199 protein-coding genes, 9 tRNA genes, 3 rRNA genes and 11 pseudogenes (2 of these 222 only partly in view) are annotated in these 230686 nt (G+C 45.6%); 134 read left to right on the plus strand and 88 right to left on the minus strand.

Annotated elements, in window-relative coordinates; translation table 11 throughout:
- The 6 genes from dnaA to P4S59_RS00325 all read left to right on the plus strand — a co-directional run.
- Positions 1-9, plus strand: the final stretch of a protein-coding gene (gene dnaA, locus P4S59_RS00300) for a chromosomal replication initiator protein DnaA (RefSeq protein WP_005378835.1). Its footprint begins 1398 nt before the window's first position; only the last 9 of its 1407 coding nucleotides appear in the window; its start codon lies off the left edge, out of view; the stop codon is at positions 7-9.
- A gap of 63 nt (positions 10-72) precedes the next feature.
- Complete coding sequence (gene dnaN / locus P4S59_RS00305) at positions 73-1173, plus strand: DNA polymerase III subunit beta (protein ID WP_005394106.1); 1101 nt, start codon at positions 73-75, stop codon at positions 1171-1173.
- Between the two features lie 9 nt (positions 1174-1182).
- The gene (recF, locus tag P4S59_RS00310; protein ID WP_005394107.1) at positions 1183-2262 is read left to right on the plus strand and encodes a DNA replication/repair protein RecF; all 1080 of its coding nucleotides are present in this window, start codon (positions 1183-1185) and stop codon (positions 2260-2262) included.
- A 13-nt stretch (positions 2263-2275) separates the two neighbouring features.
- A complete protein-coding gene (gene gyrB / locus P4S59_RS00315) occupies positions 2276-4693 on the plus strand; it encodes a DNA topoisomerase (ATP-hydrolyzing) subunit B (RefSeq protein ID WP_005394109.1) in 2418 nt (805 codons plus the stop codon).
- 344 nt (positions 4694-5037) lie between these two features.
- Complete coding sequence (locus P4S59_RS00320) at positions 5038-5454, plus strand: GreA/GreB family elongation factor (protein ID WP_012841260.1); 417 nt, start codon at positions 5038-5040, stop codon at positions 5452-5454.
- 532 nt (positions 5455-5986) lie between these two features.
- Entirely contained in the window at positions 5987-6424 is a 438-nt protein-coding gene (locus tag P4S59_RS00325) for an Hsp20 family protein (RefSeq protein WP_145473403.1), read from the plus strand.
- Positions 6425-6509: 85 nt separating this feature from the next.
- On the opposite strand, the gene P4S59_RS00330 is transcribed toward P4S59_RS00325, so the two are convergent.
- From P4S59_RS00330 to glyQ, 4 genes are all read right to left on the minus strand, one after another.
- Positions 6510-7763 (minus strand): valine--pyruvate transaminase, encoded by a 1254-nt coding sequence (locus P4S59_RS00330; RefSeq protein ID WP_258645938.1) that lies wholly within the window; start codon positions 7761-7763, stop codon positions 6510-6512.
- Between the two features lie 221 nt (positions 7764-7984).
- On the minus strand, positions 7985-10069 hold the full coding sequence (locus tag P4S59_RS00335) for an alpha-amylase (protein ID WP_337167852.1): 2085 nt from the start codon (positions 10067-10069) through the stop codon (positions 7985-7987).
- Positions 10070-10287: 218 nt separating this feature from the next.
- Positions 10288-12354, minus strand: a complete 2067-nt coding sequence (gene glyS / locus P4S59_RS00340) for a glycine--tRNA ligase subunit beta (RefSeq protein ID WP_048625587.1) — start codon at positions 12352-12354, stop codon at positions 10288-10290.
- A gap of 12 nt (positions 12355-12366) precedes the next feature.
- On the minus strand, positions 12367-13284 hold the full coding sequence (gene glyQ, locus P4S59_RS00345; RefSeq protein WP_048625586.1) for a glycine--tRNA ligase subunit alpha: 918 nt from the start codon (positions 13282-13284) through the stop codon (positions 12367-12369).
- Positions 13285-13768: 484 nt separating this feature from the next.
- Between glyQ and P4S59_RS00350 the strand changes: the two genes are divergently transcribed.
- Entirely contained in the window at positions 13769-14323 is a 555-nt protein-coding gene (locus P4S59_RS00350; protein ID WP_012841256.1) for a TMEM165/GDT1 family protein, read from the plus strand.
- Positions 14324-14528: 205 nt separating this feature from the next.
- A complete protein-coding gene (locus P4S59_RS00355) occupies positions 14529-14789 on the plus strand; it encodes a hypothetical protein (RefSeq protein WP_031780377.1) in 261 nt (86 codons plus the stop codon).
- A gap of 42 nt (positions 14790-14831) precedes the next feature.
- Here P4S59_RS00355 and tusA read toward each other — a convergent pair whose 3' ends face one another.
- Entirely contained in the window at positions 14832-15080 is a 249-nt protein-coding gene (tusA, locus tag P4S59_RS00360; RefSeq protein WP_005394130.1) for a sulfurtransferase TusA, read from the minus strand.
- A 133-nt stretch (positions 15081-15213) separates the two neighbouring features.
- Here tusA and P4S59_RS00365 point away from each other — a divergent pair, with 133 nt between their 5' ends.
- Positions 15214-15396 carry a hypothetical protein gene (locus P4S59_RS00365; RefSeq protein WP_046874581.1) on the plus strand — a complete coding sequence of 61 codons (183 nt, stop codon included), beginning with the start codon at positions 15214-15216 and terminating at the stop codon, positions 15394-15396.
- A 166-nt stretch (positions 15397-15562) separates the two neighbouring features.
- Entirely contained in the window at positions 15563-16507 is a 945-nt protein-coding gene (locus P4S59_RS00370; RefSeq protein WP_256935855.1) for a LysR family transcriptional regulator, read from the plus strand.
- Positions 16508-16558: 51 nt separating this feature from the next.
- Here P4S59_RS00370 and acuI read toward each other — a convergent pair whose 3' ends face one another.
- The 3 genes from acuI to fadB form a co-directional block, all read right to left on the minus strand.
- Positions 16559-17539 carry an acrylyl-CoA reductase (NADPH) gene (gene acuI, locus P4S59_RS00375; RefSeq protein WP_337167853.1) on the minus strand — a complete coding sequence of 327 codons (981 nt, stop codon included), beginning with the start codon at positions 17537-17539 and terminating at the stop codon, positions 16559-16561.
- Positions 17540-17820: 281 nt separating this feature from the next.
- Positions 17821-18996, minus strand: coding sequence for an acetyl-CoA C-acyltransferase FadA (fadA, locus tag P4S59_RS00380; RefSeq protein WP_006743176.1), 1176 nt, complete (start codon positions 18994-18996; stop codon positions 17821-17823).
- 14 nt (positions 18997-19010) lie between these two features.
- The gene (fadB, locus tag P4S59_RS00385; protein ID WP_337167854.1) at positions 19011-21182 is read right to left on the minus strand and encodes a fatty acid oxidation complex subunit alpha FadB; all 2172 of its coding nucleotides are present in this window, start codon (positions 21180-21182) and stop codon (positions 19011-19013) included.
- A 261-nt stretch (positions 21183-21443) separates the two neighbouring features.
- On the opposite strand from fadB, the gene P4S59_RS00390 reads away from it, so the two are divergent.
- From P4S59_RS00390 to rrf, 10 genes are all read left to right on the plus strand, one after another.
- Positions 21444-22067, plus strand: a complete 624-nt coding sequence (locus P4S59_RS00390) for a YigZ family protein (protein ID WP_074190073.1) — start codon at positions 21444-21446, stop codon at positions 22065-22067.
- A gap of 46 nt (positions 22068-22113) precedes the next feature.
- Positions 22114-23571 carry a TrkH family potassium uptake protein gene (locus tag P4S59_RS00395; protein WP_006743175.1) on the plus strand — a complete coding sequence of 486 codons (1458 nt, stop codon included), beginning with the start codon at positions 22114-22116 and terminating at the stop codon, positions 23569-23571.
- Between the two features lie 9 nt (positions 23572-23580).
- Positions 23581-24108, plus strand: coding sequence for a menaquinone-dependent protoporphyrinogen IX dehydrogenase (gene hemG, locus P4S59_RS00400; RefSeq protein WP_048625583.1), 528 nt, complete (start codon positions 23581-23583; stop codon positions 24106-24108).
- Between the two features lie 454 nt (positions 24109-24562).
- A 16S ribosomal RNA gene (locus P4S59_RS00405) occupies positions 24563-26115 on the plus strand.
- A 90-nt stretch (positions 26116-26205) separates the two neighbouring features.
- A tRNA-Glu gene (locus P4S59_RS00410) sits at positions 26206-26281 on the plus strand.
- Between the two features lie 2 nt (positions 26282-26283).
- Positions 26284-26359: transfer RNA gene (locus P4S59_RS00415), tRNA-Lys, on the plus strand.
- A gap of 32 nt (positions 26360-26391) precedes the next feature.
- Positions 26392-26467: transfer RNA gene (locus tag P4S59_RS00420), tRNA-Ala, on the plus strand.
- A 14-nt stretch (positions 26468-26481) separates the two neighbouring features.
- Positions 26482-26557 (plus strand) — tRNA-Val (locus tag P4S59_RS00425).
- A gap of 262 nt (positions 26558-26819) precedes the next feature.
- A 23S ribosomal RNA gene (locus P4S59_RS00430) occupies positions 26820-29710 on the plus strand.
- 93 nt (positions 29711-29803) lie between these two features.
- A 5S ribosomal RNA gene (rrf, locus tag P4S59_RS00435) occupies positions 29804-29920 on the plus strand.
- The 16S, 23S and 5S rRNA genes sit together here with 4 tRNA genes alongside, the layout of an rRNA operon.
- 95 nt (positions 29921-30015) lie before the next feature.
- On the opposite strand, the gene ilvY is transcribed toward rrf, so the two are convergent.
- Positions 30016-30906, minus strand: coding sequence for an HTH-type transcriptional activator IlvY (gene ilvY / locus P4S59_RS00440; protein WP_258688087.1), 891 nt, complete (start codon positions 30904-30906; stop codon positions 30016-30018).
- A 142-nt stretch (positions 30907-31048) separates the two neighbouring features.
- Between ilvY and ilvC the strand changes: the two genes are divergently transcribed.
- Complete coding sequence (gene ilvC, locus P4S59_RS00445; RefSeq protein ID WP_337167855.1) at positions 31049-32533, plus strand: ketol-acid reductoisomerase; 1485 nt, start codon at positions 31049-31051, stop codon at positions 32531-32533.
- A gap of 278 nt (positions 32534-32811) precedes the next feature.
- On the opposite strand, the gene ubiK is transcribed toward ilvC, so the two are convergent.
- The 4 genes from ubiK to P4S59_RS00465 form a co-directional block, all read right to left on the minus strand.
- Positions 32812-33063: a ubiquinone biosynthesis accessory factor UbiK gene (ubiK, locus tag P4S59_RS00450; protein ID WP_005398178.1), complete on the minus strand. Its 252-nt coding sequence runs from the start codon at positions 33061-33063 to the stop codon at positions 32812-32814.
- A 131-nt stretch (positions 33064-33194) separates the two neighbouring features.
- On the minus strand, positions 33195-36317 hold the full coding sequence (vmeD, locus tag P4S59_RS00455; protein WP_258507211.1) for a multidrug efflux RND transporter permease subunit VmeD: 3123 nt from the start codon (positions 36315-36317) through the stop codon (positions 33195-33197).
- A gap of 12 nt (positions 36318-36329) precedes the next feature.
- On the minus strand, positions 36330-37433 hold the full coding sequence (locus tag P4S59_RS00460; protein WP_012841250.1) for an efflux RND transporter periplasmic adaptor subunit: 1104 nt from the start codon (positions 37431-37433) through the stop codon (positions 36330-36332).
- An 18-nt stretch (positions 37434-37451) separates the two neighbouring features.
- Positions 37452-38033 carry a TetR/AcrR family transcriptional regulator gene (locus tag P4S59_RS00465; RefSeq protein ID WP_005398171.1) on the minus strand — a complete coding sequence of 194 codons (582 nt, stop codon included), beginning with the start codon at positions 38031-38033 and terminating at the stop codon, positions 37452-37454.
- Positions 38034-38201: 168 nt separating this feature from the next.
- Here P4S59_RS00465 and rep point away from each other — a divergent pair, with 168 nt between their 5' ends.
- Positions 38202-40217 carry a DNA helicase Rep gene (gene rep / locus P4S59_RS00470; RefSeq protein WP_005398170.1) on the plus strand — a complete coding sequence of 672 codons (2016 nt, stop codon included), beginning with the start codon at positions 38202-38204 and terminating at the stop codon, positions 40215-40217.
- A gap of 73 nt (positions 40218-40290) precedes the next feature.
- Here the strand turns inward: rep and P4S59_RS00475 are convergent, their stop codons facing one another.
- Positions 40291-40704, minus strand: a complete 414-nt coding sequence (locus tag P4S59_RS00475; RefSeq protein WP_012841248.1) for a c-type cytochrome — start codon at positions 40702-40704, stop codon at positions 40291-40293.
- 335 nt (positions 40705-41039) lie between these two features.
- Between P4S59_RS00475 and P4S59_RS00480 the strand changes: the two genes are divergently transcribed.
- From P4S59_RS00480 to P4S59_RS00500, 5 genes are all read left to right on the plus strand, one after another.
- Positions 41040-41116: transfer RNA gene (locus tag P4S59_RS00480), tRNA-Arg, on the plus strand.
- A 34-nt stretch (positions 41117-41150) separates the two neighbouring features.
- Positions 41151-41226 (plus strand) — tRNA-His (locus tag P4S59_RS00485).
- A gap of 69 nt (positions 41227-41295) precedes the next feature.
- Positions 41296-41372, plus strand: a tRNA-Pro gene (locus tag P4S59_RS00490).
- 46 nt (positions 41373-41418) lie between these two features.
- Positions 41419-41494: transfer RNA gene (locus P4S59_RS00495), tRNA-His, on the plus strand.
- A gap of 24 nt (positions 41495-41518) precedes the next feature.
- Positions 41519-41595: transfer RNA gene (locus P4S59_RS00500), tRNA-Pro, on the plus strand.
- 452 nt (positions 41596-42047) lie between these two features.
- Here the strand turns inward: P4S59_RS00500 and P4S59_RS00505 are convergent.
- Positions 42048-42635, minus strand: a pseudogene (locus P4S59_RS00505) (HAD-IA family hydrolase); the annotation flags it as partial.
- 685 nt (positions 42636-43320) lie between these two features.
- Here P4S59_RS00505 and P4S59_RS00510 point away from each other — a divergent pair.
- The 5 genes from P4S59_RS00510 to P4S59_RS00530 all read left to right on the plus strand — a co-directional run bounded on the left by P4S59_RS00510 (position 43321) and on the right by P4S59_RS00530 (position 49935).
- Positions 43321-45036 carry a dipeptide ABC transporter ATP-binding protein gene (locus P4S59_RS00510; protein ID WP_005379108.1) on the plus strand — a complete coding sequence of 572 codons (1716 nt, stop codon included), beginning with the start codon at positions 43321-43323 and terminating at the stop codon, positions 45034-45036.
- A 92-nt stretch (positions 45037-45128) separates the two neighbouring features.
- Entirely contained in the window at positions 45129-46682 is a 1554-nt protein-coding gene (locus tag P4S59_RS00515; protein ID WP_005394355.1) for an ABC transporter substrate-binding protein, read from the plus strand.
- A gap of 145 nt (positions 46683-46827) precedes the next feature.
- A complete protein-coding gene (locus P4S59_RS00520) occupies positions 46828-47805 on the plus strand; it encodes an ABC transporter permease (RefSeq protein ID WP_031780394.1) in 978 nt (325 codons plus the stop codon).
- A gap of 2 nt (positions 47806-47807) precedes the next feature.
- Positions 47808-48764, plus strand: coding sequence for an ABC transporter permease (locus tag P4S59_RS00525; RefSeq protein ID WP_005394358.1), 957 nt, complete (start codon positions 47808-47810; stop codon positions 48762-48764).
- Between the two features lie 157 nt (positions 48765-48921).
- A complete protein-coding gene (locus P4S59_RS00530) occupies positions 48922-49935 on the plus strand; it encodes an SPOR domain-containing protein (protein WP_301949317.1) in 1014 nt (337 codons plus the stop codon).
- Positions 49936-50011: 76 nt separating this feature from the next.
- On the opposite strand, the gene P4S59_RS00535 is transcribed toward P4S59_RS00530, so the two are convergent.
- The 6 genes from P4S59_RS00535 to P4S59_RS00560 form a co-directional block, all read right to left on the minus strand.
- Positions 50012-50155 carry a hypothetical protein gene (locus P4S59_RS00535; protein WP_012841245.1) on the minus strand — a complete coding sequence of 48 codons (144 nt, stop codon included), beginning with the start codon at positions 50153-50155 and terminating at the stop codon, positions 50012-50014.
- The gene (locus tag P4S59_RS00540; protein ID WP_337167856.1) at positions 50145-52466 is read right to left on the minus strand and encodes an acid phosphatase; all 2322 of its coding nucleotides are present in this window, start codon (positions 52464-52466) and stop codon (positions 50145-50147) included. The genes P4S59_RS00535 and P4S59_RS00540 overlap by 11 nt, the downstream gene beginning before the upstream one ends.
- 262 nt (positions 52467-52728) lie before the next feature.
- Positions 52729-54291 carry a hypothetical protein gene (locus tag P4S59_RS00545; RefSeq protein ID WP_337167857.1) on the minus strand — a complete coding sequence of 521 codons (1563 nt, stop codon included), beginning with the start codon at positions 54289-54291 and terminating at the stop codon, positions 52729-52731.
- The gene (locus tag P4S59_RS00550; protein ID WP_005394366.1) at positions 54291-54863 is read right to left on the minus strand and encodes a sigma-70 family RNA polymerase sigma factor; all 573 of its coding nucleotides are present in this window, start codon (positions 54861-54863) and stop codon (positions 54291-54293) included. Before P4S59_RS00550 ends, P4S59_RS00545 begins: the two co-directional genes overlap by 1 nt.
- A gap of 2 nt (positions 54864-54865) precedes the next feature.
- A complete protein-coding gene (locus P4S59_RS00555) occupies positions 54866-56338 on the minus strand; it encodes a chromosome partitioning protein ParA (protein ID WP_337167858.1) in 1473 nt (490 codons plus the stop codon).
- Positions 56339-56351: 13 nt separating this feature from the next.
- Positions 56352-57704, minus strand: coding sequence for a serine/threonine-protein kinase (locus P4S59_RS00560; protein WP_337167859.1), 1353 nt, complete (start codon positions 57702-57704; stop codon positions 56352-56354).
- 219 nt (positions 57705-57923) lie between these two features.
- Between P4S59_RS00560 and P4S59_RS00565 the strand changes: the two genes are divergently transcribed.
- From P4S59_RS00565 to P4S59_RS00580, 4 genes are all read left to right on the plus strand, one after another.
- Positions 57924-58931, plus strand: a complete 1008-nt coding sequence (locus P4S59_RS00565; protein ID WP_012841242.1) for a LacI family DNA-binding transcriptional regulator — start codon at positions 57924-57926, stop codon at positions 58929-58931.
- Between the two features lie 55 nt (positions 58932-58986).
- Positions 58987-59922: a LysR family transcriptional regulator gene (locus P4S59_RS00570; RefSeq protein WP_048624586.1), complete on the plus strand. Its 936-nt coding sequence runs from the start codon at positions 58987-58989 to the stop codon at positions 59920-59922.
- A 271-nt stretch (positions 59923-60193) separates the two neighbouring features.
- Complete coding sequence (locus tag P4S59_RS00575) at positions 60194-60598, plus strand: SMR family transporter (RefSeq protein WP_109168656.1); 405 nt, start codon at positions 60194-60196, stop codon at positions 60596-60598.
- Positions 60595-60924, plus strand: coding sequence for an SMR family transporter (locus tag P4S59_RS00580; protein WP_053807555.1), 330 nt, complete (start codon positions 60595-60597; stop codon positions 60922-60924). The genes P4S59_RS00575 and P4S59_RS00580 overlap by 4 nt, the downstream gene beginning before the upstream one ends.
- Positions 60925-61462: 538 nt before the next feature.
- Here the strand turns inward: P4S59_RS00580 and edd are convergent.
- Positions 61463-63259, minus strand: a complete 1797-nt coding sequence (gene edd, locus P4S59_RS00585) for a phosphogluconate dehydratase (RefSeq protein ID WP_337167860.1) — start codon at positions 63257-63259, stop codon at positions 61463-61465.
- The gene (locus tag P4S59_RS00590; RefSeq protein ID WP_069492471.1) at positions 63259-63783 is read right to left on the minus strand and encodes a gluconokinase; all 525 of its coding nucleotides are present in this window, start codon (positions 63781-63783) and stop codon (positions 63259-63261) included. The genes edd and P4S59_RS00590 overlap by 1 nt, the downstream gene beginning before the upstream one ends.
- Positions 63784-63936: 153 nt before the next feature.
- Between P4S59_RS00590 and P4S59_RS00595 the strand changes: the two genes are divergently transcribed.
- Together P4S59_RS00595 and P4S59_RS00600 are read left to right on the plus strand one after the other, a co-directional pair.
- A complete protein-coding gene (locus P4S59_RS00595) occupies positions 63937-65313 on the plus strand; it encodes a GntP family permease (RefSeq protein WP_337167861.1) in 1377 nt (458 codons plus the stop codon).
- Between the two features lie 9 nt (positions 65314-65322).
- Positions 65323-65934: a bifunctional 4-hydroxy-2-oxoglutarate aldolase/2-dehydro-3-deoxy-phosphogluconate aldolase gene (locus tag P4S59_RS00600; RefSeq protein WP_005379148.1), complete on the plus strand. Its 612-nt coding sequence runs from the start codon at positions 65323-65325 to the stop codon at positions 65932-65934.
- Positions 65935-66039: 105 nt separating this feature from the next.
- Here P4S59_RS00600 and xapA read toward each other — a convergent pair whose 3' ends face one another.
- On the minus strand, positions 66040-66864 hold the full coding sequence (gene xapA, locus P4S59_RS00605; protein ID WP_005379149.1) for a xanthosine phosphorylase: 825 nt from the start codon (positions 66862-66864) through the stop codon (positions 66040-66042).
- A gap of 121 nt (positions 66865-66985) precedes the next feature.
- Here xapA and P4S59_RS00610 point away from each other — a divergent pair, with 121 nt between their 5' ends.
- Complete coding sequence (locus tag P4S59_RS00610) at positions 66986-67891, plus strand: LysR family transcriptional regulator (protein ID WP_005379156.1); 906 nt, start codon at positions 66986-66988, stop codon at positions 67889-67891.
- 80 nt (positions 67892-67971) lie between these two features.
- Here P4S59_RS00610 and gorA read toward each other — a convergent pair whose 3' ends face one another.
- Positions 67972-69327 carry a glutathione-disulfide reductase gene (gorA, locus tag P4S59_RS00615; protein WP_031818769.1) on the minus strand — a complete coding sequence of 452 codons (1356 nt, stop codon included), beginning with the start codon at positions 69325-69327 and terminating at the stop codon, positions 67972-67974.
- A 259-nt stretch (positions 69328-69586) separates the two neighbouring features.
- Positions 69587-70426 carry a 23S rRNA (adenine(2030)-N(6))-methyltransferase RlmJ gene (locus P4S59_RS00620; protein WP_005394390.1) on the minus strand — a complete coding sequence of 280 codons (840 nt, stop codon included), beginning with the start codon at positions 70424-70426 and terminating at the stop codon, positions 69587-69589.
- A 394-nt stretch (positions 70427-70820) separates the two neighbouring features.
- Between P4S59_RS00620 and prlC the strand changes: the two genes are divergently transcribed.
- A complete protein-coding gene (prlC, locus tag P4S59_RS00625; protein ID WP_337167862.1) occupies positions 70821-72863 on the plus strand; it encodes an oligopeptidase A in 2043 nt (680 codons plus the stop codon).
- A 74-nt stretch (positions 72864-72937) separates the two neighbouring features.
- Here prlC and asnC read toward each other — a convergent pair whose 3' ends face one another.
- The gene (asnC, locus tag P4S59_RS00630) at positions 72938-73402 is read right to left on the minus strand and encodes a transcriptional regulator AsnC (protein WP_005394393.1); all 465 of its coding nucleotides are present in this window, start codon (positions 73400-73402) and stop codon (positions 72938-72940) included.
- Positions 73403-73515: 113 nt separating this feature from the next.
- Here asnC and P4S59_RS00635 point away from each other — a divergent pair, with 113 nt between their 5' ends.
- The 3 genes and pseudogenes from P4S59_RS00635 (at position 73516) to P4S59_RS00645 (ending at position 78268) form a co-directional block, all read left to right on the plus strand.
- The gene (locus tag P4S59_RS00635; RefSeq protein ID WP_337167863.1) at positions 73516-76641 is read left to right on the plus strand and encodes an EAL domain-containing protein; all 3126 of its coding nucleotides are present in this window, start codon (positions 73516-73518) and stop codon (positions 76639-76641) included.
- A gap of 90 nt (positions 76642-76731) precedes the next feature.
- Positions 76732-77509: pseudogene (locus P4S59_RS00640) on the plus strand (class I SAM-dependent methyltransferase).
- A 186-nt stretch (positions 77510-77695) separates the two neighbouring features.
- Positions 77696-78268 carry a hypothetical protein gene (locus P4S59_RS00645; protein ID WP_337167864.1) on the plus strand — a complete coding sequence of 191 codons (573 nt, stop codon included), beginning with the start codon at positions 77696-77698 and terminating at the stop codon, positions 78266-78268.
- A 72-nt stretch (positions 78269-78340) separates the two neighbouring features.
- Here P4S59_RS00645 and P4S59_RS00650 read toward each other — a convergent pair whose 3' ends face one another.
- Both P4S59_RS00650 and uspA read right to left on the minus strand, forming a co-directional pair.
- Positions 78341-79219 (minus strand): carboxylate/amino acid/amine transporter, encoded by an 879-nt coding sequence (locus P4S59_RS00650; RefSeq protein ID WP_006741764.1) that lies wholly within the window; start codon positions 79217-79219, stop codon positions 78341-78343.
- Between the two features lie 64 nt (positions 79220-79283).
- Positions 79284-79709, minus strand: a complete 426-nt coding sequence (gene uspA / locus P4S59_RS00655) for a universal stress protein UspA (protein WP_005379165.1) — start codon at positions 79707-79709, stop codon at positions 79284-79286.
- Positions 79710-79991: 282 nt separating this feature from the next.
- Between uspA and ftnA the strand changes: the two genes are divergently transcribed.
- The 3 genes from ftnA (at position 79992) to P4S59_RS00670 (ending at position 82308) form a co-directional block, all read left to right on the plus strand.
- Positions 79992-80519 (plus strand): non-heme ferritin, encoded by a 528-nt coding sequence (gene ftnA, locus P4S59_RS00660; protein ID WP_005379167.1) that lies wholly within the window; start codon positions 79992-79994, stop codon positions 80517-80519.
- A gap of 91 nt (positions 80520-80610) precedes the next feature.
- Positions 80611-80934, plus strand: a complete 324-nt coding sequence (gene uspB / locus P4S59_RS00665) for a universal stress protein UspB (RefSeq protein ID WP_005394407.1) — start codon at positions 80611-80613, stop codon at positions 80932-80934.
- Between the two features lie 180 nt (positions 80935-81114).
- Positions 81115-82308 carry an NAD(P)/FAD-dependent oxidoreductase gene (locus tag P4S59_RS00670; RefSeq protein ID WP_337167865.1) on the plus strand — a complete coding sequence of 398 codons (1194 nt, stop codon included), beginning with the start codon at positions 81115-81117 and terminating at the stop codon, positions 82306-82308.
- A 96-nt stretch (positions 82309-82404) separates the two neighbouring features.
- On the opposite strand, the gene P4S59_RS00675 is transcribed toward P4S59_RS00670, so the two are convergent.
- Positions 82405-83748 carry a sigma-54 interaction domain-containing protein gene (locus tag P4S59_RS00675; protein ID WP_337167866.1) on the minus strand — a complete coding sequence of 448 codons (1344 nt, stop codon included), beginning with the start codon at positions 83746-83748 and terminating at the stop codon, positions 82405-82407.
- Positions 83749-84182: 434 nt separating this feature from the next.
- Here P4S59_RS00675 and P4S59_RS00680 point away from each other — a divergent pair, with 434 nt between their 5' ends.
- From P4S59_RS00680 to P4S59_RS00700, 5 genes are all read left to right on the plus strand, one after another.
- On the plus strand, positions 84183-84734 hold the full coding sequence (locus tag P4S59_RS00680; RefSeq protein WP_012841234.1) for a BON domain-containing protein: 552 nt from the start codon (positions 84183-84185) through the stop codon (positions 84732-84734).
- A gap of 45 nt (positions 84735-84779) precedes the next feature.
- On the plus strand, positions 84780-84956 hold the full coding sequence (locus tag P4S59_RS00685) for a DUF1328 family protein (RefSeq protein WP_012841233.1): 177 nt from the start codon (positions 84780-84782) through the stop codon (positions 84954-84956).
- A gap of 8 nt (positions 84957-84964) precedes the next feature.
- A complete protein-coding gene (locus P4S59_RS00690) occupies positions 84965-85162 on the plus strand; it encodes a hypothetical protein (RefSeq protein ID WP_048624594.1) in 198 nt (65 codons plus the stop codon).
- 103 nt (positions 85163-85265) lie between these two features.
- Complete coding sequence (locus P4S59_RS00695; protein WP_047009374.1) at positions 85266-85697, plus strand: hemerythrin domain-containing protein; 432 nt, start codon at positions 85266-85268, stop codon at positions 85695-85697.
- A gap of 142 nt (positions 85698-85839) precedes the next feature.
- Complete coding sequence (locus P4S59_RS00700; RefSeq protein WP_337167867.1) at positions 85840-87498, plus strand: diacylglycerol kinase family protein; 1659 nt, start codon at positions 85840-85842, stop codon at positions 87496-87498.
- Between the two features lie 204 nt (positions 87499-87702).
- Here P4S59_RS00700 and P4S59_RS00705 read toward each other — a convergent pair whose 3' ends face one another.
- Positions 87703-88101: a hypothetical protein gene (locus P4S59_RS00705; protein ID WP_005379193.1), complete on the minus strand. Its 399-nt coding sequence runs from the start codon at positions 88099-88101 to the stop codon at positions 87703-87705.
- A 155-nt stretch (positions 88102-88256) separates the two neighbouring features.
- On the minus strand, positions 88257-88694 hold the full coding sequence (locus P4S59_RS00710; protein ID WP_005394423.1) for a DUF2383 domain-containing protein: 438 nt from the start codon (positions 88692-88694) through the stop codon (positions 88257-88259).
- Between the two features lie 363 nt (positions 88695-89057).
- On the opposite strand from P4S59_RS00710, the gene P4S59_RS00715 reads away from it, so the two are divergent.
- Genes P4S59_RS00715 through P4S59_RS00730 form a run of 4 tightly spaced genes read left to right on the plus strand, consistent with a single transcriptional unit; the run spans position 89058 to position 91319 of the window.
- Complete coding sequence (locus tag P4S59_RS00715; RefSeq protein WP_005394426.1) at positions 89058-89306, plus strand: hypothetical protein; 249 nt, start codon at positions 89058-89060, stop codon at positions 89304-89306.
- A gap of 46 nt (positions 89307-89352) precedes the next feature.
- Positions 89353-89865 (plus strand): hypothetical protein, encoded by a 513-nt coding sequence (locus P4S59_RS00720; protein ID WP_337167868.1) that lies wholly within the window; start codon positions 89353-89355, stop codon positions 89863-89865.
- Positions 89810-90205 carry a hypothetical protein gene (locus P4S59_RS00725; RefSeq protein ID WP_337167869.1) on the plus strand — a complete coding sequence of 132 codons (396 nt, stop codon included), beginning with the start codon at positions 89810-89812 and terminating at the stop codon, positions 90203-90205. Before P4S59_RS00720 ends, P4S59_RS00725 begins: the two co-directional genes overlap by 56 nt.
- Before the next feature lie 43 nt (positions 90206-90248).
- Positions 90249-91319: an AI-2E family transporter gene (locus tag P4S59_RS00730; RefSeq protein ID WP_005394430.1), complete on the plus strand. Its 1071-nt coding sequence runs from the start codon at positions 90249-90251 to the stop codon at positions 91317-91319.
- Between the two features lie 18 nt (positions 91320-91337).
- On the opposite strand, the gene P4S59_RS00735 is transcribed toward P4S59_RS00730, so the two are convergent.
- Positions 91338-93785, minus strand: coding sequence for an EAL domain-containing protein (locus P4S59_RS00735; RefSeq protein WP_337167870.1), 2448 nt, complete (start codon positions 93783-93785; stop codon positions 91338-91340).
- 191 nt (positions 93786-93976) lie between these two features.
- On the minus strand, positions 93977-94885 hold the full coding sequence (locus P4S59_RS00740; protein WP_170902480.1) for a DMT family transporter: 909 nt from the start codon (positions 94883-94885) through the stop codon (positions 93977-93979).
- Between the two features lie 168 nt (positions 94886-95053).
- Between P4S59_RS00740 and rmuC the strand changes: the two genes are divergently transcribed.
- The 7 genes from rmuC to tatC all read left to right on the plus strand — a co-directional run bounded on the left by rmuC (position 95054) and on the right by tatC (position 101243).
- Complete coding sequence (gene rmuC, locus P4S59_RS00745) at positions 95054-96586, plus strand: DNA recombination protein RmuC (protein WP_006741771.1); 1533 nt, start codon at positions 95054-95056, stop codon at positions 96584-96586.
- Between the two features lie 78 nt (positions 96587-96664).
- Positions 96665-97444 (plus strand): bifunctional demethylmenaquinone methyltransferase/2-methoxy-6-polyprenyl-1,4-benzoquinol methylase UbiE, encoded by a 780-nt coding sequence (ubiE, locus tag P4S59_RS00750; RefSeq protein WP_005379210.1) that lies wholly within the window; start codon positions 96665-96667, stop codon positions 97442-97444.
- Positions 97445-97455: 11 nt separating this feature from the next.
- The gene (locus P4S59_RS00755) at positions 97456-98091 is read left to right on the plus strand and encodes a ubiquinone biosynthesis accessory factor UbiJ (RefSeq protein ID WP_065646522.1); all 636 of its coding nucleotides are present in this window, start codon (positions 97456-97458) and stop codon (positions 98089-98091) included.
- Positions 98088-99722: a ubiquinone biosynthesis regulatory protein kinase UbiB gene (gene ubiB, locus P4S59_RS00760; protein ID WP_139059546.1), complete on the plus strand. Its 1635-nt coding sequence runs from the start codon at positions 98088-98090 to the stop codon at positions 99720-99722. The genes P4S59_RS00755 and ubiB overlap by 4 nt, the downstream gene beginning before the upstream one ends.
- Positions 99723-99774: 52 nt before the next feature.
- Positions 99775-100020, plus strand: a complete 246-nt coding sequence (gene tatA, locus P4S59_RS00765) for a Sec-independent protein translocase subunit TatA (protein ID WP_005382958.1) — start codon at positions 99775-99777, stop codon at positions 100018-100020.
- A gap of 3 nt (positions 100021-100023) precedes the next feature.
- Positions 100024-100422, plus strand: coding sequence for a Sec-independent protein translocase protein TatB (tatB, locus tag P4S59_RS00770; RefSeq protein WP_005382959.1), 399 nt, complete (start codon positions 100024-100026; stop codon positions 100420-100422).
- A gap of 68 nt (positions 100423-100490) precedes the next feature.
- Entirely contained in the window at positions 100491-101243 is a 753-nt protein-coding gene (gene tatC, locus P4S59_RS00775) for a twin-arginine translocase subunit TatC (protein WP_005394442.1), read from the plus strand.
- A gap of 460 nt (positions 101244-101703) precedes the next feature.
- Here tatC and P4S59_RS00780 read toward each other — a convergent pair whose 3' ends face one another.
- Positions 101704-102465, minus strand: a complete 762-nt coding sequence (locus tag P4S59_RS00780) for a TatD family hydrolase (protein WP_337167871.1) — start codon at positions 102463-102465, stop codon at positions 101704-101706.
- Between the two features lie 183 nt (positions 102466-102648).
- On the opposite strand from P4S59_RS00780, the gene hemB reads away from it, so the two are divergent.
- The 4 genes from hemB (at position 102649) to P4S59_RS24355 (ending at position 107920) form a co-directional block, all read left to right on the plus strand.
- Entirely contained in the window at positions 102649-103710 is a 1062-nt protein-coding gene (gene hemB / locus P4S59_RS00785) for a porphobilinogen synthase (RefSeq protein WP_031777176.1), read from the plus strand.
- Positions 103711-103837: 127 nt separating this feature from the next.
- Positions 103838-104272: a GNAT family N-acetyltransferase gene (locus P4S59_RS00790; RefSeq protein ID WP_012841227.1), complete on the plus strand. Its 435-nt coding sequence runs from the start codon at positions 103838-103840 to the stop codon at positions 104270-104272.
- Between the two features lie 620 nt (positions 104273-104892).
- Positions 104893-107679 carry a DNA polymerase I gene (polA, locus tag P4S59_RS00795; protein WP_337167872.1) on the plus strand — a complete coding sequence of 929 codons (2787 nt, stop codon included), beginning with the start codon at positions 104893-104895 and terminating at the stop codon, positions 107677-107679.
- A 193-nt stretch (positions 107680-107872) separates the two neighbouring features.
- On the plus strand, positions 107873-107920 hold the full coding sequence (locus P4S59_RS24355) for a hypothetical protein (RefSeq protein WP_438356636.1): 48 nt from the start codon (positions 107873-107875) through the stop codon (positions 107918-107920).
- Positions 107921-108428: 508 nt separating this feature from the next.
- On the opposite strand, the gene yihA is transcribed toward P4S59_RS24355, so the two are convergent.
- Complete coding sequence (gene yihA / locus P4S59_RS00800) at positions 108429-109088, minus strand: ribosome biogenesis GTP-binding protein YihA/YsxC (RefSeq protein WP_005394452.1); 660 nt, start codon at positions 109086-109088, stop codon at positions 108429-108431.
- Positions 109089-109247: 159 nt separating this feature from the next.
- Between yihA and P4S59_RS00805 the strand changes: the two genes are divergently transcribed.
- From P4S59_RS00805 to hemN, 5 genes are all read left to right on the plus strand, one after another.
- Positions 109248-109865, plus strand: a complete 618-nt coding sequence (locus tag P4S59_RS00805; protein ID WP_005379248.1) for a c-type cytochrome — start codon at positions 109248-109250, stop codon at positions 109863-109865.
- An 839-nt stretch (positions 109866-110704) separates the two neighbouring features.
- Positions 110705-111343: a class I SAM-dependent methyltransferase gene (locus tag P4S59_RS00810; protein WP_337167873.1), complete on the plus strand. Its 639-nt coding sequence runs from the start codon at positions 110705-110707 to the stop codon at positions 111341-111343.
- Positions 111343-111885 (plus strand): Der GTPase-activating protein YihI, encoded by a 543-nt coding sequence (gene yihI, locus P4S59_RS00815; protein ID WP_005394455.1) that lies wholly within the window; start codon positions 111343-111345, stop codon positions 111883-111885. Before P4S59_RS00810 ends, yihI begins: the two co-directional genes overlap by 1 nt.
- A 7-nt stretch (positions 111886-111892) precedes the next feature.
- Entirely contained in the window at positions 111893-112381 is a 489-nt protein-coding gene (locus P4S59_RS00820; RefSeq protein ID WP_005379254.1) for a DUF2489 domain-containing protein, read from the plus strand.
- 184 nt (positions 112382-112565) lie between these two features.
- Positions 112566-113957 (plus strand): oxygen-independent coproporphyrinogen III oxidase, encoded by a 1392-nt coding sequence (gene hemN, locus P4S59_RS00825; protein WP_005394456.1) that lies wholly within the window; start codon positions 112566-112568, stop codon positions 113955-113957.
- A gap of 70 nt (positions 113958-114027) precedes the next feature.
- Here the strand turns inward: hemN and add are convergent, their stop codons facing one another.
- The 7 genes from add to glnA all read right to left on the minus strand — a co-directional run bounded on the left by add (position 114028) and on the right by glnA (position 122655).
- On the minus strand, positions 114028-115032 hold the full coding sequence (gene add / locus P4S59_RS00830; protein ID WP_005395038.1) for an adenosine deaminase: 1005 nt from the start codon (positions 115030-115032) through the stop codon (positions 114028-114030).
- Between the two features lie 147 nt (positions 115033-115179).
- Positions 115180-117726, minus strand: coding sequence for a bifunctional diguanylate cyclase/phosphodiesterase (locus tag P4S59_RS00835; RefSeq protein WP_005395037.1), 2547 nt, complete (start codon positions 117724-117726; stop codon positions 115180-115182).
- 102 nt (positions 117727-117828) lie between these two features.
- Complete coding sequence (locus P4S59_RS24360; RefSeq protein WP_443089036.1) at positions 117829-118017, minus strand: helix-turn-helix domain-containing protein; 189 nt, start codon at positions 118015-118017, stop codon at positions 117829-117831.
- On the minus strand, positions 117930-119231 hold the full coding sequence (gene glnG / locus P4S59_RS00840; RefSeq protein ID WP_337167874.1) for a nitrogen regulation protein NR(I): 1302 nt from the start codon (positions 119229-119231) through the stop codon (positions 117930-117932). The genes P4S59_RS24360 and glnG overlap by 88 nt, the downstream gene beginning before the upstream one ends.
- 57 nt (positions 119232-119288) lie before the next feature.
- Positions 119289-120335, minus strand: a complete 1047-nt coding sequence (gene glnL, locus P4S59_RS00845; protein WP_005395035.1) for a nitrogen regulation protein NR(II) — start codon at positions 120333-120335, stop codon at positions 119289-119291.
- A gap of 132 nt (positions 120336-120467) precedes the next feature.
- The gene (locus P4S59_RS00850) at positions 120468-121049 is read right to left on the minus strand and encodes a DUF4124 domain-containing protein (RefSeq protein WP_337167875.1); all 582 of its coding nucleotides are present in this window, start codon (positions 121047-121049) and stop codon (positions 120468-120470) included.
- Between the two features lie 196 nt (positions 121050-121245).
- Entirely contained in the window at positions 121246-122655 is a 1410-nt protein-coding gene (gene glnA, locus P4S59_RS00855) for a glutamate--ammonia ligase (protein ID WP_005395023.1), read from the minus strand.
- 529 nt (positions 122656-123184) lie between these two features.
- On the opposite strand from glnA, the gene typA reads away from it, so the two are divergent.
- Together typA and P4S59_RS00865 are read left to right on the plus strand one after the other, a co-directional pair.
- Positions 123185-125014, plus strand: a complete 1830-nt coding sequence (gene typA / locus P4S59_RS00860) for a translational GTPase TypA (protein WP_046874152.1) — start codon at positions 123185-123187, stop codon at positions 125012-125014.
- Positions 125015-125094: 80 nt separating this feature from the next.
- On the plus strand, positions 125095-125637 hold the full coding sequence (locus tag P4S59_RS00865; RefSeq protein ID WP_337167876.1) for an AAA family ATPase: 543 nt from the start codon (positions 125095-125097) through the stop codon (positions 125635-125637).
- Positions 125638-125668: 31 nt separating this feature from the next.
- On the opposite strand, the gene P4S59_RS00870 is transcribed toward P4S59_RS00865, so the two are convergent.
- The gene (locus P4S59_RS00870) at positions 125669-126310 is read right to left on the minus strand and encodes a DUF2959 domain-containing protein (protein ID WP_031780441.1); all 642 of its coding nucleotides are present in this window, start codon (positions 126308-126310) and stop codon (positions 125669-125671) included.
- A 301-nt stretch (positions 126311-126611) separates the two neighbouring features.
- Between P4S59_RS00870 and P4S59_RS00875 the strand changes: the two genes are divergently transcribed.
- From P4S59_RS00875 to P4S59_RS00885, 3 genes are all read left to right on the plus strand, one after another.
- The gene (locus tag P4S59_RS00875) at positions 126612-127556 is read left to right on the plus strand and encodes a virulence factor BrkB family protein (protein WP_005379281.1); all 945 of its coding nucleotides are present in this window, start codon (positions 126612-126614) and stop codon (positions 127554-127556) included.
- Complete coding sequence (gene dtd / locus P4S59_RS00880) at positions 127528-127962, plus strand: D-aminoacyl-tRNA deacylase (RefSeq protein WP_012841223.1); 435 nt, start codon at positions 127528-127530, stop codon at positions 127960-127962. Before P4S59_RS00875 ends, dtd begins: the two co-directional genes overlap by 29 nt.
- A 106-nt stretch (positions 127963-128068) precedes the next feature.
- Positions 128069-128986 (plus strand): bifunctional GNAT family N-acetyltransferase/hotdog fold thioesterase, encoded by a 918-nt coding sequence (locus tag P4S59_RS00885; protein ID WP_005395003.1) that lies wholly within the window; start codon positions 128069-128071, stop codon positions 128984-128986.
- A gap of 12 nt (positions 128987-128998) precedes the next feature.
- Here the strand turns inward: P4S59_RS00885 and P4S59_RS00890 are convergent, their stop codons facing one another.
- The 4 genes from P4S59_RS00890 to hslR form a co-directional block, all read right to left on the minus strand.
- Complete coding sequence (locus tag P4S59_RS00890) at positions 128999-131092, minus strand: AsmA family protein (protein WP_337167877.1); 2094 nt, start codon at positions 131090-131092, stop codon at positions 128999-129001.
- Positions 131093-131284: 192 nt separating this feature from the next.
- Complete coding sequence (gene pckA / locus P4S59_RS00895) at positions 131285-132913, minus strand: phosphoenolpyruvate carboxykinase (ATP) (RefSeq protein WP_005395000.1); 1629 nt, start codon at positions 132911-132913, stop codon at positions 131285-131287.
- Between the two features lie 337 nt (positions 132914-133250).
- Positions 133251-134126 (minus strand): Hsp33 family molecular chaperone HslO, encoded by an 876-nt coding sequence (gene hslO / locus P4S59_RS00900; RefSeq protein WP_046874147.1) that lies wholly within the window; start codon positions 134124-134126, stop codon positions 133251-133253.
- A gap of 31 nt (positions 134127-134157) precedes the next feature.
- Positions 134158-134544, minus strand: coding sequence for a ribosome-associated heat shock protein Hsp15 (gene hslR, locus P4S59_RS00905; protein ID WP_031780440.1), 387 nt, complete (start codon positions 134542-134544; stop codon positions 134158-134160).
- A gap of 253 nt (positions 134545-134797) precedes the next feature.
- Between hslR and gspC the strand changes: the two genes are divergently transcribed.
- The 12 genes and pseudogenes from gspC (at position 134798) to P4S59_RS00965 (ending at position 146103) form a co-directional block, all read left to right on the plus strand.
- Positions 134798-135724, plus strand: a complete 927-nt coding sequence (gene gspC, locus P4S59_RS00910; protein ID WP_337167878.1) for a type II secretion system protein GspC — start codon at positions 134798-134800, stop codon at positions 135722-135724.
- A gap of 36 nt (positions 135725-135760) precedes the next feature.
- On the plus strand, positions 135761-137779 hold the full coding sequence (gspD, locus tag P4S59_RS00915) for a type II secretion system secretin GspD (protein ID WP_005379295.1): 2019 nt from the start codon (positions 135761-135763) through the stop codon (positions 137777-137779).
- Complete coding sequence (gene gspE / locus P4S59_RS00920) at positions 137779-139281, plus strand: type II secretion system ATPase GspE (protein ID WP_033905909.1); 1503 nt, start codon at positions 137779-137781, stop codon at positions 139279-139281. The genes gspD and gspE overlap by 1 nt, the downstream gene beginning before the upstream one ends.
- On the plus strand, positions 139281-140498 hold the full coding sequence (gene gspF / locus P4S59_RS00925) for a type II secretion system inner membrane protein GspF (RefSeq protein WP_033905910.1): 1218 nt from the start codon (positions 139281-139283) through the stop codon (positions 140496-140498). The genes gspE and gspF overlap by 1 nt, the downstream gene beginning before the upstream one ends.
- A gap of 58 nt (positions 140499-140556) precedes the next feature.
- Positions 140557-141000: a type II secretion system major pseudopilin GspG gene (gspG, locus tag P4S59_RS00930; protein WP_005379298.1), complete on the plus strand. Its 444-nt coding sequence runs from the start codon at positions 140557-140559 to the stop codon at positions 140998-141000.
- A 29-nt stretch (positions 141001-141029) separates the two neighbouring features.
- Positions 141030-141628 (plus strand): annotated as a pseudogene (locus P4S59_RS00935) (prepilin-type N-terminal cleavage/methylation domain-containing protein).
- On the plus strand, positions 141615-142004 hold the full coding sequence (gene gspI, locus P4S59_RS00940; protein ID WP_017635009.1) for a type II secretion system minor pseudopilin GspI: 390 nt from the start codon (positions 141615-141617) through the stop codon (positions 142002-142004). Before P4S59_RS00935 ends, gspI begins: the two are co-directional and overlap by 14 nt.
- Entirely contained in the window at positions 141991-142668 is a 678-nt protein-coding gene (gene gspJ, locus P4S59_RS00945) for a type II secretion system minor pseudopilin GspJ (RefSeq protein ID WP_005382998.1), read from the plus strand. Before gspI ends, gspJ begins: the two co-directional genes overlap by 14 nt.
- Positions 142661-143671: a type II secretion system minor pseudopilin GspK gene (gspK, locus tag P4S59_RS00950; protein ID WP_005379302.1), complete on the plus strand. Its 1011-nt coding sequence runs from the start codon at positions 142661-142663 to the stop codon at positions 143669-143671. The genes gspJ and gspK overlap by 8 nt, the downstream gene beginning before the upstream one ends.
- Positions 143640-144841 (plus strand): annotated as a pseudogene (gene gspL / locus P4S59_RS00955) (type II secretion system protein GspL). Before gspK ends, gspL begins: the two are co-directional and overlap by 32 nt.
- Before the next feature lie 7 nt (positions 144842-144848).
- Positions 144849-145340, plus strand: a complete 492-nt coding sequence (locus P4S59_RS00960) for a type II secretion system protein M (RefSeq protein ID WP_005383002.1) — start codon at positions 144849-144851, stop codon at positions 145338-145340.
- A 1-nt stretch (position 145341) separates the two neighbouring features.
- Positions 145342-146103, plus strand: a complete 762-nt coding sequence (locus tag P4S59_RS00965; protein ID WP_033905913.1) for a type II secretion system protein N — start codon at positions 145342-145344, stop codon at positions 146101-146103.
- Between the two features lie 312 nt (positions 146104-146415).
- Here the strand turns inward: P4S59_RS00965 and cysQ are convergent, their stop codons facing one another.
- The 4 genes from cysQ to P4S59_RS00985 all read right to left on the minus strand — a co-directional run bounded on the left by cysQ (position 146416) and on the right by P4S59_RS00985 (position 149441).
- Entirely contained in the window at positions 146416-147243 is an 828-nt protein-coding gene (cysQ, locus tag P4S59_RS00970; protein WP_005379308.1) for a 3'(2'),5'-bisphosphate nucleotidase CysQ, read from the minus strand.
- Positions 147244-147287: 44 nt separating this feature from the next.
- A complete protein-coding gene (gene nudE / locus P4S59_RS00975) occupies positions 147288-147857 on the minus strand; it encodes an ADP compounds hydrolase NudE (protein WP_005379309.1) in 570 nt (189 codons plus the stop codon).
- A gap of 176 nt (positions 147858-148033) precedes the next feature.
- Complete coding sequence (gene nfuA, locus P4S59_RS00980) at positions 148034-148618, minus strand: Fe-S biogenesis protein NfuA (protein WP_005379313.1); 585 nt, start codon at positions 148616-148618, stop codon at positions 148034-148036.
- A 97-nt stretch (positions 148619-148715) separates the two neighbouring features.
- Entirely contained in the window at positions 148716-149441 is a 726-nt protein-coding gene (locus P4S59_RS00985) for an amidophosphoribosyltransferase (protein ID WP_033905914.1), read from the minus strand.
- Between the two features lie 84 nt (positions 149442-149525).
- On the opposite strand from P4S59_RS00985, the gene bioH reads away from it, so the two are divergent.
- Positions 149526-150293: a pimeloyl-ACP methyl ester esterase BioH gene (gene bioH, locus P4S59_RS00990; RefSeq protein ID WP_005384724.1), complete on the plus strand. Its 768-nt coding sequence runs from the start codon at positions 149526-149528 to the stop codon at positions 150291-150293.
- A 124-nt stretch (positions 150294-150417) separates the two neighbouring features.
- Positions 150418-150882, plus strand: coding sequence for a hypothetical protein (locus P4S59_RS00995; RefSeq protein ID WP_005379316.1), 465 nt, complete (start codon positions 150418-150420; stop codon positions 150880-150882).
- Between the two features lie 104 nt (positions 150883-150986).
- On the opposite strand, the gene P4S59_RS01000 is transcribed toward P4S59_RS00995, so the two are convergent.
- Complete coding sequence (locus P4S59_RS01000; RefSeq protein ID WP_337167879.1) at positions 150987-153308, minus strand: Tex family protein; 2322 nt, start codon at positions 153306-153308, stop codon at positions 150987-150989.
- 229 nt (positions 153309-153537) lie between these two features.
- On the opposite strand from P4S59_RS01000, the gene P4S59_RS01005 reads away from it, so the two are divergent.
- The 5 genes from P4S59_RS01005 (at position 153538) to envZ (ending at position 158772) form a co-directional block, all read left to right on the plus strand.
- Positions 153538-155418, plus strand: a complete 1881-nt coding sequence (locus P4S59_RS01005; RefSeq protein ID WP_086013892.1) for an ATP-dependent zinc protease family protein — start codon at positions 153538-153540, stop codon at positions 155416-155418.
- Positions 155419-155535: 117 nt separating this feature from the next.
- Positions 155536-156027: a transcription elongation factor GreB gene (gene greB / locus P4S59_RS01010; protein ID WP_005379321.1), complete on the plus strand. Its 492-nt coding sequence runs from the start codon at positions 155536-155538 to the stop codon at positions 156025-156027.
- A 105-nt stretch (positions 156028-156132) separates the two neighbouring features.
- On the plus strand, positions 156133-156528 hold the full coding sequence (locus P4S59_RS01015; protein ID WP_017635004.1) for a DUF1090 domain-containing protein: 396 nt from the start codon (positions 156133-156135) through the stop codon (positions 156526-156528).
- Positions 156529-156657: 129 nt separating this feature from the next.
- Positions 156658-157377 carry an osmolarity response regulator transcription factor OmpR gene (gene ompR, locus P4S59_RS01020; RefSeq protein WP_005379333.1) on the plus strand — a complete coding sequence of 240 codons (720 nt, stop codon included), beginning with the start codon at positions 156658-156660 and terminating at the stop codon, positions 157375-157377.
- 102 nt (positions 157378-157479) lie between these two features.
- The gene (envZ, locus tag P4S59_RS01025; protein ID WP_017820700.1) at positions 157480-158772 is read left to right on the plus strand and encodes a two-component system sensor histidine kinase EnvZ; all 1293 of its coding nucleotides are present in this window, start codon (positions 157480-157482) and stop codon (positions 158770-158772) included.
- Between the two features lie 72 nt (positions 158773-158844).
- Here envZ and P4S59_RS01030 read toward each other — a convergent pair whose 3' ends face one another.
- The 13 genes from P4S59_RS01030 to P4S59_RS01090 all read right to left on the minus strand — a co-directional run bounded on the left by P4S59_RS01030 (position 158845) and on the right by P4S59_RS01090 (position 174857).
- Complete coding sequence (locus P4S59_RS01030; RefSeq protein ID WP_033905917.1) at positions 158845-160233, minus strand: uracil-xanthine permease family protein; 1389 nt, start codon at positions 160231-160233, stop codon at positions 158845-158847.
- Positions 160234-160465: 232 nt separating this feature from the next.
- Entirely contained in the window at positions 160466-162547 is a 2082-nt protein-coding gene (gene recG, locus P4S59_RS01035) for an ATP-dependent DNA helicase RecG (protein WP_337167880.1), read from the minus strand.
- Positions 162548-162799: 252 nt separating this feature from the next.
- Entirely contained in the window at positions 162800-163483 is a 684-nt protein-coding gene (gene trmH, locus P4S59_RS01040; protein WP_337167881.1) for a tRNA (guanosine(18)-2'-O)-methyltransferase TrmH, read from the minus strand.
- A gap of 52 nt (positions 163484-163535) precedes the next feature.
- Positions 163536-165656, minus strand: coding sequence for a bifunctional GTP diphosphokinase/guanosine-3',5'-bis pyrophosphate 3'-pyrophosphohydrolase (gene spoT, locus P4S59_RS01045; protein WP_005394948.1), 2121 nt, complete (start codon positions 165654-165656; stop codon positions 163536-163538).
- A gap of 39 nt (positions 165657-165695) precedes the next feature.
- Positions 165696-165968, minus strand: coding sequence for a DNA-directed RNA polymerase subunit omega (rpoZ, locus tag P4S59_RS01050; RefSeq protein ID WP_005379346.1), 273 nt, complete (start codon positions 165966-165968; stop codon positions 165696-165698).
- Between the two features lie 181 nt (positions 165969-166149).
- Positions 166150-166773 (minus strand): guanylate kinase, encoded by a 624-nt coding sequence (gmk, locus tag P4S59_RS01055; protein WP_005379347.1) that lies wholly within the window; start codon positions 166771-166773, stop codon positions 166150-166152.
- A gap of 448 nt (positions 166774-167221) precedes the next feature.
- Positions 167222-168445, minus strand: a complete 1224-nt coding sequence (locus tag P4S59_RS01060; RefSeq protein ID WP_005379348.1) for a tetratricopeptide repeat protein — start codon at positions 168443-168445, stop codon at positions 167222-167224.
- A gap of 9 nt (positions 168446-168454) precedes the next feature.
- Positions 168455-169087, minus strand: a complete 633-nt coding sequence (locus P4S59_RS01065; RefSeq protein WP_005379353.1) for an energy transducer TonB — start codon at positions 169085-169087, stop codon at positions 168455-168457.
- 4 nt (positions 169088-169091) lie between these two features.
- Positions 169092-169499 carry an ExbD/TolR family protein gene (locus tag P4S59_RS01070; protein ID WP_005379359.1) on the minus strand — a complete coding sequence of 136 codons (408 nt, stop codon included), beginning with the start codon at positions 169497-169499 and terminating at the stop codon, positions 169092-169094.
- Between the two features lie 25 nt (positions 169500-169524).
- Positions 169525-170052, minus strand: coding sequence for a MotA/TolQ/ExbB proton channel family protein (locus P4S59_RS01075; RefSeq protein ID WP_005379363.1), 528 nt, complete (start codon positions 170050-170052; stop codon positions 169525-169527).
- Between the two features lie 9 nt (positions 170053-170061).
- A complete protein-coding gene (locus P4S59_RS01080; protein WP_017634999.1) occupies positions 170062-171423 on the minus strand; it encodes a MotA/TolQ/ExbB proton channel family protein in 1362 nt (453 codons plus the stop codon).
- A gap of 3 nt (positions 171424-171426) precedes the next feature.
- Positions 171427-172191, minus strand: coding sequence for a DUF3450 domain-containing protein (locus P4S59_RS01085; protein WP_005379365.1), 765 nt, complete (start codon positions 172189-172191; stop codon positions 171427-171429).
- Between the two features lie 65 nt (positions 172192-172256).
- Positions 172257-174857: a TonB-dependent receptor plug domain-containing protein gene (locus P4S59_RS01090; protein ID WP_104975749.1), complete on the minus strand. Its 2601-nt coding sequence runs from the start codon at positions 174855-174857 to the stop codon at positions 172257-172259.
- 820 nt (positions 174858-175677) lie between these two features.
- Here P4S59_RS01090 and P4S59_RS01095 point away from each other — a divergent pair.
- From P4S59_RS01095 to P4S59_RS01120, 6 genes are all read left to right on the plus strand, one after another.
- Positions 175678-176703 (plus strand): ABC transporter permease subunit, encoded by a 1026-nt coding sequence (locus P4S59_RS01095; RefSeq protein WP_005379368.1) that lies wholly within the window; start codon positions 175678-175680, stop codon positions 176701-176703.
- Between the two features lies 1 nt (position 176704).
- Positions 176705-177748, plus strand: coding sequence for an ABC transporter permease (locus tag P4S59_RS01100; protein ID WP_005379369.1), 1044 nt, complete (start codon positions 176705-176707; stop codon positions 177746-177748).
- A gap of 38 nt (positions 177749-177786) precedes the next feature.
- Positions 177787-179613 carry an extracellular solute-binding protein gene (locus tag P4S59_RS01105; RefSeq protein WP_140367309.1) on the plus strand — a complete coding sequence of 609 codons (1827 nt, stop codon included), beginning with the start codon at positions 177787-177789 and terminating at the stop codon, positions 179611-179613.
- Positions 179614-179622: 9 nt separating this feature from the next.
- On the plus strand, positions 179623-180480 hold the full coding sequence (locus P4S59_RS01110; RefSeq protein WP_005379371.1) for an ABC transporter ATP-binding protein: 858 nt from the start codon (positions 179623-179625) through the stop codon (positions 180478-180480).
- A gap of 35 nt (positions 180481-180515) precedes the next feature.
- Positions 180516-181355, plus strand: a complete 840-nt coding sequence (locus P4S59_RS01115; protein WP_005379372.1) for an ABC transporter ATP-binding protein — start codon at positions 180516-180518, stop codon at positions 181353-181355.
- 168 nt (positions 181356-181523) lie between these two features.
- Entirely contained in the window at positions 181524-181949 is a 426-nt protein-coding gene (locus tag P4S59_RS01120) for a phosphate-starvation-inducible protein PsiE (RefSeq protein WP_047103769.1), read from the plus strand.
- A gap of 150 nt (positions 181950-182099) precedes the next feature.
- On the opposite strand, the gene P4S59_RS01125 is transcribed toward P4S59_RS01120, so the two are convergent.
- The gene (locus tag P4S59_RS01125) at positions 182100-182789 is read right to left on the minus strand and encodes a GGDEF domain-containing protein (RefSeq protein WP_213869540.1); all 690 of its coding nucleotides are present in this window, start codon (positions 182787-182789) and stop codon (positions 182100-182102) included.
- Between the two features lie 409 nt (positions 182790-183198).
- On the opposite strand from P4S59_RS01125, the gene P4S59_RS01130 reads away from it, so the two are divergent.
- From P4S59_RS01130 to P4S59_RS24365, 6 genes are all read left to right on the plus strand, one after another.
- Positions 183199-183528 carry a hypothetical protein gene (locus tag P4S59_RS01130; RefSeq protein WP_140367307.1) on the plus strand — a complete coding sequence of 110 codons (330 nt, stop codon included), beginning with the start codon at positions 183199-183201 and terminating at the stop codon, positions 183526-183528.
- 336 nt (positions 183529-183864) lie between these two features.
- Positions 183865-184851: a helix-turn-helix transcriptional regulator gene (locus tag P4S59_RS01135; protein WP_081886403.1), complete on the plus strand. Its 987-nt coding sequence runs from the start codon at positions 183865-183867 to the stop codon at positions 184849-184851.
- On the plus strand, positions 184832-185224 hold the full coding sequence (locus P4S59_RS01140; protein ID WP_033905926.1) for a tellurite resistance TerB family protein: 393 nt from the start codon (positions 184832-184834) through the stop codon (positions 185222-185224). The genes P4S59_RS01135 and P4S59_RS01140 overlap by 20 nt, the downstream gene beginning before the upstream one ends.
- A gap of 2 nt (positions 185225-185226) precedes the next feature.
- The gene (locus P4S59_RS01145; protein WP_033905929.1) at positions 185227-186291 is read left to right on the plus strand and encodes a hypothetical protein; all 1065 of its coding nucleotides are present in this window, start codon (positions 185227-185229) and stop codon (positions 186289-186291) included.
- Between the two features lie 61 nt (positions 186292-186352).
- Positions 186353-188059, plus strand: a complete 1707-nt coding sequence (locus P4S59_RS01150) for an ATPase (protein ID WP_140367305.1) — start codon at positions 186353-186355, stop codon at positions 188057-188059.
- Positions 188056-188334, plus strand: a complete 279-nt coding sequence (locus tag P4S59_RS24365) for a YkgJ family cysteine cluster protein (protein WP_140367304.1) — start codon at positions 188056-188058, stop codon at positions 188332-188334. Before P4S59_RS01150 ends, P4S59_RS24365 begins: the two co-directional genes overlap by 4 nt.
- A gap of 69 nt (positions 188335-188403) precedes the next feature.
- On the opposite strand, the gene P4S59_RS01155 is transcribed toward P4S59_RS24365, so the two are convergent.
- The 3 genes from P4S59_RS01155 to P4S59_RS01165 form a co-directional block, all read right to left on the minus strand.
- A protein-coding gene (locus P4S59_RS01155; protein ID WP_140367303.1) for an IS3 family transposase occupies positions 188404-189554 on the minus strand; the annotation gives its coding sequence in 2 pieces (ribosomal slippage) (positions 188404-189311 and positions 189311-189554; 1152 coding nt in all).
- A 67-nt stretch (positions 189555-189621) separates the two neighbouring features.
- Positions 189622-190158 carry a DUF1643 domain-containing protein gene (locus P4S59_RS01160; RefSeq protein WP_337167882.1) on the minus strand — a complete coding sequence of 179 codons (537 nt, stop codon included), beginning with the start codon at positions 190156-190158 and terminating at the stop codon, positions 189622-189624.
- A gap of 158 nt (positions 190159-190316) precedes the next feature.
- The gene (locus P4S59_RS01165; RefSeq protein WP_064377520.1) at positions 190317-190718 is read right to left on the minus strand and encodes an HIT family protein; all 402 of its coding nucleotides are present in this window, start codon (positions 190716-190718) and stop codon (positions 190317-190319) included.
- Positions 190719-191058: 340 nt separating this feature from the next.
- Here P4S59_RS01165 and P4S59_RS01170 point away from each other — a divergent pair, with 340 nt between their 5' ends.
- Positions 191059-192015: an IS110 family transposase gene (locus P4S59_RS01170; protein ID WP_033906599.1), complete on the plus strand. Its 957-nt coding sequence runs from the start codon at positions 191059-191061 to the stop codon at positions 192013-192015.
- 22 nt (positions 192016-192037) lie between these two features.
- On the opposite strand, the gene P4S59_RS01175 is transcribed toward P4S59_RS01170, so the two are convergent.
- Positions 192038-192436 carry a DUF6232 family protein gene (locus P4S59_RS01175; protein WP_025519062.1) on the minus strand — a complete coding sequence of 133 codons (399 nt, stop codon included), beginning with the start codon at positions 192434-192436 and terminating at the stop codon, positions 192038-192040.
- Positions 192437-192665: 229 nt separating this feature from the next.
- On the opposite strand from P4S59_RS01175, the gene P4S59_RS01180 reads away from it, so the two are divergent.
- Positions 192666-192938 carry a type II toxin-antitoxin system TacA family antitoxin gene (locus P4S59_RS01180; RefSeq protein WP_025507006.1) on the plus strand — a complete coding sequence of 91 codons (273 nt, stop codon included), beginning with the start codon at positions 192666-192668 and terminating at the stop codon, positions 192936-192938.
- Complete coding sequence (locus tag P4S59_RS01185; protein ID WP_064377514.1) at positions 192935-193432, plus strand: GNAT family N-acetyltransferase; 498 nt, start codon at positions 192935-192937, stop codon at positions 193430-193432. Before P4S59_RS01180 ends, P4S59_RS01185 begins: the two co-directional genes overlap by 4 nt.
- Positions 193433-193596: 164 nt before the next feature.
- Here the strand turns inward: P4S59_RS01185 and P4S59_RS01190 are convergent, their stop codons facing one another.
- Positions 193597-193866 carry a Txe/YoeB family addiction module toxin gene (locus P4S59_RS01190; protein ID WP_337167883.1) on the minus strand — a complete coding sequence of 90 codons (270 nt, stop codon included), beginning with the start codon at positions 193864-193866 and terminating at the stop codon, positions 193597-193599.
- Positions 193859-194113: a type II toxin-antitoxin system Phd/YefM family antitoxin gene (locus P4S59_RS01195; protein WP_053397282.1), complete on the minus strand. Its 255-nt coding sequence runs from the start codon at positions 194111-194113 to the stop codon at positions 193859-193861. Before P4S59_RS01195 ends, P4S59_RS01190 begins: the two co-directional genes overlap by 8 nt.
- A 415-nt stretch (positions 194114-194528) precedes the next feature.
- On the opposite strand from P4S59_RS01195, the pseudogene P4S59_RS01200 reads away from it, so the two are divergent.
- Positions 194529-195484 (plus strand): annotated as a pseudogene (locus tag P4S59_RS01200) (IS110 family transposase).
- Positions 195485-195517: 33 nt separating this feature from the next.
- Here P4S59_RS01200 and P4S59_RS01205 read toward each other — a convergent pair.
- A complete protein-coding gene (locus P4S59_RS01205; protein ID WP_213889230.1) occupies positions 195518-195976 on the minus strand; it encodes a GNAT family N-acetyltransferase in 459 nt (152 codons plus the stop codon).
- A gap of 150 nt (positions 195977-196126) precedes the next feature.
- Positions 196127-196522 (minus strand): DUF3465 domain-containing protein, encoded by a 396-nt coding sequence (locus tag P4S59_RS01210; RefSeq protein WP_053306558.1) that lies wholly within the window; start codon positions 196520-196522, stop codon positions 196127-196129.
- A gap of 239 nt (positions 196523-196761) precedes the next feature.
- Between P4S59_RS01210 and P4S59_RS01215 the strand changes: the two genes are divergently transcribed.
- Complete coding sequence (locus P4S59_RS01215; RefSeq protein WP_064377013.1) at positions 196762-197004, plus strand: type II toxin-antitoxin system Phd/YefM family antitoxin; 243 nt, start codon at positions 196762-196764, stop codon at positions 197002-197004.
- Positions 197005-197010: 6 nt separating this feature from the next.
- Positions 197011-197307 (plus strand): type II toxin-antitoxin system RelE/ParE family toxin, encoded by a 297-nt coding sequence (locus tag P4S59_RS01220; RefSeq protein WP_140311992.1) that lies wholly within the window; start codon positions 197011-197013, stop codon positions 197305-197307.
- A 190-nt stretch (positions 197308-197497) separates the two neighbouring features.
- Here the strand turns inward: P4S59_RS01220 and P4S59_RS01225 are convergent, their stop codons facing one another.
- From P4S59_RS01225 to P4S59_RS01235, 3 genes are all read right to left on the minus strand, one after another.
- A complete protein-coding gene (locus P4S59_RS01225) occupies positions 197498-197800 on the minus strand; it encodes a type II toxin-antitoxin system RelE/ParE family toxin (protein WP_025548916.1) in 303 nt (100 codons plus the stop codon).
- Positions 197788-198045, minus strand: coding sequence for a type II toxin-antitoxin system Phd/YefM family antitoxin (locus tag P4S59_RS01230; protein ID WP_039989820.1), 258 nt, complete (start codon positions 198043-198045; stop codon positions 197788-197790). The genes P4S59_RS01225 and P4S59_RS01230 overlap by 13 nt, the downstream gene beginning before the upstream one ends.
- Positions 198046-199326: 1281 nt before the next feature.
- Positions 199327-200388 (minus strand): LacI family DNA-binding transcriptional regulator, encoded by a 1062-nt coding sequence (locus P4S59_RS01235; protein WP_213913760.1) that lies wholly within the window; start codon positions 200386-200388, stop codon positions 199327-199329.
- Between the two features lie 231 nt (positions 200389-200619).
- Between P4S59_RS01235 and P4S59_RS01240 the strand changes: the two genes are divergently transcribed.
- The 7 genes and pseudogenes from P4S59_RS01240 to P4S59_RS24375 form a co-directional block, all read left to right on the plus strand.
- On the plus strand, positions 200620-202722 hold the full coding sequence (locus P4S59_RS01240; RefSeq protein ID WP_213889226.1) for an alpha-galactosidase: 2103 nt from the start codon (positions 200620-200622) through the stop codon (positions 202720-202722).
- A 130-nt stretch (positions 202723-202852) separates the two neighbouring features.
- Positions 202853-204574: a solute:sodium symporter family transporter gene (locus P4S59_RS01245; RefSeq protein WP_140367273.1), complete on the plus strand. Its 1722-nt coding sequence runs from the start codon at positions 202853-202855 to the stop codon at positions 204572-204574.
- Between the two features lie 129 nt (positions 204575-204703).
- A complete protein-coding gene (galE, locus tag P4S59_RS01250) occupies positions 204704-205714 on the plus strand; it encodes a UDP-glucose 4-epimerase GalE (RefSeq protein WP_337167884.1) in 1011 nt (336 codons plus the stop codon).
- Positions 205715-205797: 83 nt separating this feature from the next.
- On the plus strand, positions 205798-206850 hold the full coding sequence (locus tag P4S59_RS01255; protein ID WP_140367271.1) for a UDP-glucose--hexose-1-phosphate uridylyltransferase: 1053 nt from the start codon (positions 205798-205800) through the stop codon (positions 206848-206850).
- 112 nt (positions 206851-206962) lie between these two features.
- Positions 206963-208123: a galactokinase gene (gene galK, locus P4S59_RS01260; RefSeq protein WP_213966062.1), complete on the plus strand. Its 1161-nt coding sequence runs from the start codon at positions 206963-206965 to the stop codon at positions 208121-208123.
- Between the two features lie 185 nt (positions 208124-208308).
- Positions 208309-208491, plus strand: a pseudogene (locus P4S59_RS24370) (IS256 family transposase); the annotation flags it as partial.
- A 72-nt stretch (positions 208492-208563) separates the two neighbouring features.
- Positions 208564-208919 (plus strand): annotated as a pseudogene (locus tag P4S59_RS24375) (transposase); the annotation flags it as partial.
- 35 nt (positions 208920-208954) lie between these two features.
- Here P4S59_RS24375 and P4S59_RS01270 read toward each other — a convergent pair.
- Together P4S59_RS01270 and P4S59_RS01275 are read right to left on the minus strand one after the other, a co-directional pair.
- Positions 208955-210141: pseudogene (locus P4S59_RS01270) on the minus strand (tyrosine-type recombinase/integrase).
- Positions 210142-210311: 170 nt separating this feature from the next.
- Positions 210312-211178: a YicC/YloC family endoribonuclease gene (locus tag P4S59_RS01275; RefSeq protein ID WP_005384776.1), complete on the minus strand. Its 867-nt coding sequence runs from the start codon at positions 211176-211178 to the stop codon at positions 210312-210314.
- A 184-nt stretch (positions 211179-211362) separates the two neighbouring features.
- Between P4S59_RS01275 and rph the strand changes: the two genes are divergently transcribed.
- Entirely contained in the window at positions 211363-212079 is a 717-nt protein-coding gene (rph, locus tag P4S59_RS01280; RefSeq protein WP_031780917.1) for a ribonuclease PH, read from the plus strand.
- Between the two features lie 103 nt (positions 212080-212182).
- Complete coding sequence (gene pyrE, locus P4S59_RS01285) at positions 212183-212824, plus strand: orotate phosphoribosyltransferase (protein WP_026000307.1); 642 nt, start codon at positions 212183-212185, stop codon at positions 212822-212824.
- A gap of 84 nt (positions 212825-212908) precedes the next feature.
- On the opposite strand, the gene P4S59_RS01290 is transcribed toward pyrE, so the two are convergent.
- The 3 genes and pseudogenes from P4S59_RS01290 to coaBC form a co-directional block, all read right to left on the minus strand.
- Positions 212909-213859, minus strand: coding sequence for a Kdo(2)-lipid IV(A) acyltransferase (locus P4S59_RS01290; RefSeq protein ID WP_033905948.1), 951 nt, complete (start codon positions 213857-213859; stop codon positions 212909-212911).
- 6 nt (positions 213860-213865) lie between these two features.
- Complete coding sequence (gene slmA, locus P4S59_RS01295; RefSeq protein WP_005379386.1) at positions 213866-214456, minus strand: nucleoid occlusion factor SlmA; 591 nt, start codon at positions 214454-214456, stop codon at positions 213866-213868.
- Positions 214457-214627: 171 nt separating this feature from the next.
- A pseudogene (coaBC, locus tag P4S59_RS01300) lies at positions 214628-215826 on the minus strand (bifunctional phosphopantothenoylcysteine decarboxylase/phosphopantothenate--cysteine ligase CoaBC).
- A 193-nt stretch (positions 215827-216019) separates the two neighbouring features.
- Between coaBC and P4S59_RS01305 the strand changes: the two are divergent.
- The 6 genes and pseudogenes from P4S59_RS01305 (at position 216020) to mutM (ending at position 220867) form a co-directional block, all read left to right on the plus strand.
- Positions 216020-217693, plus strand: a complete 1674-nt coding sequence (locus tag P4S59_RS01305) for a methyl-accepting chemotaxis protein (protein WP_337168625.1) — start codon at positions 216020-216022, stop codon at positions 217691-217693.
- A 114-nt stretch (positions 217694-217807) separates the two neighbouring features.
- Positions 217808-218482: a RadC family protein gene (gene radC / locus P4S59_RS01310; RefSeq protein ID WP_017820707.1), complete on the plus strand. Its 675-nt coding sequence runs from the start codon at positions 217808-217810 to the stop codon at positions 218480-218482.
- Between the two features lie 302 nt (positions 218483-218784).
- A complete protein-coding gene (gene rpmB / locus P4S59_RS01315) occupies positions 218785-219021 on the plus strand; it encodes a 50S ribosomal protein L28 (protein WP_005384783.1) in 237 nt (78 codons plus the stop codon).
- Positions 219022-219034: 13 nt separating this feature from the next.
- On the plus strand, positions 219035-219205 hold the full coding sequence (rpmG, locus tag P4S59_RS01320; RefSeq protein ID WP_004410866.1) for a 50S ribosomal protein L33: 171 nt from the start codon (positions 219035-219037) through the stop codon (positions 219203-219205).
- 274 nt (positions 219206-219479) lie between these two features.
- Complete coding sequence (locus P4S59_RS01325) at positions 219480-219956, plus strand: hypothetical protein (protein WP_031777180.1); 477 nt, start codon at positions 219480-219482, stop codon at positions 219954-219956.
- Between the two features lie 102 nt (positions 219957-220058).
- Positions 220059-220867, plus strand: a pseudogene (mutM, locus tag P4S59_RS01330) (bifunctional DNA-formamidopyrimidine glycosylase/DNA-(apurinic or apyrimidinic site) lyase).
- 18 nt (positions 220868-220885) lie between these two features.
- On the opposite strand, the gene P4S59_RS01335 reads toward mutM, so the two are convergent.
- From P4S59_RS01335 to P4S59_RS01355, 5 genes and pseudogenes are all read right to left on the minus strand, one after another.
- A complete protein-coding gene (locus P4S59_RS01335) occupies positions 220886-221809 on the minus strand; it encodes a glycosyl transferase family 90 (RefSeq protein WP_140367261.1) in 924 nt (307 codons plus the stop codon).
- Entirely contained in the window at positions 221806-222285 is a 480-nt protein-coding gene (gene coaD / locus P4S59_RS01340; RefSeq protein WP_074191918.1) for a pantetheine-phosphate adenylyltransferase, read from the minus strand. The genes P4S59_RS01335 and coaD overlap by 4 nt, the downstream gene beginning before the upstream one ends.
- Positions 222282-223313, minus strand: a complete 1032-nt coding sequence (locus P4S59_RS01345; protein ID WP_140367260.1) for a glycosyltransferase family 4 protein — start codon at positions 223311-223313, stop codon at positions 222282-222284. The genes coaD and P4S59_RS01345 overlap by 4 nt, the downstream gene beginning before the upstream one ends.
- Before the next feature lies 1 nt (position 223314).
- Positions 223315-224096, minus strand: a pseudogene (locus tag P4S59_RS01350) (glycosyltransferase family 2 protein).
- Positions 224097-224131: 35 nt separating this feature from the next.
- On the minus strand, positions 224132-225187 hold the full coding sequence (locus tag P4S59_RS01355; RefSeq protein WP_140367258.1) for a glycosyltransferase family 9 protein: 1056 nt from the start codon (positions 225185-225187) through the stop codon (positions 224132-224134).
- A 107-nt stretch (positions 225188-225294) separates the two neighbouring features.
- Here P4S59_RS01355 and P4S59_RS01360 point away from each other — a divergent pair, with 107 nt between their 5' ends.
- From P4S59_RS01360 to P4S59_RS01385, 6 genes are all read left to right on the plus strand, one after another.
- A complete protein-coding gene (locus P4S59_RS01360; RefSeq protein ID WP_258516104.1) occupies positions 225295-225702 on the plus strand; it encodes a diacylglycerol kinase in 408 nt (135 codons plus the stop codon).
- Positions 225703-225713: 11 nt separating this feature from the next.
- Complete coding sequence (locus P4S59_RS01365) at positions 225714-226424, plus strand: 3-deoxy-D-manno-octulosonic acid kinase (protein WP_213913744.1); 711 nt, start codon at positions 225714-225716, stop codon at positions 226422-226424.
- Positions 226425-226568: 144 nt separating this feature from the next.
- Positions 226569-227633 carry a dTDP-glucose 4,6-dehydratase gene (gene rfbB / locus P4S59_RS01370; protein WP_149192298.1) on the plus strand — a complete coding sequence of 355 codons (1065 nt, stop codon included), beginning with the start codon at positions 226569-226571 and terminating at the stop codon, positions 227631-227633.
- The gene (gene rfbA, locus P4S59_RS01375) at positions 227633-228505 is read left to right on the plus strand and encodes a glucose-1-phosphate thymidylyltransferase RfbA (protein WP_337167885.1); all 873 of its coding nucleotides are present in this window, start codon (positions 227633-227635) and stop codon (positions 228503-228505) included. Before rfbB ends, rfbA begins: the two co-directional genes overlap by 1 nt.
- Before the next feature lie 30 nt (positions 228506-228535).
- Positions 228536-229624, plus strand: a complete 1089-nt coding sequence (locus P4S59_RS01380) for a DegT/DnrJ/EryC1/StrS family aminotransferase (protein WP_203345731.1) — start codon at positions 228536-228538, stop codon at positions 229622-229624.
- Positions 229625-229648: 24 nt separating this feature from the next.
- Positions 229649-230686: the 5' portion of an amino acid adenylation domain-containing protein gene (locus P4S59_RS01385; protein ID WP_337167886.1), read on the plus strand. Its footprint extends 498 nt past the window's final position; only the first 1038 of its 1536 coding nucleotides appear in the window; its start codon is at positions 229649-229651; its stop codon lies off the right edge, out of view.

Raw genomic sequence — 230686 nt, forward strand, 5'->3', positions numbered from 1 at the left:
TCCTCGTAATCGGTTAGAATAACGGTATTCTAAGCAAATCATTTATTGAGCTGACAGCGTAAAGAGCCAAGCATGAAATTTACCATTGAACGTAGTCATTTAATCAAACCGCTACAGCAGGTTTCGGGCGCTTTAGGTGGCCGACCAACTCTGCCAATCCTGGGTAACCTACTTCTTAAAGTAGAAGAGAACGTATTGTCGATGACGGCAACCGATCTTGAAGTAGAGTTAGTAAGCAAAGTGACGCTAGAAGGTGATTTTGAAGCGGGCAGCATTACCGTTCCTTCGCGTAAGTTTCTCGATATCTGCCGTGGTTTACCGGACGATGCGATCATCACATTTGTATTAGAAGGTGATCGCGTACAAGTTCGCTCTGGTCGCAGCCGTTTCTCATTGGCAACGCTTCCTGCGAACGATTTCCCTAATATTGAAGATTGGCAAAGTGAAGTGGAAGTATCACTGAGCCAAGCCGATCTACGTACGCTGATCGACAAAACTCAGTTCTCGATGGCGAATCAAGACGTTCGTTACTACCTCAACGGCATGTTGTTTGAAATTGACGGTACCACGCTACGCAGCGTGGCGACGGACGGCCACCGTATGGCGGTATCGCAAACTCAGCTGGGTGCGGATTTTGCGCAGAAGCAAATCATCGTGCCACGCAAAGGTGTGCAAGAATTAGTGAAGTTGATGGACGCGCCAGAGCAACCTGTAGTACTTCAGATCGGTAGCTCCAATGTTCGTGCTGAGGTGAATAACTTTACTTTTACCTCTAAGTTGGTTGATGGTCGTTTCCCTGACTACCGCCGCGTATTGCCTCAGAGCACCAATAAGACCCTAATAGCAAGTTGTGACGAGTTGCGCCAAGCCTTCTCTCGTGCTGCGATTCTTTCCAACGAAAAATTCCGTGGCGTGCGTGTGAATCTGGCTGATACTGAAATGCGCATAACCGCGAATAACCCAGAACAAGAAGAAGCGGAAGAGATGCTTGATGTAACCTTTGAAGGTGACGCCATTGAAATCGGCTTTAACGTAAGCTATGTGCTTGATGTTCTGAACACGTTGCGTTGTGAAAATGTACGTGTGTCGATGTCGGATGCTAACGCTAGCGCATTGATTGAAAATGCCGACGATGACAGTGCCATGTACGTGGTGATGCCAATTCGTCTATAAGCCAACTGAATGCCTCTTTCTCGTCTCATCATTCAGCAGTTTCGAAACATTAAAGCCTGTGATATTGAGTTATCAGCAGGCTTTAACTTTCTTATCGGGCCGAACGGCAGCGGTAAAACCAGTGTCTTAGAAGCGGTTTACCTGCTCGGGCATGGCCGCTCATTCAAGAGCTCTCTCACCGGACGAGTGATACAAAATGAGTGTGACGAACTGTTTGTTCATGGTCGTTTTTTGAACTCGGATCAATTTGAGCTACCTATCGGCATTAATAAGCAGCGTGATGGCTCAACAGAGGTTAAAATAGGCGGTCAATCTGGACAAAAATTAGCGCAGTTGGCACAAGTTCTGCCTCTGCAGTTGATACACCCAGAAGGGTTTGATTTACTGACAGATGGCCCTAAACATCGTCGTGCGTTTATTGATTGGGGCGTGTTTCATACCGAGCCCGCTTTTTATCAAGCATGGGGAAGGTTCAAGCGCCTTAACAAGCAGCGCAACGCGTTGTTGAAAACCGCCAATAGTTATCGTGAACTCAGTTATTGGGATCAGGAAATGGCAGGGTTGGCTGAAAACATCAGCCAATGGCGAGCAAGTTACATCGAGCAGATGAAAACCGTCGCAGAAACTATCTGTCAGACATTTTTGCCAGAATTTGAGATCCAATTGAAGTATTATCGTGGCTGGGATAAAGACACCCCATACCACGAGATACTAGAAAAGAATTTTGAGCGTGATCAGGCATTGGGATACACCTTTAGTGGCCCAAACAAAGCTGATTTGCGCATTAAAGTGAACGGAACGCCCGTTGAAGATGTTCTGTCACGCGGTCAATTAAAACTCATGGTGTGTGCATTGCGTGTCGCGCAAGGGCAACACCTGACAGAGATGACCGGTAAACAATGCATTTACCTAATTGATGACTTCGCGTCGGAATTAGATAGCCAACGTCGCAAGCGTCTTGCTGACTGCTTAAAAGAGACGGGCGCACAAGTATTTGTAAGCTCTATCACTGAAAGCCAAATCGCCGATATGTTGGACGATAACGGTAAATTGTTTCATGTGGAACATGGCAGGATAGAGTCAAACTAGAAGAGAGAAACTCATGTCTGAAAATTACGATTCATCGAGTATTAAGGTACTGAAGGGTCTGGATGCGGTACGTAAGCGTCCAGGAATGTACATCGGCGATACGGACGACGGCACCGGCCTTCACCACATGGTTTTCGAGGTGGTGGATAACTCAATTGATGAAGCGTTGGCAGGTCACTGTAAAGACATCGTTGTGACAATTCATGAGGATAACTCGGTTTCCGTTAGCGATGATGGTCGTGGCATTCCAACAGAAATCCACTCAGAGGAAAATGTCTCTGCAGCAGAAGTAATCATGACGGTACTTCACGCGGGTGGTAAGTTCGACGATAACTCATACAAAGTATCGGGTGGTCTTCATGGGGTAGGCGTTTCAGTGGTAAACGCGCTATCTGAGAAAGTTGAGCTGACGATTCATCGTGGTGGCCATATCCATACGCAAACCTACCGCCATGGTGAGCCTCAAGCGCCACTAGCTGTTGTGGGTGATACGGATAAAACCGGTACGCAAATTCGTTTCTGGCCAAGTGCCGAGACCTTCTCTAACACTGAGTTCCACTATGACATTCTGGCGAAACGCCTGCGTGAACTGTCATTCCTGAACTCTGGTGTATCGATCAAATTGGTTGATGAGCGTGAAGCGGACAAACATGATCACTTCATGTATGAAGGTGGTATTCAAGCGTTCGTTGATCACCTAAACACCAACAAAACGCCAATCATCGAAAAAATCTTCCACTTTAACTCAGAGCGTGAAGACGGCATTTCAGTTGAAGTGGCGATGCAATGGAACGATGGTTTCCAAGAGAACATCTTCTGTTTTACCAACAATATCCCACAGCGTGATGGTGGTACTCACCTTGCTGGTTTCCGTGCTGCGTTAACACGTACATTGAACAGCTTTATGGATAAAGAAGGTTTCTCTAAGAAAGCAAAAACAGCGACTTCAGGCGACGATGCGCGTGAAGGTCTAACTGCGGTTGTTTCGGTGAAAGTTCCTGATCCTAAGTTCTCAAGCCAAACAAAAGACAAACTGGTTTCTTCTGAAGTGAAATCAGCTGTTGAGTCTGCAATGGGTGAAAAACTGTCTGAGTTCCTGATTGAGAACCCGACAGAAGCGAAGATGGTTTGTTCGAAAATCATCGATGCAGCACGTGCACGTGAAGCAGCGCGTAAAGCTCGTGAAATGACGCGCCGTAAAGGTGCACTAGACCTAGCTGGCCTTCCAGGTAAACTTGCAGACTGTCAGGAAAAAGATCCGGCACTCTCTGAACTATACATAGTGGAGGGTGATTCGGCAGGCGGCTCCGCAAAACAAGGCCGTAACCGTAAGAACCAAGCAATCCTACCGCTAAAAGGTAAGATTCTTAACGTAGAAAAAGCACGTTTCGACAAGATGCTGTCTTCGCAAGAAGTGGCTACTCTGATCACTGCACTTGGTTGTGGTATCGGTCGTGACGAGTACAACCCGGACAAGCTGCGTTACCACAACATCATCATCATGACCGATGCCGATGTCGATGGTTCGCACATTCGTACGCTACTATTGACCTTCTTCTACCGTCAAATGCCAGAGCTTATCGAGCGTGGTTACGTGTACATCGCTCAGCCACCACTTTACAAAGTGAAAAAAGGCAAACAAGAGCAGTACATCAAAGACGAAGAAGCGATGAACCAATACCAAGTATCATTGGCTCTGGATAATGCATCGCTACACGTAAACGCAGAAGCACCAGCATTGGCAGGTGAAGCACTAGAGAAGCTTGTTCAACAGTACAATGCGGGTATTAAACTGGCGGAACGTATGAGCCGTCGTTACCCAAGTGCTTTGGTAAACGAGCTGATTTACACTCCTCGTCTAACTCCTGAGCAATGCCATGACGCATCAGTTGTTGAAGCGTGGACGAAGCAGCTTATTGAGCAGCTGAATGCGAAAGAAGTGGGTGCGAGCCAATACAGCTACGAAGTTGAACAGCACGAAGAACTAGGCTTAAACTTGCCTAAGATCGTGGTTCGTACTCACGGCGTGACGCACGAACATGCAATTAGCATCGACTTCCTAAACTCGAAAGAGTACGGCAAGTTGGCTGATCTATCAGAAGCGCTGGATGGGCTTCTGGAAGAAGGCGCGTACATCAAACGTGGTGAGCGTACGATGCCAGTAGCAAGCTTTGCAGAAGCGCTTGATTGGTTGGTTAAAGAGTCAATGCGTGGTCTGAGCCGTCAGCGTTACAAAGGTCTAGGTGAGATGAACCCAGATCAGCTGTGGGAAACGACTATGGACCCAGAAACGCGTCGCATGATGCAAGTAACGATTGAGGATGCGGTAGGCGCAGACCAATTGTTCACAACACTGATGGGTGACCAAGTAGAACCTCGTCGTAACTTCATCGAAGAAAACGCGCTGAAAGTAGCGAACTTAGACGTGTAACGACAACTTGTCTTAATAGGAAAAGCAGCGAGAAATCGCTGCTTTTTTTGTTTTAACCACCAATGAAAATCGCCACTTTCTGCCAAGACTTTGGTTTTTCTGGTGCTAACTGCCAATAACCTGATCAAGCTTGCCATTTTATTTCTGTTTTCTTTTTTTCTCGCCATTTTGTTCGCTTGGGCGCTTTTGCTTTCTTTTTTCTGCTCGCTATAGTGCTGAAGAGCTGATGAATAAGGAGGTTGAGAAAATGGTGATGACTTTCCTGAACTAAGCCGGAGGTGATGCACTTCCGGTTCAATGCACTGAATTTATTTGTAAGACAAGGCATTAAGAAGGAAATAATCATGTTTGAACGCTGGTTCTCGGCGTACTGTTTGGCGCTGCGAACTTGGTGGTTAACCAGTCGCTTTTTAACCTATCAATCACCACTAAGGTTGTTGTCACTCTTTGAAACTTACGAGCAACAAGCCCATTGCCGTAACCGAGCTCGTATTGCGGTTGGGGATACGGTTCGCTTAGTGGATGTTGAGCGTGCTTATCAATATCGCATGACGTTAGTCAACTCGCACAAGAGCCAACCGATGACAGGTATGCTCGCGGTCGATTCTTATTTGGGATCCCGTTTATTAGGGCGAGCTAAAAATGATGCGTTCGAAATAGAAATTTTTAATCAGCGACGCTGCTTTGTGATTACTGAAATTGTTCATCAATCGCAGCCACCAGCGCAGAAAATGCTGTGTGGCTGTCTGTTGTGTCAATAAATAGAGGTGAAGTCATGAGTAAGAAAGACAAGAAACAACCACAGTTGAGTCTGAAAGAAAAGCGTAAGTTAAAACAGGAAAAAGCGGCAGAAAAGAGCGTTGTAAAAGCGCGTAAATCCTCCCGCAAGTAGAGTGCAGATTGAGCCCACCAGAAAGGTGGGCTTTTTAATACCGATTGCAAAGCGAGGGTAAACTGACCTTTCTGGGGAGATAGCGAGCGCACTTAAAATTTTTTATTTTTTCCCTTGAAAGTCATTTTTGACGACCTTATATCTAGTTGTGAAGAGGATGACTGGCTTGCTAGAGACTAGAAGACAGCCCTCTGGAATCGCTAAAACGAGATCGCTCAAAAGAGGATATGGCGTTTTAGCACACAACTTAAACCTTTAGATTTCCTATCATGTCTCCGAGCCAAATGATGGCCTGCGGAATGATAAGAATCTCTTAGCTCGGCGTTGGTTTTTGCATAAACACGCCTGTGAGATGAAGGTCATCTGAGCTAAGACTATTGCTTAATTAAGAGGATAGATTTATGCGTAACGTAGATTTCTCACCACTATACCGTAATGCAATTGGCTTTGATCGTCTGCTAAACCTGATGGAAGCGAATACAGCGAAAAATACTTCTGGCGGTTACCCTCCGTACAACATTGAGCAAAAAGACGAGCATAACTACCGTATTACTATGGCAGTTGCTGGCTTCTCTGAAGACCAACTCGATCTGACTCAAAACGAAAACATGTTGATTGTGAAGGGCGAACGCAAAGCAGAAGAAGGCAAAAACTACGTGTACCAAGGCATTGCTGAGCGCGACTTCGAACGTAAATTCCAGCTAGCGGATTACGTCAAAGTGACAGGCGCATCAATGGAAAACGGCTTATTACATATTGATTTGGTTCGTGAAATTCCAGAAGCAATGCAACCACGTAAAATTGCTATCGGTGGCAACAACCTGTTAGAAAACAACTAATCAGCAAGTTATTTGCCCTATAGAGTGAGAAAGAGCGCCAGTTGGCGCTCTTTTTAATTGGAGTAGCCGAAGCGATTGCTTCGTATTACAGACCTTGCTGGTAAGCCTTTTCAACTTCTTCCGCGATAATCGCAATCCCTTTCTGCATCATCTCATCGTCTTGAACGTAGTTCATGCGTAAGCACTGATGAGCGTGGTCCCATTCGTTTTTCTGGCCAATAAAGAAGTATTCACCCGGTACAATCAATACACCACGCGCTTTCAAGCGTTGGTACAGTTCCATTGTTGTTATTGGCAGTTCATCAAACCATAACCACAAGAAGATAGCGCCTTCCGGTTTGTGAATACGGAAGCGCTCATCGGTAATCGCTTCTTGCAGCAGTTCAACCGCACGTTGCGACTTCTGCTTGTAAAACGGCTTAATCACCTCTGAACTCAGTTTAAGCAGGTCGCCTTTAGCGATGATGTGGTTTGCCAGCGCTGGACCCACACTGCCTGGTGCTAGGCTGATGATGCCGTTCATATTGGTTAACGCTTGAGTGATTTCTTCACTCGCAATCACAATCCCGCAACGCACGCCAGGCAAGCCAAGTTTGGATAGGCTCATGCACAAGATGGTGTTTTCATTCCAGAACGGTTCGACATCTTCAAAGATGATGTTCGGGAACGGCAAGCCGTAGGCGTTATCGATGATCAGTGGGATGTTGTTTTCACGTGCGAGTTTGTCCAGTTTACGCACTTCTTCGTCTGTCAGTACGTTACCCGTTGGGTTGGTTGGGCGAGATGCGCAGATTGCCGCAACAGAATCGTCGACGGTTAGCTGTTCAAAATCGACGTGGTATTTAAACAATCCGTTATCTAACAGCTCGATTTCTGGGTGGTAAGAGACAAAGATATCTTCATCAATGCCAGCATCACCATAGCCGATGTACTCAGGCGCGATAGGCAGTAGCACCTTCTTATGCGAACCGTCTGGCTGTTTACCAGCGAGTAAGTTGAACAAGTAGAAGAAGCCACTTTGGCTACCGTTAGTTAAGCTGATGTTCTTCTCTGAAATGTCCCAACCGTAAGTTTCACGGAATAACTGAGCCAGCGCTTTCACGAACGCGTCTTTACCCTGTGGCCCATCGTAGTTGGCTAGGGCGGCGACGAGCTCTCCACTGGCGAGCATTTCCTCACTGGCTTGGTGAAAGTAATCGAGCATGGCAGGAATGGCGGCTGGGTTGCCTCCACCGAGCATGATGGCACCTGGTGTGCGTAGACCATCATTCAAATCGTCCATTAACTGCGTGATACCTGAATACTGATTAAATTTTTCACCAAACTTTGAGAACTGCATGCTGACTGATACCTAATTCATTGTGATTGCTTATGTGTATTGAATGCTGATGAAACATCAGCTTATAGAGTAATACTTGACCTTACCCTAATGTTATTACGACGCAAAGTGTGAATTTACTCGAAGAAGAAAAAAGTTTGTCATCAGACCAGATGATGGGGATATGAGCAGTGAACAGAAAAGGGAAGCGAAATGCTTCCCTTGTTGGTGGAGTGAATCGGCTATTCGCCAGTGTAGACGATCAGCACTTTGTCGTCGTGGTATTGGCGCTCGAACGCGTAATACCCTTCTTGATTGCGAGTGATATGTTTGCCTTGCGCAACCGCTGGGTGGCGTTGACGGAACTCGCCGAGTTTTTGCCAATGTTGCAGCAAGTCTTCACGTTCGCCATGAATCTTATCCCATGGCATATCAGAGCGAGTACCTTGAGTAGGATCGGAGCCAGTCACGCCAAAGTCACGAGCAATCTCATCGCCGTAGTAGATTTGGACTGCACCCGGAGCCAGCATTAGTGCATTGGCAGCGCGTGCTTGGTCATCGAAGCTGCGGCTGCGTGCCGACCAAAACAGTTGAGTATCATGCGAAGACAGGTAACTCAACACGTTGAACTCAGGATCGGAGTTAATACGTTCCGCGTAGCGGCGATAATCGCTATCGAGTTGAGCGAAGCATTTCAGCGCTTTTGGTGCCACGTCAGATTGGAACTCGAAGTTGATGATGGAATCGAAGCCGTTATCGAAATACGGGCTTTTCACCACGCTGTGTGCCCATACTTCACCCGTCATCCAGAAAGGTAGATCATCCAAGGCTTTGTCTGGGTTGTTTTGCTTCCACTGGGCAAGCGCTTGAGTGGTGCTGGCTTTCAGCTCTGCCCACGCATCCATTTCAACGTGCTTAGCCGTGTCGACACGGAAACCATCAATGCCGTAGTCGCGTACCCAGTCGGATAACCAGGTAATCAGATGCTCACGTGGAGTTTTCAGCTTATCTTGCGCATTAGTGTCTTTATTGCGGAAGAAGTTTGGCAATCCGTTTTTCTGAGTCGATTCGGTTTTGAGATCCGGTAGGTAGTTTAAAGACATGGTGATGTCGTTGTATCCCGGCGCATCGTACTCGCCGATGTCGGTACGAATCCAATCTTTGCCCCACCATTTATCCCACGCTTCGCTATCACCGTATTTGATGTAGTCGTTGAAGCTGTGCCAGCTTTGTCCTGATTTTGGCTGCCAGTCGGTCCATTTTTCACCAAGGAGTTCTTTGGCTTCTTGGTCATCAAGGTAAAGCTGACCAAAGCCGAATTCCTGCATGTCTGCTAATGTTGCGTAGCCCGTGTGGTTCATGACCACATCCCAAATCACGCGGATGCCTTTCTTGTGGGCAGTATCGACGAAGGTTCTGAGTTCATCTTCGGTACCCATGTTGGCATCAAGCTTGGTCCAATCTTGATGGTAGTAGCCGTGGTAGCCGTAGTGTTTAAAGTCGCCTTTATCGCCGCCGCCAACCCAGCCATGGATTTGTTCCAGTGGTGAGGTTATCCAGATAGCATTCACACCAAGTGATTCGATGTAATCGAGTTTTTTCGTCAGACCCGCTAAGTCACCACCATGGAAGGTACCAATCTCGTATTTCCCGTCTTTGCTGCGACCGTAGCTGTTGTCGTTGTCTGGGTTGCCGTTATAGAAGCGGTCAGTCATGACGAAGTACACCGTCGCGTTGTCCCAACTGAAAGGTTTTTCTGCTTGTTGCTCAACCTCTTCTAGTAACAACAGACCTTGGCTCATAGGGCCCGGCTGCATGGTTACGCTGCCATCTGTAACTATAGTTTCTTGTCCGGTTAAGGCATCGCGAACGACAGTGCCATCATTAAAGGTTTGCTCAACGTTGATGGTTTTTGGCGTATTGGTTGCGACAGGGCAAGAGTAGGTGATGTCTTGATTCTGTTTGGGTTTGAGCCTAACAGTTAGCTCGTTAGTGGTTGGGTTGAGCGTAAATTGATAGGTGTTGGCTTTGAAGATGCGCAGAGGCATTTGGGCATCTGTGGCACAATTATCCATTTTTAATGGACGATTGAATTTGATGCGATCTTCTTCTGCCAAAGCAAAACTACTGCCACAGCTTTGATTACTATCGGCAATGGTAAAGGTGTAGCTGCCTTTTTCGAGTTTTTGCTCGGCGACAAGTAAGCCTTGTGAGTTTTCCTCAAAAACAGCGGTGTCATCACCAGCGCTTAATACGATGGCGTTTTCTGGAATCTGGCTGCAGGCGCTCAGTAGACCGATAGAGAGTGCGAGAATTGTTTTTTTCATTGTGTCCTTCCCCCGAATAAACAGTCCAGTTATAGCAAAACTGAGCCTCTACAATCCGAGCTCTGCACCAACAAGTTAAACGTGTCTCACCCTACAAATTTTTGCCTTGTTCACAAAATGAATAATAAGAACCGACGATCTCCGTTTAAAGACAACAAAAAAGGGAAGCCGACGCTTCCCTTTACTTATATCTTAATCACTTCTGAATCAGTAATGAATTACTTTTGAAGGACAGAGATATCTGCGACCTGTAAGAACAGGTTGCGCAGGTTGTTCAGCAATGTCAGACGGTTCTTCTTAAGTGCTTCGTCGTCTGCCATTACCATTACGTTATCGAAGAACGCATCCACTGGCTCACGTAGATCTGCTAGCTTGCTTAGGGCTTCTTGGTAGTTACCGGTCGCAAATGCAGGCTCTAGTGCTTCAGTCATGACTTCAACGCTTTCTGCTAGTGCTTTCTCTGCGTCTTCTTGTAGCAATGCTAGGTCAATTTCTTCTGCAAGTTCGCCGTCGAATTTCGCTAGGATGTTACCAACACGTTTGTTCGCTGCTGCTAGAGACTCTGCCGCTTCCAGTTCACGGAAATGAGAAACCGCTTTAACACGTTGGTCAAAGTCTGCTGGTTTAGTCGGACGACGAGCCAGTACCGCTTGAATGATGTCTACGCTGAAGCCTTCGTCTTGGTACCAAGCACGGAAACGACCAAGCATGAACTCAATCACGTCTTGTTCAACGTTGTCGTTGGTTAGGCGGTCGCCAAACAGTGACTTCGCTTTCGCTACTAGGTCAACAAGATCTAGGTTGTAGCCGTATTCAACGATGATACGTAGTACACCTAGAGATGCGCGGCGTAGTGCGAATGGGTCGCTGCCTTTAGGCGCTTGACCAATACCGAAGATACCTACGATAGTGTCTAGCTTGTCTGCCATTGCAACTGCTGTTGAAACGCCGTTTGATGGCAGTTCATCACCTGCGAAACGAGGCATGTATTGCTCATTCAGTGCGACTGCAACTTCTTCTGCTTCACCGTCGTGGCGAGCGTAGTGCATACCCATAACACCTTGAGTATCCGTGAATTCGAATACCATTGAGGTCATTAGGTCACATTTTGCTAGTAGACCAGCACGCTTTGATTTCTCAACGTCAGCACCGATTTGCTCTGCAATGTAGCCAGCAAGTTCTGTGATGCGGTCTGTTTTGTCTTTGATCGTACCCAGTTGCTTTTGGAAGATCGCTTGCTCTAGTTCAGGCAGACGGTCGATAAGCGGACGCTTACGGTCTGTGTTGAAGAAGAACTCTGCGTCAGCAAGACGAGGACGAACCACTTTCTCGTTACCTTCGATTACGTAACGAGGTTCTTTTGATTCGATGTTCGATACGAAGATGAAGTTAGGTAGTAGCTTCTTGTTTTCGTCATAAACAGGGAAGTACTTCTGGTCACCTTTCATGGTGTAAACCAACGCTTCAGAAGGCACTTTTAGGAACTCTTCTTCGAACTTCGCTGTAAGTACTACTGGCCATTCAACCAGAGACGTAACTTCTTCTACTAGGTCATCTTCTAGATCAGCGATACCGCCAACTTCTGCTGCCGCTTTTTGTGCGTCAGCTAGGATGATGGCTTTACGTGCTTCGTAATCTGCCATAACTTTACCGCGCTCTTCTAGGATTGCAGGGTATTGCTCAGCAGAATCGATAGTGAACTCTTGTTCACCCATGAAGCGGTGACCACGGATAGTGCGGTCAGAAGCGACACCAAGGATCTCGCCTTCGATTAGGTCGCTGCCCATCAGCATGGTTAGCGTTTTCACTGGGCGGATAAATTGAGTCGTTTTGTTACCCCAGCGCATTGGTTTTGCGATAGGTAGGTTTGCTAGTGCTTTCGCTGCAAGTTCAACAACGATCTCAGACGTTGGCTGACCTTTCACTTCTTGTTTGAACAGTAGCCATTCGCCTTTATCTGTAACCATGCGCTCTGCTTGGTCAACAGAAATACCACAACCGCGTGCCCAGCCTTGAGCCGCTTTGGTTGGGTTGCCTTCCGCGTCAAACGCTGCAGAAACCGCAGGGCCACGTTTTTCAACGATTTTGTCTGATTGGCTTTCTGCTAGTGCCGCGACTTTAAGTGCAAGACGACGAGGAGCCGCAAACCATTTTACGCCTTCGTGAGCTAGCTCAGCGCCTTTTAGTTCTGCTTCGAAGTTTGCTGCGAATGCTTCAGCTAGCGTACGAAGTTGCGTTGGTGGTAGCTCTTCTGTACCTAGCTCGATTAGAAATTCTTTTGCCATGTTCTCTACCCCTTACGCTTGTTCTTTCTTACACATTGGGAAGCCAAGAGCTTCACGCGATGCGTAGTATGCTTCTGCTACTGACTTAGTCAGATCGCGAATGCGCAGGATGTAACGCTGACGCTCAGTTACTGAGATCGCTTTACGCGCGTCTAGTAGGTTGAATGCGTGACCTGCTTTTAGGATACGCTCGTAAGCAGGTAATGGCAGTGGCTTTTCAAGCTCAAGCAACTCTTTACACTCTTTCTCACACTGCTCGAAGAAACCAAATAGGAATTCAACGTCTGCGTGCTCGAAGTTGTAAGTCGATTGCTCTACTTCGTTTTGGTGGAAGATATCACCGTAAGTCACTTTGCTGCCGTCTGGTGCGATGTTCCAAACTAGGTCGTAAACCGAGTCTACTTCTTGGATGTACATTGCTAGACGCTCGATACCGTAAGTGATTTCGCCAGTGACTGGTTTACACTCAAGGCCGCCAACTTGTTGGAAGTACGTAAACTGAGTTACTTCCATACCGTTTAGCCAAACTTCCCAGCCTAGACCCCATGCGCCTAGTGTTGGGTTTTCCCAGTTGTCTTCTACGAAACGGATGTCGTGTACAAGAGGGTCAATACCAAGAACTTCAAGGGAGCCAAGGTACAACTCTTGAATATTGTCAGGCGATGGTTTTAGCGCTACTTGGAATTGGTAGTAGTGCTGAAGACGGTTAGGGTTTTCACCGTAACGGCCATCAGTAGGACGACGTGAAGGTTGTACGTAAGCTGTCGACATTGGCTCTGGGCCAAGCGCTCGTAGACAGGTCATTGGGTGAGAGGTACCCGCACCCACTTCCATATCTAGCGGTTGAACAATGGTACAACCATTTTGAGCCCAATAATCCTGCAGCGCGAGGATCATTCCCTGGAAGGTTTTGATATCGTATTTTTGCATAAGTCAGGTTCGCGCGATTCTCTTGTTACTCGTTAATTCGTCATCTATGCCGAGTTTTTCAACTCTAACAACGGCGATAAAGAGTAATTACGGTTGAATAAATTAACAATCTAGTATAACCAGATATTGAGCATGGGAGTAGAGCTAATCTTGATTAATTCGTGGGCGATTTTCTCCTTTAATGAATTTTTACCGCGTTATCTGCTGTATTTTTCTTAAAAGGGAGTTTTTGCCTGCTTTGGCTCTTGAGAAGCGCAACAAAGGTGGCTAGAATTGCGCCTGTCTTTGGGGAGTAGCTTACCTGATGAAGTTTCTGTTTCATCTGGTTCGTCCGTCAACATAATTGGTGCAAAATCACCATGGCGTTCGAGACTTGAAGCCTTTCAAGTTTAGCAAGACCTTAGACAAATCATCACGAACCGGGGTAGGGGCGTGAGGTTTGTCTTCGGTTAAAAATAATAATCCCTGCCCCAATGAGCATGTCGTGAGCGTTTTAGCTATTTCAATTACTACTGTAGCGTTAGCAGAAATTGGCGATAAGACCCAATTGCTATCTCTATTACTCGCAAGTCGTTACCGCAAACCAATACCAATTATTGCAGCAATCTTTTTGGCAACCATTGCCAACCACGCTTTAGCTGCATGGTTAGGTGTGGTTGTCGCTGACTATTTATCACCTGATATTTTAAAGTGGGTGCTGGTGGTCAGTTTTGTCGCGATGGCGGCTTGGGTGTTGATTCCTGATAAGTTGGATGATGACGAACAGATTTCAAACCGAGGTCCTTTCATTGCCAGCTTTATTGCTTTCTTTGTGGCTGAGATTGGTGATAAAACTCAGATCGCCACTTCTATCCTAGGCGCGCAATACGCGGATGCGCTGAGTTGGGTCATACTTGGCACGACCATTGGTATGTTGTTGGCTAATGTGCCTGTGGTGTTAATTGGTAAGCTTTCAGCAGACAAGATGCCCCTGGGGTTGATTCGTAAAGTCACCGCTATTTTGTTCGTGTTGTTGGCGATTGGTGCGGCCTTCTTTTAATGTTTTTAGGCGGATAACGCAGCCTGAAAATGGAAAATGTTATCCGCGAACAATCGTTAAATGATGCAAATAATCAATAACTAGCGAATTAGTGGCGTAGCTCAAACTCTGACTTAAAATCGCTCCGTAGCGTGACGGATGACATATTAGTGTCATACTTGTCATGGTAGTTTAATGGTGTGAATGATAGCGAGAGGGCAAGTTTATGCTTACACGTTACATGGGGATGACCCCAAAGAGTCAGAGTTATTTATTCACCTTTGGTTTGGCGCTGTGCTTGTTAGCGATGGTACTGACTGATATGTGGTTGCCGATTGTGGCAGGATCGTTCGTTCTTACTGGATTAACAGTAGAGGCGTGGATTCGCGTAGCCCACATCATTCCTATGCATGAAGAGATGCGGGCAATGAAAAAACAACTCAACAAGCTCCAATCAGAAGTTCGCACACTCGAATACGATGAATAAACAAACGGCAGCCAATCGGCTGCCGTTTTTAATTCGACCAGATTATTCCAATCCTTTCTTGATCAGGTACTGATACGGAACTTGCTCCGTTTGTGCTGCAATTAATTGGTGATCCATAAAACGGCAGAAACTCGGAATGTCTCGAGTCGTGGATGGGTCATCTGCTTTGACCAGCAAAATCTCACCATCTTGCATGTTGCGAATTGTCTTCCTGACCATCATCACTGGCTCTGGGCAGCGCAGTCCTTCCGCCTCTAATGTCTTTGTTGCCAGTTCAGGATTAAAGCTCATAGTGTGATTCTCGTAACTAACTTAGCGGTGAATTCTACGTTCGTTGAAAAAATATTCAATAACCACTTGGCAAACGGAATTTTTTGTTTTACCTTAAATTAACAATTTGGTAACAACTGGCAAGGGAGAGGCAATGTTAACAGCGTTAGACAGACTTACGATTTACTCCGTACTGTGTTTTATCTCGTTTTGTGCTTTGGTACTCAGAACGCCAGCTGACACCTCTTTGATGCCTCTTGTAGGCATGATTGCCACTATTATTGGGATTTGGATCGAGATGCGCAAATGGTCAGGTGCATCTGAGCAAGAAAATTAGCGCTTTTTGCTTCGATCAGAATACTTTAATAACGCTCACCTATTTTTACCGACACTTCATTCCGACACTATCCCCATTTTTCTTGGGCTTCCCCGCTGAAAGGCGGGATTTTTTTTGCCTGAAGAGTACAATTTACCCAAACACATACAAAATAAGTGGCTAATTCGTGGAACTGGAAGACATCTATCGCCGAGATTTAAATTTACTGGTTGCGTTGCGAGTACTGATAGAAGAAAACAGTGTCAGTAAGGCGGCAACACGTCTGAATTTGAGTCAATCGGCAATGAGTCGTGTGCTTGGTCGTCTGCGTGACTTATTGGGAGACCCGCTGTTTAATCGTCAGGGGCAGCATTTAATCCCAACTCAGAAAGCGTTAGAGATCGATCGCTCATTAGGCGAGCCATTAGAGTCTTTACGTCAGTTGTTATCTCCGGTTGAGTTTGACCCATTGCAATGCGTACAGACTTTCAACATCGTGACCACCGACTATGCCATGCAAACGATCTTACCGTTCGCTTTGCCGAGAATTTACCAAGAAGCGCCAAACGTGTCGTTTAACTTTTTGCCTTTGCAGCATGACCGTTTATCCGATCAGTTGACTTATGAAGGGGCCGATCTCGCCATTTGTCGCCCAACTGGCCCGGTGGAGCCGCTACGCAGTGAAGTGTTGGGGCGAGTGGGGGTGCTGTGTATGCTTTCAAAACAGCATCCATTAGCGGATAAAGAAATGAGCTTGGATGATTATCTGAGCCATCCACATGCCATGATCGCCATCAGTGATGGTGTTAAGGCACTGATCGAACAAGCTTTAATTGAGAAGCCTAAGCGTAAAATGGTTCTGCGTGCTTACCATTTAGAAGCTGCATTGGCGATCATGGATACCTTGCCAATTATCATCACAGTGCCAGCGGACTTGGCGTATCTGGTTGCCGAGCGTTATGACTTGGTGGTGAAACCATTACCCTTCCAATTTACTCCATTTGAATACTCGATGATTTGGCATGCGCGTTGCGAGCATTCTCCTGCTCAAGAATGGTTAAGAACGATTGTGCGTGAAGAATGTAGCCGTCTAATAGCTAAGCGTATCGAAGATATGGGATTAAACTGCTAACAAAAAGAGCCAGCAATGCCGGCTCTTCGTCTGTTTATGCTGAGTCAGTGTTTATAGCTTGATAACCACACGACCTGTTACTTGACCGTTGGTGATGTCTTCTGCGTATTTTGGTGCTTCTGCTAGTTCTACTTCAGTACATGCTTGCTCGAAATAGCTGTCTGGTAGTAGTTCAACCAGTTTTTCCCATGCTGCGATGCGTTTCTCTGTTGGACACATTACTGAGTCCACACCTTGTAGACGAACGTTACGTAGGATGAACGGCATCACTGTAGTTGGTAGATCAAAACCACCTGCAAGACCACAAGCGGCGACTGCACTGTTGTAATCCATTTGCGCCAATACTTTTGCTAGTACTTTGCTGCCGACGGTGTCTACCGCACCTGCCCATACTTGCTTTTCAAGTGGACGTGCTGGTTCTTCAAATTCAGTACGGTCAATGATGCGGCTAGCACCTAGTTTTTCAAGTAGCGGACCGTTTTTCTCTACACGTCCTGTCACTGCTGCAACTTTGTAGCCAAGCTGCGCTAGGAGCGTTACTGCTACCGAGCCTACGCCGCCACTTGCGCCCGTTACTAGGATTTCACCAGCTTCAGGTTTGATGCCTGCATCAAGCAGTGCTTGAACACATAGCATACCAGTGAAGCCAGCAGTACCAACCATCATTGCTTTTTTGCTGTCTAGACCTTTTGGTAGTGGCACTAGCCAATCCGCTTTTAGACGAGCACGTTGAGCCATGCCACCCCAATGGTTTTCACCCACGCCCCAGCCAGTTAAGACCACTTTGTCACCAGCTTGGTAACGCGAATCTTCAGAACTTACAACCGTACCCGCTAGATCAATGCCAGGTACCATCGGGAAGTTACGGATGATTTTACCTTTACCTGTGATCGCCAAACCATCTTTGTAATTCAACGATGAGTAATCGACTTCAACCAGAACGTCACCTTCCGGCAGTTGTGTTTCATCGATTGGCTCGATACTAGCGATAGTGCGTTTGTCTTCTTGGTTTAGAACTAGAGCATTAAACATAAGGTTCTCCGAAATTGCGTTAGCGTGACTCAGTTGCCACATACAGCAAGATATTAACTGTCTATAAGTCTATGTCTTCTCTATCTATGAATAAAATGAAAGTTACTCATTTCATGTATGCTTTGTATGCATATTTACTGTGTTTGGCGTAAAACAAAGGGCGACATCTGATGTCGCCCTTAAGTGTAATACTAAATTATTTTAGTATTTATTCATTTCATGCTGGTTGTTGAGTAGATCACTACGACCATCGTCGTTTTGAGCCTACTTCACTCAAAGCGTTAAGGCCTCTCAAATACGGTCGCTATACCCTGACCCAAACCGATACACATGGTGGCTAGACCGTATTTCGCGTCTTTCGCTTCCATTAGGTTGATCAACGTTGTTGAGATGCGTGAACCAGAACAGCCTAGTGGATGACCCAATGCTATCGCACCACCGTTAAGGTTGACCTTCTCATCCATCACATCAAGCAGACCTAAGTCTTTAGCACACGGCAGAGACTGCGCTGCAAATGCTTCGTTTAGCTCAACCACATCCATGTCTTCAATTGAAAGACCGGCACGCTTGAGCGCTTTTTTCGTCGCCGGTACCGGACCGTAACCCATAATAGAAGGATCGCAGCCCGCAATGGCCATGCCTTTAATACGTGCACGAATCTTCAAGCCAAGCTCATTGGCTTTCTCTTCACTCATGATCAACATCGCTGATGCACCATCGGACAGCGCCGATGAAGTACCGGCTGTTACTGTACCGTTTGCAGGGTCGAACACTGGGCGAAGTTGAGATAGACCTTCAACGGATGTTTCAGGGCGAATCACTTCATCATAGTCGAGAGTAAACAGTGTACCGTCAGCCGCATGGCCTTCAATTGGTAGGATTTCGTTTTTAAAGCGACCCTCTACGGTTGCTGCGTGCGCACGAGCGTGAGAGCGCGCGGCAAACTCGTCTTGTTGCTCACGGCTAATGCCATGTAATTTACCAAGCATTTCAGCCGTTAAGCCCATCATGCCCGCAGCTTTTGCTACGTTCTTTGACATACCTGGGTGAAAGTCTACCCCGTGGTTCATCGGTACGTGTCCCATGTGTTCAACACCACCAATTAGGCAGATTTCAGCATCGCCAGTCATGATGGCACGTGTACCGTCATGCAGCGCTTGCATGGATGAGCCACACAAACGGTTAACCGTCACAGCGCCAATTTCAATCGGCAGGCCCGCGAGTAGCGCGGCATTACGTGCAACGTTAAAGCCTTGCTCTAGTGTTTGCTGTACACAGCCCCAGTAGATGTCTTCAATCTCGCTTGGGTTCACTTGTGGGTTACGTGCAAGAATGCCTTTCATTAGACGCGCAGATAGATCTTCTGCTCGTGTATGACGGAAAGCACCACCTTTAGAGCGACCCATTGGAGTACGTAGACAATCGACTACGACAACATTTCTTGTTTGATTAGTCATTTTAGAATCCCTCCTTAGATAGAACCTTGCTGTTGTGCACCGTAAAAGCTTTCACCTTTCGCCGCCATATCAATCAACATTTGCGGTACTTGGTACATCGCACCTAGCTCGGCGTGTTGTTTTGCCATTTCAACGTATTCAGCAATACCCACGCTGTCTAGATAGCGGAATACGCCACCGCGGAATGGAGGGAAACCAAGACCATAAACCAATGCCATGTCTGCTTCCTGCGGAGTCGCGATGATGCCTTCTTGTAGACACAGTACCACTTCGTTGATCATCGGAATCATCATACGTTGAATGATGGTCTCATCGTCAAAGTCCTGCTTATCGGCACAAACGTCAGCGAGCACCGGCAAGATATCTTCTGAGAAGGTTTTCTTCGGCTTACCTTTTTTATCTATGGTGTAGCTGTAGAAGCCATTACCATTTTTCTGACCATATTTGTCTGCTTCGAATAGTGCATCAATCGCATCACGACCTTGTTTACCCATACGCTCAGGGAAACCGTCAGCCATCACAGCTTGTGCGTGGTGCGCGGTATCAATGCCGACTACGTCAAGCAAGTACGCCGGTCCCATCGGCCAGCCAAACTTACGCTCCATGACTTTGTCGATTTTCGTAAAGTCAGCACCATCACGAAGTAGCATGCTGAAGCCGCCAAAGTATGGGAACAATACGCGGTTAACGAAGAACCCTGGGCAGTCATTAACGACAATTGGTGATTTGCCCATTTTCGCAGCATACGCCACAACACGATTGATGGTTTCATCAGAGGTGTGCTCACCACGGATAATCTCAACAAGAGGCATACGATGCACTGGGTTGAAGAAGTGCATACCACAGAAGTTTTCTGGGTGTTTTAGTGATTTTGCCAATAGGTTGATTGGAATCGTCGAGGTGTTTGAGGTGATAACGGTGTCGTCACCGACATGGGATTCAACTTCACTCAAAACTGCTGCTTTTACTTTCGGATTTTCAACGACAGCTTCAACAATCACATCAGAGTTTTCAATACCTGCGTAATATAGGCTCGGTGTGATTGACGCTAAAATACCCGCCATCTTAAAGCCATCAATGCGACCGCGAGATAAGCGTTTATTCAGCAGCTTAGATGCTTCAGTCATGCCTAGGTCGAGCGACGCTTGTGCGATGTCTTTCATTAAGACAGGCACACCTTTTAGCGCTGATTGGTAAGCAATGCCGCCACCCATGATACCTGCACCTAATACGGCTGCACGTTGCGTGTCTTTACTTGCTGACTTCGCTGCTTTTTTCGCAATGCCTTTGATGTATTGATCGTTAAGGAATAGGCCAACCAGTGATTTTGCTTCTTCCGATTTAGCTAATTTCACGAAGTGCTTACGTTCAATGTCTAACGCTTCATTACGTGCAAAGCGAGCACCTTCTTCAATCGTGATAACGGCTGTCATTGGGGCAGGGTAGTGAGGGCCAGCTTTCTGTGCCACTAGACCTTTCGCCATGGTGAAGCTCATCATCGATTCTAGCTTACTCAGCGTTAGAGGAGATGTTTTCTGTGCTCGGCGTGCTTGCCAGTCAAGTTTCTCATTAATTGCAGAGTTAAGAGTTTGTAGTGCCGATTCGTATAAAGCATCAGTCTCTACAACAGCATCGAGTAAGCCAATTTTCAATGCTTCATCAGCTCGGCATGCTTTACCTTGGGTGATGATTTCCATTGCGCTGTCTGCGCCAATAACGCGAGGTAAGCGTACACAACCACCAAAGCCTGGCATGATTCCCAGTTTCGTTTCTGGTAGGCCGATGCTGGTGGTTTTGTCACCAATACGCATGTCTGTTGCTAGTACACATTCACAACCGCCACCAAGAGCGTGGCCTTTGATCACTGAGATGGTCGGAACGGGTAAGTCTTCTAATTTGTTAAAGATGCTATTAGCAAATTGCAGCCATTGGTCGAGCTCGGCATCCGTTTTAGCAAACAGACCTAAAAACTCGGTAATGTCTGCGCCTACAATGAATGCGTCTTTATCTGAAGTGAGCAACAACCCCTTGAGGCCTTGATGGGCAATGAGCGCATCAAGAGCTTTATCTAGCGATTCCAATGTCGCTAGGTCGAGTTTGTTGACGGATTTTGGAGAGCAGAAGCTTAGCTCTGCAATACCATCTTGTATTTCCTTTACCTGTAGGGTTTCGGCTTGGTAAATCATTGTCTATCTCCATGACATACAATCGTGGATTGTCTGTATACCTATTTCAACGACGCCGTGTACCTCGGCAAATAGGTATCGAGGAAGTCGTTTTATTTTTGTTCTGGTTTGACCAGTAAAGTTAGTTTGGATCGTGGATTGTCTAATTTCAATACATTTTTTAAACAAGTGTTTAACATTGTGCGCTGTGGCAGATCTTATGCGACGGGTAAATCACACTCGTGATAGACTTCAGGCAAATAGACCTGAATCCATAATCCTATGAATGACAAGCCTTATCTGATTCCAGCAGAGCTCGCTCAATTTGAAGAAGAAATTAAAAAGAGCGTATTCATTACTTATTTGGCGCACACGCCAAGTATCGAAGCTGCAAAAGCATTTGTTGATCAAATCAAAGCTAAACACGCTGATGCTAGACATAACTGTTGGGGCTTTGTTGCTGGTCGCCCGGAAGATTCAATGAAATGGGGTTTTAGTGATGATGGGGAGCCATCCGGAACTGCAGGCAAACCGATCCTGGCGCAGCTGTCTGGATCTGGTGTGGGGGAGATCACGGCAGTGGTCACGCGATACTCTGGTGGAATCAAGTTAGGTACAGGCGGCTTGGTTAAAGCGTATGGGGGTGGAGTACAACAAGCGCTCAAGCTGCTTCAAACTATTGAGAAAAAAATAACCACAAAGCTCAGACTAACGTTAGACTATGGGTTTATGCCGATCGCACAGTCAATCATGCCGCAATTTGGTGCGATAGAAGTCGAGGCTGAATACAGCGATCAGGTCGTATTAGTGGTGGAAATTGAGCTTCGAGAAGTGAGCGCGTTTACCCAAGCAATCATCAATAAAAGCGGGGCAAAGGCAATTGTCACTCCGCTAGACGGACAATAATGAAAAACAGGAAGCAACAGGGACAGCTTCGCTAGTCAATTTATCCATGCAATTTCGTTCAATTATTCGAATCGTCGGGCTACTGCTCGCACTCTTTAGTGTCACTATGCTTGCGCCAGCACTCGTTGCGCTGATCTATCGAGATGGTGCAGGTGTGCCTTTTGTCACGACATTTTTTGTTCTGCTGTTTTGTGGGGCCGTTTGTTGGTACCCAAACCGCAGGTATAAGCACGAGCTTAAAGCTCGAGATGGCTTTCTTATTGTCGTCTTATTCTGGACAGTACTTGGCAGTGCAGGCTCGATCCCCTTTCTCATTGCTGACAACCCGAACGTCTCAGTCACAGATGCGTTTTTTGAATCGTTTTCTGCTCTCACTACGACCGGGGCGACCGTTATTGTTGGTTTGGATGAGTTACCTAAAGCGATTCTATTCTATCGACAGTTACTGCAGTGGTTCGGAGGTATGGGAATCATCGTATTAGCTGTGGCGATTTTGCCAGTACTTGGCATTGGTGGTATGCAGCTTTACCGCGCCGAGATCCCTGGTCCAGTCAAGGACACTAAAGTGACGCCGCGCATAGCAGAAACTGCTAAGGCGCTTTGGTACATCTATTTGAGCCTGACTATCGCCTGTGCATCGGCTTTTTGGTTAGCTGGTATGACGCCATTTGACGCCATCAGTCACAGCTTTTCCACCATTGCCATTGGTGGCTTTTCTACCCACGATGCCAGCATCGGATACTTTGATAGTTACGCGATTAACCTGATTACGGTGGTTTTTCTGCTTATATCTGCATGTAACTACACGCTGCACTTTGCTGCATTTGCATCAGGTGGCGTACATCCCAAGTATTACTGGAAAGATCCTGAGTTTCGCGCCTTCTTGTTTATTCAAGTGCTGCTATTTGTCATTTGCTTTCTATTATTACTGAAACATCACTCTTACACATCGACATACGATGCTTTCGATCAGGCACTTTTCCAAACCGTGTCAATTTCGACAACTGCGGGCTTTACGACGACAGGTTTTGCGGATTGGCCGCTCTTCTTACCTGTACTGCTATTGTTCTCCTCTTTTATCGGTGGTTGTGCTGGTTCAACAGGCGGCGGCATGAAAGTGATCCGTATCCTGCTTCTTACCTTACAAGGTGCGCGTGAACTAAAACGTTTAGTCCATCCACGCGCGGTTTACACCATCAAAGTAGGTGGCAGTGCCCTACCGCAACGTGTTGTCGATGCGGTTTGGGGTTTCTTCTCCGCGTACGCATTGGTATTTGTGGTTTGTATGTTGGGCTTGATTGCTACAGGGATGGACGAGCTCAGTGCATTCTCTGCGGTGGCTGCGACTCTGAACAACCTCGGTCCTGGCTTGGGAGAAGTGGCGCTTCACTTTGGTGATGTTAACGACAAAGCAAAATGGGTATTGATAGTTTCTATGCTGTTTGGTCGTTTGGAAATCTTTACCTTACTTATTCTACTTACGCCGACGTTTTGGCGTAGCTAAGGGGAAATCGTGGCAAAAGCATTATTTCTATACTCTTCCCGCGAAGGGCAGACTAAAAAAATTCTCCACTATATAGATGAACAACTTCCAGACTTCGATTGTGAGCTGGTGGATTTACATAATATCGAGACGATTGACTTCAGCCAATACGACAGAGTATTGATAGGCGCCTCTATTCGCTATGGCCATCTTAATAAAAAGCTATACCAGTTTATTGAGCGAAACCTCAATCAATTGGAGCAAAATAAAGTGGCATTTTTCTGCGTAAACCTAACCGCTCGTAAAGAGGACCAAGGAAAGGATACACCTGAAGGTAGTGCCTACATTCGCAAGTTCCTAATTAAGTCGCCTTGGAGACCAACGCTAATCGGTGTTTTTGCTGGTGCACTTTATTACCCACGTTACGGCTGGTTCGACAGAACTATGATTAGATTCATTATGTCGATGACAGGTGGCGAAACCGATACGACCAAAGAAGTGGAATACACCAATTGGGAAAAAGTGGCTCTTTTCGCAGATAAATTCAGAGAACTGTAGAAATAACGTGCTCTTTTGACCGCTTTTGATGCAAATTTATCCGAACGATAAAAAAATCAAAAAAAACGAGAAAAAGGGCTTGCCAATGTGATCGCAATCTCTATAATGCCACCTCGCTGACACGGCAACGCTTCGAAAGAAACGAAAGCCAAGTTAGCAAGCCAAATTAGCCAAGCGGAAACGCTTGAAGAAAGTTTGAAAAAAGTGATTGACACTAAACTTTAACTCGCTAAAATGGCCGTCCTGTTTTGAGCAAAGCTCAACAGGAAAGCTCTTTAACAATATAGACCTATCAATCTGTGTGGGCACTCGTTGATGATAATCCAATTAGATACCTCGGTATCAAATTAGGTTTCAATGAAACGAAGTGACCATTGAATCTTCGGATTCAGCACAGTCAATTCAAACATTACTTTATGTAATGTTCAGTATTCATTGAGCCGAACAAAATCTTAAATTGAAGAGTTTGATCATGGCTCAGATTGAACGCTGGCGGCAGGCCTAACACATGCAAGTCGAGCGGAAACGAGTTATCTGAACCTTCGGGGAACGATAACGGCGTCGAGCGGCGGACGGGTGAGTAATGCCTAGGAAATTGCCCTGATGTGGGGGATAACCATTGGAAACGATGGCTAATACCGCATGATGCCTACGGGCCAAAGAGGGGGACCTTCGGGCCTCTCGCGTCAGGATATGCCTAGGTGGGATTAGCTAGTTGGTGAGGTAAGGGCTCACCAAGGCAACGATCCCTAGCTGGTCTGAGAGGATGATCAGCCACACTGGAACTGAGACACGGTCCAGACTCCTACGGGAGGCAGCAGTGGGGAATATTGCACAATGGGCGCAAGCCTGATGCAGCCATGCCGCGTGTATGAAGAAGGCCTTCGGGTTGTAAAGTACTTTCAGTCGTGAGGAAGGTAGTGTAGTTAATAGCTGCATTGTTTGACGTTAGCGACAGAAGAAGCACCGGCTAACTCCGTGCCAGCAGCCGCGGTAATACGGAGGGTGCGAGCGTTAATCGGAATTACTGGGCGTAAAGCGCATGCAGGTGGTTTGTTAAGTCAGATGTGAAAGCCCGGGGCTCAACCTCGGAATAGCATTTGAAACTGGCAGACTAGAGTACTGTAGAGGGGGGTAGAATTTCAGGTGTAGCGGTGAAATGCGTAGAGATCTGAAGGAATACCGGTGGCGAAGGCGGCCCCCTGGACAGATACTGACACTCAGATGCGAAAGCGTGGGGAGCAAACAGGATTAGATACCCTGGTAGTCCACGCCGTAAACGATGTCTACTTGGAGGTTGTGGCCTTGAGCCGTGGCTTTCGGAGCTAACGCGTTAAGTAGACCGCCTGGGGAGTACGGTCGCAAGATTAAAACTCAAATGAATTGACGGGGGCCCGCACAAGCGGTGGAGCATGTGGTTTAATTCGATGCAACGCGAAGAACCTTACCTACTCTTGACATCCAGAGAACTTTCCAGAGATGGATTGGTGCCTTCGGGAACTCTGAGACAGGTGCTGCATGGCTGTCGTCAGCTCGTGTTGTGAAATGTTGGGTTAAGTCCCGCAACGAGCGCAACCCTTATCCTTGTTTGCCAGCGAGTAATGTCGGGAACTCCAGGGAGACTGCCGGTGATAAACCGGAGGAAGGTGGGGACGACGTCAAGTCATCATGGCCCTTACGAGTAGGGCTACACACGTGCTACAATGGCGCATACAGAGGGCGGCCAACTTGCGAAAGTGAGCGAATCCCAAAAAGTGCGTCGTAGTCCGGATTGGAGTCTGCAACTCGACTCCATGAAGTCGGAATCGCTAGTAATCGTGGATCAGAATGCCACGGTGAATACGTTCCCGGGCCTTGTACACACCGCCCGTCACACCATGGGAGTGGGCTGCAAAAGAAGTAGGTAGTTTAACCTTCGGGGGGACGCTTACCACTTTGTGGTTCATGACTGGGGTGAAGTCGTAACAAGGTAGCGCTAGGGGAACCTGGCGCTGGATCACCTCCTTAAACGATGATTATTGCGATGAGTGTTCACACAGATTGATACGGTTTATGAAGTTTAAGAGATAGAACATCCCCCAAGATGTTCAACTTAGTGTCCCGTTCGTCTAGAGGCCTAGGACACCGCCCTTTCACGGCGGTAACAGGGGTTCGACTCCCCTACGGGATACCATTGGGTCGTTAGCTCAGTTGGTAGAGCAGTTGACTTTTAATCAATTGGTCGCAGGTTCGAATCCTGCACGACCCACCATTCCTTCCATTAGGAATTAAAACTAAAAATATGGGGCTATAGCTCAGCTGGGAGAGCGCCTGCCTTGCACGCAGGAGGTCTGCGGTTCGATCCCGCATAGCTCCACCATATTTTGAAACAATGGGCGATTAGCTCAGTTGGGAGAGCACCTGCCTTACAAGCAGGGGGTCACTGGTTCGAGCCCGGTATCGCCCACCATCTTTAAGCGCATTCAATGAGTGCTTTTAAAAATGGTTTTCATCAGAAAATCTAGCTCTTTAACAATTTGGAAAGCTGACAAAACAACAATTTATTGTTGTTTGTAAAGTTCTCAAAGTATTCATTTATGAATACAACTAAAAACACATTCAAGTGTTCTTGGAATTTGAGTCCGGCAAAATCGATATGTCTCTCGCTCATTCAAATAATGAGAGACAACTTTGGTTGTTTAACTTCAATTCGAAACTCCTTCGGGTTGTATGGTTAAGTGACTAAGCGTACACGGTGGATGCCTTGGCAGTCAGAGGCGATGAAGGACGTATTAACTTGCGATAAGCCCAGATTAGGTAGTAAAAACCACTTGAGTCTGGGATTTCCGAATGGGGAAACCCACTTACATAAGTAAGTATCGTTATGTGAATACATAGCATAACGAGGCGAACCGGGGGAACTGAAACATCTAAGTACCCCGAGGAAAAGAAATCAACCGAGATTCCGAAAGTAGCGGCGAGCGAAATTGGACTAGCCCTTAAGCTTTATAGGCGTCAGGTGAACAAGCTGGAAAGCTTGGCGATACAGGGTGATAGCCCCGTAACTGACGACGCATATTCAGTGAAATCGAGTAGGGCGGGACACGTGATATCCTGTCTGAATATGGGGGGACCATCCTCCAAGGCTAAATACTACTGACTGACCGATAGTGAACCAGTACCGTGAGGGAAAGGCGAAAAGAACCCCTGTGAGGGGAGTGAAATAGAACCTGAAACCGTGTACGTACAAGCAGTAGGAGCAGGCTTTGTCCTGTGACTGCGTACCTTTTGTATAATGGGTCAGCGACTTATATTCAGTGGCAAGGTTAACCATCTAGGGGAGCCGTAGGGAAACCGAGTCTTAACTGGGCGTTCAGTCTCTGGATATAGACCCGAAACCAGGTGATCTAGCCATGGGCAGGTTGAAGGTTGAGTAACATCAACTGGAGGACCGAACCGACTAATGTTGAAAAATTAGCGGATGACTTGTGGCTAGGGGTGAAAGGCCAATCAAACCTGGAGATAGCTGGTTCTCCCCGAAAGCTATTTAGGTAGCGCCTCGGACGAATACTACTGGGGGTAGAGCACTGTTAAGGCTAGGGGGTCATCCCGACTTACCAACCCTTTGCAAACTCCGAATACCAGTAAGTACTATCCGGGAGACACACGGCGGGTGCTAACGTCCGTCGTGGAGAGGGAAACAACCCAGACCGCCAGCTAAGGTCCCAAATTACTACTAAGTGGGAAACGATGTGGGAAGGCTCAGACAGCCAGGATGTTGGCTTAGAAGCAGCCATCATTTAAAGAAAGCGTAATAGCTCACTGGTCGAGTCGGCCTGCGCGGAAGATGTAACGGGGCTAAGTAGTAAACCGAAGCTGCGGCAATATACTTTTGTATATTGGGTAGGGGAGCGTTCTGTAAGCGGTTGAAGGTGTGTGGTAACGCATGCTGGACGTATCAGAAGTGCGAATGCTGACATGAGTAACGATAAAGGGGGTGAAAAACCTCCTCGCCGGAAGACCAAGGGTTCCTGTCCAACGTTAATCGGGGCAGGGTAAGTCGACCCCTAAGGCGAGGCCGAAAGGCGTAGTCGATGGGAAACGGGTTAATATTCCCGTACTTCTTACAATTGCGATGGGGGGACGGAGAAGGCTAGGTGGGCCTGGCGACGGTTGTCCAGGTTCAAGTGCGTAGGCTTGAGAGTTAGGTAAATCCGGCTCTCTTTAAGGCTGAGACACGACGTCGAGCATCTACGGATGTGAAGTCATTGATGCCATGCTTCCAGGAAAAGCCTCTAAGCTTCAGATTGTAAGGAATCGTACCCCAAACCGACACAGGTGGTCGGGTAGAGAATACCAAGGCGCTTGAGAGAACTCGGGTGAAGGAACTAGGCAAAATGGTACCGTAACTTCGGGAGAAGGTACGCTCTCGACGGTGAAGTCCCTCGCGGATGGAGCTATTGAGAGTCGCAGATACCAGGTGGCTGCAACTGTTTATTAAAAACACAGCACTGTGCAAAATCGCAAGATGACGTATACGGTGTGACGCCTGCCCGGTGCCGGAAGGTTAATTGATGGGGTTAGACTTCGGTCGAAGCTCTTGATCGAAGCCCCGGTAAACGGCGGCCGTAACTATAACGGTCCTAAGGTAGCGAAATTCCTTGTCGGGTAAGTTCCGACCTGCACGAATGGCGTAATGATGGCCACGCTGTCTCCACCCGAGACTCAGTGAAATTGAAATCGCTGTGAAGATGCAGTGTACCCGCGGCTAGACGGAAAGACCCCGTGAACCTTTACTACAGCTTGGCACTGAACATTGACCCTACATGTGTAGGATAGGTGGGAGGCTTTGAAGCGCAGTCGCTAGATTGCGTGGAGCCGTCCTTGAAATACCACCCTTGTAGTGTTGATGTTCTAACGTCGACCCCTTATCGGGGTTGCGGACAGTGCCTGGTGGGTAGTTTGACTGGGGCGGTCTCCTCCCAAAGCGTAACGGAGGAGCACGAAGGTGGGCTAATCACGGTTGGACATCGTGAGGTTAGTGCAATGGCATAAGCCCGCTTGACTGCGAGAATGACAATTCGAGCAGGTGCGAAAGCAGGTCATAGTGATCCGGTGGTTCTGAATGGAAGGGCCATCGCTCAACGGATAAAAGGTACTCCGGGGATAACAGGCTGATACCGCCCAAGAGTTCATATCGACGGCGGTGTTTGGCACCTCGATGTCGGCTCATCACATCCTGGGGCTGAAGTCGGTCCCAAGGGTATGGCTGTTCGCCATTTAAAGTGGTACGCGAGCTGGGTTTAGAACGTCGTGAGACAGTTCGGTCCCTATCTGCCGTGGGCGTTGGAGAATTGAAAGGGGCTGCTCCTAGTACGAGAGGACCGGAGTGGACGAACCTCTGGTGTTCGGGTTGTGTCGCCAGACGCATTGCCCGGTAGCTAAGTTCGGGATCGATAACCGCTGAAAGCATCTAAGCGGGAAGCGAGCCTTGAGATGAGTTCTCCCTGATACTTTAAGTATCCTAAAGGGTTGTCGTAGACTACGACGTTGATAGGCAGGGTGTGTAAGCGTTGTGAGGCGTTGAGCTAACCTGTACTAATTGCCCGTGAGGCTTAACCATACAACACCCAAGGGGTTTTGATGGACTCAATGAAAGAACATTGAATGTGTAAGAACGAGAATTAAGAAACAGCTTTCCAGATTAAAGAATTTGCTTGGCGACCATAGCGTTTTGGACCCACCTGATTTCCATGCCGAACTCAGAAGTGAAACGAAATAGCGCCGATGGTAGTGTGGGGCTTCCCCATGTGAGAGTAGGACATCGCCAGGCTTTAAATTTGAAAAAGCCCACTCGAAAGAGTGGGCTTTTTTGCGTTTCTGGGTTTTGAAAATTACCTAAGCACTCAGAACTCAAAACATCTATCGTTAAGGTGTAATGTATTTACTCTCTGCCACTTTCCAAAAAGCCTTCACTAATGGATTCTCTAACTGATTTTTGTTGCAGCAGACACCAAGTTCAAAAGGCTTAATTGGCAACACTTTTAAGCGATTTATCTTCTCTCTCACCGGGCTATTGTTGATCACGACATCAGGTGCGATACCTACACCGCATCCTAGTGCAACCATACTTACGATGGCTTCATGCCCTGACGTTTGCGCGTAGATATTCGGCTTTATTTTCATTTGTTTGAGCCAAGTATTGGCTCTATCTCTTGCTGTCCCTGCTTCTGGGAGAATGAATGGAATGACTGACCAGTTTGGTCTTTCTTTTTGTAGCTCCTCCGCAAATGAACTCACGCCGACAGGAGCGATGACAGAAAGCGGTATTTCACTGATCGTTTCAAATGCGATTTTGCTTGGCATCTGCTCAGATTTGGCTGAGATGGCAATATCGGCTTCATCTGCTAAAATTTTGTCGATCGCTTGAGCTGGATCGCCGGTTGATAGCTTAAATTCGATAAAAGGATGCTGAAGACGAAAATCAGAGATTAACTCTGGCAGGTGGCTGTAGCTTGCAGTAACCGAACAAAATAGACGGATTTCTCCTTTCAATTCGTCCTCTGCTCCCTTTAGGTGACTTTGGTACTGTTGCCATTCGCCAAGAATTTTTAAGGCGACAGGAACCAGTTTTTTGCCTTGGCTCGTTAAATCAACGCTGCGATTGTCCCGCAAAAATAATTGTTGGCTAGTTTCTTCCTCTAGCTTTTGTATTTGTCTGCTCAAGGCTGAAGGACTCACATGCATCGCTGCTGCGGTCTTCGCGAAACTTTTACTCTCACACAGATGAATAAAAAGTTGCAGGCTTTTGATATTCATTAAATCTTCATTTCCATGTTGCATAAATTGCAATAACTAATTGTGAATATATCACTTTAAGCAATTTAATGTCTGTTTTAGTATGAAGTTATTCGGTAAGGCAATTACCGACCTCAATGGAAGAATCTCAAAGGAGCACCAGATGGCTAATTATTTCAATACCTTAAACTTGCGCGAGCAGTTGGACCAATTAGGTCGTTGTCGCTTTATGGACCGTAGTGAGTTTGCTTCAGAAGCGGATTACTTAAAAGGCAAAAAAGTGGTCATCGTAGGTTGTGGTGCTCAAGGTCTTAACCAAGGTCTGAATATGCGTGACTCTGGTCTAGACGTTGCTTATGCGCTTCGCCAAGCAGCGATTGATGAGCAACGCCAGTCATTCAAAAACGCAAAAGACAACGGTTTTGAGGTTGGTAGCTACGAAACGCTAATTCCACAAGCTGACCTAGTAGTAAACCTTACTCCAGATAAGCAGCACACAAACGTTGTTGAGACGATAATGCCGCTAATGAAAGAAGGCGCAGCGCTAGGTTACTCACACGGCTTCAACGTTGTTGAAGAGGGCATGCAAATCCGTAAAGACCTAACAGTAGTAATGGTTGCACCTAAGTGCCCGGGCACGGAAGTTCGTGAAGAGTACAAGCGTGGTTTCGGTGTTCCAACTCTTATCGCTGTTCACCCAGAGAACGACCCAAAAGGTGAAGGTTGGGATATCGCGAAAGCTTGGGCTGCAGCAACAGGTGGTCACCGTGCAGGCTGTCTAGAGTCTTCTTTTGTTGCTGAGGTGAAATCTGACCTAATGGGTGAGCAAACTATCCTTTGTGGCATGCTACAGGCTGGCTCTATCGTATGTTACGAGAAGATGATTGCTGATGGTATCGATCCTGGCTACGCAGGTAAGCTTCTTCAATACGGTTGGGAAACCATCACTGAAGCACTGAAGTTTGGTGGTATCACTCACATGATGGATCGCCTAACGAACCCTGCAAAAGTGAAAGCATTTGAACTTTCTGAAGAGCTAAAAGAGCTGATGCGTCCGCTATACAACAAGCACATGGACGATATCATTACAGGTCAGTTCTCTAGCACTATGATGGCTGACTGGGAAAACGACGATGCGAACCTACTAGGCTGGCGTGCAGAAACGGGTGAAACTGCTTTCGAAAACTACCCAGAAACTGACGTAGAAATCTCTGAGCAAGAGTACTTCGATAACGGTATCCTGATGGTTGCTATGGTTCGTGCGGGTGTTGAGCTAGCATTCGAAGCAATGACGGCATCTGGCATCATCGATGAGTCTGCTTACTACGAGTCTCTACACGAGCTGCCACTTATCGCAAACACTATCGCACGTAAGCGTTTATACGAGATGAACGTGGTTATCTCCGATACGGCTGAATATGGTAACTACCTATTTGCTAATGTAGCAACGCCGCTACTGCGTGAAAAATTCATGCCTTCTGTTAGTACAGACGTCATTGGTAAAGGTCTAGGTGAAACGTCTAACCAAGTGGATAACGCAACTCTTATCGCTGTGAATGAAACAATCCGCAACCACCCTGTAGAATACATCGGTGAAGAACTACGTGGTTACATGACTGATATGAAGCGTATCGCGGTGGGCGGCTAAATTACTGGCCTTAAGGTTCCATTTCGGTGTCGAAGGTGCTCGTTTACTATCGTAAAGTCCGCGCCTTCTCCTAGAAATGAAACCTTAATACTGCGTAATTTACTTAGTCTCAAGTAACGCAGTAGATAAACTCCAGGCAGACTGGAGTGATAAATACAAAATAAAACACAACATTTAATCAAAAAGCTTGGTCGCCGTTGACCAAGCCTTTTTGTTTTTAGCCGATTTATCTGCGCGCCGATAAGAAAAACGCTCCTTTGTGAGGAGCGTTTTAACACTTATTTTTCTGCAAGCTTCTCTTCAAGCTCCGCCAATTTCTGTTCCATTTCTGTCAGTTTTTGACGCGTGCGCAGTAAAACTTGAGTTTGAACATCAAACTCTTCGCGGCTTACTACATCTAGCTTATTCAGTTGGCCTTGGATTACTTGGCGAACCTTCTGATCAACATCAGAGCCTAACTCTTTTACAGGTTGAGGCATTGAGTCGTGAATCTGTTTAGCAATTTGCTCTAATTTCTTTGGGTCAAACATAGTGGCTAAAACTCCTTTTGATTTGTCCTCATTTTAAGTAAATGATACGTGAAAGTCGCCATTTAGATGGCAAAAAAGAGAGCGGCAATAAAAAAGGTCACCGAAGTGACCTTTTTGAATGCCTTAAAAGCTTATCTGTTATCCGCTAATTCACGGTGGGCTGCTTTCGCTTCATCAACTCGTGCCAATTTCTCCAAGTCTTTGTCTTCAACAAATACTGGCAGTGGTTTGTGTTTTTCTGCTAGGTAGCTGTAAATCACAGGTAGTACGAATAGTGTGAACAATGTACCAATTGCTAGACCAGCAACGATGACGATACCGATACTGAAACGTTGCGCGGCACCTGCACCTGTTGCGTACATCAGCGGGATAAGACCTGCGATCATCGCTGCAGTTGTCATTAGGATAGGGCGAAGACGCACTTTCGCAGCCTCCATCACCGCATCGATACGAGACAGTTTATTATGTAACTGCTCTTCTTTGGCTACTTCACAGATCAAGATACCATGCTTGGTGATCAGGCCGACCAGCGTGATCAAACCAACCTGCGAGTAGATGTTCATCGAGGCCGTACCCCACGCCAACGCGATCAAGGCACCACATATTGCTAGCGGTACAGATACCATGATGACAATAGGGTCGCGGAGTGATTCAAATTGAATCGCCAGAACGAGGAAGATGATCGCAAGTGCAAGACCAAAGGTTGCATACAAGGCACTACCTTCCGTTACAAACTGACGAGATTCGCCCATGTAATCGTGGTTATAGCCTGCAGGCAGTTTGGTTTGTGCGATGTCTTCAAACCAATTAACTGCATCTCCCATCGAGACACCAGGGCCAGTAACTGCACCTACAGTCGCTGAGTTTAACTGGTTGAAGTGTGGCAAAGAGCGAGGCTCGGCCACCACATCGATGGTAATCAGACTACCTAATGGAACCGCTTTACCATCTACAGAGCGTACATAGTAGTTCTTCATCGATTCTGGGTTTAGACGCCATTTACGCTCAACCTGAGGAATTACCTCATAAGAACGGCCATTTAGGTCGATACGGTTTACATAGCCATCTGCCATCATCGTACTGAGGGTGATACCTATGTCTTGCATAGTCACACCGTAGGCACCCGCTTTGTCTTTATCGATCTTGATCTTCATCGTTGCAGAATCATATTTCAGATCCAGATCGGAATAGACAAACATTGGACTGCTTGCTACTTCTGACAGAATGTCATTTGCAACGGTAAACAAACTTTCAAAGTTGTTTGGTGTTGTAATTACGAACTGTACAGGAAGGCCTGAACCAGCACCTGGTAGCTCCGGCATTTCGTAGGCAGCAATAGACATTCCCGGAATGCTCGAAACAAGCCCACCAACACGCTGTTTGATTTCTGCTTGGCTCGCTTCTCGTTCGCCCCATGGTTTGAGTGTAGCTAAACCAAACGCTTGATTAGAATCCGGAACACCGTTAAATACCTGAGCGTATTCTACTTCTGGTTGATCAGAGAGAATCTTATTCACATCATCCATGGTGTTTTGGATGTAGTCCAAATTCGAATTCGATGGTGCGGTCCCTATGAGCACAACAACACCTTTATCTTCAGAAGGAGCTAGTTCACTAGGAATAAACTTGAATAAAACAGGTAGGCTTGCAAATACAATAATGGCAAATACGATCACCACTGGTCGGCTCGCCATTACTGCTTTTAACATATTTGCGTAGCGATTAGTCATGCCATCAAGGATATGGTGAACTTTTTGCTCAAACTTGCTCGGCTTTTCGTTCGCCTTCAGCATCTTTGAACACATCATAGGTGATAGCGTTAAAGCGATGATACCGGACACAAATACCGAACCTGCTAGCGTTAAAGCGAACTCTTTGAACAACGAGCCCGTAATACCGCCCATCAACGCGATTGGTGCGTATACCGCACCTAGCGTTAATGTCATCGCAATAACTGGCACAGCAATTTCGCGCGTACCAATGATTGCTGCACGGAATGGTGACTCGCCTTCTTTGATATGACGGTCCACGTTTTCTAGCACCACGATCGCGTCATCCACCACCAGGCCGATGGCAAGTACCATCGCTAGTAGTGTCATTAAGTTCCAAGAGAAGCCCATTGCCTGCATAACCATCGCCACACCAATCAAAGAGAGTGGAATAGTGACGATAGGAATGATGACCGCACGGAACGAACCTAGGAACAGTGTGATCACTACAAGTACGATAATTGCCGCTTCAAGAATCGTTTTCACTACTTCGTGAATTGACTCGTTGATCGCAATGGTAGAGTCGTACATCACGTTCATTTTGATGTTACTTGGTAAGTTGCGCTCAAGTTGAGGTAATAATTCAAGCACATCAGCAGCGATGTTGATTGGGTTGGCACTTGGCGCGGCGTTGATTGCAGCAACCACAGCTTCTTGGCCGTTTGCACTTGCACGGTAAACGTCGTGACTCTTCTCAAGTGTTACCTTGGCGATATCACCTAAGCGAATAACGTCCCCTTCACCCGTTTTTACGACCAACGCTTCAAGTTCAGCAACGTTTGATACCTGAGTATCCGCGCTACCGTTATAAAGCACGAACTCACCCGTCGCTTGACCCGTCGCAGATTGGTAGTTGTTGGCGTTAAGAACGCTCATCACATCCGTTGCAGTCAGCTTTAACGCGCCCATTTTTGCTGGATCTAGCCATACGCGCAGCGCGTATTTCATACCACCGTAAAGGTCAACTTTTGATACACCATTTACAGTGAATAGCTGTGGGTTGATTACACGCTCAAGGTAGTCGGTGATCTGGCTGGAAGACAACTCGTCACTGGTAAAACCAATATACAATACCGCGGTAGTAGAACCGGTCGACATCGTTACGGTCGGGTCTTCGGCTTCTTTTGGAAGCTGGGAACGTACCGAGTTAGTTTTCGCTAAGATGTCAGCCAATGCCGCGTTTGGGTCGGTATTCAACTTCATGTTGACAGTAATGGTTGATTTACCTAACACCGATTGCGAGGTCATATAATCAATATTATCGGCTTGCGCCACCGCTTGCTCCAATGGCTGAGTAATAAAGCCCTGGATCAAGTTGGCACTTGCACCGTAGTAACTGGTGGTCACAGTGACCACTGTATTCGTCATTTCAGGGTATTCACGAACTTGCATTTTGAACACGGCTTGCAAACCAAGCAATGCAATCAAAAAACTGATCGATACCGCTAAAACTGGACGTTTTATAAAAACATCTGTAAAGCGCATGATGCCTCCAACTTAAAGCATTGGTGTTTCAGCAGGTGGGGTAGTTGCATCGCTTTCGACAATGCTTACTTTTGCGTGGTTACTTAAACGGACTTGACCCGATGTCACCACTACATCACCTGGCTTCACGCCTTCTAGAATGTGTGCGATATCTTTAGAGCGTTCGCCAACTTTTACCACATGCTGCTTAACGCGTTTCTCGCCATCTTCTTCCGTTACGATGTAAACATTGTCGCCGTATAGCGTAAACGTGATCGCAGTTTGAGGCAGAGTGACCTGATTTTCTAATTTAGGCAGAATGATGTTTGCACGTGCGAACATACCACTACGCAGTTTGCCATCACTGTTAGGGATATCTGCTTGAACCTGAATCAAGCCACTTTGTACATTAACCGCAGGCTCAATCGCAGAAATTGAACCTTTGAAAGGCTGTTCTGGGTAGGCATCCACGAAGATATCCACTTCTTGGTCGATGTTGATACGTGAGATATCGGTTTGCGGCACGGTAAAGCGTAAGCGCATCACGCTGGTGTCTTCCAGGCGAACAATATCAGTACCCGCTTGTAGGTACTGACCTAGGTACACGTTACGAATACCTACCACACCATCAAATGGCGCTTTGATTTCGCGTCGGTCGATGGTCGCTTTCAAGCTTTCAATGTCCGCTTTTAAGGAGAAGTAGTTCGCTTCTGCTTCGTCATACGCTTCTTTAGAAATAGAGCCTTTTTTAAATAGCCCTTGGTAGCGTTTGTATTTCGCTTCTGCTGCTGGCAACTTGGCTTGCGAGCTCTTTAAATTCGCTTTCTCAACGTCAGAGTCAAGCAGTACTAATGGCTGGCCTGCTTTGACTTGAGTACCGGAATCAAATGCGATTTTGTCGATAACACCGCTAGTTTCATTAGCAACGGTAACCCCTTGGTTTGGTTCAATAAAGCCAATTGCCTCTATAGCAGGAACCCAATCAACCGCTTGTACTTCAGTTACGGTTACTGGGAATGCTGGTTCAGGGCGATTGGCAAACTGCTCCATTTTGTCTTTGATATCAATTAGCCTGTATGTCACAACACTACCAAAAAGTAATAAAACAATTGATAGCATCAAAATCCACTTTTTCATTCTATTAAGAACTCCAAGTTAGTGTTTAATAATTGCATCCCAACTGGCTTCGATAGCAGCTTCTAATGCCGCCTTATCCAGCTGATAAAATCCCAAAGCGTGTTTCCTAGCAAGCGCAACACTTGCCTCAAAACTCAATCCAGAAAGTACTTCGTTATCGAGAGGTTTAAATACGCCCTCTTCTTTCCCCTGATTAAAAAGAAGATCTACTTGGGCAAACATTTGTCTTTCAAGTTCCCGAGCTTTGCTACTATTTGAACAGGGTAGAGACTCATATTGAACTCGATTGCTGAGCGCATTTAAATTCGAGCTCGCTAGATTCCAAATATTGAGCCACATGGTTCGATATCGCTGTTTTAAAGGCATCTCTTCACTCACGCCCAGTTGCACAGCCGTAGCGACGCGCTTTGCAACGTTAAGGCGTAACTCCTCCAAAAGATGTTCTTTATCTGAGAAATAACGATAAATCGTTCCTGCTGCGACACCTGCTTCATTGGCGAGCTTTTGCATGGAAAGCCCTTGAAAGCCCGATTCAGCAATGAGTTGCTCTGCAGCGACTAAGATTTGTTCTCGCTTATCTACAGCAGGGTTATCCTTCATAATCCTACCACTAGTGAATGAACGTTCATTCATTATAGCTCAAATACCCGCCTTTTATGCAACAGAATGTTGCGCTTGTTGGTATGAAAATTACAAGAAATCAGCGTAGCTTTCACGAGGCCACCCCTTTATCATAGGCGCCACATTTATCACCCGCAGAGAATTTCTATGAAGCTGAACCCTAGTCAAGATGAAGCCGTGAAATACGTGTCTGGTCCATGCCTAGTGCTAGCTGGTGCTGGCTCGGGCAAAACTCGTGTTATTACCAATAAAATCGCTTATCTGGTTCAGCAATGTGGCTACAAAGCGCGTAATATTGCAGCGGTGACGTTTACCAACAAAGCGGCGCGTGAAATGAAAGAACGTGTCGGCCAAACGTTGGGGAAAGCCGAGTCTAAAGGTTTGATGGTATCAACGTTCCACACCTTGGGATTAAACATCATCAAACGCGAATACAAGCATTTAGGGTTGAAAGCGGGCTTTTCACTGTTTGATGACCAAGACCAACTGGCGCTACTCAAGGAACTTACCGAAAAGCAGCTTGATGGTGATAAAGATCTGCTACGTCAGCTTCTGAGTTGTATTTCCAACTGGAAAAACGACATGTTGACGCCAGAGCAAGCCAAAGCGCGTGCGCAAGGTGAGCAGCAACAATTGTTTGCGTTCTGCTTTGATATGTACCAAAAGCAAATGAAAGCCTATAACGCGCTCGATTTTGATGACCTAATTTTGATGCCCGTCTTACTCTTGCGCAATCATGAAGACGTTCGTCAACGTTGGCAGAACCGTATCCGCTATCTGTTGGTCGATGAGTACCAAGATACCAACACGAGTCAATATGAGTTGGTGAAATTAATCGTCGGTGAACGTGGGCGATTGACGGTCGTAGGAGATGATGACCAGTCCATTTATTCATGGCGTGGTGCAAAGCCTCAGAACCTAGTCTTGCTGGGTGAAGATTACCCGAATTTGCGATTGATTAAGTTGGAGCAAAACTACCGCTCTACGAGTCGAATCCTGCGTGCGGCCAACATTTTGATAGCCAACAACCCTCACGTCTATGAGAAGTCCTTATTTTCAGAAATTCCTGACGGTGAAAAACTCAAAGTGTTGTTGGCTAAAAATGAAGAGCACGAGGCTGAGCGTGTCACGGGGGAGTTGATTGCACACAAATTCTTGAATCGAACCGACTATCGTGATTACGCAATTTTGTACCGTGGTAACCACCAATCGCGCTTAATTGAAAAGTCTCTGATGCAAAACCGTGTGCCTTATAAAATTTCTGGTGGCACCTCGTTTTTTGCACGCGCAGAAATTAAAGACATCATGGCGTATTTGCGTGTTTTGGTTAATCCAGATGACGACAATGCATTCTTACGTATTGTGAATACACCACGACGTGAAATTGGCCCAGTAACGTTAGAAAAGCTAGGCAGTTATGCCAATATGCGTGGGAAGAGCCTGTTTGAGTCGAGTTTTGAAATGGGGCTCGAACAACACTTAACGGGACGCGGCCTGGAAAACTTACGTCGTTTCACCCAATGGTTAGTGGCGATTGCTGACCAAGCTGAGCGTGGTGATACCGTCGAAGCGGTTCGTTCGCTAGTTCGCGATATCCATTATGAAGATTGGCTATACGAAACTTCAGCAAGCCCGAAAGCCGCTGAAATGCGAATGAAGAACGTTTCTGATCTTTACTCGTGGATAGTGGCGGACCTAGAAGGTGACAACTACGATCAAGAAGAGAAAACGTTAAAAGAAGTCGTTCAACGTTTGACCTTGCGTGACATGATGGAACGTGGCGAAGAAGATGAAGACAGCGATGCAGTACAACTGATGACGCTGCATGCATCAAAAGGCCTTGAGTTCCCATATGTATACTTAATTGGGTCTGAAGAAGGTATTTTACCGCACCAAACCAGTATTGATGAAGACAACGTCGAAGAAGAGCGTCGTCTGATGTATGTTGGCATTACCCGTGCGCAGCGTGAACTGACTTTCACTATGTGCAAAGAGCGTCGACAGTTCGGCGAGTTGATAAAACCGACTCAAAGCCGATTTTTGGATGAGTTGCCATTTGATGACGTTGAATGGGAAGTAAACAAAAAGCCAGTATCAGCAGAAGAGCGTATGGCGAAAGGTCAGGCACACATTGCCAATATTCGAGCAATGTTTAAGAAATAGAGTAACCTTGTGCTCACTGACTAAAAATAAAAAGGCTTGCCAGTTGGCAAGCCTTTTTCGTTAATGTCTTTACTTATAGACCTTCAATCATGTGGTCGATTGCTGCGATGATTTCATCGTCAGAACAGTCCATACAGGTTCCTTTGGCAGGCATCGCATTGAAGCCTTCTAACGCGTGCTTCACTAACGTCTCTTTGCCTTGTGCAATACGCGGTGCCCAGTCATCGGCATTACCTGTTTTAGGTGCGCCGTTTACGCCAGATGCGTGACAAGCAATACAAAAAGTACCATAAACTGTGGCGCCATCACGTGGACCGGTTGGTTCTTCTTTCACTGGCTCAGAGCCCGCTAGATAAACATCACCGACAGGTTGGATGCGTTCTGCGATCGCATCGTATTCAGTTTGGCTGATGTCAGAAGCTAAAGCTGCCGTAGAAAACGTTAAGGCAGCGAACAAAACGCTAATCATTTGTCGAGACATATCCATTAAACCCACTTCACATTCCCGAGGTAAGTGACTTACCTATTTATATAGTTAGAGTATTAATGCCGAGCAGAGAAATCACTAAATTCCACTGAATGGCATAGAATGATTAGACAACTTGGTTGCAGCTGTTAAATCAATGTAAATAATGGGTGATTATATCCCGATAACTTGTTGCAATAAACAACAAGTTATCCATGACAGGGCGTGAATCACATCAAAAATTCAGTTTAAAGGAAGATAACTGTCGAAAAAGAGACCAAACGATAAAAAAAGTAAAAAAAGTACTAGACGGCATAGTGTGATATCCGTATTATTCCACTCCGCCGATAGGGCATGCGCCCGTAGCTCAGTTGGATAGAGCGTTGGCCTCCGGAGCCAAAGGTCGAAGGTTCGAATCCTTTCGGGCGTACCATTGCCTCGGAGGATACATCGGTAAAAAATCAGTGGTGGCTATAGCTCAGTTGGTAGAGCCCCGGATTGTGATTCCGGTTGTCGCGAGTTCAAGTCTCGTTAGCCACCCCATTCTTTCTTTTTTAGATTGAATGCGGTAGCATTGCTCCCAATCTTGATTTAATCAAGATAAAACATCGTCGGTGAATAGCGCAGTTTGGTAGCGCATCTGGTTTGGGACCAGAGGGTCGGGGGTTCGAATCCCTCTTCACCGACCACTATTTAGTTTATGGCTGAGATAGCGGTAAACATGACAATTTGATGGTGGCTATAGCTCAGTTGGTAGAGCCCCGGATTGTGATTCCGGTTGTCGCGAGTTCAAGTCTCGTTAGCCACCCCATTCTTTATTTAAAGAATACATGCTCGGTGAATAGCGCAGTTTGGTAGCGCATCTGGTTTGGGACCAGAGGGTCGGGGGTTCGAATCCCTCTTCACCGACCACTATTAGAAAGCCTGCTTTTTAGCAGGCTTTCGTCGTTTTAGAGTTTATGATCTCGCTTGGACTGTATTAGTCGGCAATGTATCAATGGATTTGAACCCAAGTGGGGTTCGCCTGAAGTTAGAATACGGCTCTTCACCGACCGCTATTTAGAGCCCCAGTCGAAAGACTGGGGCTTTTTTGCATCTATCCTCTTAAAAGCATCTGCATTCGATTTCAATTTCACCAAAAGTGTACAGCTCTAGGGGCTTTTGACCACCTATGATCCAAATGCTTTTCGAGCTGACAAAATAAACCCCAGAACGAAGTCTGGGGTTTTGTGTTTTTCTAATCCGCTACTTTTATTGGGCGAGTGTTTTAAGGATTTCTCTCAGCTCTACCGTTTCTTGGATTTCAAAATTTGGCGTTATATCTGTTGAGTTACTTGCGCCTGTCGCATTTACCCACACACTCAAAATACCCATATTGTTAGCGCCTGCTATATCTGCTGGTAAAGAGTCGCCAATGTGTAGGGCTTCTTCTGGTTTTACTTCGACCAAGTCGAGCGCTTTTTGGAAAATGCTCGCAGCGGGCTTCTCTTCGGGCTCTTCTCCCCCACAATAATATGGTCCACCCAGTCGCTCATCTGTGTCGCGTTGAGTTTTGGGTGTTGAGAAAAAATCGGGCCGTTAGTGATCACGACGAGTTTATAATGCTGACGAAGGTCGCTGAGCATTTCTTTTACACCAGGGAAGAAAGTGAACGCGCCCATACGTGCAGAATCAAAGTAGTCTTGAGCTTGTTGAGCCTCTTCGACATTAATGCTGACTCCGTGCTCCGCCAATATGTTTTGGATCAGGCCACAACGGAACGCGTTTTCATCAGGTAGCAGAGCCACAAGGTGAGGGAATTCCGCATTCAGCTTCTTGTACACACCCTGTAAGTAGCGCTGTAAAAAAGCTTGTGGTTCGGTAACTTGCGGGTAGGTCTTATGAATCCAAGTCGTAAACTTTTGTCCTGCAACTTTATCGGCTTGTGACGTCGCACATAAAGTCTCGTCCATATCAAAAAAATCGCTTTAAGCACAGGGGCTCCTTTCATTTACAGCTTGGCTCTAACAATGATTATCTATTATCCCACTCTCAATTGTGCCGTAAAGGGTTAAAACCGACGTGTTTCACCTACAATGGGAGAGTGATGGTAACCGCACTTTCTTTTGTTTAGTCAACAAACCGCTTAAGCGGCGCATAATCGTCGTCGAAAGAGGATTTGTGTGGTTTTGCTGTTGTGTTCACGTTTTAGCCTATCCTTTCTCTTTCTAAGTTTGGCTTTTTATATTTGCCGACTATTTTATTAATAGTTTTTTATGTTGAAAAATTGCTTTTCGCATACGACATTGTTTGTTAAATGTTAATAATTACACATGAATAGTATGGTTAATGATCCTGGTTGGCTCATGCTTGTTTTTAGAGCATTTTTCTAGTTTTATTGGTGCATGGCGCACAAAAATAGTGTGATATGAAAATGGTTAAATACTTGTTAATGCATTTTTATTCGCTCATTGTGCGTTTATTTAATGTTTTCTCGGCGGAATATACTTTAATTGTTGCTTTTTTGTGTGATTTTTGCCAAATTGTTTCCGCATTAAGATTTCAGAGTATTATTCTGAATTTGAACGGATTCATTCAGGTGATGAATGGTGCCTTTGGCGCGATTCGATACCACAGACAAGGCAGTAGAGGTCTGAAATGTCACTATTAGAAGTGAAAAACCTTCGTATTGAATACCCATCCCGACACGGCGTTCACGCTGCCGTGAAGTCACTTTCTTTTCATATTGAACGTGGTGAAATCGTGGGTGTTGTTGGCGAGTCAGGTGCGGGTAAATCCACCGTTGGTAACGCCGTTATTGATTTGCTTAGCCCTCCAGGTCGCGTTGCTAGCGGCGATGTTTTCCTGGATGGAGAAAAAATTTCTGGTTTATCACCAGAAGCGATGCGTAAGGTTCGCGGATCGAAGATTGGTTTTATTTTCCAAGATCCAATGACCTCACTTAACCCACTTTTTACGGTTGAGCAGCAGCTGAAAGAGACGATCCACGCCAACATGAAAGTCTCTGATGAAGAGGCGTATCAGCGTGCGCTTTCTCTGATGCAGCAAGTTGGCATCCCGCAGCCAGAAAACCGCTTAAAACAATACCCACACCAATTCTCTGGTGGCATGCGTCAGCGTGTCGTCATTGCGATTGCTTTGGCTGGTGAGCCAGATCTGATCATCGCCGATGAGCCAACCACGGCACTGGACGTATCAATCCAAGACCAAATCCTCAACTTGATCCGAGAATTGTGTATCAAGAATAATGTCGGCTGTATGCTGGTTACTCACGATATGGGTGTGGTCTCCAACGTCACCGACCGCGTCGCGGTAATGTATCGTGGTGACTTGGTGGAGTTTGGGCCAACAGCCAAAGTGTTGGGCGATCCTGATCACTCCTATACTCGCAGCCTAATTTCAGCCGTTCCACGTTCAGACAGAAAGCTAGATCGCTTCCCTTTGGTCAGCTACATCGAAGAAGCGGCAGAAATGGAGCCACTCGACATCAAGAATCACTGGCTAGGACAAAGCCAGGATGAGCGCGAGTACACAGGCCCGCTTTTAGACGTGAAGAACGTTAATCTACGCTTTGTCACCAAAGACTCTTTATTTGAAAGCCGTCGCGAATACGTGCAGGCATCCAATAATGTGAGCTTTGAAGTGCATGAAGGCGAAACCTTTGGTTTGGTGGGTGAGTCTGGCTCTGGTAAATCAACCATTGCGCGAGTTATTGCTGGTTTATACCAACCTAACTCTGGTCAGGTGAAGTTTGAGGGTATTGACCTGACAGCTTTAACCTCTGAGAAAGAACGCCGCCCAATGCGTCGTCAAATGCAGATGGTGTTCCAAAACCCGTATACCTCAATGAACCCTCGTATGAAGGTATTCGATATTATTGCTGAGCCAATCCGTTTTCATAAACTGACGAAAAACGAGTCGGAAACTCGCCAAATCGTGAATGACCTTCTCGATCATGTTGGTTTGGGTCGTATGGCTGGGCTTAAGTACCCTCATGAATTCTCCGGTGGTCAGCGTCAGCGTATTTCTATTGCGCGTGCGTTGGCGACTCGTCCTCGACTTTTGATTTGTGATGAACCGACATCGGCACTGGACGTATCGGTACAGGCACAAATTTTAAACTTGCTGAAAGATCTGCAAAGTGAGCTGAACTTGACTATGTTGTTTATCAGCCACGATTTACCTGTTATTCGCCAGATGTGTGACCGAGTAGGTGTGATGCAAATGGGTACACTGTTAGAAGTGGCACCAACAGAACAGTTATTCACGGCACCTCAACACGAATACAGCAAAAAATTGATTTCTCTGATGCCTGAATTTACAGGCTTGCGAGAAGAGATCGAAACGGCATAAACCAAGCACCTCGCTTGGCTAACCTTTAGTCATAACAAAGACGCAAACACAACAACAAGGGATCCGTATCCCCGCATGAAGGAGTTATGCAAATGAAAACCATGAAAAGCAAATTAGCAGTGGCGCTAATGGCGGCGGGCCTAAGCTTTAATGCACTGGCAGCAGATATCAAAGTTGGCTACGCAGCTGACCCAGTATCGCTTGACCCACATGAGCAGCTATCAGGTGGCACACTGCAAATGTCACACATGGTATTTGATCCGTTGGTTCGCTTTACTCAAAAAATGGATTTCGAACCTCGTCTAGCAGAGAGCTGGGAGCGCATTAACGACACTACCGTTCGTTTTAAATTGCGTGAAGGTGTGAAATTCCACTCTGGTAATACCCTAACGGCTGACGACGTTGTATGGACGTTTGAGCGTCTACAAAGTTCTCCTGATTTTAAAAACATTTTCGACCCGTACGAGAAAATCGTCAAAGTGGACGACAACACGTTCGATCTTGTAACCAAAGGTCCTTACCCACTAGTGCTGCAAACTGCAACGTACATTTTCCCTATGGATAGCAAGTTCTATACAGGTAAAACCGCAGACGGCAAAGACAAGTCTGAACTAGTGAAGCACGGTAACTCATTTGCATCGACTAACGTATCTGGCACGGGTCCATTCATTGTGACTTCACGTGAACAGGGCGTAAAAGTGGAATTTGAACGCTTTAAAGATTACTGGGACAAAGAGTCGAAAGGTAACGTTGATAAGCTAACGCTTGTACCAATCAAAGAAGACGCGACTCGTGTAGCTGCGCTACTTTCTGGCGGCGTTGACATGATTCACCCGGTAGCACCAAACGATCACAAACGTGTGAAAGACGCAGACGGCATCGATCTAGTAACGCTACCAGGTACTCGTATCATCACGTTCCAACTAAACCAAAACAGCAACGAAGCACTGAAAGACGTTCGCGTTCGCCAAGCGATTGTTCACGCAATCAACAACGAAGGCATCGTGAAGAAAATCATGAAAGGCTTCGCGACAGCAGCTGGTCAGCAGAGTCCAACTGGCTACGTTGGTCACGATGACAAGCTAGTACCTCGCTACGATCTGAAGAAAGCAAAACAACTGATGAAAGAAGCGGGTTACGAGAACGGCCTGACGCTAACTATGATTGCGCCAAACAACCGCTACGTAAACGATGCGAAAGTAGCGCAAGCGGCAGCGGCAATGTTGTCTAAGATTGGCATCAAGGTTGATCTGAAAACTATGCCAAAAGCGCAATACTGGCCTGAGTTTGATAAGTGTGCGGCAGACATGCTGATGATCGGTTGGCACTCGGATACAGAGGACTCGGCAAACTTCAACGAGTTCCTAACTATGACTCGTAACGAAGAAACCGGTCGTGGTCAGTACAACTGTGGTCACTACTCAAACCCAGAAATGGACAAAGTGGTTGAAGCTGCAAACGTAGAGACGGACCCTGCGAAACGTGCAGCAATGCTGAAAGGTGTCGAAGCGACGCTATACAACGATGCTGCATTCGTACCGCTACACTGGCAAAGTGAAGCATGGGGCGCGAAGTCTAACGTGAAAGCCGCAGACATCGTGAACCCAATGGTAATGCCTTACTTTGGCGACCTAGTTGTCGAGTAATCATACTTAGTCATGACAGAGAGGGGCGCCAGTCCTTCTCTGTTTTCGACACTTGGCTCGGTTTATTTCAGTCGGATTGAGCCAGTTTTACAGACTGAATTTTCTCTCTAAGTTTAGAGATCTATGGATAGTTAAGGGGCAAGGAATGTTTTCGTTTCTGGTCAAGCGCCTGTTTCAGGCACTGATAGTGATGTTTGTGATCAGTTTGGTGGCGTTTGCCATTCAGGACAACCTGGGTGATCCGCTGCGTGAGCTTGTAGGTCAGTCGGTTTCGGAGTCGGAGCGCCAAGCGCTACGCGACGAATTGGGCCTGAACGATCCCTTTATCACAAAGTACACGCGCTTTGTGGGTAATGCACTGCAAGGTGATTTGGGTACATCATACTTTTTCAAGCGACCTGCGGTTGAGGTGATCCTCGATAAGCTGGTGGCAACATTAGAGCTCGTGTTTGGCGCGACGCTCATCATTATCGTTTTTTCTATACCACTCGGGGTGTATTCCGCGATTCACCCGAAGAGTGTCTTTACCAAATTTGTTATGGCGATGAGTAGTGTCGGCATCTCGATTCCGGTGTTCCTAACCGCAATCATGCTGATGTACGTCTTCTCCATCGAACTCGGCTGGCTGCCTTCCTACGGGCGAGGTGAAACCGCTAACGTGCTCGGTTGGGAATCTGGCTTCTTTACCATCGATGGTATTAAGCACCTTATCCTGCCGTGTATTGCGCTAGCGTCTATCATGCTGCCGTTGTTCATCCGTCTGGTACGTTCAGAAATGCTGGAAGTACTGAGCTCGGAATACATTAAGTTCGCCAAAGCAAAAGGTTTGAACTTACAAAAAATTTACTACCAACATGCACTTAAGAACACCATGCTGCCAGTACTGACGGTAGGTGGCGTGCAGATTGGTACCATGGTGGCTTACACCATCCTAACCGAAACCGTATTCCAGTGGCCGGGTACAGGCTTTCTTTTCCTAGAAGCAATCAACCGTGTCGATACACCGTTGATCACAGCTTACGTTATCTTTGTTGGTCTGATTTTCGTGGTAACCAATACCATCGTTGATTTGCTGTACGGCATCATCAACCCAACTGTGAACTTAACTGGAAAAGGAGCTTAATCATGAGCCAATCAAATGTAACACCAGCTCCTGAAGCCGCTCCATCTGCATGGCAGCGTTTTAAAGAGTCGGACTTCTTGTATTACTTCAAGCGCGACAAAGTGGCGATGGCAAGTTTTACGGTCTTTATGATGTTCTTAGTGTTGGCATTAGCTGCGCCAATTCTAGCTCCGACTGACCCGTATGATCTGACGTCTATCGACATCATGGATTCAGAGCTACCACCGTCTTGGATGGAAGAGGGCGATGAGCGTTTTGTTCTTGGTACTGATGAGCAAGGCCGTGATATTTTATCGACCATTCTTTACGGTTCTCGTCTGTCTTTGACGATCGGCTTTTTAGCCGTCGGTCTTCAGTTGATTTTGGGTATCATCATTGGTTTGTCGGCGGGTTACTTCGGTGGTCGTATCGATAGCTTCTTGATGCGTTTTGCAGACGTACAGTTGTCATTCTCGACCATGATGGTCGCGATCATCGTGTCGGCCATTTTCAAAGCCAGCTTTGGCAGCGATTTTTACAGCCAATACGCGGTGGTGATGCTGGTGGTGATCATCGGTGTGGCTGAATGGCCGCAATACGCACGTACCATTCGTGCTTCAGTACTGGCTGAGAAGAAGAAAGAATACGTAGAAGCGGCACGCGTGATGGGCTTTAAAGCGCCACGCATCATGTTCCGTCACATCCTGCCGAACTGTCTATCACCAATCTTGGTTATCTCGACGGTACAGGTAGCGAATGCGATCATGTCGGAAGCGGCACTGTCATTCCTAGGTTTGGGTCTTCCTGTTGATCAGCCGTCACTAGGTGCGCTGATCAGCATCGGCTTTAACTACATCTTCTCAGGTGCGTGGTGGATTACTGCCTTCCCAGGCATCGTGTTGGTTACACTGGTTCTGGTTATCAACTTATTGGGTGACTGGTTACGAGATGTATTCAACCCGAAACTGTACAAAGGTTAAGAATTTTCCCGCCAAGCGTTGTAAATTCGCTTAATTCCTTCCTAAACTGAGAGCCGGATGCAAATTCCGGCTCTTTTTTTGCTAGTTATTCTTTGTTCACATTTTTTTGGCGCTTTGCCGCCATAATGACCTTACCCACTAATTTAGAGTGAAGTGTATGGAAATGAAGAAGGCACAACACCCATCTCGTATCTTCCAAGCAAGCCTAGCTTTCGGCTTGTTGCTGGTATGCGCCCAGTTTTCTAGCCCAGTATCGGCGGAGGAGTTCCTTTGCCAAGCTACTCAAGCCAGCGAGAAAGAACTGCCGATGCTTGAGAAAACGTGCCCAATTGGTAACGGAGTATGGGGAAAGAAAGTGCCGCAAGGAGGCAACTACCTCTACTGGATTCAATGCGGATTACTACCAAAGCCAATGTCACTCGCGAAAGCAAAGCCGCTTTACAGCAAGATTACGACCGACGTGTGGATGAAGCCGGAGTCCCAAGGTTATCGCTGTTTGATTGGGCCTTATAAAGATCTGTCTGATGCGAGGGGAGATTTGCGGGGAGTCAAAACCTTGTCGAATTACAAAGAGGCTTTCATCCGCGTGGTTGGAAAAGAGAATAAACAGTCTACGACACCATCTAAACCCGCAGTGCCGTCGAAATCAACCGCATCTTCGGTTAAGCCAACACCGACGGTGACCCCGAAACCCACGCCAGCTCCTGCCGTGCGAGCTGATACCGACGCCTTTAAAGCACCGGAAGAGAAGCCAAAGACCAAGGCAAAAAATACACGTGATAACTCTTCCTCCAAGCCTGTTGCTAAGACCAAAGCGAAGCCGGTTGTGACAGGGAATGATGACATTGAAGTTCGGTTGAGAACCTCCTTACAAGGCAAAACGTACGTGGTGCCATATTTACTCGATCACCACAATCAGTTTTACATGGAATACGGCAAGCCGTGGAATCGTCTCAACTACGAAAACTCGCAAAAAGTATGTCAGCAACTGGGTATGAGCTTAGCCAGCCCTGCAGAATTCAAAGTGTTGAGGGCGTCTGGTGTGATGGAAAAAAATCAATGGCCACTGCAACTGCCGTATTGGGGCAAAGATAAGAAAGGTTTGTTCGCAGATCGTGAGCCAAACCAGCTCACCGGAACCTCATTATTGAACGTAGTGTGCGTGAAATAACGACTCAAATATTGCGGTCAAAAAGATAGAAGAAAGCCCCGAGTTCGGGGCTTTTTTGCGGTCTCAAATATTATCGCTATTTGAGTGGCGTTTCTTTGTGACAGTTGGAGCAGATATACACTTCTTTGATGCCGACCAAGCGTTCCCAAAGCGTTCTGCGTCTTCTACGCAAATGCACGCTATCACAGCAAGGGTTAACGATGGTTGCTTTAGTCATCATCGCCAGGCTCCAAAATCGGGAGTGAACTCGCGATGCTTGTCATGGCTTCTTTGTTGTGAGAGTACAGACCATATTCCGGCGCGGATTCATGACCGTTTTGCTCTTTACTCCAACGAATACCGATGTAGAAGTCACCAAAATCACGGTTGATGTAACGATGACGAGTTTTGTAATCTGACTCTGAGCCTGTTTCTTTTAGAATCAGCAGCTCACGGCCTTCATCATTCTGGATTTCCCAATTACCTGGAGTTTGGAATCCTGTTGGCATGAACGACGTGTAGTTGTAAGTATCAGCGTTGTACTCGTACGTACCTGACGAGTATTTCAGGACTTTGTCGTCGCCCGAGCCTTTACTTTCTACCATCAAGTCATGCTCTACCGTGCCGTGTTTGATGTGTTCTGCAACCGAAAGTGATTCTGCGAATGGTGTATTGCTTGAATCCATCCAGAACAGCTCATCATCTGAGATTTTAACGATCATCTGAGTGCCGTTATGCTCGGTTGTGTGCTGGTACAGCATTTCATACTCTTCGCCGTAGCTGTTGTATAGCTTGCCGTCTTTCAGCTCGACGTCTTCACAGTCTTTACTGTGGTATTCCGCGTAACCAGTTTGTTGGTCCAGATCGGCAAGAATAGCGTAGGCATCGTGTTCCCATGTGTTTTCTAGGAAGTCGCTGATGCTCGCTTTGTACTCTTGATTCATCTCATCATGGTTTGAGCCCCAGCAGAATAGTAGGCCTTCAGAGTCTTGCATCAACATGGCATAGCCAATTTCACCGTCTTTTTGTGCAAAGCTACCCATTTTCCACTCTTGACCGTTGAAGTGCTCGTGAGTGAAGCCCAAAGTCGGTACTACTGGTGGTGGCGTTACGCCTTCGATAACCGTTGGCATGCTAAGCGCAATCTGTACCGCGGTATGGCCATCTGTTGCGCTAATCGCAAGTGCTGCACCAGCTTCGCTCGCTTTTGTCGGTGTGCCTTTAATGGTGACAATCGCATTGCCATCCTCAGATACTGTTAGACCTTCAATGTCCACATAGTCCGCTGAGTAGTCGGTGATATGACCGTCTTTATCTTGGAACAAGCTAGAAATATCGAGCGTTTGTTCAAATACTTCACCTTGTTGTAGGTACCAACCATCAACGATGGACTGTAGATGCGCTTGTTCTGTTTCTACAACCATTGGTGGTAAGTTTGCCGATTCGATTTCGAACTTAAATACGGTGCTGACCGTACCCAAAACCTTACCTGAAGAATCAATGTCTTGCGCCGTTAGGACTATCTCAAAATCACCAGCTTTTTCTACGATAGCAGTCGGATATAGAACAATCAGGTTGCCAGTTTGCTCAACTTCAATGCCTGTGCCTGCTAAGTTGTGTGTCAGTTTGGTTGTCACAAGGTTTTGGTCTTTGTCTGTGAAAAGACCTTCGATGTTTAGTTCAACGCCATCAAAGCCTGCGCCTTGTACGATTTTTGGTAATTTGCCAAGCTTATCTTTAGCAGCCTCTTCGACGGTTTCGTTTACGGTTAGCTTGTTATTGATTGCCGTTTCAGGTGCTAAGTTGTCGCTATTTGGGGTCGCGTCAGTGATGATTGGACGTAGACTTGGGTCATTGATGTTTTCGCCGGATGCGATAAGACGATCGACTTCTTGGTTTGCCGCTTGAGCAAATTCAGTGGCCTTTTTCTCGTAGTTAGCTGGGTTTTGCGCTTTTGAGTCGGTCAGAATCTGAGCGGTTTTATGTAGTTCGGCGTTTTTTGTCGCATCTTCAACAAAATCACTGTACAGATCAATTGGTGCTTCTTCTGAGCCTCCTAGCGCTTGGTTTACCTTGGCTTTTGCGTCTTCTTCACTAATGGATGGATCTTTTGCCATTTCAATCGCAACAAGGTCTGTGATAGGTGAAATCACGTTTGACGATGTTGGTGCACGGAACACGATTTCGTGGGCCATGGCTTGGCCTGGATGATCCATATCAACCGTGTATTTGCCAGCGTACTCTTTAGCATCCAAAGCGATAAGCTGTTTCTGCTTTGCACCGTTTGGTGTAATGGTCTGCAGTGCTAGAGTGTTTTCTGGTTTTGCATCCAATTTAAGCTGACCTTTCTCATCGGTCAGACCAAGGAATGTTTCTTGAGTGTCCCATTGGCCGTTGTTGTTCGTATCTTCAAAAACAACTGCATGTTTGAAGTAGCCGTCAAAGCCAGTGATCACAACACCGTTGTTAGCACTGTTTGAACCACCATCTGAACCGCCACAGCCAGTAAGAGCGATAGCCACTGACGCTGCTAATAAACTCACCTTATTCATTATTCATTTGTCCTTGTTTCGTTTCCGAATGAGAAAGTCGCTTTTTTATTGTTTTTATCTTTCAATCTCACTAGTGAGATTGAAGAGAGTGGTGTCTTTTTAATGACTATTGAGCCTAGGTTCAAGACACGAAAAACCGCACAAAACCCGTAAAATTTATTTCTATTTTTTGTCTATGATGGAAAATTGATAATTTGATCACGGTTCCAGTTTTGTTTTTGGGATGATTATTTTGTCAAAATAACCATCTGTAAATAAAGGTTTATTGGGTGTCGGTAAGGACTGGGGCGTGATAAATCATGTTGATCTTAAATTCCTCAACGCGATCAGCAAATTGAGGGTGAGGTTTAAGCACATAACTGTAGACTTCGCCTGGAATGAATATGTCGTAATCTGTGTATTCAAGGTTGTAAAACATAAATGTCCGTTGCCAGTAATCATCTGGCCATTCAGCACAATGTATTGGACTTACGCCGTCAAAATCCATTGAGCTAGAGATAATATCGGCAAACTCGCCTCGCCCCGCTACGATAGAGCTGTACCAGTAAAATAAATAATCATGACAAAATAGGTCATGTTGGTTTGATTTCATATTGAGATCAGAGTCCAGTTTGTGCACTGGTTCGTTACCCTGAACACTTCTATCAAATATGTAGTTGCTAGCAGTCCCGTTTATGTAACCTCCTCCTGAAATGGGAAAGAGGTAGTCAAACAACGTTCCTTGATATTCGTACTCACCAGTGTGGACATTGATGCGTTTTTCCATCGATTGCTTGTTTTTTTGCATGGTGTAGCTTTCGAATTGTTTGCCATCAAATACGGTGGTGAAATAGTTCTGAGTCTCTTTATGAACCTGAGATGCGTATACCTTTTTGGTGGTCCAAATTTGGCGTACGCCGTGGACATAAACAATCAACGAGTCATCACTGATTTTGTACTCACCCACCTTTTTTAAGTCTCCCTTTTCAGGACACTGGTGTTTGTTGTTTGAGGCGGCATAACGTACCTCGTCATCCTCAAACTGAAACGCTTCGCAATACACCACTTCATACGCGTACGCGGTACCGCCAAGGTTTTGCGTCGTCTCCAAGCGATAGACAATGCCGCCAATTAACGGGTGTTCCGTGTCATTGTGACCTGGAGTGACAACAGGCAACTCAAAACGTGTTGTGACCCACGCATGGTCGCTGTCGCCGTGGTAATCATCACGCGCCGCTACCGCCAGGTATGTGGTGGTTTTAATGTTCTCTGGTGCACCTAGCACCATCATTTGTCCTTGGTTTAGCACCCTTAATCCATTGGCGTTTTCGAGCCAAATCCGAGTGGTGAGGAGATCACCATCCGGGTCTTCAAACAGTTGGTTAAGATTGAGCGAATAGCTAATCGGAGAGTTTTGGTTGAGCTCCCAAGCATAAATAATGGTTTGTAGCTGTTGTTCCACCGTGAGGTTGATGATGGGTTTATTGTTCTCTGATGGGTCCTCTTTTGAGCGGCTGTCTTCATAACCCACAGGCGAGTCGTAAAAAGAGCCGTCTTCTGTAGTATGAAATGGGTTCGTAACTGGCCCTGGTTGTCCTAAAATGGCAGAATTGAAGGCGTCATCACCGTCTTTTGTGTGGGCGTTCTCCAACGCAGAACCTGTCAACGCTTGCTTTACTTCAACTAAAGATGTGCGCTCATATTGACGATGTGTTCGCGTGGTTGATTGGCTTGTGCTGTCTGATGAGTCCGCCGCGGATGCCAAGCTGGATTCGTCTGACATGCAGTATACGCCGAGCAAACCAACGCAGATTGCGCCGATTATCCAAAACTTTTTGCTTCTCATTACGCGTGCGCCATTCGTGATTGCAACCAGCTGCGAGAGAATTTTAGGTCTTTCTCTATTAAGCTTGCGCTGCACTCGAGCAGTTCACTGATTTCTTGGTTTTTCATTCCCATTAAATACTTGAGTTTGAGTGCACTTGATTGGCGTGGGTAACGGCTACTGAAGTTATCCAGCGCTTTATCCATGATAATCAATTGCTCGAAACGATCTTCTTCATCTCTCATCAATGTGATGTGTTGACGCTTTTGTGCTTGGTGCGAGCGTGCGTTATCGATCAAGATTTGACGCATCACTTTGGCGGCCATCAAAAAGAAATCACGTTTTGTTTCAATTTCACTCATGTCGCAGTTGGACATCTTCAGGTAAGCATCGTGAATTAATGCCGTGGTGCTGTTGACGCTATCGGCCAATACCTTGTTGTCGGTGCCGTACTTTTCCGCGTTTCGTTCACGCTCGTGTTGGGCGATCTTACGTAACTGCAAATACGCAAATTGGTAAAGCTCACTCTCGGCTTGTTTATCACCAGATTGCCATTGTTGAATGATTTGTGTCAGTGCTACTGCTGTTGCCATGGTTATACATCCTCGCTCACTTTGACAAATTCAGAAATGGTGTGGGTTTCAATGCGATCAGAGCCGTCTCGGTTGCGGAGAACATCTTGTTGATAGCGATATAAAATGCCTTGTTCCCAAGTTGCGCCAGCGGGCAGATATTCCCAAGTGGTGTAATTGATTTCGGCAGGGGTCGTTGACCAACGTACCATGACATTCATTTGCGCAAGCTCGGCTTTGGGTTCGTCATTGTTGACCCACCACATGTCCGCATACTCTTGGGTGACATCTTGTGTGTATAGGCTTGCGTCGGTTGGACAGGTGTCTGCATTGTGTGGCAGTCGCATGACTTGTTGGTGGCGCATCAATAGGCACGATTGTGTCATGGACTGCTGGCGGTATTGGGTCTGCTGCCATACCCCGAGGTAGTCGATGTCGTGTTCGTTCGTGTTGGGGTAGGTAAACCACAGCATTTCTGTACGATTGTGGTGGTGGATGTTTTTTTTACGCCCAAGGCCTTGTACTTTTTCCATCAGTAGCTCAGTACTTGGATCAAAGTTGAGTGCAACGGAGCGGTATTTCCAGTCGCCTTCATCATCAAAGTCTTCGAGAGAGAAACCATTCAAGTCGTTGCGGGTGCACCCAGTGATTGAGCAACCGACGATATTAAACCAATCCGCAAATTTGCTTATCGGCTCGACAATATCTTCCGTGATAGGGCGCTTCATCGAGAGGAAACAGCCTTGAAAATGGTCGCCAACGCTTGGGTGCTCAATCAATGAATCTTTGGTGATGGTGAATCGAGTTTCACCAAACGGAGGGCGATATTTAGGATGATGTTGATAACGTAAATCGTAAGCACAAGCGCGGCCTTGCCAATCTTTCTTTTTGATCACGATGTTTTTGAACGTCATGCCGCGAGGTTCGAAGATGATCTCATCTGAGGCAAAGTTTTTCTCAATGTACAGCTGGCTTTCGTTTAAGTGCTCAATTGCCTCATCGACAGACACCCAGTCGAGATTGAGGTGACGTTTGGCGTCATCCAGATAATTGAGGTCAAGGCCCTTGAGCTGGTTTTGAAAGCGAGCATCAGACAACACGCGGTTGGCTAAGACAATTTCCTTACGATTCTCAGGCGTACTGTCGAGAGAGAGCAGCAGGCGCGTCATATTGATGCTACGACTGGGTTTGGTTGTTGCCATCGTCGGTGTAAGCACTTCTTGGCTCGATAAGGTTGTCAGCAGATAACCTTTATCATCGTTGCCAAGGAAGAAACTAATCACATCACCAGGTTGGTAGTGAAATGCCCCTTGCTGAGTGACGCCAGTGATATTGGAACTGGTTTTGTAATACAAGCCAGTCACTGGCGCATCGATAAAGTAGCCTTGCTTCAAGGATGAAGTGGGCGGGTGTGAAGTGGCAGCAGAAGTGTCTGCTGCTAACGTGGAGGTAGCCGTCAATGCAGACAGCCAAAATACCACTGAACGTGTATACATCTTGTTTTAAGCCTTATTGGTTGGAGCTGTCCTCAGACGCACAATTTGGCTGACAACTCATTGGAGTAGTTAGGTGCTTCTTTGGCACCGGTGTCATCATCGCCAACAACATTTTTTGTTTTATGTGTTTGGGGATATCTGGATTAGAGAGTATCCGCCTTCGTGTTAACTCCATCATGGAGCTCACTGAGAGGTGTTCGACATTCTGCCCCTTCGCGTGGAAGATAAGGCGAGTCATTTCGTACATCATATCTTCTGCAATCTTCTTCTCTTGTTGCAGTTGGATATTCTTTTGCATCATGGCGCTGCCAAATAGCACACCTGATAGCACGATGATGCCTGACAATGCAGAAGCAAGAGGGCGCCGTTGCACCAAGCGAAAGGCGCTATACAAAGGCCAGTGTTTTTTCTGCTCGATAGGGCGACGTTCGATAATTCGCTCGATATCAATGCGTAGCGCTCGTACATCTGAGTATCGCACTTGGGTGGCTGGACGCGTCGCCCGTCTTATCACCCAATACACATCAGACCAAACCGCTGGTGACGGAAACATCAACGCGAGGATTTTGCCCAATGAATAAACATCGCTTTGCTCTGTCAGTACTTGTCCTGCCTGCTGCTCAGGGCTGGCAAAATTTTGGCTAAACGCAATCAGTGCCGAGGGTGCTCCCTCTCGGGTGGAGTGCGCTTTTTGAGTCAAGTTGAAGTCGAGCAGTTTGGGTCGTTTGCTACGATCAATCAGTATATTTTCTGGTTTTAGATCGGCATGCAAAACATGATGCTGGTGGGCGTGCTCCATCGCCTGACAAATCTGCTTAAACAGCAGCAGTTTTTCTGTCTTTTCCAGCTTATTTTCTGACAGGTATTCATCTAAGGTTTGACCAAATACCCGCTCCATCACGATGTAAACTGAATCTTGATGAAGACCGCCATCAAACACTTTCGCTATGTACGGATGGTTTAGGCGCGCGAGCAGTTGTGCCTCATCGAAGAGTGCACGTTGTCCCAGCACATTACTCAAATTGCTTTGAATAAACTTGATGGCCAGATCTTGTTCGAACGTTTCATCTGCACGTAGGGCGGCGTAAACGACACCCATGCCACCGCGACCCAACTCATGAGTTAGGCGATACTTACTGATGACTTCTCCGCTTAGATCGACGTCTCGGTTCGTAGCCTGGTGAGCACCAAAGTAAAGTAACTGCGTTAGTTGTTCTTCAGGTGTCTCGTGGGCTAAAAGAGGAACGAGTTGTTGATACAGCTCAGGTTGACTTTGTTGCAATGCTTGGAGGTATTGCTGCTTTTGGGAGTCGTCCAGATCAAGCAAGTGATAGTAAATCTGGGTTTCGCTAGAGCCTAACTGCACTGTGCCTAATGTCTTATTCTTTTAGGTACGGCATTTTATAAGAACTTTGATATAAATGTCATTTATTTATTCGGCTTTGACTCACAATGTATGAAACGCAATTTGGTGGCTAATAGAATAATAACGTCATGATTTTGCGAATTATTTTCACTGAGCTTGTCGACAGAGAGTCTATTCGTCATAATGTTACTTGTAACATTACTGATAAATCACATATTTATGGCTCAACAGAATAAGAAAACTCGCACGACATTGCAGGATGTCGCAGACCAAGTTGGCGTCACGAAGATGACGGTTTCACGTTATATGCGTAACCCTGAATCGGTGGCAGAAAAGACTCGGGCCAAGATTGCGACTGCGATTGAAGAGATGGGATACATCGAAAACCGCGCCCCCGCTATGTTGTCAAAGTCGTCCAGTAAAGCCATTGGTATTTTACTGCCCTCATTATCCAACCAAATTTTTGCTTCCTTTGTTCAGGGCATCGAGATGGTAACCAAAGCCAATGGCTATGAGACGCTTTTAGCGCATTTTAGCTACGATGAGCTTGAAGAAGAACGCAAGATCGCGTCATTACTCTCTTATCAGGTCGATGGACTTATTCTAACTGAAAGCCATCACACGCCGCGTACATTGCAAATGATAAAAAATGCAGGGATCCCTGTGGTGGAAACCATGGAACTACCACCAGAGCCGATTGATATGGCGGTTGGGCTAGATCATGAAGATGCCTCGTACACGGCGGTTAAGCAGATGCTAGATTCAGGTAAGCGTACAATCGTTTATTTTGGGGCGCGTCTGGATACGCGAACCAAGCTGCGTATGCAAGGTTATGATCGCGCGATGACGGAAGCAGGGCTAGAACCTAAGCACGTATTAACGGGTGATCACTCTAGCTTCTCTTTAGCGCATGATTTGCTTGAACGCGCGCTAGAAACTCACCCAACGCTTGATGGCGTATTCTGTACCAACGACGACATCGCGATAGGGACCATGCTGAGCGCGCAACAACGTGGCATTCAAGTTCCGCAGCAGCTGGCAGTTGTGGGCTATAACGCGCTGGATATCGGTCAAACCATCAGCCCGAAACTGACTAGCGTCGATACGCCGCGTTTCAAAATCGGTGAAAAGAGCGCAGAGCTTTTGATCGCGCGTCTGAAAGGTGAAGCGCAAGAAGAAAAAGTGGTTGATATGGGGTATCAAATTACCTCAGGAGAGAGTGTTTAACTCGCAATTAACCGCTCTCTGTATTCGCTCATCAATGGTATTGGCAGGTTAGGGTATGGCACATCAGCTGGATGCATTGGATCTCAACTTAATGCGTTTATTAAAGGCAGTGGTGGAAAACCGCAGCATCAAGCTGGCCGCGATGCAGCTGGGCATTTCTCAACCGAGCGCCAGTCGCGGCGTGATGAAGCTCAAACAAGTGTTTGATGACCCGCTGTTTGTGCGTAAAGCGCATGGGGTTGAGCCGTCACCGATGGCGATTCGCCTCGCCGCCGAGTTCGACAACATGATTGCACCACTGGAAAAAGTGGTGCAAGAGTTTGAAGTGTTCGACCCACTGCAATACCAAGGGCAGATCGCGATTGTGACCGACCCTTATTTGATGGATGAGCAAGGGCAGCGATTGCTAACTGGCTGCCATCGAGCCTTTCCCAAAGCGCACTTTGCCTTTTCCAGTTGGAACAGTTACTCGCACGATGAAATGTTAGAGGGCGAGCACGATTACTGCATTCTAGACCAAGAGACCGAGCTGTCGAAAGACATTTATATGCGTCCGTTGTTTGTTGAAAAACGGGTGATTTTGGCACGTAAAAACCACCCGACTTTGTCGAAAGTCAGCAATGATTGGGACACGGTGTCCAAACTGCCTCTGGTGTCTCTGCCTGCGCCCGCCTCGTATAAACCACTTTGTACCGTGGAGTCCGAATATCGTCGTATGGGCTATGAGCCAGTGGTGTTACTGAAATCCTACAATTTGCGCGTGGCGTGCCAAATGTTGCAAGAAACCGACGCGATTATGTATGCCAGTCAAAGCTCAGCAGTATTGATGCCGGAGCTGGACTCTTACGCTATGCCTTTGGTCAACCGTGAGTTTAGCCAGTTTGTCGTCTCTGGCGGTTTCTTACAAACCAATCGCAACCATCCTTTGCACCGACACTTACATAAAGTGGTACGCCAAACCCTGAAGACGCCATTAATTTTCGCACAGTGATGACGGATTATTGTCTCGCGTCACCGAGATTCTCTGCATAAGATAACCATGAAGAAAATGTGTGATTACATAGACAACTCGATCCTAAAGATATTCAAAAATGAATATCTCAATTACCTGTCTCTTTTTCCTGCTCAGCGCTAACCTTATCTCAAATAGTCAGGAGAAGTGGCTCATTTTTATCTTTTTAACTTTTTGAATGTCGATACAGATGCGTGACATTCACCATTCTCCGTTATGCAGTTTTTTAATTTCTGATGGAGGATTCATCATGCTAGTTGCACGTCTATTTTTATTGCTCGCCATCGTTGCCGAAGTAGCAGGCACCAGCACCATGTCTTTTATCGGACAAGGTCATGGATGGTTGGGCTACATCGTGATGTACGTATTGATTGCGGTGTCGTACTACTTCCTCTCGATTGCAGCGAAAAAGATTTCTATCGGCGTGGCATACGCTGTTTGGGAAGGGTTGGGTATCTCATTGATCACGGTCGTTTCAATCGTGTTGTTTGATTCTGACTTAAATACCCAAGAGCTGCTTGGTTTGATGTTAGCTGTCATCGGCATCGTTTGTGTGACTTTAGGTGAGTCACACGGTCAATCTAACACCAAGAAAAACGCCGATAAATCGGCAAAAGAACGTTCATTTTCTACAAGTGTAAGGTGTGAATCATGAGTCAATTTTTTACGATGTCATTTGGATTTGTCGTGATGGCTGCCTTGGTCGATATCGTGGCGAACATGGCGCTCACACGTTCTCACGGCTTTAAATACAAAGGCTGGGGCATTACCGCGATTGTGTTGGTACTGGCTGCGTTCACGCTGTTGGCGCAAGCGGTGAAAGAGATCGACTTAGCCATTGCTTACGCCTCTTGGGGCGCGATCGGTATCTTGGGTACCGCAGTGGGTGGTGCTTTGCTGTTTAAGCAGAAACTCAAGCCAATCGGCTGGTTTGGTATCTTTGTGGTGATTGCTGCGGTCGTGGTGATGAAGACGGCTTGATGTAATTTACTGAATCCTACATATCGTCATTCTGAACAGCAAGAGACGAGCAAGATTCAGAATCTACCAACAAAAAAGTGCTATGGTAGAGGTGTTTTCTCTGGCTTTACAGCACCTCGATAGTAGATTCCTGATCTCGCTTAGGCTCGTCGGAATGACGGACTAATTCGTTTATTGAAAAAGAAAAATGACCAATCCCACATCTCGTCATTCTGAACAGCGAGTGACAAGCGTGATTCAGAATCTACCAACAAAAAAGTGCTGTGGCAGAGGTGTTTTCTCTGGCTTCACAGCACGTTGATAGTAGATTCCTGATCTCGCTTAGGCTCGTCGGAATGACGGACTAATTCGTTTATTGAAAAAGAAAAATGACCAATCCCACATCTCGTCATTCTGAACAGCGAGGGACGAGCGTGATTCAGAATCTACCGACAACAAAGTGCTGTGGTAGAGGTGTTTTCTCTGGTTTCACAGCACGTTGATATTAAATTCCTGATCTTGCTTAGGCTCGTCGAAATGACGAGTCTTTCATCTCGCCTTACACAATGAAGCTTGCGCCTTCTTCTGCGCTAGAGACGTTTTGGCGGATCACGCTAAACAAGCCTCGCCCCCATGTTTGTTGGGTATATTCGGTATCGAAATGAATCAACTCGCGACCAGTGGTGTCGCTTAAGTTGTTCAGTTCGCCCGTTTGGCAATCAAGGCGAATCAAATCACCGTTGCGCACCAAACCAATCGCGCCACCACGAATGGCTTCTGGAGAAACATGAATCGCAGACGGAATTTTACCTGACGCGCCAGATAAACGACCGTCAGTAACCAGCGCCACTTTAAAGCCCGCTTTTTGCACGTTACCTAAAATGGGCATCAGCTTGTGCAGTTCAGGCATGCCGTTTGCCGCTGGGCCGTTGTGTGTGACCACAACGATGCAATCTTTGTTCAGCTCACCACGTTTGTACGCGGCTTCCACTTCGTGTTGGCATTGGAATACGATCGCTGGTGCCACAATCACGCGTTGCTCTTCTTTCACCGCAGACACTTTCACCACGGCTTTACCCAAGTTGCCAGTCAGTACGCGAGTGCCGCCGGTGTTTTGGAAAGTGGCGTCCGGTTTGGCGATCACGTCACCGTCTTGGCTGCCTTGGCACGGTGTCCAAGTCAGTTGTTCATCGACAAGGCTCGGCAGCGTCATCTGATCTTCAAATTCACCAAACACGGGTTTCACATCGCGATGCAAAAGCTCGGATTCGTTCAAGCGGTGTAATAACGCAGGCACGCCACCCGCGTCTTGGAACACGTTCATATCGGCTGGGCCGTTCGGATACACGCGAGCTAACAAAGGAACCACATCCGACAGATCGCTGATGTCTTGCCACGTGAGCAAGATGCCAGCAGCACGCGCCACAGCGATCATATGAATGGTGTGGTTGGTGCTGCCGCCAGAAGCGAGTAGAGCGATGATGCCGTTGACCAAGCTCTTTTCTGTGACCACCTCGGCCAGCGGACGGAAGTGTGCAGAACCCGCCGTCATTGAGGCGATTTTCAGAGCCGCGTGATCGGTTAACGCTTTACGCAGTTGGGTATGGGGATGAATGAATGCCGAGCCTGGCAGCATCAAGCCCATGGCTTCGAACACCAACTGGTTGGTGTTGGCGGTGCCGTAAAACGTGCACGTCCCCGCAGAATGGTAAGCGCGACACTCCATATCCAGCAGAGCGTCTTTGCCGACTTCTCCCGCTGCGTATTTTTGGCGCACGTCGACTTTCTCTTCGTTGCTGATGCCTGTTGCCATCAGACCCGCTGGTACAAACGCAGTCGGTAGGTGCGCGTAAGACAGTGCGCCCATCAGTTGCCCCGGGGCAATTTTGTCACAGATGCCAAGCAGTAATGTGGCATCAAAGACATTGTGGCTCAAAGACAACGCCGTTGATTGCGCAATTAAGTCACGCGAAAACAGCGACATATCCATGCCTGCTTGACCTTGAGTCACCCCATCGCACATCGCTGGCACACAACCTGCGACTTGCGCTGTATGGCCGTAGTCCGCCAGCACTTTTTTGATTTGTGCTGGGTAGTCTTGGTACGGCTGGTGGGCGCTCAACATGTCGTTGTAAGCGCTGATCAGCGCGACATTGGCATGAGTAAAATCGAGAATATTTTTCTTTTCAGAAGAGCAAGAAGCGGCGACTGCATGGGCTAAGTTACCACAAGATAAACCAACACGGCCTTTGCCAGCTTCGGCTTGCACTTCGGTGCGAGCAAGAAACGCAGCGCGCGCTTCACGGCTGCGCTCGGTCAAACGTTGTGTGACCTCAAGAACAACAGAGTGAGTCATTACGCCACCTCGATCGCTTGCATTTTGATTAGCTCAGCGGCAGAGCGTTCCACCACGTCGCTGATGTCTCCGTCGATACTGACGATCAGAGTTTGAGGCTCGTTGTCTGGGCGCTCTAGCGTCTCGAATTGGCTCTTCACCATGTTTTCTTTCATGAAGTGGCCTTTGCGCATACGCATGCGATTAAGGATCAACTCCATATCGCCATCAAGGAACAGGAAGGTCACGTTGTCGTTGCCTTTGCGGATCTGATCGCGGTAAATCTTTTTCAGTGCTGAACAGACAATAATGCCGTGTTCGTTTTTGCTTTCTAGGCTGTACGCCGCATCACGAATGCGTTCTAGCCATGGCTTGCGATCATCATCGTTCAGAGGCTGGCCCGATGCCATTTTCTGAATGTTCGCTCGTGGATGAAGATCATCACCATCAATGAATTTACGCCCTAGCTTTTTCGCTAGATGCTCACCAATTGTGCTTTTACCACTAGCACAAACGCCCATAACGATGACACTACTACCAGCCATAACTTATCCTCATAACCAAATTTGCGCGTGATCTCAATTTTTGAATTCACTTTAAAATATGGGTTTATCTTATTCATGTTATCGGTAACATGTTACCGGTAACTGAAATAAATGTGAACCATAACACAAACAATAATTCTTAAAGGTGAACCTATGGAGCAATTAACCCAAGCCCCAGATCCTACGTTCCTACTGACGATTGCAGGCCTTGCCATTGCAGCGTTACTCGTTCTGATCATTAAACTGAAAGTCCATGCTTTTGCTTCCCTTACTATGGTGAGTTTAGGCACAGCAATCGCCACTGGCGTTCCTTCTGAGAAAGTCGTATCGACCATGATGGGCGGCTTCGGCGGCACACTGGCTTCCGTGGCATTGCTGGTTGGTCTTGGTGCGATGATCGGTAAAATTCTTGAAGTGACTGGCGGTGCGAAAGTGCTGGCAGACACTTTGATTGGTCGCTTTGGTAAAGAGCGCGCACCATTTGCTTTGGGCGTTGCTTCATTACTGTTTGGCTTCCCAATTTTCTTCGATGCTGGCCTTGTAGTGATGATGCCAATCATCCTAAGTGTGGCGGCTCGTTTTGGTGGCTCACCAATTAAATACGCGTTGCCTGCTGCCGGTGCTTTTGCGGTTATGCACGCGTTTGTTCCACCACACCCTGGCCCGGTTGCAGCGGCAGAATTCCTTGGCGCAAACATCGGTCTGCTATTGGTGGTGGGTATTTTGGTTGCTATTCCAACTTGGTACCTTGGCGCTTACCTATTTGGTTTGTACGCGGGCAAAAAATTCGATATCCCACTATCTAAAGCCTTCTTTAATGGCGAAGCGATGGTGGATGAGCGCAACGCACCAAAATTTGGCACGGTTATGACCATCCTTGTGCTGCCAGTCCTGCTAATCTGTTTGGATACGGTATTGAACACACTGGCGGTTGCAGGTTTGATTGATGGCAAAACGGCACTGGTTGAGTTCCTACGTATGCTAGGTAAAACCCCAGTCGCGTTGCTGATTACTTTGATTGTCTGTCTGGCTGTGTTTGCCAAAGACTACGGCATGGCAAAACTAGAAAAATTATGTGGTGAGTCATTGGCTCCAATCTGTGGTGTTATCCTAGTAACGGGCGCAGGTGGCATGTTTGGAGGCGTACTGCGCTCAAGTGGTATCGGTGATGCACTGGCTGACGTTCTTACAGACACAGGTATGCCTGTGATTGTGGCGGCGTTTGTGATTTCAACCTGTCTGCGTGTTGCTCAAGGCTCGGCAACCGTAGCGCTAACCACGACGGCGGCTCTTATCGCGCCAGTTGTGGCAGCATCAACAGGTTTGAGTGAACTAGACCTTTGCTTTATCGTAATCGCGATTGCGGGTGGTGCAACGGTAATGTCTCACTTCAATGACTCTGGTTTCTGGTTGGTCTCTCGTCTGCTTGAGATGGATGAGAAAACCACATTAAAAACTTGGACGGTAATGGAAACGTTACTTGGTGGTATCGCGTTTATTATCGTCGCAACATTAAGCTTTATTCTTTAGAGGTTCCCCATGACAACACTTGAACAACGATTAAGAGAAATCAAAATCGTCCCAGTTATCGCAATCAACGATGTAGCACACGCTCTGCCACTGGCAAAAGTGTTGGTAGAAAACGGTTTACCATGTGCTGAAGTAACATTCCGCACAGAAGCGGCGGCGGAGTCGATTCGCATCATGCGTGAAGCGTACCCAGAGCTGTTGATTGGCGCGGGCACCGTTCTGACCACAGAACAAGTGGATATCGCGATCGAAGCGGGCGTGGACTTTATCGTTAGCCCAGGTTTCAACCCAACCACAGTGAAATACTGTCAGCAACGTGGCGTGACTATCGTACCAGGTGTAAACAACCCAAGCTTGGTTGAGCAAGCGATGGAAATGGGTCTGCGTACGTTGAAGTTCTTCCCTGCTGAGCCATCAGGCGGCGTAAGCATGCTGAAAGCACTCACGGCGGTTTACCCAGTGGAATTCATGCCAACAGGTGGCGTAAGCCCATCCAACGTGGAAGATTACCTAGCGCTGAAATCGGTTGTTGCTTGTGGCGGTACTTGGATGGTGCCAACCGCAATGATGGACAACGGCGATTGGGAAGGTATTGCTGAATTGGTTCGCGCAGTTAAGTAAAACGCACAAACGGCTCCGAAATACCCCCGAACGTTAGAAAACGTGATACGAAAAAGGGTCATCAAGTTACTTGATGACCCTTTTGCTTTTTGGAATGAAGCGGCTTTAGAAGTGATGCTTCATAAAGCGCTTAATAAAGCGAATGAAATCTGCTTCGGCTAGCTTCGCGCACTTCAATGTTTGGGCGTGAGACAATTCTACATCTCCCAAGCCTTCTGCCATGTTGGTGATCGCACACACTGCCAATACGGGTAAGCCGCAATGCGCTGCAGAAATCACTTCTGGCACGACCGACATGCCCACTACATCACCACCGATGATTTGCATCATGCGGATTTCGGCTGCGGTCTCAAAGTTGGGGCCAGTGTAAGAGACAAACACGCCTTCATTCAGGTGAATACCATTGGCTTTGCCGACTTCAAACGCTTCTGCGCGTAGGTCTTTGTCGTACGCATTGGCGAGGCTGAAGAACCTCGGGCCGTACTCTTCATCATTCGGACCGATCATTGGCGATTCAGGCATGGTATTGATGTGGTCATGAAATACCACCAGAGAACCGACATCAATACGCTCAGGGCGAAGTGAGCCTGCTGCGTTGGTGACGAGCAAAAACTCACAGCCCAGCTTTTTAAAGGTGCGCACGGGCGTGGTCATGACCTTCATTGAGCCGTGTTCGTAGTAGTGACCGCGACCTTTCATGCACACTACGTCTACGCCGCCCATGGTACCAAGCACCAACTCACCAGAGTGGCCTTGCACGGTGCTAACCGGAAAGCCTTCGAGCTCTTCGTATGGAATGACCACTTTGTCTTGTAGTTCGTCTGCCAATACGCCTAAGCCAGAGCCTAAAATAAACGCCGCTTTAGGTTGGAAGTTTGGTTTGCGTTCGCGAATGGTTTGTAGTGCGCCGATTACTGGATCGTGATTCATGTTAGTCACCTTCTGGTTGTGTGTTGATTCCATTGTGTGACTTTCTGCGCTAGTTATCTTTGCTTTATTCGCTACTATCATCCTTAAAAAGAGGATGATGAAATTCACTAGGACTCAATGCATGAAGTCAGAACCATTTGAGCGCGTGACGCTGAAGATGCTGCGTTACTTTTACGAGGTCGCACAAACCAAGCATTTCACTAAGGCCGCCGAGAACCTCAATATCACCAATTCGCCGTTGAGCAATCGCATCAAAGAGTTGGAAGAAGTGCTTAACGTCAAACTGTTTGAGCGTGATTCAAGAAACGTCATGCTGACGGAGGCCGGGCGATTGTTGGAGTCCAAATGCCAACTGATTTTTCAGACCTTGGATGTCTCGCTCAATCAAGTGCAGCAAGTGGGGTTGAACCAGAGAAACATCCTGCGAGTCGGTGTGGTAAGTAGCGCATTTTGGGGCGGATTTGATCGTCTGTTACAGCGCTTCCATGCTGAGCATGACACTTATCACGCCGACATTTTTGACCTCAACCCAGAGACGCAAAAGAAGCATCTGAGCGAGAAGAAAATCGATGTGGGCATTGTTCGTTTTGCCGATGCACTCAACATTTATCCGTATCAGTCGGTGTCTTTGGGCAAAGATGTGTTTGTGGTGGCGGTGTCGGAGCAACATGAGTTAGCCAGCAAATCTTTGCTGCGGCTCCAAGATTTAAAGACGTGTGAGTTTGCGTTTATGAGTTTGGCGAATTCTGCCTCGGCAAACTTCATCATCAATGCCTGTCTGCAAGAAGGCTTTTCACCCCATATTGGCAAACAAGTGGTGGAGCCAAGCACCTTGATGGCGTATGTAGCAAACAGCAACACCGTGACGTTGGTGCCGTCGACGTTTTCTCAGCATCATTGGCATGGGATTCGTTTTATCAAGCTGAAAGAGTCACTGCGTGCAGACTTGTGTCTGATTCATGACGGTAAGCAGGAGAGTGCTATCAAAGCCGAGTTTATTCGCACGTTATTGGAGAATGCGAGTTAAGCATGGGCAAACAAAAAAGGTCACCCTAAGGTGACCTTTTAGAATGATTCGCTGAAATCAGCAATGCGATTAGCGCGCAATTAACGCATCGTTACGAATTCTTCTGAGCCCGTTGGGTGGATAGCCACAACAGAGTCGAAGTCTGCTTTGGTTGCGCCCATCTTCATTGCTACGCCGAAGCCTTGGATCATTTCATCTACCGTGAAACCGATGCCGTGCAGACCAACAACCGTTTCTTCTTCGCCCGCACATACAAGCTTCATCTTACATGGTTGACGGTGCTTAGTAACGGCGGTGTACATCGCAGTAAAGCCAGATGTGTAGACTTTGATGTTGTCTTTGCCGTACTTCTCTTCCGCTTCTTGCGTTGTAAGACCGATAGTGCCGATTGGTGGGTGGCTAAATACCACAGTTGGTACCAAATCGTAGTCCATCTTCGCGTTTGGTTTGTTGTTGAACAGACGCTCAGAAAGTTGACGACCCGCTTTCACTGCTACTGGCGTTAGCTCGATACCGCCTTCCATGATGTCACCCACACAGTAGATGCCTTTCACGTTGGTTTCTTGGTATTCGTCTACCTTAATGTAGCCTTTTTCGTTCGTTGCCACGCCAGTTGACGCTAGATTGATTGCGTCTGTCGCTGGGTGACGACCGATTGCCCAAATCAGTTGGTCAACGTTTTGGCTCTCACCGTTTTCTAGGTGCAGAGTTAGGCTGCCATCGGCTTCTTTTACCACTTCTTTTGGTACAGAATGGGTGTGCAGTGTTGGACCTTCTGCGTCCATCACTTCAACCAACGTATCGATGATCATTGGATCGAAGCTACGCAGTGGTGATTCTTTACGTACGAACAGGTGCGTTTCTGTACCTAGTGCGTGCAGTACGCCAGCAATTTCAACTGCGATGTAGCCAGCGCCCACAACCGCAACGCGTTTTGGTTGCTCTGCTAGGTCGAAGAAGCCGTTTGAATCGATGCCGTATTCAGCGCCTGGAATGTTTGGAATAGTAGGACGACCACCAACCGCGATCAGGATGTGATCCGCTGTGTAGTGTTCACCGTTTACTTCGACAGTTTTTTCGTCAACAAACTTAGCAAAGCCTTTAATCACGTTTACTTTGTTGTTGCCAAGAACGCGATCGTAAGATTGGTGAATACGACCAATGTACGCCTGACGGCTCTCAACCAGTTTGCTCCAGTCGAAACCTTTCACGTCGACATCAAAACCGTAATCTTCTGCGTACAGGTTCATTGCTTCTGCGATTTGTGCGCCGTGCCACATCACTTTCTTCGGTACACAACCTACGTTGACACAGGTACCGCCAAGGTCTTGAGCTTCGATTAGCGCAACTTTCGCGCCGTACATCGCCGCACGGTTTGCAGATGCGATGCCGCCACTGCCGCCACCGATACAGATATAGTCAAAATGAGTCGCCATTACTTTCTCCAAGAGCTTATAAATTTTATCTGGTACATAGATAGATTGGGATGACCTTGCCCGAACTCAATGCCACCGTTATCCCACTATCATAAATCGAATGTAACGAATTCCTAAATGGGAAAAAGCGACATTACTTATGACAAATAGCGATGAGAGGTATAAAAAGAAGAATAAGCGCGATCAGACGGCGGAGTTGAGAGCATAAAAAAGCGCAACGAAAATGTCGTTGCGCTAGAAGGTTTCGGTGCAGATGAGCTTACTCTGGAACAATCCAGTCCACTTTCCAGTGGCCGGTAGCTGGTGCGATCGCGTCTTGCAGGAATGGAAGAATCTCTTTCATCTGGCTTTCCAGTTTCCACGGCGGGTTAATCACAATCATGCCGGATGCCGTCATGCCGCGCTCGTTGGTATCGGGTGCGACACCTAACTCGATTTGCAGAATTTTACGAATGCCCAGTGCTTCCAGGCCTTCGATCATATCTTCGATGTCGTGACGGTTTACCACTGGGTACCAAATCGCGTAGATACCGGTTGCCCAACGCTTATGGCTCTGATGAATCGCGCGCACTACATCGCGGTACTCTTTCGCGAGCTCGTATGGTGGGTCAATCAGCACCAAACCACGACGCTCTTGTGGTGGTAAGCTTGCTTTTAGACGCTGGAACCCGTCCTCTTTGAAGATGCTCACTTGGCGATCGCGATGGAATTCTTGCTCCAACAGCGGGTGATCGGCTGGGTGCAGCTCCGTCAGCACCATGCGATCTTGTGGGCGGATTTGCGCGCGCGCCACACGTGGTGAGCCTGGGTAGTAACGCAGCTTCTCGCCGTTGTTGAGCACTTTGATGGCATCGATGTAGCTTTTGATATCTTCAGGAATGTTTGGGTTATCCCAAATACGCGCGATGCCTTGCTTGTATTCGCCCGTTTTTTCAGACCATTCGTGAGTCAGATCGTAACGGCCCACACCCGAGTGGGTATCGTGATAAACGAATGGCTTATCTTTTTGTTTCAGCGCATCAAGAATGAGGCTTTGAACGATGTGTTTGACCACGTCGGCATGGTTGCCAGCGTGGAAGCTGTGGCGGTAACTTAACAAATTAAACTCTCGAAACACTCTTTGGCTGAGTGTGGTCTGTGATTTTCACTCTATGGCGGTATTATACTCAAGTAACTTAAAGATGTAGAACTTCCAATCAAATCTGTTCCTCTGATAAGGGGACGCTATTGAAATTTCTTTAAGTCACCCACACTTACTATTGGTAATCGAATTGAACTAGGTGAGTTTCTCGTGCTCAAAGAGTGTGAAATCTCATTTAGGTATAACAAGACTCAAGGACAGAGTAGCGCTCGTTGACTATATGGTCATCGCAGCATAGAGAAAGGGAACGGAGCTCCCCAATCCATGTTGCTGGCTCGTCTGTACATTGAGTTGGCCTATCTACACAAAATAGACAGGCAATCACAGAGTCAAAACACAAAAGGAATTATTCATGTCTAATCCTCTTCTGACGTTTACGGACTTACCTCCGTTTTCTCAAATTAAACCAGAACACATCAAGCCTGCCGTTGAACAAGCGATTGCTGACTGCCGAGCGAAAATCGATGAAGTTCTAAAAGATAATACTCAACCTACTTGGGACAGTGTGATTGCGCCAATTGAAGAAGCGGATGACCGCTTAAGCCGCATTTGGTCGCCAGTGGGTCACATGAACTCCGTGGTGAACAGCGAAGATCTGCGTGAAGCGTACGAAAGTTGTTTGCCAATTTTGTCAGAGTACGGCACTTGGGTTGGTCAGCACAAAGGCCTGTACGAAGCGTACAAAGCGATTAAAGCCAGTGATGCATTCGCAACGCTGACTCGCGCTCAACAAAAAACCATCACCGATGCGCTACGAGACTTTGAGTTATCGGGTATTGGTTTACCATCCGATGAGCAGCACCGTTACGGCGAAATCAGCAAGCGCATGTCTGAGCTCAGCTCTAAATTCTCTAACAATGTACTGGATGCCACCATGGGTTGGACCAAGCACATCACGGATGAGAAAGACCTTGCTGGCATGCCAGAATCGGCGTTGGCAGCAGCGAAAGCCGCTGCAGAAGCAAAAGAGCTCGATGGCTACCTCATTACGCTGGATATCCCATCTTACCTACCTGTCATGACGTACTGCGACAACCAAGAGTTGCGCAAAGAAGTGTACGAAGCATACGTGACGCGCGCCTCTGATCGCGGTCCAAATGCTGGTAAGTGGGACAACTCAGAAATCATTACTGAGCAACTGAGACTGCGTCACGAAATTTCACGCATGTTGGGTTTCAATACTTACAGCGAGAAATCGTTAGCAACGAAAATGGCCGAAACGCCAGATCAAGTGTTGGGCTTCTTGAATGACCTAGCGACACGTGCGAAACCGCAAGGTGAACGTGAAGTCGAAGAGTTGCGTCAGTTTGCGAAAAGTGAGTTTGGCGTTGAAGAATTGAATGTGTGGGATATCGCTTACTACAGCGAGAAACAAAAGCAGCACCTGTTCCAAATCTCGGATGAAGAACTGCGCCCGTACTTCCCAGAGTCAAAGGTTGTCAGTGGTCTGTTTGAAGTGCTAAACCGCGTGTTTGGCATGACAGTTACTGAGCGAGAAGGCGTGGACACTTGGCACGAATCTGTGCGTTTCTTCGATATCTTTGACGCTGAAGGCGCACTGCGTGGCAGTTTCTACTTAGATCTCTACGCACGTGAGCACAAACGTGGTGGTGCGTGGATGGATGACTGTCGTGGTCGTCGTATTACGCTCTCTGGTGAACTGCAAACGCCGGTGGCGTACCTAACGTGTAACTTCAACCGTCCAGTGGGCGACAAGCCAGCACTGTTCACGCACGATGAAGTTGTGACGCTATTCCATGAGTTTGGTCATGGAATCCACCACATGCTGACGCAAGTAGAAACTGGCGCGGTATCAGGCATTAATGGCGTACCTTGGGATGCGGTTGAATTGCCAAGTCAGTTCCTGGAAAACTGGTGTTGGGAAGAAGACGCACTGGCGTTCATTTCTGGTCACTATGAGACAGGCGAGCCGTTGCCAAAAGCGATGCTAGATAAGATGCTCGCGGCGAAAAACTTCCAGTCGGCGATGGGTATTTTGCGTCAGCTAGAATTCGGTTTGTTCGACTTTACTCTGCACACCGAATACGACCCAGAAGTGGGTGCACGCGTTTTAGAAACGCTGGCGAAAGTGAAAGAGAAAGTCGCGGTGGTTCCAGCTGTTGAGTGGGCGCGCTTCTCGCACAGCTTTGGTCACATCTTCGCTGGTGGTTACAGCGCGGGTTACTACAGCTATCTGTGGGCTGAAGTGCTGTCGTCAGACGCGTATTCTCGCTTTGAAGAAGAAGGCATCTTCAACAAAGAAACGGGTCAAAGCTTCCTGAATAACATCCTAGAAATGGGTGGCAGTGAAGAGCCAATGGAGCTGTTTAAGCGCTTCCGTGGTCGTGAACCACAAATTGATGCGCTATTGCGCCATTCTGGTATTGCAGCGTAAGCGCACGCTGTCTTTTCAAAAATACTAGGGCCAACCATTCGGTTGGCCTTTTTTGTCCATTTTTTATAAAAAATTCACGGATTCACACTGCGGTTAATTGGGTTCTGCAGCGATATCAATGTTTCCGTAGACTGAACCTCATCAATGGCTTGCAGCTTATCAATCAGCACAAATTGCAGTTCTTCAATCGATTTGCACATCAATTTGACGAATATGTTATACGCGCCCGTGGTGTAGTAAGCTTCAACGACTTCGTCGAGCGCGTTGAGTTTTTCTAGCGCGGAATGGTAATCGCGAGCTGCGTTTAGGTTAATACCAATGAAGCAGCACACATCGTAGCCGAGCTTTTTGGTATTTACGATCACCTCCGTTCCTTCGATGATGTCAGCCGATTTCATCTTCTCAATACGCACATGGATAGTGGCAGGGCTGACATCGAACTGCTTTGCCATTTCTGCGTAGGGCGTTCTGGCGTCAGCCATCAGTGTTTTTAATATTGCGCGGTCAAGGTCGTCGAGTTTCGGCAGGCTCGCATTCATACTATTATTTCCGTTAGGGATAGAGTTTTACCTCCCTTTTATACTCATAGCGGATAGGATTCACAAGGTTTGGCAGGAGTAACTGCGGGTTAACTCCGAGCTATGGAGATAATGTGCAGCGTTTTCTGGTTATTGTCGCGCTATGTTGGAGCGCGTTTGCCGCGGCCTCAGATCCGAAAGTTTTGGTCGTGCACTCCTATCATCAAGGTTTTTTCTGGACGGATTCCATACAGCGAGGTATCGAGCAGCAATTGGGTGATCGATCGCTGGATATGCGTGTGCTCTATTTAGACTCGAAACGTAACCAGAGTGAGCAGTTTTTCGCTCAGCTTGAATCCTTATATCGTACGAAATTAAGCAAAGAACGATTCGATGCCATTTTAGTGAGTGATAACAACGCGCTTGAACTGATGCAGCGTTTGGCGCCAATCATCAAAGACACCCCGGTTATATTTAACGGCATCAACAATTATCATCCTTCTTTGCACCAATCTCTGAACGCAACAGGAGTAACAGAAGATGTCGATTTGGAGGCAAATTTAGCCCTCATAGAGCGACTACACCCTGATTACACCCAAATTCTTATTGTCAGTGACCATTCCGTAACGGGAGAGGTATTACGCTATCAAATCGACGATTTTGTACATGAACATCCGCAATATCGCGACAAAATCGTGCAAGTTATTCCTGATAGTATCATTGACTTAAAGCAACAAGTAGCGAAGCTGAATAAAGATAAAGTCGTCCTGTTTTGGACTTATTACCGAGATAAACAGGGTGTGGTTGGCAGTGAACGTGACTGGATTGGCGTCAACAGAGCCTCAAATGCGCCGCTGTTTATGGTGCACGACATTGGCTTAGGGCACGGTGCGGTTGGTGGCGTGATCCAAAGTGGTTATCGGCATGGCATTGAGAGTGCTGAGATACTTGAGTTTGTGTTGGATAACCCTGACCAAGCTCTGCCAGCCGTGAAGAAAAGTGATTCTGAAATCAAGCTCGATTATCAAGCTGTAGTGCGCTGGGGGCTGGGTGCTGAGCAAGAGGTCTCTGCGGTATTTTTTAATAAACCGATGAAGTTTTCTGAGCGTTTTGCCAAAGAAATTCGCTTGTTTGGTAGCCTGTTTGTGGTGATGTCGGTGGTCATTTTGTTGATGGGTTACTATTTACAGCGGATGCGTCGCAGCGAGAGTGCCGCGCGAGAAAGCCAAGCCATCTTAGAGTCGATTTTTGATCAGAGCATGCAGTATATGGGCATTTTGGATGCCAACGGTGTACTTAAATCGGGCAACGATCACCTGCAATCTTTGCTGTATCACCAAGGGCTGCGCTTAGACCGACCACTTTGGTTTCATCCCAATTGGAGTGAGAAAGCACAAGCGTTGCTTGAGGCGTATTTCCACGTGCCTCACCATCAAGTGTCGACGTTTGAGGCTGAAATTTGGAGTAAAGAGCACGGTACATTGGTGTTGGAAATTTCACTCAAGCCTTTTTCTCAGCAAGTAGGAAATCAAAAGCAATACTTGTTTGAAGCGCGCGATATCACTAGTCGTAAGTTGATGGAAGATAAGCTCTATCAACGCGAATCAACCCTGCGTAACTATTATGAGCAACAGCCTGTCATGATGGTGACACTCGACAGCAATAACCGCATTCAAGAAGTGAATCGATTTGCTCAGCTACTCCTTGGCTACAAACCGATGGACATGCTCGGACACCGCCTGAGGGAGTTTTATTTTGATGACAAGGTACTGTTTCCTCGCCAAGTGCTATTGCAACCCAATCAACAGGTGCATGGGGTCTGGCGACGTGAAGTCGAGTATCGCCATGCAAATGGTCATCGTGTTTGGGTACGTGAGAACATTCGTCCACTGAGTGAATCTGATCAGCTGTTGATTGTGGGTGAAGATATTACAGAAACCAAACAGCTTTCCGAGAAACTGGAATATCAAGCGCGCTATGACTTACTGACAGGGACTTATAACCGAAACCACTTTGAACTAGAGCTCAAGACCGCACTGCGTGAGGTGGACAGCCATCGTCGCGTCCACGCGATGCTGTACCTCGACTTAGATCAGCTAAAAGTCCTCAATGATACGGTTGGGCATGATGCGGGTGACGCGGCGATTCAATTTTGCGCCAGCATGTTAGAGGAAGTGCTGCCATACAATTCCATCTTGGCTCGAATGGGAGGCGATGAGTTTGCGGTACTACTCAAAGATTGCGACGAATACGGCGCCATTAATATCGCTAAACTGATCATCTCGACGTTGAGTGAGCATCTCTTTATTTGGGAAGATACACGCTTGTTCATCAGTTGTTCTATTGGTATTCGTATCATCGACCATACGGCAGAGACGCCGCAAATGGTGCACGCTCAAGCAGACTCTGCGTGTCATGCCGCCAAGGAGCAAGGCCGTAACCGCTACAATCTGTTCAGCTTAGATAACGAAGAGCTACAACGTCGCCAGATGGAAATGCAGAGCGTCAATCTGGTGCATGAGGCATTGTCGAATCAGCGTTTAGAGTTATTTGCTCAACCGATCAAAAGCTTACAAAAGCACGATGCTCAGATGTATTTTGAGATTTTAGTGCGCATTCGCAATGGATATGGTGATTATGTTTCTCCTGCATTGTTTATTCCTGCCTCCGAGCGCTACAACATTGCGCATTGGATTGATAAACAGGTCATTACTCAAACGCTAGAATGGTTTGAGCAACGCCCGGAGGTGGTTGAAAAACTCGGTCGTTGTTCGATAAACCTTTCAGGTCAATCTATGGGGAATCAAGAGTTTATCGATTTCTTATTGGAACGACTGGAACGTTCGTCCATGCCGTGTGAAAAAATCTGTCTAGAAATCACCGAGACAGCAGCGATGAGTAATCTTGAGCAAGCCATTGAGCTCTTCACCAAGCTCAAAGCGTTGGGTTGTATGATTGCATTGGATGATTTCGGCTCGGGCTTGTCTTCATTTGGTTACTTAAAGAAACTTCCCGTTGATATCGTGAAAATTGATGGCCTTTTCGTGCGAGATATCAACGTAAATGAAATGGACCGTGTAATGGTTCGCTCGATCAATGATCTGGCAAAACAGCTAGGCAAAGTGACGGTGGCGGAGTTTGTCGAAAACGAACAAGTCATGCAGCATTTGATCGATCTTGGTGTGGATTATGGCCAAGGCTACGGTATTGGGCATCCTCAACCGCTTTCTGAGTTAGTTGAGCGACTGACGGCTGAGTAGTCTTGTCATATCAAGCTCAACCTAGCATTGAGAGGTAACTTAGGTATACACTCAGCGCCAGTTACCGCGATTTTTTATTGGAGCCTCCTTTTGCAACTGCAATTGATCTGTGAAGACCCGTCTCAACAACCTCATCTGGATGAACTGGCTGCGCGCTGGCAGCTTTCTCACACTGACGAGAGCGATTTTGCTTTGGTGCTGACCACCGAGCGTTTAGAGCTGCGTAAAGTGGATGAGCCAAAGTTGGGCGCTATTTTTGTCGATTTAATTGGTGGCGCAGTGGGACATCGCCGAAAATTTGGTGGTGGTAAGGGCCAAGCCATCGCAAAAGCCGCAGGTTTGAACAAAGGGGCAACGCCAACCGTTCTAGACGGCACGGCGGGGCTGGGACGTGATGCGTTCGTTTTGGCCTCGCTCGGCTGTAAGGTACAGATGGTGGAGCGACACCCGGTAGTCGCAGCGTTGCTGGATGACGGCTTAGCGCGTGCGAAACAAGACCCTGAAATTGGAACTTGGGTATCAGAGCGTATGTCGCTGATCCATGCCTCCAGTCATGATGCATTGGAACAGCTGGCACAAGATGAAGACTTTGTTCAGCCAGATGTGGTGTATCTCGACCCTATGTATCCGCACCCAGAAAACAAGAAGAAATCGGCGCTCGTAAAAAAGAGATGCGCGTTTTCCAATCGTTGGTTGGCGCCGATTTGGACGCCGATGGTTTGCTAGATCCTGCCATGGCGTTAGCCACAAAACGCGTGGTGGTGAAGCGCCCAGACTATGCAAACTGGCTGAACGAGCAAAAGCCGACTATGGCGATTGAAACCAAAAAAATCGCTTTGATGTCTATGTTAAAGCCTCAATGGCATAACTTCCTGACCGCTCAACTTTTCTTGTCACAGTACGGTGTATCGTGCTGTGATCAAGACTCTCTTTCTGAATCGTTACTGATAGTTTTCTCTTGCTAATTCTCCTCCCTGACTGTATATCTAACTAAGAATTATTATTATTTCACTTATTGTGATGCGGTCGATAATTGGGAAGCTGGAGTAGTAGAATGGCTAAACGCTTATGTAAAATGAGTCGTAAACAGATCGCGGCGGAGCTTGGCGACATCCATCGTTTAGTTGTCGCACCAAAGTTTGTTTGTCGCTCTTGCGCACGCTCTTCAGCGGCCAAAGATACCCTGTGTAAGCCAGCCGCTATTCCGCCGCAAAAATGCCAAGACAAGCCATTGAACGAGCAACAATCATGTGGCTTATTGGCTGAAGCGCTGCCAGTACAACCGATTCCTATGACAACAAAACAAAGCAACGAAAAAGCAGCGATTGTGAAGCGTGTTGTTGAGCGCGTAAAAGAGAAAAAGCAAGCCGAAAAATCCCTGGATCCAGTAAGAACCGACGTACCAGTATGGTTTGATTTAGCGGATAAAAAATCGCTTAAGAAAGCGAAAAAAGCACTGAAAAAGCATTATAAGCAGCAGAAGAAGTTGTTAAAAGTAGCGAAAAAACAACAAAAGTTACTTAAGCGTCAGCGCAAGCTTGAAGCGCGCAATGCCAAGCTAGAGGTGTTGCTATCAACGCCACCTAAGGCGTTGATGAGCGCAAGTTCGCAAATGAAAGTGCATTAATCTAATCCAAAAAAACGCTCTCCAGTTGGAGAGCGTTTTTTATTGTCGGTATGTGTGTTGGGAGTGGTCGCTTTACTTCTTGGCGTAGCTCATTTCGACGCGCTTTTTCACCCAGGTTTCGTTAATCCATAGCGATAGCATGATGATCGCACCGCCAATGGCGAGTCGCATGACATCAACATCGCGGTTCCAAATCACAATGTTCACAATCAAACCCGCCGGAACCAATGCGTTGTTCATTACTGCAAGTGCTCCTGCGTTCACCATGGTTGCGCCTTTGTTCCACGCGAAGTAACCAAAACCGGAAGCAATTAAACCAAGGTACGTCAGAATGCCCCATTGCGTTGCGGTGGTGGGTAGTTTGTCGAGGTTGCCCATCAGAGCGAAAGCCACGGTTGCTACACAAAGCGCACCTAAGTAGAAGTAACCAAACACGGTGTGTTGTGGCAAATCAACCGGTTCACTTTCCATGATGTATTTGTAGCCTACCTGACCAATGGCAAAACAGAGGTTTGCTCCTTGTACGACCAAAAAGCCCAGCAGGAAGTCTTCATTAATGCCTGCAAACTTAATCCAGGCTGCGCCAAATACAGCAATTGCCGCGGTAACCAAATACCAAGGTGAAAAGCGACCTTTCAAGAAGTCATAGATCAGCGTGACGTAAATGGGCGTGAATACGGTGAACAGCAATACTTCTGGCACGGAAAGGAGCAAAAAAGATTGGTAGTAGAAGCAGTACATCAGACCGAGCTGAAAGCCACCGACCGTCATCAGTTTCGCGATTAAGGATTTGCTAACGCCGCGGAATTTTAAAAAGGGAATGAAAACCAGACTCGCCAGTGCCACGCGCATGAACACCGAGAACCAAGAATCAACCTGACCAGCGAGGTAAACGCCGATCAGGCTAAATGAGAATGCCCAAAGTAGGGTAACTGCGGATAGATAAGCCATGGATGAGAATCTTTATCAACAACAAATGTGCCCGCAGTCTAACCAAGTTTTAACGTCGCGCCAATCAGTCTTTTAGCGGTACGACCAGCATATCGACTGGAGAGCAGTTAATCAGTTGTCGAGTCGAAGACAGAATCTTGCTCCAGAAATCTTGGTGATGACCACAAACCACCAAGTCGATACTGTAATCTTGAATGGTATCGCACAGCTCATTACTCAAATCGCCACTACCGACCAACGTATGGGCTATTGGGTATTGCGCATATTCTGCGAAATTCGCCAATTGTGTGCGCGACGCTTCCATTGCTTGATGTTGCGCTTCTGCCATATTGATGTCGATAAGCCCGGTGTAGAGCTCTGCGTAGTTCACGTCGATGTGAATAAAAGAGACTTTCGCATCCAGAGGTTTAGCCAGTGATACGGCTTTTTTAATCAACACTTTACTGTCGTCTGACAGGTCGACTGCCACAAGTATGTGTTTGTAACTCATATTGCTATCTCCTTGTAAGGTCATAGTTTTAGATTAGCACTAACCCCCAAAAAAATTTGCTGAAGTGATCTCATATCAGTGTCGTAGGTACAAAGTCTTGTCTCAGTAATCATGTTATAGTGGCGTTATACCCAAGTGACTTTGAGATGCGGAGTTCAGCGCTCCGTTACTGACTATAGTTCAAGTAAAACCTTGCCTCTGGATGTAGAGCAAGTCAATCTCGCGGCGTCGTTTATCTCGAGGTTACTTGGGTATATTGCATGCACATTAATAGGAGTTAACATGCTGTCTCAAACTATGGTCGAACAATTGAATGAGCAAATTAACCTAGAATTTTTCTCATCCAATCTATACTTACAAATGAGTGCTTGGTGTGAAGACAAAGGTTTTGAAGGTGCGGCTGAATTTTTACGCGCTCACGCCGTAGAAGAAATGGAGCACATGCAACGCCTATTCACCTACGTAAGTGAAACTGGCTCAATGCCAATTTTGGGCGCTATTGATGCACCAAAGCATGATTTTGCTAGCTTAGGTGATGTTTTCCGCGAGACCTTCGAACATGAGCAAATGATCACGGAAAAAATCAATAAATTGGCACATGTTGCATTTACTAGCCAAGACTACTCAACGTTTAACTTCCTACAGTGGTACGTGTCTGAACAGCACGAAGAAGAGAAGTTGTTTAAAGGGATTTTAGATAAGATCGAATTGGTAGGTGAAGATGGTAAAGCATTGTTCTTCATCGACAAAGATCTAGCACAAATGGCGAAAGAAGGTTCATCTTCAATCATGGATGCTCCAGCTGCGTAAACGCGTTTTTTGACGCTATAAGTAGCGGGTAAAGACGAAGCATTGATCGTCTTTTTCTCTTGAGCATTGTTGAAGATGTAGGGAGGAAAAGATGATCAGTGGAGACACAATCTTATTTGCGCTAATGGTGGTAACTGGAGTCAACATGATCCGGTATCTCACCGCTCTTCGTTCTCTAATTTACATCATGCGTGAAGCGCATCCGTTGTTATATCAGCAAGTTGATGGCAATGGCTTTTTTACCACCCATGGAAATGTCACCAAACAGGTGCGTTTGTTCCACTACATCAAAAGTAAAGAATATCACCATCACCACGATGAGATTTTTACTGGTAAGTGCGAAAGGGTGCGTGAGCTATTTGTTTTATCGACCGCTTTGCTCGGTGTTACCCTACTCGCGGCCTTCATTCTTTAAAGAATCAATAATCTAGCGAGTTAATCTCCTAAGATTGTACGGGCATGCATAGCGCTTACCGTTTAAGCGCTTTTCCCCTTCGAGATTTGTCGGTAGAATGTCGCGCCTAGAAAGCAAGGATGTGCAATGTGCACATCCTTTTTTATTTCGATTCGATCCCAATCAGTCTAAGAGCTACCGATGAGTAAGAAATTTGATGTTGTTGTAATTGGCGCAGGCGCAGCGGGTTTGATGTGTGCTGCAGAAGCCGGCAAGCGAGGCCGTCGTGTTTTGGTGCTCGATCATGCTAAAAAGCCAGGACGTAAAATCCTTATCTCAGGCGGTGGCCGTTGTAACTTCACTAACTACGATGTTTCAGCCAGCAACTACCTATGCCAAAACCCGCATTTCGTTAAGTCTGCGCTTTCCCAATACACTAACTGGGATTTTATCTCGATGGTGTGTAAGCATAGTATTGAATTTGAAGAGCGCGATCACGGTCAGCTGTTTTGTGTCGATGCGTTTACGGCGAAAGACATCGTGAAGATGCTGCTGGCTGAATGTGACATGCCGAATATCGAGCAGCGTTACCAATGCGATGTTCACTCAATTGAGAAAATCGATGAAGGTTTTCGTCTGCACGCGGGTACCGAGCCAGTTGAGTGTGAGTCTTTAGTTATCGCAACCGGTGGCTTGTCGATGCCAAAACTGGGGGCGACACCATTTGGTTATAAAGTCGCGGAACAATTTGGTCTTCGAGTTATCCCAACCACGGCAGGGCTGGTGCCATTTACGTTGCATAAAGAAGACAAAGAAGACTTTGCGGAGTTATCTGGTATCGCGGTACCTGCGGAAATTACAGCTGAAGATGGCACGATGTTCAAAGAAGCCCTGTTGTTCACACATCGTGGTTTATCTGGCCCAGCCGTTTTACAGATTTCATCATTCTGGCGAGCGGGGCAAAAGGTGTCGATTAATCTGGTGCCAAACGATGATGTTGCCGAGTTATTAGAACGCAGCCGTGAAAAGCATCCGAATCAGTCGCTCAAAAATACGCTCGCTAAAGTGCTACCAAAGCGCTTGGTTGAAGTCTTGATTGAACGTAAAGAGCTGGTCGATAAACCGCTAAAGCAGTTCAATCACAAGGAGCTTGCGGCGATTGTGGATCGTTTAGATCATTGGGATATCGCCCCGAATGGCACTGAAGGCTACCGAACCGCGGAAGTGACACTAGGCGGTGTGGATACCGATCACTTGTCTTCGAAAACCATGGAATGCAAAGACATCAAAGGGCTGTACTTCATTGGCGAAGTGATGGATGTGACTGGCTGGTTAGGGGGCTACAATTTTCAGTGGTGCTGGTCGAGCGGCTTTGTCGCAGGTCAGTGGGTGTAATCAAACGCTACACATCCGCATAAAAGATAAGATAAAAAAGAGCACTGAATCGTATTCCGTGCTCTTTTTGTATTCTCATTGTATTCCCACAGCGAGTTACTCGTCTTGATACTTTTCGAGTTTGTTGTAGAGCGTTTTCACGCTAATGCCTAACTCTTGCGCAGATTCCGTTTTATTGCCTTGATTCTCTTCAAGCGTATTGAGAATGGCGGCTTTTTCTAGCTCTTCTAGCGAAACGCCAGCCGGAACAAGGTCTTCGATGCTGGTGCCAGTTTCCAATGGTGGTGTGTCGAAGATCAGGTGTTCATCTCGGATGGTGTCGTCAGCCAAAATAAATGCACGCTCGATCGTGTGTTTGAGCTCACGGACATTACCCGGCCAATCGTGTGCAGCGATTTTTTGGATGGCAGAATCAAGAATGGTTTTGGTTTTAGCCTCATTTGCGTTGCGGTGCGCGATAAAGTGTTTAGCCAGACCGACGATGTCACCGCCTCGATCTCGCAGTGGCGGTATCGTTAATGGGAAGTGCGATAAACGGAAAAACAGATCTTCACGCAGGAACTGCTCTTCAATGGCGACTTTAGGATCACGGTTGGTGGCGGCAATGATGCGAGTGTTGGCGATATGCACCGTATTACTACCTACTGGGCGATACTCTCCGGTTTCCAACACACGCAATAGCTTCACTTGATGCTCGATAGGCATCTCGGTGATTTCATCTAAAAACAGCGTGCCGCCTTCTGCCTGTTTAAATACACCTTGGTGAGTTTTATTCGCTCCGGTAAAGGCGCCTTTTTCATGGCCAAACAGTTCACTATCGACCAACTCTGGGCTAATCGCACCACAGTTAATCGCGATAAAGGGTTGTTGCTTGCGATCGCTAGCTAAATGAATGGTCTGTGCGACTAACTCTTTACCCGAGCCGCTTTCACCGACAATGAGGACGTTGGCTTCTGTTTTTGCGACGCGTCGAATCATGCGATAGAGCTGATGCATTGGCGATGAGGACCCCACCAAAAGGCCAAATTGGTCGAGATCGCTAGTGGACACTTTACGTCCTTGATCTTGTTTTTGCTGATAGTACTGGCTGACTTCGCTTAGGGTGTCCGTCAAAATGGCAATATCTACGGGTTTTCTGTAGTGAAAAATTGCACCTAAGTTCATTAGCTTATCCAAATTTTCGTTTGGAGCACCAGAGCTAATGATGATCAAGTCCATATCGTAGATGTCTTCGATATTAGAAAGGCGCTGGTAATCTGTGCTAGTAAAGTGGGCGACTTCAACAATCGCAACTTCCGGTTTGAGTTGTAGGAAATCTTCAATCCAACCATCTGCGGCATCGGTATTATGCAGACGAAATTTGTTCAGTTCCTGGCAAGAGGCAATAGCATCTTTAAGTGTCGGGTCTTGTATTCGTAGAAACAGGCTTGGCAACGACATAGAAATGTCCTCTTTACTATGACAGAAACAATGTACGTGGATTATTCTAAGTGCACAAGACAAAATATTGTCAGCAGAGATTTAAGGGTCTGTAGGCTATTTTAATGTTGTTGAACCTATCTTGGTATATATCAGTAATAATTCTGATAAATATTGCTTCTTTATTCGGGTATCTCACGTTTAAATAATAATTCTGCGATTAAGTGAAGTTGAAGAAATAATGTCTCATCTTTTATTGGCGTATTATGTAATTGATTGCGAAATTATTAACGATTAAAAATTACATTTCTTCTGTGTAAATAATTCATGCTTATATTTTCTTGTTTGTCTTATTTTTATCTCTTGTTTTTATTATTCCTTTAAAAACAATTGGTTAAAAACTTGGCACATGGTTTGCTCCTATGGAAATACAACGTCAATAAAGGAGAATTACCATGAATAACATCGCAGCTAAAATTGTACTTACGTCAGTTCTTGCTACTTCATCTACAGCAGTCTTAGCGAGTGATAAATGGGAAAAAGAATCCATGGACGCTTGGCTAGATGGTAAAGCCGAAACTACGCTGCTGCTAAACAGTAACCTTAACTCTTTTGATATCAACACCGATGTTGAAAATCAGGTAGTTACCCTTTCTGGTTCGGTAAACAATGACCTTGAAAAATCGCTTGCCGAAGAGCTTGTAACAGGTCTTGATGGTGTGAAAAAAGTAAACAACGAATTGTCAGTAGTGAATGAAGGTAAGAAAGAAACCGATTCAGAGGCATTAGCCACACTGACCGACTCTAAAATCACGACTATAGTTAAAACTCGCCTACTGATGGATACCAATGTAAGTGGTACGGACATTGATGTAACGACGGAACGTAAAACGGTAACGTTGGCAGGTAAGGTTAATTCAGATGCGGAGCATGATCTTGCACTTTCAATTGCAAATAATACCAATGATGTAAATAAGGTGATTGATAAGCTAGAAGTGGTTCAATAATAACGAGCCGAGTGACCTAACCCAATTTTATTAGGAGGTAACACTATGGTTCGTTGGATGTTTATTTTTCTGGCTTTGGCACTGGTTTCTGCACTACTAGGTTTTACTGGTATTGCAGGGGCGGCGGCCTCTATCGCGCAAGTGATATTTTACCTATTCCTATTGTCATTAATTGTATCAATAGTGATTGTTCTGCTAGGAAGAAAAAACGTAAATAGATAGGAGATTTCATGCGACTTACGTCATTAATTTACCGTATCGCCGCAGTATTTGGTTTGGTGTTCGCACTGGCTGCTTGTAGTGAAGAAGGGCCAATGGAACAGGCAGGCAAGAAGATAGATGAAGCCGCCGAAGAAACTCAAAACGCGATTGAAGATGAGTGTGAAAATATTAAAGAGAACTTGAACGCAGAAGACCAAGATTGTTAGTTGAGTCAGGTCAGCTTTTTGTTCACAGCAATGTAAGAGAAGGGCGGTCAATCACCGCCCTTCCTTTTATCCCAATTGTTTACAATCAGATGAGGAGTCAAAGATGAAAAACATATTTGATGTACTAAAAGAGAGTCATGAAAAGCAACGCCTTTTACTCGATGCTCTGATGGAAACGTCTGGAGATTCCCCTGCACGCGAAGAGTTTTACCACAATCTTAAGGATGAACTCGAACAGCACGCCGCCGCAGAAGAGCGCTTTTTCTACGCGCCTTTAATCGAGAGCGATAAAACCATCGATCTTACTCGTCATGGCATCGCAGAGCACCACGAGATTGATAAAGTGATTGCACAGCTTGATGCAACCGACATGAGCTCGCCAGCATGGCTCAACCTCATGAAAACTTTGCGTCACAAAGTATTGCACCACCTCGAAGAAGAAGAGCAGCGTTTTTTCCAATTGGCCGGTAAGGTGATGACCGATCAGCAGAAAATGAAACTAGCGGATAGCTACGTCGATGAAATGGCTAGCTAGGTGGAGTATTGGTCCTTTTCGTGCCATTTCGGCACGGGAAGGGGCCCAATCAAAGCGTTTACCAAGCTAATTAGCCTAAACTAAAACCAGCTTATTCTCACTTTCACTAAAAAAGCGCACTCGCTGAAGGCAAGGAGAGCGAATGTTTATCATCAAATATTATATTCTTGGCGCTCTGATCAGTTTATTGGCCGCTATTTATATTCCCCAAATCATGGTTAGCCTGTTGTTCTTGTGGGTATCTCTTTCTTTAGCATTAGTCAGCGTAGCCTACGTTTTCGACATTCCCTCCATTTTTAGAAAAAACCAAGACGGCAAGATTGTCAGGTGGATCCGCTGGGCATTCATCCCCTTTTTACTGGGCGCTAGAGCATATAATGCCTGGGAAAGACGGCGCGATACTGTGCCTCCAATCCAAAAAGTCAGCGATAATTTATACCTCTCCCGTCGGCTATTTCAGAGTGACTTAGATTTTCTCGAATCCAATGACATCTCTTGTATTGTCGATGTCACCGCAGAATTTGCTGGGCTTGAAAGTGCGATGACCGACAAGCAGTTTCATTACCTTTCGATTCCGGTACTTGACCACAAAGCCCCAACGTTGGAGCGCTTGCGTCATGCGATTAACTGGATTGATACGCAAATCTCGTGCTCGCGAGCTGTGGTTGTGCATTGTGCGTTAGGGCGCGGTCGTTCGGTGTTTGTTGTTGCGGCGTATCTACTGAGCAAAGATCCGTCGCTGACGGTTGAGTCTGTGATGAAAAAAATCAATGACGTGCGCAGTACCGCGAGATTGAATAAATTGCAGATCAAAACGTTACGAGCGATAAGTGAAAAAGGCGTACTGGGTCTGGATCAGTCCACTTGGATGGTAGTTAACCCTGTTGCAGGTGGCGGCAAATGGGAGGAAAACGAACAGCACTTGATTCGTGAGCTAACCAAAAAATATCGTTTGAGTATTCATCAAACGACGACAGACCTCAGCGCCGAGCAGCTCACGCTGCAGGCAAAAGAAAGTGGGGCTAAGCAAATTATCGTAGCGGGTGGCGATGGCACAGTGACGGAAGTGGCGAGCCAGCTGGTAGGTACTGATATCAAACTCGGTATTGTTCCGCTCGGAACCGCCAATGCGTTATGTCATGTGCTCTATGGAGTTGGCGCAAAATTCTCACCAGTCGAAAAAGCGTGTGAAGCATTGCTAGCAGGTCACTGTCAACGTATTGATACGGCGGAGTGTAATCAGAGGCTTATATTGTTAGTCCTAGGTATTGGCCTAGAGCAGAAAATGATCGAGCATGCGCAGCGAGAAGAGAAAAACACCTTTGGACAATTGGCCTACTTAACGGGCTTTTTTAACGCGGTGGTGGCGGAAGAGATGCAGACGTTGACTGTTGCGATGGATGCGCCATTTGAAGATGAAAACCGCGAAAATGGATCACAAACGCTAGAAGTTCATAGCTTTGTCGTTGCGAACATCGCTCCTTTTAGTACGTTGCTCGCGCAAGGTGGTGGTGCTCCGCAGCCTGACGATGGCAAGCTGCATATCACGTATTTAGATAACACCGAATCTTTAGGTGGACGCCTCATCGCATTGTCTGATCTGACATTAACCAGCGTAGGTGCGCAGGAGGAATCGACTCATTTTCAATACGCGACGGCTCAGAATGTCACTATTTCTGCGAACAAACCGATTGAGTATGTGATTGATGGTGAGCTTTATTCTGATGAGCAATTAGCGATTAAGCTTCGTCCAAAATCGTTGAATGTATTTGTCCCAAGCGGGAGAAGTAAATCGGCTTAGCTTTAAAACAGATAAGCAGTGGATAATGCGCCATTTGCCTAGTGCTTTATAGCGTACCTTTGTTTACCGGTTTAGTCGTAGTTTTGAGGGAACCAATAAGGTCGCTGCGTAGGTGCAGCGGCTTTTTTATATCGGCATTTTTTGTATCTGAGAGAGCGTCTATTTATCGTTCTCGAAGTGAAAGGAAGAAGGGGGTGAGTATGACTACTCACCCTGGGGTAAGTGCTTTTCAATTTCATCGTTTTCGACTTGTAAAGCAGCTAACCAGTAAGAAACAAGCGCCGTTAAGTTGGTGTCGTCAATGGCTCTGAGTAGCGCTTTTAAATCATCTAACAACAACTTGTTCATGAAATGCATTTCTTTGTAATTACCTAGTTCGGCAACGCCGTATTCGGTGGCATTTTCCGCAATGAATTGTTCACCATCTTGGTCGAAGAACAACTTCGCCATCTTTTTGATCATCACTTTTTCTATTTTAACGAATCGATACGCCGCTCTTGCGAGTGTCATATGCGATTGCGGATTAACGAGAGGCAAACACGTTTGGCGATGGTGTGTCATTTTTACGAGTAGCTCCCTTACTCGATTATTATCCAATGTCATACTGACCTCTTTATTTATGACTACCGTGTTGATTACTCGGTTTAGCGTTTTCTAGTTTTGGTTGTATTGAGGTGCCAGTGGTCTTATCAGAAATGGCCAAAACGAGTTGGCCATTTTCTCTGCCAGCGCTTGATTGCAAAGGCGACCACTAAGGATCAGCTGATAAGGCTGATGCTGCTGAGCTTTTCTTTACAGCTTTTGATATCACTGCGAACTTTCAGTAGAACCGAATTATCCGCTTGCTCTGGGTGGCTAGTAATTAGGTTTTCGATCTCTTTGAGCACCTTGCTTTCAACACCTTCGAGCTGTTCCAAATACATGGACTCTTTGTCAGAAGACACCTCCTTCATCACATCGCTGTACACTTCACGCGCTTTAATGGTGTAGGAAACCGGAGTGTCGTCGGCAGAGTCTTCCTGGTTATTTGCCAATGTGTAGGGAGTAAGCTCAAGCACCGCTCGCTCACGTACTCTAAGCAGTTCTACCAACACATTATTCAAAGAAGTGTTGTCAATGTTCTCAATGGCCTTGTTGTAAATGTCATTTCCGCTCTCGATAAGCTCAATGATTGAGGCGATATTTTCATTTTTCATATCTCACTCCTGATTTGGTTGGTGATGGGAGTGTTTGAACGTATGGGGAACAAACACCGATGTTTCATCTTTAGTTGCAGGTTGTATGCCAAGGAATGTTATTTTTCTATTAATCAATTGGTTATGAGTTTATTGCGCAAGAATTGGAGGGTTGCAGACAAGGCGCTAAGAAAAAATTACAAGAATGCTGGGGAAGTCTGGAAAGAATTACACGTACAGATAAGCATTTGTCGTGAAATAAAACAAAAACCAATTAAAAACATGTACTTATAATTTTGGCACGGATATGGCTTTGTAGTGAGTAAGTGAGTTCAAAAGTTGTTTCACTTGATTTACTACTCAACTCATCAACGGAGGCTAGTTATGGCTACAACAAAAGAAAGCACAGTAAAACCTCAAGAGCAGTTAGAAGAAGCATATCACTTGGCGGAGCAAGCCACGACGGAAGCCGTCGGCGCAATGAAAGACCAAGCTAAAGAGAAATTTGATGTGGGCGCGGAACACGTTCAGCAGGCGACCAAGTCGGCAGAGAACGTTATCAAGGAGCGTCCATTGCTGAGCATTGGTTGTGCCTTCCTTGCGGGTTGGGCGGTTTCGAAGCTGATCAAATAATCACGGTCCAACGGATTAAGCCACATAACAGAAGGCGAGGGTTCCAATGAATAATTCCGGACAAGTCACCAACCAGCAACCGGGCTCGGCCGCAGCAGACAGCGGTCGAGCCCCAAGTGGGGCAGAAGAGCAGGATATCCAACAAACCATCAATGGTTTGAGCAGTATTCTTTCACAACTGGACCGATTGACTCAATCGCTGAAAGCGTGGTCGGGTTCAACGTTGGATTTGTTCCTCTTGGAGGTGAAGATTAATGCGTCCGCAGCGCGACAGATTTTGCTATGCACCATTGTTTTTACCTTATTGTCGGTATTGTTCGTGTTCAGTTTGTGCCTTGCTTCTGGTGTGGTGGCTTATCAGCTGACCGCTAACGTATATGTTGCCGTGGGCGTATTTATTGCGTCCTTAGGTTTGGCATTATTGTCTTTAGCTTGGTGGCAGAAGCGTTTAGTTGGTTTCCTTGGATTCAAAAATACGACAGAACAGTTGCAGGAGGGGTGGGATGCGCTCGCTACAAAAGCTCAATCGAGCCATTCGAATCAAGCGGATGGAAGGTAAAGCATCTTTAGAGCAATGCTGCTTATCGATGGAAATGTTCACGTTTACCACTAAGAAGTTTGTGAAAGAAAATCCTTGGACGACGCTAGGTATTAGTGCTGTCGTTGCCGTTACCGCTGCCAAAGCGGGTCGATTGTCTCGACTGACTTCCTCTATCTCTTCCATGGGGCTATTGGCGAGTAGTGTCTCCGAACTAACGGATTCGCTTGCCAAGCCAGTTATGGCAGCGTCTTCTAACCAGTCGGGCGTAGAACAAGGTCAAAATGCTGAACCACAAGCAAGCAATACTGCTTCGATAGAAGAGACCGCGACAGAAACAGAAGCCGAGCAACCCCAATAACGGCTTTCGCCGATAATTATTCCTACCGACCTTGAGCCTTTTTATGACAGCGAAATTGAACATTCCTGCCAACACCGCGATTGGTGCAACCCTTCTTGTCTTATTGCTCGTTCCTGGGCTGTATTTTGCTAAGCCAATCTTGTTACCTATTGTGCTTAGTACCTTTATTTCGCTGTTATGCAGTCCTTTCATTAACTATCTTGAAGACAAAGGTTTACCGCGCGCGATTACCGTCGTGGTGACTCTGTCATTCTTGGTTGGTGCTTCAATTATTGGCCTTGCTGCCATGTCGGAGCCTGCTAAGCAGTGGTGGTCTGAACTGCCCAGTATCGTGAAAAATGTGTCGCAAGAAGTGAGTGAAGTGACTCAAGCCTCGGCGGATCACCTTAATACGCCGCTGAATATTGCCAGCGATATGGGTATGGATGAAGTCGGGAACAATACCGTATTTTCTTTGGTGAAGACACTCGCGACCACGACGCCGACCATTTTGACACAAGCGATGATCGTGCTGTTTATGGTTTATTTTATGCTCAATCACGGACGCAGCTTATTTCGAAAGTCAGTGTCGTACTTGCATGGGTTTGCCAAGCAGCGCCAAGCGATTGAACTGGTCAAAGCACTACAGAAAGACCTATCTCGATACATTGGCACTATCACGTTAGTGAATGCGGGACTTGGGTTGAGTGTTGGGGCGGTGTTTTTTGTTTTAGGCCTTGAGGATCCGTTCTTGTGGGGCGCGTTTGCTGGCGTGATGAATTTTGCGCCGTATCTCGGCCCAGTCATCTCCATGGTGAGTTTCGGTTTTGTGGCTTATCTGCAGTTGGAGTCGGTCAGTTTTATGCTCACTGTGGTGTCTATCTATTTGTTGATCAACTTGATTGAAAGCCAGTTTGTCACGCCAACGTTATTAGGGAAAAGATTCAATTTAAATCCGTTAGTGATCTTCGTTTGGCTCGTGTTCTGGGGTTGGCTTTGGGGCGGTATGGGGCTCTTAATCGGTGTACCGCTATTGGTCTGCATTAATATTTTGGTTGAGCGTCTGGAGCTGTGTCAATCAACTCAAAGTCAACCAAGCCAAACCATCCCCGAGGATGTGGCTCCACGAGAATGACTTGGGCGACAAGCTGGCTCAACGAAAAAGTTTTTCCGCACTTACTGGTCGGCTAAAAAGATACCCTTGACCGTAAACACAGCCTTTTTCGAACAAGTAATCGGCTTGCTCCTGAGTTTCTATTCCTTCCGCTACGACTTTCAATGACAGTGTTTTTCCCATGGCGATAATCGCATTCACAATCGCATTGCTATCGCTATTGCTGGGTACATCACTGACAAACGAACGATCAATTTTCAGCTTATTGATGGGTAAACCTTTCAAATAAGACAAAGACGAATAGCCTGTGCCGAAATCATCCAGAGAAATCTCGATGCCTAACCCTCTTAGTTGATTTAACGACGCAATGGCTTGTTGAGGGTCGATCAGTAAAAAGCTCTCGGTGATCTCCAAATCCAGCTGTTGAGCAGGGAAACCAGTTTGATTGAGGATATCGCTCAATCTCTGAATGAAATTCGATTGCTGAAGCTGTAATGCCGACACATTAACCGCAATTCTGCCAAACTCAACGCCTTGTTTCAGCCAAGCATTTCCTTGCTGACAAGCGTGTAGCAAGACCCACTCGCCAATGCTTTGGATAAGCCCCGTTTTTTCTGCAATTGGAATAAAGTCGGCTGGTGGTACAAGGCCAAATTCGGGGTGCTGCCAGCGTAATAAGGTTTCAACGCCAACAATCGCATGTTGCTCCAAGTTATACTGTGGCTGGAACTCTAATCGAAGTTGCTGTTTTTCTATCGCTTGATGTAAAGCAGATTGAATGCGCACATGAGATACGGATTTATCGGTTAAATCTGGCGAGTAAAATGCGTAGCCGTTGCGCCCATTTTTCTTCGCTAAGTACATTGCTGTATCTGCGTTTTTGAGTAAGGTTTCGCTGTCTTGGCCGTCTCTTGGGTATAAGGCTATGCCAATACTGGTCGAGACGCGCAGTGAGTCGTGATTTGCCAAGTCGAACGGTTGTTGGAAAACGCTGAGAATATCGCCGACGGTTTCCAGCAAAGCCACATCACTGTGGACGTCCGGCAAAATGATCACGAACTCATCGCCGCCAATACGAGCCACATGCGCATTTAAGTGAAGAATATCTTGCAGACGGATAGCCAACTTAGACAGCAACTGATCACCACAAAAGTGACCCATGCTATCGTTAATGTGCTTGAAATGGTCGATATCCAGAAATAGGGTGGCAAACGTCTGTTGGTTCTTGTGCCCGGTTTCAATGTGTTGCTCAAGCAAGCTAAGTAAATGGGTGCGATTAGGTAGATTCGTTAACGGATCATAAAAGGCCATGCGCTGCAGTTTTTCTTCGTGCGCTTTACGCACGGAAATATCTTCAAATACACAGATGTAGTTAATGAGATGATTTTTATCGTCCATTACGGCACTAATGGTCGCTAACTGCGGGTAAATGCTGCCATCTTTCTTTCGGTTGATGAACTCGCCTTTCCATTGACCTTTGGTTTCGAGCTGATGCCACAACTGTTTATAGAAGCCTTGGTCATGATGACCAGAGCGCAGAATTCTGGGGTTCTTTCCAATCACCTCTTCAGAGCGATAGCCGGTTATTTGAGTAAAGGCTGTGTTTACATCAATGATGTTGGCATTGCGATCAGTAATGACCATGCCTTCTTGTGAGTTATTAAAAATTTTGGACGCCAATGAGAGTTGCGTTTCGACCATTTTCCGGCGTGTGATGTTGCGCGTCATGCCCAGAATGCCAATTAAGTTACCGTCATTAGCACGGACAGGAGACTTAATGGTTTCTAGCCAAGTTGGGTTATTGTTTTCATCAATTTGGCGGCATTCTTCGACGATGTTCAGCGTGCCTGTCGCCACGACCAAGTTATCGGCCTCAATGAACTTCTCTGCTCGCTCGTGGCTAAATAGTGCGAAATCATCTTTGCCGATGATCTCACTGTTGGTCTTTTGCCACGCATTTTCTACGCTTCGGTTGGTCATCGAATAAAGACCATCCATGCCTTTTATCCAAATATGGTCTTCAAGGCAGTCGATAAACTCTTGCAGCGTCGGTAATGGTGTGGTCGCTGTAGTTTGATGGCGTGTTCGTTCTTGCTGGTAGTGTGAGCTGATATCAAAGCTCATTCTTCCCACTAATGCACTCAGCCAAGCAGAGACTACTGTGATTTGATCGTCAGGGTGAGTCAGCGCTAATACGGCAAACAGATCGCCATTTGGTAGCCAAATCGGACCTATGCTCAAGGTTTGCTGTCCAAAGGATATGTGGCTTATCGTCAAGTCTGTCGGTGTAAATTGAGCGGCAACTTGCACTACCACTTCGACGATAGCGCAATGATTTTGAACCGAGGTGGACACCTCAGTTGATAGCCACTGCTGGGTATCGCTCAGAGTATAAAGTTGTCCCTGAGCTTGAGTAGCATCACAGCATTGTTGCAGAGCCTGTTGCCAGTCTGCCATCAAAGGCGAAGGAATAGCGAAGCGAAACATAATTAATAACGTGTCCTGAAGCGCCCAAAGATAGTGGTATTAGAATCTAGCTTAAGCTATTGGGCCGTGTTGGTATCGTATCCAACGCTTAGGTAATTCCCAGCAGCGTAAGGCGCTTTCTATCATTAAACTGTTAGCTATATCTCTTTTTTATCCAACTCATTGCATCGTTTATTGAGGTTTTTTGTTCATCATTGAGAAGTGCTCATGGCTTTGTTTTTTTTACCCCACGATACTTGTTGGACCACTAATCCACTGATGATCAGTATTAAACCAATCAAGGTTGATGGATGAATTTCTTCACCAATGATGGTTGCCAATAGCATCAGTGAGATGAATGGCGAAGCAAAGATCAGATTACTGATGCGGGCTGTGTTTTGCGTCGATTTGAGGGCGCTCAGCCATAGGACGAAAGTGATCCCCATTTCAAATAGCCCGACATACGTCACCGCTGCCCAGCCTTTAATTGAGATTGCCTGCCAGCTCGCACCTTCATAAATACTTAAACCAATGGCAAATGGAATAGCGACCAAAAAACCAAGTAATACACCAACCACAGGGTCGGCCTTATTTTTGGTGTTTAAAATCCAGTAACCAGCCCACAACAGTGTCGATAGCAGCGCCAGTCCCACGCCCAACGGGCTCTCGAATTGCATGCCGAGAACATTGCCTTGTGTGGCAATCACAATCACGCCTACATAACTAAAACCGCAAGCGAGCCAATCTTTAGCTCGGATCTTCTGCCCTAAGAAAACAGCAGCCATTAGCGTCAAGGTAATGGCCCAGCTGTAGTTGATCGCTTGGGCTTGGGATGCAGGCAGCAAGTCATACGCTTTAAAGAGAATGACGTAATACGCCAAGGGGTTAATCAACCCAAGCAGTAGGTAATACCAAGGGTTTGAGAGGAAGGTGGCACTTAACTGGCCCAACTTGCCTTGCACACCACAGATTATCGTCAGCGCAAGCGCAGAGACGATACTGGCAATGCACAGCATTTGGATTGGCGTAAATTCTGCCAACGTGAGTTTAAATGCGGTTGCAACGGTAGACCAAAGTAATACTGCTGAGAGCCCAAATCCTAGGGCGCGACGCTCGTTCATGATGCCTCTGCGTGATGATGTGCCGCTCGGTTCAGTTAATTTGAGCGGAAGAAAGAATATTATAGGAAGGCCTAGTGTATGCGAGGATTTTTCATCCAACAAACTGGACATTTATCCAGTATCTAAATACCATTGTTATAGATACAAAACACAGGCTAACTCGCTATTATGCAATGGATTCTTGAGTACCAATCTCTCATTCTCTCTTCTCTTTGTGCTGCCACGCTTAGTGGTGTCGCCGTCGGTTGGTGGGTTAAACAGCGTTTTATCACCCAAACTCAGCTTCTCGAACAACAACTTGTTTCAGAAAAGCAGCTTCACCAACAGCAGCTTGAACAGGTTAAACAAAGCCTTGCCGATGCCCAGCAAGAGTTGGATGAATTAGATGATGAGCGCGATAAAGCCGCGTTTGAAGTACGCCAAACACATGGAAAGCTGATGGCAGCAATGGAAAAACTGCGTTACTTCGAGGCCGTAAAGCAAGAGCGCCAGCAATACTTTGATGAGCTTGGTCAGATGCGTGAGCACAAATCACGTCTAGAAACGCAACTACGTGAGCAGCAAGCACGTCATGAGCAAATCAACCAAGCCAATGCCGAAAAACTGCAAATTCTAGAGCAAGCGGAAGCGCGCCTGAAACAGCAATTTGAGCACTTGGCCAACCAACTGTTTGAAGAAAAAACCGCGAAGGTCGACTTGCAAAACCGTCAGAGTTTGGAAGGTTTGTTGTCACCGCTCCGAGAGCAGCTAGAAGGATTCAAAAAGCACGTTAATGACAGCTTTAGCCAAGAAGCTAAAGAGCGCCATACCTTAGTGCATGAGCTCAAAAACCTGCAACGTTTGAATGAGCAAATGACGCGCGAAGCGGTTAATTTGACCCAAGCGTTGAAAGGGGACAACAAGCAGCAAGGTAACTGGGGCGAAGTGGTGCTCGCGAGGGTACTTGCCGAGTCGGGACTGCGTGAAGGGCACGAATATCAGACTCAGGTGAATTTGCAAAATGAAGCAGGCAAGCGCTACCAACCTGATGTGATTGTTCATCTCCCACAAAACAAACAAGTGGTTGTGGATTCCAAAATGGCGCTGGTCGCCTATGAGCGCTATTTCAACGCCGAAACTGATGCCGATCGAGACCAGGCTTTGAGTGCGCACTTAGCCGCACTGCGTGCTCACATTAAGGGTTTAAGCATGAAGGACTACCACAAACTCAAAGGTATTCAGAGTTTGGACTATGTGCTGATGTTTATTCCGGTTGAGCCTGCGTTCCAAGTTGCGATTCAAGCCGATCCAAGTTTGATCAAAGACGCGATGGAGCAAAACATCATTTTGGTGAGCCCAACAACGTTGCTGGTGGCACTGCGCACCATTGATAATCTATGGCGCAATGAACGCCAGAATGAAAACGCCAAAATGATTGCGCAGCGCGCGACAAAACTCTACGACAAACTACGATTGTTTGTGGACGACATGGAAGGGCTTGGCGGTGCGCTGGATAAGGCGAATCAAAGCTATCAAGGCGCAATGAACAAGCTTGCCACAGGGCGTGGGAATGTGATTCGTCAAGCCGAAAGCTTTAAGCACCTTGGGGTTGAAATCAAACGACCAATTTCTTCTGACCTCGCACAGTTAGCGCAGAGTGATTCATTTTCAGAAAATGACCCGTTAGTAGAAAGACATCCGGCTGAGGATAAAGTAAACTAATCGCCCGCAGTGCAGTGGGCGATTTTATTTGTCAGCAAACGCCCCGCAGAGAGAAAGCGCTGCCTAAGAGGAATTAGAATGACGGACACAAGTTTGCAATCCAATACAGCGTTAGAGAATGAAACCACTCACTTTGGTTTCTCTACAGTGGCAAAAGACGAAAAAGTGACTAAGGTTGCCGAAGTATTCCACTCCGTGGCAACAAAATACGACATCATGAATGACCTGATGTCTGGTGGTATCCACCGCCTTTGGAAGCGCTTCACTATCGATTGTAGTGGTGCTCGCCCTGGCCAACGTATTCTTGACCTAGGTGGTGGTACGGGTGATTTAACGGCGAAATTCTCGCGCATTGTTGGCGATGAAGGCCATGTCATCCTTGCTGATATCAATAATTCAATGCTTAACGTTGGCCGCGATAAACTGCGCGATAACGGAATTGTGGGTAACGTGCATTACGTTCAAGCCAACGCAGAAGAACTGCCGTTCCCAGATGACTATTTTGATGTCATCACCATCAGTTTTTGTTTGCGTAATGTGACTGACAAAGACAAAGCGCTTCGTTCAATGTTCCGCGTATTGAAGCCAGGCGGCCGTCTATTGGTGCTAGAATTTTCGAAACCAGTGCTAGAACCGTTATCGAAAGTATACGACGCATATTCATTCCACTTATTGCCGAGAATCGGTGAGCTAGTTGCGAATGACTCAGAGAGTTACCGCTACCTAGCGGAGTCAATCCGTATGCATCCAGACCAAGAAACGCTGGAAGGCATGATGCAAGACGCAGGTTTTGAAAACACCAAATACTACAACTTAACTGGTGGTATTGTGGCTTTGCATCGCGGTTATAAATTCTAAGGGTTAACGGCATGCCATTTGAACCACTTATCACCGCTGTGATTGAAACGTCACTGAATACTCTGATCAAAGACGACCCTGCATTGGGCCGTCGTTTAGCGCGTCTAAAAGGTCAAGTTATTCAAGTTCACCTGAAAGAGATCAATAAAACACTGACATTCGTTTTTAGTCAGCAAATTGATGTGCTCGGTCATTACGAAGGGCAGCCTAACTGCTATCTATCGCTCAACTTGAGCGTGTTGCCAGAGCTGCGTGACCAGGCCAACATCACTCGCCTTATTAAACAGGATAAACTTGAGCTTGAAGGCGATATTCAATTGGCGCAGAAATTCTCTCAGTTGATGGTGGATTGCAAACCAGATGTTGAAGAGTGGTTGTCTCGCGTGACTGGCGATGTCGCCGCACATACCTTTGTGCAAGGTTCAAAAAACATCGGCAACTTTCTTGCGTCTCAAGCAGAAAAACACCAGCGTCATCTTGCGCAAGTAGTGACTGAAGAGTGGAAGTTGGCACCTGCTCCTCTAGAAGTGGCGTATTTTTGCGACCAGGTTGATGAGGTTCGCAGCCAGGCTTCTCGCGTTGAAGCACGCTTGACTGCTTTGCTGAATAAGCTGGATGCAAATAAGCCGGCATTGGAGAAACCATGACGCCAGCAGAACTAAAGCGCTTATACCACATCGCCAAAGTACAACTGGAATACGGCTTAGATGAGCTGCTTCCCGATCACCAACTGACCAAAGCTCCGTTATTACTGCGCAAAAGCCTGTTCTGGATTAAGAACAAGCATCCAGAAAAACCACTCGGTGAGCGCCTGCGTTTAGCGTTGCAAGAGCTGGGGCCAGTTTGGATTAAGTTCGGTCAGATGATGTCAACGCGCCGTGACTTATTTCCTCCGCACATTGCTGATCCCCTGGCTTTGCTTCAAGACCAAGTCGCGCCATTTGATGGTGAGCTAGCAAAAAAGCAGATGGAGCAGGCATTAGGTGGTCCGTTAGAAAACTGGTTTACCGAGTTTGATATCAAACCACTGGCGTCAGCATCGATTGCTCAGGTGCATACTGCGCGTTTAAAAGACTCTAACCAAGAAGTGGTATTAAAGGTTATCCGCCCAGATATTCGCCCGGTCATTGATTCAGATCTAAAACTGATGCACCGAATGGCGCGTATAGTCGCCGGAGCGATGCCTGAAGCACGTCGTTTGAAACCAGTTGAAGTTGTACGTGAGTACGAGAAAACATTGCTTGATGAACTCGACTTACGACGTGAAGCGGCGAATGCCATTCAGTTGCGCCGCAACTTTGAAGGCAGCGAAGAATTGTATGTTCCTGAAGTTTTTCCTGACTTCAGTAATGAAACTGTCATGGTTTCTGAGCGAATATATGGCATTCAAGTCTCTGATATTGAAGGCTTGAAAGCAAATGGCACCAATATGAAATTGCTCGCGGAGCGCGGCGTGAGTGTGTTCTTCACTCAGGTGTTCCGAGACAGCTTCTTCCATGCCGATATGCATCCGGGGAACGTGTTCGTCAAACCAGAACACCCAGAGAACCCAATGTGGATCGGGCTAGATTGCGGAATCGTTGGTACACTTAATAGTGAAGACAAGCGTTATCTGGCGGAAAACTTTCTGGCGTTTTTCAATCGAGACTACCGCCGAGTGGCGGAGTTACATGTGGACTCAGGATGGGTGCCTGCCGATACCAATGTCGATGAGTTTGAGTTCGCGATTCGCATTGTGTGTGAGCCTATTTTTGCTAAGCCACTGTGCGAAATCTCCTTTGGTCATGTGCTGTTGAATTTGTTCAACACGGCACGTCGATTCAATATGGAGGTTCAGCCACAGCTTGTATTGCTGCAAAAAACGCTGCTGTACGTGGAAGGTCTTGGTAGGCAGCTGTACCCTCAGCTTGATTTGTGGGAGACCGCAAAACCATTCCTTGAAGAATGGATGATGAATCAAGTTGGGCCGCAAGCTTTGGTGAATGCGATTAAAGATCGCGCACCATTTTGGGCGGAGAAGTTACCGGAACTGCCAGAGCTGCTTTACGATAGCCTGAAACAAGGTAAAGCGATGAACCAACGCATGGATCATCTTTACCAAGGGTATCGTCAGAGCAAGCGCCAGCAGGCGACAGGAAAGTTTTTATTTGGCGTTGGCGCCACTTTAGTCGTATGCTCGGCAATATTGGTGAACAATGCTTTTGAGCAGCTTTCGTTGGCCAGCGGTATCGCAGGTGTCACATTTTGGCTGCTTAGTTGGCGAGCTTATCGTCAATAGACGTTAAACTCTTGAAATATTTTTGTTTATTTAAAGACCCGAGGTAAAGAGAATGGGTGGTATCAGTGTTTGGCAACTTTTAATCATTGCTGTAATTGTTGTATTGCTATTCGGAACTAAGAAACTACGCGGTATCGGTGGCGATCTGGGTGGTGCCGTTAAGGGCTTCAAAAAAGCGATGAGCGAAGATGAACCTGCGAAAAATGACAAAGACGCAGACTTCGAACCAAAAAGTCTAGAAGAGCAGCAGAAAAAAGAAGCTGCTCCTGAAACGAAAAAAGACAAAGAGCAGGCGTAAAACGTGTTTGATATCGGTTTTTGGGAACTGGTATTAATATCTGTTGTTGGTCTGGTCGTTCTTGGGCCGGAGCGTTTGCCTCATGCTATTCGCAGCGTGTCTCGCTTTATCGGTGCCGCTAAGAGTATGGCAAATAGCGTCAAAGACGAATTGTCACACGAGCTGAAAGTCCAAGAGCTGCAAGAAAACTTGCGCAAAGCAGAGCAAATGGGGATGGATGATTTGTCCCCTGAGTTGAAATCTTCAGTCGAAGAATTGAAGAAGGCAGCGCAATCTGTAAATCGTCCTTACGCAAAGAACACCGATTCAGAGGCTGAGCCTGTAAAAACAGAGCCAGCAGCAGAAAAGGTAGAGAAAGCGGAAGAGAGCAAGGTTACAGCGGCAGATAAGAAAGCCGAATAGTCTCATTAGGAGGAGCTACTAGTGATTGGTAGCTCCTTTTTGATCTGGTTTTTAATAAGAGGTTTGCCATGTCTACCGTCGAGCAGACACAACCTTTAATTAGTCATTTGTTGGAGCTTCGCAACCGACTACTGCGCTCAATTTTGGCAGTGTTGGTGGTGTTTGTCGGACTAATTTATTTCTCTAACCACATTTACGAGTTTGTTTCCGCACCTTTAGTAGAGCGTCTACCTGAAGGCGCAACCATGATTGCTACGGATGTGGCTTCACCCTTTTTCACGCCACTGAAGTTGACGTTAATCGCTTCGGTATTTATTGCGGTGCCGTTTATTTTGTATCAAGTTTGGGCCTTTGTTGCTCCTGGCTTATACAAACATGAGCGTCGTTTGATTATGCCGTTGCTGTTTTCCAGCTCACTGCTGTTTTATTGCGGTGTGGCATTTGCGTATTTTGTGGTGTTTCCACTAGTGTTTGGCTTCTTTACTGCTATCTCATTGGGTGGTGTAGAGTTTGCGACCGACATTTCTAGCTATCTCGATTTTGTACTGGCGCTATTTATGGCGTTTGGTATCGCATTCGAGGTGCCTGTTGCGATTATTTTGTTGTGTTGGACTGGGGCCACCACACCAGAAGATCTAAGACAGAAACGGCCTTATATCATTGTGGCGGCGTTTGTCGTAGGTATGGTGTTAACGCCACCAGACATGATCTCGCAAACCTTACTCGCTATTCCGATGTGTTTACTGTTTGAAGTCGGTTTGTTCTTTGCGCGTTTTTATACGCGTCGAGGCGAAGAGGCAGAAGCGGAAACCGAAGAATAAGTTTACTGTAGATGTAAAAAGCGGCTCAACTGAGCCGCTTTTTTTGCGGTTGGTTTGTTTCTTGGGCTAATTACTTAACTTTCATGACGTAACCACACTTTGTGCATACGTATACTTCCTTGATGCCCAGCAGCTTTTGAAAAAAACTGCGCGGTACGCGTTGTAAGTAAGCACCATGTGTACACACTTCAACTTCCATATTCATGCTATTTTACATTTGTGCTAATTAATGGGCATAAAGCAGTATAGAAAAAGAATATGTCTAATTGTCGACAGTTTTGCAAAACAGACGAAGTAAAGTGGCGATATGAGAGGTAAGTAGAGTTGCTAGTTAATTATTATGTTTATCAATAACTTTGTGTGGGTTGTTCTATTATTTCAATAGGTTGAATCATTCATTCAATAGTTTAGGTAATAAAAAAGCGACGTTGATTTCGTCGCTTTTTTCAATTTTCGTGAATTAAATATTAAACAGCTTTTTGGCATTTTCAGTCGTTATTGCATCGATAGTTGCGACATCGACATCACGCAAGTCGGCAACACGTTGTGCAACGAGAGAAGTGTAGGCTGGTTCATTACGCTTACCACGGTGCGGTACAGGCGCTAAGTATGGACAATCGGTTTCTAAAATGACCCACTGCATATCCAAATGTGGAATGACTTTATCCATCCCGCCATTCTTAAAGGTCGATACGCCACCCAAGCCTAAGTGGAAGCCTAGCTCATTGATTGCTTGCGCTTCTTCTAAGCTGCCTCCAAAACAGTGGAATACACCACGCAGACGACCATCTTGCTCTTGTCTTAGCAAAGTGAGTGTATCTTCAATCGAATCACGAGTGTGGATAACGACTGGTAAATCCATCTCTTTTGCCCAGTTAAGTTGAGCTACGAACGCCATCTCTTGCTCGGCGCGATAGGTTTTGTCCCAATACAGGTCGATACCAATTTCGCCCACCGCAATAAACTTGTGTTTCTCAAACCAGCCGCGGATGATTTCCAACGTTTGCTCAACGTTGTTATCCACATAGCAAGGATGGAGTCCCATCATTGAGTGGCACACGTCTGGATACGCCGCTTCGGTTTGTAGCATGGGCTCAATAGAGTCCAGATCGATGTTTGGCAACAGGATCTTATTAATGCCTTGCGCTAAGGCGCGTTGTACTACTTCATCGCGGTCGTTATCAAATTCGCTGGCATAGATGTGCGCGTGGGTATCGATCATCGTTACTCTCTGTGCTTCATGGTTGGTTTCGTATTCGAAGTATACTTGAGTGTGAGTGCTGGGTCATTTTCAGTTTTTTCATTACCTTTTTCCAGATTGTCACTCGCAACATGCATCAAGAGTGATATGATTTTGTTCACCAGATGATTTGATCATCATAACCGTCCAGACAAGGAGAAAATGGTGTCTGTATCAATTCAAGGTCCATTCCCTGCACGCCGTATGCGTCGTTTACGTAAGCACGATTTTAGTCGTCGTTTGATGGCTGAGAACCAACTTTCTGTTAATGATCTGATTTACCCAATGTTCATCCTAATGGGTAAAGATCGTCGTGAGAGCGTGGAGTCCATGCCGGGTGTAGAGCGTTTGTCGATTGATTTAATGCTAGAAGAAGCGCAATACCTTGCAAATCTAGGCGTTCCAGCAATCGCGCTTTTCCCTGTCGTAAACCAAGACGCTAAAAGCTTATGTGCTACTGAAGCCTACAACCCAGAAGGTTTGGTCCAGCGAGCAGTACGTGCGCTTAAAGAACATATTCCTCAAATCGGTGTGATCACAGACGTGGCACTTGACCCATTCACGACGCACGGCCAAGACGGCATCATCGATGAAGATGGCTACGTAATGAATGATGAAACCACGGAAGTACTGGTTAAGCAGGCTTTGTCTCATGCAGAAGCGGGTGCTGACGTAGTCGCGCCTTCAGACATGATGGATGGCCGTATTGGTAAGATCCGCGAAGCATTAGAAAATGCGGGCTACATTCATACACAAATCATGGCTTACTCGGCTAAGTACGCGTCGAACTACTACGGACCATTCCGTGATGCGGTTGGCTCTTCTTCAAATCTAAAAGGCGGCAACAAGAAAAACTACCAAATGGACCCAGCAAACATTGACGAAGCGATCCATGAAGTGGCGCTAGACATCAATGAAGGTGCGGACATGGTGATGGTTAAACCTGGTATGCCATACTTAGATGTAGTTCGCCGAGTTAAAACCGAACTTCAGGTACCGACGTTTGCTTATCAGGTGTCTGGTGAGTACGCGATGCATAAAGCGGCGATCATGAATGGCTGGCTCAAAGAGCGCGAAATTGTGATGGAATCACTACTGTGCTTCAAACGTGCAGGTGCTGACGGCATCTTAACGTACTTTGCGAAAGATGTGGCTGAGTGGTTGGCAGAAGAGAATGCACAAACTGCTCAACACCTAAATCGTACTCCGGAAGCGACTGAAGAGTAATTATCGCTCAGTGAGAAACACCAGACCAACAAGAGTTGTTCGTCTGTATATACCCAAGTAACCTCAGGCGGATTACAACAGTAACAATCCAAGGTGCTTGGGTATTTTTATTTTGGAGAAGAGAACAATGACAATGCTGATTCGTGAAGGCACATTGGAAGAAGCACTTCAAGTTGTGGCACGTGTTACCGAATTTTCGAAAGGAGAAACGGTAGACTCCATGACTCAACGTTTAGAAGAGAAAAACAGTTTAATCCTCGTTGCAGAAAAAAATGGCACGATTGTCGGCTTCAAAATAGGTTACGAATTAGAGGATGGTGTTTTCTATAGCTGGTTAGGTGGTGTTGTTCCTGAGGCTCGAAATGAAGGCGTGGCACAATTACTTTTGGAAGCACAAGAAGATTGGGCGGCTGAGCAAGGCTATAACACGTTAAAAGTGAAATCTCGAAATCAGTTTCCTGCTATGCTTCGATTGTTATTGAGAAATGGATATATCATTGAAAAATTTGAAGAAAAAATTAATCTTCGTGAATCTCGAGTTCATTTCATTAAAGCGATGTGAAAATAAATGAGATTTTTTCTCATTTAACTGTTGACTACGAAATGAGAATCATTATTATTAAACCTGTCTTAGGGAATGAGGAAGAGTTCACAAGGACGTTGAATGACTTATTAACAGAAGTTGATTAACTGAAAGTTGAGAAGTGATGAAACATTTTTCCGAGAACTTGCACGAATTCTTTTTGACACGACATTGCTCACATTGCTTCCAGTGTAATTTATAGCTTCTTGGTTAAGCTGCTCTATTTACAGAATTTGCTTTACCACTTCTGCTAGGCGACCCCATTCGGGTCGCTTTTTTCTTTTCTACGATTTCTATTTGACGTCACTATTCGTATTTTTTCCACACACGATGATCATTTAAGGATCGTTGATCTTCTCGCCGTTTTGTAAAATAAATATTTAAAAACAATAGCTTACCGTGTGTGTTTTTTGTGTTTTCTATCATTGGATAACCAGTGGATAATTTCTATAAACAGAGTTATCCACAGGGTGAGGTTATCTTCGTGAATAAAATCGAAAAATTTACGCGACCTAGATCGAGCGAACAAGATAGATTCGGATCAGCAGTCATGGCATCCTAGGCAGATCTCTCAAGTACTGAATTGGATACAGACAATTATGGCAAGTATTCCTGAAAATCCGTTGATCCTTATCGACGGCTCTTCTTACCTATATCGCGCTTTTCACGCCTACCCAGGCACCATGAGCAATGGTGAAATTCCAACGAATGCCGTTTACGGTGTCGTGAACATGTTACGCAGCATGATGCGTCAGTTTGCGTCTGAGCGCATCGCGGTGGTTTTCGATGCGAAGGGAAAAACCTTCCGTGATGATATGTATGCAGAATACAAAGCTAATCGTCCGCCAATGCCGGATGATCTGCGTTGCCAAATTGAACCATTGCACAATGTTATTCGCGCGATGGGTTTACCACTGATCTGTGTTCCTGGTGTCGAAGCGGATGACGTCATTGGTACGTTGGCGCATCAAGCATCACAAAAAGGCATGCCTGTATTGATCAGTACTGGTGATAAAGACATGGCGCAGTTGGTGGATGATAATATTACCTTGATCAACACCATGACGAACGTCGTGATGGATCGTGAAGGTGTGGTTGAAAAGTTTGGCATTCCACCTGAGTTAATCATCGACTACCTAGCGCTGATGGGCGATAAAGTAGATAACATCCCTGGTGTACCAGGCGTGGGTGACAAAACAGCTACTGCACTACTGCAAGGTATTGGTGGTCTGACGAAGTTGTATGAAAATCTCGATGACATTGCTGAGCTTGGCTTCCGTGGTTCTAAAACCATGGCGAAGAAGCTTATCGATAACAAAGAAAATGCCATGCTGTCGTACGAGCTCGCAACCATTAAATTGGATGTTGAACTTGAAGAAACGCCAGAATCACTGCTGAAAGCGGAACCAAATAAAGACGAACTAGTGAAGCTGTATGGTCAACTGACGTTTAAATCTTGGTTGAACGAGCTACTTGAAGGCGGTTCTGGATCGGTAGAAGCTGTTGAGCTTGCTGGCTCTGCTCAAGCCTCTGCTTCTCATGCCGAGATGGAAACTTCCGCAGTGACAATCGACCGTAGCCAATATGAAACGATTCTGGATGAAGAAACCTTCAATGCGTGGCTAGACAAACTTCAAACGGCCGAGTTGTTTGCGTTTGATACGGAAACCGACAACCTAGATTACATGCTAGCGAACCTGGTTGGTTTGTCATTCGCTGTCGATGAAGGCATTGCCGCTTATGTGCCTGTTGCACATGACTACCTAGATGCACCTGAACAGCTTGATCGTGATTGGGTTCTAGAACAGCTTAAGCCAATTCTTGAAGACGCAGCGAAAGCAAAAGTTGGTCAAAACTTAAAGTATGATGCGTCTGTATTGGCTCGTTATGATATTGAGCTAAAAGGTATCAAGCACGACACGATGTTGGAATCGTACATTTACAACAGTGTCGGCGGTAAACACGATATGGACAGCTTGGCGCTGCGCTTCCTACAGCATAGTTGCATTTCTTTTGAGCAAATTGCAGGTAAAGGCAAAAATCAGCTTACGTTTAACCAAATCGAGTTGGAACAAGCATCGCCATACGCGGCAGAAGATGCGGATGTGACCCTTCGTCTGCACAATCGCTTGTTTGCGAATATCGAGCAGGATGAAAGCCTGAAGACAGTGTACGAAGAGATTGAAATGCCGTTGGTGCCAGTTCTTTCGCGCATTGAACGCACCGGGGTCTTTATTGACGAAATGAAGCTGAGTGCGCAGTCGGTAGAGATTACCGCTCGCCTTGATGAGCTTGAAAAGAAAGCGTATGAAATTGCAGAGCAAGAGTTCAACATGAACTCGCCAAAGCAATTACAAGCCATCCTATTTGAAAAAATGGGTTTACCGGTGGTGAAGAAAACGCCATCAGGTACACCATCGACGAATGAAGAAGTTCTGCAAGAACTCGCGCTAGATTACCCACTGCCAAAATTGATTTTGGAATATCGCGGTTTGGCGAAGCTTAAATCGACGTACACGGACAAGCTGCCGAAGATGATCAACCCAACAACAGGGCGTGTGCATACTTCTTACCATCAAGCGGTAACCGCAACAGGTCGTCTATCTTCTACCGATCCGAACTTACAGAACATTCCAATTCGTAACGAAGCTGGCCGTCGTATTCGCCAAGCGTTTGTCGCACCAGCTGGCCATAAAATCTTAGCGGTCGACTACTCGCAAATCGAACTGCGCATCATGGCGCACCTTTCTGGCGACCAAGCGTTATTAGATGCCTTCCGTGATGGTAAAGACATTCACGCGGCAACTGCGGCAGAAATTATGGGTCTGGATATTGAACAAGTATCCAGTGAGCAGCGTCGTCGTGCTAAAGCCGTTAACTTCGGGCTTATCTATGGCATGAGTGCATTTGGTTTGGCGAAGCAGCTTGGTATCCCTCGCGGCGAAGCACAAGCCTACATGGATAAATACTTTGAGCGTTACCCTGGCGTGATGCAGTACATGGAAGACACGCGCAGCACGGCTGCAGATAAGGGCTATGTTGAAACGATTTTTGGTCGACGTTTGCATTTACCAGAAATCAAATCGCGCAACGGGATGCGTCGTAAAGCTGCTGAACGTGCGGCAATCAACGCACCGATGCAAGGTACAGCTGCGGACATCATTAAGAAAGCGATGCTGTTGGTTGATCAGTGGATTCAGGAAGAAGGCAATGGCCGTGTGAAGTTGTTAATGCAAGTACACGATGAATTGGTCTTTGAAGTTGAAGAGTCATCATTGTCCGAAATTGAAAGTAAAGTACAGAAATTGATGGAATCTGCAGCAGAGCTAAAAGTACCGTTGGTTGCAGAAGCAGGGCACGGTGACAACTGGGATCAAGCTCATTAGTCACTTTTAGACCAAAATAACCAATTAATTATGAGCCAGCGCACAAACGCTGGCTTTTTTTTGCGATTAAAAAAGCTAGCGCAAAGTTAACTTTGATGTTGCTTAATAAAAATTTCATGAAAAAAAACTACAAAAATTCTTTGCAATTCTGACCAATTGTTGTACATTAATACTCGTAGGGTACAGAGGTAAGATGTTCTATCTTTCAGACCTTTTGTTTCACGTTATTGGATTAGGCTGATTCAGCCGCCCCAGTCAGCTTTTGACTGGGGCGTTTTTTATTGGGCGAAAGAAAATTTTTCTTTTTGTTCAATGTGTTGGGTTGGTAACGACTTGTCTTTATATTTCTCCCATCTTTAACCTATTGTCTACACTCCAATTTTCTTCAAAAACTCGCAAACTATTCAGTCTGTAAATTTATGCCAATCACACTATGATTTTTTCTTGAAGGAAACTAAGTTGAAGGGAAAATGGGCAGATTTCTGTATAACTTGTTGAATTGTATTTTCTTTATTGGTTATGGTTGTGAGTTGATTAAGCGAAAGCTAAAGTTAGGCGGCTTTTTAAGCTATTGAAATCATCCGATAGTTCAGCAATGCTTCGTCACATAACAATAATTACCAATTTTTCTCTCCCGTTATCCCTGCCAGGAAGGTGGGGATTTTTATTGCCTGTTATTTAGCTCAGATAAACAAAAGCCCCCACCAAATGGTAGGGCCGTGTCGAAAAAATTTAACAAATATTGTTAATTATTCTTCGTCGCTTGCTGGGGTATCCAGTTCGCCTTCTTCTATCAGGTGTGCGAGCGCCGGTGCAAACCAGGTATCCAGTTTTGCGCGCAGCTGATCAACGCCTAATCCTTTAAGGGAAGAGAACACATCAACGGAAACGTCGCCACCGAAAGTTTCCACCTGTTTGCGAACTTTCAGCAGGGTTTGTTTGCGTGCGCCACTTTTTAGTTTATCTGCTTTGGTTAGCAAAACTTGCACAGGAATGTGGCTATCGATGGCCCAGAAAATCATTTGCTGGTCGAGATCTTTCATTGGATGACGAATGTCCATCAGAACCACTAAGCCTTTTAGGCACTCGCGTTTCTGTAGGTATTCACCTAAAGATTTCTGCCATTTGTTTTTCATCTCTACCGGTACTTGAGCAAAACCGTATCCAGGTAGATCGACAATGTGACAACCTTCTTCTACTTTGAAAAGGTTGATTAATTGCGTACGACCAGGTGTCTTTGATGTCTTGGCTAAGCTTTTTTGATTAGTTAGACGGTTAAGTGCACTCGATTTACCAGCGTTTGAGCGTCCTGCAAACGCAATTTCGACACCTTCGTCTTCCGGTAGGTGACGAATATCGGGTGCGCTGGTGATGAAATGCGTATTTTGGTAATGAATTTTTACGCTCACTGTTAACTCCATCTCGACTTTGTGTAGTCGATTGATTACTTTTTTGTGAAAATGTGTAAAATAACCGTGCTCGGCATAAGGTCGCCTATTGTACCATGAGTGTACGCGGTATGTTCACATTCCGTGGTACTGGAAGCTTGATAATTATAATGGAATGTCATGAAGAAATTAGCGCTAATTTTGAGTCTTTTAGCCAGTTGCTCAGTATGGGCCCAAGGTAATATTGAGGCTGGTAAAGCAAAATCACAAACCTGTGTCGCCTGTCACGGAGCAGATGGCAACAGTGCAATAACAACGTACCCGAAACTCGCAGGCCAACACGCTAAGTATCTTGAGAAGCAGTTAAAAGAACTTAAGCTAGGCATGACAAGTGGTGGTAAACAAGGTCGTTACGATCCTGTAATGAGTGGTATGGCAATGCCACTGAGCGATGAAGATATCGCAGACCTATCTGCTTACTACGCTTCGCTACCAGTTTCAGAAAACTCAACACCTGAAGATGTGGTAGCAAAAGGCAAAACGCTTTATACCGCTGGTGATGCCGAGCGTGGCCTAACCGCATGTATTGCATGTCATGGTCCTCGTGGCAATGGTACGGAGCTTTCAGGTTTCCCGAAAATTTCTGGTCAGCATGCTGACTACATCAAAGCTCAGCTAGAAAAATTCCGTGATGGCGACCGTGGTAATGATATGAATGCCATGATGCGCGACATCGCGAAGAAAATGACAGACGAAGATATCGAAGTGCTGTCTAAATACGTTGGCGGTCTGCACTAATATACCTAAATCGCTCAAGATCCTGCATCTTGAGTTTATTGGGTAGATGTCCCTACATCGTTCGAGCAACTTATACAAAAATGCCCTAGTGAATTCGCTAGGGCATTTTTGTTCGTGACAAATATCACAGTCGACTTTGAGTTCGAAAGCGATAGTTAGCTCGGTAGTTTGTGAGACATTTGCCATACTTGATGTTGGCTTTTTCTTGTTAGTGTTTTTAAGTTTTTGATTAAATGATAATTTTGATATTTTTAGAAAATAGGCGGATTATTTTTTTAACCCATTACTTGTGAGCATCGCGGGATGGCGTAAAGTAGAAGTCGTTCACAGGGGGTGAATGTAAGGATTTTAGACCACGGTTTAGGTCTCCAAGGATGTAGCTCGGATGCTTGGTGATTTAGAAAGGGATTTAGATAGGTAGGGAGCCTATCTGATAAGGATGGTCATCTCGTCTGACGGTTAAGACAGTGAAACGGATCAGGCACAGGAAGTTGCTCAGTAGACAGGAAGTAAACGGATAGCCAAAACTCATCAGGAAGATGAAAAACAACTCTTTTTGGCAGGGAAAGCTCGAAAAACAAAGGGATCATTGGTGCACCAAATGTGTGCAACACAGTTTCGCCACTTGATGGCACTTAGAAAGCGACAGTCTGACTGTCGCTTTTTTTATATTCTTTTCCCTTGGTAAGTCGCAATCTGAATTACGATTACTGCACTTATTTACTTCGATGGGTTGTAAACAAAGTTTTTTAACAAAAATTGCTGAAAAAATACTCAGTAACACTCCAATCTGAGTTCACTTTCTGGTATGTTTCGCATCCCTGTTTGAGGAAGTCAGCATGCATACCTGTCCTTTATGCCAAAATCAGCGTATTCACCACTATTTTGAAGATAAGCGACGTGAATATCTTCAATGTGAGCAGTGCAGTTTGGTGTTTGTGAATCCAGACCAACGTTTGGATGCGGAAACCGAAAAAGCTCACTATGATTTGCATGAGAACAACCCTGAAGATTTAGGTTACCGACGCTTTTTGTCGCGTATTGCTGACCCGATAACAGAGCGAATTTCTCCACAATCAAATGGTATCGACTTTGGTTGTGGTCCTGGCCCAACGCTCTCCTTAATGCTGGAAGAGGCGGGGCACAACATGGCGTTGTACGACCTCTACTACCACCCTGATACGTCGGTTTTAGAAAAAACGTATGATTTCATGACAGCAACAGAGGTGATAGAGCACCTCTACCACCCAGATTTGGTGTGGAAGCAATGGTTGAATTTAGTTAAGCCTGGGGGCTGGATAGGCCTGATGACGAAAATGGTCATCGACGTGGAGGCTTTCAAATCATGGCATTATAAGAACGATCTCACTCATGTAGTGTTCTTTAGTCGTGACACGTTCCAGTTCCTAGCAGAGCGGGATAAGCTCGAACTCGAATTTATTGGTAATGATGTAATTTTACTGAGGAAACCCCAGTAATGAGCCGTAGTAAAAAATCTAGAAAGCCAGGTGCCGCTGGCGCACCTGAGTTTGTTGTAACTCGTAACCGTACAGAATCTGATGTGGAAGGCCGCCTACGCAAGCGTGCTAAAAAGCGCAAAGGCTTGAAAACGGGTAACCGTAACTCAGAAGTTAACGAGCAGAAAAAGCAAGCTGCTGCACAAAACCGCGACCCGCGTTTAGGCAGTAAAAAGAAAATTCCTCTGGTTGTTGAGCCTGCGAAGAAAATGACGAAGCAAGAGCGTCGTTTGTCGGCAGAGCAAGAACTAGAGATGCTAGAAAATGATGCGCAATTGAACGTGTTGCTAGACCGTATTGAAGCGGGTGAAAACCTAGGCACAGGTCTACAGAAATACGTCGATGAGAAGCTCGACCGCATTGAGAAGCTAATGGACCAACTAGGTTTGTTGGAACCTGAAGAAGAGGAAGACTTCACTGCTCCTGCTGAGAAAAGCACGCGCAATGATGATGACTTGCTGGCAGATTTCGACGACATTAACTTCGACGACTACAAAGGATAATTAAGCTATGAATGTAACCTTATTAGCTATTGCTGGTGTTGTGATTATCATCGCACTTGCTTCTTATGCAGGTTACCTTCTGCTTCAATTGAAAAAGCAAAAGGAATTGCAGCTAAAGCATCAAAAATTGGCGATAGATAAACGTAACGCCAACATTTTTGAGAATGTGCATACCTTGTGTCAGGCGGGTATTCAAGGCCAATGCGATTTATCTGAAATCAGTATTCGTGTGTATAACATCATGGATTATGTACAAGGTGAAGACCGTGTCGATTTCGATAAAACGTACCCTGCAATTTCTGAGCTTTACCATATCGTGAAAGATATGGCGCGTGGTGAAGAACGCCAACAACTTGCCAAGAAAGAGCGTATGCAACAGAACTTGACGCGTCATAAAGCGGAAAGCCGCCTCACTGACGCGATTATTGAGGAGCTCAAAGTGTTGCAGAAAAACGTCCAGCCACTGAATAATCAAATCAATATTCAGATGATTTAATAGTTACCCCCAATGGTTTCCTTATGACTGTTGGGGGTATCGTGATCACGCTAGCACTTCTTTAGTTTTATAATTAAAAAGCCAGTCGGCGTTGCCACGCTTGTCATCGTCGTATGGCAAAATAGCGGCTCTGAATATCGGGTGACGGCTTTCGTTGCCCTAGCATTTAACGGAAAGTACCACCATGTCGAATCAACACACTGAATCGAAGCAGCAAATCGTCTGGGATCAAGCGGTATTGGATAAGTACAACTATTCCGGTCCTCGCTACACGTCGTACCCAACGGCGCTGGAGTTCCATGAAGCGTTCACCATTTCTGATTATGATATGGCATGCACTCAGTACCCAGACCGCCCATTATCGCTGTACGTACACATTCCGTTCTGTCACAAGCTTTGTTACTACTGTGGTTGTAATAAAGTCATCACGCGCCACTCGCACAAAGCGGACGAATACCTCGATGTGCTTGAGCATGAGATTCGTCAACGTGCAGCCTTATTGGTGGGCAGAACGGTAACGCAATTGCACTTTGGTGGTGGTACGCCAACGTTCCTTTCTGAAAAGCAAATTACACGCGTAATGAGCCTGTTGCGCCAAGAGTTTACCTTTAGCAGTGATGCTGAAATCAGTATCGAAGTTGACCCGCGTGAAATTCAGATCACCATGCTGGATCACCTGCGTAGTGAAGGCTTTAACCGCTTGAGCATCGGTGTTCAGGACTTCAACAAAGAAGTGCAAAAACTGGTGAACCGTGAGCAAGATGAAGAGTTCATCTTTGCGATGGTTGCGCGCGCAAAAGAGTTGGGTTTCCGTTCGACAAACCTAGATTTGATCTACGGCTTGCCAAAGCAAACCAAAGCCTCTTTTGCCAAGACGTTAGAACAAGTACTGGAAATGCAGCCGGGCCGTCTGTCCGTGTTTAACTACGCGCACATGCCACAGCTATTTGCAGCGCAGCGTAAGATTAAAGACGAAGATCTGCCTAAAGCAGAAGAGAAGATGGCGATTCTGCAAGATACCATCGCGACACTGACTGGCGCTGGCTATCAATTTATCGGCATGGACCACTTTGCATTACCTGATGACGAACTTGCCGTTGCTCAGCGCGAAGGTATTTTGCATCGCAACTTCCAAGGCTACACCACACAAGGTGAATGTGATTTGGTTGGCTTTGGTGTCTCTGCAATCTCGATGATCGGCGATGCATACGCGCAAAACCAGAAAGAGCTGAAGAAATACTACGCTCAAGTCAACGAACTTCGTCACGCACTGTGGAAAGGGGTCTCGCTGGACTCTGATGATTTGCTACGTCGCGAAGTGATCAAGCAGCTGATTTGTAATTTTAAACTAGACAAGAAAGCGATCGAGTCTGAGTTTAAAGTGAAGTTTGATCAGTACTTTAAAGAAGACTTGCAGCTACTTCAGACCTTCATCAACGATGAGCTGGTGGAAGTGGATGACAATGAAATTCGTGTGACGCTGCGAGGTCGTTTGCTGATCCGTAATATTTGTATGAGCTTCGATAAGTACCTGCGAGCGAAGGCGCGTCAGCAACAATTCTCTCGTGTTATCTAATCATAGACGCCGATTCAAGATATAAAAAAATGCCAGCAGATGCTGGCATTTTTTTATGTTTTCGCTGGATTTAAGCGCGATCTTTTACTTTTGCTTTCAGTTCCGCTTTTTCTGCTTCTGAAAGGAATGCAATCTCAAGACCATTGATTTGTGCTTGGCGAATCTGGTCTTGGCTCAGACCAGCTGCTGGTGCCGCTACTTCGTATTCGTATGGCAGCTCGATACCTTCAACCGCTGGGTCGTCAGTGTTCAGACACGCAAGAACGCCATGCTCTAGGAACTGTTTGAGAGGGTGGTTTTCTAACGTTTCTACCGTGCTTGTTTGGTAGTTTGATGTTAGGCAAGACTCAATACCAATGCGGTTTTCTGCTAGGTAATCCATCAGTTTTGGATCGTGGATCGCTTTTACGCCGTGACCGATACGAGTTGCGCCCAGCTCATTGATTGCTTGCCACATGCTCTCTGCACCTGCTGCTTCACCAGCGTGAACCGTTACCCCAAGGCCAGCGTCGCGTACTTGTTTGAAGTGAGACACAAAGCGATCGCCCGGTTGGCCCAGTTCGTCACCCGCCAAGTCGACAGCAACGATGTGATCTTTTTGGCTCAGAATGCCGTCCAGTTCTTGTTGGCACGCGTCGGTGCCAAATGTGCGGCTCATGATGCCGATCAGGTTGGCTTTCACGCCAAAATCGCGCATACCCGCTTGCACACCGTCCACGACTGCTTCAACAACACCCGCTACTGGTAACTTGTGTTTCATTGCCATGTAGTATGGTGAGAAACGCAGTTCAGCGTAATCGATTTGAGCGTTTAGTGCGTCTTCCACGTTTTCGTACGCCACACGACGACATGCATCTAGGTCGCCCAGTACCGCAACACCCCAGTCGAGCTTAGAAAGGAAAGCAACAAGAGAGGGTTCCGCTTCGACAATTTGAACGTGAGGAGTGAGAGACTCAATATCGTACGCTGGCAGAGCAATACCAAATTTTTGGCCAAGCTCAAGAATCGTTTTAGTACGAATGTTACCGTCGAGGTGGCGGTGCAAATCAGTAAGAGGAAGGTTCTTCGTTATCATTATGTCGATCCGGATAGTTATGAACTGGAACAGGGCCCAAACATCATCTGTGACAATACATGGGTAAGATTTGCAGTTAAGTATAAATAACAGTTAGGTAGATTGTCAGTAGAGGATGACTAGGAAATCAACGATTCTCGCTCTTTTCTACTTCATGTTAACCAAATGTGTTGGCCATTCTTCTAGTGGCATTGGACGGCTGTAATAGAAGCCTTGCACTTGGTTGCAGCCTAAAGAGCGTAGTAATTGTGCTTGATTGCTATCCTCTACGCCTTCTGCGACGACATTGGTTTTGAGGCCCGCGGTGATATTGATGACCGCAGCAACGACCGAACTGTCTAAGTTTTCTTGCGTGAGTTGATTGATGAAGGTGCGATCAATCTTCAAACAAGTAAATGGCAGTGAGTGAAGATAACCCAGTGATGAGTAACCGGTACCGAAATCATCGATCGCGATACCAATCCCCATATCACGCAGTTTGGTCATATTTTCCAGTGTGGTTGGTGCGCTATCAATAATGCGCGACTCGGTGATCTCCAGTGTTAGGTTACTGGCGGGTAATTTTGTGATATCCAATACGTTGGTCACCGTATCGACAAAATCAGGGCAGGACAGTTGATTAACGGAGATGTTCACATGCAGTTGGAAGTCTGATGGCCACTGATTACTTTGAATGGCTTGGTATGTATCGCGGCAAGCTTGTAACAGAATTTGTTGGCCAATGGCTTTGATCATGCCGCTTTCTTCTGCGATTGGAATAAAATCTAATGGTGACACCATTCCTGAGTCACTGTGCCAGCGCGCCAGCGCTTCTGCGCCACACACATTACCACTAGCGAGATCCACAATAGGTTGATAATGAGGGACAAACTCTTGGTTTTCGATGCCAGTTTGAATCTTAGTCAGCATTTGGGTGCGGAACTTTGAAGCGCTTGCCAGTTCAGGGCTGTAATGACAGACACCGGTCAGTGAGTCTTGCTTGGCGTAGCTTAATGCGATGCTGGCGTTGCGAAGCCACAGCGGCATGGTTTCATTTGGTTGGGTTTGCACAATGCCAAGTGAAATCTTCATCACTACATTCTCACCTTCCACCATAAATGGGGTGGAGAAGAGTTGCTGTAATCGACGCTCGGTTTGTTTAACTTTGGCTTCAGTATCGGCGTTTGAGAGAAACACTGCGAACTCATCACCGCCAATCCGAGCCAGTAACGCGTTATCACTAAACTCTTGTTTTAGCCTTTCTGCGATGCTGACCAACAGTTGATCACCGTTATGATGACCCACACTGTCGTTGATATCTCTAAATTTGTTGATACCAAGTAAAAATAAACTGCCGTGGCACAGGTGAGATTGGTTCTCACAGATTTCGACCAAGCCCTGACGACTGTATAAGCGTGTCAGAGAGTCATAAACCAACTGCTCACGCAACGCTTTAAATGAGGCCCTGAGGTTACTCGTCATCTCATTAAAGGCATGCACAAGTACCGTTGTCTCATACACATAACCAGGTTTTGGCATACTGCTGTCCCAATCGCCATTCGCAAGGTGTTGGGCGGCGTCGGCCGTCGCGTTAATCGGTCTGGTGACTCGGTTGAAAATGATCCAACTGATGGCGATACCAAATAAGCTAACGATAAACCCGACCAGCCAACTCTTTTGTTGGCTTTTCGGCAATGTACCCAGCAACTCGGATTCAGATATAGAGGTGCCAATAAACCATGTTAAACCGTTTTGATCTCGGTATGGGGTTAGTCGGCTGAAAATACGTTGGCCGTCATGCTCAAATGAAAAGGTGTAAGGTTGCTTAGTATTGTTGAGATCAAACGACCGAACGCGGCTCGCACTGATTTTGATGATCGGATCTGCGTTTTCAGCCGCAAACAAACGCTGCCCTTTATCAGAAAACTTTGTGCCCCATGAGATAACGCTTCCCGGGCCTGAGTGAGCGATTAAACGATGCTCTGGGTCCATGATGTAGACCGAAGCTTTGGTGTTGTATTTTAACTCACGTAGAAATTCGTTAAATGTGTTGATGCGAATGTCTGTCACCAACACGCCAGCAAATTGGTCGTGTTTATACACCGGTGTCATGGCTGACAGCGTAATATCCTGGCGTTCATCGGCATTCGTATAAATCTCAGACCACATCGAGGTTTGAGTCTCTGCGACGGGCGTATACCATGGGCGAGTGCGAGGATCGTATGGAGAGATAACCGTTCGAATGCTATTACTCACATGGTTGGTGCCATAAATAATCAGATCACCATCGGTATATCGATCTTGAACCATTAAGGTGTAATCGTCGGAAAGCTCGCGGCGGAACCCGGCAAAGTCACCGCTTTCTGAACCAAATGCGATGACATCCAACTGCGGTATCGATTGGTAAAGGTTTTTGAATGCACTCAGCAGGTAGCTTTGAATATCTGAGGTGTCGTGAGGGTGATAAAGGTTGTGATAGCTGACGTTATGTGCGAGAGCCATAACTGCAGTAAACGGCTTGCGCAGATAGCTATTAAGGTGGTCGTGGACACTTTCGGTTAACACGGAAAGTTGTTTGTCGCTGATATCTGTGACCACTTCTTCGTAGCTTTGTTTTTGGACGTAGACAATGACACCGATCGCCAGTAAGAAGATCATGACAAATGGAATGAGAACAGCGGTACGCAGTGTAATTTGAGTCGTAGCAGTAGACATTGCCTAATCACATAGATGGTGGTGCGCCACAATTGTACTGATATTTTCGTTAATATCGAGTGACAAACGACTCTCGTTGTTAACGCACCACGTAAGTGATTGTCAGTACAATTCTTTTAATTTTCTGGTAAGCGTGTTTCGCCCCCAGCCTAATACTTTAGCGGCATCTTGCTTGTGACCTTTAGTGTGCTCCAAAGCGGCCTCTAATAAAATGCGCTCAAATTCTGGTAAAGCATAAGAAAGCAGTTCTTTATCTCCTGCCGCGAGTGATTGACGTGCCCAATCCGCCAATTGTTCTTGCCAGCTGCCATGCTCAGAGTCCGAAATGGATTTTTCTCTTCGAGCAGTTCGCTTGGTAAGTCGTTTGGCAATACCTCGCTACCACTGGCCATGACGGTTAACCAACGGCAAATATTCTCTAATTGACGCACGTTGCCCGGCCAATCAAGGCGGTTAAGAATTTCAACGGTCGACGGATGCAGAGTTTTGGTTTCGACCCCCAGCTCATCAGCCGCTCGGATAAGAAAATGCTGCGTAAGTTTTTCGATGTCCTGCTTACGTTCACGCAATGCCGGAATCTGCACTCGAATCACGTTCAAGCGATGGAATAAGTCTTCACGGAAATCGCCTTCATGCACCAGCTTTTCTAAATTCTGGTGTGTTGCCGCGACAATCCTTACGTCGACGCTGATTGGGGAGTGACCGCCCACTCGATAAAACTGTCCGTCGGCCAGAACACGCAGCAAACGGGTTTGAATATCTAACGGCATGTCACCGATTTCGTCTAAAAATAGGGTGCCGCCATTGGCTTGTTCGAATCGACCCTGACGAACATTGTTCGCCCCGGTAAATGCCCCTTTTTCATGACCAAACAACTCTGACTCAATCAGATCTTTGGGAATCGCCGCCATATTGAGTGCAATAAAAGGTTTGTTGGCGCGAGGACTATGGCGGTGCAACGCATGAGCAACAAGCTCTTTACCCGTGCCCGATTCACCGTTAATCAATACTGAAATTGAGGAGCGAGAAAGACGACCAATGGCGCGAAATACTTCTTGCATGGCTGGCGCTTCACCGATGATTTCTGGCGTTTCCGCAGGAATGTCTTCTGGAGAGAGTTGCTCACGTTTATTTTCGTGACTGTGCGCAATCGCTCGTTCAACCAGAGTTAAGGTTTCATCGATATCAAAAGGTTTTGGTAAGTATTCAAAGGCGCCTTTTTGGTACGCATTCACTGCCGCATCCAAATCTGAGTGGGCGGTCATGATAATCACGGGAAGGTCTGGGTAATCGCGCTGTACTTGTTTTAGCAGCTCTAATCCATCAATGCCCGGCATGCGAATGTCTGATACCAGCACATCTGGTACTTCGCGTTCGAGCGCCATCAAAACGCTTTCCCCATCGGCATAGGTTTCGCATTTTATGTTGGCAGAGGAGAGCGTTTTCTCCATCACCCAGCGAATGGAACTGTCGTCATCAACGACCCAAACATATCCTTTACTCATGTAGTAATCCTTGCAGCAAACCGAAAAACTGATGCGACTTGAAGTCCATTAGTGCAATCAGATCGGCAAATAAATAGTAAATGTTGTGTGACCAGGCCAGCTTTCTACGTCTATTTTTCCATTGTGCTGGTCGATCAAATTTTGTGAAATAGACAGCCCTAAGCCAGTTCCTCCCTCGCGGCCACTGACCATGGGATAGAACAGCGTGTCTTGTAATTCCGGTGGAATGCCTGGGCCGTTGTCTGTGATTTCGACACGCGCAGCGAGTTTACAGCGTTTGCCGTGAATATTAGCTTGATGCACCGTTCTGGTGCGAATGGTGATTTTACCGTGTTCTTGATGGCTAAGAATTTGCGCTGCATTACTGACGATATTAAGCATCGCCTGTTCGATTTGGTCCGCATCCATCAAAATTTCTGGCAAGCTCGGGTCGTAATCGCGTTCAATCACGATTGAACGTTGCGATTCTAGTTCAACCAACTGGCGAACCTTTTCCAGAATTTGATGCAAGTTTTCTTGTGTCTTCTTACCTGGCTTTTGTGGCCCGAGTAATCGATCAACGAGCGCTCTTAAACGGTCGGCTTGCTCAATAATGATGTGCGTATACTCGGTGAGAGAAGGCTCTGGCAGCATTTTTTCTAGCAATTGCGCTGCACCACGTAATCCACCTAGCGGGTTTTTGATCTCATGTGCAAGCCCTCGGACTAACAGTTTCGCGGCTTGTTGTTGGGCGTGCTGGTTCAGTTCTTGAGAGAGTCGGCGCTGTTGATCAATTTTGCGCATCTCAACCAGAAGCATCAACTGCTTTTGCCAAGTGATTGGGCTAACTGTCACCTCTAGCATTAAGGGGCGGCCATCAACTACGAAAGTGACGTCACTGTCGGTGATGCTTTGGCCACTTTGCAGTGGTTGAGTGAGCAGCGCGAGATCCAGCGACGCATGTTGAATCAATTGAGAAAGCGATTGTTCAACAATACGTTTCGCGCTTTGAGAAAACAGCAACTCGGCAGCCGGATTGGCATAACGGATAGCCAATCCATCATCAAGAATCAGCGTTGCTGTCACCATGTTATTGAGAATGGCACTAGGAAGACTGGTATCCACATTACGTCCTTGTTTTGCTTTAAGATTGTGCGTTGCACAATAATGGTGCAATTGAACGTTAAGTATGGCGAATAAATCTCAGAAGAAAAAGTGAAAAGCACCGCAGTGATGCTATTTTTTTCACCAGATATTCTATTTTGCCCCTTTTACGGTCGGCTTAACACTTGCTCTATGTAAATGCACCGTTATAGGGCTAGTAGATGCAATAAGCTTGCCGCTTCTTTTCGCGTGCACGGCCAGTGTGTGGGTGCCTCGGTCAATATTGTTTAACTGCCACATCATATGGCTTTGTGGCGCACCATAAGGTTTTCCGTCGAGCAGCAGTTGCAACTGTTCGCCGATACCAAGCTTGCGATTGGTTTCCAGTTGAATATTGATGATGCCTCGGTTGCTGCGGATGGTTTCGTTATGTTGAGGAGTCAGCATCGAGAGCTTTAATGGGAGAGGTTTATCGGTTTTCTTTTCCGGCTTGTCTTGTGGCTCTTTAGATAGCTTGGTCTGAGGGGCGAGTGATTCCGTGCTTTCTACCTTAGGAGCTGGTGCGCTGGCTTCAAGGTTTGGCAGCGCGATAGCTTTTGCACCTTGGTTTGGCGTATCACTAAAATGAACCACGCCATTTTTATCTACCCATGTATAAGCAACCTGCGCTGATGCGATGGAGGCGATTAACAATCCGCTGAGAGCACATAGCGATGGAATAAGCTGAACTTTCATTGCTCACCTTCTTTTGATCGATGATTTCACGTTTCAATGGCTTAGCTCTTTGACCTACAAGGTAAAAAGTCCAAGCGTATTTTTATTATCCCCTCATGTTAAACGTCGAATCTTGACTGACGAATACAAAAAAGGCCCGCCTGCGAGGCGAGCCTAATATTTTGTTGCTGTGTTTACATTTTACACAGTGTCGACCTTATACAGAGTAGTAAAGTTCGAACTCAACTGGGTGAGTTGTCATGTTCACGCGCTCTACGTCCTGAGATTTCAGCTCGATGTAAGAGTCGATGAAGTCGTCAGAGAATACACCACCCGCTGTTAGGAATTCACGATCAGCATCTAGCTCTGCTAGTGCGTCTTTCAGTGAGTATGCAACCGTTGGGATTTCTGCTGCTTCTTCTGCTGGTAGATCGTAAAGGTCTTTATCCATTGCTTCGCCTGGGTGGATCTTGTTCTTAATACCGTCAAGACCAGCCATTAGCATTGATGCAAAGCATAGGTATGGGTTAGCCGCTGGGTCACCGAAACGAACTTCGATACGACGTGCTTTCGGGCTTGGTACCACAGGGATACGGATAGAAGCAGAGCGGTTACGTGCAGAGTAAGCAAGCATAACTGGCGCTTCGAAGCCTGGTACAAGACGTTTGTACGAGTTTGTTGATGGGTTAGCAAATGCGTTGATTGCACGAGCGTGTTTGATGATACCGCCAATGTAGTAAAGCGCCATTTCAGATAGACCGCCGTACTTGTCACCAGCAAATAGGTTTACACCATCTTTCGCTAGAGATTGGTGAACGTGCATACCGCTACCGTTGTCACCAACAAGTGGTTTAGGCATGAACGTCGCTGTTTTACCAAACGCGTGAGCAACGTTGTGTACAACGTACTTGTAGATTTGGATTTCGTCAGCTTTGGTTGTTAGCGTGTTGAAACGAGTTGCGATTTCGTTTTGACCCGCTGTTGCCACTTCGTGGTGGTGTGCTTCAACAACAAGACCCATCTCTTCCATTACTAGACACATAGCAGAACGGATATCTTGAGATGAATCCACTGGAGCTACAGGGAAGTAACCACCTTTAACGCCTGGACGGTGACCTTTGTTACCTTCTTCGTAATCAGAACCTGTGTTCCATGCTGCTTCTACGTCATCGATCTTGAAGAAAGAGCCTGACATGTCAGTCGCGAACTTCACGTCGTCAAATAGGAAGAATTCTGGCTCAGGACCGATAAGTACAGTATCTGCAACGCCAGTAGAGCGCATGAAGTCTTCAGCGCGTTTTGCGATAGAACGTGGGTCACGGTCGTAGCCTTGCATTGTTGCCGGCTCTAAGATGTCACAACGGATGTTTAGTGTTGCGTCTTCCGTGAATGGGTCAAGCACAGCAGAAGATGCGTCAGGCATCATTACCATGTCTGATTCGTTGATACCTTTCCAGCCAGCAACTGATGAACCATCGAACATTTTACCTTCTTCGAAGAAGTCTGCGTCGATTTGGTGAGCAGGGATCGAAATGTGCTGCTCTTTACCTTTTGTATCAGTGAAGCGTAGGTCAACAAACTTAACTTCGTTTTCTTGGATCAGCGATAGAACGTTTTCTACTGACATCTTGGATAACCTCCAGTGTTAATAAGCGGTAAAAGCTCGATTTATGAATTATTCATGAAACCTGGCATTGATTAATCAATTTGACTTTTCATTAATCGATGCTGTTTTAACTAAAGCCAAAACCGTGCCAAAAAAATATTCCATTAATTTCAAGCAATTGTGTTTTTTGGCGCTAGCTTGGTGCAGATGATTGCACCAAAATGATCTTTACTCGCACCATTGTGGTGCGAAAAATCATTATTGCACCATAATGTGACAGGCGCATTGCTTATTCAGCCCAGTTTTTGAGCAAGAGTCAATTTGAATTATGCATCGATTGGAATAAAGTTGCGTTTAATCAATTCGTTCTGAGGAAGAAAATGGGCATTAAGCGTAAAAATCGCAGAAATGCTCGGGAGTAGATCACATATTTCTAGGCTTTTTGCTAAAATCTGGTACATTATGGCCGTTTTTTTAATCAGCAAATGTCGCCAGAGAGCACCCGTTCTCAGCGTGGGGGCATTTCATCTATCTAAGTGAATCAATATCCATGGCTACTCCACAGATTGATAAATTAAGAAATATCGCGATCATCGCGCACGTTGACCACGGTAAAACCACGTTGGTTGACAAGCTGCTACAACAATCAGGCACGCTTGAGTCTCGCGGTGAAGCTGAAGAGCGAGTCATGGACTCGAACGACATCGAGAAAGAGCGCGGTATTACCATTCTTGCTAAAAACACAGCAATCGACTGGAACGATTACCGTATCAACATCGTAGATACCCCGGGACACGCGGACTTCGGTGGCGAAGTTGAACGTATCATGTCGATGGTAGACTCTGTACTACTTATCGTTGACGCGGTTGATGGTCCAATGCCTCAAACGCGTTTCGTAACACAAAAAGCGTTTGCTCATGGTCTAAAACCAATCGTTGTTATCAACAAGATTGACCGCCCTGGCGCACGTCCTGATTGGGTTATGGACCAAGTGTTCGACCTATTCGACAACCTAGGTGCTTCTGACGAACAGTTAGACTTTAAAGTGGTTTACGCTTCTGCTCTTAACGGTTGGGCTTCTCTAGAAGAAGGCGAAACTGGCGAGAACATGGAACCGCTATTCGAAACTATTGTTGGCGAAGTAGCTGCACCAGAAGTTGACCTAGATGGTCCACTACAGATGCAAATCTCTCAGTTGGATTACAGCTCTTACGTTGGCGTTATCGGCGTTGGCCGTGTAACTCGTGGTAGCGTTAAGCCAAACCAGCAAGTAACGGTTGTTGGTGCAGACGGCAAAACTCGCAACGGTAAAGTGGGCACAGTAATGGGCTACCTAGGCCTAGAGCGTCACGAAGTTGAGCAAGCTAACGCGGGTGATATCATTGCAATCACTGGTCTTGGCGAGCTTAAAATCTCTGACACTATCTGTGCACAAAACGCAGTAGAAGCACTACCAGCACTGTCTGTTGATGAACCAACAGTAACCATGACGTTCCAAGTAAACACGTCTCCATTCGCTGGTAAAGAAGGTAAGTTCGTCACTTCACGTAACATCCTTGAGCGTCTAGAGAAGGAACTGGTACACAACGTTGCACTGCGCGTTGAACAAACAGACGATCCAGACAAATTCCGCGTATCAGGCCGTGGTGAGCTTCACCTGTCTATCCTGATCGAAAACATGCGTCGTGAAGGCTTCGAGCTTGCCGTATCTCGTCCAGAAGTAATCATCAAAGAAGAAGATGGTCAGCTAATGGAACCGTTTGAAACGGTAACTATCGACGTAATGGAAGAGCACCAAGGCGGTATCATGGAGAATATCGGCCTACGTAAAGGTGAGCTGAAAGATATGGCTCCAGACGGTAAAGGCCGTGTACGTATGGACTTCATCATGCCATCTCGTGGTCTGATCGGCTTCCAAACGGAATTCATGACACTGACTTCTGGTTCTGGTCTTCTATACCATACGTTTGACCACTACGGCCCACACAAAGGCGGTAACATCGGTCAGCGTATCAACGGTGTTCTGATTGCTAACGCTGCGGGTAAAGCGCTAACTAACGCACTGTTCAACCTTCAAGAACGTGGTCGTCTATTTATCGGTCACGGTGTGGAAGTTTACGAAGGCATGGTTATCGGTATTCACAGCCGCGACAACGACCTAACAGTAAACGCACTGAAAGGTAAGCAGCTAACCAACGTTCGTGCATCTGGTACAGATGACGCACAGGTTCTAACTCCGCCAATCATCATGACACTAGAGCAAGCGCTTGAGTTCATCGATGACGACGAGCTAGTAGAAGTAACACCTGAAAGCATCCGTATCCGTAAGAAATTCCTAACGGAAAGCGATCGTAAACGTGCTTCTCGTGGCGCGAAATAATTTTCGTTAAGCGATTCAATTAAGAAGAAGCCCTGAGTTATGCTCAGGGTTTTTTGTATCTAGAGAATGAACATATCAGCATGAAGCCAATTGTGATTACTGGTGGCCCAGGTGCGGGGAAAACCACCCTACTGAATGCATTAGAGCGGCAAGGGTATGCGACGTTTGCAGAGAGCTCTCGTACGCTGATTGAACAGCAAAGCCAGTTAGACGACGGTATTTTGCCGTGGACGAATTTGCCTGAGTTTGCTCAATTGTGTCTCGACTTGATGAGCAAGCAAAAGAATGATGCGCGTTGTCATGACGTTGCGTTTGTTGATCGCGCCATCCCAGACATCATTGCTTACTTACAAGTGGGCGGTTGTAAGGTTGACCAAGTTTTCTTAACCGAAAGTGCTGGGTACCATAGTCAGGTGTTTACTTGTCGACCTGAAGCATCCATTTACGTGCAAGATGAAGTGCGTCCACACAGCTTTGAAGAAGCATTGGAGATTCATCAATCCTTAGTGGATATCTATGCTGAGTTGGGTTACGAAGTGGTCGAAGTGCCATGGGGCAGTGTGCTAGAACGAGTAGGCTTTGTTCGAAGAGTCATCGGTTTAGTTGGTGAGGTCACAGACTAAAACCTCCTCGCTAGGAGGAGGTTTGAATCATTTACTTTTGATTGAGCTTTTGCAGGAATTTATCAGACTCTGCAATCGCTTCGTTCATCTGTTTGATGGCAAACTGAATGTCTTTCTCTAGACTAGAAAACTCACCTTGTAGAGAGCCAATTGCACTGGCGTTAAGGTTGTGTTTCAAGTACAACGTGTTGTCGCGCAGTGTATTTAGTACCGGCGTCATCTTTTTCTCTGCACGCTTCATTGCGCTAAGCATGGTTTTATACGAGGCTTTGGTTTCACGTAGCTTTTGCTCGCTTGAGCGGCGCAATTTCGCGCTCGAGTACAGCTCTAGTTCGTCTTGCCATTCATCAAACAGTGCGCCGGAAACGTCTTCAATCGCAGCAATGCGGTCACGAACGTCTTGCGCCGCTTTTTCGCTGTCTTCGTACTTGTCATTGATTTTGTTGTAGACACTTTCTAGCTCACCACCATCAAAATTAGTGATCGCAGATAAGGCTTCAAGTGCACTGGTGAATTCTTCTTGTGCATCTTGTTGAGATTCTTTGGCATCTTCAACGCGGTCGACCATAATATCTCGTTTATGGTACCCAACTTGCTCCATCGCTGAGTAATAAGCAGATTGACACCCTGTTAAAGTGAAAATTGATAGTACAATTGCTAATAAATAAGGCATTCTTATGTCCTCGACAATAGGGTCTGTCGACCTTTTGTGGTTGTTTTTTGTTCGATATAAAAGCGTTTTAATCGCGGCGAGAGGGTTGTAGCATAGTCATTCTAAGCAAAACGCCTCTCAACAAAGAGTAAAACGCTTCTAGACGAACCCTTCGGGCAGCGCTTGTGGTTTCTTTCTACTGCGTTATCGGCTTCTCTGGTAGGTTAACTACAATTCAAAGCCTCTGCCTTGTATAAAGAACCCACAAACTGCTGCAAAAATCAGCTCAAAAGGTCAACAGACCCTTATTATGGGATGAACTATGAACCAGTTATCAGAGAGTTACAAGGCAAGATTAATCAATCTACTGCCAAGTTGCGTCGCGTTTTTTAAGTATCTTCTTAAGCGATTAACGCATGATCGCGTCAATGTGAACGCGGGCTATCTTGCCTACATTACCTTGTTATCCATCGTGCCAATGCTGACGGTATTGTTATCAATATTGTCGAAATTTCCCGTTTTTGCGAACGTCGGTGAGGTGTTGCAAGGCTACATTATTGAGAATTTTGTTCCGGCATCTGGGGAAGCTGTACATACGGCATTGCAGGAATTTGTGGCGAATACGGGCAAAATGAGCGCGGTTGGCGGTGGGTTTTTATTCATTGCTGCAGTCATGCTGATTTCGAACATTGATAAGAACTTAAACTACATTTGGCGAGTTAAAGATAAGCGCCGTTTAGTCTTTTCATTCTCTATGTATTGGATGGTACTCACGTTAGGGCCGATCATGGTCGGTGCGAGTATCGCGGCGACATCGTATGTGACCTCACTGCAAATTTTAGAGAACGAGACATTATCTGGTGCGTTCAATCTGTTTTTACGTTGGTTACCGCTGTTGTTGTCTTTTTTCGCTTTCCTTGGCTTGTATATTCTGGTGCCGAATAAAAAAGTGCACCTGGCTCATGGCGCGATGGGGGCAGCAGTCGCTGCGATACTGTTCGAATTAAGTAAAAAGGGCTTTGCACTCTACATCACGCAGTTCCCCTCTTATCAGCTCATTTACGGCGCGTTAGCCGCGATTCCTATCTTGTTTGTTTGGGTGTATTTATGCTGGATGATCGTGTTATTGGGTGCGGAAGTCACAGCTGCGCTTGGTGAGCGAGAGCACTGGAGTGAAGATTTAGACATGATACACTCGACCGCTGAATCTCAGTTAACAGATGAAGGAAGCGAGAGTAGTGATAGCGCTAATTCAACGAGTCAGTGAAGCTGCCGTCCGTGTGGATGGTGAAGTCGTAGGGGAAATTGATCGTGGTCTGCTGGTCTTATTAGGGGTAGAGAAAGACGACGATGAGGCCAAAGCAAAACGCTTGATGGAGCGTGTTACGACCTACCGCGTGTTCGAAGATGATGAAGGTAAGATGAACCTGAACGTCAAACAGGTAGAAGGCAAAGTGCTGGTGGTTTCTCAATTTACGTTACCTGCGGATACAAAAAAAGGCACTCGTGCTGGCTTTTCTCGCGGTGCGCATCCTGCTGATGCTGAGCGCTTGTATGATTACTTTTCTGATTTGTGTGAACAAGTTTTACCCACACAGCGTGGCCGCTTCGCTGCCGATATGAAAGTGTCCTTAGTGAATGACGGTCCGGTGACGTTTTGGTTGCAGGTCTAGTCTGGTAACACCAGTGCCATGGTCTAAGCTTTAACTCCAAGCTCATGGAATTGGCTTGGAGTGATTTTCCCGACATTTATTAGTGTTGTGCTTTCAAAGGATTGATATGTTCAAACTCATTACTCCCAAAACCGATAATCAGATAAACAAGTATTATCAGTTTCGCTGGCAACTGCTTCGTGAGCCATGGCGTATGCCAATTGGCTCTGAACGCGATGAATACGATGAAATGAGCCATCACCGTATGATTGTTGATGGCCGAGGTCGTCCTATGGCGATCGGTCGTTTATACATTACGCCGGATAATGATGGCCAAATCCGCTATATGGCGGTTAAAAATAATCGCCGCAGTAAGGGGATGGGCTCGCTGGTTCTGGTCGCGCTAGAGTCGTTAGCACGCCAAGAAGGGGCGAAGCGCTTGGTGTGTAATGCCCGTGAAGATGCCATCGCCTTTTACGAGAAAAATGGCTTTGAGCGTCGCGGTGAACTGACCGACGAGCGCGGTCCTGTGCGTCACCAGCAAATGGTGAAACCATTGGATCCGATGGCGAATGTGTTGCGTCGCCCAGAATGGTGCACTGAACTTCAGCAGCGCTGGGAGCAACAGATCCCAATTAGCGACAAAATGGGGATAAAAATTAACCAGTACACGGGTTACCAGTTTGAATGCTGCGCGCAACTTAATCCGAACCTTAATCCGCATAACACCATGTTTGCGGGGTCGGCTTTTACTTTAGCCACCTTGACGGGGTGGGGTATGACGTGGCTGCTGCTTAAAGAGCGCGGTCTGCATGGTGATATTGTGTTGGCCGACAGTTCGATTCGTTATCGTCAACCAGTCGAGCAAAACCCTGTGGCGAGCACTTCGTTGGATGGGATCAGTGGTGACCTAGATCGATTGGAGTCAGGGCGCAAAGCACGCATCGTCATTCACGTGGTGATTTATAGTGGCGACACGCCAGCCGTAGATTTTGTTGGTACCTATATGCTGATACCGAACTATTCGCAATTACTCAGTTGTTAATGAGAGGGCGCCTTACTGATCTGTAGGGCGCTTATTCTTTTCGCTTTCTTGCTCTGTCGGTGGGAGGATGTGTTCCTCTGCAGTGGGATCAGTGACAGATGCTTCGTCTTCTTCGACAATTTCTTCGGAAAGCTCTTCCTCTTGAATCTCCACATTGATGTTATCGATCGCAGTTGGCTGCTCAATGGCTGATTCACTTGTTTGTGGAGTGCTTTCAACATCAGCCGGTGCTTTTGGTGCTGGTGCTTTTAAACATTCATTATGATGGATTTCGCCACTGAGTAGATCGCCTTCAACGCTCCCGCACGAGTCCTTCCATTGATAAACAATGCCATTTAGCGGGTTGTTGGCCATATCAAACTCGCCCCAAACCCTACCACTCATAGCTTTCCCTGAAATGGTGACTGGTTCTATGGCGACTTTCCCTCGTTGCGCGCTTAAACGCAGCGGACTTAAGGTAATGGCTTTGAGCGAATGATTCGCTTGGGATTTAAAACGGGTATCTCGTAGGTTGGCTTCCACTTCACCCGATAAGCTGTAGGCCAGCATGTTGCGATCACCTGATAATCCTTGTAGAGCGAGGCTGAGATCGGAAAAACCATCAATAGCCAGTGTGTCGGGTAAATAATCGTGGAAGAGTGATAAGGGAATGCCATCGGCATTGAGGTTGAGTGCCCAAGGCTGGCTCAGAGTACTTAGGTCTATCTGTCCGATGCCTTCTACGTAGCCTTGCTCGAGTGGTGCAAAAAGGCGTGTCAGTTTCCAAAAGCCATTCTCACTTTGCATGGCAAGTGCAGCATGAGACGTGAGCACTTGGTTATAACTGGCGTTGACAACGCTAGCTTCCAGATCGCCATGCCAAAGGCCCCAACGTTGATTGACCTGTTTAAGATCAAGCTGCTGCCCTTCGATGTTTAAACCGGAGAACTGCCAATAAGGTTCGTGAGATAGCTGAATGATTTGGCTGCGCTCGATGTCGAGTCGTTGGATTGTGACATGATCTAACTTACTGATGGCGGCGTGCCACCAGTTTTGGTTATCTTCAGGTTGTATTGCCCACTTGAGGCCTTGAATGGAGGCTTCTTCGAGTTGCCATTGCGTTGGAGTGAACACCCCAGAGACCTGCACACGACCTTGCTGCCAATCTAAGCTGAGATCGTTGAGCTGGATTTTTCCAGGCTCTATAACAGCACTTAAACGCGGCTCTATTGCGGTTTGCTGTTGGAATTGGACGCTATCCGCCTGCAATGAAACTTGAGCCGTTGTCTCCCAGGGAGACAGTGGCAGTGTGGCGTTTTCTACGGAGAGCTCTAAGTTTTGCCAGTGCCAATCGCCCCATTTAATATCGGCGTTCAGTAAGTCTAAGCTATTAATGTGATTAATCTGGAATGGCATTGCTTGCCAAGGCTTAGCAAGCAGTGATTGGAGCTGGATATAATTGAGTTGCAACTTATTGATGGTCACATTCACTAAAGACCAGCCTTGTGGATACTGCTCGCCTTGCCCTGAAATTTGACTGTTACGCCAGTTAAATGAGGTGCCATAGAGCGTACTGTCTTGCGGTTTGTAGTCCATGTCGACCAAGACCTGATTAAAGGCTTCGCCATTCCAATAGATCTGGTCGGCTGCAAGTTGAACCTCGCCATATGGTATCAACTGGCCATTCCATTGTGGTGATTGAATTTGAAGGTCAATGCCATTACCAGAAAACTGCTCGTCGGCGTAATCAATATTTTTGAGCGCGATTTGATGGAATAAAACGTTATCTAAAGGCGGGAGCTTTGGCGCGCCATACTGCAAATTAAGTCCATCAATCAATAAGCTATCAACGATCCATTTACCATCGCGATAAACATCGGGATTCATCCATAAATCGACTTGCTCGATGTAAGATCCGTCGTCTACGCTTGTGTTCACACCCTGTAAAGTTAGGTGGTAGGGAAAATCGTAACGCACGCTTTCTGCTTGAAAGGGCAAGGAAATGCTGTTTGATAGCAGACGCCAAGTTGCATCGGCGTAAGATGTTGTTAACAGCACAATCGTAGTGGCCGGAATGGCAACTAAGATAACCAGTAACAGAATTAGAACTCGACGCGCTGTTTTCATCCCTGCTAGAACCTACGTTTGCTATTAAATAAAGCTAGATAGGCTTTAGCTTGTATCAATATTCTGCGGTATTCAATAAAAAGCCCCTCAAAAGAGGGGCTTGAAGCGGTTTTTTGTAACTTGGTCTACGTAAAAGTGATAAGTGGCTGCCCACTTATCACTGTGGTTTACGCGACGTCGTTGTTACTCGACTCAATCAATCTGAGGGCCAGCGGCAACCAGAGATTTACCTTCCGCATTGTCCGTGTATTTATCAAAGTTATTGATAAAGCGTTCAGCCAAGTCTTTCGCTTTGCTTTCCCACTGAAGTGGATCAACGTACGTGTCACGAGGGTCTAGAATGCTTGGATCCACACCTGGTAGTGAAGTCGGTACTTCAAGATTGAAGATAGGGATGTGCTTAGTTGGTGCATCTTCAATCGAACCATCAAGAATCGCATCAATGATGCCGCGCGTATCTTGAATCGAGATACGTTTGCCAGTGCCGTTCCAACCTGTGTTCACTAGGTAAGCCTCAGCGCCTGCTGCTTCCATACGTTTAACCAGTACTTCTGCGTATTTAGTTGGGTGAAGCGTTAGGAACGCTGCGCCAAAACATGCAGAGAAGGTTGGCGTTGGCTCAGTAATACCACGCTCTGTTCCTGCCAGTTTTGCAGTAAAGCCAGATAGGAAGTGGTACTTCGTTTGCTCAGGTGTCAATTTAGACACTGGAGGTAGCACACCAAATGCGTCCGCCGATAGGAAGATCACTTTATTCGCGTGACCGCCTTTTGATACTGGCTTAACAATGTTGTCGATATGGTAGATAGGGTAAGAAACACGAGTGTTTTCTGTTTTCGAACCATCATCAAAGTCAATAGAGCCATCGCTACGTACCGTTACGTTTTCTAGCAGTGCATCACGGCGAATTGCGTTGTAGATGTCCGGCTCCGCTTCTTTCGATAGCTTGATGGTTTTCGCGTAACAACCACCTTCGAAGTTGAAAACGCCGTCATCATCCCAACCGTGCTCATCATCACCAATTAGCGCACGTTTAGGGTCAGTTGATAGTGTGGTTTTACCCGTACCAGAGAGACCAAAGAATACCGCTACGTCGCCGTCTTTACCCATGTTAGCGCTACAGTGCATTGATGCGATGTCTTTTAATGGAAGGAAGTAGTTCATCATTGCGAACATGCCTTTCTTCATCTCACCGCCGTACCAAGTACCACCGATAAGTTGCATGCGCTCGGTTAGGTTAAATACGGTGAAGTTTTCTGAGTTCAGACCTTGCTCTTCCCACTTTGGGTTAGTGCATTTTGCGCCATTCATTACCACGAAGTCTGGTTCAAATGTTGCCAATTCTTCTTCCGTTGGGCGGATAAACATGTTTTTAACGAAGTGCGCTTGCCATGCGACTTCCGTGATAACACGAATGCTCAAACGCGTATCTGGGTTTGCACCACAGTAACCGTCAACAACAAACAAACGTTTGTTAGAAAGCTGGTTTGTGACCAGTTCTTTCAGCTCGTCCCACACTTCTGGAGTGATTGGTTTGTTGTCATTTTTTACTTGATCAGACGTCCACCACATATGCTCTTCTGTCGTAGCGTCTTTGACGATGTATTTATCTTTTGGTGAGCGACCAGTAAAGATGCCAGTGTCAACGGCAACCGCACCTAGTTCAGTAACCACGCCACGCTCATAACCAGTTAGGTCTTCACGCGTTTCTTCCTCAAACAACATTTCGTAGCTAGGGTTGCGAATAACCTCTTTAACGTTATGCAGTCCGTGCTTGGTTAGATCAAGTGTTGCAGCCTTAGTATGTTCCATAACGGTCATAGGTGCTCCTTATAAGGATTTTTGTAGGGATTTTGTAAGAATGTTTTAATTTTAATCTGCTCACCATGCTAGCAACGGGGCGGGGAGAAAACAGGGAGATAGCTCAAAATTTATCCATGATTTCAATAAGGTTTTAGGTAACCCGTCACATATTGGTGGGAATAGTTTATCGTGCACGCAATCCTTTGCGCTAGGGCAAAATCATTATTAATTGTTTAAAATTAAGCAGTTGTTTTATTACGCTTGAAGCGAGGCATTACGAGGGGTAGATCACAAAAATGCCAGCATTAAGCTGGCATTTTGTAGGGTAAATTACGTGCTTGATAAGCTATGTAAATTAATGAAGTGTTTTCTTGTCCGCAGAAGCTTGTGCATATAGTTCGGTGACTTCTGCTTCGTCGAACGTATAGGTCGTGCCACAGTAATCACAATGTAAAGAAACGGATCCTACTTCAGCCAAAATGTCATAAATTTCAGCTTTCTCAACGGTGATGATAGCGGCACCACTACGATCACGAGAACAGCCACAATGGAATTCGACAGGTTGCGGTTCGTAAAGGCGCACTTTGTCTTGGTTATATAGGCGGTATAGTAGTTCGTTAGCTTCTAGACCAAATAGCTCTTCATCTTTTACCGTGTCAGTCAGTTGCTCTAGATGCTCGAAATCATCTGGTGAACCAGTGCCATCAGGGATTACTTGAATCAACATACCTGCTGCGTGTGCTTTACCTTCGTGCTCGCCCGTGCGGATCCATAGACGCGTTTTTAGCTGCTCTGAGTTTGCAAAGTAGCCTTCTAGTACGTCGGCTAGAGTATCACCTTCTAATCCAACGACACCTTGGTAACGCTCACCGTTTTTCGGTTCGATAGTGATAACGAGGTAACCTTTGCCCATGAGATCGTGGAGGCTTGCATCATCGGCAATATCGCCTTCCCAGCGAGCCACGCCACGAACGCGTTGCTTGTGGTCACCGTTGATAACGGCAAGAGATACAGGGCCGTCGCCTTGTAGCTGAATGGTGATTGAGCCTTCGAACTTAAGAGTGGCAGTTAAAAGAGTGGTTGAAACGAGTAGCTCACCCAGCAGTTTCTCTATTGCTGCCGGATATTCCTTGCTGGAGATAACACGTTGGTACGCTTCATCCAATTGTACCAACTCGCCACGTACTGAAAGATCTTCGAATAGGTAGCGGTTTAAAACATTATTTGCCATGGAGTGCTTTCCTCGTTGGTAATTCCGGCTTTTATTGGTGTTTGAACTTAATGATGTCTCTGCGCTGCTTTTTATCTGGGCGGCGTTCTGGACTTGGGTTGTGGGCATTAAGCTTACGTTGAGTCGCGTGTTCCTCACGTTTCGCTATACTTTCATTAGTTTCGCGATACAAGGTCTGTGCGATGGGAGCGCCTCGGCGTTGATCAGAAATTTTTTCGATGATCACCGTTTTTTCTTCGTTGCCTTGACGAAGTCTTACTTCGGCGCCCACTTCAACGATTTTACTCGGTTTGCTTCGTTGGCCATTATAGTGGACTTTACCACCATCGACCATGTTACGAGCGATAGAGCGGGTTTTATAAAATCTTGCGGCCCATAGCCATTTATCTAGCCTAACGGCTTCATTTAGGGAACTCATAGAACACTACGCTATCTAATCACTGCCCGAATATGGCAATGAGTGATGGATTATTCACCTACAGATGGAGTCAAGGCGTATTTTTTTCAAGGGAGTTGGCAAAAACTGCATAAGAAAAAGGTATGAAAGACAACTTGTGATATAGTTCACTGCTCTTTGTTGAGTAATAATTTTATTGCAAATTTAGCAATTTAAAGTCGATAGCTATTGTTATAGCTTAAATGACGAACGTTAGAATAAAGGAATCCATTCAGTGAAACGTTTAGAGCTAAGTGCAGGATTATCAAGCAGACCGCTACTGGCTCAGATCAAGTCCAATAATTATACAATTCAAGCCAAACTTAGCTTGTTGCTCACCTGTCTGTTTATTGCGATAACCGGATGGATACTTGGCAAAATTGTGTGGTTAGCCATACCTCAATCGTCGGAAGTGCCGCAATGGCGTCCATCGGCGAGTAGCGTTGCTGCGAGCAATAAAGGCGACGCGATAGATTTTAATGCCCTTCAGAATGCCAACCTATTCGGTAAATACACTGAGCAAAAAGCGGCGGTTGTAGAACAGCCTATTGTTAAAGACGCCCCTAAGACGCGCCTTAACCTTACGCTGGTCGGTGCGGTTGCAAGTAGTGATGCCAACACCAGCCTTGCTGTTATTGCTAACCGAGGTAAGCAAGCTACGTACGGTTTGGGTGAAGAAATCGAAGGGACACGTGCGACACTAAAAGCGGTATTGGTGGATCGCGTCATCATTGATAACCAAGGTCGAGACGAGACCTTAATGATGGAAGGTATAGAATATAAGAAGCTATCTGAATCGCCGCAGGTAGCTAGGGCGCAAGCTCAGCGAGCAGAAGCAGCGACGTCTGACGTTGGAGAGAAATTAGAGCAAATCCGCGAGGAAATTGCGAAAGATCCACAAAGCGTTTTTAAATACATCACCATTTCACCCGTCAAAAAAGACGGAGACATTGTTGGTTATCGAGTATCACCTGGTCGTGATGCCGCATTATTTAATGATGTAGGGCTACAACCTGGCGATATTGCGGTTCAACTGAACGGGATCGATTTAAGTGACCCGTCTTCTTCAGTACAACTGATGCAAGTGATGAGCGATCCGCAAGAATTAAATTTAACTGTTGAGCGAGACGGCCAACAGTACGATATCTATATCCAATTGTAAGACTTAGGCAACCGGCGTAAGTTCAGGGAGACATACGTGAAACATTGGTTCAGCAAAAGTGCTTGGCTACTAGCAGGAAGTTTACTCTGCGTACCAGGTGCAATGGCAAACGAATTTAGTGCGAGCTTTAAAGGCACTGATATTCAAGAATTCATCAACATAGTTGGTCGTAACCTCGAAAAGACCATCATTGTTGATCCTTCAGTACGCGGTAAAATCGATGTCCGCAGCTATGACGTTCTTAACGAAGAGCAATACTACAGCTTTTTCCTTAATGTCCTTGAAGTATACGGTTACGCAGTCGTAGAAATGGACAATGGGGTACTTAAGGTTATCAAAGCAAAAGACTCAAAAACCTCAGCAATCCCTGTGTTAGGTGATGGCAGCGCGCAAGGCGATAGTGTTATCACTCGAGTTGTCGCGGTGCGTAATGTGTCGGTTCGAGAGTTGTCTCCTCTACTTCGTCAGCTGATTGATAACGCCGGTGCCGGTAACGTGGTTCATTATGATCCAGCGAATATTATCTTGATCACAGGTCGTGCGGCAGTAGTGAATCGCTTAGCAGAGATCATCAAGCGTGTTGACCAAGCCGGTGATAAAGAAATTGAATTGGTAGAGCTGCGTAATGCATCTGCTGCTGAAATGGTACGCATTGTTGAAGCACTGAATAAAAGTGCGAATCAGAAAAGCACGCCAGAGTTCCTTGAACCTAAAATTGTGGCCGATGAACGTACTAACGCGATTTTAATTTCTGGTGATCCAAAAGTAAGAGCCCGCTTGAAACGTTTGATTCGTCAACTTGATGTTGAAATGGCGACAAAAGGTAACAACCGAGTTGTGTACCTGAAAAATGCGAAAGCTGAAGATTTGGTGGATGTATTGAAAGGTGTTTCCGATAACCTGCAAGCTGAAAAACAAGCCGGTCAGAAAACATCAGGTGCATCGCGTGGTGAGGTCGTCATTGCTGCTCACGCTGCAACTAACTCGTTAGTTTTAACAGCGCCACCAGATATTATGATGGCATTACAAGACGTCATTTCTCAACTCGATATTCGTCGTGCTCAGGTTCTTATTGAAGCGTTAATTGTCGAAATGTCTGAAGGTGATGGTATTAACCTAGGTGTTCAGTGGGGTTCATTAGAAACGGGTGCTGTAATTCAGTACGGTAACTCAGGAGCCCCGATTGGTCAGGTGATGGTTGGGCTAGAAGAAGCAAAAGATCAAACCCGAACTGAATACTATACCAACTCTAATGGCGAACGAACGCCATATGATGTTACTGAATCAGGTGACTACTCTACGCTAGCGTCAGCACTTAGCGGAGTAAATGGTGCGGCAATGAGTATTGTCATGGGTGACTGGACAGCGCTAATTAGTGCTGTTGCTTCTGACTCCAACTCAAACATTCTATCTTCTCCGAGTATTACCGTAATGGATAATGGCGAAGCATCATTTATTGTGGGTGAAGAGGTTCCGGTTATTACGGGCTCTACGGCTGGCTCAAACAACGACAACCCATTCCAAACGGTTGACCGTAAAGAAGTCGGTATCAAACTCAAAGTAGTGCCACAAATTAACGAAGGTGACTCTGTACAGTTAAACATTGAACAAGAAGTTTCCAACGTATTAGGCGCAAACGGTGCGGTTGACGTTCGCTTTGCTAAACGACAGTTAAACACCTCTGTCATGATCCAAGATGGTCAGATGTTGGTTCTTGGTGGTTTGGTCGATGAACGCGCACTTGAAAGTGAGTCTAAAGTGCCGCTATTGGGTGACATTCCGGTACTGGGTCACCTGTTCAAGTCAACTAGCACGCAAACAGAAAAACGTAACTTGATGGTGTTCATCAAGCCGACGATTATTCGCGATGGTGTGACGGCTGACGGTATTACGCAGCGTAAATACAACTTTATTCGCGCAGAACAGCTTTATAAAGCGGATCAAGGGTTGAAGTTGATGGCAGACGAGAAGATCCCGGTTATGCCTGCCTTTGGCCAGGAGCGTCAGCACCCAACAGAGATTCAAGCGTTTATTGATCAAATGGAAAACAACTAATGGTTGATATGTTAGACACAGCGCCAAGTATGCGTCGTCTGCCATTCAGTTTTGCCAACCGCTTTAAACTGGTGCTGGAGACAGAGCATCCTGAGCGTCCACCTATTCTTTACTATGTCGAGCCGCTTAACCCTGCGGCTCTGGTTGAAGTCCGTCGTGTATTAAAGAAAAGCTTCGTACCGCAACCTATCGATAAAGAAGCCTTTGATAAAAAGCTGACTGAAGCATATCAACGCGACTCGTCTGAAGCGCGTCAGTTGATGGAAGATATTGGTGCTGATAGCGATGATTTCTTCTCTTTGGCTGAAGAACTGCCGCACGATGAAGACTTATTAGAATCGGAAGACGATGCGCCAATCATCAAATTGATCAACGCCATGTTGGGCGAAGCGATCAAAGAAGGTGCGTCGGATATTCATATTGAGACGTTCGAGAAAACCCTTTCGATTCGTTTCCGTGTCGATGGCGTATTGCGTGAAGTCCTGACTCCAAGCCGTAAGCTAGCGCCTTTGCTAGTTTCTCGTGTGAAGGTTATGGCTAAACTAGATATCGCAGAAAAGCGTGTGCCTCAAGATGGCCGTATTTCGTTGCGTATCGGTGGTCGTGCGGTGGACGTGCGTGTATCTACGATGCCGTCCTCACATGGTGAGCGCGTGGTAATGCGTTTGTTGGATAAAAACGCGACTCGTCTTGATTTACATAGTTTGGGCATGACACCTTCAGTGCATGACAACTTCCGTCACTTGATTGGCCGCCCTCACGGTATCATCTTGGTGACGGGCCCGACAGGTTCTGGTAAATCAACCACCTTGTATGCTGGCTTGCAAGAGATCAATAGCAACGAGCGCAACATTCTAACGGTTGAAGACCCGATCGAATTTGATATTGATGGCATCGGTCAAACTCAGGTGAACCCAAAGGTCGATATGACGTTTGCGCGCGGCTTGCGTGCCATTCTGCGTCAGGACCCGGATGTGGTGATGGTCGGTGAGATCCGTGACTTAGAAACCGCACAAATTGCAGTGCAAGCGTCCTTAACGGGTCACTTGGTAATGTCTACTCTCCACACCAACACCGCAGTGGGTGCGATTACGCGTCTACGTGATATGGGTATTGAGCCATTCCTTATTTCTTCTTCGTTATTAGGGGTGCTAGCGCAGCGCTTGGTTCGAACGCTTTGTCCAAGCTGTAAAGAGTCGTATGAAGCCGATGCGGAACAGAAAAAACTGTTTGGTATGGAAGCGCATGAACCGTTAGAACTGCACCGAGCAAAAGGCTGTGAAGCGTGTAACCAAAAAGGCTACCGAGGTCGAACAGGTATCCACGAGCTCATTATGGTTGATGAGCAAGTGCAAGAGTTGATTCATCGAGAGTCTGGTGAACAAGAAATTGAGAGAGCCGTTCGCGCCCATACGCCAAGTATTCGCAGTGATGGTTTAAGCAAAGTACGTCGTGGTATTACGTCACTTGAAGAAGTGATGCGAGTGACGAAGGAAACCTAATGGCGGCATTTGAGTACAAAGCGCTAGATGCAAAAGGCAAGCATAAAAAAGGCACGATAGAAGGGGACAACGCCCGACAAGTGCGCCAGCGACTCAAAGAGCAAGGGATGATCCCGATTGAAGTGGTCGAGACGAAAGCTAAATCGGCTAAGTCTTCAGGTTCAGTCAGCTTTAAGCGCGGCATCTCGACATCTGAGCTGGCACTCATCACACGGCAATTGTCTACGCTAGTCCAATCAGGAATGCCTTTGGAAGAGTGTTTGCGTGCGGTCTCTGAGCAGGCTGAAAAGCCGAGGATTCGTTCTATGTTGGCTGCGGTTCGCTCGAAAGTAACTGAGGGTTATCCGCTTGCCGACAGTTTTGCCGATTACCCACACGTGTTTGATGAACTGTACCGCTCCATGGTTGCGGCGGGTGAAAAATCAGGTCACCTCGATACCGTATTAGAGCGTTTGGCAGACTATGTCGAAAACCGCCAAAAGATGCGATCTAAATTGCTTCAAGCCATGATTTATCCTGTAGTTTTGGTGGTATTCGCGGTTGTCATCGTTTCGTTCTTATTGGCGACAGTGGTTCCTAAAATCATTGAACCCATCATTCAGATGGGCCAAGAGTTACCTCAATCGACGCAATTTTTACTGGCAGCCAGTGAGTTTGTGCAAGATTGGGGGCTGATTATTTTCGTTGTGCTGGTGGTGCTTTTCTATGGCCTCAAACTGGCGTTGCAAAAGCCAGACTTTCGCTTAGCTTGGGACAGAAAAATCTTGAGCTTACCGCTAATAGGTAAGATCTCTCGAGGTTTGAATACCGCACGATTCGCACGAACGCTTTCGATCTGTACTTCCAGTGCGATTCCAATTCTAGAGGGTATGCGCGTTGCGGTAGATGTTATGTCTAATCGTTATGTGAAGCAGCAAGTGTTGCTTGCAGCGGATAACGTTCGAGAGGGCGCTAGTTTGCGTAAGGCGTTGGACCAAACCCGCTTGTTTCCACCAATGATGCTACACATGATCGCCAGTGGTGAGCAAAGTGGTGAATTAGAGAGCATGTTGACGCGGGCAGCCGATAACCAAGATCAAAACTTTGAATCAACAGTCAATATTGCTCTGGGTGTGTTTACTCCTGCGCTGATTGCATTAATGGCTGGATTAGTGTTGTTCATTGTGATGGCGACCTTGATGCCAATGTTAGAAATGAATAACTTGATGAGCGGATAATTTCGAATTAAGACGTGTCTACTAACGGCATGGCTTTAATCTAACTTTCGGAGAAAAAATGAAGTTTAAGCGTAGTAAACAACAGGGTTTTACACTTTTAGAAGTGATGGTTGTTGTGGTTATCCTAGGTATTTTGGCAAGTTTTGTTGTTCCAAACCTATTGGGTAACAAAGAGAAGGCTGACCAACAAAAAGCGATTACGGACATTGTCGCGTTGGAAAATGCCTTAGATATGTACAAGTTGGATAACAGCGTTTACCCAACAACGGACCAAGGTCTAGAAGCATTGGTTAGTAAGCCATCTAACCCAGAGCCACGCAACTACCGTGATGGTGGTTACATCAAACGTCTTCCTAATGACCCTTGGGGCAACCAGTACCAATACTTAAGCCCAGGTGATAACGGTACAATCGATATCTTCACTCTAGGCGCAGATGGCCAAGAGGGTGGAGAAGGCCCAGCTGCAGATATTGGCAACTGGAACATGCAAGACTTCCAATAATTGAGCCTAAGCCAGCACTAATGAAACAAATGCGAAAACATAACGGTTTTACATTGATAGAAATTCTATTGGTGCTGGTTTTGCTATCTCTTACGGCTGTGGCCGTGATCTCGACGTTACCGACTAGCCAAAAAGATCTTTCCAAACAGTATGCTCAAAGCTTTTTTCAGCGTTTACAGCTGCTCAATGAAGAAGCGGTGCTGAGCGGTAAAGATTTTGGCGTTCGAGTGGATGATGCCAAATCGACCTACGCTCTACTGAGTTTAACCTCAGAAGGTTGGCAGCCTCTGAAATTAAAGCAGATTCCGAGCAAAACCAAGCTAGAAGAAGATATTACGCTACAACTCGAACTCGGCGGTGGTGCTTGGGATAATGATGAGCGCTTATTCAAACCAGGTTCTCTTTTTGATGAAGACATGTTCGCAGAAGAAGAGGACGAAAAGAAAATTGAGCCACCGCAAGTGTTTATCTTTTCCAGCGCCGAAGTCACGCCATTTACCCTATCTTTTTTCCGCAAAATGGTGATGCCTTTAATGACGGTTGGCGAGTCATTGGCAAAGAAAGTGGACAAATTTTGTTATTAGCTCCGGGCGAAGAAGTGAAAGAGGATGAGAATGCGCAATTTTAAGCAAGCTCGCCCCAATTTGAGTCATCGCCGGACGAGAGGCATGACCTTACTGGAAGTATTGGTCGCACTGGCCATTTTCGCCACCGCTGCCATCAGTGTCATTCGCTCTGTGAGCCAGCATATTAATACAATCAGTTATCTAGAAGAAAAAATGTTTGCAGCCATGGTTGTGGATAATCAGATGGCAAATGTGATGTTGAATACCGGAGAACTCAAAGCGAAAAACGGCACAGAAGAGCTGGCAGGACGCACTTGGTTCTGGAAAGTCACGCCAGTCGCCACGACGCAGCCATTGCTGAAAGCATTTGATGTAAGCGTCTCGGTAGAGAAAAGCGCGAGCCCTGTAGTAACGGTACGAAGCTATGTGGCGCAATAATCATCCCCGCGCAAACACGCGCCAAAGGGTAAAAGGTTTTACACTTATTGAAGTGTTGGTATCGATTGCCATCTTTGCCAGTTTAAGTGTCGCAGCGTACCAAGTGGTATCGCAAGTACAGCGTAGCAATGCGCTATCACAAGAACGAACCCAACGCTTAAACGAAATTCAGCGTGCCATGGTGATGATGGATAACGATTTTCGTCAAATGGCGATGCGTCAAACACGTACTAATGGTGAAGAGCCTGCTAGCCGGCTAATTTTTTGGTCCGATTACCTGTTGGACTCCGATACTAAAGGGCTGATGTTTGCCCGTTTAGGTTGGCACAACCCTCAGCAGCAGTTCCCTCGTGGAGAAGTAACCAAGGTTGGCTATCGCTTAAAAGAAGAAACACTGCAGCGAGTATGGTGGCGCTACCCTGATACGCCGGTTGGGCAACAAGGCACTGTTACTCCATTGCTAACGCAGGTCGAGTCATTTGATATGCGTTTCTATGATGGTAAGCAATGGAAAAAAGAGTGGGCTGAAGAAAAAGCGCTGCCGAAAGCGGTTTCTGTTGTTCTCACTCTCAAAGACTATGGAGAAATTGTCCGCACTTATCTCACTCCTGATGGCACATTGAGTCAGAAAGAGGAAAGTTCAGGAGACAGCAATAATGGTTAACCGTCAGCGCGGTGTTGCTTTGATTATAGTGTTGATGTTGCTGGCGATTATGGCGACGGTTGCTGCCAGTATGTCAGAACGTTTGTTCTTGCAGTTTCAGCGAGGTGCTAATCAAATCAATTACCAGCAAGCGTATTGGTACAGCCTTGGCGTCGAGGCGCTAGCAAAAGTGGGTATCGAGCAAAGTTATAAAGACACCGACACGATTAATATGAGTCAACCGTGGGCGATAAAAGAGCAAGTCTATCCGTTAGATTATGGTCAAGCGGCGGGACGAATTAGAGACAAGCAAGCGTGCTTTAATCTAAATGTATTGAGTCGTGTGCAACCAACGGGTCAGCAAATTACAAGACCATATTTAGTGAATGTATTGCAGCGCCTATTAGAAGAGTTGGATGTCGAGCCATATCAAGCAGAAATCATTGCAGACTCTACTTGGGAATACATTGATGCTGATGACTCTGTCCGTTCGACTACTGGGGTTGAAGACAGCACATATGAAGCGATGAAACCTTCCTATTTGGCATCAAATGGTTGGATGGCAGATGCTTCCGAGTTACGGGCTGTCTATCAGGTGAGTGGTGAAATTTTCCAAAAATTGGAGCCGTTGGTCTGTGCATTGCCAAGTGATGACTGGCGTTTAAACGTGAATACGATTGATGTTGAGCAAGCTCCGATTTTGGTGGCAATGTTCTCACCAAACTTAAGCAGTAGTGATGCGATTCAGCTAATTGAAAAACGCCCATTTGATGGGTGGGATAGCATTGATGAATTTTTAGCAGAGTCAGAAATGGCTGGCTTAAGTGAAGATGTAAAGAAAAACGCCAAAGGCTATTTGGGTGTAGATAGCGCCTTTTTTGAATTGGATGCACAAGTGTTGGTGGATGAATCACGTGTACGTATCCGAAGCCTTTTGCAAAGTACAAATAGAGAAACGGTGACCGTAGTTCGCCGTCGTTTTGGAGGGATCAGTGAGCGAGTTTCTGACCGTTCGGCTGAGTAGCGAACAACAAAGTACCATTCCTTGGGTGGTGTGGTCGACAGATCAACAGGAAGTGATTGCTAGCGGTGAAATCGCCGGGTGGGAACACTTAGATGAATTGGTCTCATATGCTGGTCAGCGCCAAGTTGTGGCGCTGTTGGCGAGTAATGATGTGGTCCTGACGCAAGTGGATATACCACCTGGTGCAACACGCCAATTCGAGGCGATGTTACCGTACTTAGTGGAAGACGAAGTTGCTCAGGACGTTGATGGCCTGCACTTTAGCGTGTTGGGTAAACAAGCGGATAAAGCGCAGATTTGCGCAGTTGAACGTGCTTGGATTCAGACTGTACTGCAACGTTTCTCAAGCCAAGGTATCGCCATTAAACGCATTTTACCCGATGTGCTTGCGTTACCGGTTCGTGGAGATCACAGCAGTGCTGCAATGATTGGCGAGCAATGGCTAATTCGTCACTCTGCGACAGAGGGCGCGGTTGTCGACGCTTCTTGGTTAGACCTTTACCTCTCTTCTTATCTACAAAATCATGAAGGTTGGAAGCTCGATTGCTTTAGCTCGGTCCCGGAATCTGCGTTACCTGAAATATGGGATCCGCAACCAGAAGAAATGACGATGGCTTTACTGGCGAAGGGGTGACAGAAAGCAAAGTCAATTTGCTGACTGGGAGCTTCAAGCCGAAATCTTCTTGGGGTAAATACTGGAAGCTCTGGCAAAAAGCCACCATTGCTGCGGGGGTGCTTATCGTCGTTATGGTTGCGCAGCAGTTGCTCGTGGTCCATAAGTACGAAGCACAAGCTCAAGCGTATCGTGAGGAGAGTGAGCGTATTTTCCGCCAGGTGTTCCCAAATAAACGACGCATTCCTACCGTTAGTTACCTCAAACGACAAATGGATGATGAAGAGCGCCGCTTATCTGGTGGAAGTGGTCAGCAGGCAATGTTGTCATGGTTGGCGGCATTACCCGCGACGCTTGGTCAGGTCAGTGACTTGGAGATCACTAGCTTTAAATACGACGGACAACGTGGCGAAGTACGTATTCAGGCTCGTAGTTCAGACTTCCAACCTTTTGAGCAGGCTCGTGTGAAATTGGCAGAGAAGTTTAATGTTGAGCAAGGTCAGTTGAACCGTAGCGATAACGTTGTGGTTGGCAGCTTTGTTTTGAAGCGTTTGTGAGGTGATGATGAAAAATTTAATTTCTCAAGCTCAGGTTTGGTGGAGCAGCATCTCGCAGCGTGAGCAGCGTTTGGTCATGGGATGTGGCGCTATTGCCGTTATCGGTATTATTTATTGGGGTTTATTACAGCCAATGAGTCAACGTGCGGAGCTAGCTCAGTCACGTATTCAAAGTGAAAAGCAGTTGCTAGCTTGGGTACAAGATAAAGCGGATGGCATCACTGCACTGCGAAAAAGCAGCGGTGTGAGCTACTCTAGTCAACCGTTGAATCAGTTGGTTTCTTCTTCAGCTCGTCGTTATAAAGTTGAGTTGATTCGAGTACAACCTCGTAATGAGAGCGTTCAAGTGTGGATCAAACCACTCGCGTTTAATCAACTAGTGGATTGGTTACGTTACTTGAAAGAGCAACAGGGTATTGAAGTCGAATTTTTAGATATCGACCGAACAGAGCAAGCGGGCATGATCGATGTAAACCGCCTTCAGTTTAAGCGAGGTTAAGGTGAAGCGAGCAGTACTTTACGTTGTTATCTTTATCGTCTTTTTTTCAGTCAGTCTTTTAATGGGATTACCAGTCTCTTGGGTGTTACAACAAGCACCAACAGTGAGAGGCCTGGACATTCAAGGAGCCAACGGTTCGGTATGGCAAGGTCAAGCTTCTAGTATTCGTTGGCAGCGCCAGAACCTTGGAGAAGTTAATTGGGATTTCCAATGGTCGAGTCTACTGACAGGTAAAGCTGAGTTTGCTGTGCGCTTTGGTCGTGGTAGTGAAATGGACGTTCGTGGGCGCGGTTTTGTCGGCTATAGCTTAAGTGATGGCCCTTATGCCAAAAACTTAGTTGCCTCGATTCCGGCGGTAAAAGTTGTTGAGCAAGCGCGCCTCCCTGTGCCTGTTGGTGTTGATGGGCAGCTTGAGCTGAATATTCGTCATGCGACTTATGCTGTGCCTTGGTGTAAGAACGGTGAAGGCACTTTAGTATGGAATGCCAGTGGTATTCAAAGCCCCGTTGGCAGCTTAGATCTCGGTCCTGTGATTGCCGATATAAACTGTCAGGATAGTGTATTGACGGCAACTGGTGAGCAGAGCAGCAAACAAGTATCTGCGGCGTTTTCCGCTGAACTGATGCCTAATCAACGGTACTCAACCAAAGCGTGGTTCAAACCTGGTGCAGAGTTCCCATCCAGCATGGGGGAGCAACTGAAATGGTTGGGTAAGCCGAATGCTCAAGGTCAATATGAGTTTAATTACCAAGGGCGCTTCTAACCTATCGTGACAAAATCCAATATCTTAGAAGAGCTGCTAGTGCGCAGCTCTTTTTGCTTTTGGATCATCGTAAGCTAAAACCTCTATTCGCTGTACATTCGATCTTGATTGGGAATGAGTGAAAGTTTAAAGCCTTGATTTTTAATTGATTTTTAATTAATTTTTTCTTTCGTTCAGCTTTGCAAGCAGTTGGAACATAGTAGGCCAAATGCTCCAAGTGCTGTACAGAAGGTCAAAAAGAAAAGGCCACGAAGATATTCGTGGCCTTTCTATTGCTAGAACTTTGTGCTCTAAATTTTACCGATAAGGCGCTTAATCTTTGCGTTGTAAAATCTCATTCCAAGGTAAATCCGCATCACCAAGAACAATAAAGTTCGGGTTTTCTAGTGTTTCCCGCTCGTTATATGACAGCGGTTCTAATTGCGTGCTGAGAATACGTCCGCCAGCTTCTTCAACAATGCATTGTGTCGCAGCGGTGTCCCACTCACCTGTTGGACCTAGTCGGAGATAGCAATCTACCGCCCCTTCCGCGACGAGGCATGCTTTCAATGCTGCAGAACCGAGCGGTATTAAGTCGTAATTCCAGGCGCTGCTCATACGGTTAGTAATACGATTGATGTCTTGGCGACGACTAATAGCAATTGCGATGCTTTGCTCTGGCTGTTCGTGTTTGTGTGTATGGATTTTGACGCTGTCCGACATGTCGGGAATTTTCCAGGCGCCTTTGCCATTATAAGCGTAGTAAGTCACGCCAGATACAGGGCCGTAAACGACGCCCATGGTTGGTCGATTGTTGTCGACCAACGCAATAATAGTGGCAAAGTCACCACTGCGAGCGATGAATTCTTGAGTACCATCAAGAGGGTCGACTAACCAATAACGTTCCCACTGAGCGCGTTGCTCTAAGCTTATGTCTGCGTCTTCTTCTGACAACACGGGAATGTCAGGCGTCAGATCACTCAAGCGTTCAGTGATGAACTTGTGAGCTGCAATATCTGCACTTGTTACGGGAGTTTCGTCACTTTTGGTGTAGGCCTCGTATTGCTTCTTTTCATATATTTCGAGGATCATTTGCCCAGCACTGCGGGCAATCTCGATGACTTGAGGAAGTAGGTGAGATAGATCTTTTGTCATTGGCATAAGTGATAGTCCTTACTCACAGTGTTATTCGGTTCTAATGACCGTTATTGGTTATGCTTGTGAGTGGTGTTTGGTAAGTGTTTCAGTGCCAACATTAGCGCTGTGATGCTTCGTGCTTCACAGAAATCCATGTGAGTTAATAACTCTTCGGCTTGCGCAAGTGGCCAACGCACAATTTCCAGTGGTTCAGGCTCATCGCCTTCTTGCTTCTCTGGATAAAGCGCCTGTCCTAAAAATAGAGTCATTTTGCTCGAAAAGTAAGATGGCGCGAGGATAACTTGTTTCAACGGGGTTAACTGATTACAGCCAAAGCCGATTTCTTCTTTTAACTCACGATCCGCAGCTTGATGTGGTGTTTCTCCTGGGTCAATCAGCCCTTTTGGGAAACCTAACTCGTAACGTTCAGTTCCAGCGGCGTATTCACGCACCAGTAATAAATCGCCTTGTTCTGTTACAGGAACCACCATTACAGCATCTCGTCCACTTGGCTTCATACGCTCATAAGTACGATGCTCACCATTGGAAAAACGAAGGTCGAGCGCTTCCACAGCAAACAGTTTGGATTTTGCAACCGTCTGGCATGAGAGTATCTCTGGTGGGGTTCGTTTCGGCATGACGCTGGCTCCTTGGTGTCGTTGGCGTTTACGAGATGCGTAAGATTCTTAATATATGAGAACTCCGCCTGAGTTTCTAGCGGATTTTACGAGTCGAGCTAAGCATCTCAGCATCACCTCAGTATCGATACAAAAATGGGAGACCGAAGCCTCCCATTTTCTGACAGTGTTTACTCTTAGTAGTAAGAGTGATCACCACGGTCATGTTCTGTAGCATCACGAACTGCGGTTAGTTCACCAATGAACTGGTTTAGCAGCTCTTTCTCGATGCCTTCTTTTAGTGTTACGTCAACCATAGAACAGCCATTACAACCGCCACCAAATGCAACAATTGCAACACCGTCTTCAGTGATCTCAACCAAGTTTACGTGACCACCGTGGCCAGCAAGCTGTGGGTTGACTTGGGTTTGGATAACGTACTCAACGCGCTCAACCAGTGGTGCGTCGTCCGCAACTTTACGCATTTTAGCGTTAGGTGCTTTTAGCGTTAGCTGAGAGCCCATTTTATCGGTAACAAAATCGATTTCAGCGTCTTCAAGGAATGGCAGGCTCAGCTCATCCACGTAAGCTGAAAAACCGCTGTAAGAGAGTTCAGTGTCGGTCGATTCTACTGCTTCTGGTGGGCAGTAAGACACGCCACACTCAGCGTTTTGTGTACCTGGGTTCACAACGAAAATACGAATGTTAGTGCCTTCAGGTTGTTGACCTAAAAGGTTAGCGAAATGCGTTTGCGCAGTTTCTGTAATAGTAATATTTGACACGACGAATACCCGAGTAAATTTGTAGGTTACTGCTGCTATTCTACTCTTGTTGACGTATGGGTCTAGTCTTTTTGATGCTAAGGCATGGCGAAGCGATCTAGAGAGAACGAGGAGCAGGTGTTCTGCAGATGCAGTAAATATCGATGCTTTCTACGCCAACTTCAAGTAGTAAATGACATAATTGTCGGACGGTACTGCCTGTGGTGACTACATCATCGACGATGGCAACATGGGAAGAGTGAGGGCGCTTATTGAGAATAAACGCGCCTTTTAAGTTTTGTTCACGGCTTGTTTTGGTATTACCACGCTGTGATTGGGCGAGCCTTACTCGACGAAAGACCTTCGCATCAAAATTAGTCTGCAATTGCTTGGCGAGGTGTCGGGCTAAAACATCACTTTGATTAAAACCCCGGCGCAGGTAACGCTGCCAGTGCAATGGCACACTGGTAATGATTGGAGCTGGCGTGGTGATGCGCTGTGCCAGTTGCTCGGTTAATGCTTTTACATGCCAAGACTCTCCGTGATCTTTAAAGCGTTGTACTTCCCGTGAAAGGGGAAAGTCGTAATCGCCTAACGTGTATAGCCTTTGCCATGGCGGTGGCTTTGAAAGACATTCACCACAAATACTATCCGTACTCATTTCTTCTTTCTGTAATGATAAACCGCAGCGTTGACATCGTTTTACCGGAGTTAGGTATTTTAAACAGTGCTCGCACCAGCGCAGAGTATTTGTGTGGCTTGGTGTTTGAATAGGGAACCGACACAGGCCGCATTGACTGCTCAATACGCGGTGCATGATGTTTTGCCAGTGATGAGATAACATAGCGTTTATTCATGGTGATATTTTACTCAGCCTAACGCTTGGCTGAAGCCGTAGGGAATAAAATAAGTGGGAGAGATTGAGAGCATGAGCACGAAATTACACTGGCAGTCATTTGGTCAAGGACCAGATTTGGTGTTACTTCATGGTTGGGGCATGAATGGTGCGGTATGGCAGCAGACAGTCGAGTCTCTTCAACCTTATTTCCGAGTTCATGTGGTTGACCTTCCGGGGTACGGACATAGCGCCGAATCTCATGCTGAAGATTTAGACCATATTGCTAACTTGGTGGTGCAAGGTGCGCCAGAGAAAGCGATTTGGCTTGGTTGGTCCCTCGGAGGTTTAGTGGCGACGCATGTGGCATTAAATATGCCCGAGCGCGTGGCTAAGTTGATTACGGTTGCCAGCTCACCTAAATTTGCCGCAGAAAAACCGTGGCGCGGCATTCAACCGAATGTACTGAGTGCGTTTACCTCTCAGTTGCTAGAAGATTTCTCACTGACCATTGAGCGCTTTATGGCGTTGCAAGCGATGGGCAGCCCATCAGCGCGTAAAGACGTTAAACAGCTCAAGCAAGCGGTACTATCGCGCCCTCAGCCAAACCCTGAATCGCTGTTGGTTGGGCTAAACATCCTTGCTGATGTGGATCTGCGCGATGCGTTGACGTCTCTTTCTGTTCCAATGTTGCGTCTTTATGGCCGTTTAGATGGGTTGGTGCCAATTAAAGTAGCTAACGATTTAAGTGAACAGTTGCCTCATACCCAGCAGTTTGTTTTTAATCAGTCCTCTCATGCGCCTTTTATCACCGAACATGACGAATTTTGTGTTCAAATCCGAGAGTTTGCTCACGATTGAGCAAGTACGAGCGGAAATACCTCAAGTTGTTTAAAAAGTGGTCGATATAAAGACTGGTGAGGTTTTATTAGCCAATAAAGCTAAGCCATATTGACGAGTTGGGCGACTCTGAGGAGGGTTCGCAATGATTGTGTCACCGACCAACGTAAGTGTGCCACTGATCGCCCCATCCGTGAATGTGCAGACGGAACAAGCAGCTCGCGACAATAAAGTCCGAGAGCCTGTAACGCCAACGGTCGCATTGGCCAAAACCAATGCAGAGCGAAAAGTAAAAGGTGACGACAAGCGCCGACGTCAGTCTTCTTGGGATCCTTCAGAGCATCCTGATTATGATATGGAAACGGAAGTCGACACGCGTTATCAAGAAGAGCCGGAAGATACACTAGAACGGCTTTTTAGTTTGCTTGCGCTCAAATCGTATAGTGAAGACCAGGGGAAAGGCTACGCGATCCGCTTTCGCTTACCAAAGCGCATTTTGGATGCTGCGATCAATGAAGGATTAATGGAAAAGCGCAGGAAGGTGATCAAGTTTCATTATGGTCATGCAGTCGCTCCCCATACCCCGTCAGAAGTGATAGCAGTATTATGACGACTCAATATCCTACTCAAACAAAAACGCTCCAAGCAGGTTGACTGATTGGAGCGTTTTCTTTTTAGTTATGAAAGCTCGTTAGCGGTGAAGCCTAGGTAAGATTACTTTTTCGCTTTAGCAAACGCTGCAGCAAATGCACCGCCCATCGCGCTGTTCGATGACGAATCATCACGGCGAGGCTGACGACGCTGCGGTTGGTCATTACGACGCGGCGCTGCTGATGAGCGTTGGCTACGGTTGTCTTGACCCGGTTCGTCGTTCATACGCATCGATAGACCAATACGTTTACGCTGCACGTCAACTTCCATCACTTTCACTTTGACGATGTCGCCCGCTTTCACCACTTCACGTGGGTCAGACACATAACGATCTGTCAGTGCAGAGATGTGTACGAGACCATCTTGGTGAACGCCGATATCAACGAAGGCACCGAAGTTGGCTACGTTCGATACCACACCTTCTAGAATCATGCCCGGTTCCAAGTCAGATACCGAGTTTACACCTTCTGCAAACGTCGCCGTTTTGAATTCTGGACGTGGGTCACGACCCGGCTTGTCTAACTCTTTGATGATGTCTGTAATGGTTGGAACGCCGAAGTTATCGTCGGTGTAATCGACCGCATGCAGACCTTTAAGGAAGCTTGAATCACCAATCAGTGCTTTGATATCTTTGTTGTTCTTCTCAGAAATCGCTTTGACCACTGGGTACGCTTCTGGGTGAACCGCAGACGCATCAAGTGGGTTCTTACCATCCATAATACGCAGGAAGCCCGCACACTGCTCGAACGCCTTAGGACCTAAACGAGGTACTTTCTTCAAGGTTGTACGTGCTTCGAAGCGGCCGTTCTCATCGCGGAAGTCGACAATGTTCTGCGCGATGGTGCTTGATAAGCCTGCTACGCGCGTCAGTAGCGCCGCAGAAGCAGTGTTCACATCAACACCAACCGCGTTTACACAGTCTTCCACAATCGCATCTAGGCGTTTTGCCAACATAGATTGGCTTACATCGTGCTGGTATTGACCCACACCAATAGATTTCGGATCAATTTTCACGAGTTCAGCCAATGGATCTTGCAAACGACGTGCAATCGACACTGCACCACGCAGTGATACGTCCATATTCGGGAACTCTTTTGCTGCAAGCTCAGACGCTGAGTAAACCGAAGCCCCCGCTTCACTTACTATGATCTTCTGAACTTTCAGGTTGCCACGTTTGATGACGTCTGCGACAAAGCTGTCGGTTTCACGTGAAGCCGTACCGTTACCAATCGCAATCAAATCCACGTTGTACTTACGCACCAACTGCTCAACGATTTGTGCTGACTTGTCGTATTGTTTTTGTGGTGGGTGAGGGTAGATGGTTTCGGTTGCAAGCACTTTACCTGTTGAGTCGACAACCGCGATTTTTGAACCTGTACGCAGACCCGGATCGAGACCAAGTGTTGCACGAGGGCCAGCCGGTGCTGCCATCAACAAGTCTTTTAGGTTAGTGGCGAATACTTCAATCGCTTCGATTTCAGCGCGCTCTTTCATTGCGCCCATTAGCTCGGTTTCCATGTGCATCGATACTTTGATGCGCCATGCCCAGCTGATCACTTGCTTACGCCAGGTATCCGCAGGTGCGCTGCTTAGCGTTACGCCATAATGGTCGGCGATAATCGTTTCGCAGTAAGACTGACGAGCGCCTTCTTCCTGTTCTGGATCAGCGTTCATCGCCAATGTCAGGAAGCCTTCGTTACGGCCACGCAACATCGCCAGTGCTCGGTGCGATGGCACTTTGCTTAGGGGCTCGTTGTGGTTGAAGTAATCTTTAAACTTCTCGCCTTCTTGCTCTTTGCCTTCAACGACTCGTGAGACCAGTTCCGCATTGCGATTTAAGTGGTTGCGAATTTTTTCCAGTAAGTTTGCGTCTTCTGCGATGCGCTCCATGATGATCGCGCGAGCGCCATCCAATGCAGCTTTGGTGTCTGCGATGCCTTTGTCTGCATCAAGGTATTTGCTTGCTTCGCTTTCTGGCTCGGTTTGTGGGTGATTCCAAAGCTGATCTGCGAGCAGCTCAAGACCAGCCTCAATCGCGATCTGACCTTTCGTACGACGCTTGGGTTTGTAAGGTAGGTATAAGTCTTCAAGACGAGTTTTGCTGTCTGCCTGCGCGATCTCTTGTTCTAGCTCTGGCGTCAGTTTGCCTTGCTCTTGGATTGATTTGAGGATGGTTTGACGGCGATCATCCATTTCACGAAGGTAAGACAGACGGCTGTCCAAAGTACGAAGCTGGGTATCATCAAGGCCCCCCGTCACCTCTTTGCGGTAACGTGCAATAAAAGGGACAGTGTTGCCATCATCAATTAGGGTGACAGCGGCGTTGACTTGCTCTGGGCGAACATTCAGTTCTTGAGCAATCATGCGACAGATAGCTTGGCTCATCCGTGTTTTCTCTTTTAATTCGGTTTTGGTTGTATAGAACATTGGGGTCGTTCGAAGAATTTGCAATGTTTTAAATTAACGAGGCAAAAATTTACCGGGCGCTGGTGGACATCAGTCAGATTTATGTCAAAACTGTAATTAAATTGAGAACTTATATCCGCAGTTATCGACTAACCTAATTCCACGGTTGTTGATATCACTAAATGTACCTCGGCTTATACGGATAATCATGATGAAAAAAATGTCTTTGGCGTTAGCGCTTACGAGTGCCTTACTTGTCGCCCCGCTTAGTTGGGCGCAGTCTATCTCAGGAACCACACAAGCTCCCGTTTATCAGCTCGATAACAAATTGGTACTAGGGCGTGTGGAGAGCGTCTACTACAGTGACATTCCGGAACTAAAAGCGGTGCCATTTATTGGCAAGATTGATACTGGTGCAGATACGACATCGATGCATGCGGAGAATATCCATGTCAGTAGCTCACACCCAGATTACCAAGATTTGAAAGATAACGAGTTACTTTGGGCGATTGTCGATGACTTAGGTGGTACGAAGGCAAAGTGGGACGCCGACAGCTTTAAGCCATATCAAGTAAAGGTTAGCTTTACGGTTCCTCACCCTTATACAGGGAAGGAAATACAGATTACCGATGATCTGGAAAGAGTGAGCGCGATTCGCAGTCGAACAAGCAAAAAGCCCATCCTACGCCCGACAATAAAAATGCCGATGACAATCGCTGGTCACACCGTTGATACGGAAGTGAACCTGACCAAGCGTACGCAATTCTCTTCTCCTATCTTGATTGGTAAAACCTATCTCGATGATAACGCATGGGTCTTCGCTGGTTACGATTACCTTCAAGAACAGCCACGCGCAAAAATGATTGGCAAAAAAGAGACGGTTGAAGTCGAAGGTGTGCCATATAAGATCAGCATCTCAACTTCTAGCCGTTATACCAACGTCCATGCACTGGACATCAAGGTAGACAAAAAGCATAACGAAGTCTCTTTTATGTTAGAGGGCGAGAATGGCAAGCGTCATCCAATGACATTACCCTTGGTACGAATGCTGAAAACGACCAAAAGCGAGCGCCCTTTAGTCTATTTACCCGTCAAAGTCGGCGAAAATGAAACTCAACGTTGGTTGGTGTATCTGCGTGATCGCAGTAAGTTCAGTTCGCAAATTCGCTTAGGTCGGGACGTCGCGAGTCAGCACTTTGTTATTGATACGGACAGAGAAAATCTACTGGGTGGCGTAGAAAAAACGTTCAAAAGCGCACTCAAATCAAAACCTCTTGTCGTTTCACCAGAAGAACAGGTCACCATTGATGGTTATACCGTCCCTGCTTACCCCACTTTTACTGTGAAAACGCCATTACTGCGTGTAAATGGGTTTGAAGTAACAGAAAAAGGTAAGGATGAATCCGTCACGTTTTATTTAATGAACGATGAGGGGAAAGAAGAAAAAATCACCAAACCAGTGTTGAAAAAGCTCAAGGTTGGCAGCGCGGTTCGCCCTGTTGTCGAAGGAGACTTTCTTCTCGGTAGAAAAGACACATCAATGAAGTTTGCGCTCGATGTGCTTGATGAGGGTGACACTCAACCTTTTTTCGTCTTTGGTCATGACATAGCCAAGGGTGGTGTGTTGCTGAACACTCGCGCAGACCATCTACTAGATGCAAGGCCACTTTTCAAAGCTGGCCATATCGAAGTAGCTGAAGTTGAGGGGATGTCTTTCCCTGTGAAGTTAGACACGGGTGCAGATGTAAGCTCAATCAATGCTAAGAACATCAAGCAGTTTAAGAAAGACGGCAAAGACATGGTGAGCTTTACCTATGAGAACGATCTTGGCATGAAACAGGCGTTTACCAAGCCTGTTGTTGATGTCATGCGTATTAAAGCGAAGAAAGGCGAGAAAGCGAACGTACGCCCTGTGGTTGAAATGCATGTTAAGCTTGGTGAATTAGAGAAGAAGATCCGAGTCAACTTACAGGACCGAGGTCGCTTCCATTACAGCATGATTTTAGGTAAAAACTTCCTAAAACATGGCGCGGTTGTTTCGAGTGATACGAATTACATCGTGACGCAAAAACCGGATTACGAAAAGTAACACTCTGGCCGCCTTATCACCTTGATACCCAAAGCCTGAACAACATTGGATCTTTGGGTATATCATCTCCTTAATGCTGCCAAAGAGCAGCATTTTTTAGTTGAGATAGGAGTTAATTTGAAAACTAAGCTGATTACACGAGAAGGTTACAACAAACTCAAACAAGAGCATGATTACCTTTGGAATGAAAAGCGCCCGGAAATCACCAAGATCGTCACTTGGGCTGCGAGCCTGGGCGATCGCTCAGAAAATGCGGATTACACCTTCAATAAACGTTTACTCCGTCAGATCGACCGTCGTGTCCGCTTCCTTCGTAAATTCCTGCCAGAAGTCACGATCGTTGACTATTCTCCGCAACAAGAAGGCAAAGTCTTTTTTGGTGCATGGGTGGAAATAGAAAATGAGGCAGGAGAAGTGAAAAAGTTTCGTATAGTCGGGCCTGAAGAGATTTATGGCGATGCGAAAGACTACATCTCTATCGATTCACCTATGGCGCGAGCGATGTTGAAAAAACAAGTGGATGAAGAGTTCACGGTACGCACCCCAGAAGGTGAAAAAGAGTGGTTCATCAACTCAATTGAATACACTCAACCGGCCTCGGAAGACTGAGGCTTTATCACTGATTCAAGTCTCATGAAGTTCACTAGAAGTGACTTGGGTCTCAACGTCAGAATATTTGGTATAAAGGCATGGTGCCTTTCTCGGAGAAGTAAAATGAACAAAGCAGTCATGTGTAGTGCTGCACTAACAATAGGATTCTCACTTTCAGTTTTTGCTCAAGATGAAGTGAAAGGCTGTGACGCTAAAGAGTTAGCGGTAGAGCAGCAGCTTGAGTATGCAAAAGCGCAAGGTAATGAGCATCGCATTAAAGGCTTGGAGCAAGCACTTTCCGCTATCCAGAATGAATGCTCGGAAGGTGAGCTGCGCCAAGAGCTGCAAGCAGAAGTGGAAGAAAAGACTAAAGAAGTTGAGGAGCGAGAGGAAGAATTAGTCGAAGCTCAGCATTCAGGTAAAGCAGACAAAATTGAGAAAAAACGTCACAAGCTGGCTGAGGCACAGCAAGAGCTGCTTGAGGCCAAACGTGAACTGGAATGGAATTATGGTCAATAGTAGGTGCTGAAAATACCTGCTAGAGAGAGAATAAAGCGCTTAAGATAAAAAGAGTAACAATTTGCTTGAGCACGTTAGGAAAAACAGTGATACATTTTCGACGATAGACGCTTCTGAAAGGATGTTTCAATGCAAGAAAATCATAAAATTTTAGTGGTTGATGACGATGCTCGTTTACGTGCTCTATTGGAGCGTTACCTTTCTGAGCAAGGTTTTCAGGTACGAAGTGTCGCCAATGGCGAACAGATGGATCGCCTACTAACGCGCGAAAACTTTCACTTAATGGTGCTGGACCTAATGTTGCCAGGTGAAGACGGTTTGTCAATTTGTCGTCGTCTACGCCACGCGAACAATATGTTGCCAATCTTAATGCTCACCGCGAAAGGTGATGAAGTGGACCGCATCGTAGGTCTTGAGGTAGGGGCGGATGATTATTTGCCAAAACCGTTTAACCCACGCGAATTGTTGGCTCGCATCAAGGCAGTATTACGCCGCCAAACTGTAGAGTTGCCGGGTGCACCAAGCACGGAAGAAAAAGTGGTGGAGTTCGGGGAGTTCCGACTCAATCTAGGCACTCGCGAGATGTTCCGCGGTGACGAGGCAATGCCACTCACCTCTGGAGAGTTTGCTGTCCTAAAGGCGCTCGTGATGAATGCGCGTGAGCCAATGTCACGAGATAAATTGATGAACATGGCGCGTGGCCGTGAATATTCTGCAATGGAACGCTCTATTGACGTACAAATCTCACGTTTACGTCGCATGTTAGAAGACGATCCGAGCAAGCCGCGCTACATTCAAACCGTATGGGGCCTAGGTTATGTTTTCGTCCCAGACGGCAAAGAGGTGTAACCTCTTCACGCCATAGCCAGCACTTGGCTATAGCAACTTCAGCCTTCATTACCTTCCCTTTGAAGGCTGAAATTTCGCGATTAGGACCACTAGGAACGTTCCATGCGCATCCGAAGTTCACTGACACAATCTATTCTGCTGTTCATCTCTTTGCTTCTCGCGAGCCAAGTTTTCTCTTACTACGCCGTTTTTAACTACGCGTTGATGCCGAGTTTGCAGCAGTTCAATAAAATTCTCGCCCATGAGCTCAATTTGGTGCTTGATGATGAAGGACCTTTAAAGTCTGATGCACCGTTAAGGCGTCAATTATTAGAAAGATTAGGGGTGACGGTTCACAGCCTTGACAGCGATAAGGCGATTGAATTTCATCACGCAATGTCGATTGATTTGATGTCTGAAGAAATGAGCCAAGAGCTGGGTTCGCCTACAGAAGTACGCTTATTGCTTGGCGATGAAAGTTACATTTTGTGGATGCACATCGAAAAGTTGCCGAACTCCATCATTCGTATTCCGTTATCTGAGCTGCAAGAAGAAGATTTTGCACCGCTGTTTCGTAACAGTTTGATTATGGCGCTGCTGATCATTGCTGGTGGTTGGTTGTTTATTCGTTTACAAAACCGCCCACTTTTGGCTTTAGAGAGAGCCGCGAAAGACGTCGGTCGAGGCGAAATCCCGCCACCGTTGGCAGAAAAAGGCGCATCGGAAATTCGCTCTGTAACTCGAGCCTTTAATCAAATGTCGAAAGGTATTCAAGAGCTAGAAGAAGACCGAGCCTTATTAATGGCGGGGATTAGCCATGACTTACGAACGCCTCTGACGCGTATTCGCCTAGCGACAGAAATGATGTCTCCTGAGGACAGCTATCTTGCGGAGGGGATCATTAGCGATACGGAAGAATGTAATGAGATCATCAGTCAGTTTATGGATTATCTCAAACCGGTGAACCAAGAATCGTTTGAAGCGGTTGATATCAGTACGATTGCCAGTGACGTCGCCAGTTCTGAAGGTGGTTATGAGGTTGAAATTGAAACAGATCTTAATCTTAACTTGCCGCCAGCCAAAGGAAGTGCGATTGCGATTAAGCGGGCGATCAGTAACTTAGTTGTGAATGCGCTACGTTATGGCAATGGCTGGGTCAAAATCAGCACTGGTGTGACAGCAGATAAGCAGCTAGTGTGGATTTCAGTAGAGGACAACGGACCGGGTATCGAGCATTCTCAAATCGCGAGGTTATTTGAACCCTTTACGCGTGGTGACACCGCTCGCGGTAGTGAAGGCACTGGGCTAGGGTTGGCGATTGTGAAGCGTATAATCAGCCAACATTCAGGCTCTGTGGTGATGCGTAATCGCAGTGAAGGCGGTTTAATCGCTCAAATCAGCTTTCCTACCAAGTAAGTCGATGGCCCGCACCCTTTAAAACAAAAAGCCCAACCTAATTAGGTTGGGCTTTTCTTATTCTCAATAATCTTAAGACTCTTTCACTTCCTGAGGAAGTTCATCTTCGTCTTCCAGTTTCTCTGGCAGAAGTAGATTTAAAATGATCGCTGTGATGCCACCTGCTGCAACACCAGTTGAGAAAATACTCTTAATAAATTCTGGCATAAATTGCAGGATCTCTGGTTTTTGTGCGATACCAAGTCCCATTGAGAAGGATAAGGCCATGATCAGAATTGCGCGGCGATCGAGCTCAACACGAGAGATAATACGCACACCAGCGGCAGCAATCGTACCAAACATGACAATCGTTGCGCCGCCAAGTACTGGCTCAGGAATCAGCTGAACAAAGCTAGCGACACCTGGGAACAAGCCAAGAATCACTAACATGCCAGAAATAAAGTAACCCACGTAGCGGCTCGCGACTCCTGTTAGCATGATGATGCCGTTATTCTGGCTAAACGTTGAGTTCGGGAAGCTGTTGAAAACGGCTGCGATTGCGGAGTTTAAGCCGTCTGCTAACACACCGCCCTTAATGCGTTCCATGTACACTGGGCCTTTTACTGGCTCACCAGACACTTCAGATGTTGCGGTAATATCACCGATGGCCTCTAGTGCGGTAATAAAGAAAATCAGTACCAGCGGAATGAACAGAGACCAGTCAAACGATAAGCCATATTGCATTGGTACGGGCAGTGCTACGATCTCAGTTGCGCCTAGCTGAGAAGTATCTACCATCCCCATAAAATACGCCATGATGTAACCCACTAGCATCGCAATCACGATTGAAGCCACACGGATGTATGGGTTTTTCGAGCGGTTTAAAATCACAATTAATCCAAGTACCGTCCCAGCCAGAGCAAGTTTGTCTAAGCTGCCGAAGGTTCCTTCATTTAATGCTGCGTAGCCACCGCCCATTGATACTAAGCCGACTTGAATCAGTGTGAGACCGATAAGAGTGACGACGATGCCTGAAACGAGCGGAGTGATGATTCGGCGGGCATGCTCCAATACGCGAGATAGGAAAATTTCTGCAAATGATGCGACTAAAATCGTACCAAAAATGGCAGCCATCATGGTGCTGATGTCTGCTCCACCGGCTTTCAGCGATAGGCCTGCTCCAATAATAGGACCTAAAAAGTTAAAGCTGGTGCCTTGAACAGAGAGCAAACCAGAGCCAATTGGGCCAACGGTGCGAATTTGAATAAACGAAGACACGCCTGACGCAAATAAAGACATGCTGATGATGGTGTTCGTTTGGTCTGCAGGTACACCCAAAGACTGACAGATGATCAGTGACGGAGTGATAACCGCGACGAACATCGCCAATAAGTGCTGAAGTGCGGCAAAAATGGTTTGAGGCAAAGGTGGTCGATCGTTGAGTTGATAGACCAGTTCCGAAGATCGGTTTGAAGTTGTCATTGTTTGTCTCGCTAGTCGCAATATTTCCCTAGTTCTCGCTGAATGGGAGAGCAGGGTGGAGTTGACGTCGTTACCTGTGATTGCTGTTAATCAGAGTCAACTCAGGTTGGTGGAGTGTGATCTAACACACTTAAAAATTTGTGCGCGATTATAGAGAGATTTACTCAAAAAGCAAACGTTTGCTTTGTTTTTGGCGTATTAAAAAACGAGCCATTTGGCTCGCTTTCAATCATTACGCTTTGGAGTAAATATCCCGCTCACCCAACCAGCGATCGATAATTGCTGTTGCGTTAGTCGGGTAATTGTCATGAATATGACGCGCAATACGCTGAACTTCGGGAATCAGGCGTTGATCTCGAACTAAGTCTGCGATTTTGAAATCAGCAAGACCTGTCTGCTTTGTACCCAATAGTTCTCCAGGGCCACGAATTTCTAGGTCTTTCTGCGCAATGACGAAGCCATCGTTACTTTCACGTAGTACTCCGAGACGTTTTTGCGCGGTTTTTGACAGCGGAGAGTGGTACAGCAGCACACAATGGCTAGCAACGGAACCTCGGCCCACGCGACCTCTTAACTGGTGTAATTGTGCCAAACCAAGACGTTCAGGGTTTTCTATGATCATCAAGCTAGAGTTTGGCACATCCACACCAACTTCAATCACTGTCGTTGCGACCAGCAAATGCAGTTTATTGTCTTTGAAATCTTGCATCACCGCTTGTTTCTCTGCCGGCTTCATTCGTCCGTGTACTAGACCAATTTTTACGTCCGGTAGCTTACGTTGAAGCTCTTCTGCGGTATCTGCCGCGGCTTGCGCTTCTAATACTTCCGACTCATCAATCAGGGTACACACCCAATATGCCTGCTTGCCTTCGTTTAAGCAGGCATTTCGGACACGTTCGACGATATCATTGCGTTTGGTGTCTGGAATCGCGACAGTCTGGATTGGTGTTCGACCTGGCGGTAACTCGTCAATCACCGACGTTTCTAAGTCAGCATAAGCAGTCATGGCTAACGTTCGCGGAATCGGCGTTGCTGTCATGATGAGCTGATGTGGATAAGCGCCTTGTTTTGCACCTTTTTCACGCAATTCTAATCGCTGATGGACACCGAAGCGGTGCTGTTCATCAATGATGACCAAAGCAAGGTGATGAAATTCAACGTGCTCTTGGAATAGCGCGTGAGTACCCACTACCATTTGCGCTTCACCACTGGCAATGCGAGCCAGCTCGGCTTCCTTTGCTTTACCTTTGAGTTTGCCCGCTAACCAACCGACTTGAATGCCCATTGTTTCAAACCAGTTGGCGAAGTTGATCGCGTGTTGCTCAGCCAATAGTTCGGTTGGTGCCATGAGTGCCACCTGATAGCCGTGCTCAATGGCACGAACGGCGGCCAGAGCGGCAACCAACGTCTTCCCCGATCCGACATCACCTTGCACTAGGCGCATCATTGGGTGGGGTTTTTCTAAATCGGTTTCAATCTCTTGTACTACTCGGGTTTGAGCGTTCGTAGGAGAGAAAGGCAGTTGGGCTAAAAGCTGCGTTTTCAGTTTATTGCAAGGACCGAGAGGCAACGCTGAATCCTTCTGGCCTTTGCTACGCACCGCCAGCATCGATAAGTTTTGTGCGAGCAACTCTTCCATGATCAAGCGGATTTGAGCAGGATGTTTGCCTTCGTCAAACTCATCTAAATTAATGGTTGGTGGTGGGCGATGAATGGTGTGCAGCGCTTGCGACATCGTGATTTGATGGTTATACAGCCCGGCTGGAAGTAATTCCTGAACTGCGGTTTTATCAAGCAGCGCTAAAGCTTGTTCGGTAAGGTTGCGCAATGTGATTTGGCGTAAACCATCGGTGGTGGGATAAACAGGGGTTAAGTTCTGTTCTACATTGGGCTTTTGATCGCTGACGTAAAACTTGTAGTCAGGATGAACAATTTCCAAGCCCATGCCACCGCGCTTAATTTCACCGTAAGCATGTACTAACTTACCTTGTGTGAAATTGTTCTTCATGGCCGCGGTAAAGTTGAAAAAGCGCAGCGTGATAGTGCCATTACCGTCGCTGATTTTTACCGTTAACATTTTGCGCTTACCGAAGATGGTGTCGACTGCCATGACCTTGCCTTGCACGGCCGCCCAAAGGCCAGCATGCAGTTTGGCAATAGGGTAAATACGGGTACGATCTTCGTAGCGCAGTGGAAGATGAAACAGCAAATCTTGAACGCTATGTAAGCCAACTTTGGCGAGTTTTTCTGCGACTTTCGCGCCAACCCCAGAAAGGGAGGTTAATGGGACGGCAGATAACATTTGGGCGGACATAGAGGGCTCAAGAAAATGGTTAACATAGCAGTATGTTAACCATGGAGCTGTGTTTTTGTACAGGAAAAAATAGTCATGCTTTAGTTAGTGTCATGATTTGACTGATAACCTGTCATTCCGAGGAGCCTAGCGACATCAGGAATCTATTTCCAACAAGTATGTCGTTGAAGTTAACACTATCAGCATCAGCACACTCGGGAATTAGATCCTGAATCACGCTCCTTCGTCGCTGTTCAGGATGACGAAAGCCTGTTACTTGCTTTGCATCTCTTGCCACCACGCATCATCGGTGATGATTTGGCCTTCGTCATCGAGTGACGGGTAAGCGAGTCCTTTTCGTTTCGCGACTTTTGCCAGCACTGGGTGACCACGTTCAAAGAGAATACGGTTGATTGCCTCTTTAGGTAGAGCGCTTTCTTCTCGGTTGTACATGCCTGCGGCTTCACGTTGACGTTGCGCTTCATACAAAATTACGGCACTAGCAACCGATACGTTTAGTGACTGCACCATGCCCACCATCGGGATAATAATGTCTTGATCGGCAAGTTGTTTGGCTTGCTCTGAAGCGCCAACTTTTTCACTGCCTAAAATGATTGCCGTTGGTTTGGTGTAGTCGATCTCGCGAAAATCGACGGCGGTGTCCGAAAGGTTGGTCACCAAAACCTGCATACCTTGCGCTTTAAGTTCGGTAATCGCAGTTTCAATCGAATCGTGAGTATCAACTTCCACCCAGTTACGCGCGCCAGCTGAGGTATGGCTCAGCGTACGCATTTTGTCAGGCCAAATGGCATGAACTTTGTGTAAGCCTGTCGCGTCAGCGGTGCGGATCACGGCAGAAACGTTGTTTGGCTTATGCACTTCTTCGAGACAAAGTGTCAGATCAGTTTGGCGAGTTTTTAGGACTTGGTGAATGCGGTTGTAACGTTCTAGGTTCATATTTATTGAGGTATAAAAAATCGCCACCTAACAGAGTAGGTGGCGATAGAGGTTAGTTCTTTCTGCGTCTGACTCGGGTTGCTTGAGGCATTGCCTTAATCTTACGCATGATGCCAGCAAGGTGGACGCGATCTTTCGTCGTCAACAGCACAGTCACAGTGTACAAACGACCATCACGCTCTTCCGTTGAAAGACCATGAATGTTTGACCCTGTTTTCGAGATCACGTTGGTCAGTTCTGCAAGAGCACCTTGGTTGTTAAGCATGTCGACTTTAAGTTCAGCAATGAACTCTTTATCGTAGTCGTCAGACCAAGCGACAGCCATATAACGGTCTGGCTCTTTCTGATAACCGCGAACATTTGGACATGTTTCTCGGTGAACAACCAAACCACGACCAGGCGATACGTGAGCAATAATGTGATCATCTGGGATAGGATGACAACAATTTGCAAACGTCAGCAATAAGCCTTCTGCGCCACGAATCGGAAGCTTCTTCTTCGAGTCCGTTGGGATTGAGCTTGTTGTCGTGAGTTCTTCGGTGTCACCAAGGAGACGACGTGCGATCACAATGCTCATCAACTCACCCAATCCAATAGCAGCCAATAAATCATCGATGCTTTCTAGGCGAAGATCATTCAAGACTTCTTGGATATTTTCTGGATAAATTGAATCAATCGAGTGACGGCCAAGTGCGTGATTAAGTAGGCGACGACCTAAAGTAATCGACTCTTCACGACGCATCGTTTTCAGTACTTGTCGAATCTTAGTGCGGGCACGAGAAGTCACGACATAGTTCAGCCATGCCGCATTCGGACGCGCACCAGGGGCACTGATAATTTCCACCGTCTGACCGTTTTTCAATGCCTTACTCAATGGGTAAGGGTTACGGTCAACACGAGCACCAACACAAGAGTTGCCTACATCGGTATGTACGGCATAGGCAAAGTCGACAGCCGTTGCGCCTAAAGGCAATTCAACGATACGACCTTTTGGTGTGAAGACGTAAATCTCATCTGGGAAAAGATCGGATTTTACGTTTTCAATGAATTCGAATGAGTTACCCGCGCTTTGTTGTAGCTCTAACAGGCTTTGCATCCAACGCTGAGCTTTCACTTGCGCAGTGGTACCAGACTTGTCGCCTTTGTCTTTGTAAGACCAGTGTGCTGCGACACCTTTGTCCGCCATTTGATCCATATCTTCAGTACGGATCTGAACTTCAACAGGTACGCCGTGTGGGCCAACCATGGAAGTGTGTAGCGATTGATAGCCGTTCGCCTTTGGTACCGCGATGTAATCTTTCATGCGACCAGGACGTGGCTTATACAAGCTGTGTACTTGGCCTAAAACGCGATAACAAGTATCAGCGGTATCAACAACGACTCGGAACGCATAGATATCCATGATGGTGTGAAAGCGCTGTTCTTTGGTTTTCATCTTGTTATAGATAGAGAACAGGTTTTTCTCACGACCAACGACGCGAGCATTCAAGCCGAAATCTTGCAGACGGCCTTCTATTTCGCTGTGAATGCGTTGGATCATCTCTTTACGATTACCACGTGCGGCTTTAACCACTTCTTTCAGTACGCGGTAGCGGTTGGGATATAGCGCCTCAAAGCCCAACTCTTCGAGTTCGGTTTTGATATTGTGAATACCAAGACGATGAGCGAGGGGCGCGTAAATTTCTAACGTTTCACGAGCAATACGACGCTTTTTATCTGGTCGAAGCGCGCCAAGCGTACGCATGTTGTGCGTGCGGTCAGCCAGTTTGATCAGAATGACGCGGATATCTTGCACCATGGCCAGAACCATCTTACGAAAGTTCTCAGCCTGAGCCTCTTTCCTATCGCGGAATTTGAGTTTGTCCAGTTTAGATACACCATCAACCAATTCTGCGACAGTGTTGCCGAATTTCTCTTCGAGATCTTCTTTAGTTACATCACAGTCTTCAATGACGTCATGCAGCAAAGCAGCTTGGAGGGTTTCGATATCAAGGCGCATTTCGGCCAAGATACGAGCCACAGCGACAGGGTGGATGATGTATGGTTCACCGCTAGAGCGGGTTTGCCCTTCATGGGCATCTCTCGCTACCACATAAGATTGACGCAGAGCCTCAATCTGAGGCTCTGTTAGGTATTCTTGGGCAACGTCTTTGAGGCTATCGAATAGATACAAATTATAGGCCCGGGAGGTTGTTGAATTCTAAAGTCAGAATTAACGGTTGTGAGCGATGCTGCTTACTGCCGCTAGCTCTGCCGCTTCTTGCTCTTGCTGTTCTTGACGTTCACGAGCGTCTAGAACTTCTTTAGTAATTAAACCTTCTTCGATTTCGCGTAGAGCGATAACCGTTGGCTTATCGTTCTCTTCTGGCACTAGTGCATCTTTACCGCCAGTTTGCATTTGACGAGCGCGGCGAGCCGCAATCAGTACTAGGTCGAAACGGTTGCCAACTTTTTCAACAGCGTCTTGAACAGTTACGCGTGCCATGAGGACTCCAAATAGTTAACTAAAATTTTAGAATGACGAGAAAGTATACAACCTAACTACTTTATTTACTAGCAATTAGACAAGCCACCGTTTGTGGACTTTCTCAGGTAGTTTATTGTGTTTTTCGCACTGGGCAAAAAACGGGAAATTCTTTATGTTTTACAGCGTGACTTTTTTGAAGTTACTCTGCTAACAACGCGTCAAGCATACCTTTATATTTAGCAGCTTGCTTTTCTTCCTTCAATCTTTCAGCACGCAAGATAGCTTTAAAATCCATCAAAGCGGTATCAAAATCGTCGTTTACGATCACGTAGTCGTACTCGTTGTAATGAGAGATTTCCGACTTGGCTTCAGCCATACGCTTTGCGATCACTTCATCGCTATCTTGACCACGAGTGTTCAAGCGACGCTCTAACTCACCGTTTGATGGTGGCAGGATGAAGATGCTTTTGGCTTCTGGCATTTGTTCACGGATTTGGCGTGCGCCTTGCCAGTCGATATCTAGAAAAACGTCGATACCTTTATTTAGTGTTTCTTCAATCCATACACGAGATGTGCCGTAATAATTACCAAACACTTCTGCGTATTCTAGGAAGTCACCTTTAGCGATCAGGGCTTCAAACTCATCTTTCGCTACAAAATGGTAGTGGACACCATTTTCTTCACCAGGTCGCATGTTGCGCGTGGTGTGAGACACAGACACTTTCATTGCGTAGGTTGGGTTGCGTTCCAACATCGCTGAGATCAAGCTAGATTTACCTGCGCCGCTAGGTGCAGATACGATATAGAGAGTACCTTTGCCCATTGTACTGTTCCACTTTTGATTGGATTGATTGAGTGCCGAAGGAAAGTTCGACATTCTTATAACGATAGCACTGGCATTGAGAAATCAACCACCAAAGGGGTGGATATTGGTGATAATCCCGCCAGAAAAATGGAGGCGAAGAGTATCATGATCTCTATTTTGTTACCAGTTGATCTTTCTGTCTGTGATCGTCTCAGATGAAATAGTTACTTACGCCAGAGTGTTCCTAAACAGCGAAGAAGGAGCGTGATACAGGACTTACCATCCGCGCACTCTGTTATTAAAACCATTTCTACAACCGTTTAGTGTGCTGATTTTAGGTTTAGAGTCCCGATTTGGCTTGCGTGAGTGACTCTGGTTAAAAATAGGGGTTAATAAAGATAAAACGGAAAAAAGGGGAAGCTTTCACTTCCCCAGGCGTGCGACTGACTCACACTTAATCTTCGAATTATCCTTGAGACTCTAGGAAATTTATCCAAGGGCTAACGGTTGACCTGAATTTTGGCGATTGAGCAGCGCCTTTCATCGCCTGCAAGGCCTTTTGTGGCTGCTTAAGCTCGAAATAGGCCATCCCGCGAATGTATTCAAGTTCTGCCTTTTGCTCTTTAGAGGCACTGGATGCCGCGCTTTCTACAAAACGAGTTGCTTCAGAATACTGCTTGTCTTGTATCATTAAGCGAGCAATCTGAATTTGCGTTTTAGCAGAAGGAGCGAGGTTATATGACTTTTTATAAGCGAGAATTGATTTATCTAGCTCTTTAGCTTGCTGCCAGAAGCTGGCTAGGCGGTCATAGTTTTCCTTCGTCTTTTCAATGTTTCCAGCTGCCATTTCCTTTTCAAGAGTTTTGGCTGCTTTATATGGAATACCTTGATAAGCCAAGAAGTTTACAAAGCGTAAATATTCCTTCTCTCCTTCTAGTTTCCCCATTTTGTAAACCATTTCTAGGGTGGCTAGAGAGTTGCGTTCTTGACCTAGCTCCATGTAGACACCAGAAAGTTGCATCCAGTAACGCTTTTTCTGAGGGTACTTTGAAGTCAGAGTTTTGAGTACACTGGCAACGCTTTTCAGCTGGCCTAACTCGTAGTGAGATGCAACGAGAATTAAGTACCAAGATTCACTTGGGCTCTTGCTCATCGCGATGGCTTTTTTGGTTGGCGGGATTGCATTTTTGTAATCTTCCAACTGAACATAAGCGCTCGCTAACGTGATATAAGCATGAGCTTGAGGCTTCTCTTTGGTTGTTTCTGCAACCTTGAACCATTCCTTCATCGTTTTTACAGACAACGTATACTTTTCTTCAGCTAGGTAAAGCTGAGCCAAGCTGTAGCGAACTTGTTGAGCAACCGGAACGGGAAGTGCGTCGAGCTGTAATGCTTCGGCAAAGTATTTTGCTGCTTGCACATAATTGTCTTGTAGCGAATACAAAAAGCCAGTCTGCTGAAGTAAAACTGCTCGGTCGTATTTTTTCGAACTTGTGCTTTCTAAAGCGCTTGCTAGTTTTTCTTTCGCTGCTGAATATTTTTCAGTTGCGATCAACTCTTGCACTTTGTTAACGGTTCGAAATGTCCGATCTGATAACTGAGGAGCTTCTTTTGCCATCGTAGGAGCGGCCATTGCCACTCCTGCGAAGAGAATTAAAGAAGCCACTTTGCTTTTCCATAAACTTTTCATCGTGACTCCTTAATTGGTTGAGAACTCTATTTCTTGCGATAGGCGCGAGCTAACAGGTTTCCCGTCAACCAATTTTGGTTTAAATGTCCATTTAGAGACTGTTTTTCTTGCCGCTCGACCGAGGCCTAAGCGTCGTGGTTGCTCTTTAAGAACTTTGATGTCCTCTACGGCACCACGTGCGTTTACAGTAAACTCTAATAAGACGACCCCTTTTTCTATTCCTGCTTTCGCAGCCTTCCTAGGCATTTGAGGTTGGAATGTCGCTAAAGGTGTTGGACCTCCGCTACCCGCGAGTTGCGCACCTCCACCCTGGCTATAATGTCCAAGCACCGAACCACCTGTAACATTTACGGGTAGGTCAAGCTTTGGCATATCCATTGGGGTCTGCTCCATCACCGGTTTTACTGTCGCTGTCACTTTCATTTCTGGCGGTGGCGGCGGACGCTTAGGCGGTGGTGGTTTTGGAAGTTCGCGTTTTTTCTCCTGTATTTTTTCGTCTGGTTTAATGCGAATAAACTCGACCATACGCAGGTCATCATTCGACACTAACTCGTGGCGCTCTTTGTTTACTAGCTTGTCCATCCCCCAGAACAACCCGAGGGAGACAATGAGCGCCAGTGCAATTGAGGCCAGATACCGCATAAGCTTAATCCTTATTGGTTGCGGCAATGGAGATGCTTTCTACACCTGCCATTTTGATCTGGTCCATAACCTTCACGACTACGCCAGCATTTGCTTCAGTGTCGGCTTGGATAACAACTGCGCCATCAGGGCTTTCTGCACGAAGACGTTCAATATTCGCGCGAACTGCGTCCACTTCGATGCGGCGTTTATCAACCCAAACATCACCCGCCGCACCAACTGCGACCATGATGTTACCTTTTTTCACGGTTTGCGCAGAGCTTGCCGTAGGGCGGTTTACTTCTAGACCAGCTTCTTTGACGAACGATGTTGTTACGATAAAGAAGATCAACATGATGAATACGATGTCGAGCATCGGTGTCATATCGATAGCGGTTTCATCACTGCTATCACTGCTATAGCGTCTTTTCATGACCTATACCTCTAATTCCATTTACTCAGGCAATATGCTTTAGCTTATCTTCCAGCTTTTGCGTTGTGACTTTGGCTAAATGATCAAGACGTGAACTAAAGAACAGTCCTGATAGAGAAGCCACCATCCCGGCTAACGTTGGGATTGTTGCCTTTGAGATCCCCGAGGCCATTGCTCGAGGGCTTCCTGTTCCTGTTACCGCTAAGATGTCGAATACTTGGATCATGCCAACAACGGTGCCGAGCAAACCCAGTAAGGGACAAAGCGCAATCAACACTTTCACGATTGGCAGGCCCTTTTTATTCTCAATGTCCTGACGAGAAACAATTTCTTGTCGGATCATCTTAGCGTTCCAGCTCTGGTGCTCTGATCGCCCCTGCCATGAGCCAACGGCTTTTTTCATGGCTTTTGGAGCGACGGCAGCAAAATAGAACCAACGTTCTAACAATACTGCCCAAAGCATAAAGCTGAGGATGAAGATGGCGACGAGTACATCGCCACCCATTCCCAAGAAGCGCCTAATTGATTCAAGTTCTCCAACTAACCACCACATAACGCCTCCTTAGCTTTCGGCTTTATGTAGTTTTTCCTGATAGCGAGCGATGAAGCCTGCACTCTGTTCTTCAAGAGTTTGAACCAAACGACGACCTTTACTGTGTACGATGGTGTACAGGAACAGTAGAGGAATTGCGACAACCAGACCAAGCATCGTAGTAACAAGTGCTTCAGAGATACCGCCAGCCATTAGCTTAGGATCACCTGTACCAAATAGTGTGATTGCTTGGAACGTACCGATCATACCCATAACCGTACCCAGTAGACCTAGAAGTGGTGCTACAGAAGCGAACAGTTTGATTGAGCTGATAAAGCGTTCAATGCTCGGTGCGTTACGTAGGATGATTTCGTCCAGTTTCGCTTCCAGATCTTCAAGGTTGTCACCTTTGTGTTCTTGGTAAGCTTGGATAACTTCACCCAGAGGGTTACCAGGAATCACGGTTTCTGATTTCGCTTGCTTACGCATTTTACCGCCAATCACTTGAAGGCGTAGGAAGCAAACTAGAGCAATGATAGCGCCAACTGCACCCATACCAAGGATGACGTAACCTACAATGCCACCTTGATCAATACGTTCTTGAACGGTTGGGCTTTGTACAAGTAGAGACAGAATTACACCACGGGATGGGTCAATAAACAGTGGCTCATAGCTGTTTGACGCTGACTCAAAGCCTGCAACATGACGTGTAATATTGGTGCGAGGTTGTCGAGAGAGTTCTTCGAACTTACCTGTTTGAGGTACATAAGTAACGTACTTACCATCGGCAATCGCGTTAAATTCACCGACAAGAGTAACATCGCGAACCGCTTCTTTACCTTCGCCATAAACAACCGTTGCTTGGGTTGTTGCTGTCTCGCCTGAGGCAACCACTTGTTGAAGAATAGTATGCCAGAATGCTTCTAGCTCTTGTGTTGATGGCAGTTCTTTACTTTCAGCCAGTTTCGTTAGTAGAGCGTCACGCTCTGGGAACTGAACTGCGTTTTGAGAGGCTGCAAATAAGCCTTTAAACTCGCCCGCATATTGGCGGACCACACCAAACATTTCGCCCAAAGTACCAGAGCGAACACGTAAGGTTTCTGTTAGTTCAGTCAGCTGCTTATCGTTTTCATCAAATGTCGCTTTAAGTTGATCGCCCAGTGCTTGCTGTGAAGCTAGCTCTTCACGAGCCTGTTGCAATAATGCTGCTTGCTTATCGCGATTGTTCTTGAACTCAGCTTCACGGGCTTTGTTCTCTTTTGACTCAACGATGCTTTCTGATTTTACGTTTTTGAGTAGTTCAGATAGGTTTTTAGGCGTTTCTGCTTGTACGCCTGAAGCCATAAATAAGCTCGCTAGTAGACCAGCGGCTAGAGTTTTGAATCCTTTCATCTCTTATTCCTCCCCAGCATATACAGGCAATTTGATTAGCGCTGGTGGCGCTTGCTTCTTCGCGATACGAAGGCCTTGCTGTACCGCTATGCGGTAGCTTTCCGGTAATGTTTCCCATTGACGTGTTTGTTGGTTCCACATACCTGTCTCACCACCGTCTGGAGATTGGAATAAAAGCGCCGTGCGACCAATACGTAGGAAGTCGTAAGTCACGGTTTCCCCATTTCTATCTAGGCTAGCTTTGTAAGATTCAATTGAGCGAGAGAAGCCTTCTTCAATTTGGTAGGCTTCCATCACTTTACGGAATTTCTCAGAAGTCGTTACGTCGGCGCGATCCATGAGACGACGCAGTTCTTGGACACGTTTATTACGTTCTTTTTTCTGGAAAGGCAGATCGAGAGTCACAAACTCATCGAGTGCATCGATCATTTTAAGTGTTAGTGGCACTACTTCTGTTGCCGTTTGATCGATCTGAGCAATTTGGTTATTTAATGAGTCCAATTCACCTTGCTGTGATTGAACCATACGGTTAATTTGCTCGTTGTAGACTTTCATGCTGTCGATTTGACGTAGTAAGCCTTTGTATTCTGCCAACATGCCTTCAGTACTTTCGGCATAATTGTCGATTTTTTGTTGTGAAGCTTCTGAAGATTGATTTGCTTTTGCTTGTGTGGAAACGACAGCACCAGAGTTGGCCGCTATAGAGCTACTACTGATAGTAAGCAATGCTGCAGCTATGGCACTGAGACCAAATTCCTTGAATTTCATGGTTGCATCCTTGTCAGTGTTTTAGTCAGTCGAAAAGGGCGCGGAAAACCCGCGCCAAATATTTTTTAGAAGTCGTATGATGCCTCGACGTATAGCTGACGTCCGATTGGATCGTCATACCCAGTTGCATAGAATGGAGAGGTATCGCTTAGAGGATCTGCAGGCGGTACTTTGTCAAACATGTTGATAGCACCAAGAGTTACACGACCACTCTCGTTGAATTGGTAAGAAGCCGTTAGGTTCCACGTTGTCATACTAGCGATTTCTGCTTTGTAACCCGCTTTTTTAGCAGAATCACAGTCATCAAAGTAGTAACGGTTTGCGTAGCTTGAACACATACGGTCGCGGTATTTACCAAATAGGTTGATAGCGACATCTTCATATGCCCAGCCAAGATTTAACGTTGCGGTGTATTCAGGCATGAAATCTCTTTCATCCGTTACAGGTTCGCTGTCGTTTTCTTGATATTCAGCAATCAAGATCTTCGTTACAGCAACACGCGTGTTAAATGAGCCGAACTCATTAGTGTCGTATGCGTATTTGATCGCTAGGTCAATACCAGAACGCTCTTCATACGACTGGTTCACTGGACCATAGGATACCGACTTGATGGTGCCATCTGGGTTACGAACGACTTCAGTACCTGGGTATTTACCTGGATCGTTAATTACGTCTTGGTAAGTTGGTGCTGTTACGACGTCTTCCATCTTGATGTGGTACCAGTCAACAGTTACACCAAGATCATCCACAGGCTCCCACGCTAGGCCCAAGTTAATGTTTGTACTTGTTTCTTCTTTCAGCTCTGAGTTAGGGCCATTAAGCGTATCGAAGTACTGAGTATCACACTCTGGGTACTTATCTTTATCTTGTGGGCCGCTACCACCAGCATTGGTACAAAGCTCTGGGTCAAAGCCAGAACCAAAGCCTCGAGTTTGATCACCAAATAGTCGCTTCAAGTCTGGGGCTCGGAAGCCTAGACCGTAGCTACCACGTAGCAATAGGGTGTCAGTAGGACGGTATGCTAGGGCTACTTTAGGAGTGAATGCGCCACCAGTTGCCGAGTCGTCGAAGTAGTGGTCGTAACGACCAGCGACAGTCATTTCTAAATCTTCAATGATAGGAATAAGAGCTTCAACACCAAGACCAATCTGATCACGGTCACCGCCGCCTGATGTTCCACCTAGGCCAGAGAAACCACCAGCTGCTGTTGTAGCATCAATCGTCTCATTGTAGTCAGTACGGTTCCATTCACCATAAACAGCAAAGCCAGACATACCTGCAGGAAGTTCAACCAAATCACCAGCCAGTGAGCCGTTAACAGAGTAAAGCTTTGAGTAAGCTTCTTTGCTTGAAGTGCCGCTGTATTTGTCTACAACGTCTTGAGAGATAGGCCCTAGAAGATCGACATCACCATTTTGTACAGCTTGGTCGAGAGTTAGGAAGATTGCTGGGTTGCTTGTTTCAACGCTTTGCTCAGAGTAACCAGCGGATAGGTCCCAATCATACGTATCAGCAAGCAGGCCGTTCAAGCCTAAGGTTAAGCCAAAAGAATCGGCTTCAGTGTTACTTTCGCGTGGTCCAAATTCGACCATACGGCGAGTGTATTCGCCTTCGCCGCGGAAGTGAGTGGCATCAACTTCAACGCTGTAAGGGTTAGGTTCGAATTCAGATTCTGTAGACTTGTAGCCAAAACGGGCTTCTGCCATGGCAGTGACATTGTCGTTAATGTCCATTTCACCACGTAAAAGTAGGTCTACTTGTTTGTTTTCTGGTTTTAATGTTCGGTATGCAGAGCGGTTAACACCACACTTTCCATCCGCTCGTTCAATCGCGGCATCACCAACGACTTCTTTACAGGAAGAACCAGCATCAGCTGGTGTTAGAAGTGTTCCGTTGGCGCCTTCAAAGTTTGCACCGTAGCTAGAGTAGCCACTTAGCTGAGAACGGCTAGAACCGTCATCGCCAGCCCAATCATCTCGGTCAGATTGCTTTAGCATTTCGTTGCCCGCAAATTGGCCAACGAAGAGAATACGTTTGTCGTCAAAGTTTTTGCCAGCTACAACGTCTAAACGACCATTTTGGTAACCACCATCCGTCGCGTCACCCGCGCGTACTTTTACAGAAACGCCATCAAAGTCTTTCTTTAAAATGAAGTTTACGACACCACCGATTGCGTCGGAGCCGTAGATAGCAGAACCTGAGTCGGTCATTACTTCAACACGCTCAATAGCGGCGACAGGGATTTGGCCGATATCTTGGAAGTTAGATGTACCATCTTGTGCTAGCGGGTATTGAGGAAGACGACGGCCATCAATAAGAATCAATGTGCGTGACGCGCCAAGGCCACGTAAGTTGACTGACTGCGCTGCTGGTGTAAACGAGAAAGAGTCTGTTTGAGCCATTACACCACCTGTGTTTTGGGTCAAACTGTTCAATACGTCTTGCGCGCTGTTAAAGCCTTTAGACTCAATGTCTTTACTATTAATAACAGTAACTGGTGAAGGACCTTCCATATCCGTCGTGGAGATACGCGAACCAGTAACTTTCATCTTTTGAAGTTTTTCAACTTGCTGCTCTTCTGCCAGTGCTGTTGCTGGGGCTGCAACTGCTGCTGTCCCCAAAGCAAGGCTTATCGCAACAGATAAAGCGGTTGTGTTTTTATACATCCTTGTTGCTCCGATTATTATTATTTCCTATGTCTGGCCGCATAGCGGCCAAATGTGACGTTAATATTTCGTTAACGTTCGGCCAATGTATAACCGAGATGAAAAAAGGAAGTCAAACCAGTGGTAAACGGGGATGCTTAAATGTAAAAAAGATGTGAACGACTGGGCTTTGTTAAAAAGGCGGAATAAAAAACCGAATAAAGTTTATGAATCGATATTAAATTTCAATAAAACACCGTATTTTGTGTTTCTTATAAACTTTAATGACTTATCTTGCCTATGGTTTTTTAGTGGGTAATTGAATCTGGAAAAAGATATTTTTCCAGTGAATTGTTCTGAGATGAGTTTTATATCGAATCCATACTTTGTTAGCTCGAACTTATTAGGTGGTATCAAAATATGATACCCATTGCGGTTAAAGGGCTCACTCGTATTTTTAGGTCAAATATAACCTTGGATTGTGTGTCTATTTATGTGTGTAGGGTGCATTTTTATGTAGGGTTTTGGCTCTAAACAGCCTAGATTGATATTCTGTATGAATTATTTTTGTGGTTTTTTATAATTTTTTACAAAAACATTTCTGTTTTTCGACATCGAAGGAAGTTTGTCATGTTTTGGTTTCAAACACTTGAAGCTGATGTGGATTCAAGATAAATATGACGCTGAAATTATTGCAGTAGTAGAAAAGTCTAGCTCTTGAGGCGCAGGGAGTGTGCTTCAACAGTTTTAGTTACTACGAGATAAATATGCACCATTTTGGGCGGAAAATATCCTCTTTCACTCCGTTTGAACTGGACAGTAGACAAGGAGCAAGTTGTATATGCTGTCGTACTTTTTACGCCGTTTGGCGTTGGTTATCCCAACGTTTCTCGGGATAACTATTCTCATCTTTGCTATCACTCGTTTCGTGCCTGGCGGACCTGTTGAACGCATGTTGTCACAAATGCAGTCCCAGGGGGACGGCGCCGCATCAATGACGTCTGCGGGTGGTAATACGGCCCTTTCTGACGATCAAATCGCGGAGCTGAATGCGTTTTATGGCCTGGATAAACCTGTAACGGAAGCGTACGTCGAGTGGTTAAGTCGTTTGGTAATGCTAGATCTTGGCGAGTCGACGCGTTACTACGAGCCTGTCTCGGACATGATCGCAGAGCGTTTGCCAGTGTCGTTGTTTTATGGCGGCATGACCTTCTTTATTAGTTATTTTATCTCGATTCCTCTTGGTTACTATAAGGCGCTCAAGCACGGTTCTGTGTTTGATTCCGCTTCTTCAGTACTCATTTTCGTAGGCTACGCGCTACCAGGTTATGTGGTGGGTGTATTGCTGATCACGTTATTTAGTTATCACTTGGAATGGTTTCCGATGGGAGGCTTTGTCGGCGATGACTTCGACGATTACGAAACCTTCTTTGAACGCACTAAAGACATTATGTGGCATGCGGTGTTGCCTTTGATCTGTTACCTCATTGGTGATTTTGCCACGCTGACGATGACAATGAAAAATAACCTGATGGAAAACCTTTCCTCAGATTACATCCGCACCGCAATTGCGAAAGGATTACCTTTCAAAAAAGCAGTTCGTAAGCACGCGTTGCGTAACAGCTTAATTCCAATCGCAAGTCACTTTGGTAACTCTTTGTTGTTCTTCATGACCGGTGCCTTCCTGATTGAAGTTATCTTCAATATTGATGGCATTGGCTTATTGGGTTACGAATCAATCATGGAGCGTGATTACCCTGTTGTTATGGGTATTGTCGCCATTAATGCGCTGTTGCTGCTCATTGGTAACATTATTTCAGATATTTGTGTTGCTTTAGTCGACCCACGTGTGAAGTTTGGAGCGTAACATGATTAAAGTTAGTCCATTAACTCAAAAGAAAATTCGTCACTTTAAAGAGATCAAACGAGGCTATTGGTCGTTTGTTGCTCTTTCTATCATGTTGATCCTTTCTCTATTCGCCGAACTTTTGATTAACAGTAAAGCGCTAGTCGTCAAGTACGATGGTAGCTACTATTTTCCTGTTGTCAGTGACGTACGTTTAGGTAGCGAATTCGGCCAAGAGTCATCCAGCGAAGCGGATTATCGCGTACTGCAAAAAGCGTTTGAGGCCGAAGGGGGCGACAACTTTGTTATTTTGCCGCTTGTGCCATGGAACCCATATGAACAAGATTTTAGTGGTGATTTCCCGCCAACAGCACCTAGCGCCGAAAATAAGCATTATTTAGGTACAGATGTGATAGGTCGTGATATTTTGGCGCGACTTGTCTACGGATTCAGAACGGCGATGGGATTTGCGTTGCTTACGATGGCCATTTCCTACGCGATCGGTACTGCAGTCGGTTGTGCTATGGGTTTTTGGGGCGGTAAATTTGACTTGTTTGTACAGCGACTTATCGAAATCTGGTCAATGGTCCCGTTTTTGTACGTCATTATGATTCTTGTCTCAATCGTTCAACCGACGTTTGCTCTCTTTGTCGCTATTAACGTGCTTTTCACTTGGATGGGGATGACATGGTACATGCGGACCATGACCTATAAAGAAGCGGCACGAGAATACGTAATGGCGGCACGTGCTTTAGGGGCATCGACTGGACGTATCTTGTTTAATCACATCTTGCCAAATACGATGGTGATGATTGTAACCCTAGCACCTTTCACTATTGCAGCTAACATCACAGCATTGACTGCTCTCGATTACCTAGGCTTAGGCTTGATGCCACCAACACCAAGTTGGGGGGAATTACTGCAACAAGGTAAGTCAAACTTAGATTCGCCATGGATTGTTGCGTCAGTAGTGACTTCTATTGTTCTGGTTCTGGTAATGGTGACCTTTATTGGTGAAGCCATTCGAGCGGCTTTCGACCCGAAAAAATTCACACGCTATGTTTAAGCGAGCATTGTGAGCAAAACATAAAAAAGGGAAGTTTTATGAAGAAATTATTTTTAGCGTCCACGCTGAGCGCCCTGAGTTTTGGTGCAATGTCAGCAACGCTTCCGACTGACTTAAACTGGCAAACAAACTGGGATGAGCCTCAATATGGTTCGCCAGAAGCGAAACGTGGAGGGACTTATCGCACCTTTATGTCAAGTTTCCCGCAGACGTTACGTAGTGTTGGCCCAGATGCTAATGCAGGGCTACGTTCTTTTATCTTAGATGAAACACCAGGCTTGGTGGTCCGCCACCCAGAAACTTTAGAGTTCATACCTGAGCTTGCTAACGAGTGGGCGTTAGCAGGTGACAACAAAACGGTCTATTTTAAACTCAACCCTGAAGCCAAATGGTCGGACGGCAAACCTGTGACTGCCGACGATTTCGTGTTCATGCTGAAGTTTTATCGTTCCAAAGACATCTTGGAACCTTGGTACAACGATTACTACAACAAAACGATTGCGGATGTTATCAAGTACGACACTCACACGTTTGCTGTTAAGGCGGCGAAAGAGTTCAATCCGGAAGAATTGCTGTTACGAATGGGGGCTCTGCGCCCACGTCCCGCACATTTTTATGCTAACCCTTCAAAAGATGAAAATGGTGACGGTATACATGACAACTTTGTCCGCTACTACAATTTTAAAAGTGAACCAACGACCAGTGCATACTACCTAGATGACATTAAAAAAGGTAAAAGTGTTACCTTCAAGCATGTCGGTGAAGACTGGTGGGGTTACAGCAATAAGTATTATCAACATCGCTATAATGTCGACAAAATCCGCATCACAGTGATTCGCGACAGTGATATCGCGATGAAGCACTTTGAGAAAGGGAAGCTGGACGCATTTGGTCTTGTTTTACCAAGCTTATGGCATGATAAATCGAATACGGAACCTTACCAAAAGGGATACATTCAAAAGTTCTGGGGTTACAACCAATTCCCAGTTGGGGCTGGTGGTGTATGGATGAACACCGCGATGCCTTTGCTGGATGATTTAAACATTCGCAAGGGCATTACTTACGCGATTGACTTTGATGGCATGATAGAGAATGTCATGCGTGGCGACTACTCCCGTAAACCGAACCCGACCGGTTATGGTCATGGTAAATACACCCTACCAGATGCTAAGGCACCGAAGTTTGATCCCGCAAAAGCGGCCGAGGCATTCGAAGCCGCAGGCTTTAACAAAATTGGTTCTGATGGTATTCGTGTCAATGATAAAGGTGAGCGCTTAAGCTTCGAGCTGACCTACGGAACACCTGTTCATACTCCTCGTATTGCCTTTTTGCGTGAGCAAGCCAAGCTAGCAGGGCTGGATATTGAGCTCAAGTTAGTTGATGGCTCATCCATGTTCAAATACGTACGTGAGAAAAAGCACGATTTGGCTTTCTTAGATATGGGTACGTCTGAGATCCCAACGTATTGGGAGTACTTCCATTCAGTCAATGCGAACAAGCCGCAAACTAACTCTTTCACAAACTACAGCACGCCTGAACTGGATGAAAAGATCATCGAGTATCGTTTTGGCATGGATATGGATGAAAAGATCCAGCTAGGTCATGAGATTCAGCGTGACATCATTGATGCTCACGTTATCGTCCCAGGCTACATGGTTCCTTATGTCCGCTATGGTCACTGGCGCTGGTTAAAGTTTCCAGATAAGCCAATGAATCGCATGACAGAGGCGCTGTTCAGTGGTGCAATCATAGGCGATGGCACTTACTGGATTGATAGTGATATCAAAAAAGAAACGAAACAAGCGATGAAGTCAGGCAAAGCTTTTGAACCTGTTGTTGTCGTAGATGACACTTATAAGCTGTAAGGATTGGTTATGGAAAACGATGTAATCCTAAGTGTTAAAGATCTCGAAGTTGAATTTACCACCGATGATGGGCCAGTGAAGGTTCTGCATGGTGTGAACTTTGATGTGAGAGCTGGACGTACACTCGGTCTGGTGGGAGAGTCAGGTAGTGGTAAGAGCGTAACCTCAATGTCGATCATGGGGCTATTACCTAAGCCATATGGCAACATCATTAAAGGTGAAGTGAATTATCGCGGCACCAACCTAGTTGATTTGCCTGCGGAAGAGATGTACGCCATGCGTGGCGATCGCATTTCGATCATCTTCCAAGACCCAATGACGGCGCTCAACCCAGTGCACACCATTGGTCGTCAAATATGTGAAGTGCTTGAGCTCCATCGACCTGAGCTCGACAAAAAGGAGCGGGAGGCGTACTCGATTGAGATGCTGGCAAAAGTAAAAATTCCAATGCCAGAGAAACGATTGAATGAGTATCCCCATAACCTATCTGGCGGTATGCGCCAGCGTGTCATGATCGCGATGGCGTTGGCCTGTAAGCCGGATATTCTTATTTGTGATGAACCGACTACGGCGTTGGATGTTACGGTTCAGGCGTCTATCCTTGAACTGATGAATGAGCTTCAGGAAGAAACAGGCATGGCGATGATCTTCATTACTCACGACCTCGGGGTTGTGGCAGAAGTGTGTGATGATGTTGCCGTGATGTATGGTGGGCGTATTGTCGAAAAAGCAGAAATTTTTGAGTTGTTTGATAACCCGCAGCACCCATACACAGAGCGTTTAATGGGATTGATGCCGAGCTTAGATAATGAGCCGAAGCAGATGATCGATATCAAGCCTATTGATGCCAGTATGTTTGCCAGTTAACTGGGCAAAGTGAACGAGTCATAAAAGAGGATGTTATGGCAAAAGAAGTATTAAGAATTGAAAATCTTAAGCAGCACTTTGTTTCTGGTAAAGGGCTGTTCAAGAAAGGCTACACCATCAAAGCGGTAGACGGAGTTTCACTGTCTGTTTCTGAAGGTGAAACACTGGGGCTAGTTGGTGAGTCAGGTTGTGGTAAAAGCACCCTTGGTCGCACGATCTTAAAGTTATACGAGCCAACAGAAGGTAAGATTTTCTTTGAAGGTAAAGACATCACTAAACTGTCTGTTAAAGAGATGCGCTCGCTGCGTAAAGACATGCAAATCGTCTTTCAAGACCCAATGGAGTCACTCAATCAGCGTCATACCATCGGTATGATTCTGGAAGAACCGTTTGTTATTCATAAAATTGGCACGCCAACAGAGCGTAAACAATGGGTAAAAGAGCTTTTAATCAAAGTGGGATTACCAGAAACGGCAGTAAACCGTTATCCACATGAATTTTCAGGCGGACAACGGCAGCGTATCGGTATCGCTCGCGCGATTGCATTGAAGCCTAAACTGCTGATTTGTGATGAATCGGTATCTGCGTTAGATGTGTCGGTACAGGCGCAAATCTTGAACCTATTGCTACAGCTGCAACAAGAAATGAACTTGGCGATCATATTTATCTCTCACGATCTCTCGGTGGTGAAACATGTTTCTGACAAAGTTGCCGTGATGTATTTTGGTAAAGTGGTAGAAGCAGGCAGTGCTAAAGAAATTTATGCAAACCCGCAAAACGAATACACCAAAAAACTCCTATCTGCGATTCCGATCACTCACCCTAAATATCGGAAGAAAAAGCGCGTAGCTGAAAAAAAGCAGCAAGTGGCGTAAGTGATGCCACAGGTCCTATAACACAAAAGCGCTCCGCCAAATAAGCGGAGCGTTTTTATAAGCAAATGCCAGGACTTGGAGTCGATTTGCACTGATGTTTATTCTGATTGATTGAAGATCGTTGCATGCTAAACTCAAGGCCTATTTTCTTTGTTTGGATAATGGACCATGCCGTCGAATTTACCGAAATCCTTTAGTCGACCTTTCCTGAAAATCTTCCATATTTTGGAGGCGGTGTTATTAGTCTCTATTACCTTGGCGACGTTGTACGCCATGATGCAAGAGTTTGTGCACGTATTTGTAGAGAAGCGTGTCTTACTCACGGATATTCTGTTGATGTTTATCTATCTGGAAGTGCTCGCCATGGTGCAGCAGTTCGTGATGAACGGTAAAATTCCGGTACGCTATCCTATCTACATCGCGATGATGGCCATCGCCCGCTACATCACACTCGGAATGAAAGAGCTGGATGCAGTTTTGGTTGTGTGGTTATCTCTGGCTGCGTTTATTTTGGCTGCGGCTACTTTGCTGATCAGAATTGGGCACCATTATTGGCCCTACGTTGATAACAGAACCTTGGAAAAAGATGAATAAAAGAAAGCCCCGCACTAGCGGGGCTTTTTTGTTTCAATACTCGATGACTTTTAGAACATTCAATGTTTTAGAGCTGATTTTTTAAAATCCCTTTAATATCAATGATTTGATGGTGTTATCTTGTGGTTTTTATATTTTTTAATCACCACATTACCCACCGATTGGTACTTTATAGATATAACTTTTGAGTGAGTCGTTTTTACTTTGTTTGTTTTTATACATATCTTTGTCTGCTCTCTCTATTAGTTGCTTTGCATCTAAATGTTCAGGCTCTCTTGCCTTATGGTACACGTAAGATCCAACTGAAACAGAAAGGTAGAAATGCTGTCCATCAATACGTATTGGCTCCTGAAGCTTAGTTCTTTTTTGTAAGCAGTTACACCAACTCGTGGTTTTTTGGTGGTCGTAGTTTGGGAGGATGGCAATGAATTCATCTCCTCCAAACCTAGCTATCGTCTGCTTTGGTAGTTGCATTTTTTTCAAGATATTACCTAGTCTCTCAATCATTCTATCTCCGACAACGTGACCAGCAGAGTCGTTAATTTTCTTCAACTGATCTAAGTCGATAAATACCAGTGAGAAAGTTCCAATATCATTGTCTTGAATTAGAGACTCTATGTGTGTAATGCCTTGAGCACGAGAAGATAAACCAGTCAAAAAATCAACACTTAAACGCTTCTCTAAGAGTAAAACTCTATTTGTAAGTTTTTGATTTTCAACCTCTAAGTCTGAAATTTTTTTTAGTATGTTTTTAAGTCCAACATTATTAGGGAGGGACATGTTTTGTTCATCAATAAGAGAAATGCTACGGGCATGAGTGTTGCCTTTACTTTTTGACATATCGTTACCTTCAATATCTTGATTGATATTAGGTTACTTTGTAATGCGGCAAGTTATGTCGTAGTAGGTGATTAAATTAATCTATTGCTGGAAACATTTTAGCTGCGACATGATGTGTCGCATTCAAACGTAGACAGTGGCATTAGTAGTGGAGTTTTATTGTTGATTTTATTAATTTGTATTTCACTTATCTATGTAAGTTATCTAAGTGTAAGCAAAATTAATAATCTTTATTGGTAGCCTATTGGTGCTCAAAAATAACTTTTATAGTCGATCATTAAGGGTATGTCAGTTATGAGTGCAATGAGCTCAGAAGCATGGTTTTTAAAGGTTATCTGTTTTAGTCGTATTGATAGATTGTTTAACTACAAAATAAACAACGTGAATTAACAGTTGGTAAGGAGTCATTATGGGATTTTTCGATTCATTGGTTAGTGCAGGGAAATCGGCAGTTAAGGCAGTGAGTGACGCAGCTTTAACTCAAACCTTAGAACAATGGGAAAAGGTAAATCGAGCACCAAGTGAGCGCGTCAGAGATTACTATGATAGAAATAATCAGCAAGACAAAAATTCGCCTTTAAAAAGGGCTCTTGCTATTGCTGCATTACAAGACGGTAATCTATTTGCAAAAGATCAGGCAGCAAAAAAAGCCCTGCTTAATCTTAGAGAAAAAATAGCTTTTGAAAATGACCGGAAAGCACAAAGCTTGATTAGAGCTATAGATAATTTAGAGCGATAATATTATTACTTTTCGCTACCCTCTCATGAGCACAAGGTTATGGGAGGGATAACGACATCAACTTAGCCCCCTCCTCCGATGTTTCGATCTCATTCTCCTCTAACGTGCTGACTTTGTAGCTGACGGTCGCTAACTTACCTCTGAGATCAGTATACCGAAGTAAAATTCGTTATTTTTTGAACTTTTTCTGGTTGATATTTGTGCGACACAACTTGTCGCTGGAATCAAATATAATTTGTGTGCATTAAGTCACATGATGGATTAGTTTCACATGTATAGTATCGATGTTCTCATTTATGGAACGAATGTCACGATAGATTTAAACAACGGAATAACTTGGCTTTGTCGAAAAGAAAAAGTACACAAGACTCATTAGTTCTTGTGCTTGAAATACTTAAACGAATCCCTAAGCACAGAAAGATAACGGCTCTAGAAATACGAGAGCAATTAGAAGTAATAGGCATTTCGCGAGATATAAGAACAATACAACGCAATCTAGAGATGTTGAGTGAACACTTTCCCATAGATAGGGATACTCGCTCTAAGCCTTATGGGTACAGTTTTGATAGAAATAGTCACGCACTAGGAGTGAGCTCACTTAATGCTCATGAATCTTTACTCTTGGCGTTAGCAGAGAAGCACCTAAAGTTACTGCTACCAAAAGATGTAATGCAGTCACTAAGACCTCACTTTACAGAGGCTAGGTATAACCTCGAGTTTGACCCTAAAAACCATAAAGATCGTGTGTGGAAAGATAAAATCAAAGTAGTGCGAGAGTCTCAACCTCTTCTAGCGCCAAAAATTGATAACAAAGTTTTAGAAAATATAAGTAAGGCATTGTATGAAGATCGTTTATTGACCGTAACCTATCACAATGCCAATAAGCAAGTTAGAACATCTACAGTTATGCCGCTCGGCCTTGCACAGCAAGGAGTTCGACTTTATCTAGTGTGCCGGTTTGACGGGTTCAACAATGAAAGAAGCTTAGCCGTTCATCGTATAAATGATGCGATAGTTTCGTCATTTAACTTCAAGAGACCGGAGAGCTTTTCGTTGGCTAAATACGATTCTGACGGAAGGTTTGGTTTTGGCGAGGGAGAGTTGTGTCGAGTTCAGTTTGATATCGATAAACAGGCTGGATACCACCTTGTTGAGACACCGCTATCGGAAGACCAGATCATAGAAGAGTTGGGAAGCGCCTATAGAGTGTCAGCCACAGTCATTGATTCATTCTTACTTGATAAGTGGCTTAAGAGTTTTGGAACAGACGTCTGTAACATCTATAAAAAGAAAGGAAATAGCAATGTTTATTCAGCACCTTAATGATGAACAACAAGCCGCATTATATTACTTCTCTAAGGAGTTAATTGCAGCTGATGGATACGTTGATGAACGAGAAACTCTACTTTTGGAGGGAATCACTGCTCAATGTAACAACAGTGCAAATTTAGATAAAGCGTTTGATATTAAAAAGCTTTCTGCGATCTTTTCAGAAAAGGCGCAGAAAATGGCGTTTCTAATTGAATTAGTTGGTGTTGCTTACGCGGATCAGGTAATTGAAGAAAGTGAAGACAATTTCATAAAAAGTGTAGCGGAAAGCCTAAATGTGGACTTGTCAATCATTGAAGAGTTAAAGGATTGGGTTCAGCGCCAGATGGCTCTTGTGCTCGAAGCAGAAAAATTTTTGGAGAAATAAACATGCCATTACCATTTATTTTAGCAGGTGCTGCTGTTGCAGCAGCAAGTTATGGAGCTAAAAAAGGCTACGACGGGTATCAAGATAAGTCTGAAGCAAACGATATTATTGAGTCTGCAAAGAGAAAGTACGATGAAGAGAGAACTATCTTTGACAAACAGAACGAACAGACAAATAAAAGTTTAACCAGCCTCGGTGAGTTTCAACTACAAGTTGGTAACGATTTTAAAGAGTTCAGAACAATTGCAGAAAAGCTTTTAGTTAAATTGAACCAATCCAACTCTAAGGACCTAGAAATTGACTTTCCTCAGCATAAGCTTGATGAGATAGATGGTCTCGCGTTATCTACAACAGCTTACATGAGTAAGGTCGCTGGAGCTGGAGCTGCTGGTGCTGCCGCTGCATATGCTGTATACGGTGGCGTTATGGCTATGGCTGCCGCTTCAACAGGAACACCGATTGCCGCTCTATCTGGCGCTGCTGCATATAACGCAACTATGGCCGCTATTGGCGGAGGTTCCCTTGCTGCTGGTGGCTTTGGTATGGCTGGAGGTGCGATGGTTCTTGGTGGTGTTGTTGCTGCTCCTATTATGGCGATTGCTGGGTGGGCTTTTGCCTCTCATGCGGAGGAAGCATTAAGCGATGCAAGAAAAACTCGAGCAGAAGTTAACGAAGCTGTAGGTAAGATGGAGAAGGGGCGCAAACAACTAGCCAAAACTAAGCTATATGCCGATAGAATTTACAAAGAGATAGAACGCCTGTATTCAGTATTTAAAGAATACTTTGATAGCCTAAAAGCTTTTGAGAAATTGCTATCGAACAAAGCTGACATTTCCAAGTTCGAAGATGACGTTATTCGTCTAATTCAAAATGGCTACCAAATTGCCGCTATTCTCACTGATATCATTACAACACCGCTGTTTAAACCTAAAAAAGACGCACAGGGTAATGTGGTATTAAATGATGAAAACATTGTTCAAATTGAAACTGATAGCGATGGAATGCAAGTGATCAATGAGCCTGGAATAAAAGCTACGCTTGCAAAGTCGAGTAATACTCACAAGTAAGTATTGTTCTCGAAGAGATATAAAGGGAGGTTTTTCTCCCTTTTCAATGGAGCTGTATGGTATGTCAGAAACCAATTCACAACATTTTGCGCTAGTCGATGAGCTAAATAAGACGGTTACTAAAAGTCTAGTAACGACGTTCGGTTTGGATTTTTTACTTTTTGAAGACAAAAAAGGTGGCGATGTTGCAACCGTTCACAATGTTCGCCAGCACCAAAAAGGTGATGCTGAAATCTATGTCTCAAAGAGTGTTCAAGCAGAATATGCGAATAAAGGGGATTACAAACCAGTTAAACATCATGCTGACGGAAGTATCGTAACTGATAGAAAGAACAAACCCAAAAGAGAAGATCGCTACCACTCTCATCAGAATTATAAGGCGAAGGGAAAGGAAGACAAAAAGCTGCAACATGATGGTAATTTACCAGACGAATATCGTAACCAGTTTATGTCTCAGGATGAAAAACGCCAACTAGACCACATCATTTCATCGCATGAAGTCCATAATGATGCGGGAAGAGTGCTTGCAGGGCTAGACGGCGTAGAACTTGCCAATCAGAACTCAAACTTTCAATCGACACATTATTACATCAACAACCTCAAGTCAGATCATTCTATGGATGATTTCTTAGGAACCGTTGTACCAAGGACAATTGAGAACAAGCGTAGCAATATTGAAAGAGATAAACTGCGTTTAGCTTCTATGCCCTCGGAAACTAAACAGCAAAAGCATGAAAAGCGTAAACTAGCAGATAAAATCACTAAGCAAAGTGAGCAGGTTGCTGTTCTTGAGAGTCTTGATGAAGACAAAATGCGTGAGGCGGATAAGAGAGCAAGACAGCAGTACGATAAGCAGATCAATTTCACTTACTATACCAGCAGTAAGTTTTTTAAGAGTACGGCGATGGCGTCTAGTAAAGCTGGTTTCGCAATGGGGGTTCGACAGGCATTAGGGCTTGTTTTTGCTGAAGTTTGGTTTGAAATAAAAGATGCAATTCCTCAGATCTTTAAAGATAAAGAAGAAAACTTCACACTTGATAAGTTCCTAAATAAGCTAAAGGTTACCGCACTAAAAATTTGGGATAGGGTCAAAACTCGATTCAAAGATATTCTGGAAGAATTTAAAAACGGGGCTTTAGCGGGTGCCCTGTCTAGCTTGAGTTCGACCATAATGAACATCTTTTTCACCACTCAAAAGTTGATTGGAAAACTCCTCCGTGAAACTTGGTCAAGTCTAGTTTCGGCTGCTAAAGTCTTGTTCTTTAATCCGCAGAGACTTAGCCCTGGAGCTTTGGTGCGAGAAGTTACACGTATTTTATCTACTGGTGTTGCGGTTGCAATGGGAGTGATGCTTAACCAACAGTTAGCCTCGCTGATGACATTTCCTCTCGGTATTGAACTAGCCTCGTTTGTTAGCGCGGTGGCTACGGGCATAATGACTATTGGTATCACATACTTTTTAGATCACAGTAAATTAATGCGAAAAGTATGGGATTACCTAGATCAGTTTAAGTCAGTAGAAAAGAGAACATTGGAGTACTTCCAGACGGTAAATGCTGAACTTGATCGATACTTGATTGAGCTTTCCAAAGTTGAGTTTAATCTTTCACCTGATGAACTGGCTGGACTTGTCGACAACTTAGAATCTGTCAGTTGTGAATACGAAAGAAGTATGATGTTGTCGAAAGAGGTAAGTCGAAGAGAGATAGAGTTACCTTTTGAAGACAACAACCTTGATAGTACTCGAGCTTGGTTGATGAGTTTATGAACCAAGTTACCCTAAATTCTTTTCCTTGTTATTCATGCGGTAAATGTTGTGCGAATGTTGATTTATCCGCAGAGACCAAGAACTTGGACCGAGGTGACGGCATTTGCCGTCATCTCAATGTGGAAAACAAACAATGTCGTATATATGACACGAGACCGGATATTTGTCGAGTGGAGCTACAGTATAGAAGGCATTATGCTTCTACTTATACTTGGCAAGCGTTTGTTGATATAAACCTATCAATATGTGAGAGCTTGCCTGATAAATTTTCATAAACATAAGGTGTTCTACAAAACAGCATATCTATGGCAAGCTGATCTGCTTCAGCCAGACTGGACACTTCATTAAGCGACATTTTGTTGTTCAAAGTTAACTGGGCTTAGATACCCAAGAGCACTGTGCCTTCTCGTCCGATTATAATCAACCTCTATGTACTCGAAGATCGTTTGGCGCATCTGCTCTCTCGTCATAATCGGCTCATATTGGATTGCTTCCACTTTCATAGAATGGAAGAAACTCTCAACACAAGCATTGTCCCAGCAGTTTCCTTTCCTACTCATACTTTGCTTGAGGTTATAAGCAGTTATGAGATCTCGATAATCTTTTGAGCAGTACTGACTACCTCGATCACTATGAACGATAACCTGCTCGGGGAATCCGCGACGGAACAATGCCATTGATAGCGCATTACAGACCAGCGTAGCCGTCATTCTGGTATCCATAGACCATCCAATTACTTGTCTTGAGTAAAGGTCAATAATTACCGCCAAGTACAACCAGCCTTCGCTTGTGGCTATATAGGTGATGTCTCCAGCCCATTTTTCATTCGGAGCCGATGCGCTAAAGTTCTGAGCCAACAGATTTGGAGCAACAGGCATTTGATGCTTGCTGTCCGTAGTGCACTTAAACTTGCGTGCAGCTTTCGGCGTTAAATCTTGACGCTTCATACTGGCAGCAATGATTTTAACGTTGTAGTTATCACCGTTCTCAGACAGTTCTTTTTGAATACGCCTTGAGCCATCTCGGCCTTTACTGTTGTCGAAAGCTTCTTTGACTCTTGTATCAAGCTTTTGGCTAATTGCCTCGTGTTTGATGGCCTTATGGCGATGCTTAACCCAGTAATAAAACCCACTTCGGGATACCCCGAACACCTTAGCCATACGCACAATACTGAAGCTCAGCAGGTGTTCGAGCATAAATTCATAGAAATTTACTTTAGATTCTTCGCGAAGTAGGTGGCGGCCTTTTTTACAATGTCTAGCGCTTCTGCTTGCTCAGCCAACTGCCTTTTGAGCTTGGCAACCTCTGCGGCTAGTTCTTGCTCTCGCTGACTAGTACTGGTGTCTTTTTTCGAGTTCTTTCGCCACCCGTAGATTTGAGATTCATGTAAAGAAAGCTGTCTTGCTGTCGCAGCTACTCCCACTTTATCTGCTAACTTCAGGGCTTCTGCTTTAAATTCAGGGGAATGTTTAATTCTAGTTTTCTTAGTTGTCATTGTTCACCTCGTTAGTGATTGTACTCACTTAACTCAGTGTCCAAAACTGTTGGGGCAGATCAGTTTGTTATGTAACTGACTCAAAGACAAACTGATAGTCTTTATTTACCCAGTTTTTGCCTAGAATGCGTAAATGCTTGGGATAGTTCCCTTTTTCATCGTACCAACAAGAAATACGCTTCCCATCAGCACTTTCTTTAAGAACAGACTCAAACCTCTTTTTCGCTTGGCTATATTTCTTATGTTCAGTGCCCCACGCAATGAACACCTCATTGGCAAGTTCAAGTTCACGCTGAAACACCTTTATGTTTTCTGAAAGCCCTAAATCGTACTTCCCAACTAAATCCTTGGGCTCTGTCGCTCTGTAAGGAAACAAATTAACGACTGTAACAGCATCAAAATTAGCATCCACGCAATAGTTAACTACATTAGCGAAAGTATTATCCATTCGGACTATATCTGCTTTACTTGGGTTCAGGAATATAAACAAAGCTTTCTTCTCACCGTTTCCCCAAGCTTTTGTTAGAGAAAAACGTAAACTTTGCTGAGTGTCGTTTGAGAATTCAGCAGACACCTCTATTGTTCTATTAACTTGTATTGCCAATGTTACAACTCCATTTGTTACATAACGCCTTGTTAAGGTGTGAGGCACGCAATACCGAAGCTTCTGCATACCACCTTAACCACTAAAACCAACGCATAGTCAAAATGCCACGCGTGCCGAATCACTCTTGAACAATTTGTTAGCATATTTTTCAATGCTCATAGTTCTTTAAGTGATTCTCTTAGTTTATCCATAGTTTGAATTCCAAGTTCACTACTAACCCAACCGTACTGGTCGCCATGGAACCTAGGGAAAATATGCAAATGGTAGTGATCGAGCTCGTTGAAATGAGGTGCCTCTCCATTGTTTTGCATAAAGCCGATACCATCGGGATTGAACTTAGCTTCTATACGTTTATATAAATCTTTTGCAACGTCGGTGATCTCTAAAAACACAGACTCAGGCAGGTCGATGAAAGTACGATATTGAGTCTTAGGACAGATTAAAATATGTCCAAAGTTGATTGGATCATGATCTGCAAAAGCTATAACTTGGTCAGATTCATACACGATGACCGAGTCAATTTCACGATTAATAATTTGTTCGACTATCGTAGTCATCTGAACTCCACTAGATATATAACGCCGCGTTAAGTAGTGAGCAACGTCCCCCTACCTAAGCCATTGTGCCGTAAACACTAAATTCAAAGCAAATCGAAAATGCCGAGCGTTGCGAATCTGTCTTAAACGCTTTGTATGGATAATAAGTACTCCAATCGGGTAAGGTGAGACCCAGACTTTAGCTGCAACTAAAGTTCTTCTATCTGGTAGTTCGATTGAACGATGGCTCCTCAATTGAGAGACCGGTAACAAGTACGAACGCCAGATAGAACTCCAAGCACCACACTCGAATAGTCTTCTGGGTCTCGAGCCCGCATTTGCAAGCAAGAGTTAGCTTATTATGAATACAAACACACTTCAAAACATTAATGTCGGCGTTGATACTGGTAAGTCACAATTAGACATCTACATCCGACCACTCGATATTTACTTCACTGTCCCGAACACCGAAAAAGGCATCAGCGATGCCATAAAAACCATTAAGAAACACAAACCTCAACGTGTCGTCATCGAAGCTACAGGTCGATTAGAAATGCCTTTTATACTCGCCTGTGACAAAGCCAAATTACCTTATGTTATTGCCAACCCACTACGTATTAAAAGGTTTGCTGGTGCCATTGGTCAACGAGCTAAGAACGACCGTTTAGATGCCGCTCTCATCGCACATTATGCCGAACGTGTTCAGCCAGAACTGACCAAACTAAAAAGCGAAAACATACGCCTTATGAGTGACTTAGTCACAAGGCGTAACCAGCTACTCACCATGCAAACCATGGAAAGAAACCGACTACAAATATTACCTAAGAATATCTCGTCTACGATTACCCCTATCCTTACCGCCCTGAAAAATCAGATTGAAAAAGTAGAAGCAAAGATAGCGAAACTGATTGAGAGTTGTCCTGAGTATCAAGCCAAAAATACTATTCTCCAAAGCATGCCTGGTGTTGGTAAAGTCCTTGCTGCCTCCCTAATTAGTAATGTACCCGAGCTGGGCTTTATCACTAACAAACAAGCTTCTTCTCTCATTGGTGTCGCACCAATAACAAGAGAAAGTGGCCGCTTTAAAGGTAAGCGGCTGATACAAGGAGGGCGGTCTCAAGTTAGGACCGTTATGTATATGGCGATGATGTCGGCTATCCAATGCAACCCTGTTTTCAAAGCAACTTATGAACGACTACTTACGGCAGGAAAACCGAAAAAAGTTGCCATTGTTGCCTGCATGAGAAAGATGGTTGTTATCTTAAATTCAATGCTAAGAGATGGTGTTATGTGGGATACAGATAGCCTCAAAAATTAACTATTGACGCCATAGTCTCTTGTTATACGAATTTTTTCAGTGCCAACACTTGCTGTTCAAATAACTCACAATCTGACTTTGAGTATGACTTAGCGACATTAACCCATTGAACGCCCGTTTCATCTATGTGGCGAAACTCGACTTGAAGTGCATATTTAGAACAACGAAAAAGAGCAAAAACCAAACCTACAACCGTCAGACTAAGAACTAAAACTAGTAGCCATTGTGGCACCTCTTCCAACCTTGGAATAACTAACCAAACTGCCCCTGAAAAAACACACACCCAGAATAAAACTTGACCTAAATTATCAAGAAAACTTAACTTTTTAACCCTAACATTGTTTATCTTAGACAAAGGATATGAGTCTTTCTTAAACCTGAACTCTTTTGAATCCAAGTTAAAATCAGTATTTTTGTACATAATTTCCCTCTATTCGTATAACGCCCAATTAAGGTGTGAAGCACGCAAGCACAGCACTTAATTTGACCACCGTAAACACTGAACTAAACCCAAACTAAAAATGCCAAGCGTGCTGAATCACTCTTAAATGCTTGTTAGTTTGTGTGCCAAAGTGACACAAAGATTGCTTATTGCACACTTTAAGACCATAATACACATGTGACATTTTGACACAACAGGAGATAACATTATGGCAACTACTTTGCCTCGCATCACCGCTAGGGTTGATGTCGATACACAAGACTTACTTACTAAGGCTGCCGCGATCGCTGGCATGTCTAGCATCAACTCGTTTGTTCTAAGCGCTGCAATCGAAAAAGCTAAACAAGTCATCGAACGTGAACAGGCTTTAAAACTGAGCCAAGCTGATGCTATGTTGCTCATGGAAGCTTTAGACTGTCCTGCAACACAGAACTCAAAACTAAAAGCTGCAGCTGATCGATACGAGAGCAAAACTCAATGATGAATACGGTACTTCTAGATAAAGCTAAACACGATAGAAACCGATTCAACTGTGGCATCGAAGCTCTCAATAATTACTTAAGAGTAATGGCTAGTCAGCAAGCAAAGAAGGACAACACCAGAACGTTTGTTTTGGAAGATGATAACGACAACTCACATGTCATCGGCTTTTACACGCTAACAATGACGCCAATTTACTTAAAGGCATTGCCTGATAAGTTACAAAAAAAGCACCAATCATCCACCTCTGGTGGTCTGATAGCCCGTCTTGCTGTCGATGAGCGATACAAAGGGAAAGGTTTTGGTGAGTGGCTGCTTATCGACGCACTCAGAAAGCTATTAGCTGCTAGTGATAGCGTTGCATTTCCAGTTGTTATCGTTGACGCCAAAGACGGTGCGAAACACTTCTATGAACGCTATGGTTTTCAAGCATTTGAAGACGCTGGAAATAAACTCTTCATCACCATTGCTGATGTGAGAGCCAGCTTAGGCTAGTTACCCGCTAGCCTTTAGCAAATTAACGCCCGCTTAAGTGGTGAGCAACGCAATACCGATGTTTCTGCATACCACCTTAATCACTAAAATCAACGCATAGTAAAAATGCCACGCGTTGCGAATCCGTCTTAAAGCGTTTGTTAGTTGCCTGACGATGAAGCCATTTAGTAGTGGTAACGACACGAAATTATTGTGATTGCTTGGTCATCTACGGCATAAACAAGCCTATTAGTGTCATCAATACGACGAGACCAAAAACCAGATAGGTTTTCCTTTAGTGGCTCAGGTTTACCAATACCCTCAATTGGAGAGCGTTTAACATCGTTGATAAGCTTATTAATGCGTTTTAAGGTTTTCTTATCTTGAGTTTGCCAGTACAGGTAATCATCCCAAGCATCGTTAGTCCAAGATAGTAAACGTTGACAACTACTCATCAATTAACTCTCGTGCTGTTGTCTTACCAGCACGATACTGCGCTATTGAACGATTCAAATGCTCCGCATTTTGAGGTGAGCGAAGTAAGTGAACTGTTTCCATTAGGCTATTGTAATAGTCTAAGGACATAACAACTGCATCTTCAGAGTCACGGCGAGTAATTACGGTTGTATCAGCATCATTCACGACACCATCTAAAACCGCTTTGAGACTATTTCTAGCTTCAGTAAAAGATACGATTCTCATAAGAACCTCCACATGTACATTTAATGGAACAAGTATAGTCTTCGCTCATGTACTTGTACAGTAAATTGAACATGCGATTTTGATAAGGCAACTAACGCCCTGTTAAGGGGTGAGCAACGCAATACCAAAGCCACCGCATACCACCTTAAACACTAAAACCAACGCATAGTAAAAATGCCACGCGTTGCGAATCCGTCTTGAACAGTTTGTATGGATAATAAGTACTCCAATCGGGTAAGGTGAGACCCAGACTTTAGCTGCAACTAAAGTTCTTCTATCTGGTAGTTCGATTGAACGATGGCTCCTCAATTGAGAGACCGGTAACAAGTACGAACGCCAGATAGAACTCCAAGCACCACACTCGAATAGTCTTCTGGGTCTCGAGCCCGCATTTGCAAGCAAGAGTTAGCTTATTATGAATACAAACACACTTCAAAACATTAATGTCGGCGTTGATACTGGTAAGTCACAATTAGACATCTACATCCGACCACTCGATATTTACTTCACTGTCCCGAACACCGAAAAAGGCATCAGCGATGCCATAAAAACCATTAAGAAACACAAACCTCAACGTGTCGTCATCGAAGCTACAGGTCGATTAGAAATGCCTTTTATACTCGCCTGTGACAAAGCCAAATTACCTTATGTTATTGCCAACCCACTACGTATTAAAAGGTTTGCTGGTGCCATTGGTCAACGAGCTAAGAACGACCGTTTAGATGCCGCTCTCATCGCACATTATGCCGAACGTGTTCAGCCAGAACTGACCAAACTAAAAAGCGAAAACATACGCCTTATGAGTGACTTAGTCACAAGGCGTAACCAGCTACTCACCATGCAAACCATGGAAAGAAACCGACTACAAATATTACCTAAGAATATCTCGTCTACGATTACCCCTATCCTTACCGCCCTGAAAAATCAGATTGAAAAAGTAGAAGCAAAGATAGCGAAACTGATTGAGAGTTGTCCTGAGTATCAAGCCAAAAATACTATTCTCCAAAGCATGCCTGGTGTTGGTAAAGTCCTTGCTGCCTCCCTAATTAGTAATGTACCCGAGCTGGGCTTTATCACTAACAAACAAGCTTCTTCTCTCATTGGTGTCGCACCAATAACAAGAGAAAGTGGCCGCTTTAAAGGTAAGCGGCTGATACAAGGAGGGCGGTCTCAAGTTAGGACCGTTATGTATATGGCGATGATGTCGGCTATCCAATGCACCCTGTTTTCAAAGCAACTTATGAACGACTACTTACGGCAGGAAAACCGAAAAAAGTTGCCATTGTTGCCTGCATGAGAAAGATGGTTGTTATCTTAAATTCAATGCTAAGAGATGGTGTTATGTGGGATACAGATAGCCTCAAAAATTAACTATTGACGCCATAGTCTCTTGTTATGTGCGTGCTAATTGAGGTACTTTTGCCAATGTTGCTGCCCTGTCAAAACTACTCTGTAATCTTCGTAGTCCAATGAACTGTAGAGCTTTTTAGCTGCAACATTATCATCACCGACCTCTAGTGTGATTTTGAGGTAATCATTATCACGACAATGCTGTTCGATACCATTCAGCTGCGCTTTGCCCACGCCTTTACCACGAAAGTTGTCCGACACCATAAAGTCATGGATATTCATCACTCTTTGCGCACGATAAGTTGAAAACGATTCAAAGCAAACCGCAAAACCGGCGGGCTTATCGTCGATAAAACTGATAAATCCGTGGAAATAAGGCAATGCAAATAACTGAGCAATTACTGAGAGATCTAGCTCAACTGAGAATCCAGATAGGTACTCTCTAAACAAAGTCTCGAATATACCTTTGTCTTCAATGCTTTCTGTTTTGATACGCCTGATTGTGATTTCCATATCCATTTCCACCAAAGCACATAACGCCGCGTTAAGTAGTGAGCGACGCCTCCACTAAACCCAAAGCATTGTGCCGTAACCACTAAATTCAAAGCAAACCAAAAATGCTATGCGTTGCGAATCTGCCTTAAACGCCTTGTATGTGAATTTTCAGTCGTACTTTTTACCGTTGTGCTTTAACCAGCCATGTGGATGCCTATTGTTGGGATCGCGGTGTGTCCAGTGCATTACACCACCTTTTTTATTCCATTCGTATTCACCGTAAAACTCAACTCGATCGCCGACTTTTAGGTTGGGAATTCTTGGTGCTAAATCGATGTTATGAGCAACAAGTAAAGTCTGCTTACTATCTAATTTGAGTATGAATTTTTGATGTCGACTTCCTTTGTTGTCATCTGGCAATAGACGAATTATTGTTCCTGAGCCACGAACTTGAAGGTCACTTTGATGATTTTCAAACGCCTGTCCGAGCTTGTAGTCATTCGCTAGAACACCAACTGAAACTAAGCAAAAAGCTGCTATAAATATTGCGAAGAACTTCTTCATATACTCAATTCTCTCTGATTCACATAACGCCCAATTAAGGTGTGAGGCGCGCAATACCTATGCTTCCGCATGCCACCTTAATCACTAGAACCGACGTATAGTAAAAATGCCACGCGTGCCGAATCACTCTTAAATTGTTTGTTAGTTTACCTTTCGCACAAATCGCACGATTTAATTAGATTGACCATTTCATGCGACCAACTATAATCTTACTGTAATTCCAGATTTGGAGATTGATCATGCACACATTAACAGCAAATGATGCCAAACGTAATTTTGGTGAGCTACTTCTAAGCGCTCAACGTGAGCCTGTGAAGATTAGCAAAAACAGCAAAGATGCCGTAGTTGTAATGTCTATCAAGGACTATGAAGAACTAGAAGCAATGAAAACCGATTACCTTAAACATTGCTTCGAGTCAGCAAAACAAGACTTAACACAAGGCGATGTGATTGATGGTGAAGACTTTTTAAACGCCTTATAACCCGCGATGCAAAAGAATAAATACAAACTGAGTAAATTAGCTCAGACTCATTTACGGAAAATCAAAAGCTATACAGTTAAAAATTTCTCCGAGATGCAGTGGCGAAGCTACAAAGATACGTTACTAACTGGTTTTCAAATGCTTGCTGATAATCCAGCTGTTGGTCGCAGTTGTGATGACATATACCCAAGCGGATTCTATTTCCCTGTGGGCAAGCATACCGCTTACTTTACAAAAGAAGATGGCTTCATTTTAGTTGTAGCCGTACTCGGTCAATCACAGCTTCCTCAGAACCACTTATAATCAAGACTTCACCCTAGATTTGGATCTAGGGTGTTGAGCTTGAATGGTAAACTAACGCCCTGTTAAGGTGTGAGCAACGCAATACCAATGCTACCGCATACCACCTTAAACACTAAAACTAACGCATAGTAAAAATACCACGCGTTGCGAATCACTCTTAAACAGTTTTTTAGCCGCTCATTCCCAAAGGTTACTGCTTACTCAACAGGAACTTACGCAAATCTCTCTCTGCACGCATAACAAACAGAATAAACACTTTGTCACCGTCTTGTTTATAGAAAACACGACATGGATTAACGACAACTTCACGATAACTTAGATGTTCTAGCTCGGGTGGAATACGACCTGACTCTGGGAAAGTTTGTAGGCGTTCGACTTTGGAGAAGATCGTTTGCACTAACTGCTTTGCAGCTACGATATTTTCAAGTGCGATGTATTCAGCGATATCGTTGAGGTCAGATAACGCTGGTTCAGTCCAGATTATTTCAGCCATTTTGACATTTTGTCCTTCGCTTCATCATGGCTTACCACTTTACCGTCAGCTAGTGCACGCTCTCCTCGTGCAATACCCTCAAGAATAGCTAAACGATTTTGCATAAACTCGTAGTCATCAACATCAATGAGATAAGCGGATGGCTTACCATGCTCAGTAATTAACACTGGCTCTTTGGTGTCGTGGAGATCGGCGAGGATCTTAGTTGCTTGACGTTTGAGTGATGTAACTAGTTCTACTTTCATGAGAGCTGCTCCAAAGGAATACTAAAGTGATACTATTCTATCACTTTGAGTATAGCAAGCTCCATGACGGCTAACGCTATTAGGCGACACATAGTCGTCTTTCATCCTTCGATAGTGCAGTCTCTTTCATATTAACTCAACTGATAATCAATAAATTATACCACATGAAGGGAAGTTAGACTGCAAGATGTCTCCTAATGACGAGAATGAACAATTATCAACTCCATCGAATAACTTTTAGTAGGGTAAACGCACGCCCCCTAAATGTGTAGAGTATTAGCTCTGAACGATTTTGGGGCAGAAATGTGTTAATGATTTTACTAATTTAGTGAAAGGTGAATTACCTGAGGTGTGGAAAATCTTAACTCCAAAAACGTAAGATCTACCTCTACTGTTTCGCTACTTCAATTGATACACGCCTAACTACTTAAGTAAGTCTCTGATAAAATTGTCTCAACCTTTCAGTTTCATAACTTCTAAATCAATTGTAGATAGATCAATCAACCTTTTCAAAAAACTGGTTATGACTAGTACATAAAGTGGTAAATGTCGTAGTAATTACTGGATTTCCTTCCTTTAGCACTGAATAAACGTCAATACTGTCTATCTGCGTGTATTTGAGGTAGTCATCTGTGAATTTTCTACTTCGACGTACAAAGACATGAGCTGACTATTTTAAATTGCTCAAGTGCCTATTAATTCAACATGTCAAAATCAAGATTTAAGCAAACCAGTTCGAACCTTTTGGGGAAGGTTTTCTTAATCAAAGTAAGGGTAAAAAACTGGTTGTAACTCATGGTTTGACCCTGCTACCACTGATTTATAATTTACTGGGTGTCAATAGGGAGCTTAGTGGATTTTGAGCTGTATGTAGTGAAAGTTAGACGTACGGCTCTCAGGAGGGAGATCTGATAACAGGTGTTGCTTATCCGACAAAATCAACTTGTTATAGTAGTATGATTAATTTCTCAATAAATGTAGATGAGATCAAATGAAGCTCTGTTCACATTCGATGAGTCAATCAGTATCACTAAATTAACCCATTAGAATGAATCCAGTTGCTAGCCTTGCAAGATAGGAACGTTGGCACTTACCATTTGAGTAAATTGAAAAAGAGTAAGTCTACGATAATGATACAATCGAGGTACTGTATAAGGTTGGTAGCAAGCTGTCCAAGAGGGCGCGCTTCCACTCTAGTGGCTCGGTCCGCTCTCTGTACGTTTGTCCGAGCTTTTTCTCAACATAAAAACACTGCTAGGTGGTTCTTCATAAAAATTTTATCTACGGCAGTAGGCGACGAATATTTTCAAGACAAGCGAGAACCTCTTGTTTGTCATATAAAGAATCTGCTTTTTCACTTGTACTTTGTCTGATGACTAAATTGACAGGCAGCACCTCAGAGATTGTTCCCTCTGGTTTTTCCATTTGGCTGAGCATTAATGTAACGGCTTTACGGCCCAATTGGTCGAAGTCTTGTTTGATCGTGGTTAAAGGCGGTGAAAAATATTGACTGTCCTGAATACCATCAAATCCAATGACAGAAACCGTCTTTGGCACATTGATGCCTGCTTCTGACAGAGCGCATAAAACACCGAGTGCCATTTGATCATTGGCGACTAATACCGCATCAAAGTCTATACCTTTTAGCACAAGGTCTTTAATCGCTTTGTGGCCACTAGCTGCTTGCCAATCACCTTCATAACAAGCAACTTCTTTGGCTCCATGTTTTTGGAGTTGTGTTTGCCACGCGTCGTAACGAATTTTAGAGGCGGTCGATTCAGATGGGCCAGAAATACACACGAAGGAATCGCGTTTTTGTTCAATCAAATGTAATACCGCCAAGTTCGCTCCTGTATGATGATCACACCTAACATGATTGACAGGGGTCCCTTCAGGAACATCAATGAATACTAATGTTAGTTGGCTGAACTGCTCAATCAGACACTGTGCTATGTCTTGATTTACGGGGGCATTGATAATAATAGCATCGACTTGTTGTGCAATAAGCTCTCGAATCGCATCGCGAAATTCATCAATAGAGTTGTTTGCTAATACGGTTAACGCTGTCCCGTAGCCCATCTCATGCGCTTGGTTGCGAATTCCGTTGGCAATCAGAGCCACACCGTGCAGAGAGATATCCAAGGAAACAATGCCGATGATCCGAGACTTAGCTCGGCTCAGCATTTGTGCACCTTTGTTTGGTACATAGCCAAGCTTTTTTATCGCATCGTTGACTCGTTTTCGCGTTGCTTCCGCGACGTTATCTGCGCCATTGGTTACGCGGGATACGGTTTGAGTTGAGACCCCAGCTAACCGCGCAACATCTTTAAACGTGACTGCCATTGCATTCTCCTATCCAGATTTTCGATTCATTCTACCAGGTTCATTCAAATGTTCTCGTGATTGATGTCGTAAAAACATGAGTAAATGTTTTCGAAAACACAAGATCGACCACACAAAAAACACCCTATTAAAATGATCTAAATCACACTAATTAGGCTTTTTTGTCGCAATGGAGCTGAATAAGCGCATCATTATTTATAGATTAAATGTTTGCGAAAACAGAGGGGCAGTATGCAAAAGTTTGTTCACTTAAAATCTAAGAATCACAGCATGATCATTAAAGTAGATCGTGTTCCTGAAATCCTTCATTGGGGAGCGAAAATTGCTCAGATTGACCCTGATTTAATCCTCTCGACCGAGCGTCCTATCTCTCAGGCTCGCCTTGATGTCGACGTGCCGTTATCACTATGTCCAGAGCTTGGTAGTGGTCACTTTAATGCGCCTGGTATTGAAGGACACCGAAATGGCGATGATTGGGCGCCCGTGTTCATAACCAAATCTATCGAGCAAAATGATGGTAGTGCAACATTTATACTTCAAGACGACATCGCTGGGCTTGAGTTGGTCATTGAGCTGCACCTTGACTTCAATAGCGACGTGGTGCAAAAACGCATCTCAATAAAGAACATCGCGTCAAGCGAGTATTGTTTAGATAAGCTTTCGTCCACTTTACCGTTGCCTAATCATGCCAACGAACTAATGACATTTCACGGACGTTGGTGTCATGAATTTCAAACTCAACGTTTGCGCTTTGAACATGGTGGCTTTATGCAAGAAAACCGCCGTGGCCGAACCTCTCATGAAAATTTCCCTGGTCTGTTCGCTGGCACGAATGGCTTTAGCGAGCAGTTGGGTCACGTATGGGGCTTTCACCTTGGTTGGAGTGGTAATCATCAACTGCGCGCTGATGTTCGTAGTGATGGTCGCCGCTTTGTTCAAGCCGGCGAGTTGTTACTCTCTGGCGAAAAGCGTTTAAAAAGTGGTGAGACATACCAATCCCCGTGGCTTTATGCAACATACAGCAACTCGGGTTTGAACGGTATTTCACAACGATTCCATGAGTTTGTTCGCGCCAATATTATCCAGTTTCCAAGCGGTAACCCCCGCCCGGTTCACTTAAACACATGGGAAGGTATCTATTTTGATCACAACCCTGAGTACATCATGCAGATGGCAACCGAAGCCGCTGAGATGGGGGTCGAGCGCTTCATTATTGATGATGGTTGGTTCATTGGTCGTGATGGTGAACGTGCCGCGCTTGGTGACTGGTATTTGGATGAAACGAAGTACCCAAATGGTCTTGAACCAGTGATTGAGCACGTAAACAACAAAGGTATGGAATTTGGTCTTTGGGTTGAACCCGAGATGGTCAGCCAAGACTCAAACCTATATCGCCAACACCCCGATTGGGTATTGAGTCTACAAGGCTACGACCAGCCTTCAGGTCGTTGGCAATACGTGTTGGATTTGCAAAACAAAGATTGCTTCAACTACCTGTTTGATCGTTTGAATGATTTACTGACTCGATACAACATTGGGTACCTAAAGTGGGACATGAACCGTGAGCTGGTGCAGCCAGGTCATCAAGGTAAGCCAGCTGTACATGGTCAAACGAAAGCGCTTTATCGTCTGTTAGATGAACTTTATGCGGCACACCCTGAAGTCGAGATAGAGTCTTGCTCTTCAGGTGGTGGTCGTATTGATTTTGAAATCCTTAAACGCACCCATCGCTTCTGGGCTTCTGATTGTAATGATGCGCTCGAACGCCAAGCTATTCAACGTGGTATGAGCTATTTCTTTCCGCCTGAAGTAATGGGTGCGCACATTGGCCCTGCGGAATGTCATTCAACTAATCGTCGTCATGCCATCAATATGCGTGGAGTGACGGCGTTAAGTGGTCACATGGGCGTTGAACTCGATCCAGTAAAAGAGAGCGCTGAAGAAAAACAAGCCTTCGCCCATTATATTCAATTGCACAAACAGTATCGCGACTTGCTTCACTCTGGGCGTGCTTTCCGTATTGACCCAGCAGATCATAGCCAGAACATCTATGGTGTTGAAAACGGGAAAGAAATGCTGATTACGGTCTGCCAACTGACCATGCCAAATTACGCGCTACCATCTCCACTTCGAGTGAGTTGCGCAGATGAAAAAGCCAGTTACGAAATCAAGATTGTGGAAATGCCACAGACCAGCTTTCAATTGATGAAACAGCGTCCGAAATGGCTAGACAAAACTCTGACGCTAAGTGGTGATAACTTAAAAGAAATTGGGGTGACGCTTCCAATCCTCGATCCCGAATCAGCGCTTATTGTTCACCTCAAAAAACGTTAAATCTCTATCTGCCTCCTCTGGCGACCAGTTTCAACTTACGTTGTTCCTGATAAAACACTCCTATACTCGCTAGAGGGGCACCCTACAACCAACAAGCAAGTTGAATTGCTTAACTTGTTAAGGAAACAAAATGTCTATTACAGTATTACTTTCGTTTTTGCTGTTTACGGGCTTTGTTGTGGTGTTCACTTACAGCAAAGTTAAAAATGATAAACACACCTCTCAAGATGGTTTCTTCCTTGGAGGACGAAGTTTGACGGGCGGACTGATTGCCAGCTCGCTAATTCTTACCAATTTGAGTGCAACCAGTTTTGTCGGTATGAGTGCTCAAGCCTACACCCACAATATGAGTGTAATGGGGTGGGAAGTTGCCTCTGGCGTTACTCTGGTTGTCATTGCGCTGCTGCTTGTACCGCGTTACCTCAAGCAAGGTATCACCACCATTCCAGATTTCTTAGAAAGCCGTTATGACATGTCGGTGAAGAAGTTCGTTACTTTGTTGTTCTTGTGTCAATACGTCATCAACATTCTTCCTACTACTCTTTACGCTGGCGCAGTGGTACTAGGCGAAATCTTCGATGTACAAGGTTTATTGGGTATTTCCGAATTTAGCTCCATCGCACTGATCTCTGCCACGATAGGTTTGTTAGGTTTCTTTTACGCTATTTATGGTGGTCTAAAAGCTGTCGTTATTGCTGATACCTTCAATGGTGTAGGACTGATTCTTGGTGGCCTAATGATTCCTGTATTTGGCCTGATGGCATTAGGCGGCGGTAACTTTATAGAAGGTTTGGACGTGTTGCTCACTGCCGCACCAGAGAAGCTGCAATCCGTAGGTAAAGAAACGGATCCACTGCCATTTTCTACTCTGTTCACGGGCCTATTATTAGTGAACTTGTATTATTGGGGCACCGACCAATCCATCATTCAGCGTGCGCTTGGCGCAAAGAACCTGAAAGAAGGTCAAAAGGGTGTCATTCTCGCAGGTGCAATTAAGGTTATCTCTCCATTATTCCTCATCATTCCCGGCATCATTGCCTTCCACATGTTTGGCTCTGATGCAGGTAATCCCGACACAATGTATACGCGCTTAGTGAACGAAGTGTTACCCAAGCCTCTTGTTGGCTTCTTTGTTGCGGTTATGTTTGGTGCCATATTAAGTACGTTTAATGGTGTGCTAAACAGTTCTACGACACTATTTGCATTGAACGTTTATAAGCCATTATTTGGTAAAGATAAATCCGATGAAGAGTTAGTCGGTAAGGGGCGCCTATTTGGAGTCATCATTGCCATTATCTCTGTTTGCATCGCACCGTTTATCCTATATGCACCAGAAGGTTTATTCCAATACTTACAAATGGTTGCTGGCTTTTTCAGTGTGCCTATCTTCACCATCGTGTTCGTTGGTTACATTTCAAAACGTGTACCAGCTATTGCAGCCAAAGTTGCACTAACGATATTTGTGAGCTCCTATGCTGCGATGCAATTAATCTTTGACACCCCAATCCACTTCTTACATCAATTAGCGATTTTATTTGTAGTTTGTACTTTATTGATGTTTGCGATTGGTCATTTTATGCCACGTGATACGGATTATGTGATGCCAGTGAATGAAAGCATCGACGTGACGCCATGGTCTTTCCGCTTTGAAGCGTCCGCGGTCATTCTCTATATGGTGTTAGGAGCGTATGTGATGTTTTCGGACGTAGGTTTTGTTTCAAGCGACCCAACGGTCATGCAAGTGTATGGTTTTTGCGGTGTTATCTTAATGCTTGGTGTGACCTTTAACTATTTATTGAAACGTAGGAAAAGCAAACAGGTAACCAAGCTTAATGATATGTACATGCCGTAATCAAACCACACTAATTATTTAATCATTAAAAACGGACAGCAAGTAGATAGATCGGTATGCCCGAATATTGCGCATGACGCAGGTATACCTGATCTAGAGATTTTTACGTTGAAAGGTGGAAAAGTATTTATGTCAGTTCTTGTCACAGGCGGAATGGGGTATATCGGTAGTCACACATGTGTGCAGATGATCAAAGCTGGTATGGAACCAATCATCGTAGACAACCTATGTAATTCCAAAATAGAGGTATTAAATCGTATAGAGGCACTAACAGGGCAGCAACCAGCTTTCTATCAAGGCGACATTCGAGATGAAGCCTTTTTAGACTCAGTATTTAATCAACATGATATTCAAGCTGTGATTCATTTTGCTGGTCTAAAAGCCGTTGGCGAATCCGTTTTAAAACCATTGGAGTATTACGATAACAACGTTAATGGTTCATTAGTGTTGGTGCGCAGTATGCGCAAAGCGGGTGTAAAAAGTATTGTATTTAGCTCATCTGCAACGGTTTATGGTGATCCTAAGGTTGTGCCTATTACGGAAGAGTCACCAGCAGGTGCAACCACTAACCCCTATGGTCGCAGTAAATACATGGTGGAAGAGTGTTTGAGTGACCTGTTTCAAGCTGAACAGGATTGGAGTGTGACTTTGTTACGTTACTTCAACCCCGTTGGTGCACACCCATCGGGCACCATGGGCGAAGACCCTGAGGGGATCCCAAACAACTTGATGCCGTTCATCGCTCAAGTCGCAGTTGGTCGCCGCGAAAAACTGTCGGTATTCGGTAGTGATTACTCCACATCAGATGGTACTGGTGTGCGTGACTACATCCACGTGATGGATTTGGCTGACGGTCATATCGCTGCCCTGAAATCGGTCGGCGAAAAAGCCGGTTTGCATGTGTACAACTTAGGCACGGGCAAAGGTTCGAGCGTACTTGAAATGGTCGAAGCGTTCTCAACGGCATGTGGTCATCCAATCCCTTACGAGATTTGTCCTCGGCGCCCTGGAGATATTGCAGAATGTTGGGCCAGTACTACAAAAGCACAAAGAGAGCTCGGTTGGAAAGCGACTCGCAGCATTGCTGAAATGACGGCAGATACGTGGAATTGGCAATCGAGTAATCCTGACGGGTATTAATGTACTCGAAACTTCTTATAAAAAAATTGATGAGTTTGGTGTGTGCCAAATCGAAGACAGACTAAAAAAGATGAGCAAGTAATATGTCAAATATTGAATTCAATCCAATAGATCATCCACATCGCCGTTACAACCCATTAACTGGGCAATGGGTTTTGGTATCTCCACATCGAGCTAAACGTCCTTGGAGTGGGGCTGATGAGAAACCAGAGATTGACGAACAACCAAGTTACGATGAGAAGTGCTTCCTTTGTCCAACTAATGCGCGTATTTCTGGGGATGTAAACCCAGATTACCAAGGTACATACGTATTCCAAAATGACTTCGCAGCGTTGATGGTGGACTCGCCGGATGCACCTAAGTCAGATAATCCGCTATTCAAATCTCAGGGTGTGCGTGGTTTGAGCCGCGTCATCTGTTTCTCGCCTGATCACAGCAAAACCTTACCGGAATTGCCAGTTGATAAAATTCGCGGCGTGATTGATACATGGAATGATCAAATCGAAGAGTTAGGCAAAGACTACATTTGGGTTCAAGCATTCGAAAATAAAGGCGAAACCATGGGTTGTTCTCAGCCTCACCCGCACGGCCAAATCTGGGCGAACAGCTTCTTGCCAAACGAAATTGAGCGCAAAGAGCGCAACTTAAAAGCGTATTACCAAGAACATGGCAGCAACTTGCTGGTGGACTACGTGCAAGCTGAACTCAAAGACGGTTCACGTACAGTGGTTGAAACTGAATATTGGATTGCTGTTGTACCGTACTGGGCTGCATGGCCGTTCGAAACCATGCTTCTTCCAAAAGTACACATACGCCGCATGAGTGAGCTAACTGATGAGCAACGTGATGACCTTGCCGTTGCTATCAAAAAGCTGACGAGTCGTTACGACAATTTATTCCAATGTTCTTTCCCTTACTCGATGGGTTGGCACTATGCGCCATTCTTTGAAGAAGGCACCGATATCGACCATTGGCAATTACATGCGCTGTTCTACCCACCACTACTTCGTAGTGCCACGGTTCGCAAGTTCATGGTGGGATATGAAATGCTCGCAGAAAGTCAACGAGACCTAACCGCGGAACAGGCTGCACAACGTTTACGCGACTTAAGTGATGTGCATTATAAAGAGTCATAAACTCTCGAGAACTATTGATAACGAACAAAATGGGGAGTGCCACCTTGCGATGAAACATGAGGCTCAAAGTACTTCCCCAACACCAAATTTATATCTTAAGAGAAAGCCACCTATGTCTGATTTAATCCAAAATGTTGAAAACTCTTTTGAAGAATTGCTGGGCTATGCACCGAGCCATATTATTCAAGCTCCTGGCCGTGTAAACCTCATTGGTGAGCATACTGACTACAACGATGGTTTTGTGCTGCCATGTGCAATCAATTACCAAACGATAGTCGCTGCGGCGAAACGTGAAGACACCCTAGTACGCGTGGTATCCGTGGATTATGGCAATGCAATTGATGAGTTCGATATCAGTCAAGAGATTGTCTTCCAATCTAACCAAATGTGGGCGAACTATATTCGCGGGGTGGTGAAAAGTCTTCTTTCTCGCGGTTACCAATTTACTGGAGCGGATATTGCGGTTAGTGGTAACGTTCCGCAAGGAGCAGGTTTAAGCTCATCGGCTGCATTGGAAGTGGTGATAGGGCAAACATTTAAAGTACTGTTTAATCTAGAAATCAGCCAAACAGAAATAGCCCTAAATGGTCAGCAAGCAGAGAATGAGTTCGTTGGTTGTAACTGCGGTATCATGGACCAAATGATTTCGGCAGAAGGTCGTGAAAATCACGCAATGTTATTGGATTGCCGTAGTTTAGAAACTGAAGCGGTACCGATGCCAGAGGACATAGCGGTTGTAATAATCAACTCGAACAAAAAACGTGGCTTGGTAGACAGCGAATACAACACGCGTCGTAAGCAATGTGAAGAAGCGGCACGCACGTTTGGTGTGGCAGCGTTACGTGATGTTACTATTGAGCAGTTTGATGAAAAAGTGTCTGAGCTGGATTACATGGTCGCGAAGCGAGCTCGCCACGTGATCACAGAAAATGACCGCACCATTAAAGCAGCGCAAGCACTTCGTGCGCATGACATAAAGCGTATGGGCGAACTTATGGCGGAGTCACATGCGTCAATGCGTGATGACTTTGAAATCACAGTTAAAGAAATCGATACTTTAGTTGAAATTGTGAAAGATACGATTGGTGACCAAGGTGGTGTGCGAATGACTGGCGGTGGTTTTGGTGGCTGTGTTGTTGCTCTGGTTCCTATGCATTTAGTTGAGCTTCTAAAACTCGCCGTTAAAAATAAATACGAGTCCGCAACTGGCCTTAAGGAAGATATATACGTCTGTAGAGCAACCGATGGAGCTGGAATCCTTAAAGGAAAATAAGCTACGGAGCTGCTCATCTTACTTGTGCTTGCTATGCCAGCATATGGAATATGCTGGCATAGCAGAGAAGGAGATGAGTCAAGCAACGGAAACTTGGCGTAGTTGACTTTTAATTAGTCGGAGACTGTCCTGATTTCTGTGTAATTGTTTAAGCTTAAGCCTTGAAAAGGCTAAGGATAAACAACATGGATAAGAAAGCACTTGAAGCTTTTTCTCGTAAAGCTGCCAAATCAATCAAGACAGAGTCCGATCTTGATGATAACTTTGGCTACGAAAAGCACGCTACTAAACTCAGCCCAAACTCCCGTAATGGCTACTCATCTAAGTCGATTCTCACTGATGATGGCCAGGTTCCTATTGATGTGCTGTGCGACCGAGATGCGAACTTTGAACCCAAGTTGGTTCGTAAGTACCAGACTCGATTCCAGCCCAAGACCAAGACCGAATATGAAGCCTTGTTAGCGCTAGAAATGTTCTCTGATAAATAGGACGTCAAATACCCTCAAATCAACAGTTCCTGGACAGCCCACTGGGATAACCTCAATACCTTGTTTAATTACCCTGAGGACATCAGGAGAGCGATCTACACGACCAACGCTATCGAGTCATTGAACTGTGTGATTAGAAAAGCCATAAAAAACGTAAGCTGTTCCCAACGGATGAATCGGCAAGGAAAGTGATCTTCTTAGCGATCCAGGATGCTTCCAAGAAGTGGACGATGCCCATCAGAAACTGGTTACAAGCCCTGAATCGCTTTATGATTATGTTCGAAGATAGACTGACAGATTATATGTAACCACGGCAGTTACACAGAATTATTTACAGGCTCGTTTAAAGATCTGCAAATTCAGAAATGTGCAGGGCTAGCATATTTAACGCCTCTCTCCGCTCTTCGAAATAATCATGTCGGTCATAAATCCCTTCAACACCTTTTAACTTGTGATTCAAGCACCTTTCGGCCACATGGCCGGGGGGCCTTGTTGTGCCAATAAAGTGCGGCATATCCCCCATAAGATTCGGCGGCTGTTTCTTTTTACCTGGTTCATGCCCGAATAGTTTGGTAATCGCACGATTAAGCGTATCTGGCCCCATATGTGGATTTTTACTGGATCGGCGACTAGGGAATACATACTCAGAGCCTAAGCTTCTCACTTTCAGTTCTTCAAGCCACTCTAATACTGTTGTCGCTAAAGGGATAGTAAGAGCGACATTGGTTTTGCTGCGTTCTTTTGGGAGTTCCCACACTGCTTTTTCTAAATCAAACTCTTCCCATCTGGCTTCGCACAGCTCGGATTTACGCACACCTAAGCACACTAGTAAGGCGCATGCTAAATAGTTGTCACGGGTAAAGCTCATCGGGTTTTGTTTAGCGGTATTAAAAAACTGCTTGAGTTCTTCGGTAGTTAAGGCTCTATCTCTGCTCTTTTCCACACCGCCAGCATCCCGAACCGTAAATGCAGAAGCAGGGTTACCTTGCATGACGTCGAGCTTCATTCCATGGTTGAACAGTTGTTTACAATAGTTAAGAGCGTCATTCGTAATTGCGGGTTTTCCAGCAGCAGTGATGGCATTAATAGTGGTACGAATATCACGAGCGTTGACTTGCTCGAGAGGGATATCGCCGATATGAGGGGCAATATCTTTTAAGAAGACACGTTTCGGAATGTTAGGGTGCTTTAAACGTTTTTCTTGGGATGGGTACCAGTCTGAAAATAAGTCGTTAACGGTTTTTATTTTTTCTTGCTCTGCGCGCTTGCGTTGTATGAGCGGATAAAACCCTTCACAGACTTGTTTCATTTTTTCGGCAGCTAGGAGTCGGGCGTCACGCAAAGATATGTCACTGACTTTGCCGAGTGTCATTTCGCGGCGCTTTTTGTTAGATGTGAAACGTAGCATCCAGCTAGGATAGCCAGAATGGGGAACAACCAAATACAAACCACTACCATCACCATAGCGCTTTGTTTTATCCCACTAGTTTTAATTAATGCTTCCACTTTCTTAACTGTTAACTGAGACATCCTAACCTAACTCCACACCCATTAAATCGGCAGAACCTTACTTTACCCACCACTTTAACCACCATTTGGTGGTGGTTAAAGGTGGTTCTCTATGGGCCTGTATGGAATCTTATTATAGTTAAGTTTTTGATACTTATTGCTTTAAATAACAATACGGAAGCGTGTGGAAATTATTCAATGTTTTGGATCTGCTCACGCATCTGTTCAATTAGAACTTTCAGTTCAACGCCCGATGCGGTGATGTCGGTGCTGATGGATTTCGACGCTAGCGTGTTCGATTCACGGTTGAACTCTTGCATCATGAAATCTAGACGACGACCCACTGCGCCACCTTTTTTCAGAATGTTCGTGGTTTCTTTTACGTGAGAATCAAGACGGTCTAGCTCTTCTGCTACGTCTGATTTCTGTGCCAGAAGGATAAGCTCTTGCTCAACGCGAGATGGGTCTAGCTCTACTTTCGCATCTTCAAATTTAGAGAACAGACGCTCACGTTGCCACTCTAGTATTTCTGGCATGCGTGCGCGCACTTTCACAACTTCTGATGTGATCGCTTCTAGGCGTTGCTCAATCAGCGCCTTCATGTTCTCGCCTTCACGAGCGCGCGCTTCAATAAATTCATCCATTGCGCCATCAAACGCTTCTAGTAGCACTTTATTTACCGCATCCATGTCTTGCTCTGGCGTTTCCATTACCCCCGGCCACTGCATGACTTGAAATGGATTGATTCGGCTCAGTTCACCAGTCATGTGCATGACTTGTTCAGCGGCTTTAATTACCTGGCTAGCAAGCGCTTCATTGATGCTAAGCTCACCTTTTGCGGCAGGGTTTGCTTCAAAACGTAGATTACATTCTACTTTTCCTCGCGCTAAGCGCTTACGAAAACGCTCGCGTAAAACGGGCTCTAATCCGCGAAATTGTTCTGGCATGCGGAAGTATGTTTCTAAATAACGCTGGTTCACGCTGCGGATTTCCCATACCGCAGAACCCCAATCGCCTTTTACTTCTTTGCGTGCATACGCTGTCATACTGTAAATCATCGAATTTTCCTGTCTTCATTTTTTGAAAATTACTTCAAGAGTGTATCACGCTGCGTCGATAGGTGCGCGGGATGCATGGATTGTTTATGTTGTGCCAGATGCGTAACCTATGAATCCGGAATCGATTCCGTTATAATCTTCGCCCAACCAAATCGTCTTCTCCTCATATTTAAGGTAGATGCCCATGCGTCCAAACGATCGCAAGGCGGATCAAGTTCGCCCTATCAAAATTACTCGTAACTACACAGCTTACGCTGAAGGGTCAGTGCTAGTTGAGTTCGGTAACACCAAAGTGTTGTGTAATGCGACCGTCGAAGAATCTGTGCCACGTTGGCTAAAAGGTCAAGGTAAAGGCTGGGTTACAGCTGAATACGGCATGCTACCTCGAGCAACACATTCTCGTACTCGTCGTGAAGCGGCAAGTGGCAAACAAGGCGGCCGTACGATGGAAATTCAGCGTCTTATCGCGCGAAGCCTACGTGCTGTTGTCGATCTAAAAGCCATGGGTGAGTTCATGATCACCGTTGACTGTGACGTTATCCAAGCAGACGGTGGTACGCGTACTGCATCTATCAGCGGCGCAAGTGTTGCAATGGCCGATGCGTTCCAACACCTAGTAGATAGCGGCAAGCTAAAAGCAAACCCAATGAAAGGCCACGTAGCGGCAGTTTCTGTCGGCTTACTAGGCGACGAAGTATTGTGTGATCTTGAATACGTTGAAGATTCAGCGGCAGACACAGACATGAACGTAGTAATGACCGAAGAAGGCAAGATGATTGAAATTCAGGGCACCGCAGAAGGTGAACCGTTCAGTCACGAACAGCTGATGGCATTGCTCGAGTCGGCGAAAGTCGGCATTACGGAAATTGTCGCAGCGCAGAAGGCGGCGTTAGCCAATTGATTTAAATAGCTCCCATTATGGGGGCTATTTTTTTATCTCGACAATAGAGAAATGAATGATTGTCGAGAAGAGACACAAGAACCAAGGACATAGAGAGAAAATAATGAAAGCATACCAGCGTGAATTTATTGAGTTTGCACTTGAGAAAGAAGTTCTTAAGTTTGGTGAGTTTACTTTGAAATCTGGCCGTAAAAGCCCGTACTTCTTTAACGCTGGTCTTTTCAATACTGGTCGTGACCTAGCGCGTCTTGGTCGTTTTTACGCAGCAGCGCTCGCTGATTCTGGCATTGAGTTTGATGTGCTGTTTGGCCCGGCGTACAAAGGTATCCCAATCGCGACGACAACAGCAGTCGCGCTGGCGGATCATCATGACGTCGACACGCCTTACTGCTTCAACCGTAAAGAAGCGAAAGATCACGGCGAAGGCGGTAACCTTGTAGGCTCTGCGCTTGAAGGTCGTATCATGCTAGTAGATGACGTAATCACAGCAGGTACTGCGATTCGTGAATCGATGGAAATCATTCAAGCAAATGGCGCAGACCTTGCTGGTGTGTTGGTTGCGATTGACCGCCAAGAAAAAGGCAAAGGTGAGTTGTCTGCGATTCAAGAAGTGGAGCGTGACTTTGGTTGTGCAATCATCTCGATCGTTAGCTTGACTGACCTTGTGACTTTCCTTGAAGAGAAAGGCACAGACAAAGAGCATCTAGAAGCAGTCAAAGCGTACCGCGCAGAATACGGCATTTAATTGGTTACTTTTTCTGAAAAAGTAAAAAGGGCAGATGGATATTCATCTGCCCTTTTTTGTTTTTGGATTTATCGCCTTGACCACTTACTTATAGCGAATGCCTTTCTCGACATGCTCATCTTGCATGGTTTTGTAGCGTTTATGGAGCCACATCCATTGCTCTGGAGCGCGTAGAATGACTTCTTCCACATACTTGTTCATATAAGCGGCAGCGGCGACTTCGTCTTTTTGTGGATAGTCGGCTTCAATGCACTTATCGGCGATGATGTCGTATTTTCCTTCGTCATTGCGAAACCCTGAGCCTGGGATGATCGCACATTTTGAGGTATACGCCAGAATGCTCGTGCCTGTTGTTGTACACGCATCGTCTACGGCAAAGAAGGGCACAAATACTGATTTTTTGCGACCGTAATCGTGATCCGGTAAATAGAACAGACGCTCACCACTGCGTAATACACGAATCATCTTTTTTACATCTTTACGATCAATCAGTTTATTGCCGTTATGTGTTCGTCCCCAATACTGGATAAAGTTATAAGCAGGATTATTATGCGGACGAAACGCGCCGTACCCGGCCACGCCTAACACGGCGAAAGCACGCGCAGTGATCTCTAGATTTAGAGCATGGACACAACAAAGTAGGACGCCTTTACCTTCTTTGGCTTTTTCACGCAGTGCGCCGAGATCTTTCTCGACGATCAGGTTTTTAAAGCGCCAAGTCGGCCAGAACCAAGTGATTCCGGTTTCTATCAGTGCCATACCGGTATTTTTGAAGTTCTCTTCAACAATGTGTTGAATCTCTTCAGGTGTTTTGTCTGGAAAGGCCAATTCTAAGTTACGCTGAGCAACGTGGACACGCTTTTTACCGTAGCGCATGCCAAGTTTGCCGAGTGAACGACCTAATGAAAGCAGCAGCCGATAAGGAAGAATATTGACGAGGATGGCCAACAGACCAAAACCAAGCCATACGCCCCAGTTACGAGGGTGAAGAAGTGAAAGAGAAAACTCGGGCTGCGTGTATTTGTCCTTACTCATAGTCTTTTACTTTATTTGTGCACTCAAAAGCGCCCAGTACTCGTCAAAGTTTGCAGTCGGCTGGTATTTAAAGTCGCTACGCACAAAGCGGTTTAGGCTCCCCTCAACTTGTCCCAGAATTTGCGCGGCTAGGATGCGCTCTTCGACAGGGAAAGACTTCCCTTCACGAATCTTACGTTCACGCAGGATTTGGCGCAATTGTGTTTCTATACGCTCAAAGAGTTGATTGATGCGTTCACGTAGGCGTTCATTTTCAAACATTAGAGCATGACCCGACAAAATGCGTGTCAGACCTGGGTTACGTTCAGAGAACGCCAAAATAAGGTGCATCACCATACGAATACGCTCTAGTGTATCTTTTTCGTCGTCTAGAATACGGTTGATACGTGTCATCAAGGCTTCTTCAATGAACTCAATCAACCCTTCGAACATGCGCGCTTTACTTGGGAAATGACGATACAGCGCGGCTTCTGAAACGCCGACTTGCTTGGCCAGTTTTGCCGTAGTAATGCGTGAAGCGCCATCTGTTGATTCAAGCATTTCTGCCAATGCTTGTAAGATCTCTTCACGACGGTTGGATTTTTTACTGCCGGCCATTAGTTACTTCCTTTCAAAATACAAAGTTGAGCGGAGGGGATTATAAGACGCTATTTCGCCTCAAACTAGACCACTAAGGGTGGAATGGGAGATTTAACACCCTTAGTTGTCATTTTTGTACCAAATTTATGCCAGCTTTTGTAAAAAATTGGCAGGGTTTTCAAACGTTAGTTACATCAATTGATGCATTTTTTCGAGAATTTTAAAGCTCAATGCTTCTTTTGATTCTAAAGCGAGCGCAAGTTCACCTTCAGGCCAGTAAAGGGTAATTGCGTTGTCGTTGCTGTTAAATCCTTGCCCTGCAACCGAAACGTCGTTTGCACAGATCATATCGAGGTTTTTCTTTGTTAACTTGCCTCGAGCATAGGTCTCTACATCATTGGTTTCAGCCGCAAAACCGACGGTAAACGGACGCTTCTCCGTCATTGCTGCCACAGATGCAACAATATCAGGATTTTTAACCATATTAATGACCATTTCGTCGTTGTCTTCTGTCTTTTTCAACTTTTGAGACGCGATCGTTTGTGGGCGGTAGTCGGCAACGGCAGCGCAGCTAATAAACGCATCATGCCTGTTTGCATGTGTCATAACGGCTTCGTGCATCTCTTGTGCACTGGAAACATTAATGCGCTCAACACCTACGGGCGTATTTAAACTGACAGGACCGCTCACGAGGGTGACTTTTGCTCCCATCTGCGCTGCGGCGCTCGCCAATGCATAGCCCATTTTCCCGGAGCTATGGTTAGTAATGTAACGCACTGGATCAATCGCTTCGCGAGTTGGTCCGGCGGTAATGAGTATCGACTTACCTTCTAGCAATTTTGGTTGAAAGAACTGTTCACATAGATGTACTAGCTGCATTGGTTCCAGCATTCGACCTGGTCCTACATCACCACAGGCTTGCTCTCCTGCCGCAGGGCCCAGATGTGCATACCACGACGCGCTAACGTAGCGATGTTCTCTTGGGTTGCGATATTGCGATACATCTGTTGATTCATCGCAGGAGAAACAGCAACAGGGGAATCCGTCGCGAGCACGAGCGTGGTAAGTAAATCGTTCCCCATGCCTGCGGACATGCGCGCGATTAAGTCCGCGGTCGCTGGCGCTAATAGCACTAAATCTGCCCATTTGGCCAATTCAATATGGCCCATAGAGGCTTCCGCTGCTGGGTCTAGTAAACTGTCCGAGACAGGACGGCCCGAAACGGCTTGCATGGTTAAAGGGGTAATGAACTCTTTTGCGGCTTTCGTCATTACAACTTGAACTTGCGCTCCTCTCTCTATGAGGCGACGGGTTAGCTCCGCACATTTATACGCGGCAATACCGCCACTGATGCCGAGTAGAATTTTCTTTCCTGCTAGTGTTTGCATGTGAGATCTCCAATTTGATGACCGGATTTTAACACAATTCAAAGTCTGACCGCCCGAGCATATATAACGAGAAGATAATTCACATCAAACTCCAGAGTATTAATCTGACCGAGGAAGGGAAAATTCTCGCCTACCTCACAGACAAGTTGCGCGGAGTTTGCAAGTCTGAAAAGAAAAAGAGGTAGTGGAAACCATGGTGTTGAAAAGTCGAAACAAATTGCTGCTGATAACCCTAATTCCGCTGTTGTTGATCACTACATTGATCTCAGTGGTGTATTACATCAACAGCAGTAAAAGTTTGGAGGCGGAGCTGGCAAGAGACAGGCAAGAGCTCATCGAAACGAAAAAGAAAGAGTTACAAGCCTATATGATGATGGGCGTGACGGCGATAAAACCGTTATACGACACGGATGTAAATGGAAGTAATAAAGAGGCAGCAAAAGAAATTCTGAAAGCCATGCGCTTTGAAAGCGATGGTTACTTTTTTGCCTACGACTCTCAAGGTGTGAATACGTTGCACGCTATCAAACCTGCATTAGAGGGTAAAAACCTTTACGACTTAAAAGATGAAAATGGGGTCGCAGTTATTGCGGGCTTGATTGACGCTTCTCAAAAAGGGGATGGGTTCCTCTATTTCTCGTGGCACAAACCGACCATTGACGCACAAGCGCCTAAGTTGGGCTATGCAGAATATCTATCGAAATGGGACTGGGTTTTAGGTACTGGCGTTTATATTGATGACATCGACCAGCAAGTTGCGATGCACAGAGAGTTAAAGACTCAAGAGCTAAAAGAGCATACATTATCTGCCGTGTTGATTTCCGCTATTGGATTGATCATTACCAGTGTTCTCACCAGTATCGTGGTGTCTAAAGGTATTCAGCCATTACAACATGTCGCGGCTTCATTAAAAGATGTTGCCGCAGGCGGCGGTGACTTAACGGCTCGTTTAAAAGTCGAAAGTCAGGATGAAGTCGGTGAAGTGGCGGCCGCGTTTAATGAGTTTATGGATAAGCTGCACCCACTGATGCAGGACATTCATCGCTCTGCGACGACAGTACAGACCGTTTCCCAAAGCCTGAACACTCAGACCAGCCAAGCGAGCGGTCAAATGCAGGATCACTGTTTAGAGACGGACAAAGTCGTGACGGCAGTGACGCAAATGAGCATGACTGCCAAAGAAGTAGCCAGCAATACTAATGCGACCGCGCAGGCAATTGACGATGCCAACAGTCAAGTCACCGCCGCTCAGCATGAGGTCGAGCAAGCAATAGAAGGCATTACCGAACTCGTGACGGAGATAGACAGCACGTCAGATGCAATTTCTGAGTTAAGTTTACAGACCGAAAAAATAACCAAAGTGCTGGATGTGATTGGCGAGATAGCCGAGCAAACGAATTTGTTGGCCCTAAATGCGGCGATTGAAGCGGCTAGAGCCGGTGAGCAAGGTCGAGGGTTTGCCGTCGTTGCGGATGAAGTGCGCTCGTTAGCCAGTCGTACACAAAATAGTACTCATGAAATTGGCGACATGCTCAAGCAGCTACAAAATGGTGTATCAAGAGCGGTCAGTACGATGTCGGTGAGCCAAAAACGAGGTTTAAAAACGGCGGAAGAGTCCGCGCTCATTCAGCAATCTCTTTCTGGTGTTCATCATTCTATCGGAACAATTCGAGATATGGGTATTCAAACCGCGTCTGCCGCAGAAGAACAAAGCGCGGTTGCAGAAGACATCAACCAAAACTTAGTGTCTATTCAACAGATCGTGAACAACATTAATGAGACGTTGCAGCATGCCGAGTCAACCAGCACGCAGCTATCACAGTCTGGAACAGAAATTCACGGCTTGGTTGGCAACTTTAAACTCTGATGAACTGTTAAGTTGCATGGAAAACACTGATAGTACGAAGAAAGCGAAAGTCATACTCGACTTTCGCTTTTTGTTTTGTGGAATAGGGACACTTTCCATATAAAGAGACATCAGATGATACTGAAAGCTTTGCCAAATGAGTCCATGCCCAGAGAGAAGCTACTGCAACGAGGGCCGCAAGCTTTGACCGATGCTGAACTGCTGGCCATCTTCTTGCGCACAGGCACCCGCGGAATGAACGTGATTGAGCTTGCAGACTTCCTTATTCAAGACTTTGGTTCGCTCAGACAACTATTTTCAGCATCAGAAGAAGAGTTTTGTCGTCACAAAGGATTGGGGCAAGCCAAGTATGTTCAGTTGCAAGCGGTACTAGAAATGACACAACGTTACTTGGCGGAGACGCTAAAGCGTGGTGATGCCTTAACCAGCCCCGACCAAACTAAGTTATATCTGTCTTCTATTTTAAGGGATCGGCAAAGAGAGGCTTTTTATATTCTTTTTCTCGATAACCAGCACCGAGTGATAAAAGATGAAATTTTATTTGAAGGAACGTTGGATGCAGCGTCGGTGTATCCGAGAGAAGTCGTCAAGCGTGCTCTGCATCATAACGCGGCGGCTTTGATTTTGGCGCACAATCATCCTTCAGGCGTCGCTGAGCCGAGCCAAGCTGACAGAAGGATTACAAGGCGTCTCATCGACGCATTAGCATTGGTGGATATTCGTATTTTGGACCATTTCGTCATCGGAGATGGGGAAAGTGTCTCTTTTGCTGAAAGAGGCTGGATATAACTGTGCGTTTTTTAGGTTGTTAGTTGCTAAAAATCTGCTATCATCCACGCCACTAAATTTTTAACTGAATTCAGCTTGGACTGCTAAAAAAATCTGCTGTCTAAAAAAAGATCACGAAAACCTGTAAAAAGGATCTGTTCGGGTCTTGAGCAATGCATATCAAGTTAGTATAATGCGCGACCTTTGATAGCCTTGTATGGATTTTCCATAGCGGTTCTTAACCTCTAACTTCTTTTCGAGAGATAGAGAGGTTCGGCCACCAAGGTTGATATCGAGCTGAAACGATTTTGGAGAAGACATTCATGTCACGAGTATGCCAAGTAACTGGTAAGCGTCCAGTAACGGGTAACAACCGTTCACACGCACGAAATGCTACTAAGCGTCGTTTTCTGCCGAACCTACAAACTCATCGTTTCTGGGTAGAGAGCGAAAAACGTTTTGTTAAACTACGTCTATCTGCTAAAGGTATGCGCATCATCGACAAGAAAGGTATTGATACTGTTCTTGCAGACATGCGTGCACGTGGCGAAAACGTTTAAGAGGAAATAAGCAATGGCAAAGAAAGGCGTTCGTGAGAAAATCCGTCTAGTATCTTCTGCAGGTACAGGCCACTTCTACACAACTGATAAGAACAAGCGTAACATGCCAGGCAAATTTGAGATCAAAAAGTTTGATCCAGTAGTTCGCCAGCACGTTATGTACAAAGAAGCAAAAATCAAATAATTGGTTTCAGTCTCTTTGATGAATTGAAAAACCCAACTTTCGAGTTGGGTTTTTTATTACGTGAATAAAAGTGCTGAAGAAAAGGTTCAGTACGTCATCGGGTTATAAGGCACTGCTGAAGTTATTCTACTGGTCCGACTCTATACTCGAATTTTTGATTGATCGCTCTCTGCCGCTTCGTTACCACTTCCCTACACACTTGCACACCGTTGTTCTAGTCAAGCTCAATACTCTTTGGTAGTTTACTCATAACGATAAGAGAGTAGAGATGGTTATGCGTGTGAGTCCGGCTCGTCGCCGCCGATGGAACAATATTCTTATTCTGGGCATTATCGCGTTTATAGTGATCTTAAATGCTCCGATGTGGATCAAAACTTACCTATTAACAGACCAAGCAGACCCTTACCCAAATGTACTTCGCTCCGACTATACGGTGGAGTCTTTGTACTATAGTGGCTGGGAGTTTGAACTGCATGATGGACGATGGCAATCCAACATCAAAGTTGATGCACCGATCAGTGAACTTGTATCACGCTGGCAATCATTGGAAGGGACCGAGCTCACCTCAGAACAGTACGATCATTTAAAACCTAACCTGACGGTACCTGAAACGGTAGAAGTTTGGTATCAGGATCTCGAAGAGCCGCAGCGGGTGACTTTCTTTCGTTTACCTGATTTTTGGCTATTTAAAACCTGGCAAGACAAATGGGTCGCTATCTCCGTCGATGAAAACTACCTTATGCCAGAGTAGAGCCTTTTTGCGCCTATACCCCTAATAAGCTTCCCTATTTATCGTTTTTCTTTTCGATTATGCTAGCAGCGAGAACTATTAGCCGGTGAATTGGAGAATCTAATGCCTGAGTTGCCAGAAGTTGAAGTCAGTCGTATGGGAATTAGCCCCCACATGGTTGGACAAACGATCCAGTCGTTTACTTTTCGAACGCCTAAATTGCGCTGGGATATTCCTACAGAGCTTAAAAAATTGGAAGGGCAGGTGATCCGTGCGATTAGCCGTCGTGCGAAATACTTACTGATCGAGACAAACACCGGTACAGCCATTGTTCACTTGGGCATGTCGGGGTCTTTACGTGTTCTAGACGCCGACTTTCCGCCAGCAAAGCACGATCATGTGGATCTCAAACTAAGCAGTGGAAAAATACTGCGCTATAACGATCCGCGTCGTTTTGGGGCATGGCTGTGGTGTGCTCCTGGCGAGTCACATGCTGTGCTAGCAAACATGGGGCCTGAGCCTTTAACTGAAGAGTTCAATGCGGAATATGTAGCGGAGAAAGCTAAAAATAAGCGTGTCGCCGTCAAGCAGTTCATCATGGACAACAAAGTCGTAGTTGGTGTCGGAAATATCTACGCGAATGAGTCGTTGTTTAAATCTCGAATTCACCCTTCAAGGCCCGCAGGTAAGCTTACTTCTCAAGAGTGGGGGTACTTGTTGAAAATATCAAAATGACACTTGAGATTGCCATTACGCAAGGTGGGACTACGCTGAAAGACTTTGCGCAAGCCGATGGAAAGCCGGGTTACTTCGCACAAGAGTTATTAGTTTACGGAAAAGCCGGAGAGCCATGCCCAGAATGCGGCGAACGACTTCAAGAGCTAAAAATAGGGCAGCGTAATACCTTCTTTTGTGGTGAGTGTCAGAAGTGAAATATGGATTAGGGCAAATTACATTTGCCCTGATTTTTCAAAGTACTTCTTTGCCACTAATAGAGAGATTAATTTTTCTCGCTGAGGGTTTTTAAACTGTTCTACCCATTCGTGCGCATTATGGATGATGGCTTCTGCCTCTTCAGGATGAGCGATGTAGTATTCCATTTTCTCTATCAAATCAGAGTAATCGGCTTTCACCTCTACATAGTGAACACCTGCTTGCAAGCGGCCTTCCATAAACCAAGTCTCATACCTAGGCTTGGACATTATTACCAGTGAGTTTGAAGACATCGCCCACTTGAGGTTAGTCGCAACATCATTGCCTTCGATTGCGAGCAAAAACTTGTAATTAAGCTGTTCTTCAATCGACATAAATCCTTTTTCCCAAGGATCGCCGTTGACTGGCTGTGTCTGACCAATGTTACATTGAGGGTGGTTATAGAACTGCTCAATCACTTTTTTACGGTGTGGCTGGTATCCAACACCACGCCAAGCCGCCATGTTTTTCTTGCTTCTAAATGACAGTTTATCAGTAACAAACTGGAAGTGACGAATCTCATTTAACTTTAGTAAGACGGAGTTTTGATTGTCTTCCCCAATCGGTCGACTTTTAAGAAAGGATGGGTATTCTGGTACATAACGAATATCACCGTTCAAAAACTGGAAAAAGTATTGAGCTGGGAAGGACTTAACTACTTTGTGTAGGTCGAAGTAGTATGTTGTACCGCCTGTCTTTTTGTAGCCGCCAACACGTGTCGACTCGTTTTCAGGAAGTTCAAATGACTCGTTAACCTTGTTGTAGTAGTCTACTCGCTCTTGGATATAGGAATCCATCGGGTATTTATCGATAAGACGACGAGCTGATTTACTTCTAATGGAGTTAGGTACTAAGACTTGCAGACCATTTGAAGCGTAATACTTAAATTTCCTGAAACTCATTGTGCTACCTTTGTATTGATAGCGATATAAACACATTCAGGTACAAATTGCTTCACATCTCCACCATGAATGGCAACTTCACGAACAATAGTGGAAGAAAGGAAGGCGTATTCGTCGGCTGGAGTAAGGAACACGCTTTCCATGCCTGGCAACAGTTTGCGATACATGCTGGTAAGGCCGAACTCGTATTCAAAGTCTACCGTTGTTCTCAGGCCGCGTACCAATACGTTTGCTTCTTGCTCTCTGGCAAAATCAACAAGTAGACCACTAAAACCGGCTGTCGATACATTACTTAAATGTGCTGTTGATTCTTCAACCAGTTTTACGCGTTCTTCTAGGCTAAAAAGCGTATTTTTAGAAGGGCTTGCCGCGACACCAATAACAATTTGATCAAACATGTCTGCGGCACGAGTGATGATATCAAGGTGACCATTTGTGATTGGATCGAAAGTACCTGGGTATATGACTTTTTTCATCGTAAAACTGTCTCGTAAATGTCTACGTATTGATTAGCAGTGTAGTTGATATCAAACAATTTCAATTTCTCTTGCCCCTGAGCGATGAAGTGTTGCTTCAATTCATCATCTTGGGAAACCTTTACTATTGCATCTGCCAGTTCTTGTGAATTACCTGGCTCAACCAGTAATCCATTTGAGTTGTGGTCGATGATGTCAGGAATGCCTCCTGCGTTGGTACCAATAACAGGTAAACCAGAGCCCATACCTTCCAAAATGACAGAACCAAGCCCTTCGGTATACGATGGGTGCACTTGTAAGTCTGCCGCTGCAAACCAATCACCCATGTTGTTCTGTTTACCTTCAAAGCTAATGTTAGTCAGACCTTCTGCTTGTGCTTCAAGCGTTTGTCGCTCTGGACCATCGCCCAATAAACAGATGTGAACAGAGGGCGCAATGTCTTTTAGTAGCCTTGCCGCTTCGATAGTGACATTGAAGCCTTTATGTTTGAGCATGTTTGCGGCATGAATCACCAAAAACTTACCCGTAAAGCGCTCTCTTAGGGCTTTAACTGCTTGTTTATCTACAGAGTATACCACCGGGGAGCTTGGTATTTTGTAAGTGGTAGACGTTGGGTAAGCGTCTTTGACTCTCTGAACTATGGCTGTGCTTAAGCCAACTACAGCACTCGCTTTCGTGTAGGCTAAATTTGCCAGCCACTTTTTCTTTAGAGGGTTATCTATACGGCGCGTGACGATATAAGGCTTACCATAAAGCATGTGCTGAATGAGAGCCCAATAAATTGCGCGTCCTTCATGAACATGAATGATTGAACAATTTTGAGTTACAGCTTTAGAGTGTGCCTTGGTAAAGTGAGTCGCCAGCACTAGCTTAACGTTCAGTTTACGGATGGCATCGGCAAAAGGGCTTTTAGGGTTAGCGACTACCGTAAGGTTATAACCCAATTTGACTTGTTGCTGGATGAGTTGAAGGGTTTGGTTTTCTCCTCCATGGTAGCCAGAAGCCAAATTCACATGGCAAATATTCATATTATTGCTCTTTATTGTGTTTTTTCACGTAGTCACGCAGCCACAGATCGGCATAACGGGTAAAAGTGGTGTTTGCGCTTAACACGGCTAGCAAAAATCCGTGTCGTCCATCTAAGAAGCCACGCTTGATGATATACATTTTAAAGAATCGAAAAAAACCGTGCGTAAATGCACTAAGTAGAGAAGCGGTTTTTTTCCTTCTCTCTGGTCAGCCCAAGACTGCATATACAACTGAGTCTTGCGGGTATATTCACCTAGCCTTTCGTAGGTAAAATGCTTGAGACGCCCGTTCAATGACACGATGTTAAATCCATTTGGAATGACCACGCTTTCGTGCACCAATGCATCGTTGTATTGAGTTTGTGAAGTTTTATACAAACGGACTACCCAGTCAGGAGACCAGCCAGAGTGACGAATTTCTTTGGCAAAGGCAGTGGTTAGACGATTAACTTGGTAGATGTTTTTGTCTTTGTGCTGACTGATAGCATTCAGTATGTCTTGACGCAGTTCGCCAGTTACGCGCTCATCAGCATCTAGCCAAAGAACGAAATCGGACTCGATATAAGTTTGAGCAAGTTGGCGCTGTTTGCCGAACCCCTGCCAGTCTAAGTTAGAGTAAAACTTATCTGTGTATTGCCTTGCGATGGATTCAGTATTATCCGTACTGCCAGAATCTAGGATGACAATCTCATCGACCCAATCTCTCACAGTGTCTAGACAAGCTTTTAAGTGCTTCTCTTCATTTTTTACGATTAAGGCAACGGCTAAGGTTGGTTTGGACAAGGTCATTTCCTTCTTAACAAATCAAGACAGTAAGTTTACTGGTATTGAGGATACAAATCTTCTAAGACTTGATCGAACATGCTCATTACTTGAATGTTAGTAATGCGGTTCATTGCCGTTTCATCTTTAGCGCGAGTTCGCCAGCTTAACTCGTGACTGTTTTTGCCTGTTTCCGCAAAGATCGTTTCTTCATAAACCGAGACAACGTATTTTAGGTAGCGGTAAGGTCCCACTCGAAGCGGATTATGGTGTGCATAGAGCCCGATGATTGGCGTTTTCATGGCATTTGCCATGTGTGCTGGTCCGGTATCGGGGGCGATGACCATTTCAACCTTATCTATTAACGCAAGCATTTGCAGAATTGAGCTTTGTCCAACTAAATTTAGACACGGTTCTTCCAAGCGAGATTGAATGGCCTCTGCCAGGTCCAATTCTACCTGAGCAGGGCTGCCTGCCAGAATCACGTTCCAGCCTTTTGCTCTGGCGTGATGAATCACATCCACATAACCTTCCGCGTTCCAGTTTTTATAAGCTTTGCTCGCACCAGGCACAATCAACAGGTTAGGTTTACTACGAGAAATATGAGACTCTGCCCAAGCTTGGTCGCGGTCTGAATAAGAAAGTACCCAGTCTAGTTCTGCCTTTGGTACCCCAATTTGATGGGCAAAGGCCATTAAGCCATCTGCGACATGCAGAGATTGCGGGGAAGGCACTTTGACATTGGTAAATAGTGTTTGAAAGTCCTGGCTTCTATCAGAAGAGAAACCGAGTTTGTATTTTGCTTTAATGCCCAACGTTGCGACACTCGCTCGAATCGCGTACTGCATATGCAATAGCGCATCAAACTCTCTGCCTTTCAGCTGTCGCCAAAGTGATTTGTAGCCATTAAGTCCCGCTTTTTTATCAAAAACAATCACTTCTACACCATCGATGGCGGCTAATAACTGGGCTTCAAGTTTACCCGTTATCCAAGTAATCTGGGTCGAAGGCCAGTGTTTCTGAATAGCTTGAATGGTGGCGATAGTATTGCAGACGTCTCCGATAGCGGACAAACGCAAGACGCATAGTGACGATGGGGCAGAAGTGAACATAATTATTGTCTGATTCGATGAATAGAGGCAGGTAAATTATGCAGACATCCCCAATAAATGTAAAATACACGGCTCGAATATAGCTAAGTACTGATAAGTGTTCTGCAATGTCAAAGACAACACCACATCAATCGCAAGAATCTGGCAAGCCGGGTAACACCGGGCTAAAGCGCATCGTTAAAGCGACGGGTTATTCGATCCAAGGATTAAAAGCGGCTTTTAAGCATGAAGCTGCCATTCGACAAGAGTTGGCTCTGTTGAGTATTGCTGTGATTTTGGCTTGGCTAGTGGATGTCGACATGGTTGAGCGTATCTTAATGATCGGGGTCGTGGTATTAGTCTTGATTGTAGAGCTTGTAAACTCAGCGATTGAGGCGGTAGTGGATCGTATCGGTATTGAACGGCATGAGCTCAGTGGTCGAGCTAAAGATATAGGCTCTGCTGCCGTTATGGTTGCTTTGGCGTTTGCTGCATTTACTTGGTTGTATATATTAGCCAGCCGGTATTTAGGCTAGAGGGTGAGCGTATGATTCAACAGTATAAAAACAACAACCAAGTGATATGGTTTGATGACGAGATCATTACAGACCCTAGCCAACCGATATTTGATGCGGAATACTGGCAGTCCTCCGACAAGGTGGTTGGCAGTGCGACGGGGCGAGGCACGACATGGTTTATCCAACTAGAGAACATGCAAGCGGCACTACGTCATTACCGTCGTGGCGGTTTGTTTGGGAAGTTAGTTAACGATCATTATTGGTTCTCTGGCTGGGATAACACCCGTTGTGCGCAAGAGTTTCAGCTTTTGTTGGCGCTAATTGAGGCTGGGGTGCACGTTCCTCGTCCTATTGCAGCAAGAGCCGTAAAGTCAGGACTTTTCTATCAAGCCGATTTATTAAGTGAGCGAATCCCAAACGCCAGAGATCTGGTTAGTATCTTGCAAGAACAGTCTTTATCGGTAGAAATGTATCAGAAAATAGGGCAAGAAATTGCCAAGATGCATCAGGTTGGCGTTAACCATACCGATTTGAATATCCACAATATCTTGATCGACGACAAAGATAAGGTATGGATTATCGATTTTGATAAGTGTCGTTTTGAAACTTCTGGTGACTGGAAGCATCAAAATCTAAATAGACTTCTGCGTTCATTTAATAAAGAGCGTTTAAAGCGACAGATTATTTGGCAAGAATCCGATTTTGAACATTTTCAGGACGGTTATGCTTCTCAATCTTAATTGAGTTTTCTATCATTTTATATCGATTACTCTAAGTAGGCCCTCTTGAGTCTAACGATGCTCGAGTGAGTCTATAAACTACAATAATCATAAAGTATTCATGTGTATCTGATGGCACACAAATTAACGTAGGTAACATTTGTAATGAAAATATTAGTAACCGGTGGAGCAGGCTTCATTGGGTCAGCTGTTGTCCGACATATCATTCGTGACACCCAAGATACCGTCATCAATTTAGATAAACTGACCTACGCAGGGAATCTAGAATCACTGGTTGATGTCTCAGAGAGTGAACGTTACCACTTCGAGCAAGTGGATATCTGTGACCGAGCTGAACTAGATCGCGTGTTTTCAGAGCATCAACCCGATAGGGTGATGCATTTGGCCGCCGAGTCTCATGTCGATCGCTCTATTGATGGTCCTGCTGCTTTTATTGAGACCAACGTGATGGGCACTTACCATTTGCTTGAAGCGGCTCGTCAATATTGGTCGGGCTTAGATGAAGCGCGCCAATCGGCATTCCGTTTTCATCATATTTCTACGGATGAAGTGTATGGCGATTTAGAGGGTACGGACGATTTGTTCACCGAAACCACCTCATACGCGCCGAGCAGCCCATATTCTGCATCTAAAGCTTCGAGCGATCACCTGGTTCGCGCTTGGCAACGTACTTATGGCTTACCAACACTTATCACGAATTGCTCCAACAACTATGGCCCGTACCACTTCCCAGAGAAGTTGATCCCTCTGATGATTTTAAATGCCCTCGATGGCAAGCCGTTGCCTGTGTATGGTGATGGTATGCAGATCCGAGATTGGCTGTTTGTGGAAGACCATGCTCGCGCGCTGTACAAAGTGGTCAACGAAGGTGAAGTCGGTGAAACCTACAACATTGGTGGCCATAACGAAAAAGCCAACATCGAAGTGGTGAAAACCATTTGTGCTTTGCTTGAAGAGCTGCGACCAAACAAACCTGCAGGTGTTGAGTCTTATGAATCTTTGATCACGTATGTGAAAGATCGCCCAGGTCATGATGTGCGTTACGCAATTGATGCCACCAAGATTGCTCAAGAGCTTGGCTGGACGCCAGAAGAAACGTTTGAAAGCGGTATTCGCAAAACCGTCGAATGGTACCTAAACAACCCACAATGGTGGCAACGTGTGCTTGATGGTTCATACAGTTTAGAGCGATTAGGAGCGGGCGAATAATGAAAGGCATTATTTTAGCAGGTGGCTCGGGCACTCGCCTTTACCCTATTACACGCGGTGTTTCTAAGCAGTTACTGCCGGTTTATGACAAACCAATGATTTACTACCCGTTGTCGGTACTCATGCTAGCTGGTATTCGTGAAATCTTGATCATCACCACGCCAGAAGACCAGGAAGGATTTCAGCGCCTATTGGGTGATGGCTCAGAGTTTGGCATTGAGTTGCAATACGCGATTCAACCAAGCCCAGATGGCTTAGCTCAAGCCTTCATCATTGGTGAAGACTTCATTGGCGATGACTCAGTATGTTTGGTGTTAGGTGACAACATCTTTTATGGGCAAGGGTTCACACCTATCCTTCAGCAAGCTGCGATGAAGACCCGTGGTGCGACGGTATTCGGTTATCAGGTTAAAGATCCTGAGCGATTTGGCGTTGTAGAATTTGATGCCAATATGCAGGCGACTTCGATTGAAGAAAAACCAGTAAAGCCTAAATCCAATTATGCTGTCACTGGGCTGTATTTTTATGATAACCGAGTCGTCGAATTGGCAAAAAAGGTCAAACCTTCAGCTCGTGGTGAATTAGAGATTTCGACGCTAAACCAAATGTACCTTGAGCGAGGTGACCTGAATGTTCAATTACTAGGGCGCGGCTTTGCTTGGTTAGATACTGGAACGCATGAAAGCCTACATGAAGCTTCTTCGTTTGTTCAAACCATTGAAAATGTTCAAGGTCTTAAAGTTGCCTGTTTAGAAGAGATTGCGTGGCGCAATGGGTGGTTAACAAGAGACCAGATACTATCCATTGCAAAACCGATGCAAAAAAATGATTACGGACGTTACCTTTCCGAGTTAGTCACCGAACAAAAATAGCACTACTCGTTAGTTGCAATGAGATATTAAATGATGAGCAATGAAATTGTTCCTGTAACAAAACCATATCTACCGTCAAAAGATAAGTATAAACAATATGTTGATCGTGTGTACGAGAGCGGTTGGTTGACCAATAGTGGTCCTCTCGTTAAGGATTTAGAATCTCGACTAGCTGAGTATCTTGGTGTTAAGCATGTTATATTGGTTGCAAATGGCTCATTGGCACTTCAAGTTGCTTACAAAGCACTTAATCTAGCTGGAGAGGTGGTCACAACACCTTTCTCTTTCGCTGCGACCACAAGCACGCTTAATTGGGAAAATTTAACCCCTGTTTTTTGTGATATTGAAAGTGATACCTTTAATATCAATCCTGATTTAATTGAAGATCTTATTACAGAAAAAACGTCTGCAATAGTACCGGTGCACGTGTTTGGTAACCCATGTAAAGTCAATGAGATTCAAGCTATAGCAAACAAGCACGGCCTAAAAGTTATCTATGATGCCGCTCATGCTTTTGGTGTGGACCTAAATAAAGAAAGTGTATTAACGTACGGTGATATAAGTACATTAAGTTTCCATGCCACAAAGTTATTCCACACGATAGAGGGTGGAGCTGTGATTACACAATGTGATGAGCTAGCAGCTAAAGTACGCTCTATGATTAACTTTGGAATAACTGGACCGGATTCGATAGAAGGCGTTGGAACTAATGCCAAGATGAATGAGTTTGAAGCCGCTATGGGTCACTGTGTTCTAGATGATATAGAAAGTATCATGACCAAGCGAAGAGGCTTATGGCAAAGTTATCAAACCCACCTTTCTGGTGTTTTCCAAATGCAAAATTGGTTGGATAGCTCAAAACCTAATGGTGCGTATGTACCAATTGTGTTTGATTCGGAGCAGTCATTACTTAGAGCTAAGGCTAATTTGGAAGCGAATAACATCTTTCCAAGAAGGTACTTTTATCCAAGTTTAGATCTTGTCGATAGTTATGGTCATGAAGGAACTCCATGTGAAGTTAGTCGCTCGACTAGTAAAAGGATCTTATGCTTGCCTATATATTTTGATTTGTGTGAATCAATGGTAAACAAGATAAAACAAATACTTAAAAAATCATGATTGGTTGCAAAAAGAGAGTATAAGATGAGAAACAGCATCCTGAAATATCTACAAGCATCGTCGATGAAACATCCAGAAAATATTTGTGTTTCGGATTCGATCCACTCTTTGACTTATGCAGAAAGTACAGCAAAGTCATATGCTATCTCATTGCAACTAAGACAGCAGGGAAGTTTAAACAAGCCGATTGTTGTGTTTGCGAAAAAATCTGTAAATGCACTCTCCATGATCTTTTCTGCGACAATGGCTGGAGGGATTTACTGTCCCGTAGACATTAACTCACCTAAAGAACGACTATTAAAGATCTTATCTAACCTTCAAGATTGTCTTGTTCTTTATGATGAAACGTCACGAAATTTATTAAATTCATTAGAATTAGATAGTCCAATTTCAACTATTAATATCGATGAAATACCAACATCTAAGCTACCTATGCAAGATATTTGGGATGATATCGAAAAGTTTAATCAAACCGTTATTGATAAAGATCCATGTTATATAATTTTTACTTCAGGCTCTACAGGCACACCAAAAGGTGTCACTATTTGCCATTCTAGTGTTATTGATTATATAGATTGGGCTAATTCAGCCTATGAAGTGAGCAAGGCTGATATTATTGGTAGTCAAGCTCCACTATTCTTTGATAACTCGACTTTAGACATCTATTTGGCGCTGTCTAATGCGGCAGAATTGCATGTTATTCCTGAAAGCGTGTTTATTTTTCCTCAGAAAACACTTGAATACCTGAAAGAAAAAGCAATAACAACGATCTTCTGGGTTCCTTCATTGCTTGTAAATATTGCGAACCTTAAGTTACTTGATCAGTTTCAATTGCCATGCTTGAAGAATGTATTGTTTGCTGGAGAAGTAATGCCAGCGAAGACGATTAAGTACTGGTTAGATAAGCATCCTAATGCTCATTACTCTAACTTGTACGGACCAACAGAAATTACCGTTGATTGCACCTACTATGATGTGCCGTCAGACTGGGATGGGGATAGCTTACCTATAGGAATCCCTTGCCATAACTCAGGAATTTTAATCCTAGATGAAAACGACCAG

This window comes from Vibrio sp. M60_M70 (genome assembly GCF_037162085.1).
Lineage (GTDB): Bacteria > Pseudomonadota > Gammaproteobacteria > Enterobacterales > Vibrionaceae > Vibrio > Vibrio diabolicus.

Bases quoted from the DNA above. Each gene is read 5' to 3' on its own strand.
- dnaN (WP_005394106.1), top strand. From the start codon at position 73: ATGAAATTTACCATTGAACGTAGTCATTTAATCAAACCGCTACAGCAG.
- recF (WP_005394107.1), top strand. From the start codon at position 1,183: ATGCCTCTTTCTCGTCTCATCATTCAGCAGTTTCGAAACATTAAAGCC.
- gyrB (WP_005394109.1), top strand. From the start codon at position 2,276: ATGTCTGAAAATTACGATTCATCGAGTATTAAGGTACTGAAGGGTCTG.
- P4S59_RS00320 (WP_012841260.1), top strand. From the start codon at position 5,038: ATGTTTGAACGCTGGTTCTCGGCGTACTGTTTGGCGCTGCGAACTTGG.
- P4S59_RS00325 (WP_145473403.1), top strand. From the start codon at position 5,987: ATGCGTAACGTAGATTTCTCACCACTATACCGTAATGCAATTGGCTTT.
- P4S59_RS00330 (WP_258645938.1), bottom strand. From the start codon at position 7,763: ATGCAGTTCTCAAAGTTTGGTGAAAAATTTAATCAGTATTCAGGTATC.
- P4S59_RS00335 (WP_337167852.1), bottom strand. From the start codon at position 10,069: ATGAAAAAAACAATTCTCGCACTCTCTATCGGTCTACTGAGCGCCTGC.
- glyS (WP_048625587.1), bottom strand. From the start codon at position 12,354: ATGGCAAAAGAATTTCTAATCGAGCTAGGTACAGAAGAGCTACCACCA.
- glyQ (WP_048625586.1), bottom strand. From the start codon at position 13,284: ATGCAAAAATACGATATCAAAACCTTCCAGGGAATGATCCTCGCGCTG.
- P4S59_RS00355 (WP_031780377.1), top strand. From the start codon at position 14,529: ATGCTTACACGTTACATGGGGATGACCCCAAAGAGTCAGAGTTATTTA.
- tusA (WP_005394130.1), bottom strand. From the start codon at position 15,080: ATGAGCTTTAATCCTGAACTGGCAACAAAGACATTAGAGGCGGAAGGA.
- P4S59_RS00365 (WP_046874581.1), top strand. From the start codon at position 15,214: ATGTTAACAGCGTTAGACAGACTTACGATTTACTCCGTACTGTGTTTT.
- acuI (WP_337167853.1), bottom strand. From the start codon at position 17,539: ATGTTTAATGCTCTAGTTCTAAACCAAGAAGACAAACGCACTATCGCT.
- fadA (WP_006743176.1), bottom strand. From the start codon at position 18,996: ATGACTAATCAAACAAGAAATGTTGTCGTAGTCGATTGTCTACGTACT.
- fadB (WP_337167854.1), bottom strand. From the start codon at position 21,182: ATGATTTACCAAGCCGAAACCCTACAGGTAAAGGAAATACAAGATGGT.
- P4S59_RS00390 (WP_074190073.1), top strand. From the start codon at position 21,444: ATGAATGACAAGCCTTATCTGATTCCAGCAGAGCTCGCTCAATTTGAA.
- P4S59_RS00395 (WP_006743175.1), top strand. From the start codon at position 22,114: ATGCAATTTCGTTCAATTATTCGAATCGTCGGGCTACTGCTCGCACTC.
- ilvY (WP_258688087.1), bottom strand. From the start codon at position 30,906: ATGAATATCAAAAGCCTGCAACTTTTTATTCATCTGTGTGAGAGTAAA.
- ilvC (WP_337167855.1), top strand. From the start codon at position 31,049: ATGGCTAATTATTTCAATACCTTAAACTTGCGCGAGCAGTTGGACCAA.
- ubiK (WP_005398178.1), bottom strand. From the start codon at position 33,063: ATGTTTGACCCAAAGAAATTAGAGCAAATTGCTAAACAGATTCACGAC.
- vmeD (WP_258507211.1), bottom strand. From the start codon at position 36,317: ATGCGCTTTACAGATGTTTTTATAAAACGTCCAGTTTTAGCGGTATCG.
- P4S59_RS00460 (WP_012841250.1), bottom strand. From the start codon at position 37,433: ATGAAAAAGTGGATTTTGATGCTATCAATTGTTTTATTACTTTTTGGT.
- P4S59_RS00465 (WP_005398171.1), bottom strand. From the start codon at position 38,033: ATGAAGGATAACCCTGCTGTAGATAAGCGAGAACAAATCTTAGTCGCT.
- rep (WP_005398170.1), top strand. From the start codon at position 38,202: ATGAAGCTGAACCCTAGTCAAGATGAAGCCGTGAAATACGTGTCTGGT.
- P4S59_RS00475 (WP_012841248.1), bottom strand. From the start codon at position 40,704: ATGGATATGTCTCGACAAATGATTAGCGTTTTGTTCGCTGCCTTAACG.
- P4S59_RS00510 (WP_005379108.1), top strand. From the start codon at position 43,321: ATGTCACTATTAGAAGTGAAAAACCTTCGTATTGAATACCCATCCCGA.
- P4S59_RS00515 (WP_005394355.1), top strand. From the start codon at position 45,129: ATGAAAACCATGAAAAGCAAATTAGCAGTGGCGCTAATGGCGGCGGGC.
- P4S59_RS00520 (WP_031780394.1), top strand. From the start codon at position 46,828: ATGTTTTCGTTTCTGGTCAAGCGCCTGTTTCAGGCACTGATAGTGATG.
- P4S59_RS00525 (WP_005394358.1), top strand. From the start codon at position 47,808: ATGAGCCAATCAAATGTAACACCAGCTCCTGAAGCCGCTCCATCTGCA.
- P4S59_RS00530 (WP_301949317.1), top strand. From the start codon at position 48,922: ATGGAAATGAAGAAGGCACAACACCCATCTCGTATCTTCCAAGCAAGC.
- P4S59_RS00535 (WP_012841245.1), bottom strand. From the start codon at position 50,155: ATGATGACTAAAGCAACCATCGTTAACCCTTGCTGTGATAGCGTGCAT.
- P4S59_RS00540 (WP_337167856.1), bottom strand. From the start codon at position 52,466: ATGAATAAGGTGAGTTTATTAGCAGCGTCAGTGGCTATCGCTCTTACT.
- P4S59_RS00545 (WP_337167857.1), bottom strand. From the start codon at position 54,291: ATGAGAAGCAAAAAGTTTTGGATAATCGGCGCAATCTGCGTTGGTTTG.
- P4S59_RS00550 (WP_005394366.1), bottom strand. From the start codon at position 54,863: ATGGCAACAGCAGTAGCACTGACACAAATCATTCAACAATGGCAATCT.
- P4S59_RS00555 (WP_337167858.1), bottom strand. From the start codon at position 56,338: ATGTATACACGTTCAGTGGTATTTTGGCTGTCTGCATTGACGGCTACC.
- P4S59_RS00565 (WP_012841242.1), top strand. From the start codon at position 57,924: ATGGCTCAACAGAATAAGAAAACTCGCACGACATTGCAGGATGTCGCA.
- P4S59_RS00570 (WP_048624586.1), top strand. From the start codon at position 58,987: ATGGCACATCAGCTGGATGCATTGGATCTCAACTTAATGCGTTTATTA.
- P4S59_RS00575 (WP_109168656.1), top strand. From the start codon at position 60,194: ATGCTAGTTGCACGTCTATTTTTATTGCTCGCCATCGTTGCCGAAGTA.
- P4S59_RS00580 (WP_053807555.1), top strand. From the start codon at position 60,595: ATGAGTCAATTTTTTACGATGTCATTTGGATTTGTCGTGATGGCTGCC.
- edd (WP_337167860.1), bottom strand. From the start codon at position 63,259: ATGACTCACTCTGTTGTTCTTGAGGTCACACAACGTTTGACCGAGCGC.
- P4S59_RS00590 (WP_069492471.1), bottom strand. From the start codon at position 63,783: ATGGCTGGTAGTAGTGTCATCGTTATGGGCGTTTGTGCTAGTGGTAAA.
- P4S59_RS00595 (WP_337167861.1), top strand. From the start codon at position 63,937: ATGGAGCAATTAACCCAAGCCCCAGATCCTACGTTCCTACTGACGATT.
- P4S59_RS00600 (WP_005379148.1), top strand. From the start codon at position 65,323: ATGACAACACTTGAACAACGATTAAGAGAAATCAAAATCGTCCCAGTT.
- xapA (WP_005379149.1), bottom strand. From the start codon at position 66,864: ATGAATCACGATCCAGTAATCGGCGCACTACAAACCATTCGCGAACGC.
- P4S59_RS00610 (WP_005379156.1), top strand. From the start codon at position 66,986: ATGAAGTCAGAACCATTTGAGCGCGTGACGCTGAAGATGCTGCGTTAC.
- gorA (WP_031818769.1), bottom strand. From the start codon at position 69,327: ATGGCGACTCATTTTGACTATATCTGTATCGGTGGCGGCAGTGGCGGC.
- prlC (WP_337167862.1), top strand. From the start codon at position 70,821: ATGTCTAATCCTCTTCTGACGTTTACGGACTTACCTCCGTTTTCTCAA.
- asnC (WP_005394393.1), bottom strand. From the start codon at position 73,402: ATGAATGCGAGCCTGCCGAAACTCGACGACCTTGACCGCGCAATATTA.
- P4S59_RS00645 (WP_337167864.1), top strand. From the start codon at position 77,696: ATGGCTAAACGCTTATGTAAAATGAGTCGTAAACAGATCGCGGCGGAG.
- P4S59_RS00650 (WP_006741764.1), bottom strand. From the start codon at position 79,219: ATGGCTTATCTATCCGCAGTTACCCTACTTTGGGCATTCTCATTTAGC.
- uspA (WP_005379165.1), bottom strand. From the start codon at position 79,709: ATGAGTTACAAACACATACTTGTGGCAGTCGACCTGTCAGACGACAGT.
- ftnA (WP_005379167.1), top strand. From the start codon at position 79,992: ATGCTGTCTCAAACTATGGTCGAACAATTGAATGAGCAAATTAACCTA.
- uspB (WP_005394407.1), top strand. From the start codon at position 80,611: ATGATCAGTGGAGACACAATCTTATTTGCGCTAATGGTGGTAACTGGA.
- P4S59_RS00670 (WP_337167865.1), top strand. From the start codon at position 81,115: ATGAGTAAGAAATTTGATGTTGTTGTAATTGGCGCAGGCGCAGCGGGT.
- P4S59_RS00675 (WP_337167866.1), bottom strand. From the start codon at position 83,748: ATGTCGTTGCCAAGCCTGTTTCTACGAATACAAGACCCGACACTTAAA.
- P4S59_RS00680 (WP_012841234.1), top strand. From the start codon at position 84,183: ATGAATAACATCGCAGCTAAAATTGTACTTACGTCAGTTCTTGCTACT.
- P4S59_RS00685 (WP_012841233.1), top strand. From the start codon at position 84,780: ATGGTTCGTTGGATGTTTATTTTTCTGGCTTTGGCACTGGTTTCTGCA.
- P4S59_RS00690 (WP_048624594.1), top strand. From the start codon at position 84,965: ATGCGACTTACGTCATTAATTTACCGTATCGCCGCAGTATTTGGTTTG.
- P4S59_RS00695 (WP_047009374.1), top strand. From the start codon at position 85,266: ATGAAAAACATATTTGATGTACTAAAAGAGAGTCATGAAAAGCAACGC.
- P4S59_RS00700 (WP_337167867.1), top strand. From the start codon at position 85,840: ATGTTTATCATCAAATATTATATTCTTGGCGCTCTGATCAGTTTATTG.
- P4S59_RS00705 (WP_005379193.1), bottom strand. From the start codon at position 88,101: ATGACATTGGATAATAATCGAGTAAGGGAGCTACTCGTAAAAATGACA.
- P4S59_RS00710 (WP_005394423.1), bottom strand. From the start codon at position 88,694: ATGAAAAATGAAAATATCGCCTCAATCATTGAGCTTATCGAGAGCGGA.
- P4S59_RS00715 (WP_005394426.1), top strand. From the start codon at position 89,058: ATGGCTACAACAAAAGAAAGCACAGTAAAACCTCAAGAGCAGTTAGAA.
- P4S59_RS00720 (WP_337167868.1), top strand. From the start codon at position 89,353: ATGAATAATTCCGGACAAGTCACCAACCAGCAACCGGGCTCGGCCGCA.
- P4S59_RS00725 (WP_337167869.1), top strand. From the start codon at position 89,810: ATGCGCTCGCTACAAAAGCTCAATCGAGCCATTCGAATCAAGCGGATG.
- P4S59_RS00730 (WP_005394430.1), top strand. From the start codon at position 90,249: ATGACAGCGAAATTGAACATTCCTGCCAACACCGCGATTGGTGCAACC.
- P4S59_RS00735 (WP_337167870.1), bottom strand. From the start codon at position 93,785: ATGTTTCGCTTCGCTATTCCTTCGCCTTTGATGGCAGACTGGCAACAG.
- P4S59_RS00740 (WP_170902480.1), bottom strand. From the start codon at position 94,885: ATGAACGAGCGTCGCGCCCTAGGATTTGGGCTCTCAGCAGTATTACTT.
- rmuC (WP_006741771.1), top strand. From the start codon at position 95,054: ATGCAATGGATTCTTGAGTACCAATCTCTCATTCTCTCTTCTCTTTGT.
- ubiE (WP_005379210.1), top strand. From the start codon at position 96,665: ATGACGGACACAAGTTTGCAATCCAATACAGCGTTAGAGAATGAAACC.
- P4S59_RS00755 (WP_065646522.1), top strand. From the start codon at position 97,456: ATGCCATTTGAACCACTTATCACCGCTGTGATTGAAACGTCACTGAAT.
- ubiB (WP_139059546.1), top strand. From the start codon at position 98,088: ATGACGCCAGCAGAACTAAAGCGCTTATACCACATCGCCAAAGTACAA.
- tatA (WP_005382958.1), top strand. From the start codon at position 99,775: ATGGGTGGTATCAGTGTTTGGCAACTTTTAATCATTGCTGTAATTGTT.
- tatC (WP_005394442.1), top strand. From the start codon at position 100,491: ATGTCTACCGTCGAGCAGACACAACCTTTAATTAGTCATTTGTTGGAG.
- P4S59_RS00780 (WP_337167871.1), bottom strand. From the start codon at position 102,465: ATGATCGATACCCACGCGCACATCTATGCCAGCGAATTTGATAACGAC.
- P4S59_RS00790 (WP_012841227.1), top strand. From the start codon at position 103,838: ATGACAATGCTGATTCGTGAAGGCACATTGGAAGAAGCACTTCAAGTT.
- polA (WP_337167872.1), top strand. From the start codon at position 104,893: ATGGCAAGTATTCCTGAAAATCCGTTGATCCTTATCGACGGCTCTTCT.
- P4S59_RS00805 (WP_005379248.1), top strand. From the start codon at position 109,248: ATGAAGAAATTAGCGCTAATTTTGAGTCTTTTAGCCAGTTGCTCAGTA.
- P4S59_RS00810 (WP_337167873.1), top strand. From the start codon at position 110,705: ATGCATACCTGTCCTTTATGCCAAAATCAGCGTATTCACCACTATTTT.
- yihI (WP_005394455.1), top strand. From the start codon at position 111,343: ATGAGCCGTAGTAAAAAATCTAGAAAGCCAGGTGCCGCTGGCGCACCT.
- P4S59_RS00820 (WP_005379254.1), top strand. From the start codon at position 111,893: ATGAATGTAACCTTATTAGCTATTGCTGGTGTTGTGATTATCATCGCA.
- hemN (WP_005394456.1), top strand. From the start codon at position 112,566: ATGTCGAATCAACACACTGAATCGAAGCAGCAAATCGTCTGGGATCAA.
- add (WP_005395038.1), bottom strand. From the start codon at position 115,032: ATGATAACGAAGAACCTTCCTCTTACTGATTTGCACCGCCACCTCGAC.
- P4S59_RS00835 (WP_005395037.1), bottom strand. From the start codon at position 117,726: ATGTCTACTGCTACGACTCAAATTACACTGCGTACCGCTGTTCTCATT.
- glnG (WP_337167874.1), bottom strand. From the start codon at position 119,231: ATGAGTAAAGGATATGTTTGGGTCGTTGATGACGACAGTTCCATTCGC.
- P4S59_RS00850 (WP_337167875.1), bottom strand. From the start codon at position 121,049: ATGAAAGTTCAGCTTATTCCATCGCTATGTGCTCTCAGCGGATTGTTA.
- glnA (WP_005395023.1), bottom strand. From the start codon at position 122,655: ATGTCAGTAGAAAACGTTCTATCGCTGATCCAAGAAAACGAAGTTAAG.
- typA (WP_046874152.1), top strand. From the start codon at position 123,185: ATGGCTACTCCACAGATTGATAAATTAAGAAATATCGCGATCATCGCG.
- P4S59_RS00865 (WP_337167876.1), top strand. From the start codon at position 125,095: ATGAAGCCAATTGTGATTACTGGTGGCCCAGGTGCGGGGAAAACCACC.
- P4S59_RS00870 (WP_031780441.1), bottom strand. From the start codon at position 126,310: ATGCCTTATTTATTAGCAATTGTACTATCAATTTTCACTTTAACAGGG.
- P4S59_RS00875 (WP_005379281.1), top strand. From the start codon at position 126,612: ATGAACCAGTTATCAGAGAGTTACAAGGCAAGATTAATCAATCTACTG.
- P4S59_RS00885 (WP_005395003.1), top strand. From the start codon at position 128,069: ATGTTCAAACTCATTACTCCCAAAACCGATAATCAGATAAACAAGTAT.
- P4S59_RS00890 (WP_337167877.1), bottom strand. From the start codon at position 131,092: ATGAAAACAGCGCGTCGAGTTCTAATTCTGTTACTGGTTATCTTAGTT.
- pckA (WP_005395000.1), bottom strand. From the start codon at position 132,913: ATGACCGTTATGGAACATACTAAGGCTGCAACACTTGATCTAACCAAG.
- hslO (WP_046874147.1), bottom strand. From the start codon at position 134,126: ATGGCAAATAATGTTTTAAACCGCTACCTATTCGAAGATCTTTCAGTA.
- hslR (WP_031780440.1), bottom strand. From the start codon at position 134,544: ATGAGTTCCCTAAATGAAGCCGTTAGGCTAGATAAATGGCTATGGGCC.
- gspE (WP_033905909.1), top strand. From the start codon at position 137,779: ATGGTTGATATGTTAGACACAGCGCCAAGTATGCGTCGTCTGCCATTC.
- gspF (WP_033905910.1), top strand. From the start codon at position 139,281: ATGGCGGCATTTGAGTACAAAGCGCTAGATGCAAAAGGCAAGCATAAA.
- gspG (WP_005379298.1), top strand. From the start codon at position 140,557: ATGAAGTTTAAGCGTAGTAAACAACAGGGTTTTACACTTTTAGAAGTG.
- gspI (WP_017635009.1), top strand. From the start codon at position 141,615: ATGCGCAATTTTAAGCAAGCTCGCCCCAATTTGAGTCATCGCCGGACG.
- gspJ (WP_005382998.1), top strand. From the start codon at position 141,991: ATGTGGCGCAATAATCATCCCCGCGCAAACACGCGCCAAAGGGTAAAA.
- gspK (WP_005379302.1), top strand. From the start codon at position 142,661: ATGGTTAACCGTCAGCGCGGTGTTGCTTTGATTATAGTGTTGATGTTG.
- P4S59_RS00960 (WP_005383002.1), top strand. From the start codon at position 144,849: ATGAAAAATTTAATTTCTCAAGCTCAGGTTTGGTGGAGCAGCATCTCG.
- cysQ (WP_005379308.1), bottom strand. From the start codon at position 147,243: ATGCCAATGACAAAAGATCTATCTCACCTACTTCCTCAAGTCATCGAG.
- nudE (WP_005379309.1), bottom strand. From the start codon at position 147,857: ATGCCGAAACGAACCCCACCAGAGATACTCTCATGCCAGACGGTTGCA.
- P4S59_RS00985 (WP_033905914.1), bottom strand. From the start codon at position 149,441: ATGTTATCTCATCACTGGCAAAACATCATGCACCGCGTATTGAGCAGT.
- bioH (WP_005384724.1), top strand. From the start codon at position 149,526: ATGAGCACGAAATTACACTGGCAGTCATTTGGTCAAGGACCAGATTTG.
- P4S59_RS00995 (WP_005379316.1), top strand. From the start codon at position 150,418: ATGATTGTGTCACCGACCAACGTAAGTGTGCCACTGATCGCCCCATCC.
- P4S59_RS01000 (WP_337167879.1), bottom strand. From the start codon at position 153,308: ATGAGCCAAGCTATCTGTCGCATGATTGCTCAAGAACTGAATGTTCGC.
- P4S59_RS01005 (WP_086013892.1), top strand. From the start codon at position 153,538: ATGATGAAAAAAATGTCTTTGGCGTTAGCGCTTACGAGTGCCTTACTT.
- P4S59_RS01015 (WP_017635004.1), top strand. From the start codon at position 156,133: ATGAACAAAGCAGTCATGTGTAGTGCTGCACTAACAATAGGATTCTCA.
- ompR (WP_005379333.1), top strand. From the start codon at position 156,658: ATGCAAGAAAATCATAAAATTTTAGTGGTTGATGACGATGCTCGTTTA.
- envZ (WP_017820700.1), top strand. From the start codon at position 157,480: ATGCGCATCCGAAGTTCACTGACACAATCTATTCTGCTGTTCATCTCT.
- P4S59_RS01030 (WP_033905917.1), bottom strand. From the start codon at position 160,233: ATGACAACTTCAAACCGATCTTCGGAACTGGTCTATCAACTCAACGAT.
- recG (WP_337167880.1), bottom strand. From the start codon at position 162,547: ATGTCCGCCCAAATGTTATCTGCCGTCCCATTAACCTCCCTTTCTGGG.
- trmH (WP_337167881.1), bottom strand. From the start codon at position 163,483: ATGAACCTAGAACGTTACAACCGCATTCACCAAGTCCTAAAAACTCGC.
- rpoZ (WP_005379346.1), bottom strand. From the start codon at position 165,968: ATGGCACGCGTAACTGTTCAAGACGCTGTTGAAAAAGTTGGCAACCGT.
- gmk (WP_005379347.1), bottom strand. From the start codon at position 166,773: ATGGGCAAAGGTACTCTCTATATCGTATCTGCACCTAGCGGCGCAGGT.
- P4S59_RS01060 (WP_005379348.1), bottom strand. From the start codon at position 168,445: ATGAAAAGTTTATGGAAAAGCAAAGTGGCTTCTTTAATTCTCTTCGCA.
- P4S59_RS01065 (WP_005379353.1), bottom strand. From the start codon at position 169,087: ATGCGGTATCTGGCCTCAATTGCACTGGCGCTCATTGTCTCCCTCGGG.
- P4S59_RS01070 (WP_005379359.1), bottom strand. From the start codon at position 169,499: ATGAAAAGACGCTATAGCAGTGATAGCAGTGATGAAACCGCTATCGAT.
- P4S59_RS01075 (WP_005379363.1), bottom strand. From the start codon at position 170,052: ATGTGGTGGTTAGTTGGAGAACTTGAATCAATTAGGCGCTTCTTGGGA.
- P4S59_RS01080 (WP_017634999.1), bottom strand. From the start codon at position 171,423: ATGAAAGGATTCAAAACTCTAGCCGCTGGTCTACTAGCGAGCTTATTT.
- P4S59_RS01085 (WP_005379365.1), bottom strand. From the start codon at position 172,191: ATGAAATTCAAGGAATTTGGTCTCAGTGCCATAGCTGCAGCATTGCTT.
- P4S59_RS01090 (WP_104975749.1), bottom strand. From the start codon at position 174,857: ATGTATAAAAACACAACCGCTTTATCTGTTGCGATAAGCCTTGCTTTG.
- P4S59_RS01095 (WP_005379368.1), top strand. From the start codon at position 175,678: ATGCTGTCGTACTTTTTACGCCGTTTGGCGTTGGTTATCCCAACGTTT.
- P4S59_RS01100 (WP_005379369.1), top strand. From the start codon at position 176,705: ATGATTAAAGTTAGTCCATTAACTCAAAAGAAAATTCGTCACTTTAAA.
- P4S59_RS01105 (WP_140367309.1), top strand. From the start codon at position 177,787: ATGAAGAAATTATTTTTAGCGTCCACGCTGAGCGCCCTGAGTTTTGGT.
- P4S59_RS01110 (WP_005379371.1), top strand. From the start codon at position 179,623: ATGGAAAACGATGTAATCCTAAGTGTTAAAGATCTCGAAGTTGAATTT.
- P4S59_RS01115 (WP_005379372.1), top strand. From the start codon at position 180,516: ATGGCAAAAGAAGTATTAAGAATTGAAAATCTTAAGCAGCACTTTGTT.
- P4S59_RS01120 (WP_047103769.1), top strand. From the start codon at position 181,524: ATGCCGTCGAATTTACCGAAATCCTTTAGTCGACCTTTCCTGAAAATC.
- P4S59_RS01125 (WP_213869540.1), bottom strand. From the start codon at position 182,789: ATGTCAAAAAGTAAAGGCAACACTCATGCCCGTAGCATTTCTCTTATT.
- P4S59_RS01130 (WP_140367307.1), top strand. From the start codon at position 183,199: ATGGGATTTTTCGATTCATTGGTTAGTGCAGGGAAATCGGCAGTTAAG.
- P4S59_RS01140 (WP_033905926.1), top strand. From the start codon at position 184,832: ATGTTTATTCAGCACCTTAATGATGAACAACAAGCCGCATTATATTAC.
- P4S59_RS01145 (WP_033905929.1), top strand. From the start codon at position 185,227: ATGCCATTACCATTTATTTTAGCAGGTGCTGCTGTTGCAGCAGCAAGT.
- P4S59_RS01150 (WP_140367305.1), top strand. From the start codon at position 186,353: ATGTCAGAAACCAATTCACAACATTTTGCGCTAGTCGATGAGCTAAAT.
- P4S59_RS24365 (WP_140367304.1), top strand. From the start codon at position 188,056: ATGAACCAAGTTACCCTAAATTCTTTTCCTTGTTATTCATGCGGTAAA.
- P4S59_RS01165 (WP_064377520.1), bottom strand. From the start codon at position 190,718: ATGACTACGATAGTCGAACAAATTATTAATCGTGAAATTGACTCGGTC.
- P4S59_RS01170 (WP_033906599.1), top strand. From the start codon at position 191,059: ATGAATACAAACACACTTCAAAACATTAATGTCGGCGTTGATACTGGT.
- P4S59_RS01175 (WP_025519062.1), bottom strand. From the start codon at position 192,436: ATGTACAAAAATACTGATTTTAACTTGGATTCAAAAGAGTTCAGGTTT.
- P4S59_RS01180 (WP_025507006.1), top strand. From the start codon at position 192,666: ATGGCAACTACTTTGCCTCGCATCACCGCTAGGGTTGATGTCGATACA.
- P4S59_RS01185 (WP_064377514.1), top strand. From the start codon at position 192,935: ATGATGAATACGGTACTTCTAGATAAAGCTAAACACGATAGAAACCGA.
- P4S59_RS01190 (WP_337167883.1), bottom strand. From the start codon at position 193,866: ATGAGTAGTTGTCAACGTTTACTATCTTGGACTAACGATGCTTGGGAT.
- P4S59_RS01195 (WP_053397282.1), bottom strand. From the start codon at position 194,113: ATGAGAATCGTATCTTTTACTGAAGCTAGAAATAGTCTCAAAGCGGTT.
- P4S59_RS01205 (WP_213889230.1), bottom strand. From the start codon at position 195,976: ATGGAAATCACAATCAGGCGTATCAAAACAGAAAGCATTGAAGACAAA.
- P4S59_RS01210 (WP_053306558.1), bottom strand. From the start codon at position 196,522: ATGAAGAAGTTCTTCGCAATATTTATAGCAGCTTTTTGCTTAGTTTCA.
- P4S59_RS01215 (WP_064377013.1), top strand. From the start codon at position 196,762: ATGCACACATTAACAGCAAATGATGCCAAACGTAATTTTGGTGAGCTA.
- P4S59_RS01220 (WP_140311992.1), top strand. From the start codon at position 197,011: ATGCAAAAGAATAAATACAAACTGAGTAAATTAGCTCAGACTCATTTA.
- P4S59_RS01225 (WP_025548916.1), bottom strand. From the start codon at position 197,800: ATGGCTGAAATAATCTGGACTGAACCAGCGTTATCTGACCTCAACGAT.
- P4S59_RS01230 (WP_039989820.1), bottom strand. From the start codon at position 198,045: ATGAAAGTAGAACTAGTTACATCACTCAAACGTCAAGCAACTAAGATC.
- P4S59_RS01235 (WP_213913760.1), bottom strand. From the start codon at position 200,388: ATGGCAGTCACGTTTAAAGATGTTGCGCGGTTAGCTGGGGTCTCAACT.
- P4S59_RS01240 (WP_213889226.1), top strand. From the start codon at position 200,620: ATGCAAAAGTTTGTTCACTTAAAATCTAAGAATCACAGCATGATCATT.
- P4S59_RS01245 (WP_140367273.1), top strand. From the start codon at position 202,853: ATGTCTATTACAGTATTACTTTCGTTTTTGCTGTTTACGGGCTTTGTT.
- galE (WP_337167884.1), top strand. From the start codon at position 204,704: ATGTCAGTTCTTGTCACAGGCGGAATGGGGTATATCGGTAGTCACACA.
- P4S59_RS01255 (WP_140367271.1), top strand. From the start codon at position 205,798: ATGTCAAATATTGAATTCAATCCAATAGATCATCCACATCGCCGTTAC.
- galK (WP_213966062.1), top strand. From the start codon at position 206,963: ATGTCTGATTTAATCCAAAATGTTGAAAACTCTTTTGAAGAATTGCTG.
- P4S59_RS01275 (WP_005384776.1), bottom strand. From the start codon at position 211,178: ATGATTTACAGTATGACAGCGTATGCACGCAAAGAAGTAAAAGGCGAT.
- rph (WP_031780917.1), top strand. From the start codon at position 211,363: ATGCGTCCAAACGATCGCAAGGCGGATCAAGTTCGCCCTATCAAAATT.
- pyrE (WP_026000307.1), top strand. From the start codon at position 212,183: ATGAAAGCATACCAGCGTGAATTTATTGAGTTTGCACTTGAGAAAGAA.
- P4S59_RS01290 (WP_033905948.1), bottom strand. From the start codon at position 213,859: ATGAGTAAGGACAAATACACGCAGCCCGAGTTTTCTCTTTCACTTCTT.
- slmA (WP_005379386.1), bottom strand. From the start codon at position 214,456: ATGGCCGGCAGTAAAAAATCCAACCGTCGTGAAGAGATCTTACAAGCA.
- P4S59_RS01305 (WP_337168625.1), top strand. From the start codon at position 216,020: ATGGTGTTGAAAAGTCGAAACAAATTGCTGCTGATAACCCTAATTCCG.
- radC (WP_017820707.1), top strand. From the start codon at position 217,808: ATGATACTGAAAGCTTTGCCAAATGAGTCCATGCCCAGAGAGAAGCTA.
- rpmB (WP_005384783.1), top strand. From the start codon at position 218,785: ATGTCACGAGTATGCCAAGTAACTGGTAAGCGTCCAGTAACGGGTAAC.
- rpmG (WP_004410866.1), top strand. From the start codon at position 219,035: ATGGCAAAGAAAGGCGTTCGTGAGAAAATCCGTCTAGTATCTTCTGCA.
- P4S59_RS01325 (WP_031777180.1), top strand. From the start codon at position 219,480: ATGCGTGTGAGTCCGGCTCGTCGCCGCCGATGGAACAATATTCTTATT.
- P4S59_RS01335 (WP_140367261.1), bottom strand. From the start codon at position 221,809: ATGAGTTTCAGGAAATTTAAGTATTACGCTTCAAATGGTCTGCAAGTC.
- coaD (WP_074191918.1), bottom strand. From the start codon at position 222,285: ATGAAAAAAGTCATATACCCAGGTACTTTCGATCCAATCACAAATGGT.
- P4S59_RS01345 (WP_140367260.1), bottom strand. From the start codon at position 223,313: ATGAATATTTGCCATGTGAATTTGGCTTCTGGCTACCATGGAGGAGAA.
- P4S59_RS01355 (WP_140367258.1), bottom strand. From the start codon at position 225,187: ATGTTCACTTCTGCCCCATCGTCACTATGCGTCTTGCGTTTGTCCGCT.
- P4S59_RS01360 (WP_258516104.1), top strand. From the start codon at position 225,295: ATGTCAAAGACAACACCACATCAATCGCAAGAATCTGGCAAGCCGGGT.
- P4S59_RS01365 (WP_213913744.1), top strand. From the start codon at position 225,714: ATGATTCAACAGTATAAAAACAACAACCAAGTGATATGGTTTGATGAC.
- rfbB (WP_149192298.1), top strand. From the start codon at position 226,569: ATGAAAATATTAGTAACCGGTGGAGCAGGCTTCATTGGGTCAGCTGTT.
- rfbA (WP_337167885.1), top strand. From the start codon at position 227,633: ATGAAAGGCATTATTTTAGCAGGTGGCTCGGGCACTCGCCTTTACCCT.
- P4S59_RS01380 (WP_203345731.1), top strand. From the start codon at position 228,536: ATGATGAGCAATGAAATTGTTCCTGTAACAAAACCATATCTACCGTCA.